Source organism: Burkholderia sp. WSM2230, assembly GCF_000472445.1.
Lineage (GTDB): Bacteria > Pseudomonadota > Gammaproteobacteria > Burkholderiales > Burkholderiaceae > Paraburkholderia.
Genome location: NZ_AXAJ01000012.1, coordinates 1 through 192,417, shown reverse-complemented (window position 1 = coordinate 192,417; position 192,417 = coordinate 1). Strand labels below are relative to the sequence as shown.

The following is a 192,417-nucleotide window of genomic DNA, read 5'->3' as shown; positions in this document are numbered from 1 at the left end:
GACCTTCCACGGCGTGTCGTACAGGAAGATCGACGAGCTCGGCAGCATCCAGTGGCCTTGCAATGAAGAGGCGCCGGACGGCACGCCGACCATGCACGTCGATACCTTCGTGCGCGGCAAGGGCAGGTTCGTGATTACGAAGTTCATCGCGTCGCCGGAAAAAGTCACGCGCAAATTCCCGCTGCTGCTCACNACCGGGCGCATCCTGTCGCAGTACAACGTGGGTGCGCAGACGCGCCGCACGGAGAACTCGCGCTGGCACGACGAAGACCGGCTGGAGCTGCATCCGCACGACGCGGAAGAACGCGGCATCAGGACGGGCGACTGGGTGGGCATCGAATCGCGCGCGGGGCAAACCGTGTTGCGCGCGAAGGTCACCGAGCGGATGCAGCCGGGCGTGGTCTATACGACGTTTCACTTCCCCGAATCGGGCGCGAACGTGATCACGACCGATAGCTCGGACTGGGCCACCAACTGTCCGGAATACAAGGTGACGGCGGTGCAGGTGATGCCGGTCGAACAGCCGTCGGAGTGGCAGCANCAGTACTCGCGCTTCAATGCCGAGCAACTNGAACTGCTGNGGCAGCGCGAGCTGGCCANCGCGACATCGGGTAAGTGAGGCGAGCCATGGACACTCGGAATCTGATCGACATGGCGAACCGCATCGGCGACTTCTTCGCTTCGATGCCGGATCACGATGAAGCCGTCGCGGGCGTGGCCGACCATATCCGCCGCTTCTGGGAGCCGCGCATGCGGCGCGCGCTGCTGGCGTCGCTCGATACGCCGCAGACGGGCGGCATCGAGATGTCGGCGATCGTCAGGGAGGCGCTTGTCAAAAACCGCGAGCGTCTCGCGCCTGCGGAGGCTTCTCTCGTCTGAAACTTGCGGCGCGGCGGCCTGCGGCGTCGCTGCCGCACAGGCTGCTGGAAGCCTGGCGTGCGGCACAGACGCGGCTGCATGCAGTGCAGCGGCAAGCGAAGGCCGCGCTGCGGCGCCGCTCGACGCCCTACGTCGTCATGCTGTCGCGTCGGAATCCACTTCACCTCACACCGCCGTCTGCTCCGGTATCTGTCCGCCCGCGGTGAACCACGTTTCGCAGTGCCGCAGCAGCCCGTTCAGGTCCGAGCCGGTGCGCCCGCGCGCGCTGATGTAGCCGTCCGGCCTCAGCAGATAGAACGACGGCCGCGTGCGTCCATACGACTCCGCTAGCGACGGCCCGCCGTCGCCGGTCGTGTCCGTCACGCGCCAGATCCGCACGGCGCCGGGCAACAAGCGCTCCATTTCCACGGCAAGACGCTCGAGTTCGGCGTCGGGCGGCGGCTCATGCTTCGCGTCCGGATCGAGCGGCTTGCCGTCGACGGGCAAAGGCGGCACGAGCAGGAACAGCGAGAAAAACGCGGGGTCATGCAGATCGTAGAGGCAGCCGATGCCGGGCGCGCATCCCAGCGGACCGTCGACGACGTGCACCACCGCATCCGGCGCCCGCTCGCCCGCTCGCGGCCCGCCGTCCAGCACGCGCTCCAGCGTGAGCGGACTGCGCCGATATTGGACCGACAGCTCGCTGATGGTGAGCCGCGCGGCGTCGCGCAGCGGACCGAGCGCGGCGAGGACCGGCATCACGCGCTCGCGCAGCAACTTGAGCGGCCCATGATCGGCTTCCGCCATCTGCGTGATGAAGCCGGTTTGCCGCAACACCTCGCGCTCGATGGGATGCCGTTCGACATGGTAGGTGTCGAGCAGGCGGTCGGGCGCCGCGCCCTTGAGCACACGCGCGAGCTTCCAGCCGAGGTTGAACGCTTCCTGAATGCCGGTGTTCATGCCCTGCGCGCCGGCCGGGCTGTGCACATGCGCCGCGTCGCCGGCGAGGAACACGCGGCCAACGCGCAGACGCTCCACCATCCGGCTGTTCACATGGAAGTACGAGGACCACGCGAGTTCCGATACGTCGACGCGTTCGTGCACGCGCCTCGCCAGCAGCGCCTTGCACTCCTCGAGCGACGGCGCGCGGACGCGATTGAGCGGCGGCTCGCCGAGCACCACCGGCGACAGCGGCGCGGGAGCGGCAGGTGCAGATGCAGGCTGCACCGCGTGATCGGCGATCAGCCGATGCCGGCCGTGCCCCATCGGAAACAGCGCGACGAGGCCTTCGCCGGAAGCGAAGATATGAAATTCGTCGTCGGGCCAATCGGTTTCGGCGTGAACGTCGGCCAGCAGGAATGTCTGCTCGAGCGTCTTGCCCTCGAAGTTGAGACCGAGACCGTGGCGGATCATGCTGTGCGCGCCATCGGCGGCGATCATCCAGGACGGGCGCAGCGTTTCGGTGTGACCGTCGGCGCGCCGCAGCGTCGCCTGGACGCCGACCGAGCCTTGCGAGAACATGGTGAGTTCGACGCCCCGCTCGACCGTCACGCCGAGCGTCGCGAGGTGCTCGGTCAAAAGACGTTCCGTCACCGACTGATCGAGAAACAGCAGATAAGGATAGCGCGTGTGCAGCGGATCGAAATCGAGCTGCGCGAGCCGCATGCCGTTAGAAAACAGATTGGCCACGCGCGCGCGATGGCCTAGTTCGAGAAAGCGTTCGGCGAGCCGATGCTGCTCCAGCAGTTCAAGCGTGCGCGCCTGAATGCCGATGGCGCGCGAATAGGGGCTCGGCTGCATCGCCCGGTCGATGAGGCGCACGGGCACATGAGCGCGCGCGAGACTCATGGCGGCGGCAAGCCCGGTCGGCCCCGCCCCGACGATCAGCACCGGCGATGCATTGTCAGCAGCAGCGTCCATGCGAAACTCCGCAGACCACAGTGCGCTCTAGTGTACGCCCCGCGCCCGAGCGCCGGACGGCGGGCTGCATCGATTGCGAGGCGTATCGCGCATAGCGTGAGCGTGAGCGTGGCGAATGCGGGCGCCGCGGTGCGGGGCGATGCGTGTCGTGGGCTGCGGTGTGTTTTAGTGCGCTTTGATGTGCCGCTTCAGTGTGCCGCTTTGGCCTGCCGCTTCCGTGCGCTCAGTGCGCGGCGGGCGGGCAATCCATCGCGCATCGATGATCGGTCGTGCCGAGGTCCACTTGCAGCGTCGCATGCTGCATCGAAAAGCGTTCGCGCAGGGCGAGCACGATGCCGTCGAGCCGCTCGTCGCCGGGATGCCCCGCCGGCATCACCAGATGCGCGCTGAGCGCATTGCCGGTCGTCGACAGCGCCCACACGTGCAGATCGTGAACGTCCTCGACACCGGGCTGGCCGGCGAGATAGTCGCGAATGCGTTGCACATCGACGCCCGGCGGCACCGCATTGAGCGCGAGGCGCACCGAGTCGCGCAACAGGCCCCACGTGCCGTAGACGACGACCCCGACCACCAGCAGGCTCATCAGCGGGTCGAGCCACGTCCAGCCTGTGTAGAGAATCACGAGGCCGCTGATTGCCACCGCCGCGGACACAGCTGCATCGGCAGCCATATGCAGGAACGCGCCGCGAATGTTCAGGTCTTCCTTCTGGCCGCGCATGAAGAGACACGCGGAGATTCCATTGACGACCACGCCGACGCCCGCGACGACGAACACCGCAAGCCCCGCGACGGGCGCCGGGTTCATCAGGCGGCCGACCGCCTCGGCGACGATCCCGCCGCACGCGAACAGCAGCAGTGCCGCGTTGGCAAGCGAAGCCAGAATCGACGAACTGCCGTAGCCGAACGTGTAGCGCGCGGAAGGACGGCGCGTGGCGAGCCACGCGGCGCCCCAGGCGAGCAGCAGGCCGAGCACGTCGGAGAGATTGTGGCCGGCGTCGGCGAGCAGCGCGGTGGAGTGCGCGAGCACGCCGTACAGAGCCTGAAGGGCGACGATCGCGACGTTCAGCGCGACGGCCAGCGCGAACGCGAAGCCGTGGCCGGCGACGGGGGCGTGGGCGTGGTGACTGTGGCTGTGACTGTGGCTGTGGCTATGACTGTGGCTGTGACTGTGGCTGTGGCTGGGGCTGGGGCTGGGGCTGTGGTCGTGGTCGTGGTCGTGGTCGTGGCCGTGGCCGTGGCCGTGGCTGTGGTCGTGGTCGTGGTCGTGGTCGTGGTCGTGGTCGTGGTCGTGGCCGTGGTCGTGGCCGTGGTCGTGGCCGTGGCTGTGGCCGTACCCAGGTTCGTTGCCGTCGGCGTGGCTATGGCCTTGGCCTTCCCCCCTGCTGTCCCGCGCATCCAGCCGCACCGACGCGTGCTCGTCTTCTCTCGCTTCGATTTTCTTCATGGCAGATCCAATACGTCGTCGCGGGTAGGCTCGGCGACGTGCTCGAGCATGCCGGCCAGCATCGCGCTGATGTGGCGGTCGGCGGCGACATAGAACACCTGCTTGCCCTGCCGCTGCGCCCGTACTATTCGCGCCGCGCGCAGCAGCCGCAGATGATGGCTGACGAGCGACGGCGACAAACCGAGCTCGTCCGCAATCGCACCCACGGCACGACGTTCGTCGACGCAAGCGAGCACAATGCGCAGCCGCGTCGGATCGCCGAGCAGCCGGAACAGATCGGCGAGCGGCACGATGGTGTCCGCGGAGCGCGAATCCACGTCCGCCGGCGATAACGCACAAGCCGTAAGAGGAATCATGGCGACACACATGTGAATAGATGTTCACATGTTAGACGAGCCCCCGGAACCTGGTCAAACCGGAGCGCCTCCCCGCGAGTGTGGGAAAATGCGGCCTTTGCCTCACCCGAACACCATCCCCGTCATGCAACCTGTTTTTGACCGCGCTTTTGCGGCGCATCGTGACGGCCGCCTGGACGACGCCGAACGCGGCTACCGCGCGACGCTGGACGGCAATCCCGCGCACGTCGACGCGTTGCATCTGCTGGGCGTGCTGCGCCATCAGCAGGGCCAGCACGCCGAAGCCGCCGAGCTGGTGCGGCGCGCGGTCAATCTGCGTCCGCAAGACGCCGCGCTGCAGTTGAACCTCGGCAATGCGCTGAAGGCGCTAGGCCAGATCGACGAAGCCATCGAGCAGTTTCGCAACGCGCTGACGCTCGCGCCGTCGTTTCCCATGGCGCACTACAACCTCGGCAATGCGTATGCGGCGGCGGGCCGTCACGACGACGCCGCCGACGCATTCCGTCGCTCTTTGCTCCTGCAACCGGAAGACGCCTCGTCGCACAACAATCTCGGCAACGCCCTGCATGCGCTCGGGCGTCACGAAGAAGCCATCGCGTCGTTCCGGCGCACGCTCGAACTGCGCCCCGGCCACGCCGGCGCGCTCAACAACATGGGCATGTCGCTTAATGCGCTCGGCCGCGCGGACGAAGCCATCCCCTGCTTCCAGGCCGCTTTGGCCGCGGAGCCGCGCTTCGTTGCCGCGCACTTCAATCTCGCCAATACCTTCGACGCCACCGGCCGTCACGAGCAAGCCGTGGCGTCGTTCGAGGCCACGCTTGCATTGCAGCCGAATCTGCCGCCCGCCATCTTCGGCATGGGCAATGCGCTGGCCGCGCTCGGGCGTCACACGCAGGCAATTCCGTACCTGGAACGCTCGGTCGGTCTCGATCCGCAATTCGCGCTCGCCTGGCTGAGCCTCGGCACCGCGCACCAGGCGCTCGGCGCGCACGCCACTGCCGTGCGCGCATTGGATCAGGCGTTGCGCCTGCAGCCCGATCTCGCGGCCGCGCATATGAACCGCGCGCTGGCGTGGCTCGCGTTGGGCGATTTCGCGCGCGGGCTGCCGGAATACGAATGGCGTCTGCAAACCGTCGCAGAACCGGCTATCGAGACGTTGCCGCGCTGGCACGGCGAGCCGGTCCCCGAGCGCACACTGCTGATCCATGCCGAACAGGGTTTCGGCGATACGCTTCAGTTCGTGCGCTTCATTCCGCTCGCTGCGCAGCGTGCGGCGCGCGTTGTGCTCGAAGTGCAGCCGCCGCTCGTGCCGCTCCTCGAGCCGGTTGCAAAGGCGTGGCGCGTGACGCTCGTCGCGCGCGGCGCGCCCCGCCCCGCCGCCGACCTGCAATGCCCGTTACTGAGCTTGCCGCTCACGCTTGGCACGACGCCCGCCACGATTCCCGGGCATACGCCCTACCTGAGCGCGCCGCCCGCCTACCGGCGCAAATGGCGCGGCTCGCTGGGCGGTCAGGCCAGGCACAAGATCGGACTCGCGTGGTCCGGGCGGATGCAGCAGAACGAAACGCGCTCGATGCCGCTCGCCGCGCTCGAGCCGCTTTTTGCGCTCGAAGGCATCGACTGGATTGTGCTGCAGCCCAATCTCAGCGCAGAGGAGCGCGCCGCGCTGGACGCGCATCCGCGCGCGCGGTGGATTCATCGCTTCGACGAGCGGATCGGCGACTTCGCGGATACTGCCGCGATCATCGAGCGGCTGGATGCGGTCGTTTCGATCGATACGTCGATCGCCCACCTGGCCGGCGCGCTTGGCAAGCCGCTGTGGCTGATGCTGCCGTTCGCGCCCGACTGGCGCTGGTATCCCGACGACACGCGCAGCGCCTGGTACGCCAATGCGAAGCTGCTGCGTCAGCCGCGGCCAGGCGCGTGGCGTGAGGTGGTGGAAGCGGTAGCGCAAGGGTTGCGACGCGGATAGCGGATAGGGTGGCTGGCGGCCCGTCACTCGCGGCCCATGGCGCGTTGGCTCGTGACTCGCGCCTGGCGGCTAACCTCAGCAACGGCGCATGAGTTGAAGCGCCGGCGCGTACCAGCAAAGAAAAACCCCGCATTCGCGGGGTTTTTCTTTTGCGCCGACTACAGTCACCGCGAGCTCAAATTGCAAATCACGCGCTCCTGTATTGATCGCGCGATTCAGGCGTGCGGTACAACACGAGCGTCGCGATCAGCCCGCAGATTGCCGCCACGCCGAGGAAGAGCCCGGGCGCCGCCTTGTTGCCGGTCGAATGAATCAGCAGCGTCGAGATGGCCGGCGTGAAGCCGCCGATCGTCGTCGCAAGGCTGTAGGCCAACGAGAAGCCCGCGGTGCGCACCTCGACCGGCATCACTTCGGTGAGTGCGACGACCATGGCGCCGTTATAGCTGCCGTAGAGGAACGACAGCCACAGCTCGACCGTGAGCAGACGCGCGAACGACGGCTCGGCGACGAGCCATTGCAGCGCCGGATAAGCGCTGACGATGGTGAGCGCCGTGAAGGCCAGCAGCACCGGACGACGGCCGATGCGATCCGACAGCGCGCCCGCGAGCGGCAGCCAGATCAGGTTCGACAAACCGATACAGACGGTGACCACGAGCGTGTCGATTGCCGACAGCTTCAGCACTTCCTTGCCGAAGGTCGGCGTATAGGCGGTGATCATGTAGAACGACACCGTCGTCATGATGACCATGCCCATGCCGCCCAGCACCGTGACCCAGTTCGCGGCCATGCTTTTCATGATCTCGCCCATGCCTGGGCGATGCTTGCGCGCGGAGAATTCCTCGGTTTCCTTCAGGGAACGGCGAATCAGGAACAGGAACGGCACGATCAGGCAGCCGATCAGGAACGGCACGCGCCAGCCCCACGCGCTCATCTGATCCACGGGCAGCGTCTTGTTGAGCATCACGCCGAGCAGCGCGGCGAACACCACCGCGACCTGCTGGCTGCCCGACTGCCACGCGCAATAGAAGCCCTTGTGCCCCTTGGTGGCGATTTCGGACAGATACACCGACACGCCGCCCAGTTCGACACCCGCCGAAAAACCCTGCAGCAGGCGGCCGAACAGCACGAGCACCGGCGCGAGCAGGCCGATGGTCGCGTATCCTGGAATGGACGCCACCGTCAGCGTGCCGAGCGCCATCAGACCGAGCGTGAGGATCAGCCCCTTGCGCCGGCCGTAATGGTCGATGTACGCACCGAGGACGATGGCGCCGAGCGGCCGCATCAGGAAGCCCGCGCCGAATACCGAAAGCGAAAGCATCAGCGAGGCGAATTCGCTGCCGCTCGGGAAATAGGTCTTGGCGATCGCGGATGCGTAATAGCCGTAGACCATGAAATCGTACATTTCAAGAAAGTTGCCGCTGACCACGCGGAACACTGTCTTGACTTTGGATTCTTCCGACGAAGAAATGGCGTGTGACGCTGTTGACATTGACATTCCCTGATAGGCCCACGCCGCGCGGCCGGCGGCGATCTGGCGGATGAAACGGTCCGCTTCGTCGAACTGGCGGATGCCACAGGTAAGCGGGAGGCTGCAGAGCAGGCCGCGCCGGGGGCGCTGCATTCTGCAAGTGAACGGATTCCGGCGATATCAGGGTAAACGTTGACGCCGCCGAAAGCCGCGCCACGCCATGTTACCGTCGATGGCACTGTTGCGTATTTCCTACATTTTCATTACAACCGACCCCGCCGCTCACGACCGTTAGAATGGCGGCGAAGCAATTTCCGTTGGTCATTTTCCCGATGCAGACCACCCCCGCCCTGTCGCTGCGCCCCGCCACCGTCGCGGATGCCGCGCTGATCGCTTCGATTCACAGTACGAGCTGGCGCGCCACTTACCGCGGCCTGCTGCCCGACGCTTTTCTGGACGGCGAGGTCACCGGAGAACGCGCCGCCTACTGGAAGGCGCGCATGGTAGCGCCGGGCAGCGAGCGGCGCATGGTGCAGATCGCGATGTTGGGCGACGAGCCGATCGGCTTCGTATGCGTCGAGCGCCAGCCCGGGTCCGCGTGGGGCGCGCTGCTCGATAACCTGCACGCATTGCCGGGCTATCAGGGTATCGGCGCGGGCAAGCTGCTCATGCGCGCCGCCAAAGACTGGGCTCGCTCGCAAGGGGAGACGCAACTGTATCTGTACGTGCTCGAAGGTAATCTGCCGGCAATGGGCTTTTATGAAAGGCAAGGCTGGCAGTTCGTCGGCGCGGAGCCGGACCGGATGGGCGGCGTGGATATCACTGCTCTGCGTTATGTTTATCGACTGGATAAGTCGAGCGTTTGATCTGGGTCTCGACTGCTGTCATCTCGGACATTTCGCCTCGCACTTTGGGAAGTGTCACAGCCCTTCCTCTTCGGTTCCGTCGCATCATCTTCTTTTCCCGACGATGGCTTTGCGGCCTGGGCGCTGATGCGTCCGGGCGCGCTCATGCGCGCGAGCTACTCGCTCCTGCGCCGTAGCGCTCCCACGCACGCGAGAAGCGTTTTTGCGTAGCACTCCGAGGCCTTCGTCGCCGACCCACGAATGCCAGGCGGCGTCCTTTGCCGAGGCGCTGGAAAAGAGCGATGGCGACCACCCCGTTAACCGTAGTCGAAGGCGCGATGGCGTTGCCGCGCTCGCGCCCGTTCAATGATGTGCCGGCGCCGTTTGGCGGCGGGTGGGCATTGCTCGCGCCAGGCTACTGCCTGGACAGACGGCTGCACGGCCTTTATGGCGCGGTCCTCAAAACATTCAACATGGACGAACAGCCGATCCGCTCATTCTGCCGATGGGTCGCGCCGGAAAATCGGCGTACTCACTCAGAGGCGCCTGTTGGGGTCGCGTCGGCGATCGGCCGGGGCATGTCGCTTGGGGGCGGCTCGGGTGAAACGAAGGCGCTGGAGTCTTCGGTGGGTTCGGTGGGTTCGGTGGGTTCGGTCGGTTCGGTCGGTTCGGTCGGTTCGGTCGGTTCGGTCGGTTCGGTGGGTTCGGTGGGTTCAGCGGTTTTGATCGATCCCGCTTCGGCGAATGGGCTTCCGTCAGCAGAGACCTCGGCCCGCGCAGAAGCTCCCGCCTCGCCCGAAACTTTTGCACCCGTGGCAACGTATGCGTCCGACGCTGAGCGGCATGCGCCTCGCGCGTCGGTCGTGCCATGGTGGATGCTCGCGGGCGCCGCCTGCGCGCTGGGCGGCGTCGCGCTGCTCGCGTGGCTGGCGCCTCGTCATCATGACGCCTCTCATCAGCCTGACGGCAATGACACCGGGTCTGCCCATGGCACCGTTGCCGTGCGCGATACGACAACTGCACAAGCGCCGTTGCACGCTGGCACCGACGCTTCCAAAACAACCGGCGAAGCCGCACACGCAAAAGCCACGAGTACAAGCTCGTCCGCGCGGCCTGGCCACGCTGCGCCAGCTCCCGCTCGCAAGATGTTTACCAGAGAGACCGCACCAGAAGCAAAGGCCGCAAAACAGGCCAGGACGCATGTACCGGAAATCGCGCCAATCGGCCGCACCCCGAAGCAAGTGGTCGCGGGGAACGGCGACCATCGGCGGAACACGGAACGACCTCTTGCAAGCATCGACCCATTGCGCCATCCGCACAACGCAGCCGGCGACGCAGTGAGCCTCCCAGTGCCCTCACCTGCATCGCGGCGGTTCGTCAAACCGTCGGTTGCCGGCTCTTACTCTCCGCTCGCGCCGTCGCTGTTGGGCACCGACGACTACGCGTCCGTTGACCTCAGCGCCAGCATCCGAAGCCAGGGCCGCACGCAACAGGAGCAGCCGCCATCGTTTGCGACTTCGTCGCCGCACAACGGCCAGCAGTGGGTGAACCGTCTCTCGCAGCGCCGCGTGACCGAAGTCCCGGATCAATTCATCAAGTAGCCGGGCGATCCGCCGCACAAAAAAGCCCGACCATCGATCGGGCTTCCTTCGTACTTCGAACGCTTTTACTTCTGGCCTGGCAAACCCATTTCCGTTTGCCGCTGCAACTGCATCACCTGCCCCTGCACCTGCCTCAGTTGCGCCTGTGCGCGCTCCTTCTCTTCGCGTAGTACAGCCGCTTCGTTTTGTGTCTGACGCTGGTAGTCGTTGACCTTCGCCTGCTGCGAGCGGGCGACTTCCAGGTCAGCCTGCAAGCGCTTCGCCCGCTCTTCGGACAATGCAATCACGTCCTGAATGTACGACTTCTGCGCCTGAAGCAGCGTACGCTGAATCTCCACCTCGGACAGTTGCGCGGTCTGCTGCACGAAGCCCGCGTAGATCGCCTCAGCCCGGCCCGCATCCGCCGACTTGATCACCCGCCAGAAATGCTTGTCCTGGAACAATGCGATGTAGTACGTCACTTCGCGCGGATAGAAGAACAGGCTCGCGCCGTAGCTGCCGTTGTAGGTAGTGCGCAGTTCGCTCAGCCTCGCGTCCTGGATCATTTGCATCAACTCGGCGACGTTGCCTTGCGCTTCCGCTGCCGTGTCCGAGGAAGACGAAGACGACGATGACGAAGACGGGGCCGACGCCAGCGCCGCCTCGCGCAGCGCGTCGGCGACAGGCTGCGGCGTCAGCGAGTTCATGGCTGGCCGCGTGCCGACCATCGGCGCGGCCTCTTCGCCTTGCGCGGCCAGCACGAACCCGCCATGCTGCAACAGCGCGCACGATGTCGCGAGCAGCATGGCGCGCCGTAAAGATAAGGGGTGCTTCATACCTGCATGCTCCCTGCGGATCCATAAAACAGCCTTGGATTATCGCGCGGATTAGTGCTTAAGCGAAGCATTGAAGCGTCGCAAAAATGGACTTTAAATCGAGATAAAGCTACGGTGTACGAATCAGATGACACGCGAGCTTGTCCCAAAATAAAAGCATTTTTTGGACAACGCAAAAAAAAGCGCCGCTTGCACAGCGGCGCCTCAACGAATGGAACTCCAGAGCGTGCGCCGCGTTTCCGACGCAAATGCAGACCTGAAGGCAAAATCGAACGCCCGGCCAAACTCAAACACCAAGGCCAGCGCAAACACCAACGCGACCTCCCGCCACCTCCTCTAAAACCGCGTTTCGCGCGCCACTCGCAAGAACGTGTCGAGAAGCGGCGTGCAATCCAGCAACTCCGGCCCGCCCGCGCGATGAAACTCCGGATGCCATTGCACGCCCATCACGAATGGCGCGCGCCGGTAGCGCACTGCTTCGATGATGCCGTCCGATGCCGAGACCGCCTCGATATTCAGATCGCGGCCCAGCGTCTTGACCGCCTGATGGTGGATCGAGTTGACGATCGCATCGCGCCGCGCCGGAAACATGTTGGCGAGCGTCGAGCCGTCCGGAAAATGGATCGCGTGACGGTGCTGATCGTAGTCTTCGTTGACGTGCGCGCCGGCGGTCGGCACGTCGGTGGCAATGTCCTGATACAAGGTGCCGCCGAACGCCACGTTGATCAGCTGGCAGCCGCGGCACACACCGAGCACCGGCTTGCCCGACTCGATGAATTCATGCAGCAGTTCGAGCTCGTACATATCGCGCACGCGGTCGCCGGGCCATTCGGGACGTGTCGCGGTCTCCGCATACGACTGCGGCGAGACGTCCGCGCCGCCTTGCAGCAGCAGGCCATCAAGATGCTTCGCGTAATCGCGCAAACGGATATTGCTCGGATGCAGCATGCCCTGATGGCCGACCGTCGGGATCATGAACACCAGCACGTCGCGCGACATCACCCAATGCGCAATCGACTCCTCCAGGTACTGCAGCGTCTTGCCGCGCAGCCCCTTCGCGCCCGGCTCGGGGTGGAAGATGCGCGCCGATACGCCGATGCGCAATGTGCGCTGCGTAATCCGCTGACCCGCGCGGTCGAAGATCTGACGCGCGCGCGCAGCGACGATACGGCCAAACACCGACCACGCCGAATCCGTCTGCTTCAGATAGCGCGGAGGCGAAGGCGGCAACGCATTCGGCGGCGGCGGGTTGCTCGCGCTGAAATCCGGGGCAGCGCCGAAACCGGGCGGCGGCGCGCCGGCGGGCCGCGCAGTGGTTTCCGCGGCGTCCTCGGCGGCGAGCACTTCATCGGTCGAGGCGACCAGTTCGCCTTCAATCGGCTCGCTCGTGAGCGGCGTCGCGCTGCGCGGCGGTGAAGACTGGGCGGGGGCCACGGTTGGCGCGGGCGGCATGGACGCCGCTTCGCGGCCGCGCGCCGAGCGCGCATCGCGTTCATGAACAGCCGCTTCCTGCTTCGCGACCGAGGCGGCTGCGGAACTGCGCGCTTCGGCCGCATCGCGTTGCTGGGCCGAGCGCCTGTCGGCGGGCGTAACCGCGGACGCGCTCCCGGGCGCGTCAGTCGACGATCTCGCAGCCGCCTCCGACGCGCCGGACGGCGCGCCTACAGGCCGACCGGAAACAGACGCACCTGAAACGCCAGTCGACGGTGCCGCGGTCGACACCAGCGGATCCTTTACCGGCGACTGAATAGCATCTTCATGCGAGAGGGGTAACGAAGCCGCCGGTTCGACGGGCGGTGTACCGGACGTTACGGACGTTGGCAACGTTGCCGGCGATGCCGAAGGCGGCGGTGGACTGCCGGGTTGACCGGCGTTTTCAGGTTTGTTTTCGCTCATGACTGTCGGACAGGCGCCTTTCACGCGAACGAATGAATATGCCCTGATTATCCGCCAGCGTGCCCAGGCGGGCAAACGCGCACACAATTGCTCACATTGTCCGGCCGCGCTGCCCAGTTCCGTCAAACTTAGGGATCAGGCTGTTCGTCGAAAGTTTCGCGCAGCGCAATCTGCATGGCCGCGTGAATCTTCACGCACCAGCGCCAGACGAGCGCGAGCAGCAGCGCCGCGCAAATCAGCACTGCGGCAAGCAGGCCGGTCGGCGGCAGGATGCCGCCCGAGAGCGCCGCCACCAGTAGAAAAACGCCGACCATGCAGACCACCGGCACAAGATCGGCAATCGCATAGCGCAGCGCGCTGGTGAAGCGCCCCGCCGTCGCCGGCTGCACGCTCACCTCAGCAAGCAACAGCGCGAGCGACTTCGTCTTGCGATAAACGGCCACCAGAAACGGCATCGACACGAGCAACGCGGCGCTCCACAGCACTACGCGCTGCAGCGGCTCGGCGCTGACCCAATGTGTGAGCAAGCCACTGATGTAGGGCGCGCCGTACGACACGATCAGAAAAATCGCGGCGACGAGGGCGAGATTCACCGCGATCTGCAGGATGATTCGCCGCGTCATGCTGAAAAGCGTCGGCTCGCCGCTGCCGGTGCTCAGGCTGCTCAACCACTGGCTATACATGCCGAACACGTTGACGAGCGTGCGCGGCAGCACGCGCGCAAAACGCCGCGTGAGCGGATCGGCGGCGCGAATCAGGTAGGGCGTGAAGAGCGTCGTCAACGCCGAGACGGCGACCGCAATCGGATAGAGAAACGCGCTCGTCACTTTGAGCGTCAAACCGAGCGACGCAATGATGAACGAGAACTCGCCGATCTGCGAAACCGTCATGCCCACGCGCATTGCCGTGCGACCGTCCTTGCCCGCGAGAAAGGTGCCGAGTCCGCACGACATGATCTTGCCGATGATCACCGCCACCGTGATCACAGCGATCGGCCACGCGTAGTCGACGAGGACCGCCGGGTTCAGCATCAGGCCGATGGTCACGAAAAAGATCGCCGAAAACACGTCGCGCAGCGGCGCAATGAGATGCTCGATACGATGCAGGTGCCGCGACTCGGCCATGATCGCGCCAATCAGAAACGCGCCGAGCGCAATGCTGTAATCGAGCTTGACGACAAGCAGACAGAACCCGAAGCAGAAGCCGAGCACGGCGACGAGCAGCATTTCGTCGCTGCGGGCGCGCGCGACGTAATTGAGCGCGCGCGGCACCACGAGAATGCCCACCACCAGCGACACCGTCATGAACAGCAACAGCTTGCCGAGCGTGACGACCGCGACGCCCGCGCTCAACTGCCCCGTCTGCGCAATGCCGGATAGCAGCACGAGCATTGCGATGGCGAGAATGTCCTCGACGATCAGAATGCCGAACACGAGCTGCGCAAAACTCTCGCGCTTCAAGCCGAGTTCGGAGAGCGCCTTGACGATGATCGTCGTCGACGAAATGGCGAGGATCGCGCCGAGGAACAGCGAGTCCATCGGGCTCCAGCCGAACGCACTGCCGATCTCGTAGCCGAGCCACAGCATCAGCACGATTTCGGAAAGGGCCGCGACGATGGCCGTCGCGCCCACCTTGAAAAGCTTGCGCAGACTGAATTCCAGGCCGAGCGAAAACATCAGGAACACGACCCCCAACTCGCCGAGCGTCTTGATGGTCTGTTCGTCGTGAATCAGTTGAAACGGCGGCGTGTATGGACCGATGATCACGCCCGCCGCGATATAGCCGAGCACCACCGGCTGCTTCAGGCGATGGAACAGCACGGTGACGACGCCGGCGAGCGCCATCACGACCGCCAGATCCTGAATGAAGCCGATTCCTTCGTGCATGCGCCCTTTCCTTACAAAAAGTAATGTCCACGAAGAGTGTAACAAACGCCGCGGCCGTCACCGCATGCAGGAGCCCGCTGACGACCCGCGGCCGGCAAATCTTTTTTGACACGCTGGACGCCTGTGAAATATCACAATAATATTTGCCGCATATTTTATGGAGCCGACTGATGCAGCAGCTGTCTTTTGAGATTGAAGAACGTTCGGGCGCCGCGCGCGCCGCAGTCATCCATGTGCAGCGCCTGACCATTGCAGGTTGGGCCGGCCGCGACCAGGCGGCCATCGAGCATCACATCGCGGAGTTGGCCGAACTGGGCGTGAAGCGGCCGTCCACGACACCGTGCTTCTATCGCCTCGGCTCGGAATTGCTCACGCAAGCCGAACAGATCGACGTCGTGGGCGCAAAATCGAGCGGCGAGGCCGAATGCGTGCTGGTTCAGTCGGACGCCGGCCTGCTCGTCACCGTTGGTTCGGACCACACGGACCGCGAAGTGGAAGCCTATGGCGTGACGGTCTCCAAGCAGGTGTGTCCGAAACCCGTCGCGCGTGGCGCCTGGCTTTTCGACGACGTCCGCGACCATTGGGATCAACTGGAATTGCGTGCCTTTGCCGTCGCGAACGGCGCGCGGCGCGTCTATCAGCAGGGCAGCGTCGCGTCGCTGCTGTCCGCCGCCGACCTGCTCGCGCGCGCGCCGCTCGCAGAGGGCGCGGCCATGTTCTGCGGCACGCTCGCGGTGCAAGGCGGCATTGCCGGGATGGCCGACGGCGACGCGCTCGAACTCGAATTGCACGACCCCGTCCTGAAGCGCACGCTGCGCCACGCGTATCGCGTGCGCGCCTTATCTATTGTCGAATGAGCCATTGTCGAACGAGGCATTCATGAGCAACCCTTCGCCCTTCGCCGCCGACGCGTCCACCGACGCCTCGCTGGAAGCCGCCGCCATCCGCAAGATCACGTGGCGCATCATGCCGTTCCTGTTTCTCGTCTACGTGCTCTCGTATCTGGATCGCGTCAACATTGGTTATGCGAAGCTGCAGTTCACCGGCGACCTCGGTCTTTCCAATGCGGCATACGGGCTCGGCGCGGGGATATTCTTCTTCGGCTATTTCGTGTTCGAGGTGCCGAGCAATCTGCTGCTGAAGAAGTTCGGCGCGCGCGCCACGATTGCCCGCATCACAATGCTGTGGGGCCTGCTGTCGTGCCTGATGATGTTCGTGCGCAGCGAGACGATGTTCTACGTGCTGCGCTTTCTGCTTGGCGTCGCTGAAGCAGGACTGGTGCCGGGTGTGGTGCTCTATCTGACCTTCTGGTTTCCGTCCGACCGCCGCGCGCGCATGGTCGCTGTGTTCATGGCGGCGATTCCGGTGGCCGGCATTATCGGCGCGCCGCTGTCGGGCTTCCTGATGTCGGCGCTGCACGAAGCGCATGGCTTGCGCGGCTGGCAGTGGATGTTCCTGATCGAAGGCATTCCGTCGATTCTCGCCGGCTTCTGGGCGCTCGCGGTCTTGCGCAACACGCCCGCCGAGGCAGCCTGGCTCACCGCCGACGAAAAGCGCGTGATCCTCACCCGCCTCTCCCGCGAAAATGCCGCGGCCGCTGCGCAAGGCGCCGAGCATAGTCTCGCGGTGGCGCTGCGCTCGGGCCGCTTCTGGCTGCTCACGCTGATCTATTTCTGTCTCGTCACCGGCAATGCGGGCTTCTCGTTCTGGCTGCCGCAAATCGTCAAGGACCTCGGCGTGACGAACCTGGTCACCAACGGCTTCGTCACCGCGATTCCGTATCTGGCGGCGGGCATCGGCATGATTCTGATTGGCCGTTCTTCCGATGTCACCGGCGAGCGCCGCTGGCACTATGCAGTGTGCTGCTTTATCGGCGCGGCGGGGCTGCTTGGCAGCGCCTCGGTTACGAATTCGATTCCGCTTGCCGTGACCGGTTTGTCGATTGCGTATATCGGGATTCTGGCGGGCTTCGGCATCTTCTGGTCGATGTCGACGAGTTTCCTGCAAGGCACCGCCGCCGTCGCGGGCATCGCCGTGATCAACTCGATTGCCAATCTTGCCGGTTATGTCAGTCCGTATGTGCTCGGCATAGTCAAGGACGCGACGCATAGCGTGACGTTCGGGCTGGTGCTGATCGCGGGCGCGCTGATCGTGGGCGGCCTCGTCACGCTGATGATGCCGCGCGTGAAAGTGCAGCACGCCGCAGCGGGGGTGCCCGGGCGGGCGTGAGTCCGTGAGCGCGTCGCGGCGTGCCTCTGCAACGCCGGGCCGCCGCCCGCACTTGCCCGCACTCGCGCGCCCAAGACCTCGTTCTACCTTGCTCTACAATGCGCGGACGAACCCCGTCCGCTCCTTTTTCACATGACGCTTTTGCAAACCGCCCGCCCTCCGAGGCCTACCCGCGCGACCGCCAACGCGAGTCTCGCCGAACAGGCTTATGCGTTCGTCAAGCGCGAGATCATCACCATGCGTTTGCGGCCGAGCGAAGTGCTCAACGAAGCGGAGCTGATGGCGCTGACCGGCATCGGCAGGACGCCGGTGCATCAGGCGCTGCACCGGCTCGTGCACGAAGGAATGCTGACCATCATGCCGCGCAAGGGCATCATGGTCCGCCCGGTTTCGCTCGACGACGTGCTGGCTATCATCGACGTGCGGCTTGTGAACGAAAGCTACTGCGTCGAACTCGCCGCGCGCCACGCGCAACAGCACGACTACGATGCGATGCAGGCGCTGCTCGAACGCTCGGCCGTCTGCGTCGCCGCGCATGACATAGAAGGCATGATGGATATAGACCGCGAGTTTCATCTGGCCATTTCGGCCGCCTCGCGCAACGCGGTGCTCGCCGACATCCTGCGCGGGCTGCACGAGCGCTCGCTGCGCTTCTGGTTCATTTCGCTTTCCGAGCCGCATCATCTGGAAGACGTGCACGAGGAACATCTCGAACTGTTCCGCCTGCTGCGCGAGCGCGACGCAGAAGGCGCGCGGCGCTCGGTGCAGAAACATATCGAGGCATTCCGCGCCACGCTCTTCAACCGCATCTGACGGACACGCATCGAACCTGGCCGCTTTGGTGGGCTTCAGCAACGACGCCCAGGCGGCTTCACCCAGTCAAACGGATCGAACCACACCATGGCCACCGAATTCACGCCCTTCCCGCCGCTTGCCCAGCTCGCCGCCGACCTCGCCGCGGGACGCACCACGAGCCGCGCGCTCGTCGAAACCGCGCTGGAGCGCATCGCCGATCCGGCCGGCCAGGGCGCGGTCGCCTTCATGCACGTGGACGCCGACGGCGCGCGCCAGGCCGCCGACGCGCACGACCGCCTGCGCGCAGCCGGCACCGTGCTGTCGCCGCTCGCGGGCATTCCCGTGTCGGTGAAGGACCTGTTCGACATCGAGGGCCAGCCCACCCGCGCGGGTTCGACGGTGCTCGCCGACGCACCGCCCGCCAAACAGGACGCCGTCGCGGTCGCGCGCCTGAAACGCGCGGGCGCGGTGATCGTCGGACGAACCAATATGAGCGAGTTCGCGTTTTCCGGGCTGGGCCTGAATCCGCACTACGGCAACCCGTTGTCGCCGTACCGGCGCGACGTGAAGGGCGACGAGCGGATTTCGGGCGGCTCGTCGTCGGGCGCGGCGGCTTCCGTCGCGGACGGCATGGCCGCCGTCGCGCTCGGCACCGACACCGGCGGCTCGATCCGCATTCCGGCCGCGCTGTGCGGCCTGACCGGCTTCAAGCCGACCGCCGCGCGCATTCCGAAGCAAGGCGGCGTGCCGCTTTCGTCGACGCTCGATTCATTTGGCCCGATCGGCGTTTCGGTTGCGTGCTGCGCGCTGGTGGACCGCATGCTGGCCGGCCTCGAGCCGCGCGTGCCGGCCGCGCGCCCGCTGGAAGGCGTGCGGCTCGGCGTGCTGACGAACTATGTCACCGACGACGTCGAGCCCGCGGTCGCGGCCGCCATCGACACCGCGCTCAAGCACCTGGAAGCGGCCGGAGCGATTGTCAGCGAGGTACGCTTTGCGCCGCTCGACCGTCTGCCGGACATTAATCGCTTCGGCTTCTCGCCGATCGAGGCGTATGCATGGCATCGGCCGTTGCTGGACAAGCATCGCGAGCAATACGATCCGCGCGTGCTAGTGCGCATTCTGAAGGGGCAACCCGCGAGTGCCGCCGACTATCTGGACCTGCTCGCCGAGCGCGAGGCGATGCTGACCGAAGCCGCGCGCACGCTGTGGCAGCGTTTTGACGCCGTGGTGGCGCCGACCGTGCCGGTGGTGCCGCCGCGCGTCGCCGAACTGGTTGCCGACGACGACCTGTTCGGCCGCACTAACGCGTTGATCCTGCGCAATCCGGGCGTGTTCAATTTCCTCGACGCCTGCGCGCTGTCGCTGCCGTGCCATCTGCGCGGCGACGCGCCGGTCGGCCTGATGCTGGCGGGCGCGCCGCACGCCGACGACGCGCTGCTCGCCATCGGCCGCGGCGCCGAAGCGGTGCTCAACGCGATTCGCTAACGGGCCTGCGGCATCGAGGCGCGCGTGCGCGCATGGCGTCGTGGGGGCGGGGGTTCGCGCTAGAATCGCGGGCACCCGCCCTGTTTGCTTACTGGCAGGAACATCACAGCCACACCACAGCTATACGACAGCCACACGATCCATGAACAACGACAACGCGATGTTGCGCCGCGAGCGCTCCCTGCTGGTCCTGCTGGGCCTGATCTGCGTCGGCCTCGTGGCCGGCGCGCTCTATCTGCAGTACTTCAGGCACGAAGACCCGTGCCCGTTGTGCATCATCCAGCGCTATTTCTTCCTGCTGATCGCGATCTTCGCGTTCCTGGGCGCGCGATTCAACAGCTGGCGCGGCGTGCGTCTGCTGGAAGTCATGGCGGCATTGTCGGCGCTTGCCGGCATCGTGACCGCCGTGCGGCACGTGTATGTACAGGCGAATCCGGGCTTTAGCTGCGGCTTCGACGCGCTGCAGCCGGTCGTCGACAGCCTGCCGCCCGCGCATTGGCTGCCGGGCGTATTCAAGGTCGCGGGGTTGTGCGAAACCGCCTATCCGCCGATTCTCGGCCTGACGCTGCCGATGTGGGCGCTGGTCGGCTTCGTGCTGGCTTTTGTGCCGCTGGTGCTGAGCCTCGCGCGCAATCGCGGGCGGGTGTCGTAGAGAGTCTTTGCGGCTTGGGGCGTTTGATCGCCGCCCCGAGCCTGCCCGCGGCGCGGCCCCGCGGCGGCGCCCTCTCCCGCCTCTCCCGCCTCTCCCGCCTCTCCCGCCTCTCCCGCCTCTCCCGCCTCTCCCGCCTCTCCCGCCTTTCCTGCCCTCTCCGCTCTGTCCCGCCTTCCCCATCTTCCCGGCGCACTTCCCCCCGAACGCAACTTCTCCGCCTCCCGCGAATCCGACTCAAATCGGACTTATCTCATTGCTTGTTCCGCATAAGCTTCATTCGACATCGGAAATATTTTTGGGGCGCGGGAATGCTATCTTCGAATCTGGATGGCGATCTACGTGCGCGAGGCCGGCTTTGGCGCGACCCCATGCGTAACGCGCGCCCGGTCCGCACTGTCTTTCGGATTCGCCATGACAACGCAAACCATCCGCTTTTATCGCCAGGGGTCCGTCCACGAGGTCGCGGGCGTGCCTGCCTCGCGCACGGTGCTCCAGCATCTGCGCGAAGACCTGCATTGCACCGGCACGAAGGAAGGCTGCGCTGAGGGCGACTGCGGCGCCTGCACCGTGGTGATCGGCGAGCTCGACGCACGCGGCGCACTCGCGCTCAAAGCGGTCAACGCCTGCATCCAGTTTCTGCCCACGCTCGACGGCAAGGCGCTCTTCACCGTCGAAGATCTGCGCGCCGCCGACGGCACGCTGCACCCCGTCCAACAGGCCATGGTGGACTGCCACGGCTCGCAGTGCGGCTTCTGCACGCCCGGCTTCGTGATGTCGATGTGGGCGCTGTACGAGAACCAGCCGGCTGCCGCCGGCCTGCCGACGCGCGACGAAATCAACACTGCGCTATCGGGCAATCTGTGCCGCTGCACCGGCTACCGGCCAATCGTCGACGCGGCGCAGAAAATGTTCGACTACGCGCAGTACCCGCGCGTGACGCTGGAGCGCCACGCGGTGGAAACGGCGCTGCGCGAGCTGCAACGCAAGGACACCTTCGAATACCGCGCGCCCGACGCCCGCGGCGCCGCCTTCGGCGCGCCGGCGTTTTACGCGCCCGTCACGCTCGAGGCCTTCGCGCGGCTTCGCGAGCAGCATCCGCAAGCGCGGCTTGTCGCCGGCAGCACCGACGTCGGTTTGTGGGTCACCAAGCAATTTCGCGATTTGGGCGACATCCTGTATATCGGCAATGTGCGCGAACTGAAGAGCATCGAGCGCGATGCGCAAACGCTGACCATCGGCGCCGCGGTCACGCTCGAAGATGCGTATGCCGCGCTCGCCGCCGACTATCCCGAACTCGCGGAACTGTGGACGCGCTTCGCTTCCCTGCCGATCCGCAATGCCGGCACGCTCGGCGGCAACGTCGCGAACGGCTCGCCGATCGGCGATTCGATGCCCGCGCTGCTCGCGCTCAGCGCCGAAGTCGTGCTGCGTCATGGCACGAAAACGCGCACGCTGCCGCTCGACGCGTTCTATCTCGGCTATCAGAAAACCGCGCTCGCGGCCGGCGAATTCGTCGCCGCGCTGCGCGTGCCGCGACCGGCGGGCAACCTGCGCTTTCGCACGTACAAAGTCTCGAAGCGCTACGATCAGGATATTTCAGCGGTCTGCGCGGCCTTCGCACTGCATCTGGCCGATGACGGCAGTATCGGCGCAGCGAGCGTCGCTTTCGGCGGCATGGCGGCAACGCCCAAGCGCGCCGCCCAAACCGAGGCCGCACTGAACGGCGCGCCGTGGAACGAAGCCACCGTGCGGCAGGCCATGAGTGCGCTCGCTGCCGACTTCCAGCCGCTCACCGACATGCGCGCGTCGAGCGCGTATCGGCTGAAGGTGGCGCGCAACCTGCTGTGGCGCTTCCATCTGGAAACGCGCGACGACGCGCCGCTCGCGCTCTTCGACGTGAACGTGTTCGCGTTCGAAGCCGGCGCGCCGGAGGCGATCGCGAAGGAGCCGTCGTGATGAACCGCACCGATGCTTTTATCGAACGCGCCGCAGAGCCGCTAACGGATCAAGCCCGACGCCAGAATGCAGCGCGCGAAAGCGAAGCCGCGATCGGCGTAGCGCTGCCGCATGAATCGGCCGCGCTGCATGTGAGCGGCGAAGCCGCCTATACCGATGACATCGCCGAACTGCACGGCACACTGCACGCGGCGCTGGGTCTGTCGCGCCACGCGCACGCGCGCATCGTGTCGATGGACCTGGACGCGGTCCGACGAGCGCCTGGCGTAATCGCCGTGCTGACCGCCGACGACATCCCCGGTGAAAACAATTGCGGCCCGGTGCTGCACGACGACCCGATTCTCGCCGTGGACGAAGTGCTGTACCTCGGCCAGCCCGTGTTCGCGGTGATCGCGCAAAGTCACGAGCTCGCGCGCCGCGCGGCCGCGCTCGCAAGAAGCGACGACGTGATCCGCTACGAACCGCTCGAAGCGATCCTCACGCCGGCGCAGGCCAAGGCCGCGAAGCAGTTCGTGCTGCCGCCGCTGCATCTGAAGCGCGGCGATCCCGAGGCGAAGATCGCCGCCGCGCCGCACAGGATTAGCGGTACGTTCGAAGTGGGCGGCCAGGAGCAGTTCTATCTGGAAGGCCAGGTCGCGTATGCGGTGCCGAAGGAAATGGACGGCATGCTCGTCTACAGCTCGACGCAGCATCCGAGCGAAATGCAGCAGGTCGTCGCGCATATGCTCGGCTGGCTCGCGCACAACGTGGTGTGCGAATGCAGGCGGATGGGCGGCGGCTTCGGCGGCAAGGAATCGCAATCGGCGCTGTTTGCGTGCGTCGCGTCGCTCGCGGCCAGGCTGCTGCGCCGTCCTGTGAAGCTGCGCGCCGATCGCGACGACGACTTCATGATCACCGGCAAGCGGCACGACGCGATCTACGAATACGAAGCGGGCTTCGACGAAACCGGCCGTATTCTCGGCGCACGCGTGGAAATCGCGTTGCGCGCCGGCTATTCCGCGGATCTTTCGGGCGCGGTCGCGACGCGCGCCGTATGCCACTTCGACAACGCGTATTACCTGTCCGACGTCGACATCGTCGCGCTGTGCTGCAAGACCAACACGCAGTCGAACACCGCGTTTCGCGGCTTCGGCGGACCGCAGGGCGCGCTCGTGATGGAAGTGATGCTCGACAGCATCGCGCGTCAATTGAATCGCGATCCGCTCGACGTGCGCATTGCCAACTACTACGGCATCGGCGAACGCGATACGACGCCGTATGGGCAGCGCGTCGAAGACAACATCCTCGCGCCGCTGACCGACGAGCTGCTCGACTCCAGCGACTACCGCGCGCGCCGCGAAGCGATCGCTGCGTTCAACGCTGAGAGCCCCGTGCTCAAGCGCGGCCTCGCGTTTTCGCCGGTTAAGTTCGGCATTTCGTTCAACGTGCCGTTCCTGAACCAGGCCGGCGCTCTAGTGCATGTCTACAAGGACGGCTCGGTGCTCGTCAATCACGGCGGCACGGAGATGGGCCAGGGCCTCAACACGAAGGTCGCGCAGGTCGTCGCGAACGAGTTCGGTTTGCCGCTTTCGCGCGTGCGCGTGAGCGCGACGGATACCTCGAAGATCGCCAACACGTCCGCTACCGCAGCCTCCACCGGCAGCGATCTGAACGGCAAGGCCGCCGAAGACGCCGCGCGAACCATCCGCGCAAGGCTCGCCGAACTCGCGGCCAAACAGCTCGGCGGGCAGGCCGACGATGTGCGGTTCGCGAACGGCGAGGTCTCAGTGAATGGCGGCGCGATGCCCTTCGAGCAACTGGTTGGCGCCGCGTATCTCGCGCGCGTGCAGTTGTGGTCGGACGGTTTTTACGCGACGCCGAAAGTGCATTGGGACGCGAAAACGCTGACCGGTCATCCGTTTTATTACTTCGCGTATGGCGCGGCCGTCTCTGAAGTCGTGATCGACACGCTCACCGGCGAATGGAAACTGCTGCGCGCCGACGTGCTGCACGACGCCGGTCAGTCGATCAACCCGGCCATCGATCTCGGCCAGGTGGAAGGCGGCTTCATTCAGGGCATGGGGTGGCTCACCACGGAAGAACTCTGGTGGAACCGCGACGGCCGCCTGATGACGCACGCGCCGTCTACGTACAAGATTCCCGCCGTGAGCGATACGCCCGCCGCCTTCCATGTGCGGCTCTATCGGAATGAGAACGCGGAGCCCACCGTGTTCCGCTCGAAGGCTGTCGGCGAGCCGCCGTTGTTGCTGCCGTTCTCGGTGTTTCTCGCGATCCGCGATGCCATTGCCGCAGCGGCGTCATCTGCTGGCGCGTCCACGCGCGCCGTCCCGCCCTTGCGTGCGCCGGCGACGCCGGAATCAATTCTCGACGCATTAGATGCGCTACGCGCGGCCAACGTGCGCGACGATGCTGCTTCATCGCAGCAAGCCGCGACTCACGGCACGACAGAAACGGCACCGGGTTGACGTATGGCGAAACGGATCATAAACGTCACCGTCACGAAGACCCGAGGCGACAGGAACGCACTGTGCCACACTCAACCGGCCGCACGAACACCGCGCGCGGCCCTGCACGGAGAACTGCCGGATGCAAGCCTGGCTACCTGACCTGCAACAACTGCTCGCGCACGGCGACGCCGCCGTGCTGGTGACGGTCGCGCGCGTCGAAGGTTCGGCGCCGCGCGAGGCCGGCACGAAGATGATCGTCACACGCGAGTCGGCGAAGCATACGATCGGCGGCGGCCATCTGGAATGGAAGGCGATCGAAACCGCGCGCCAGGTGCTGCGCGACGGCATGCGCTCGCCGCATATGCGGCGCCTCGAACGGTTCGCGCTCGGCCCGAGCCTCGGACAATGCTGCGGCGGCGCGGTGATACTCGCATTCGAGCGGCTCGACGTAGGCGACCTCGGCTGGATCACCTCGCTGGCGAAGCGTCTCGCAGCGGGTCAATCGACGGTGCGTAGCGTATCATTCGGCCCCGCGCCGGATGCGGTGATGCTGTCCGATCCCGAGCCGGGCGTGGATGCCGCCGACTGCCTGCTGTGGGACGGCGCCGGCTTCGACGACAGCGGCGCGCTGCTCACCGAAACCATTGCGCCAGGCGACTTCCCCGTCGTGCTGTTCGGCGCCGGCCACGTGGGCGCAGCGCTGGTTCGCGTGTTGGCCACGTTGCCGTGCACGGTACGCTGGGTCGACGAACGCGACGCGCAGTTTCCGCCGGTCGACTCACTGCACGCGCATAACGTGAAGATCGACGCGAACGACGCGCCCGACGAAGCCGTTGACGACGCCGCGCCGAACACGTACTTCATCGTGATGACGCACAACCATACGCGCGACCTCGAACTCGCCGAGCGCATCTTGCGGCGCGGCGACTTCGCGTTCTTCGGCATGATCGGCTCGCACAGCAAGCGCAAGCAGTTCGAGCACCGGCTCGCCGCACGCGGCATCGACCCAATGCGGATTGCGCGGATGAAGTGCCCGCTCGGCGTGGACGGCATCATCGACAAGTCGCCGGAAGTCATTGCGATTTCCGCGGCGGCGCAGCTGCTTCAAGCGGTGGAAGCGAACGCGAGCCAGCATCGCGCGGCGCAGACGGCTTGATAAGGCTTGACGAGCGGCGGCCCGGCATTACACATAGCGCGCGCAAAAAACCTATACCTCCTGACCGACCATGAATCGAACAACCTCTGCATCCCTCATCGAAAAGACGATGCTCGCGCCGAAGGCCGAGCTGCATATTCACATCGAAGGCTCGCTCGAGCCCGAGCTGATTTTTGCGCTCGCCAAGCGCAACGGCGTGAAGCTCGCGTACGACTCGATCGACGCCTTGCGCGCCGCCTACGCGTTCACCGACCTGCAATCGTTTCTCGACATCTATTACGCCGGCGCGAGCGTGCTGCTGCACGAGCAGGACTTTTACGACATGACGATGGCGTACGTGGAGCGCTGCCTTGCCGACAACGTGATTCACAGCGAGATCTTCTTCGATCCGCAGACGCACACCGAGCGCGGCGTGCCGATTGCAACGGTGGTGGCCGGCATCGAGCGCGCCCTCCGCGATGCAGAACAACGCGGCATGACGAGCAGGCTGATTTTGTGCTTCCTGCGGCATCTGTCCGAGGAAGATGCGCTCGCCACCTTCGAAGAAGCGCGACCCTTGTTCGAGCAATACAGGCATCGTCTGATCGGCGTGGGGCTCGATTCGTCGGAGCGCGGTCATCCGCCTTCGAAATTTGAGCGCGTGTTCGCGAAGGCACGCGCGTTGGGCCTGAAGCTCGTCGCGCATGCGGGCGAGGAAGGACCGCCGTCGTACGTGTACGAAGCGCTCGACGTGCTAAAGGTAGACCGCGTGGACCACGGCGTGCGCAGCGTGGAAGACCCCGCGCTCGTCTCGCGTCTTGCCGACACGCGCGTTGCATTGACCGTGTGTCCGCTGTCGAACCTCAAGCTTTGCGTGTTCGACGACATGACCAGGCACACGCTGAAGGACCTGCTCGATCGCGGCGTCGCCGTCACGGTGAATTCCGACGACCCCGCGTATTTCGGCGGCTACGTGAACGCCAACTATGCGGCCACCATCGACGCATTGAAGCTCGACGACGCCGAGGTCTACACGATCATCCGCAACGGTTTTGAAGCGTCGTTCGTGACGCCGGAGCAACGTGCCGAGTTGATCGCGAAGCTGGACGCCTACTGGAATCAAAGCGGCCCGCATTGACGGCGCCGTTGTATCGCAGCGCGGGCGGCGGTTTTTCGACGAACCGCAGAATGTAACCGCTGGCCGCGCGGCCTCGTTTTCAAGTTCGGAGACGCTTTACATGAATCACTCGGCACAGGCATCTACCCAGGCGCCCCAATCCGCATTTCGCGCGCAACTGCTGACTTTCGACGGCGATCCGTCACGCTCGCCCGATGCGGCCGTCTTCCACGAGGACGGCCTGCTGATCGTCGCAGACGGCCACGTGGTCGCCGCGGGCGCGTATGCCGCGCTCGCGCCGCAACTCGCGGCGGGCACGCCGGTGCAGGATATGCGCGACAAGCTGATCGTGCCGGGTTTCATCGACACGCACATTCACTATCCGCAGACCGACATGATCGCGTCGCCCGCGCCGGGTCTGTTGCCGTGGCTTGACACGTACACGTTTCCGACCGAGCGCCGTTTCACAGACGAGGCTTATGCGAGCGACACCGCGAGCTTCTTCCTCGATGAACTGCTGGCTTGCGGCACGACGACCGCGCTCGTCTATTGCACGGTCCATAAGCAATCCGCCGACGCGCTTTTCAGCGAAAGCGAGGCGCGCAATCTACGCATGGTCGCGGGCAAGGTGCTGATGGATCGCAATTGTCCCGAGTTCCTGCGCGACACCGCGCAATCGGGCTATGACGACAGCGCGGAACTTATTGGCCGTTGGCATAACCGTGGGCGCCAGATGTACGCGCTTACGCCGCGCTTCGCGCCGACTTCGACCGAAGCGCAACTGGAAGCATGCGGCGTGCTGGCGCGCCAGCATGCGGATGTGTTCGTGCAGAGCCACGTCGCGGAAAACCTGGATGAGGTGAAGTGGGTCAACAGCCTCTTTCCCGGCCACCGCAGCTATCTGGACATTTACGATCACTACGGCCTGCTGCGTCGCCGGGCGGTGTACGGCCACTGCATTCACTTCGACGCGCAAGACCGCAAACGCATGGCTGAAACCGGCACCGTCGCGTCGCATTGCCCGACGTCGAACCTGTTTCTCGGCAGCGGCCTGTTCGATTTCGACAAGGCCGACGAAGCCGGCATGCCCGTTGCACTCGCAACAGACGTGGGCGGCGGCACCTCGTTTTCGATGCTGCAAACAATGAACGAGGCGCACAAGGTCGCGCGTTTGACCGGCCATCATCTGACGGCCACGCGCATGTTCTATCTCGCGACGGCGGGCGCCGCCAAAGCACTGGACCTCGCGGACAAGGTCGGCACCTTGAAGCCGAAGTCCGAAGCGGACTTCGTCGTGCTCGATCCGCAAGCGACGCCGCTGCTCGCGCGCCGCACGGCGCGCACCGAATCGCTCGAAGAGCTGCTATTCGCATTCGCGCTGCTCGGCGACGACCGTGCGGTCTACGAAACATATGCGGCCGGCAAACGCGTGCATCGCCGCGACGCTGTGCGCGAGCATGCGCCGCGCGCGGCGCGCCTTACGCAGGTCGTCGCGTGACGCTGTAAAGCAGCGTGTTAGCGCTGCATGCACACCTCGTGTAGCGCATTGAGCCTGCGCACCGGATCGGCGACATACGGGTTCGATTCGTCCCATGCATAGCCGGCGAGCACCGCGCTGATCATGCGGCGAATCGACGGCGTCTGGTCCGGATAGAAAATGATGTCCTGCAATTCGCCCGTGTACCAGCGCTCCACGAATGCACGGAACGTGTCGATGCCCTTGCGCAAAGGCACATCGTATTGCGCCGACCAGTCGACCTGCTCGCCGTCGAGTTGACGGTTCAGCGTCTCTACCGCCAGATGCGCAGAGCGCAGCGCGATCGTCACGCCGGATGAGAACACCGGATCGAGAAATTCACCGGCGTTGCCGAGCAGCGCATAACCGGGCCCATGCAGACGCTCGACATTGGCCGAATATCCGCCAATGTGACGCACCGGCATCAGGAACGGCGCGTCGCCGATCAGACGGTTGAGCGTCGGCTCCTTCTGAATCAGCGCGCGCAGCGTCGCCTCGCGCTCGCTCTCCGGCACGTCGAGAAAGCTCGACTCGGCGACGCAACCCACAGACGAACGTCCGCCAGCGAGCGGAATCATCCAGAACCACACGTCGCGGCGCTCGGGATGCGTGGCGACGCAGATCTTGTTGCGATCGCTCGCGCCGGCCGCCAGACCGTCATAGACATGCGAGAACAGCGCGGCTCGCGTCGGCAGGCGCGTGGGTGCCTCGAGATTCAAAAGACGCGGCAGCACGCGGCCAAAACCGCTCGCGTCGAATACGAAGCGCGCTTCGATCCGGTACGCATGGCCCGTCTCGTCGGTCACGTCGACGAGCGGCGCAGTGCCTTCTGTGTGGACCGCCTGCACGGTATGGCCAAAGCGCACTTCGGCGCCCTGCTCGGCCGCGCAACGAATCAGGATTTCGTCGAACACCGCGCGCTCGACCTGATACGTCGTGCCCCACCCCGCCGAATGCTTGTCGCGGAAGTCGAACGACGACGACCGGTCGCGATACACGAATTGCGCGCCGTTCTTGTACTGGAAGCCCGCTTCGACCACCGCCTGCAGCATGCCCGCTTCCTCGAGGTAGGCCATGCTTTGCGGCAGCAGGCTCTCGCCAATCGAAAAGCGCGGAAAGTGCTGACGCTCCAGCACGAGCACCGAACGGCCCGCCTTGCGCAGCAGCGCGGCCGCAACCGCGCCGGACGGCCCCGCGCCGATGATGACGACGTCGACCGCCGTATGCTTCATGACATGTGTACTCAAGTTTGCCTCAATCGTTTGCTTGCTCGGCGCAGCATTACGCTGCATCCTTACGCCTTGTTACATTGCATCTCTAACAGAACGAACCATTTCCCGGGGAGCCCAGCGTGTCGCCGTCTCACACATCCACCGTGCCGTTCGTACCGGAAACCGCATTCGGAATCTGGTTCCTGCGCACTCACACGTGGGAACACCATGTGCTGCGTGTCGCCATCAACGACCTCAAGCGTCTGATCGACACGCCGTTGCCGGCGGCGCCCATGATCGTCGACGTGGGCTGCGGACAGGGCATTTCCTTTCGCCTGCTTGCCGACGCGTTCAAGCCGCGCCGCATTGTCGGCATCGACTATCACGAGCCCTCGCTTGCGCTTGCCGCCAATGCTGCTCGCGCGTGCCGCGAGAAGATCGCCGAGATCGAGCTGCTGCACGGCGACTGCGCGGAGCTGCCGCTGCCCGATGCCAGCGCCGACATCGTGTTCTGCCATCAGACCTTCCATCATCTTGTCGAGCAGGACCGCGCGCTCGCCGAATTCCGCCGCGTGCTGAAGCCTGGCGGCGTGCTGCTGTTCGCCGAATCCACCGACGCGTACATCAAGTCGTGGGTGATCCGGCTGCTATTTCGCCATCCCATGCATGTGCAAAAAAGCGCGGACGGCTACCTCGACATGATCCGTAGCGGCGGCTTCACCTTCACCGCGCGCAACGTTTCGTTGCCCTACCTGTGGTGGAGCCGCGCAAAAGACTTCGGCCTGCTTGAACGGCTCGGTCTTTATCGTCCGCAACCCGGCAAACGTCGCGAAACGCTCGTCAATGTCGCGGCGATAAAGAGCGGCTAAGCGAGGCGGACGGAAGCGAAGCCCACTGAAGCGAGGCCGGCTGAATCCAGCCGGATTCATCGGCCCGTTCACGTCCGCTTATTTGCGCAGCGTCACCACATCGCCCTTCAACGCCACGCCGGCGATCACAGCGCCCGCGCCGCAGGTGAACTCGGTCGCGCTCTCGCGCACTTCGTTCCTGTAGTTGCTCCTGATGTTGATCACCGCGTTGCCGCCTTCCTTGCGCGCACGTTCCTGCAACTCGATTACCGCCGACAGAAACACATGCTGACAGGCGACCTCATCGCTCTTGCCGAACGCGTTGGTCTTTTTGTTCGTCGCGAATTCGCCGATGGTCTTCACGACGGCCGGATGACGCTGACCCGCGAAATACAGCGCGATATCGTCGCCGACCTTGCCCGGCTCGCTGTGCAACGCCTGTTCGATCGGATAGTTGCCCACCGTGTCGCGCGCGAAAGCCGGTGCAGCGCTCAGTATGGCGAACGAGGCGGCGAGTGTAACGAACATCAGATGGCGTTTCATTGATACTCCTTCGTGGTTGTTATGAGTTTTACGATTTGCGTATCCATTGCATGGCGACGCGCGCCGGCTCAGTTCGACTCGAGCATCACGAGCCTTCCGCTCACTGCGATGGCCGCCGCGCTCGGGCTCACGCCGCAGGTGAATTCGCGCGATGAGTTGCTTTCGCTGCTGTGAAAGCGCGTGCGGACGTCGATCACCGCATTCGCGCCGCGCTCGCGTGCCGCCGCGCGCAGTTTGCCGACCGCTTCGCCGAGCGCTTCGTGGCATGCGTCGTCGGGACTTGCGACCTTGCGCGCAATGCGCACGGAGTACGACACATTCCCGAGTTCCGTCTTCACTGACGGATGACTCTGCTCGCCGAAATACACCGGCACGCCGCCGCGCGATTCGCCACCCGCCGCCGCGAGCGGCAGCGATTTCACCTGGGTCGCGCAACCGGCGAGCGCCGCCACTGCAATCGTCAATGCGCCCAGCATTGCCGCCCGTTTCATCGTTGTTTTCATTGTTCTACCCTCGTTTTTTAAAATCGCGGCCGCCTTAGCCGCCCTGCCATGCTTCGAACATCAAACTCGCGCAACTTCCGCCGAAGCCGAATGAGACCGACATGGCCGTGTCGATGCGCGCCTCGCGCGTCTCGCGCACGAGCGGCATGCCGTCCGTCTCCGGGTCAGCGGTTTCTATTCCCGTGGTGCCCGCGATAAACCCGTCGCGCGTCATCAGCAATGTGTAGATCGCCTCATGTGCGCCGCATGCGCCGAGCGGATGCCCGGTCATGCCCTTCGTGGACGAAAACGGCGGCATGCCGTGCTGCGGTTCAGCGCCGAATACCTGCTGCAACGCGCGGAGTTCTTCGACGTCGCCGAGCGGCGTGGAAGGCGCGTGCGTGTTGATGTAGTCGGGGCGCCTGGCGGCTTCGCTCGTCGTGCCGCTCGTTTTGCTGCTCGTCGTGCCGCTCGATGTTCCATTCAGCGCGCCTCGCATCGCGCGTGCGATGCCGGCCGCGCGCGGCGTGACCATGCCCGCGTCAGTGCAATCGCCGAATCCGGTCAGCTCCGCATAGATGCGTGCGCCGCGCGCGAGCGCGTGGTCCAGTGCTTCGAGCACGAGCACGCCGCCGCCCGACGCGATCACGAAACCGTCGCGCTCGGTGTCGTAGGGGCGCGATGCGCATTGCGGCGTGTCGTTAAAGCGCCGCGACAGCGCGCCCATCGCGTCGAACATCAGCGTCATGTTGTCGTGCAAGGATTCGCTGCCGCCTGCGAGCACGATCTGCTGCCGGCCCGTCTGGATCAGTTGCAGCGCCTGGCCGATCGCCAGCGCCGAGGTCGTGCATGCCGACGACGGCGAATAGCTGACGCCTTCGAGCCCGAACACCTGCGCGACATTCGCCGAAGCCGTGCTGCTCATCGCGTGCGGCACCGTATAAGGCGGCACTTTGTCGACGCCGCGCGTGTTCGCAATCGCCATCGCGGCGTCGTAGCTCGACATGGTGCCGACGCCCGAGCCGATCACCGTACCCGCGAGCGGCGAGCGCAGCATGGCGGCGTCGAGCCTTGCATCGTGAATGGCCTTCCTCGCGGCATGACAGGCGAAACGCGCGGTGTCGCCCATGAAGCGCTCCAGCTTGCGCTCGAACGGCGGCTCGTTCGCAACTGAGGCGACGCCCGCGACCTGCGAGCCGAAACCGCGCTCGCGCCAGGCGTCGATCCGCCCGATACGCGATGTGCCCGCGCGCAACGCGGCGGACACTTCGTCGAGCGTATTGCCGAGGCACGACACGATGCCCATGCCGGTGACCACGACGCGTTGCAGCTTCACGCTCATCGAACGCGCCTGAAGATCAGCGACGTATTGATCCCGCCGAACGCGAAGTTGTTGCTCATCACAAGCTCAGCGTCGATCTCGCGGCCCGCGCCGACGATGTAGTCGAGCGGCGCGCAGGCCGGGTCCACGTCGTGCAGATTCAACGTGGGCGCGTACCAGTTGCGCTTCATCATTTCGATGGTCCACCACGCTTCGAGCGCGCCGCACGCGCCGAGCGTATGGCCCACATAGCTCTTGAGCGAACTGATCGGCATGCGCTCGCCGAAGGTCTGCGCGGTCGCATGGCTCTCGGCAATATCGCCGCGATCCGTCGACGTGCCATGCGCGTTCACATACTCGATTGCCTCGGCCGGAAGCTGTGCGTCCTTGAGCGCGAGCTGCATGGCGAGGGCCATCGTTTCCGCGGTCGGCTGCGTCATATGCGCCCCGTCCGAATTGCAGCCGAAGCCGACAATCTCCGCGTGAATGCGCGCGCCGCGCGCGAGCGCATGTTCGTATTCTTCGAGCACGAGCGTGGCCGCGCCTTCGCCGACCACGAGGCCGTCGCGCGCGGCATCGAAAGGGCGCGGGGTGAGATGCGGCTCGTCGTTGCGCGTGCTCGTTGCGTACAAGGTGTCGAACACAGCGACGGCCGGCCCCGACAACTCTTCGGCGCCGCCTGCAAGCATCAGCGTCTGCTTGCCGGTCTGGATCGCTTCATACGCATAGCCGATTGCCTGGCTGCCCGACGCGCACGCGCACGAGGTCGGAATGATGCGCCCCTTCAGGTCCCAGAAGAGGCTCACGTTGACGGCGGCCGTGTGCGGCATCATCTGCACGTAGCTGTTCGACGTCACGTCGCTCATCGAGCCGGTTTCCAGCATCGTGCCGAACGCGCGAATCGGCTGCACCGAGCCCGACGACGAACCGTATGCGACGCCCATGCGGCCGTCCTTGATGCTGGCGTCGTCGGCGAGGCCCGCATCGGCGAGCGCGAGTTCGCTCGCGCGCACCGAATACAGCGACACGGGCCCCATGGAGCGCGTCTTCTTGCGCGGATAGTGCGCAGGCGTGACGAATTCGGGCAACGGACACGCGAGCCGCGTATGCAGCGATTCGAAGTAGTCCCACTCGGGCATGCGCTGCACCGCGTTCACGCCGCCTTTCAGGCGCGCTTCGATGGCGTCCCAGCTGTCGCCGAGCGCCGTGACGCCGCCCATGCCGGTAATAACGACTCGCTTCATCAGATCATCCCGCCGTTGACGCCGATCACCTGGCGCGTGACATACGAGGCCGCGTCCGACATCAGGAAGCTGACCACCGACGCCACTTCCGCAGGCTGCCCGACGCGGTTCATCGGCACCGTCTTGAGCGCGTGTTCGAGCAGCATCTCGTCGAGCATGCCGGTTTCAATCAGACCGGGCGCCACGCAATTGACGGTGATGTTGCGCGATGCGAGTTCGACCGCGAGCGCCTTGGTCGCACCGATCAGGCCGGCCTTCGCCGCGCTGTAGTTCACCTGGCCGCGATTGCCCATTACGCCGGACACCGACGCAATGGTGACGATGCGCCCGCCCTTGCGCGCGCGCACCATCGGCATGGTCAGCGGATGCACGACGTTGTAGAACGAGTCGAGGCCGGTTTCGATCACCACGTCCCAGTCTTCGTCCGTGAGCGCGGGGAACGCGGCGTCGCGCGTCACGCCCGCGCTGCACACGATGCCGTAGTACGGACCGTTCGCCGCGACATCCGCTTCGAGCACTTCGCGGCACACGGCGCGCTCGCGCACGTCGAATTGGAGCACGCGCGCCGTGCCGCCCTGTGCGGCGATGCCCGTTGCGACCGCTTCGGCTTCGGCGCGTCCGGTGCGGCAATGCACGGATACCGCGAAGCCGTCTGCGGCCAACTGGTACGCAATCGCGCGGCCAATACCGCGGCTTGCGCCGGTAACGAGAACACGCCGGCTCATGAACTGAAACTCCCCTCAATGAATGACTGAAAATCGGACGGCTGGAACACCTTGATCACAGCCTCGGCGCAACACATGTCGCCATCATGAATCGTGCATTCGTAGGCGGCGTGGCCTTCCTCGCTGCGCAGCAGTTCCGTCACGCGAATCAGCAACTGCGCGCCGCGCGCGAACGCCGGTTGCAGCGCCTTGTAGCTGCGCGAACCGAGCAGCACACCGGGGCGTGCGCGTCCGCCGCCGCGCATCGCCACCAGCGCGACGTGCGCGGCAATGGCCTGCGCCATCAGCTCGATGCCGATCCACGCGGGCATCGCGCCTTCCGCGCCGGCGTACCACGCGTCGGCATGCACCGTGGCGCGCGCGCTCAGCGTCTCTTCAGTGAACGTGTTCACGCCGTCGATCAGCAACATGGTGCCGCGATGCGGGATGATCGCTTCGATCGGTTGCTGCAGCAGTTCCTCGATGCTTCGTGTCTGATTCATCGCGCTCATCCTGCAAGAATCAGACTGACGTTGCTGCCGCCGAACGCAAAGGAGTTGCTCATCGCGTATTGCGTGCCCGCGCCGCGCGGCAAAAAGCGTTCGCTTTCTACGAGGTCGAGCACCGGCAGCGCCGGGTCGGCCTCGCCGTCCCACACATGGCGCGGCAGCGGAACGTCCTCGCGCGCGAGCGTGAGCCATACGAAGCCGAGCTCGGTTGCACCCGCCGCGCCCAGTTGATGACCGGTCAGCGGCTTGGTTCCGCTCGTCGCGACGCCTTCGGGAAACACGCGCGACATTAGCTTCGCTTCCATCTCGTCGTTCTTGCGCGTCGCCGTGGCGTGCAGATTCACATAGCCTATCGACGACGGCGCGAGGCCCGCATCCGCGAGCGCCTCGCGCAACGCGAGTTCGCCGCCCACGCCGTGCGGATCTGGCGACGAAATGTGATGCGCGTCGCTCGATTCGCCGACACCCGCAAGACGCACCGCCGCTTCGTCGCGGCTCATCAGGAACACGGCCGCGCCCTCGCCCACGTTGATGCCGCAACGGTTGCGGCTAAGCGGATTGCTGCGCGTGCCGCTCGTCGACTCGAGCGACGCAAAGCCTTGCACGGTGAGCTCGCACAAGGAATCCACACCGCCCACCACCACGGCGTCGCACACCTGCAACTGCAGCAGGCGCCGCGCCGATGCAAAAGCCTTCGCGCTCGACGTGCATGCGGTCGAAATCGTATACGCCGGTCCCTTCACGCCGAGTGCAGCCGCCGCGAAGGGCGCAGCCGTGCCGATCTCCATCTGCCGATAATTGAAGTTCGCGGGCAGCGCGCCTGCTTGCGCCTGATAGACGAAGGCAGCCTCGGCTGCTTCGATACCCGAGGTGCTGGTACCGAGCACCACGCCGATTCGATGCGCGCCGTAACGCTCGCGCGCCGCATCGACAGCGGGCGCGATCTGCGCGAGAGCGGCCAGCAGCAGGCGGTTGTTACGGCAGTCGTAGCGCGCGAGATCCGCAGGCGGTGCGAGTTCGAGCGGCGTCACCACGCTGCCGACAAACGCGTCGCCAATTCCTGTGTGCACGGTCATCATGCCGCGCGCGTCGCTCGCCGCCAGCGCCGGCACGATGCTGTCGAGGTCGCCGCCGAGCGCATTGATCATGCCGAGCGCGTGCAAATAAACTGATGGCGCTTTCATGCGGCCCTCCTGTTTTCCGATGGCATGCCGATCGGCGCAAGCAGCACCGCTACGGCAATGCCGAGCGCGAGTGTCGCGCCGAAACTCTTCAACGCGGGCATCGCGCTCATGCCGAGCATGCCGAACGACAGCAGCGTAGTCGCCGCTGAGAGCAGCACGCCGGTCCACACCGCGCCGAGATCGGCGTCTGCGCGCAGGCACCCTTCGCGCAGGAACACCGCGTAATTCGCGCCGACGCCGAGCACGAGCATCAGCGCGAGCCAGTTGAAGAGATTGAGCGGCACGCGTGCATAACCGAATGCGGCAAGCGTGACGCCGACGGCCAGCAGCACCGGCAAGGTCACCGCGACACCGCCGCGCAAGCGTTGCACGAGAGAGCCTTCCTCAGATACATCGCGCGAGGCAGCGCGCGGCGCGGCGTATCGTACGATCAGCAGCACGAGAACAAGCGTCAGCGCGCCGCCAAGCCACCAGCCGCTATCCACGCGATACGCGCCGAAGAGCTTCGACACGCTCGCAGCCTTATCGACGAACACCACGCCCGGCAGCGTCCGCGCAGTGGCGATCAACGCGGGCTCGTTGCGCGCTGTCACGCCTTGCGGGATTACGACGGCCGCATAGGCTTTGCTCTTTGCGCCGAGTTGGTCAACCTGGCCGAGCCACAGGTGTCGATACGGTTGCGACCACGGCGCGGCGAGCCACCGGTCGACAGTGAGAAGCGGTTGGGGCTTTGATTGCGCGGCGATCCAGGCATCGGCAACTTCGTCCTTGAAGCCTGCTTGCAGCAGCGTGGCGCGCAATGCGGCCCGATCGGCGAAGACATGTTGCGCGAGCAACGCGCGGTTTTCATTCTGCTGCCGCGCGGACGGCACGAATTGCCCGACCGACTGATAGCCGCCTATCTTGTCGGCGGTGCTGTCGAGCGCGTCAAGCTTGCCGCCGAGCGCCTCCGCGCGCTGCAACACCATCTCCGGCGTCTCGCCGCGCACGACGAAAAACTGCGCGCTGTTATCCACGCCCACGGCCGCGCGCACCTTATCTTCCTGCGCGACGAGCGAGGCATCGCGCTGGATCAATAGATGGATGTCGTCGTCGCTGGTGAGGCGCAGCCAGCCAGGAAGCGCGGCGATCAGCAACAGCGCCGCGACAAACCACGCGCGCCTGCCGCCGATCAAACGATGCCACGCGCCGACGAGGCGCGCGGCGCGCTCGAAAAGACGCCGCGGACTGCGCTTCGGCGCGCGCGGCAGCAGCGCGGGCAACAGCCACATCACGGACGCGAACGCGGTCACGATGCCCGCCATCGCAAAGCAGGCAATCTGCTTGAGCGCGGGAAACGGCACCCATGTGAGAATCGCGTAGCCGAGCAGGCTCGTTGCAAGCGCCACGCTCAACGCAGGACGCACGGCACGCGCGCCGCGGCGCGCATCCCAGTCGTGCCCCGCGCCGAGATACACGACGAAATACTGGATCGAATAATCGACCGCTTCGCCGATCAGGCTCGCGCCGAACACGAGCGTCAGCAGGTGCAGTTTGTCGAAGACGAGCAGCGTGACCGCCAGCGCGCAAACAATGCCGAGCGCCGTAGAAACGAAACCGAGCAGAAGCAGGCGCGGCGAGCGGAACACCCACATCATCAGCAACGCAATGCCGACGAGCGACGCGATGCCGATTACATGCACCTCGCTCTCCGATGCATTGCGCGCTGATTCGGCGTAGAACACTGCGCCGGCTCGCGCCACCGACACGTCGGGAAACGCGTGCTTCAGCGCGCTTTCGGCTTGCGAGAGTGCCGCGATGACCGCGTGCTGCGTGCTGCTTTCGTAGGCCGAGCCCGGCAGCGTCGCGACGATCAGCACGCTCGTGGCGTTGCCTGCGTGCGAGACGAGCAGACCGTCTTCGAGTTCCAGATTCGACGTGGCAAGCGGCAGATTGCCGAGCCAATGTTCGAGCCAGCCGAACGGATCGTCGGCGACCGAGGTTGTGAGTCCGCCGCGCAACGGGCTGTAGATCCGCTGAGCGAGCGCGTCGTGCAGCGTGGAGTCCGATGCATTGGCGCCCGCGATTGCGTCGCGGTCGGCGGGCGTCAGCAAACCGAAGCGATGCGGCATGTACAGCGCCGCGATGCGCGACAGATCGAACGGCGGCAGCTCCGCCGTCACCGAAGCGAAGGCGCCGCTCTTTTGCAGCGCTGCGCCGAGCTGCTTCGCCGCTGTTTTCGCGTGCGCGTCGTCGGGACTCGTGACGAGAAAAACTGTGCGGTCGCCGAGCGCGCTCGCGAGCGTATCGACGGCTTTCTCCGCGACAGGATCCGCCTCGGTCGCGGGCAACAGCGCCAGCAGATTGGTTTGCAACGGCGACGGCCCCGCGAAACGCCAGCCGCAATACAGCGCCGCGGCGAGCGCGAGCAGCAGCCACGCGACGCGCACGCCCCACGCCTGTCTCGCGGACCTGTGCAGCAACTCCATTACGGCGCCCCGAGCAGACTGCGTTCGGCCGGCGCGGGTTCGCTCACCGCCTCGCTTTTACTGAATTCGAGTTGCGTGGTGTCGCCGTTGGCAAGCGCAATGTGCAAGCTCTGCAGATAATCGCCGCCGCTCATCTGCAAGCTCTTGATGGATTGCGCGATCTGTGGCTGATTCGGCGTGAGCTGCATGCGCCATTTCGCGGCGCTGCCCTCGGCCTGCACGTCGAATTGCGAATACAGCGCCGAGAGATCGCCGCCCAACATGGCGCGCATCATCTTCGACACTTGAGCGACGCCGCGCGTGCCTTGCGCGCTGTGTGTCGTGACCCGCTGGCCATTGGCGTTGAGTTCGGCGATGCCTGCATCGGTAATCACGTAGGTGGCTTTGTACGGCGTTGCAATCTGCCAGATCACGCCGCGCTCACGCAGGAACAGCAAAGAACCGGTGCTGATGAGCGGCTGCTTCATCGCGGCGAGCGTTTGCGTTTGCGTGAATTGCGCGCGCACGCCTTTGGCCGCGGCGAGGTGCGAAGCGATCTGCGAGACGAGTGCGGGATTGCCGTCAGCGGAGGCCGCCGACACCGACGATGCAGCCATGCTCAATGCGCCGGTCAGCGCAAGCGCACACAGTACCTTGGTTAGCCGCCCGCGAGCATTCATCGTCCCCATACGCGCTCCAGTTTTTCGAAGACGACGGGCGGCGATACGAACTGCAGTTCCTGGGTGGCTGCGTCGACCGCGACCTGAATCGTATAGCCCTTCGTGAGCCGCGTGCCCGATGCGCAATCGACGATTTCATAGCCTATTTTCAGGCGGTTTTCGTGTTCGAGCAGTTGCGTGCGCACGTCGATTTTCTGACCATACGTGGCGGGGCGAACGTACTTCAGGTGCGCTTCGACGATCGGCCACAAATAACCCGATGCCTGCATTTCGCGGTAGTCGTAATCGAACGCACGCAACAACGCAGCGCGGCCGATCTCGAAGTACTTCAGATAATGGCCGTGCCAGCAGACATTCATGGCGTCGACGTCGTGAAACGGCACCTCGACCGTTGCACTCGCGCTCAGTACCTTGCGGATGGCGCTCATGCGTGCTGACCTCCGCGGTAATCCTGCAGCAATTCGCATGCGGCGATGCGCGCGGTCAGCGCACGCAGATCGTGTTCGAGCGCGCGGTCTTCGTCGACGAACGGCGATTGTGCGGCGACGCTTTCCATGAACGTTTGCAACGGCGCGGGCACTGGCGTCGAACTGTCGATCCGCAGACGCAGACACGCGGCCTGCACCGTGGCAAGCGTATGCGCTGCGGCCACCTGCTCGGTCAATTCGAGCACGCGCAGGCAGTCGCGCGCCGCGATCGTGCCCATGCTGACCTTGTCCTGGTTGTGGGCCTCGGTGGAACGCGAGAACACACTGGCGGGCATCGTGTTCTTCAGCGCTTCGGCTGTCCACGCGGACGACGAAATCTGCACGGCCTTGAAGCCGTGATTGATGGCCGCGCGCGCGGGCGCCGCGCCAGTGAGGTTGCGCGGCAAGCCGTTGTTGAAATTGACGTCGACGAGCAGCGCGAGTTGCCGGTCCATCAGATCGGCGAGATTGGCGATCGCCACCTTCAGCGAGTCCATCGCGAATGCAATATGGCCGCCGTAGAAGTTGCCGCCGTGCAGCACGCGCTCATTATCGGGGTCGATCAACGGGTTGTCGTTTGCACTGTTCAGCTCGTTTTCGATGTCGCGGCGCACCCAGCTGAGCGCGTCACGCGCCACGCCGATGATGTGCGGCGCGCAGCGGATCGAATAGCGGTCCTGCAAGCGGTGGCCCGGCGTGTCGTCGCGTCCTTCAAGATCGGCGCGTATCCACGCGGCGGCTTGCGCCTGCCCGGCGTGCGGCTTCACTTCGAAGAGCGTCGCATCGAAATGCGCGGCGCGGCCGTCCAGTGCCACCGTGGAGAGTGCAGTCAGGCGCGCTGTGAGCCGCGTCAGATGATCGGCACGCGCGAACGCGAGACACGCAAGACCGGTCATGACCGCGGTGCCGTTCATCAGCGCAAGGCCTTCTTTCGGCGCGAGCCTGAGCGGCGTTTGACCGAGTTCGCTCCATACCTCGCGCACGTCGCGCAGGCGCCCTTCGAACATCACTTCGCGTTCGCCCGCGAGCGCGGCCGCGACATACGAGAGCGGTGTGAGATCGCCGCTCGCACCGACCGAACCTTCGGCGGGAATGCGCGGCAGCACGCGATGATTGATGAGGTCCGCGAGACGTTCGAGCAGCACTGGCCGCACGCCGGAAAAGCCATAGGCGAGCGAGTTCAGACGCGCGGCGATCACCGCGAGCGTCTGCGCGTCGTCGAGATACTGGCCCATGCCGCAACCGTGATAACGCGTGAGTTGCAACGGCAACGCTTCGACGAGTTCCATCGGCACGTCGACCACGCAAGCATCGCCATAACCGGTGTTGACGCCGTAGACGGTCGCGCCCGCCGCGAGATGGCGGCGCAGAAAATCCGCGCCGCGCTGAATGCGCGCGCGCCAGGCCGGGTCCGTGTTCAATGCGACCGGTGCACGATGCTGCGCGATGGCGACGACTTCCTCGATGCTGAGCTTACGCGCACCGATCACCACCGGCTCCGCGTGACTGCCGCGCGACGAAGTTGTGTGAGCGCCGGCATCCGGCACATCGATCAGATCATGTTCGGCCATTCGCGCCTCGCTTGGGGCTGGCCCAGAAATCGAAGAAATTGAACCATTGATAAGGTGCCTTACGGCAATAGTGTTCGAGACGCGCCGCATAACGCTGCGCCCACGCTGCGAGATGCTGCGTGCGTTCGCGGCGCGGCAACTCGATGCGCTGCGCGAACGGCTCGAAATAAAGACGATAACCGTCGCGCTCTTTCAGACAGAAGAACAGATACACGGGACAGCCGAGCGCATGAGCGAGCACATACGGGCCCTGCGCGAACGGCGCGTCGGCGCCTAGAAAGCGCGCCTTCGTGGTGCGGCCGGCTTCGTGCGCGGGCACGCGGTCGCCGACGATCACGAGCAATTCGCCCGCGTCGACGCGCTCCTGCATCAGCATCGCGGTTTCGGGCCCGAAGTCCGCGACTTCGAGCAGATGCCGCGCGAACTCGCTGTTCGCCGACGCGAGCACGCTGTTAAAACGCCGCGCATGTTCGGTATAGACGACTGCCGTGACTTTCGCATACGCGCCCTGCGCGGCGAGCGCACGCGTCATCTCGAGATTGCCGAGATGCGCGCCAATCACGAGCGCGCCCTTGCCGCTCGCGACCAATGCTTCGAACGCCGAAGGATCTTCGAACTTGACGTCCGCATTGCCAACACGGCCGGACCACGCAGCCAGCTTGTCGAAGCCCGATTGCGCAAAGGCCAGCATATGACGATACGCCGAGAGCCAGCCAGGGCGCGGCGTATCGCCGTGCGGCGCGGCCTCGCGCAAACGCGTGAAGTATTTGGCCGAGGCCGCGCGCGCCGCACGTCCTGTCAGCAGAAAATATGCGACGACAGGATGCAGCCACAGCGCAGTGAAACGGCGGCCGAACAGCTTGCAGCTCAGCGCGAGCAACGACATGCCGAGATGACTGCCGCGCTCCGCGATACGCCACCAGTCCTGTGCGTCGGGCCCGGTTGGCGCGTCCGCCGGTGCGCTACGGCGCGGCATGAACTTGTGCGCGACGAGCAGCGGCAGACGCAGCAGCATGCCGCACACGAGGCGCGTATGACTGCGGCTGATGCGCACGTTGTCCCACAACACATCGAAATGCGAAACGCCGTCGCTCGCGTATGTGACGCGCGTGGGAATTGCGCGGAACGCGGCGCGCCGCCAATAAAGACGCACCAGAATCTCGATGTCGAAGTCCATGCGCGTGGGCAATTGCACGCTGTCGATCAGCTCGCACGCGAGTGCAAGCGGATACAGCCGGAAGCCGCACATCGAATCGCGGATGGTCAGCGAAAGCGTTTCGATCCACACCCACACGTGTGTCAGATAACGACCGTAGAGGCGCGCCTTCGGCACGCTCTCGTCATACACGGGACGGCCGAGAATGACCGCACCGGGTTCGGTGCGCGCTGCCTCGATAAAACGCGGCACATCGGTGGCGTCGTGCTGGCCGTCGGCGTCGATCTGCAACGCGTGCGTGTAGTTCGCGCGGCGCGCGGCGCGCAGGCCCGCCATCACGGCCGCACCCTTGCCGCCGTTGACCGGCAGACGCAACAACGTGACCTGCCCCGCGTTGTCCCGCGCAAGCTCGGCGAGCACCTGCCGGGTCGCCTCGTCGCTTCCGTCGTCGACGATGAAGATCGGCAAGCCGTGTACCGCGAGATGCGCGACGGTCGCGCCGATCGCATCCTTATGGTTGTAGATCGGAATCACGATGCAGGGAGCGAAACTCATCACGCGCTCTCCGGATAGACAATCGCGCCCGACGCGCATTCGCGCTCATTCAGCCGGTACGCAAACTGCACGCGCCGGCGCGCGGCATCGTGCGCGAGCGTGAGCTTGAGCACCGCGCCCGGCGCGACCGGCGCCATGAACTTCAGACGGTCGATCGAAGCCGCGGCGCGCACGCACGGCACGTGTTCGGCGGCAAGACGCATCGCCCAGTCGACCTGCACCACGCCCGGCAGAATCGGCAAGCCGGGGAAGTGGCCGGCGAAGTGCGTGAGCGTGGGTGGCACGCGCAGCTCGTAGTGCAGCGTGTCGCCACTGCGCGCCTCGGCGAGTAGCTCGAAGCCTTCAGGGCGCGGCTCGAACGCTGCTGCGACTGCGGACACCGGCAGCTTGCCGCGCGCGTCGAACGGCAGCGCGAGACGGAAGCGCCAATGGCGCGGCAGCACGACAACGTCGAAATAACCGGCGAGATGGCGCCGCAGGTTTTGCGCGAGTAACACTCGGCCTTCGTCGCGCAACGCTTCGTTTCCTGCCTCTGTCAACGCGACGACAGCGCCGACGCGCTCACGAGCGCCGCCTTCAAGCGGCACGATGGCCGCCTGCATCACATACGGATGCAGCGCGAGACGCGCTTCCAGTTCCGGCAGCGAAACGCGCTTGCCGTCGAGCTTGAGCACGCGATCAAGACGCCCCTGCAAACGGAAGCGGCCTTGCGCGTCGAATGCGATCTTGTCGTCCGTACGATGCCAGCCGCCGTGATCGAGATGCGGCGAGCGCACGTTGAGCGCGCCGTCCTCGTCCCGCCGCACTTGAATGCCGGTTACCGGTTGCCATGCATCGCCGTGGTCCTGCCGCCGCCATGCGATACCGCCTGTCTCCGTGCTGCCATAAATTTCCAGCGGCGCGGCGCCGTAAGCGGCCGCATATTGCTGTGCGGCTTCGAGCGCGAGCGGACCGCCCGACGAAAAAAACGCGCGCGGCGCAGGTGTCAATTCGGCAAAGCCCGGTAACGCGGGCCAGCGCGACAACTGTGCGGGCGTGGATACGATCACGGCCGCGCCGCATTGCGCGAGTTGTGCTTGCAGATGCTGAGGCTCGATGCTGATTTCGCGGTCGAATGCGCGGCCGGCGGCAAGCGGCCACATCACGCGAAACAGCAGACCGTAGATATGGTGATGCGGCACGCTCGCGAGCATCGTCGCGTCACCGACGAGCGCGCCCCACTGCTTTTCTAGCGTATGCACTTCGGCGTTGAACTGCGCAAGCGTCTTGCGGATCGGCTTCGGACGGCCACTGCTGCCGGACGTGTACAGCGTGAGCGGTGCTTGCGGGTCGATGCTGACGTTGTGTACTGGCGCGAGCGCATCGGCTTGCGCGTGTGGCGGCAGTATCGCGTCTGTCAATACGACGTCGTACGCTTCGGCGAGATCGGCCAGGTAGCCGGGCGTGGCGTTTGCCGGAATCACCGGCTCCTTGCCACAGGCGAAGAGCGCGAACAACGCGCAGGCGAAATCGAACGGATCGTCGATACATAACGCGTAGCGTTGCGCGGCCTGTGCTTGCACCAACGCAACCAGCGTCGCCACACGCGCGCGAAACGCGGCGCGGTCGAGCATTGCGGCGCGGTCGCGGCAAACCGGAACATTGCGGCCGGCAGCATCCAGCGGAACGGCCAACAGATCGTGCAGCGCGATCATGCCGCCTCCGAACGCGCGGCTCGCGGCAGAACGACGAGATAACGCCACACCACTTCCGCGATCAGCAACACGCCGATCAGCAGATAGGCAAGCGCGCCGTTATACAGCGACCAGTTCGCGCGGCTCCAGTAGAGCGCGGTATAGGCGGAAAAAGCGCCGTTCAGCAAAAAGAACACGCACCACACCTGAGTGACACGCCTTGTGTGGCGGACGGCGCCCGGCGGCAAATCGGCTTTGCCGAGGCGCGCGAATTTCTCGATCATCGACGGTCCGCGCACGAGCGTTGCGCCGAACGCGATCAGAAGACCGAGATTGACGAGCGACGGATAGAGGCGCAACAGCAGCTCGCTGTTAGTGAACACGATGGCCGCCGACGCGCAACTGAGCAAACCGACCACGGTCCAGTCAATTGCGGAAAGACGGCGCAGAGAAGTCGCGACCGGACCACTGCCGGCCCAGCGCTGCAGCCACAGAATCGCAAACAGCATGCAGCCGACATAGCGCGGCGTGTCCCAACGCCATGCGCACAGAATCAACGCCGGATACGCGAGCTTCACCAGCACTTGCACGACGGCCTTGACCCAATGGCGCCCGGCCGTGGACGAAGCACCGGCGGCACGATCCTCCACTGCCGGCATTCGCGAGCGCGTGGCGGGCATCAGCCTTGGGCCGCCAGCAGCGATTCCACCGCAACGATCACGTCGCCGACCGTGCGCACCGACTTGAACTCTTCCGGCTTGATGCGCCGTCCCGTCATTTCCTGCAGTTTGATCGCGAGATCGACCGCGTCGATGCTGTCCAGATCGAGGTCTTCGAACAGATGCGCGTCGGGCGTCACGCTCTCGGGCTCGATTGCGAAGTTCTCTTTGAAGATGGCGCGGACGCGTTCAAGAATCTCTGCCTCGGACACGGTCATTCCCCTTTGCTGTTGGTTTCGTTCGCGGTATGCGCCGCTTCGCGCTGACTCGCCACCAGCGCGGCCAGCGTGCTGATCGAGCGGAAGTGTTCGCGCGTGCGTTCGTCGTTTGCCGCAATGGTCAATTGATATTGTTTGCGCAGCACGATGCCGATTTCCAGTGCGTCGATCGAATCGAGACCGATACCGTCGGTGTCGAACAACGGTGCGTCGTCGTCGATATCGGCGGGGCTCAGGTCTTCCAGATCGAGTGCTTCGATCAGGAGCTGCTTAATTTCCAGTTTTAAAGAATCCATAATCGAACAGGTGCTGAGTAATGTGTGCTTCGACGGCGCTCGTCACGCTGCGCGCAGCGAGAGCCGGTGGAGTGTCGTCTGTCGCGAGCCGGTCCACGACGAGCGGCTCGAGCACGTTTACGCGCATGCGGAACGCTCGCGCGGGCACGTCGTACCAGCGCATGTCTTTGGTGAACGCGGGCGGATCGCAATCCATCAGCACCGGCACGATCGGCGCCTCAGCCTTGAGCGCCATGTGCGCGAAACCGCGCGAAAACGCATGCAGCCGGTTGCGCGCGGGGCTGCGCGTGCCTTCCGGAAAAATGATCATCGTATAGCCTGCCGCGAGTTGCCTCGCGCCCGCTTCGACAAGCTCCGCGGGGTCCGCGTTGCTGACATACTCTGCCGAGCGCACGATGCCCCAGAAACACGGGTTGCTCCAATGCGCGTTCTTCACGACGCAGCATGCGTGCGGCGTGAGGGAAAGCAGCACCATGACGTCGAGGTAGGTGGGGTGATTCGCCACCACGATCGACGCCCGGCGCGAGCGCAATGCCTGCGCGCCAGTTGCTTCCAGCTCCATCACGCCGATCCGCTGCAATACGGCGACAAGCGCGCGGAAAAACCAGTGGATCACGCTCGTTACCGCGAACTGCCGCGATGCGCGATGCGGCCACAGCCACGCAAGCGGAAACACCAGCAACGAAAACAGCACGCCGCAGATGCCGAACACCACGAACGCCATGCCGGTGGCGAAGAATCGCCAGGCGTAATCAAACCGCGCGGTCATGCCATCCCCACTGCCATAGGACGCCGGACCCTTGCCAGGCGGCGGGCTTGCCGGTTGCGAGGCAATGCAGCAGCGCCTGGCTCTGCGTGGCGAAGGAGGTTGCGGGTTCCGCGCAATTGGCTGCTTCCGGTGCGGTGTTGGCGGCAGTTACGGCGGGCGCGGCAGCTTGCTGCAAATTTTGCGCCTCTTGCGCCTCTTGCGCCTCTTGCTCGCCCGGCGCTGCGGATCGCGTGCACACGAGGTGCCCGTCCACGGTTTCGCTGCTGAGCAGAATCGCGATGGCTCCGCCCTGCACTTCGTCTTCGATCGTGCCGTATGCCGGGTCGGCCGGCTCGTCGGCATACACGAGCAGCACCGGCGAGGCCGGCTGCGTCGCGTGTTGCGCATACGCTTCGAGCAGCGCGTAACCGAGCGTTTCCGGGCCGGCCGAAATGGCGCTTGCCGCCGAGCGGTCGCCGCGCGCGATGCCGAATACGCCCGTCATCGCATTGAGCACGGAGAGGCTGAAGGCGGTCGGCGAGACCGGCTCGCCGGAACTGATGGCGCGGAGAATGTCCGTGGTGCGGCGCAGTTCGCCGTGCCGGGACGCGAACACGACGCGCGCCTCGGTCGCGCCGACACAGTCGTGCGCGACCTTCAGCGCGACTCGGGAGAGCGTGCTGAGACGCCGCCGCACGATCGGCTCGATAAAGCCGATGTCGGGTGCGGCAGAGGTGGCGGCAGGCCAGCTAGACCAGCGAGCGACCGGAATAGTCCAGTGCGGATCGGGCATATCGGTGTTCGCGCGTAGAAGCAAGGAGAGGCTGAAGCGCCTGACGGAATAGCAGCCGTCACAGCGTATGCGCGCCGCGCGGACCGGCAATCTCCAGCCGGAGGCCAATCAGACTTCTTTTGTAGGATTCAGCGAATTAACGGCACTTTGGCCCGATTATTTAGACCCTTTGACGATTCGCCTTGTGGTTTGGCTCGGGCTCCCATAGTCGCCGGAATCATACTGAATATTCTGAATTAAATCAGCCTCTAAAGACGTATCCATCTGTATCCGTCTCGCCGTTGCGACGGTGCTTCGAACGTTATTGCCAATTTGCAGAAATTTCCGACGGCACCTTGGGAATCCCCTGTAGACGGGGCTTCTGTGGATTCGCGGTCCCGGCGCGGCGACACCGACAAAGAAAATCGACCGGATACTTTCAATTAACTTTCCGCAAAGGCTGTTGCGATTCCCGCACATCCGCGGCGGTTACATGCGTGCGCTGCCGTTACGTGCGGGCGCCGCCCCTTGTCCCGGCGGCCGGATTACCCACGCCGCCGCGCCTGCTATAATCCGCCCCTCATTGGGGAGTAGCCGCCCCGCCGCGTGTTCGCCCGGCCATGAGGCCCGGCTCGCTGAACGTGCGCTTGCGGGGGCGCCTGTCAACAGACTTGGCCATCACGGCCATGGCAGCCGCAGCCTCTGGCCTGGCGAGACCGATGACCCACACCCCGCCGCAATTGGGCCCGGCGTGTCGTGGGTCGTCGCTCGTTCATTTCTCGGCCCGTGGATTCAAAACAACGTGATTCACCCATTTCTCATTTCCACGGGAGCGGTCGCGCTCGCCGAGATCGGCGACAAGACGCAATTGCTCTCGCTGGTTCTGGCCGCCCGGTATCGCAAGCCGGCACCGATTATTCTCGGCGTGCTGGTCGCGACGCTCGTCAATCACGCGGGCGCGGGCGCGCTCGGCGCATGGCTCGGCTCACTGCTCACGCCAACCATCATGCGCTGGGCGCTGGCCATTTCGTTTATCGGCATGGGATTGTGGATTCTCGTGCCCGACAAGCTCGACGACGACGAAGCCAACGCGAACCGCACGCATCTTGGCGTGTTCGGCGCGACTGTTGTTGCCTTCTTTCTCGCGGAAATGGGCGACAAGACGCAGATCGCGACGGTTGCGCTCGCGGCCCGCTTTCACGATTTCTTCGGCGTGGTGGCGGGCACCACGCTCGGCATGATGCTCGCGAATGTGCCGGCCATTCTGCTCGGCGGCCGCTTCGCGCACCGTCTGCCGACGAAGCTGGTGCACGGTATCGCCGCCGTACTGTTCGTGGTGCTGGGCGCGATGGCGTTGTCCGGCGCGGGGCTGTGAACGGCTTTGGATAGCTCCGAGTTCGGCGGTGGATTCCGAACGACTCTGAACCGCTGCGAACATCTCTGGACCGCCCTGTCAGCTTTGAACCGCTCCCGACAGCTTTCACAATAGGCGCGATGCCGGCGCCCGCCGGATCGCGCGTGACCGCGGCCCACGATTTTGTTCTGTCATTGCACCGCTTTCGCTCCCGATGCAGCAGCAGGCGCCGCGGCGGGAACGGCGGTTTCGTTCGACGTGCCGCCGTTCTTGTCGAGCGGAATTTTGACGGTACGCACGACGCCGTTGCCGAGCGGGAAGTCGGCAAGCGCACTGCGCGCCAGATACGGCATGGCCCGCACCAGCGACGACTCGCCGCCCGAGTTGCGCGCGCTCACGTTGTAGACCTCCTTGCCTGTGGCCCGCTCGGTGATCCGCACGCCTAGCAGATGCGTGAAGATCGGGTAGCTCTGGTTCACATAGCCGGCGGGAAACGGGCCCCAGGGTCCCCACGGATCGAACGGCCGGCCCCAGCCCCAATAAGGCGCAGGCCATGGGTTGTAGTACACCGGCTCGGAGACCGTCACCATGTCGGAGCGGATGCCGTACGAAAGTCCCACCAGATAGCGCGCCTGGTTGCTGTCGACCTGGCGGAACGCGTGGGTGGCCAGTTCGTTGGCGACGATCCGCTCATAGGTGCTCAGTTCCAGGTTGTTTCGCTGATCCGGCTCGCGTGTGAACGCGTAGGTGCGGGTCGCGTCGCTGCCGCTCCAGTCGGAAAACGCGGTGACCTGCGTGGTCACATAAGTCGTGCAACCAGAGAGCAGCACAGTCAGCGCCGCGAAAAGCAGCATGGCGCGGCGCGCCCAGGAATTTGTTTTCATGGTCTACCTCGTGAAGCGTTCGCGTTGGTCCTTCTTGCATTGTACGTAGACCGTCACTGGCGCCGCGCCGTTCCGGCTGCAATGCCGCAGCAGCATGACCGGCGCGGGCGTCCGAGCGCGCCTTGGCCGAATGGCTATCCCGAGAAAGGCGCTCCGCACGATTGCCCGAGGCTTTGTACAATGGCCCGACAAGCCCGGCGCGCGTGCCCGCGTGCCGGCCGCTCGAGTCCCATCACCACAGAACGCCATGGCCGATACCGCAACGCCCAATGTGATCCGCCGCGCCGATTATGCGCCGCCCGCCTTCCTGATCGACACCGTCGCACTCGAGTTCGATCTGCTGCCCGAACGCACCGTCGTCAGGAACACGATGCAGGTGCGCCGCAACCCGGATGCCGCGCGCGCGCCGCATCTGGAACTGATGGGCGAACAACTGGAGTTCGTCGGCGCGACGCTCGATGGCCAGCCCTTCGCCAACGCGCATGCGCACGAGCATGGTCTCGTGCTTGACAATGTGCCCGATCGTTTCGAACTCACGCTCACCAGCATCTGCAATCCGGCTGCGAATACCACGCTGTCGGGGCTGTATGTGTCGAGCGGCAACTTCTTCACGCAGTGCGAGGCGGAGGGCTTTCGGCGCATCACTTACTTCCTCGACCGTCCGGACGTGATGGCGACCTACACGGTCACACTGCGAGCCAGCAAGGCCGACTATCCAGTGCTGCTGTCGAACGGCAATCTGCTCGAGGAAGGCGATCTGCCGGACGGCCGCCATTTCGCGCGCTGGGAAGACCCGTTCAGGAAGCCAAGTTATCTGTTCGCGCTCGTGGCGGGCAAGCTGGTGGCACTCGAAGAGCGCGTGACAACCGGCTCGGGCAAGGAAAAGTTGCTGCAGGTGTGGGTCGAGCCGCACGATCTGGACAAGACCCGTCACGCAATGGATTCGCTGATCAACTCGATCCGCTGGGACGAACAGCGTTTCGGGCTCGAGCTCGATCTGGACCGCTTCATGATCGTCGCCGTGAGCGACTTCAACATGGGTGCGATGGAGAACAAGGGGCTCAACATCTTCAATACGAAGTACGTGCTGGCCAACCCCGAGACGGCTACGGACACCGACTTCGCCAACATCGAGGCGGTGGTCGGCCACGAGTATTTCCACAACTGGACCGGCAACCGCGTGACCTGCCGGGACTGGTTCCAGTTGAGCCTGAAGGAAGGCCTGACGGTGTTCCGCGATCAGGAATTTTCCGCCGACATGGCGGGCGGCCAGACTCAAGGCAGCGATGAAGCGGCGCGCGCCACCAAGCGCATCGAAGACGTGCGCGTGCTGCGCCAGATGCAGTTCGCCGAAGACGCCGGCCCGATGGCTCACCCGGTGCGTCCGGAGAGCTACGTCGAGATCAACAACTTCTACACGATGACGGTGTACGAAAAAGGCGCCGAAGTCGTGCGGATGTACCAGACGCTGTTCGGCCGGGAGGGTTTCCGCAAAGGCATGGACCTGTATTTCAAGCGTCATGACGGCCAGGCCGTGACATGCGACGATTTCCGCCATGCGCTCGCCGACGCGAACGGCCGCGACCTCGCGCAATTCGAGCGCTGGTACAGCCAGGCGGGAACGCCGCGCGTCTCTGTGCATACTTCTTACGACGCCGGCTCGCAACGCTACAGCATGACGCTCGCGCAGGGTTACGGCGAGGCCGCGCCGGCGGCACGCGAAACGCAGAAGGGACCGCTGCTCATTCCGTTTGCGATCGGCCTGATCGGCAAGGACGGCAAAGATCTGCCGCTGCAACTGGAAGGCGAGGCGCAAGCGTCAGGCTCCACGACGCGCGTGCTCGAATTGACGCAGACCGAGCAGACCTTTACGTTCGTCAACGTCGGACAGGAGCCGCTGCCCTCGCTGCTGCGCAATTTCTCGGCGCCGGTGATCGTCGAATACGATTACTCGGTGGAAGAGTTGGCGTTCCTGCTCGCGCACGACAGCGATCCGTTCAACCGCTGGGAAGCCGGTCAGCGGCTTGCGACGCGCGAGCTGCTGACGCTCGCGGCACGCGCCGCGGGCGGCGCCGAACTGCAGCTGGACGACTCGGTGGTTGCCGCGTTCGCACGCGTGCTCACGGACGAGTCGCTGTCGCCGGCGTTTCGCGAACTAGCGCTGATGCTGCCGTCCGAAGCGTATCTCGCCGAACAGATGGCGGAATCGAATCCGTCGGCCGTACATGCAGCGCGGCAGTTCGTGCGTAAGCGTCTTGCCAATGCGCTCAAGGGCGAATGGCTGAAGATCTACGAGCGGCACCGTACGCCGGGGCCGTACGAGGCCACGCCGACGGCGGCCGGCCATCGCGCGCTGAAGAACCTGGCGCTGTCCTATCTCACCGAACTCGACGATCCTGCGCAAGCCGTGCGGCTCGCGGCGGCGCAATACGATGCCGCGAACAACATGACCGACCGCGCCGCAGCCTTGTCCGCGTTGCTCAACGCGGCGGCGGCCAACGGCGGCAGCGCCGAGGCACAGCACGCGCTGGACGACTTCTACCGCCGCTTCGAGAAAGAACCGCTCGTGATCGACAAGTGGTTCGCCTTGCAGGCCACGCAGCGCGGCAGCGCGCAGCGTCCGGTGATCGACATCGTTCGCAAGCTGATGGCGCATCCGGCCTTCAATCTGAAAAATCCGAACCGCGCGCGCTCGCTGATTTTCAGCTTCTGCGCGGCGAACCCTGCGCAATTCCACGCCGAAGACGGCTCAGGCTATGCGTTCTGGGCGGACCAGGTAATCGCGCTCGACGCGATCAATCCGCAAGTGGCCGCCCGCCTCGCGCGCTCGCTCGAGCTGTGGCGCCGCTTTACACCAACGCTGCGCGAAGGCATGCGTGCGGCGCTCGAGAAAGTGGCGTCGCAGGTCAAGTCGCGCGACGTGCGCGAAATCGTCGAGAAGGCGATCGCATGATGCAGATTTAAGCAGTGCTCAGTTTGGAAAAGCCGGCACGCGTGGCCGGCTTTTTTTCGCCTGCATTGCTTGACGCGGCTCAGCGCTGTCCGCGTCGACGTTAGCCATTTGGCTTCGTGCATACGCTGCCGCGGCAAGCGGCAAGACCCGGCGCAAAGGCTGACCAGCCGCCGTTGCTTCCGCTCGCCGCTGGGTTCGCTGCCGCGCCGTACTCGCGTTTCATTTTTCTACAGATAGTAAAAGCACGGAGCGGACACACCGAGCGGTTAAAATCGGGATATTCCTCAAGCCTCCTGGAGTACAGCAATGTCCTTGCAACGTCGTACCACTCTCACGAAGTACCTGATCGAGCAGCAGCGGGAAACCAATAACCTGCCGGCCGACCTGCGGCTTTTGATCGAAGTCGTCGCGCGCGCATGCAAGGCGATCAGCTATCACGTCAGCAAGGGCGCGTTGGGTGATGCACTCGGCACGGCGGGCAGCGAGAATGTCCAGGGCGAGGTGCAGAAGAAGCTCGACATTCTGTCCAACGAGATTCTGCTCGAAGCGAACGAATGGGGCGGCAATCTCGCAGGCATGGCGTCCGAGGAAATGGAGCAGTTCTTCCCGATCCCCGCGAACTATCCGAAGGGCGAGTACCTGCTCGTGTTCGATCCGCTCGACGGCTCGTCGAACATCGACGTAAATGTGTCCATCGGCACGATCTTTTCAGTGCTGCGCTGCCCGGACGGCCAGCAGCCGACCGAGCAGTCGTTCCTGCAACCTGGCACGCAGCAGGTCGCCGCGGGTTATGCGGTGTATGGACCGCAAACCGTGCTGGTGCTGACTACCGGCAACGGCGTGAACTGCTTCACGCTCGACCGTGAGCTCGGTTCGTGGGTGCTCACGCAAAGCGATATGCGCATTCCTGTCGAGACGCGCGAGTATGCGATCAATGCGTCGAACGAACGCCACTGGTATCCGCCTGTCGAGCAATACATTGGCGAACTGAAGCAAGGTAAGGAAGGACCGCGTCAGAGCGACTTCAACATGCGCTGGATCGCCTCGATGGTCGCGGACGTGCACCGTATTCTGAATCGCGGCGGCATCTTCATGTACCCGGCGGACAAACGCACGCCGGACAAACCCGGCAAGCTGCGCCTGATGTACGAAGCGAATCCGATGGCGTTTATCGTCGAGCAGGCAGGCGGCGCAGCGACCAACGGCGAAAAACGCATTCTCGACATTCAGCCCAAAAGCCTGCATGAGCGCGTTGCGGTGTTCCTCGGCTCGAAGAATGAAGTCGATCGGGTGACCCGCTACCATCTCGAAACAAAAAAGTGACCGAGGCACTTGCCAAGCCAATAAAGAAGTCCCTATAATCTCGTTTCTCCTGATGCCGGAATAGCTCAGACGGTAGAGCAGCGCATTCGTAATGCGAAGGTCGGGGGTTCGATTCCTCTTTCCGGCACCATCAAGATTCAAGCAAAAAGCCCAGTCCTCACGACTGGGCTTTTTGTTTTTCGTCGACACTCTGCATAGACATCCGGGCATCTCTTCGGCTATTGGCTACCCACGAAAGTTGGTGCCGTCGAAGTGCGAGTCCGGGATCCTGACCAGGTTGCGCGCGACAACAGAATCGTTTGTTGCACCTGAACGCTCCCCTTCCGTTTGCGGCTTGCCGCAATATGCAGCGACCGCTTCCGGCGGCGCTGACGGAAACCACGAGATGCGTCCGTCGCATTCGATCCCGACCTGCCGTCCATTCCAGTACACAGCGTTTTCCATGGCGAACTCTCTGAAAGCGAAGATGACCATCTTCCGGATCGGCACAAGCGCGTCCGTTGCCCAACGCACCCTGGGTTGTCGATACCTCTTCGCATCATAGGAGTCGCTGTCGCCACTGCCGGTGGCGTCATCGAAAAATGATGCTTTGTCGCAAACTGCTGACGTTTATAGCCGGATTTTCGACGGCCTCTTAAAAACTGCCGCTCATCGTCAACGACGCGACACGTCGCTCGTTTACAAAGAGCATAAGGCAGCCGCGCCGGTTTCTCATCCCAGTCGGTAATAAACGAACGTTCGAGTTTCAGCACAGAAAATCATTCCGATGCGGCACTGCACAAAATCCGAATTAATCGGGGAATACCCGGAATGACGGAAGCGCTAATTGATCGGGAAAGCCTGGCCTGGCGCCACAAGCCCGCCGGTCAAGGCCCGCGAGGAATCGAATGAAGAATTGGAACGCTGAACGTACGCAGGAGCACAGAGGAAGAGCGGCAGCGAACCTATAAATTTAATCAGAAGAGCCTGCTGAAATGGTGCGATGTGCCGTTAAAGCAACAGAGACGCTGTGATGTGAATCGGACACTGGTGCAAAACGGGGCCCGAGGCAGATAATGGGTTTGTAAAGGAGAAGATCATGGATGCCAAACCACCGAAGATTCCGACCCCGGATAAAGTCTTTAGCCCGGATCCGGAACCTGTCGGCGTCGAATTTTTGGGTGCGGAATTGCCGGAGCATGTGCGCGCCTTCTTCGACGAACAACGTAAGTCGTGCGACGCAAAGTAATTGTGCAGTGGCGCAACGCAGTAACTGTCCCGGTGCTAGTGACACCAGGAGCGGTCGCTTGCGCGCTTTGCAGTCTCCGCTTGCAACCTTGCTGGTTTCGACGGTTCGACCACGCGAGCCCTCGCGCCTGATATCAGCCCGCGCCGCTGAGCATCGCGCGACTTCGCTCGTCTCCAGACACCTCTTCCGCTGAAATCCAGCAGCGACTCCCTCGCGGGCGAACGCGCCTACGCGATCGGACATCGTCTATTCTTCTGGTTTTCTCCGCGGCCGCCCGGCCATCGTCCAGTCTCCTCGCCTAGCCTATGACCCGCATGTTCCGCTTTGCCGCTCCGTGCGCGCTCGCAGTGTTCGCCTGCGCCGCTTTTGCACCCGCCCCCGCTCTTGCCGACGGTGACGACACCGCGCTCACCAACCTGATTGCACTTGCGTCGCAACGTCTTGCGCTGGCTGAGCCGGTGGCGCGCTGGAAGTGGGCGAATCGTCAGGCAATCACCGACAAGCCACGCGAAGAGGCGCTGCTCGCGGATGTGCAGAAACGCGCGGCGGCCACCGACCTCGATCCCGCGTTCGCGCGCGCCTTCTTTCAGGATCAGATCGACGCCAGCAAGGAAGTGCAAAACGCGCTGTTCGCTAGCTGGCGTGCGACTCAGCCGCCACAAGAACCGGCCCCGGACCTTGCGACGAGCACGCGACCGCAGTTGGACCGCATGACGCAAGCGCTCATCGCCGGTCTCGTTCGTGTGCAGCCGTTGCGCGCGGCGCCGGATTGTCCGTCGCGAGTGGCGCAATCGCTGGCGAACTGGAAATCGCTGACCCGCTATGACTCGACGCGGTCGAATGCACTGACTCGCGCGCTTGGACATGTGTGCCAAACCGGCGGCGTCGGCGCTACTGGGTGAAGGTGGGCAATGAGGGCAAGACTCGCCCCTCCTCGCTGAGAGGCGCCTCTGCAAGTGACCGGGACAGTCAGGCGACTCCCAGGACGGTCTCGGCGGCCGTGATATTCAGCGGCGTCATCCGCAAACCACGCGCAAGGTGGCTTTGCAGAATCCGGTACGTCGACAACTCAAAGCCGCTGGGCGCACGCGAGGCATGAAGCTCCGCTGCCTGCGCCAGCGACGGCGCGTGGCCGATATAACGCCACCGGTCGACGACATGGAAAGCGCACGCGTGCGACGCTTCCTCGCGCTCCTCGAAAACGACGGGCCCCTGGAAGGGCCACGGCGCGTCGATCGGATCGCTCTTCGTAACGCGTGGCAAGCGATTGTGACCCGGGCGCAGCGTCGCGATCCATTGCGCCTCCGCGAGCATCGCGCCCAACTCGCCGCCCGTGGCACGCCACTCGACCCGCCTTACCTGCTGCGCGAGCCGGATATCCTTCGATGAGCGCCGCTCACCTGTCAGATGCGCGCGAAGCCGCTGACGGATCCGTACGCTGCGCCCGACATACAGCGGCAAATCGTCGTCCCCGTAGAACGCATAGACGCCGCAGCCGGCAGGCGCCGTCTCGAGCAGATCTTCAGTGATGTCGCCGGCCAGCCGATAGCGGCGCATCGTACGTTCGATCTGCGCGCGCAACACGTCCAGCGGCACAAGAGTGTGCAGGCGCTGCCAGAACTGCCAGATCAGGTCGGCGTCGGCGAGCGCGCGATGGCGGTCAGACGGCACAAGTGAATGGCGCTCGACCAGCGCATCGAGCCCGTGGCGCTTTTCGGAAGGAAATAGCGCGCGCGACAGGCGCACAGTGCACAGCACGTCCGGGTCGAATGAAATGCCGGCGCGCCGGAACTCGCCGCGCAGAAAGCCCCGGTCGAAGCTCGCGTTATGCGCGACGAACAGCTTACCGTTGAGGCGCGCGAAAAGCTCGGGTGCGATGACGTCGAATGTCGGCGCGCCGCGCACCATTGCGTTCGTGATTCCGGTGAGCTGCTGGATGAACGAGGGGATCGGCTGCTGCGGATCGACGAGGCTGCTCCAGCGCGTGACACCGGTCGGCCCCACTTCCACGACACCGATCTCGGTAATGCGGTGCTCGTTGGTCGAGCCGCCGGTGGTTTCAAGATCGACGAAGACGATAGGCTCAGCGAGGGCCGGTTCGGCCAGAAACTGTTCGGACATGAAAAAGGATGCTTGGACGCGTGACTTTGCGCCAAGTATGCACTAATTAGCGGCCGCCGACCGCCTGTACATGACGCCGGCGGCATTGCGGCTTGCGCCCCACGTGCCTTTGCCGACCGGTCTGCTGCTAAAGAATGGTAAAGCCGACGCGCCAATCCGTTTTGAAACGTCAAATTCTGATTCGATATCAGGTCGAAAAAATAATGCATGGCAAAACAAATAAAAAAGCCCCCGCGATTAACGCGAGGGCTTTGGACCGCATGCGCGCCCCGCAGCGAGCGGGGCAGCGGTACGCAGCTTATAGCGGCTGAATGTTTGCCGCCTGCTTGCCTTTCGGACCGGCCTTGACGTCGAACGACACGCGCTGATTTTCCTTCAGCGATTTGAATCCTTCACTGCGAATTTCCGAGAAATGCGCAAAAAGATCTTCGCCACCCGAGTCCGACGTAATGAAGCCAAAGCCCTTAGCATCGTTAAACCATTTGACGATACCTGTTTCCATTTTCCAGTGTTCCCTCAACGAATTATCAAATCGGGCAATGCCCTCAATGCCTCAATCCTTTGCCAGTTTATCCATAAGGAATATCCCTGAGGCATTGCGCACTCGGAGCGGCTCTTGAAATCAGCTTTGCCGTTATACGGGGCGCGGTGAATCACCGTCAAGTGAATTTTTAATTGGCTCCGGGCACGACATTGAATAAGCGAAAAGTTAGCCGGATGGCGGAAACAGCAGGCGTCTTTACGCTTGCCGATAAGTCAAATTTACTGGGCACCGCCCACGTTAAACGCGATTGAGGAAAGCTTTGCCGCCTTCTCGCCGTCTGTAACATTTTGTGACTTTGGTAAGTGTTTCTCCGGGTTGTTCGGTGAAGCGGTCGAACCTCATCATGAAGTCTGCATTTGCAGTTAATGCGCATCGGGAGATTGACAATGCAGTTCCCTAATATCCGCCGGTTTCTTTCCAGCCTCTTTCCTCGTTTCACTCAATCACAGTCGCAAACGTCCCACGCGTGGCGCGCAGAATCTGACGCGTCCGCCTTCGAGTTCGACGTGGTCTGGCACGGCGACCACTGGCAGAACCTGCTTTCATCGCCGATGGACGCGCGCCACTACATCATTGAAGACTGGAGCGCCCCCACGGCCAACGAGTGGCGGAAGGCGGACCGCGCCGCGTCCGCACATTGATGCTCGCCACGCGCCCTCGTAAAGGACAAAACAAATTCGCAGGCGAAAAAAAGCGCGACTGGGAAGTCGCGCTGACAAAGGTTTGGAGATCTTTTTCGTCAACGAAAAAGTCCGCTTCGGAAAGCAGAAACTTCAGTATAACTGCTAATTCCAAATCCGATTATTTCCACAAGTGACAATCGTCTGTTGCAGTAATAACAACAATCCTTACATCAGGTGACATCTGTTGCTTTTTCGCATCGCATCTGCGTCGTAAATTCGCAACGCGGTTCGTTGACACTTCTTCCCATTCCTTGCCGGCACGCCCGAAACCGTTAGCTGACGGGGCTTCGAGGCATTCGACTATCGTTTCAGATGGCGTAATACTTTATTGCAGGAACCGAAACGCCCGTTCATTGAGCGCTCTCTTTACACTTTGCGTAACCAGAAAACAGCGCCAGTTTGCGCACTTCATGTGGATACGCGTCTCGCGGCGGCCGCGCGAAGGTTTTCTGAAGCAGGATTTACTGCCAATTCTCGCTTTCGGAGTAACAAGATGAAAAAGACTCTTATGGTCGCCGCCCTCACGGGCGTTTTTGCAACCGCGGCGCACGCCCAAAGCAGCGTCACGCTGTACGGCCTGATCGACGCCGGCATCACTTACACCAACAACCAGCACGGTCACAGCAACTGGCAGCAGACCAGCGGCTCGGTGAATGGCAGCCGTTGGGGCTTGCGCGGCGCCGAAGACCTCGGCGGCGGCCTGAAGGCAATCTTCACGTTGGAGAACGGCTTCGGCATCAATGACGGCTCGCTGAAGCAAGGCGGTCGCGAATTCGGCCGTCAGGCGTTCGTCGGCCTGTCCAGCACGCAGTTCGGCGCGGTGACGCTCGGCCGTCAATACGACAGCGTGGTCGACTTCGTCGGCCCGCTGGCACTGACCGGCACGCAATACGGCGGCACGCAGTTCGCCCATCCGTTCGACAACGACAACCTGAACAACTCGTTCCGCGTCAACAACTCGGTCAAGTACACGAGCGCCAACTACGGCGGTCTCAAGTTCGGCGGCATGTACGGCTTCTCGAACCAGGCAGACGGCTTCGCAAACAACCGCGCTTACAGCGCGGGCGCGTCGTACAACTGGGGCGGCCTGAACGTCGGCGCAGCTTACCTGCAATTGAACAGCAACGGCGCGACCGGCGCGGCTGCGGCATTCAACTCGGGCGGCGCGGTGTCGAGCGACAACACCTTCTTTGCTCGCCGTCAGCAAACTTGGGGCGCGGGCGCGAACTACGCGTTCGGTCCGGCAACTGTCGGTCTCGTCTACTCGCAAACGAATCTGACGGGTCTCGCCGGCATCGGCGCAGGCGCGTCTGGCCAGACGGGTGGCATCGCGTTTGGTGGCGGCAGTGCGCACTTCCAGAACTTCGAAGCCAACGCACGTTACGCTCTGACGCCGGCTGTCAGCATCGCCGGTTCGTACACGTACACGCGTGCAAGCCTCGCCGGTACGCGTCCGCACTGGAACCAGTTCAACCTGCAAACGGCGTACGCACTGTCCAAGCGCACGGACGTCTATCTGCAAGGCGAATACCAGCAAGTCAACGAAAACGCGATCGTTGGCGCGGACATCAACGGTCTGGCTGCTTCGAGCAACAACAAGCAGGTTGCCGTCACGGCAGGTCTGCGTCACCGCTTCTAAAGCGGTCGGCAACACTGGCAACACGGAAGGCGCCGCTTGCGGCGCCTTTTTTATTGTCCGTGGAAAACGCTGTGGGCGGGGCGCGGCAAAGCCAAGCAGCCAGCCAAGCCTAACGCAGAGAAAAGACTAACCGCCGCTATCAGGCGGCGGATATTTGACGTCGATAATGTCGATGGGCTGCGGTCCGGCCGGCGTGTACAGCGTCACCGTATCGCCAACCCTGGCCTTCAGCAGCGCTCGCGCGATCGGCGAGATCCAGCTCACGTGGCCGATATCCAGATCGACCTCGTCAATGCCGACAATCGTCACAGTATGTTCTTCGCCGTCCTCCGTCGCATACTCGACGGTCGCTCCGAAAAAGACCTGATCGACGCTCTCCTGCCTGCTGCTGTCAACAACCTCCGCGAGATCCAGCCGCTTGGTCAGAAAACGGATGCGCCGGTCGATCTCGCGCAGGCGGCGCTTGCCGTATATGTAATCGCCATTCTCCGAACGGTCGCCATTCGAAGCCGCCCACGACACGAGCTTGACGACTTCCGGCCGCTCGACGTCGATGAGATGCAGCAGTTCGTCGCGCATGCGGCGGTAGCCTGCTGGCGTGATGTAGTTCTTGGTACCCGCGGGAATGTCCGGTTGGGCGACGTCGAGATCGTCGTCGTTATCTTCGCTCGACTCTTTGACAAAGGCCTTGTTCATGATGATCCATAAGCTGCAGCAAGCGACTGCCTCACTAGGGTACACGATCATGACAATGAGACAAATCGCAGTTACACCCTTCCCTTTTTTGAAACCTTTGCTATAATCTCGTTTCTGCGTGCGGCTGTAGCTCAGTTGGATAGAGTACTTGGCTACGAACCAAGGGGTCGTGGGTTCGAATCCTGCCAGCCGCGCCATTTATTTCGAGGGCCTCCCTCCGGGGAGGCCTTTACGTTTTACCCGCGTTTTGCCCGTCTTACCCAGTTTCGCTGTTGTACGGCATTACTGCATCACCTGTTTCGCGTGCGGCTGTAGCTCAGTTGGATAGAGTACTTGGCTACGAACCAAGGGGTCGTGGGTTCGAATCCTGCCAGCCGCACCACCTCTGAAGGGCCTTCCAGTGGGAAGGCCCTTTGTTTTTCCAGGCGCGTTTCTGGTGGTCAGCGTCTGGGCGGCGCAGTGATGGCTTCGCGCGCCCCCGGCCGCACTTATGGCCGCGGCGGAGACTGAATATCGCCGATGTGTCCGTCCGGGCTCGGCATGTCTTCGAAAGTATTGCCCACGGTAGCTTCGCCGATGCGCCGTGCGATGTCGCCCGCCAGCATCTGCGGCTCGTGCAGCATCTCGCCGACGCTATCGCCGAACCGGCTTTCCACAAACGCCCGCAGCAGCGCCACACGCACCGAGTCCGCGCGGCCCTCCACCGTTCCACGACCGCCTTCGAACTCGGCGACGCATTGCGCAGGACCGTCTTCGCTGCGCTCGCGCATTTCCAGCCGACGCGCGCGCTCGAGCACCACAGCGGCGGCTTCCCATGAAGTAGTGGGCGTGAAGCGGCCGTCCCACGGACGACCACGGTCATTGCCGCGAATAGAGACGGTTTCGCCGCTATCGGTGAACTGGATTTCGCGCACGAAGTCGTGCAGGCTGCGGGCCACCCAATAGTCCAGAGCGAGGCCTTCGAGGTCAGCTACTTTCATCAGCGTTCTCCCTGAGTTTTCCGGTGAGACTCGTCTGTGGCCGGTCCGTTCCTACAGAACAAACGACATTTAGCCCGCAGACGAGTGCCGGAAATCAGTAATCCGCCCGTTCGCGCTCGATCCGCATGCCGCCGTCGTGCCGATGATGCCCGTCGTCGCTCGGCCGTTCGCGCGCAATGCGCATGACGTCGAGATTGGTACGCACGCGGCGCATGACGTTGGCCAGATGGACGCGGTCGCTGACCTGGATCACGAAGCGCAGGATTGTGGATTCCTGCGACAGGTCTTCGTCCATCGCAATGTGCACGATGTTGGCGTCCGCTGAGGTAATGTCCGCGGCCACGCGGGCGAACACGCCCTTGGTGTTCTTGACCAGCACCTTCACGGCGACGTCGAACAGACGCCCCGGTTGCGGCGCCCACGCAACGTCGATCCAGCGTGCGGGATCGCGCCGATGAATGCGCTGCGCGACGCGGCAGTCGGTGGTATGAATCGCCATGCCGAGACCGATGCCGATGTAGCCCATGATGTTGTCGCCCGGAATCGGACGGCAGCACGCGGACAGTTGCACCGACATGCCTTCTGTGCCGGTAATCACGACCGGCGGCGCATGGGGCGCCGAGCCGGCATCGGAACGCGAGCCGTCGTCGTCGGCATCGCGGCCGCTCATCAGCACTTCAATGCGCTTGGCCATGACCGCCGCGACACGCCGGCCAAGACCAATGTCCGCGAAGATTTCCTGGCCGTTCTTGTTGCCGGTCCACTGCACGAGCTTTTCCCAGGCCTCGGGCGTGACATCCGACAGTGCGAGGCCGTAACCCTTCAATGCCTGATCGACAAGACGCTCACCAAGCTGAACCGATTCGTTCAGCCGCATCGTCTTCAGATAATGGCGAATCGCGGAACGGGCCTTGCCGGTGCGCACGAACCCGAGCCATGCGGGATTCGGCTTTGAATACGGCGCCGTGATGACTTCGACGATGTCGCCGCTCTTCAGCTCGGTACGCAGCGGCAGCAGTTCGTTGTTGATCTTGACGGCGACGCACTGGTTGCCCAGGTCGCTGTGGATCGAATAAGCGAAGTCGAGCGCGGTGGCGCCGCGCGGCAGCGCCATGATTTTCGACTTCGGCGTGAACACGTAGACGGCATCCGGGAACAGATCGATCTTCACGTGTTCGAGGAATTCGCTCGAGTCGCCCGCCTCGCTCTGAATGTCGAGCAGCGACTTCAGCCACTGATGCGCGCGCTTTTGCACGTCGTTCAGATCCGCGCTGCCGTTCTTGTACAGCCAGTGCGCGGCGACGCCCGCTTCGGCGATTTCATGCATCTTGCGCGTGCGCACCTGAAACTCGATCGGCGCGCCGAACGGGCCGACGAGCGTGGTGTGCAGCGACTGATAGCCGTTCACCTTCGGGATCGCGATGTAGTCTTTGAACTTGCCGGGCACCGGCTTATAGAGCGCATGCAGCGCGCCGATGCACGTGTAGCACTCGAGCGCGCTGTCGACCACTACACGAAAGCCGTACACGTCGAGCACCTGCGAGAACGACAACTGCTTGTCGCGCATCTTCTTGTAGATGCTGAAGATGGTTTTCTCGCGGCCGGTGACCTCGGCGTCGATCTTAGCGTCGGCAATCGCGCGCTGCACCGACTCCAGGATTTTGCCGACCACTTCGCGCCGGTTGCCGCGCGCGGCCTTGACGGCTTTTTCGAGCGTGGCATACCGGTGCGGATTGAAGTTCGCGAAGCTCAGATCCTGCAACTCGCGATACGTATTGTTCAACCCGAGCCGGTGTGCAATCGGCGCGTAAATGTCCAGCGTTTCGCGCGCCACGCGGCGGCGCTTTTCCGGCGGCACCGCGCCGAGCGTGCGCATGTTGTGCAGCCGGTCGGCAAGCTTGACCAGAATCACGCGGACGTCGCGCGCCATGGCGAGCAGCATCTTGCGGAAGTTCTCCGCCTGCGCTTCCTCGCGATTGCGGAACTCCATCTTGTCGAGCTTCGACAAGCCGTCGACCAGTTCCGCGACCTTCGCGCCGAAACGCTCGGCGAGCTCGGCCTTGGTCACGCCCTGGTCTTCCATCACGTCATGCAGCAGCGCGGCCATGATCGCCTGGCCGTCCAGATTCCAGCCAGCGCAGATTTCCGCGACGGCAACCGGATGCGTGATGTAGGGCTCGCCGCTCTGCCGATATTGGCCGAGGTGAGCTTCGTCGCTGAAATGGAAAGCCGCCTTCACCTGCTTGATCTCTTCCGGCTGCAGATAGCCGGACAAGGCGGAGGTCAGCTTGGCGATGGAAACGACGTCATGCCGGCGCGGCTGCTCCGGCGTGGCGGTCGGCCCGAACAGATGGCGAAACGACTGTTCGAGGACCGCGTCGATGTATTTGCGTGCAGACGAAGGCGAATCGGCGTCGTGCTCCGCTTCCGTGGCGGTGGGCGGGGTGGTACTCATGTTCGCCTCCGTAGCGGTTGGAAGTAGACGCCAGTCTGCACGTTGATGCAGCTAGTGCTGCAAATGCGGGCAATCGAAAACGAAAAACAAAAAACGAAACCAGCGCCTTAGACCGGCACCTTCTTCAGCATTTCGACACCGACCTGGCCGGCCGCGATTTCGCGCAGCGCGACGACCGTGGGCTTGTCGCGGCTTTCGATCTTCGGCGTGTGGCCTTGAGCGAGCTGACGCGCGCGATACGTCGCGGCAAGCGCGAGTTCGAAACGATTCGGGATCTGTTTGAGACAGTCTTCGACGGTAATGCGGGCCATGTTGGGTTCCTTCTCAGTATGTTGCTTATTCTACCTTATGTGCTCGAATCGCCGCCGCGCTCAGGGGTGCGGAAGGTGAATGCCGAGTTGCACGAAAAGCTGCGTATGACGCGCGTATTGCGAGGCGAAGCGCGAACGCGTCGCGGCCACGAGACACTGCAGTTCGCCAAGCGCGCGATCGAAGTTCTCGTTGATCACCACGTACTCCGCTTCGGCCGCATGCGCCATCTCGCTGCCGGCCGCGAGCAGGCGCCGCGTGATCACATTCGGCTCGTCCTGGCCGCGCTTTTTCAGACGCTCTTCGAGCGCTTCGAGCGACGGCGGCAGAATGAAAATCTCGACCGCGTTATGAAACTGCTTCTTCACCTGCTGCGCGCCCTGCCAGTCGATTTCTAGCAGCACGTCATGGCCGCTTTTCATCTGCTCCTCGATCCACAAGCGCGACGTGCCGTAGTAGTTGCCGTGCACTTCCGCGCTTTCGAGAAACTCGCCCGCGTCGTGCCGCTTCATGAAATCGTCGACGGTGGTGAAGTGATAATGCTCGCCGTCCTGCTCTTTCGGACGCGGCGGGCGCGTCGTGTACGAGATCGACAGACGGATTGCGTCGTCGCTCGCGAGCAGCGCATTCACGAGCGTCGACTTGCCCGCGCCCGAAGGCGCGACGACCATGAACAGGTTGCCGGGATAGGCGCCGGCATACGGGTTGCGCGGCGCGCCGCTTTCGCGTGTGTGGTGATCGGTCATGTTGTGATGCTCCAGCCTTATTCCAGATTCTGTACCTGCTCGCGCATCTGTTCGATGAGCAGCTTCAGCGTCATCGACGAATCCGCCAGTTCCTTCGCCGCCGCCTTCGAGCCGAGCGTGTTCGCCTCGCGATTGAGCTCCTGCATCATGAAGTCGAGCCGCTTGCCGACCTTGCCGCCCTTCTGGATCACGTGACGCGTTTCGTTCAGGTGAGCCGTGAGGCGCGACAGCTCTTCGGCGATGTCGATGCGGATGCCGTACATCGTGACTTCCTGGCGAATCCGCTCGTTGATCTCCTCGCGCGACACGATGGTCGCAGCGGTATCAGGCGCGGCAATGCCGAGCGCTTCCTGCAAACGTTCGACAATCTTCTGCTGATGCTTCGAGATCAGCTCCGGCACGAGCGGCGTGATCTTGGTGACGATCGCTTCCATCTCGGTCACGTTGGCGAGCAGCATGTTTGCAAGCTGCGCGCCTTCGCGGGCACGCACGTCGATCAGATCGGCGATCGCCTGTTTGCCGCACGCGAGCACCGCATCGCGCAACACGTCGGGTGCTACGCCCGTCTCCGCCAGCACGCCCGGCCAGCGCAGAATTTCGCCGGAGCGCAAACGCCCGGCTTCCGGAAAGGTTGCGAGCACCGTGCGCTCGAGCAGCGCCAGTTGAGTCAGCGCGTCATGATTGATCGAACCCGCGTTCGCCGTCTGTTCGCTGCGCTGCAGATTGATCCGAATATCCACCTTGCCGCGCGAGAGCTTGTTCATCAGCATTTCGCGCAACGTGGGTTCGCACACGCGCACGTCTTCGGGCATGCGGAAGTTCAGGTCGAGAAAGCGCGAGTTCACCGTGCGCAGTTCGACCGACACGCTCACGCCGCCTGTGCCCGAAGCCGCGACGAGTTCGCGCGTGGCGCTCGCATAGCCAGTCATGCTGTAGATCATCGTATTTCTCGCGATTGTGGCCGCGCGCGAGGCGCCGGCCGAAGAGTCGAATCGCCCGGCGTGTACGAGACGCGAGGCGGTGAACAGGCATTATCCCATTTTTGGCGATGGGACCCCTTGCAGAGCCACGGCCGACGCGGCCAACCGCCGGACGCATGCGTGCTTCGATCGGCTGTAAAATCCTGCTTTCCCTCCCGCTTTCCTCCTGACCGAATCCACTATGACCGACACCACTCAACGCCCTAGCGGCCGCCCCGCCGATCAGCTGCGCGACGTGCGCATCACGCGCCACTACACGAAGCATGCGGAGGGCTCGGTGCTGGTCGAATTCGGCGACACCAAGGTGATCTGCACGGCGAGCATTGCGGAAACGGTTCCGTCGTTTTTGCGCGATCGCGGCCAGGGCTGGCTCACTGCCGAATACGGCATGTTGCCGCGTGCGACGCATACGCGCAGCGACCGCGAAGCCGCGCGCGGCAAGCAGACCGGGCGCACTCAGGAGATCCAGCGTCTGATTGGCCGCGCGCTGCGTTCGGTGTTCGACCTGGAGAAGCTCGGCGCGCGCACGCTGCATATCGACTGCGACGTCATTCAGGCCGACGGCGGCACGCGCACGGCGAGCATCACCGGCGCATTTGTCGCCGCGCATGACGCGGTGAGCAAACTGCTGGCTGCGGGCCGCATCGAAAGTTCGCCTATCAGCGATTTCGTCGCGGCAATTTCGGTCGGCGTCTACGACGGCGTGCCGGTGCTCGATCTCGACTACCACGAAGATTCGCAATGCGACACCGACATGAATGTGGTGATGACAGGCGCGGGCGGCTTCGTCGAGATTCAGGGCACCGCCGAAGGCGTGCCTTTCTCGCGCGATGAAATGAACGCGCTGCTCGATCTTGCGAGCGACGGCATCGCAACCTTGATCGCGAAGCAGAAAGAGGCATTGGAGTATCGAGGTGAATGACGTTCGTAAAGGCCATGGCGACCCGGCGTCGGGCTCGCCGTTGAACAAGGTCGTGCTCGCGTCCAACAACGCGGGCAAGCTGCGCGAATTTGCGGCGCTCCTCGGCGCGGCTGGCATCGAATTGATTGCGCAGGGCGAACTCGGCGTGCCGGAGGCGGAGGAGCCGCATCCCACGTTCGTTGAAAACGCTTTGACGAAGGCACGTCATGCCGCGAGGCTCACCGGCCTGCCCGCCCTCGCCGACGACTCCGGTCTCTGTGTACGTGCGCTGCGCGGCGCACCCGGCGTTTATTCGGCACGCTACGCGCAACTCGCCGGCGGCGAGAAAAGCGACGCGGCCAACAACGCGCGGCTGGTTTCGGCGCTGCAAGGCGAAACCGACCGCCGCGCGTATTACTACTGTGTGCTCGCGCTCGTGCGTCACGCAGACGACCCCGAGCCGCTCATCGCCGAAGGCCGCTGGCATGGCGAGATTCTGGATGCGCCGCGCGGCTCGCATGGCTTCGGTTACGACCCGTACTTCTTTCTACCCTCGCTGAACGCGAGCGCCGCGCAGCTCGAACCGGCGGTGAAAAATGCCAGCAGTCATCGCGCCATTGCATTGCGCCAACTGCTCGCGCGCCTGGCGGAGGAAGCGTGATTCCGATCAAGCCGGCGCCCGCCGATGTCGGCAACGGCGTCATCAAGGCTTTTACGTCGCCGGGCAGCATCCGGCTGACCTCGCTGCCGCCGCTCTCGCTGTATGTGCATTTTCCGTGGTGCGTGCGCAAGTGTCCGTACTGCGATTTCAACTCGCACGAATGGAAAGGCGAGACGTTCCCCGAGAACGATTATCTCGACGCGTTGCGCGCCGACCTCGAAATGGCGCTGCCCCTCGTGTGGGGTCGCCAGGTGCATACGGTGTTCATCGGCGGAGGCACACCGAGCCTGCTGTCCGCGGCGGGGCTCGACCGTATGCTGTCCGACATTCGCGCGCTGCTGCCGCTCGACGCCGATGCCGAGATCACGCTCGAGGCCAACCCCGGCACGTTCGAAGCCGCGAAGTTCGCGCAGTTTCGGGCGAGCGGCGTGAACCGCCTGTCCGTGGGCATTCAGAGTTTCAATGAAGCGCATCTGAAAGCGCTCGGCCGCATTCATGATTCGACGCAAGCGCGTCATGCCGTCGAGGTAGCCGCGACCACGTTCGACAATTTCAATCTCGACCTGATGTTCGCGCTTCCGCAGCAAACGCTCGCCGAATGCCAGGCGGATGTCGAGACGGCGTTGTCGTTCGCGCCGCCGCATCTTTCGCTGTATCACCTGACGCTCGAGCCGAACACGCTGTTTGCGAAATTCCCGCCTGCTTTGCCCGACGACGATGCCTCCGCCGACATGCAGGACTGGATTCATGAGCGCACGTCGGCGGCGGGCTACGAGCGCTATGAGGTGTCGGCGTATGCGAAGCCGCATAGGCAGAGCAAGCACAATCTGAATTACTGGCGTTTTGGCGACTATCTCGGCATTGGCGCCGGCGCGCATACGAAGCTGTCGTTTCCGAATCGCGTGTTGCGCCAGGCGCGCTACAAGCATCCGGCCACGTTCATCGAGCAGGCAAAAGCCGGCGCGGCGGTGCAGGAAGAGCACGAAGTCAGCGCGCGCGACCTGCCGTTCGAGTTCATGCTGAATGCGCTGCGGCTCGTGGAAGGCTTTCCGGTGCACCGGTTTATCGAGCGTACCGGTTTGCCGATGACTTCGATCGAACCGGCTTTGCAGGAAGCGGAGCGCCGCAGGCTCATCACACGCGACCACGAGAAGATTGCGCCGACGCCGCTCGGGCAAGCGTTTCTCAACGATCTGCAGGCGCTGTTTCTGAAAGATCCGCAGTGAATGCAGAGACACAGGCCGCCGCAGCGACGTCTTTTCAGGTTACAATTTGCGGCTTGGAGGTGTGGCCGAGTGGTTTAAGGCACCGGTCTTGAAAACCGGCGAAGGAGTGATCCTTCCGTGAGTTCGAATCTCACCGCCTCCGCCAGATGTTCCCCAAACGAACCCGGGCCGCGGCCCGTTTTTCGTTTCTGCCGCGACCGCGTGCGCTTTCTACACCACCGCTGTCGCCTCGACTTCTATCTTGAACCCGTAATGCAACTGCGGGACAGGCACAACAGCACGCGCTGGCCGCGCCTCGCCGGCCCAGCGGGCGTAGATCTCATTGAACTTCGTCCAGTGCTCGATATCGACGATATAAACCCGCACCTGCACGAGTTGCGCAACGCTGCTGCCCGCGCCCTCGAGCGCTGCTTTCACGTTGGCCAGCACCTGTTCCGCCTGCGCCTCGAACGGAGCGGCGGATAGCTTCTCGCCGCGCGCGTCGATGGGCAACTGTCCCGACACGAACACGAAGCCGTTCGCCACCGCTACGTGACTATAGTGGCCGCCGGGCCTCGCGAGCGTAGCGGGATTGTCGGTGTGCGGTGAACGTGCGCGGTGCTGCCCAGCAGCCATGAGTACCACTCCAGAGCGAAAGACATCACGCCGCCCCGCCGCTCTTCGCGTCAGACACTGACCGCTTCGAGCCGCTCGCGTGCATCGGCGCAACGCCGGTTGAGATCGCGATGCATCAACTGGCTGTCGAGCAGCGACGATACATCGGTCAAGCCATAATCAAAGCGCAAGACGTATTCGATGTCCGTGTAATCGTGATAGGCGCCGCTGTCGGCCAGCTTCTGCGCTTCGGCGAAAGCAGCATGCTGCCGCTCGCCGTTCATCAAATCTCTGATCGCCATGATTGCCGCTCCGAGGAACAGTGATCCCATCATAGCAATGCAAATTCAAACGCAAGGTCGCGTGCGCGCAACACCTGGTGTTTTCCGGTAGATGCGCCGAGCGCACAAGTTGCGGGCACGCCGGCAAGGTCAGCAGACCGGCGATGTCCGCGCGGCGCTGAAGCAGCCGTCAAAACAGTGCTGACTTCAAGCGACAGCCACCGGCGCCTTTGTGCCATGCCAGCGCACAACCAGAATGCGGCCGACATAACATAGCGATCCCGCCACGCCTACCACAATGCCCATGCCCTTGGGCGAGGCGTCCGGCCAGAGACCGACCGCGAGGCTCGACAGCGCACCGAGCGCCAGTTGCACGGCGCCGAACACGGCGGCCGCCGCGCCCGCGTTCAAAGGATAGCGATGCATCAGATCCGTGGTGCAATTGGCGGACAGCAAACCCACCACGCCGACCACGAAGAACAGACCGGCCACGATCGACCACAGGCCGCCCCAACCCGTCAACGAAACGAGGCATACGAACAGCGACGCCACGCAGCTCACGCTCGCGGCGAAGGAAATGATCGTCAGGGAGCCGAGCTGTCCGACGAGCCGCGTGTTCATGAAGTTGCCGAACATGATGCCGACGATGTTCAGCGCGAACAGAAACCCATAGTGCTGCGCCGACACGTGAAAGTATTCGATGTAGACGAACGGCGTGGCCGTGATGTACGCAAACATCGACGCGAACGCCATGCCGCCGCACAGCATATGTCCCCAGGCCACTGGATCGCGCAACAAGCGGCCATAGGCGGCAAACGATTTGAAGAGCGCGGAATGCGCACGCTTTTCACGCGGCCATGTTTCCGGAACCTTGAGGAACGCGGTGATCGCGCACACGGTACCGAACAGCGTCAACGCGACGAAGACAACACGCCAGCCGCCAAGCAGCAGCAATTGTCCGCCGATCAGCGGCGCGAGCAACGGGCCGATCGACGTCACGATGGCGAGCATCGACAGCACGCGGGCCGCGTCGGTGGGACCGTAGGCATCGCGTGCAATGGCACGGGCGAGAACGGATGCCGCGCCGGCCCCAAGCGCCTGCACGAAGCGAAAGGTAATCAGCGCGCCGATCGAAAACGACAGCGTGCAGGCAATGCTCGCCAGTGCATACATGACGATGCCGCCAAGCAGCACCGGCCGGCGGCCATACGAATCGGACAGCGGCCCATAAAGCAGCATGCCGATCGAAAAGCCGAACATAAAACTGGTGAGCGTGGTTTGCGCCGCACTCGTGCCGATCGCAAATGCCTGCGCGATGGTGGGCAAGCTCGGCAGGTACATGTCGATGGAAATCGGCCCGCATGCGGCAAGCGCACCGAGCAACAGAATCAGCCGGCCATCTGGCCGGCGTCCGGTGACGTGAGACATGGGAATCCAGGAGAAGCGCGCACCTTTCGCAAAGCTGCACGCGGTGAGACGAAAGACCGGCATTGACCGCATCGATTGTACGCGACGCTTGCGGCGTGTGGCGCGTCGCCGCCCGGGCGCCGGGCCCGGGAGCAAGACCCGTTCGCACCGACTCCGGTACAATTTCCTCACCTACTCCGGCGCCGCGCGAACCGCCAGCATGCGAACCGCGCCGCTGCGCAACTCAATCCAGTCATCGCCATGTCCAAAAACCAAAGCCTCTTCGACCGCGCGCAACGCACCATTCCAGGCGGCGTGAATTCCCCGGTGCGCGCGTTCCGCTCAGTCGGCGGCACGCCGCGCTTCATCGAACGCGCACAAGGGCCTTACTTCTGGGACGCCGACGGCCAGCGCTACATCGACTACATCGGCTCCTGGGGCCCGATGATTCTCGGTCATGTGCATCCCGAGGTCCTCGAAGCGGTGCAGCGCGTGCTCGCCAACGGCTTCTCGTTCGGCGCGCCCACCGAATCGGAAATCGAAATTGCCGAGGAAATCTGCAAGCTCGTGCCATCCATCGAGCAGGTGCGCATGGTGTCGAGCGGCACCGAAGCGACCATGAGCGCGCTGCGCCTCGCGCGCGGTTTTACGAACCGCAGCCGCATCGTCAAATTCGAAGGCTGCTATCACGGCCATGCGGACAGCCTGCTGGTGAAGGCCGGCTCGGGCCTGCTGACGTTCGGCAATCCCACTTCCGCGGGCGTGCCGGTCGACATCGCCAAACACACCACGGTTCTCGAATACAACAACGTCGCGGCACTGGAAGAAGCGTTCAAAGCCTTCGGCAATGAAATCGCCTCGGTGATCGTGGAGCCCGTTGCGGGCAACATGAACCTGGTCAGGGCGACGCCCGACTTCCTGCAAGCATTGCGGCGCCTGTGCACCGAATACGGCTCGGTGCTGATTTTCGACGAGGTGATGTGCGGTTTCCGCGTCGCGCTCGGCGGCGCGCAACAGGTATACGGCATCACGCCCGACCTCACGTGTCTCGGCAAGGTCATCGGCGGCGGCATGCCGGCAGCGGCCTTTGGCGGACGGCGCGACATCATGGCTCACCTCGCGCCGCTCGGCGGCGTGTACCAGGCGGGCACGTTGTCGGGCAATCCGATCGCGGTCGCCGCGGGTCTGAAGACGCTGCAACTCATTCAGGCGCCGGGCTTTTACGACACGCTGGCCGCGCGCACGACCCGTCTTGCGCAAGGTCTGGCACGAGCCGCTCGCGAAGCCGACGTGCCGTTCACGGCGGATTCGCTCGGCGGCATGTTCGGGCTTTACTTCACCGAGTCCATTCCGACGAGCTTCGCCGAAGTCACGCAGAGCGACGTGCCGCGCTTCAATGCGTTCTTCCACAAGATGCTCGACGCCGGCGTGTACTTCGCGCCCTCGGCGTATGAGGCGGGCTTCGTTTCGATCGCACACGACGACGCTATCGTCGACGCCACGATCGAAGCGGCGCGTGGCGCGTTCGCGTCGCTGACCGCCTGACGCTTTCACACCACTACCTGCCCCAGCCACCGCACCCACCAGACACCGATGTTCTCGCAAACCGACTTCGTCCATATGGAACGCGCGCTCGCGCTTGCGAAGCGCGGCATGTACACCACCGACCCGAACCCGCGCGTGGGCTGTGTGATCGTCCAGAACGGCGAAGTGATCGGCGAAGGATTCACGCAACCGGCCGGCCAGGACCATGCCGAGATCCGCGCGATGAAAGACGCGCGGTCGCGCGGTCACGATCTGCGCGGCGCAACCGCTTACGTCACGCTCGAACCGTGCAGTCATTTCGGCCGCACGCCGCCGTGCGCGAGCGCGCTGATCGAAGCGCAGGTCGGGCGCGTGGTCGCCGCCATGGAAGACCCGAATCCCCACGTGTCGGGGCGCGGCCTCGCCATGTTGCGCGACGCCGGCATCGAGGTGCGCTGCGGCTTGCTCGCAAACGAAGCGCACGAGTTGAACATCGGCTTCGTGTCGCGCATGACGCGCGGCCGGCCGTGGGTGCGCATGAAAGTGGCCGCGTCGCTCGACGGCCGCACCGGCTTGCCGTCCCGCATCAGCCAGTGGATCACCGGCGAAGCGGCACGCGCCGACGGCCATGCGTGGCGCGCCCGCGCGTCGGCGATTCTGACGGGTATCGGCACCGTCAAGGAAGACGATCCGCGTATGACGGTGCGCGCCGTCGACACCCCACGCCAGCCGCAACGTGTGCTGGTCGACAGCCAGTTGGACGTGTCTCCGCAGGCGCAGATTCTGGCCGGCGCACCCACGTTGATTTTCTGCGGCAATCTGGACGAGCGGCATGCTGGGCGTGCGCAGGCGCTGCGCGATCGCGGCGCGGAGATCGTCGAAATGGCCAACACAGCCGGCAAGGTGGACCTGCCCGGCATGCTCAAGGTGCTCGGCGAACGCCAGGTGAACGAGCTGCACGTGGAAGCCGGCTACAAGCTGAACGGCTCGCTCCTGCGCGAAGGCTGTGTGGACGAACTGCTGGTCTACCTCGCACCGAGCCTGCTCGGCATCGACTCCATGAGCATGTTCAACCTGGGCGCGCCCGAAACACTGGAAGGCCGCGTCAAGCTGGCGTTTCACAACGTCGAGCGGATCGGCGACGATCTGCGGATTCTCGCGCGCCTTCTGCCAGCCGGCGCCACAGCCGGGACCGACGCCGCGTCCCAACCCGTTTCGTTTTGATCGAGGATTAGTACGATGTTCACAGGAATCGTCGCGGCCGTGGGCCGCATCGAGTCAGTCAAGCCGCTCGGCACGAACGGCGACGCGGGCGTGCGCCTGAACGTGGAAGCCGGCGGCCTCGATCTCGCCGACGTGCAGCTCGGCGACAGCATCACCATTCAGGGCGCCTGCATGACCGTGGTCGCGAAAACCGACCATTCCTTCGAAGTGGACGTCTCGCGCGAAAGCCTGAACTGCACGGCGGGCCTCGGCGAAGTGGGCGAGGTCAATCTGGAAAAGGCGCTGCGCGCGCACGACCGGCTCGGCGGGCACATTGTCTCCGGTCATGTGGATGGCCTCGGCACAGTCACGCATTTCGCGCCGGTCGGCGAGTCGCATGAGCTGCGCGTGCTGGCGCCGCGCGAGATTGGCCGCTATCTCGCGTACAAGGGTTCTATCACTGTCAACGGCGTGAGTCTGACCGTCAACTCGGTTAAAGATCGTGACGATGGCTGCGAGTTCTCGATCAATCTGATTCCGCACACGGTGGAAGTAACCGCGCTCAAGCATCTGCGCGAAGGCACGCCGGTGAATCTGGAGATTGATCTCATTGCGCGGTATGTGGAGCGGATGCTCAACGCGCCGAAGTAACGACCCCACAGCGCACCACTAAATCACCAGTGCCGGCGACCGCCGGCCGCGCATGGGCTGCCCGCGGCGTGCTGCCGCCTCGCACCGGTTCATGCGCCCATCGTTTCGACGAGCATAGCAACGGCTGATAATGCATCGCCAGTCGGCCAAACGGTATATGCCATCCGGCGGAGGCGACTTGGGACCGCGCGTGGCGTAAAATACGCGCTTTCCCGAAAAACTCGCCACCATGACGCTCGCCTCCACTCCAGAGATCATCGCCGAACTCAAAGCCGGCCGTATGGTGATCCTCGTCGACGAAGAAGATCGCGAAAACGAGGGCGACCTCGTGCTCGCCGCCGAATTCGTCACGCCGGAAGCGATCAACTTCATGGCCCGCTACGGCCGCGGTTTGATCTGTCTGACGCTCACGCAGGAACGCTGCAAGCTGCTCAACCTGCCGCTCATGACTTACCGCAACGGCACGCAGTATGGAACCGCGTTCACGGTCAGCATTGAAGCGGCCGAGGGCGTGACCACCGGCATTTCCGCCGCCGACCGCGCCCGCACGATCGCCACGGCAGTCGCGCCGGACGCGAAGGCCGAACACATCGTACAGCCGGGCCACGTGTTTCCGATCATGGCTCAGCCAGGCGGCGTGCTCGTGCGCGCCGGTCACACCGAAGCAGGCTGTGATCTGACCGCGCTCGCCGGCCTGACGCCGGCTGCGGTAATCTGCGAAGTCATCAAGGACGACGGGACCATGGCGCGTCTGCCCGACTTGATGGAGTTCGCAAAACAGCATGATCTGAAGGTCGGCACGATCGCCGATCTGATTCACTATCGCAGCCGCACCGAATCGATCGTGGAGCGCATTTGCGAGCGCACCATGCAGACCGCGCACGGCGCGTTCCGCGCGGTCATGTATCTGGACCAGCCGAGCGGCCAGCCGCATATCGCTCTTGTGCGCGGCACGCCGACGCCCGAAGAGGACACGCCCGTGCGCGTGCATGAGCCGCTGTCGGTACTGGATCTGCTCGAAGTCGGCGAATCCACGCATTCATGGACGCTCGACGCGGCCATGCAAGAGATCGCCTCGCGCGAACTCGGCGTCATCGTGCTGCTCAATTGCGGCGACTCGAAAGAGCATTTGATCGACGTGTTCAAGGCGTTCGACTCGAAGGAAAAAGCAGACGCACTGAAGCGGCGCCCCGTCGACTTCAAGACCTACGGCATCGGCGCGCAGATCTTGCGCGAGCTTGGCGTGGGCAAGATGCAGGTTCTGTCGAACCCGCGCAAGCTGGGCAGCATGTCGGGCTACGGTCTCGAAGTCACCGGCTTCGTGCCCATGCCCGGCGGTACCGCAGAGACTCCGCAACAAGGCTGATCCGACCATTCACGCGCCTCGCGCCCACTCAAACACTACGGAATCAACATGGAAATCGGACAATACCAACCGAACCTCGACGGCGACGGACTGCGCATCGGCATCGTTCAGGCGCGTTTTAACGAACCCGTCTGCAACGGCCTCGCGGACTCGTGCATCGAAGAACTGGAACGCCTCGGCGTGACGGGCGAAGACGTGCTGCTCGTCACGGTGCCGGGCGCGCTGGAAATCCCGTTGGCGCTTCAGAAGCTCGCCGAGAGCGCGCAGTTCGACGCGCTGATCGCGCTCGGCGCCGTCATTCGCGGCGAGACGTATCACTTCGAACTCGTCTCGAACGAAAGCGGTGCCGGCATTACGCGCATCGGCCTCGATTTCGGCATCCCGGTGGCGAATGCCGTGCTGACCACGGAAAACGACGAGCAAGCCGTCGCTCGCATGACCGAGAAAGGCCGTGACGCGGCACGCGTGGCAGTCGAAATGGCGAATCTCGCGGTCGCGCTCGAACAGCTGGGCGGCGACGACGAAGAGGAAGACGAAGAAGAGGAAGAGGCATGAAGAGCGCACGCCGACGCTCCCGCGAACTGGCCACGCAGGGGCTTTATCAGTGGCTGCTGTCGGGTTCGCCCGGCGGTGAGATCGACGCGCAACTGCGCGGCGCGCAGGGCTTCGACAAAGCGGACCATGAGCACCTGGACGCGATTCTGCATGGCGTGATCCGCGATTCGGAGGCGCTGTCCGCCGATATCGCTCCGTGCCTCGATCGTCCGATCGATCAGCTTTCGCCAGTGGAACGCGCGGTGCTGCTGGTCGCCGCATTTGAGCTGAAGAACCACATCGACATTCCTTATCGTGTAGTGATCAACGAAGCCGTCGAGCTCGCCAAGACGTTCGGCGGCGCTGACGGCTACAAGTATGTGAACGGCGTGCTCGACAAGCTGGCGGCCAAGCTGCGCGCGGCCGAGACGGAAGCGGCTCGCAAGCGCTAGGCCGCCAGGCGCGAGCGTGCAGGACGTGTGAGCTTGTGGCCGGGTTGCGTACGCCACGCCGCGGTCGTCACGCAGCAACTATCGGCTGCAAGGCGATGCATCGCTAAAAGGAGGGCGCCACGCGCATGAACGAACGCGCGAGGCGCCCTCCGGTTTCCGCTTTCGAACTGGATTTAACCGTATGAGCTCCGTGACCGAACCTCTTGTGCGGCTTGCCGGCCGCGTCGACTCCATTCAGCCTTTCTATGTGATGGAGCTGGCGAAAGAGGCCGCGCTTCTCGAGCGCGACGGGCGCGACATCATTCACATGGGAATCGGCGAGCCCGATTTCACCGCGCCCGAACCGGTCATCGAGGCAGCCGCGAACGCGCTGCGCCGCGGCGTCACGCAATACACGAGCGCGCTCGGCCTGCACGCGTTGCGCGAAGCGATTTCGGCGCATTACGCCAGTGTCTACGGCGTCAACGTGGATCCGGCGCGGATTGTCGTGACGGCGGGCGCCTCGGCGGCGTTGCTTCTGGCGTGCGCGGCATTGGTCGACCGCGACGACGAAGTGCTGATGCCCGACCCCTGCTATCCGTGCAACCGCCATTTCGTGATTGCGGCCGAAGGCAGGCCCGTCATGGTGCCGAGCGGCCCTGCCGAGCGCTTCCAGCTGACCGCCGCCGACGTCGAACGGCTCTGGAACGAGCGCACGCGCGGCGTGCTGCTTGCGTCGCCGTCCAACCCAACCGGCACCTCCATCGAGCCCGCCGAACTCGAACGCATTGTGAAGGCTGTGCGCTCGCGCGGCGGCTTTACGATCGTCGACGAGATCTACCAGGGCTTGAGCTACGACGCGAAGCCCGTATCGGCGCTGTCATACGGCGACGATGTCATTACCGTCAACAGCTTCTCGAAGTATTTCAACATGACGGGCTGGCGCCTCGGCTGGCTCGTGGTGCCGCCGGGCATGGTGGGCGCGTTCGAGAAGCTTGCGCAGAATCTCTTCATCTGCGCGTCCGCGCTGGCGCAACATGCCGCGCTCGCGTGTTTCGAATCGCAGACCATCGCGACTTACGAGGCGCGTCGTCTGGAATTCAAGCGTCGTCGGGATTTCATTGCGCCGGCGCTCGAGTCGCTGGGCCTGACCGTGCCCGTCATGCCGGACGGCGCGTTCTACGTCTATGCGGACTGCTCAACCGTCAATCACCCTGCCGCCGGCGACAGTTCAGCGCTGACCAAAGCCATGTTGCATGACGCGGGCGTCGTGCTCGTGCCAGGCATGGATTTCGGCACGCATGCGCCCAGGCAGTACATCCGGCTGTCGTACGCAACGGCGTATCCGAAGCTGGAAGAAGCGGTTGAGCGCCTCGCGCGGCTGTTCGGCCGACACTAGACGTTAGCCAAGGACGACGGCGCGTAATCCCGAGCCGGGCACCGTGCGTCCTGCTTCGGCGATCCAGGCGCGCAGACCAGCCCCAACAACCCGCCAACGCGAGGACACGAAGGCGCGAACTGCAAAGCCAGCCGCAGACGCAAAAAAGGACACTCGAGAGTGTCCTTTTTCTTGCCTTCAGCTTTTGCATCAAGCCATCGACATTACGCCGGTCAGGACGCTCAGGCGCCCAGTTCCGCGGCCGAAGCCACGTGCTTGGGAGCGTTCGCGCTGGCGTCGTCCTGCTCCGAAACAGGCGTCCTGGCTGACGGCGCAGCGGCGCTCAGAGGATGACTTCCTTCAAGCGTGACCTGCACACGCTTGCCGTTGCTGCTGTTTGCAGCAGCCGGCGCAGCAGGAGACGGCGCGTTGTTCGATGCCGTCATGACCGGAGCCTGCGGAGCATTGATCGGCACCTTGCGTCCGCGCGCCACGTCGCGCAGACGCGCGCGCTCGGCCATCACCTTGGCACCGTAGCCGCCGTCGTCCGGCGACGTGGAACCGACATAGAGGCGCAGACCGCCCGGCAGCGAACCGCCGCGAGCAATGCAGTCCTTCAGGACCAGCGCGCCCACCTTGATGTTCGCCAGCGGTTCGAGCGCCGCGCTCTCGCCGCCGAAATATTGGAACTTGTCCGAATGAACCTTCGACATCACCTGCATCAGGCCCTGGGCGCCCACGCCGCTCTCGGCGTAGGGGTTGAAGCCCGATTCGATCGCCATGACGGAAAGCAGCAGCAGCGGGTCGAGACCGACCTCGCGTCCGGTGTCGAAGGCAGCCTTCACGAGCTCGCCGACGGGCTCCTGGGCGACGCGGTAGCGCCGGGCCAGGTACGACGCCACCAGCGCCTGCTCACGCGACGAAACGAGCACGCGGTCGTCGCGCGCATCGGCGGAAACGCGTTGCGCCGGAATGAGCCGGGCCAATGCGGCGACGCTTTGCATGGTACGTGGATCAAGCCCGTTGAGCGCCGCGATGCCCATGCCGGCCGAGCCGCTGCCGTCGAACGCGCCGTCATAACTGGTGTTGCTGACGCTCACGCCGGCGTTGTTGGCGGTGGCTGGCGCGTCTGCGCCGTTCGTATTGGAAGACAGCGTTTCGTCCGGAGCAGCACGCCCCGGCGGTCCGAAAGCCGGCAGCGGATTGCCCTGCAACAGGCGCGCGGGGCCAGCCTGGACGGCGGCGGAAAGCACCGGCATGAGCTTGGCCGCGAGGGTGCCGCGCCACGTGGGCATCAGCCACAGCGCGATTGCCAGCACGACGGCTATGCCGCCGACAATGCTGAACAGGTGATGACTCAATTGCGTCCCACGACGCACTGCACCGCGCACAACCTGCGCGATACGCTCATCGGGACGCCACGATAACCAGGCGTTCATTCAGATCTCCCATGTTGCATGATCCGCAAATTCCGCTGAACAAACAGGCGGTAACGCACATTCGCAGAGTCAAGACATCGCGCGCTCTGTCTGGTTAGGGCAGCAGCAATGTCGGGAAAACGGCAAATACCGTTTGTGGGGAGCCATCCTGAAGCGGTCCGCGGCACGCTCACAGCATGCGGGCGGTGGCTCCCACGCGAAAAACCAGCGTCAGATGGCGCTGGCGAGGACATCAATAAGACCGACGAATACCGTGCAGGGCTTCGGTAAGCGGTGACGCGATGCGTCTGATGGGACCGGGGGCAGTGGTAAAAGGTTCACGCCCTGCAACCAACGTGGACGGATTCTAGGTCACGGTTTTATAGATCGTCAACACTACAACTAGGCAAATGTATAACTAATTGTAATAACGGAGCCCTTCCGGAGGGCTCGAACGACCGCGCCAAGCGCTTTCCGGGCAATTTTGCCTGCCCGCCTTGTCCTAGGCCATTTGGCCGATCTACGTGCGCTCGCCAACGCAGGTAAAATCGACAATCGTTTTGGCGCCTGCAATAGCGTGGCGCCTTTCCCTCTTCGCCGCTCGCGGCATTGAACCGCAACAGATGAAATACAAAGACTTGCGCGACTTCGTTGGCCGTCTCGAGACGATCGGAGAACTGCGCCGTATCCCGCAAAAGGTCTCGCCCGTCCTGGAAATGACCGAATTGTGCGACCGCGTACTGCGCGTCGGCGGCCCGGCCCTGCTTTTCGAGAACCAGGAGCGCCACGCGTTCCCCGTGCTCGGTAATCTGTTCGGCACGCCGCGGCGCGTCGCGCTCGGCATGGGTATCGACGCGCAGGCAGGCGAAGGCGATGGCGCGGCGCTGGAGTCGCTGCGCGACGTCGGACGGCTGCTGTCGGCTCTGAAGGAGCCGGAGCCGCCCAAGGGGCTCAAAGATGCAGGCAAGCTGTTCTCGCTCGCCAAGGCGGTGTGGGACATGGCGCCGAAAACCGTGAGCGCGCCGCCTTGCCAGGAAATCGTCTGGGAAGGCAATGACGTCGACCTCGAAAAGCTGCCGATCCAGACCTGCTGGCCAGGCGACGCGGGCCCGCTCATCACGTGGGGCCTGACCGTCACAAAAGGCCCGAACAAGAGCCGACAAAACCTCGGCATCTATCGCCAGCAGCTGATCGGGCGCAACAAGCTGATCATGCGTTGGCTCGCGCACCGCGGCGGGGCGCTCGATTTCCGCGAGTTCGCGCTGAAGAATCCTGGCCAGCCGTATCCGGTCGCGGTCGTGCTCGGCGCGGATCCGGCCACCATCCTCGGTGCCGTTACGCCGGTGCCCGACACGCTGTCCGAATACCAGTTTGCCGGGCTGCTGCGCGGCGGACGAACCGAGCTCGCCCGCTGCCTCACGCCCGGCGTGGACGGCTTGCAGGTCCCCGCGCGCGCGGAGATCGTGCTCGAAGGCTTCATTTACCCGCAGCAAGGCGAGCCCGCGCCCGCTGCCGCAGGCGCGCCGCCGCGGCCGGCGAAAGGCGCGTCGGCAGCCTACGAGCACGCACTGGAAGGCCCGTACGGCGACCATACCGGCTACTACAACGAACGGGAGTGGTTCCCTGTGTTTACTGTCGAGCGCATCACCATGCGCCGCGACGCGATCTACCACTCCACTTACACCGGCAAACCGCCCGACGAACCCGCGGTGCTCGGCGTTGCGCTCAACGAGGTGTTCGTGCCGCTGCTGCAAAAGCAGTTCGCCGAAATCACCGACTTCTATCTGCCGCCCGAAGGCTGCAGCTACCGCATGGCCATCGTGCAGATGAAGAAGAGCTACCCGGGCCACGCCAAGCGTGTGATGTTCGGCGTCTGGAGCTTCCTGCGGCAGTTCATGTACACCAAGTTCATCGTTGTCGTCGACGAGGACGTCAACATCCGCGACTGGAAAGAGGTGATCTGGGCGATCACCACCCGCGTCGATCCGTCGCGCGATACGGTGCTCGTCGATCGCACGCCGATCGACTACCTCGACTTCGCGTCGCCGGTCGCTGGACTCGGCTCGAAAATGGGACTGGACGCGACCAATAAATGGCCGGGCGAAACCGACCGCGAATGGGGCCGCCCCATTGAGATGGACGCGGCGGTCAAGCAGCGAATCGACAGCTTGTGGAACGAGCTGGGCCTCTGAGCGCCGCCCTCGTAACCGAATAACAGGATTGATGGAGCAGTTGCGCGGATGCATGCTTTTTCGATGATGTCCGACGGGTTTTTCCTGTCGTTGTCGCTGTGCCTTGACATCGGCCTCGTGAACGTCGCGATGATTTCTCTCGCGCTGTCGCACGGATTCAAACCTGGCTTCTGGCTCGGCCTGGGTTCGTGTGTCGGCGATCTGATTTATGCGGCACTGGCGCTTGCCGGCATGGCCGCGCTGCTGCAGTTCGAGTCAGTGCGCTGGGTCGTGTGGATCGGCGGCGCGGCCATCCTGCTCTTTCTGACCTGGAAGATGGCGCGCGAAGCCCTGTTTCCGGCCTCGGCGCCGCCGGTGGCCGGCGAGGCAGACGTCAATGCGCCGCATCTTTCGGCGTGGCGCGGCTTTCTGCGCGGCGTGTTGCTGGCGGTGTCGTCGCCGTCGGCGATTCTGTGGTTCGCCGCGGTGGGCGGCGCGTTGATTGCCAAGGCCGGCGCGACGAGTGCGGCCACGGCGCCGGTATTCCTGGGCGGGTTCTTTCTTGGCGGCTTGTGCTGGACAGTGTTTATTTGCGGCTTGGGCAGCCACGGCCGCAAACGGGCCGGCACCGGTTTGCTGCGCGCCTGCCACGTGCTGTCCGCGCTGCTGTTCGCATACTTCTCATATAGCGTGATAGTGAACGGCTACCGCGATCTGATACTGCAAACGGCGCAGCACGCGCCCATTGTGCAAACGGCGAGCTGATAAAAAAGCCCGCCATTTCGACTGGCGGGCCGCTTTTGCAGACATCGCGGCGGCTTCGCGCCGCCGAGCGGTCAGGCGAGATACTGCGCGAGCTTGTCCAGGTCGACGTTGCCGCCGCTCACTATCACGCCGACGCGCTTGCCTTTCGCAGGCACCACACCGTTCAGCACGGCCGCCGCCGCCAGACAGCCGGTCGGCTCGACCACGATCTTCATGCGTTGAGCGAAAAAGCGCATTGTCTCGATCAGTTGCTCGTCGGTGACCGTTTCGATCCGCGCGACCAGCTTGCGGATGATGGCGAACGTGTAGTCGCCCAGATGCGTGGAGGCCGCACCATCGGCGATGGTGCGCGGCGTTTCGATGTGCACCACCTCGCCGCGCGCGAGCGATTGCTGACCATCGTTGCCAGCTTGCGGCTCGACGCCGATCACCGTGCACTCCGGACTCAGCGCCGCCGCCGATAGTGCGCTGCCGCCAATCAGCCCGCCGCCGCCGAGGCACACGTACAACATGTCGAGCGGCCCGGTTTCCTCGATCAGTTCCTTCACCGCCGTGCCCTGCCCCGCGATCACATGCGGATGGTCGTACGGCGGAATCAGTGTCATGCCCCGCTCCTCGGCGAGCCGCTGGCCAATCTCCTCGCGGCTTTCCTTGTAGCGGTCGTACGTGATGACTTCACCGCCATAGCCCTTGGTCGCCGCGACTTTGGCCGCGGGCGCGTCGTGCGGCATGATGATCGTCGCGCGAATGCCGGCAAGGCGCGCCGACAGCGCGATGGCCTGCGCATGATTGCCGGACGAATAGGTCAGCACGCCGGCCTTGCGTTGCTCGGCGTCGAAATGGGAGATCGCGTTGTACGCGCCGCGAAACTTGAAGGCGCCCATGCGCTGAAAGTTCTCGCACTTGAAAAACACCGACGCACCGGTGCGCTCGTTGAACGTGCTCGAACTCAGCACCGGCGTGCGATGCGCCACGCCTTCGAGGCGCGCCGCGGCGTCGAGTACGTCGTCGAAAGTTGGAGCGGGGAGTGATTGCGTGGGCTGCGTCGGCTGCATGGGCTAAGAGTTCCAGAGCGGTGGCGAAGCACGCATTTTCCCAGCTTCGCTGCTGCTTTGGAACGTCGCCAAACACTCAGGCGAGACAACCAGAACCAAAACGGCGTAACCCGGCGGTCAGGCCGGCGTTACGCCGTTCATCGGTTCAGGACGAGAGGGCTAGCCGCTCAGCGCCGATAGTAGCCGTGGCCATAGCCGTACCCGCGGTAATAGCCATGGCGATAATAGGGACGGCCATAGCCATAGTAACCACCCACCACGACCGGCGCCGGCGCATAGACCACAGGCGGCGGCGCGTATACGACTGGCGGCGGCGGCGGATAGTACACCGGCGGCGGCGCCGCATACACGGGATAAGCCGGCGCGACCGGCACCCCGATACCGATACCGACAGAAACGTGCGCCTCCGCGACGGAGGCGAGCCCCACGCCGAGTGCGGCAGCAACAACAAACGGGACGATCTTTTTCACTTTATTCTCCTGGCGCGGCCCTACTCAAGGTCGCCGTGTTCGCATGCCTCGCATGCTACGAAATTAATTTATCCAAAAAGCCCGCGCCACGGTGTTCGCATTTGTAGCAAATTGCAATAGGCGAAAAGGAACCTGCGCAAGCAGTCCGCTGACGGCGTCGTGGGAAGGGCGGGAAGTTCGCGGGGAACCGGGCAGTTGGGCGGCTTTGTAACGCGCGGGGCGTGGGCCGCCGGCTGATGCGGGGCCAACGGCTGCAGTATCGGTAATCTTTAATTACAAATTAGCCGATGTCGACCACGGAAAGGAACAGTGCAATAAAAAGCCCGGCGGGGACGCCGGGCATCGTCTTGTCCTACGCGGGCGTCGGCTTAGCCGACTTTCACATACGCAAATTCGCGCGACACATTGGGCGGTACGTACGCGACGCTAATCCGCACCCGCGGGCTCAGACGCTTTTTCTGATCCCACCAGCGACGCCGCTGCGCGGGCGTCAGAAACCGCAGGTGCTTCCGGTAAGAAAAAATGCTCATCGTGACCTCCCCGAGTTCTATTGCGAGATTGCAAGATTGCGAAGCAAGTACTCATGAAACAGCCACGGCCACTTGGCCATGCGGAAATTGTGAGCAGTTTTCAAGCCCGCGGGGCGGGCGCCCGACCATGACCGACAGCGTGCGCCATATCGTCGGCCAACTCATCTGACGACCCTCGCGCGAGTTGCGCCACCCGCCGGCCGATGCGCGATACTGCTGCTTTCGCGTCCAAGCCCCGTCTGGAGTCCCGCCGACATGTCCACGTCCACTCCTCTGCCCCGCCTCGGCTTCATCGGCGCGGGGCGGCTCGCGCGTTGCCTCGCGCTCGGCTTTTTCAATGCCGGCTATCCGGTGACGGCGGTGGCGAGCCGCACGCCGGCTTCCGCCGGCCGGCTCGCCAGCCAGATTCCCGGCTGCTCGGCGCTCGACGATCCGCAGCACGTGGTCGACAGTGCCGACGTCGTCTTTTTAGCGGTTCCCGACGACGCCATCGGTACGTCAGCGCACACACTGCGCTTTGGCCCGGAGGGAGCCTGCGGCAAGGCGCTCGTGCATTGCAGCGGCGCATCGCCGGTAGAACTGCTCGCGCCCGCGCGCGACCAGGGCGCGTCGATTGGCGGCTTTCACCCGCTTTTTCTTTTCGGCGGCGAGCGGACTGATCTGGAACGTATTGCCGGCTGTTCGGTGACGATCGAGGCCGAAGACGCGCTGAAGGACACGCTGACCGCGTTGGCCGTCGCGCTGCGCTGCCATCCGCTGTCGATTCCGCCGGGCGGCCGCATGCTGTACCACGGCGCCGCGCACTATGCGGCGAGCTTCGCGCTGTGCAGCCTGGCCGAGTGCGTTGCGCTGTGGCGCACGCTCGGTTTCGCCGAAGACGACGCGCTGCGCGCGCTTTTGCCGATGCTCGCCGGCACGATCGAAACCGCCCGCGACAAGGGCCTGGCTAACGCGCTCGCCGGCCCCGTGTCGCGCGGCGACACGGGCGTCGTGCAGAAACAGCTGGCGCTGTTCGAGAGCCTGGGCGGCGATCATGCCGCGCTGTACGGCCTGCTGTCGCGGCGCGCGATCGGGCTGGCGAAACGCCGCGCCGCGCCGCCCGCCGCGATCGACGCCATCGCCGAGGCCGTCGAAGAATCGTTGGGCCGCTCACTCAATCAGGCGGCAGCAGGTGCAAGCGTGAAGTAAGCCGTGATAATGTGACGTCCGGCGCCGCGCGCAATGCACCGGCGCTTCGCTTCGGGACCAACAGACGAGAACGCACAATGATCAAGGTCAGCATCCTCTATCCGTACCGGGAAAACGGCCACTTCGACGTGGACTATTACTGCGCCACGCACATGCCGCTCGCGGCGGAACTGTTCGGGCCGTCGCTGAAGGGCTGGTCCGTCGACGTCGGCATCAACGCGGGGCCGCCGGGCACGCCGCCGCCTTACGTGGCAGCGGGTCACTTCCTGTTCGATAGCACGGACGACTTCTACAAGGTCTTCAAGCCCGCGTCCGAGCGACTTCTCGCGGACATTCCGAATTACACGGACGGCGGCAACGGCGCCATTCTTATTAGCGAGATCAAGGTTTCCGTGTAATGACGCGCGGCGCCGCCGCTGTGTGCCGGGTTTTCGCGCTGACCTTGCAGCAAGGGTGTACGCCAGACTGCCTCAACAATTTCGCAATGCATGCGGCCGCATCGGCGGCGCATGTGACATGACAAACCGCCGTGCGCCCCACCGGAAGCGCCGGCGCCAGGCCGGTAACCGGCCGCCATCAGAAGCATAAGGACACGAGATGTTTGGCGATATCGCCCGTTTTCTGCTCAATACCGTCTTCACGCTCTTCGGCGCGGCGCTGCTGCTGCGCGCGTGGCTCCAGGTCGTGCGCATGCCGCCGTACAACCCGGTCACGAACGCCGTGCTGCATGCCACCAACTGGATCGTTCTGCCACTGCGGCGCATTCTGCCGAGCACCCGCAACGTCGACTGGGCAAGCCTCGTGGCGGCGCTGATCGCGGCCATCATCTACGTCGTACTGATGGTGGTGCTGACCGGCGTAGATCCGCTCACGCTGGTTCCGACCTTGCTGATCGTCGCCGTGCTGACCGTGATCAAGTGGGCGCTGAACCTGGTTATCTGGTTGACGATCCTGATGGCGCTCCTCTCGTGGCTCAATCCGCGTTCGCCGGCCATGCCGATTCTGTATCAATTGACCGCGCCGTTTCTGAACCCGCTGCGACGCGTCGTGCCGCAACTGGGCGGCATCGACCTTTCGCCGATTCTTCTATTCGTGATCGTGCAGGTTCTGTTGATGGTGGTGACGCGCGCCGCTGTGCAGCTTACCTACTTCGTGATCTGAGGCCGCTTCGCCTAGCCGGTGATTAGAAAAGGACGGCGGCGCAATTTGCGCTCGTCGCCCTTTCGCGAGTAAAATAGCGTGCTCTGCGGGCGTCGTATAATGGTAATACCCTAGCTTCCCAAGCTGCAACGGCTTGAGCAAACCCAGTATTCATGCGGGTTTTGGATGTGGTTTTCCAGTAGGCACCATTGAAGACCACGTGTCATGCGGGTTTGACGGCGACGCCAGTTTCCATACCAGCACAGTTTCCGAGAAGCTACGGTAATAGTTCAGCAATGCCGTCACCGCGGTAATCATCTCATTAAGATAATCAGCTGCGTGGCACATTCCTCATGCGGCTACACACGGCTCTTCACCTTGGAACTGTCGTGAAGCGAGCGTACGCTCCTTCGGCCAAACAAAACATCCGCGCACGGTTCTGTAGAACGGCGACTCGCTGTCTTGCAGAGCCGCGCCTGAACAACGAAACAGGCAATATTAGACTCGGGGTGTTGAGGCAAAGAAGGCCTCCCGATTTTTCACCGAGCGCAGACCAGCCACCCAACTGAACGTCCCAAGCTCAGCTGCGATCCAACCGAAAAATCACGACCTTGCTCGCCCGAATCACAGCGAAAAATGATTTTCTTAGGCTAATCAAAAGGTTACAGCAATTTAACGGGACTGAAACGGCCTATGTTTTGCTCTGATTTGCTCTGATATCGACTGATATCATCTGATATCACGGCGAAAGACAATTTGCGACTTGGATTTTCCACAAAAAAGAAAGTCCAGCGGCTACATTGCACAGAGGTGAGGTTAGTGCTAGAGTGCAACCACTGACAACTCTCATACGGCACATCATGGCGAGCAACAAAGAAAAACCAGCTACGCCGCCGGTCATCTCTCATATCTCTCTGACGACGTTCCTGAATACACTACGGGACGCGGGCACTGTTCCAGCACGCATCGACAAAACGCTCATGCCGAAGGCGTCGGGCTCACAGCAATCGGGCATGATCGCGGCCCTTCGCTATCTTGGACTGATCGACGATTCAGGCAAGCCGAAGGAGCATTTCAAACCCCTTGTCCTCGCGGACGACGAGGCGCGTAAGCCGACTCTGCAGCAGATTTTTCAAGATTCTTACGCTTTTCTGTTCGAAGACCCAGAGTTCGATCTGAGTCACGCCAGCGCGGGACAAATGACAGAGAAGTTCCGCAGCTTGGGCATTAGCGGCAGTACGTTGACCAAGACCATTGCGTTCTTTCTCGCAGCCGCCAAAGAATATGGAATTCCAGTCTCCCCTCACATCAAACCGCCTCCAGCGCCGAAAGCTAACGGTAGTCAAAAACGGGCAACGAAAACTACGGAAGAAATAAAGGTCGAGTCGGACAGCAGCAAGGCGGCGCAACCGGAAGAGGACGATCCAGACGTTGAACGTTTTGAGATCCCGCTCCCAGGGAAGCGCAGCGCGAAGATCACCGTTCCCATCGGTCTTGACGCTGACGATTGGGTCATGCTGCAAACGATGCTCGCGGCCTACGTCAAGCGCTGGAAGGGCTTCGCGCCCGAGGGGAAAGAATGAAAGGAAGATGATTCGGCTCCGGATACGTAGCTCGGCGCATCCTAGCCCAAAAAACAACACCCCCAACACTCCAATCTCGGCCAGGAGATTGAAACGTTGGAGGTGTCCGCGAGCAAAAGACAGCGCGTTAGAGCGTGCTTCTGTCACCCACAGTTATCGGTCAGATAACCCTTGCAGTGTACGCGACAAGGGAACTGAGGGCAAGAATCGCTTTCAACCTCCTTACACGGAGGGATTATGCCCACACGCGCCTTTACGCGGGCTAAGACTGTCTTCGTGCGTAACTACACTCGGGTTCGCTTCGGCAATCTGGAAAGTGTGTGCTCGCACTGGCGGTCCGCACCCGGTCAGTTGAGCTTCAACTTCGACTGATCAAACAGCAACAATCCGGGCCTCTTCGCGGGCCCGGGTTTTTTCGCATACCGGTGCAATGCAACCATCTGGTTTTCCAAACAACCGCCCTCTTCCTGCGAAGCAGATGCCTACATCAGCAGAACAAGTGGCGTCGACAGATGTGCCGACCAGGAATTGCATCTATTGTGAGAAAGACAAGCCTATCGCTGAGTTCTCTCTGGAACATATTTTCCCGGACAGTCTTGGGGGATCGCTTTGCGACGAGGTATTCAAGACCCGTCGGGTATGCCAGAGGTGCAACAACCTGTGCGGCCTTTTCATCGATGGCCCGTTCATTAAGAACTGGTTCCGAAACAACGATGATGCACTGGCATCTCGCGAGTACCTGACGTTGGATGCTGACGACAGCACACTACCGCTAATCTACATGGGCCAGGTACAAGCAATTTCGACAACGGAAGAAGTGTGTGAATCTTGGCTCGGGCCGGCCGGGGAGCACGTCTATCACTTCCACAAGCGAGACGACGAACGGTTCGTTACATACCTAGGCGGAGATCCAATCGCGAGACGAAAGGACACGGGGCGCGTGTATATCGCGCTCACTGCGTCCCATCCGTGGTGGATCAGCCTTGCATTACGATCGATCAAGGCACATTTTCGGCGTGCGCGGAGATATGCACTGAATTTCGATATATCCGACGACAAACTGGATGATCCGTTCGTTCATGCACAAGACGAAACGGCCCTCCCCGATATCGAAAAAATTCGATCCCTCGGCAGTGGTCCACGCACCATGAATATGAGCATCAATGTGAATGCTGAGGCCCGGTTCATGGCAAAGATCGCTCGCGCGATAGGCCATAACCTTTTCGGAGACGCATTCCTTGCTACGCCGTATGCCGCACATCTTAGAAATGCCATGTGGGAACAAGACTCCGACCGAGCGTCAGAAATCCCCCTGTATGGAACCGCCTACTGGCAAAAAGGTGGTGACCACACCAAAAAGCTACTCTCTTGGCGCGGTGCATACAGCATCATCCTCTTACCAAACAAAGACAAATTTGGGCTCTCTGTCTTCACCCCGGCGGGGCGAAGCGCGCATATAGCTCTATCGGACGACCCAAGTCTTTGGCGAGAAATGTCCACGCTGCACGGCGGCCAAATTTATATCGTCATCCCTCAGGCGAAACGATTTGTCGGCCCAATACCCTTGTTCGAACACATCGCACACGTTACCGGTTCGAGTAAACATCCAGCCCTCAGTGAGCTTGAGGGATGCAGGCTAGACCCATCCTTATTTCCACCGCGCGACCAAGCCGAACAGACCGCCTAATCAATGTGTCGCGCCATCCCAAAAGAAAGAGGCTCCTCGCGGAGCCTCTCGCAACATCGTTCAAATATCCAGCAAATCACTTCTTGCCCTGCGGCTCGTACTTGTCCTTGATCATCTGATAGTAGGTGCTCGCGCCAGCCTTTGTTAGCTTCACGTCGGCGATAAACTTTTCGATGATGTCCTTCCGGGTCACGTCTTTGACCGTTCGCATCCGTTTATAGATCTCCGTCGCCAATTCCATCTTCGTCGGCGTAGCTAGTTCAGGCTTCGCTGCGGTATCGTTCGCCGTCGCAGTACCCGGATTTCCCTTCACATCGGCGATAGCAGGCTTACCCGTTTTCTCGTCCTTGCCCGCCACGCCTTGCTTATGATCGACCATGCTCGCGCTCCATTCGTTGAAAGTGCGTCCAGGGTCCAGCAAATCGACCTTCAAGGCAACGGCAAGCGAACGACTGCGACAAACACAACGCTGACCACCTCGAAACTCACCGAGCAACAGCGACAGTTTTCACGTCACCCTCATGCACCGATTCCCTATCCCCTTGATCCCACGGGGAATTTCGAGCCAGATTATTAGCTTAAAGGTCTGCCGTAGGGCCAGCCCATCACCAGGCCTACGCCGAGCGGATAACAGACCGCCTCAACAACACAGAGAAAAAAACTTATCGAATACTGCGGCGGGTGGTCGCGCCCGAAGGCAGTCTCCGTATGAATACATGGACTACCGCCAAAGTAGTCCAAGATCTTGTCCGCATCCCCGGTGGGTCAAGGTTGCGCGCAAATCAACATGCACAACTAGTCAATCCACCATATTTCTGGAAATTCCTTGAAAGACTGATGTTTCGTTGCCGAAGCACGTCATGGAAGTCGGTCTTCGCCGGATTTCCCTCCCTGTCCGCGAGGGTGACGCCCGCAGAGAACGTAAAACTGTGAGTGCACTTAGCGCTTGTTGAACACGCCGATCCCGACCTACTCACCGGTCTATCGTTCACACACCACGCAGAGGTCGCTAAGTTGCGCAGACGCAGCCTGGATCCCATCTAAGTGCGGTCACGGAGCACGGCCCAAGCTCGTCGCGCGAGACCAAAGCACCCTAGCGCCCCCGCCGGACGCTGGCCACGGCACTTGGGAAGGGCGGCCAAGACGCCTATAAGGTCCGACAGCGTTGTTATCATCAACGCTGTCGGATTCTTCGAATTGCCCAAATGCGTGCCAAGGCTTCATGGTGGCGCTAGGCTGGAGATTCCGAATGGATAGGTCTTAGTCACGTCTTCTCAACCGTTCCAATGTCCGAATCTTCCAAACGAACACCATCCCAACAACTCTCCGACCAGCAACTGGTGCAGGAGATCTGTTCAGCTCCCAATGCCCTCGAAGCCCACCGCCGGTTCGAGAAAACGGCGGCTGCATTGGAAGAATGGCAGATCATCTTTGCGGAGGAGAGTGACGCTGGATCCATAAAGCTGCTAGACCGGACACTAGGCTCCTCCGGCGTTGCAACGTCCGTATTCCGCGGGAAATCGCTATGGTTGATGGACGCACCATTTGTCTCTCAATCCGGGCCAATTACCTTCCGCGGCGGCTCGGCCATGTTTGTGGATTCGAATGCGGCCACCTATATCCGAAATATCGCGTACCACGACGACCCATCCCCGAAAGCGTTGAACTGGGCCGATTTAATCAACCAGATTGGACCAAAGCTGCAGCAGCTCAACCCCTATCTCTATCTGTGGGAGTCGCTCAGGTCCTGGAACGATGGGACGATCGCGGAATGCAAAAGGTCGATAGCCGCGATCCATGCGCTATCGTCCTCCGGAAGCATGCTGAGTGCGGAATGGGGCCGGCGTTTCCGCACTGTGTTCCGTGAGAGTGCGGAGAATTTCGCCACCGGCCTGATTGCGGAATTCGAGCGGAACCTGAGGTCTGGGCTTTTCGCCGGTCTGCAAGGCCAGCTCGATCTGATGGAGGCAGTTTTAGTTCGTACTCAGATCATCGAACTGAGTTCCAAGAAGGCCAAAGAGCACAAGCTAGCGCAGTTGGTAGCCTACATGCACGAAGAACTTTCCACGATCATGCTACGGGAGCTGATCATTTGTGGTGACATCCTGCTTCGCAGCAACCGGTCAAGAATTTCCGCAAAGCTCAATTCAATCCAAAACCAAGCAGATCCCCTAGCGCTGATCAGAAACTGCGCTTGGGACATGTATATTCCTCGAGCCTTGGATGCCTTGACCTCCGTCTCTCCTGATCACGCTCCTCACGTGGACTTCTACGTGGCGGAGGTGCTCAGCTTCGATGGCGACGTATCAGACATCATCAACACCACGAAATTGAGGGCGATCGCCGTGCATCGGCCATCGAAAAGGAACTTCCCCTTCTTCGATAGCGATGTAGCCGAGTGGTTGGGCAATCGCCTCGGTCCGAAACGCATGGATGCGCTATCGGGCTACTTCCTGCCCGAAGCGTTCCTTGATCGCGCAAGGCGCCGGCCTGCAACGTCGGTCCGATCCGTTCTGGAAGCAGACCGCGACAAGCTGATGCATTTGATCCAGCAAAAGAAGGGGTGAACCCGAAACCGGCCACCTGGACTTTTCCCGATTTACTGTAGGCAAACCTATTTCTTGCCCATCGGCTCGTGCTTGTCCTTGATCATCTTGTAGTACGTGCTCGCCCCGGGCTTCGTCAACTTCACCTCGGCGATGAACTTTTCGATGCTGTCCTTCCGCGTGACATCTTTCACCGTCCGCATCCGCTTCTAAATCTCCGTCGGCAGTTCCATCTTCGTCGGCGTAGCCGATGCCGCCTTCCCTGCGCTATCGTTCGCTGTCGACCGTCCGCGGCCGACTTCGATTCACCGGCACTCGGCTTCGCTGCCTTGTCGTCCTTGCTGCTCGCCAGACTTGCTTTTGATCGACCATGATTGCGCTGCGTTCGTTGAGATTGCGCCCAAGGTCCAGCAGATCGACCTTCGCGACGGCGAACATCGCGAAATCCGGCGAGGAACAGTGACAGTTTTCGCGTCACCCTTGCGCACTGGCGTTCTACGTTCTTGATCTAACAAGGAATTCCGAGCCAGATCATGAGCTTATTAAGATTCTGCCGTGAGACCGACTTGCGATCAGTCCCGTCGTTCCAGCAGATAACACACCGTTTTAACAACACAGAAAAAGCACTTATCTACGAATCAGTGAACATCGCGGCGATTTGATCAGCACTACGATCAAATATCGATTGACCGAAGCGGGATGATGCCTTCGACCACGAGCGTCTCATGCTGGCTCAGAAGCGGGCGGTTGTCAGTTGCTGTTGGCTGGCTCAAACAAGGGCGTGCGGCTAATCGCGACCTTCGCGATTTGGGCAGCGAACGCTATTTTCATGAGGCAGAGTCCGCCCACAAGAAGAGACGATGGCAACGTGCCGCTGAACGGCCGGTCTGTGTGGCGAATCAGTCATCCGTTGCGCGTTATGCTTCATGGCTGCTGAATCTACGGTGTTCCGTGCCGTCTGCGGGTCTTTCGTTTTAGGCAGAGTCGCGTTCGATCACAGTTAGAGTGCCTGGATCTTGCCGATGAAGAAAGTGAATCGAATCAAAGTCTGAGCTGACGCGAACACCATCATACAGTTAGGAGCTTTGTGAGTATTTTGCCCAACTCGTCGACGGTTGTCGTTCGATGTGTAAAAGACAAACGCTTCTGCGAGGTGTCCAGTAAAGCCAACGTTTCTGCATTCAACGAGCCTCGGAAAAGTCTCGCGATATCCTCAGACCTGGCATCGTAAGCTTCGATTGAAACGCGCGTGCTGCCAGCCCATCCTGTTGGCGCGTCGGCGGGCCCACAGGTGGTTCTGCAGACGCCAGTTTCTTCGTTGTAAATGGCGATGCAGCCTTGAGGACATGTGATTGTGCAGGAAGGGTGTCCGGGTGCAGTGCAGGTGTGACTCATTTTTGTGGACTCCAAAACAATTATCATAGTACCAACTCCGAAGAAGACAAGCCCAACGGAGTGATAACACGGAAAGTTATTGGCTTGAAAACGATTCACCCATATTCTATAAAACCAGAGAAGCGAGCCAGCAACGAGCCGGTACCTGCGCTGCTGGCTGATTCGGACTAGTGGTTGTCGGAGGTCGGGCGTATGCAAAGAGATGTCTTGCTGATGCACACGGCAAAAAAGGGCGGCGTTCTAACAGCGCTGTTGCTTTGCTGCGCAGCGGCCTTTGCGGCCGACGTTGAGAAAATAGACCCCCCCGCTCTTTTACTGGCGCAATCGGGCTGTGCGCTGGGGCTTTGTAGTGCGAACTGTCAGCCGATCGGGAACGGCGGTAACCAGCAATGCAACACGTACTGCAAGGATGACGGTCGGCGAGTCGGTTTCTGTTTCACAAGCCTAAATTGTCCGCTCTCATGCCCCGGTGCCAACAAAGATGAAAATGGCTCAAATAAAACTCAGTAAAGATGCGGTCGATGGTCATGAGACGTCCCACGCCGCGCGGCTCTTTGCCGATTGCGGAACGTTAATCGTCAAGGTGACCAGCAGGTGCAATTTACGGTGTAGATATTGCTATGAACACCTAACGAAATCCGGGGAGATGTCTCTGGAAACATTCTGCACGGCTGCTGAGCTGCTTCTTAGTAATACGAGACGTCGCGAAGTCTGCTTTGTTTTCCACGGAGGCGAACCTACGCTAATGCCTAGTGAGTGGTTTGAATGCGCAACACAGCATTTGTGCGACTTCGCCGAACGAGTTGGGAAAGTGATTCGTTTCGCAGTTCAGACGAATCTACTCAACCTGAGTGACCCGATGATCGAGTTGTTTCAACGACTGAACATAGCTATCAGTGGAAGCATCGATGGACCGAGTAAAGATCAGATGCGACCCTTGCTTTCGCGGGCTGTGCGGTCTTACCGAAAAGCTGCTGACGCGGGTGTCACCCCGGGTATTCTCACTACAATCAATCAAGGAAATTTCGACTCGCTTTACGAGATCTGCAATTGGATACAAGAAGAGCTCGGGGCTCGAAGCTTTAAGGCAAACATAGTGTACTCGGTGGGCTCGGGCGAATACCTGCCTGAACTGACTACTGACCAAATCCTGCGTGCGCATACTGCGATCATCGAGTTTATGACGTCCTCAGATGGCCTCGGGTTGATCGAAGATAATTTAGCACTGGAGTTGCTCAGATTCTTTCATAAGAACGACGATCGGGCGAACCTCCGTGATGAACTTTGCCGTAGCCGCACTTGCGGTGCGGCAAGGGAAGTCCTCGCATTGTCTCAGATTGGGAACATTCTTCCGTGCGGGCGGCTTGATTGGGACAGCCATGAATTCTCGCTTGGGTCGTTATCGCCCAGCACTTCACCGCTGCAAAAAATGACCGCGAATGATTTCCACAGTCTCTCACCCGACAATTGGCGAAACTGTGCGACGTGTGAGGCGAACGACATCTGTTCTTTTGGATGTCAAGCCTTCATTGTGCGATCTTCGAGCAAGAGAAATATCGAATGTCGAGCTACCCAACAGAGATTAGACTACTATTCTGCCAACAGAGCTAACCTTCAGAAACTGGCGGACAACCTGCTCGAGAGAAGACTGAATGCAATGATGTATAGCTCCCACGCTGGAGCCGGCGACGGGTACAGTGACAGATACAGTGATCGTTACAGCGACAGATATCACGACCGGTATAACGACAGATATAACGATGCCTAAGATCGGACAATGACAAGCAGAATAGTAAGACAGCCTCAGGGACGATGATACCGCGGCGGTCGATTTCATGAACGACCAAGAAGTCGAGCGGAACGCGCCGCCAAAATCCATAAATGCGCTTCCGAGCGGCGATAGATCATTGCCCGCAAAGCTGGTAGCGCCGCCTCAGCAGATACATCCACGAATGCAGCTGTGCCCTGAAACGCGCCGTGGGGTCGCTGCACAGCGAGCAGGTGAGCGACATCATGTGGGACCCACTGGCAGCCGTAACGCTCAGTCCGGCGCGGGCTAAGCTGCAATATCGGGATGGAACCGTTCATCGAGTTGCCGCAGCGAAGTCAGTCGCACGGCGCCCCCATTTCTGGCGAACGGTACGGCTGGTCAAAATGTGAACTTATAACCTCAGAAACGAGTTGGTCGCCCTGGCGCGGTATGGATGCGATCGTGTGGCTGTTACCTAAGCGGTAGCTAATGGTTATGTTCTTTGTGAAATTTGAGTTTCGGACCACGTAGTGCTTTGAACCACCAGCCGTTGTAGTCTGCAGCACCAACGACGCATCAGATTCCGTAAGTACCGCTTGCCCAGGATTGTAACCATCGTCGAGGTCGTAATAAGCAATGTGATATTCCACAGAGCCTGGCACGTGGCAACCTAGTGGTTGACGGAGCGCATGCCCACTCAAGGCGCCGGAATAATAATTGATCGACTCTGAGTATATTGAGCCTGAGGGCGACGTACTCCTGCTCCACACGCAGATTCCGATCTTTGTCGGCTTAGATGCCCCCCCATGCTCGAGATATGCGGTTTGCCCTCCTCCCGCGCATGGTTCATTAAGCTTTATAGTCGGATAGTTCGTCGACCACGAAGTGAGAGGACGCTCATGTATAGGTCCAACGCCTTGAGCCATAGCTCCGGAAGATAAAGCGACAGTCAGTAGCACAATTTCTTGATTTCGCATGGGGTCCTCATATTGCGCGCGATCTCCACGCCTTGCCTTTCGCCGTGTTTGAAGAAAACAACAACGACAAAGGCGACTCACTGACAAAAGCAGGAAGGCTGGCTCAAGCACAGACAGTTTGGCCAGCTCGTACATTGCTCTCGCGATGGGTTACACACAGCGCTTTTCCCCGGCGGACACGTGACTGCGCAGGCACGACAGGAGCTCACGGGTATCGAACACGAAGCACTTGCTTGGCGAATTTCTCCAATCGCCCTACTAGCGGAAGGCAGGACATCGCCACCCGTGCCTTGTTCGGCTGAAACATGGGACGCCGCCGTGCAGGACATTAACAAGCTGATATACCCCCAGACGAAAATGCGTAGATGTCGCATTGAGCACCTCGACATTGGGATATACGAGCCTCGGTTCATAAGCAAGGAAGTTTGCCTCAGTACCTCTCGCACCTATTGTTGAGTTCAGCGTTCAGCCCTGAGCGGCCCACGATTGACCACATCGTAACGGTAGTCGCTAATCTCAGATTCGGATGTTGATCTTAATCGTCGCCATGATCAACCGGAAGTCCCCTGCAAAATCGGACAGAGTATCTGCGACAAAGGGTCGATCTCAGCGTAAAAAATGAGTGCTGGACACGTGGAAGCGGCCGTTGCGGAACATCAACTAGAACGACGGCACCGGGGTCGAACCGGGACGTCCAAGCAAACGACTTAAAATGTCATCGGATGCATCGACTCCGAAGTCCATTCAGATTGCACCGGCCTATGATGGAGGAAGGAAGCCCTCGGAAGGAGCTTTTCGAAGGCAACAACAGTCGTTTTACTTCTTGCTCTGCGGCTCGTGCTTGTCTTTGATCATCTGGTAGTAAGTGCTCGCACCAGCCTTCGTCAGCTTCACCTCGGCGATGAAATTCTCGATGATGTCCTTCCGAGTCACGTCCTTAACAGTCCGCATCCGCTTGTAGATTTCCGTCGCGAGTTCCATCTTCGTCGGCGGTGCCGCCTTCGATGCTGTATCGTTCGCCGTCGCAGTATCGGCATTTGCCTTAAGATCGTCGACAACATGCTTACCTGCTTTCTCGTCCTTGCCCACCGCAACTTGCTTCTGATCGACCATGATCGCACTCCATTCGTTGAAAGTGCGTCCAAGGTCCAGCAGATCGATCTTCAAGGCAACGGCAAGCGACCAACAGACTGCGACAAATATGACTCCGACCACCTCGAAATTCCACGAGCAACAGTGACAGTTTTCACGCCACCCCTACACACCGGCGCACTATCTCCTTGATCTAGTGGGGATTTTCGAGCCAGACCATCAGCTTATTAGGATTCTGCCGTAGGGCCAGCTCATTGCTGGTTCGACGTCGAGCAGATAACACGCCGCTTTAACAACAGAGAAAACACATATCTAAACATCATTGAACACTCCGGCGGATTGGTCGCGAACACCGAACCCCACGCCGCCAATAGATCATTCTTCGTTGCACTTCAGATTTTTAAACGGCTGCCGTAAACATGCGGACAAATAATGCCAACCGGGTTTGCCTCCAAGGCACCCTCGCCGGAGATTGAAGTGCAAGGGATCATCTACCGTCTCGACCAGCCCCTGAAATCGCTAAAGCTGGAAGTTCCTCTAGAAGGAAAGTATCTTCTCCGGCCCGTCCACAGTTCGACCATGACTAGCGCCCGCCAAAGCGCAAATGACCCGCTCTTATTTCGCTTTTTCTCTGAATCAGACCGTTCAGTCGTGTTTTGTTTCTGTCCGACTGACAGTCTAAGCGCCGGTGCAGTTGGACAAGCGTGGGGTCGAGCAATCCAACTTGCGGAGAAAGGCACAGAGGTGGATGAAATTGGTCGTTTCATCTGGTCGAACAGTACCGCCGCAACAACGTTCACCGAAATATCGACGTTCTTTCGCGGCACGACCACCCTGATCGAAGACGACTATTCGCCCGTTGCTCGCGTACGAGCAACAGTCGATGCAAAAGGTATGGCGATACTCTCAACTGAGCCCGGCGGCGAACGCGCAGGACGGGCCTTAGCCGCATATATGCTAGGGCTCGCCTACCATCGAGTCCTAGAGCAAGCAATCCACGACCTTGCCGAATGCTGCCGCGACGACTCGAAGGTGAAACGCACAGAAGCAATGCATTCGGAAATCTCTCGCTTCATCGCTAGCTACTACTTTGACGCGCCGGCTCGAGTTTTCACAACGGAGGTCGGCCCATTGTATAAGGCTATCCACGACCGCTTGCTCCTCGCTTCGCTCCGACACGAACTCGTTGATCAGCTTGGGAGAATCGCAGAGATTATCCGGACAGAGAGAACGGCAACTGAGTCTGCTTTTGAGGCAAAAGTGCAAAAACGCCTAACGACGCTCGGCGTATTCATCGGAATACTCGGCTTGGCACAGCTAACGCAAACAACGCCCGCCCAAATTCAGACTTTCGCCGCCGGATGGAAAGCAGCGTTCAGCGGAAGTCCACCAGCCGCCTCATCGCCGGATCAACTGAGCCCCACGACGAAACAAGCGGACCCTCGCGCTGCAGCACAGCCTCATAAGCTAAAACGAGTACGTCACGACACGACAAGCGAAGCTCAGTGATAACCGGCAGCGTGAAAACCGGTGCACAACAGCGACAGTTTTCACGTCACCTTTCCCTCCTACCTCATCCCCTTGATCTAACGGGGAGTTCCGAGGTAGATCAGCAACTTATCTAGATTCTGCCGTAGGGCCAACTCGTCGTTGGCCCCGTCTTTCGAGCAGATAAGTCGCCGCTTTATCAACACAGAGAAAACAATTATCTACGAATTAACGAATATCGTGGCTCATTAATAAGCACTACGATCAATCATCGTCTGGCTTGACAGGAATAGCGATAAACAGCTCCTTCTTCTTTTTTCCGGACGAAATCGTCCTCGGCATCTTGAGCGACTCCCGTTGCTTTTGACGAGGCGTGAGTTCCTCCCATTTCTTCTCAGGCTCCTTATCGACGTTCACAAACCTAATCCGCTTTGGCTTTTCAGGCGTCTCAGTCATGACCATCATGTGCCCGCCGTCCAACACGTTGGGTTTGGACCTTAATCTCCTTCGCCCCTTTCATGAAGCTCTTCCGATACTTTTCCATCAACTCAATCGACTCAAGACTGAGCATGTATTTGTAGATTTTTTTCTTCCCTTCGTATTTGCTCGTCCTCGCGGTATCGAGACCAATCATCTTCAGGAAGACCTTAAGCTGGAACATTGGCTTGTCACGCAGGTCACCACGAACGCTCACCCCGAGGACCAGTCCAATCTGCTGAACATGCAATTCAACGACGTCCACGAAGACATCGAGCGTCCTCGACTCAAATTCGGCAAATGTATCCAACTTACCATGCTCGTCCACCACACCCGCTGCTCGAAGCAATGTCCTCAGCAGTTTGCACTTCCCGAGGTAATCGTCGCGCTCCGTTACCGACACACCCTGCTCAAGCAGGGCAAACATGTTCCGCTGATACCTATTGGCGAAAAATACTGAATAGAACCACACGCAATCGCGGAAACGCCCGCGATTGTCGAGACGCACAAGATCGATAGATACTTCCTTCACGTCGTAAAACTCTTCGATGTGGAAGCGAGACATTTGCGCCTTCTCGTCGGCGGTTACAGTCTGCTTGTCGCGCAATTCGAGGTAACGCTTGCGGGAAATCTTAGAAGCATGCGCGACCGATTCGAACTCCTCCTCCTTGACCTTTTTCTTAGCGCCGAAATATTCTTTCTGGAGCTTTTTCGGATCGTCCGAAATGTCGTGATTTGCCTCGCGAACTTCCCAGCCTTCGCGCTTCTTCAAGTCAACGAAATGTTTGCGGACGTTATTGAGCGACGCATGGCGCATCGACCTCACCTGAGCATAGACCTCGATCAGTTTGTCGTCTTCGTCATATTGTGGGCGCCCTTGCCAGTCATACCCTTTCAGAACCTCGGGAAGTTCGCCGCGCGAAAGGATACTCTGACGTATCGCATCAACCTCGTATTCGAGATACAGGGGCGCAGGGGAAATCCAGACATGTTGCTCCCTCATGTTCCTCACGCGAGCGAGTTGCTGGTCCATTTCGAAGTGCGTCGTAATTGCCGCACTAAAAAAGCCGAATACGTGAGTAAATTGAGGCAAGCCATCGGGAATGTTGATGTCCACGCCCGTCCCAACCGAGGGGGACACAATCAACACATCGTAAGTGTCAGATGTTTCCTTGATCGTCGTGATGAACCTCCGGCCCCAATCGGTAGTCGAGTTGTCCGACGTAATGATCACAATACGGAACCTGTCACCATACCTCCACTTCAAAACCTGCTTGACACTCTTCGCCGTATCTTTAGAGTTGCATGCTACGAACTGCTTTCCTCCAGTTCCGACAACACCGATCAGGTACTCCCGCAATTCCACTTCACTGTTATAGAGATGCACCACATGTTTCTGTTGGGTCGGATCCTGATTCTTACGGAAACGGTTGACATAGAACCGTACAGCCCCCTCCTGATCACGAAGCAAAGCCGTGATGTTGAAGGTCAACCACCCGAGATCCGCATCACACAATACGACCTGTTTCGCGTAGCGAATATAGTGGTGCAATTTCTTGAAGCAAGGCTTCCGCTTATGGCCCAACGTGCTGGACAATACGTGGGAGTACACCTGCTCGCTCTCATCGATCAGAACCACATCGTACTTGTGACGCATCGGGTCAAGATAGCGATCCAGGCTATCCATGCATACCACGCAGTACCTAAGAGCTTCATGGCGATCCACGTAATCATCCAGCTTGTCCAGATAACAATGCATTTTCAGCCTGTCGGCCAAGGATCCTGCCAGCGCCTGACGGTGAACGATCAACAGAACCGATTTACGTTGGGCCTTCCACTTCTCTACAGCCCGTTCAAGCATGTACGTCTTTCCGGTTCCCTTCGAACTACGAATACCCGTTACCCCTTCGTCGTCGGTATCCGGAAAATGAGCATCTCGAAGGTATTGAGCATCCCGCACGTATACCGATTTATCGTCCGTCATTGCCCGATATTCAGCCGGAGCGTCAGCATCGAGCCATTCTGACGGGTGTTGCTGCTCTTCGTAGTCGATCTCGATCAGTCCATCCTCGAAAGAGTAAAAATCGAAGTCGTGAAGGTGCGAGCGATGATTCCACTGCGGCCAGAAGGTTTGCGCGCAGGCACTGCAATACACCCCGTTCTGCCCAGCTTTAGATGTGACAACGAACGCACTGGCGTGCTTGTCAATATGATGCGGGCAGAAGACCCGCGTTCCCCGCCTCAACTGGCGAAGCAGATATGTCCCGTCGCGCTCGGTCTTGATCATCTCGTCTTTATCAAGCGTCACCGATGACCGACTATTTGCAAGACCATCGTTTGAGATTGGGCGACCATCGTTATGAATCACGTTCTCGCCCAGTTCGATCACATACTCGACCTGTTCCATCGGGAGCACGCGATCAACGCGACGAACCTCGCAATTCTCCGAGCCATAGAACAGGCGGCTCGCATCTGTGCAGGAGCGGTCGCCCCCGAACATACGAATGATGCCGGTGTACGCCAGTTTCATCCGCTGCTCGGTCTCGATAGGCTGCTCCATCAGGAATACAATCCGGAACCGATGTGCGTCCGGACGATGGCTCGGCGTCGTGTAGATGAACCAGCCAAATTTTTGGAAGAACGGATGTGCGAGCACTTCCTCGATTGTCAGCGCGGCATCCATGTCGACAGCCAGCACCTGCATGCACAGGAAGTTCTTGGAGCTCCGTTTTCCCTTCAACCACGCGCAAAAAGCGAATCCCGCCGTCACTTCCCCGATGAAGGCCTTGGGCGTGAACTCGTGATTTTCGAATTTATACGTCGCGTGCGACCAGCCGACAGAATTGTCGCGGGCGATCTTGTTCTTGACGTGCCGATTGACCGCGACCTTCAGCGTCGGGATATCGCCGATCGTGATCTCGGACGCCGGGAGTGTCGTAGGAAAGTGTTCATAATCGTCCGCTGCCCTGACACCGGAAGCGCGATCACGCGAGCGCGGGCAAGCGGCATTGGAAACGTTCAGGTCCATTGCTTAATCCCCGTACGTATAGCAGGCGTCAAGCATCTTGCGTTTAATCGCGCGCCGATCGGACGCATGGAACAGCCGCTGGCGATTCAGGTTACGCCATTGGGTCTGAATATAGGCGCGACAAACCATTGCGGCCTGCCCGAGTTCGATCAGATAGTCAAGCTGTTCCATAGGAAGCACATGGCCCACGCGGTAGAGGTCGCAATCCTCCGAGCCATAGAACATGTGAGCCGCATTGATACTGCGAAGACCACCACCAAGCAGCAGCCGAATTCCGCTGTACGCCAGCTTCATGCGCTCTGCCGTGTCAATCGGCCGCGCCAGCAAAAACACAACCCGAAAGCGATGGGCGTCTGGCTTGTGGCTCAATGTCGTATAGATGAACCACCCGTAGTTCTGGAAGAAGTTGTGGGCCAAGACGTCGTCAATCGTTGGACCGGAGTCCACATCGACGGCCAGCACTTGCATGCACCGGAAATTACTGGGATGGCGATACCCACCCAACCAGGGACAAAAGGCAAACCCCGAACTTACTTCCTCGATGAAGTCTTCAGGGGCAAGCTCCCGATTCTTGAAGGTCCGCCCCGCGCGCAGCCACCCAGTCTCATCACCAAGTGGAATTTTGTTTTTGACGCGACGATTGATCGCGACCCTCAGCGACGCAATGGTCGACACAGCGACGGGTACGAAGGGAAGTTGCGCATCGCCAAACGCCCCGGCGATTTGATGCGGAGAACCCGCGTTGGACATGCTCGAAACCATCGTCAATCTCCATTAAATGAAGGAGCCGACCAATGATTCCCGAAGGGGCGAACGATACAGCGCACCATCGGCCAGCAACAGCGAACGATTCGAAAATCGTTCGCTAGAAACTGGTCCGAGGGCCTATTTTGCCTAACCATCCGGTCTCACACCGGACTGGCTTCCTTCTGGAAGCCCATGACGACGCACGTTACCTGTCGTCGGAGAGGTTATGGAATCCCGCGTCTGTATCCGCGTTCATGTCCCACGCTTGCACCGCTCACTCGAGCCAAGGTGGCAGACTACCGGATCGAGCCCCTGATTGTCAAATCACTTATCTGGAGCACCCCGTCAGAGAGGCGCGCGGGGTGTTCAATGAATGTAGATAAGTGTTTTTCCTGTGTTGTTAAAGCGGCGACTTATCTACGGCGCCGAAGAACCGGCGTCAACTACGACGATGAGTCCGCCCAATTCATTTCATTTATCTTTCAGCTCACCCCATCGGTGCGACTATCCCATTCGACCAGTGCGCGGGTGTTCATTGAATATGGATAAGTCATTCGTCTATGTTGATAAAGGGGCGTCTTGTCTGAGACGACCGGGGATCGTTGCGCCGCCGTCGATCGTTGGCCGCCACTCCATTCACCACGGAAAATATGCTGGCTGGCATGGGCGAAAGCTGTTGTCATACCCCGTCTCAGCCCGGATGGTGTTGCTCATCTATTACATTCCGCAAGGAGCAACCCACATGACACTCATCCGTCGAAACAACAGCAAAAACTGGTACTACCAGTTCCAGATTCAGGGAAAGAAGTTCTTCGGTTCGACCGGCACGCCGAACAAGACGAAGGCCGGACAGGTCGAACGTGAAGTCCGCAACCGGGCGCACAGCGAACGATATCTTGGGGATTCACCCGAGATCACAATCAAGGATGCACTGGAGCAGTACGTCGAATCGCGCAAGGGAACGGCCTACTACAGCGGCATGTGGTCGGGCATCCGGAAAGCGCTCGGATACAAGCTTCATTCGAAGACAAAAGCGAAGCTTCCCTGTTTTGGATTTCCGCAGGACATGAAGCTGCACGAACTGACGACGCGTGACTTCGAAGTCCTCGTCGCGAAACGCAAGGCCGAAGGCGACAAGCCCGCGACGATCAAACACGAGATTGGCTTGATACGAGCAACCATCAACGAGATGACGAAGCTCGGCTTCAAGGTGAATCGTGAAATCGTATTTCCCGCGCTTAAGACTTCTTATAGGCTTCGATATCTGGATTCCAGCGAAGAGTCGGCGTTATTGCTCGAACTCGATCCGGAGCGGCTTAGAAACGGTTTAAAGCCGTTAGAAACGCGGACACCGGAAATGACGCGGAATGTGCAGGACAACTACGACATCACGGTCTTCCTGCTGGATACGGGGTGTCGCTACTCCGAGGTTGCAAACATTCCCTGGTCGGCGATCAGCCTCGACACCTGCACTATCAGCCTTTATCGAAGTAAGGTCCGAAACGAGGATGTGCTGCACATGACTTCCCGTCTTGAGGCGATCCTTCGTCGCCGGTGGGATGAGCGCAGGCAGGGTCAACGATATGTGTTCGAAGATCGCACCGGCAACGAGCGCGGTTACAGCACGAAGTCAATCAAGAAGGCAATTGAGCGCGCGGGGCTGAATGATCCGGCAGCAGTTAAGGAAAAAGGCGGACGGGTCACCCTGCACACGTTCCGACACACGTTCGCCAGCAAGCTTGTGAGGGCAGGTGTGAGCCTGTACGAAGTGTCCGTACTGCTCGGACACAGTGATCCGAAAATGACCCAACGGTATGCTCACCTGAGTCCCAACGACGCGAGCCGCAAGGCCGTAAAAGTCATCGACTCTTTGCTGCTCAACCCCGCATAAACTCGGGGGTTTCGCGATTTTTGTGAGCAGAAATTTAGTACACTTTCCATATCTTATAGAAGGCGTACATAACCGGAATTATCGACATCGAGGTTCCGGGAATGTACGCTACTCAATTTTTCCGGCTTGCAGGCCATTGGCGAGCTGCTTAGCGTGACGTGCTTTTCCACCCTGGTGGGCATGAAAAAATTCCGGCCGACACAGCTTGGTATTTTGAATTTCAGCACGGACAACAATCTCGACACGGAACTTGCCATCATCACGCTCGCACATGCGATGAGCAATGGCTCCTTACCTCTCTATCCGAAATCGATCAAGATGTTCGCAGACCACATTGTTCAGCCTCTGAGCATGACGCTGCTTATCGCTGGAATTGACGTACCAAAACTCGTAACGGCTAAGAACATTATTTTCGACCGCTGCCTTCACAACGAGTTCGATACAAAACTTCCCGTCGTCACGCTTGCCCATGCGACCGAGCAATGCGTCTTCGCCGTTCCTCGCAAGGGCGATCAGGTAGCCGTCTTCCTCAAGGATGAGCGTCCAGATCCGGTTGAGCGTATCGACCGACATGACACCTAGCCGCTCCTCAATCTCCGGCCATGTTTTCCCCTCGTATAGACTTTCAAATCCCATATCGGCACCTCCAACAGCGTAGCGACAGGCACGCCGAATTTTCGGCACTATGACGCTACACCGAACCATCTATCATTTGTGCCCGTTCCACTCAGGATCTGGATCATCTTCCCACGCTAGTGCCCACTCTCGATTCGCCCACCTAGGATGAGTCAAATCGAACGGGCTGTCGAGCCCATGACGCGGGAGCTTGCGGTTATAGATAAACCCTGACACTCCTGCCTCACGCTTGCACTTCGCCACTTCATGGAACTGCGCCGTGCAATAGCGCGGTCCCTGCTCGAAGAATTCTGCGCCTTCTAGCGGCGAATCCGGCGTCCATATCTGCCAGACGTATTTGTACATGCGCGGATTCGGGTGTAGGTGGGTACCAAAAAACCAGAGCCCGGCCCCGCCTCGCCGCTTGAAGTCTTCCCGTGTCGGTCGAAGCATCAATGTTCTCCGTCTGTCTCGGCCGTGCTAATGTGGCTCCGCATCATGTCATAGAGCCGTCTGTTGTTTTCGATCTCAGCACGCACAACGATCTCGACGCAAAGTTTGCCATCATCACGCTTGCCCATTCGACCGAGCAATGCTGCCTTGCCATCCTTCGACTTCGCGGTGATATAGCCGTGGTCTTCGGCAATGGCATCCATTGGCGGTTGAGAGTATCGACCGACATCACGCCGATCCGCTCCACTACAATCGGCCATGATTTACCTTCGAAAAACTGTTCGAATTTCATATCCGGCCCGAATAACGGCCAACTGGCGCCGATGTGTTGGATGCGCTGCGGCGGCGTCATTTGTATTGATTGAAGTATGAAGCGCGCGGGCATTCGTCGAACTTTTTCCACAGCTCTGCCCTCTCCGCATCCCATTTCGCAGTTAGCATTTCGCGCTGCTCCTCGGACAAATCGTTCCACGCCGGATGATTCATCGGGTGCTGCTTCTCATGTTCAAACATCTGTTTCGACAGCGCACGGATTGGCGCCTCCTCGCGATCGAACTGAGCGATGCGCGCCTGATTTTCCCTATCTGGCGCTCGCCAATCTCCCACGTCATCTACATACCCGAATATCTTGGATGCGCTCAAGGCGAACGAGCAGAGAAACACGACGAAGACGCCGAAGAATGTCGGCGTCAGGAAGGTCAACGGATCATCGCTCAACGCTACGCTTCTGTCCGTATACACATACCAGATCGCTGCTGGAAGGCCCATCACCGTATCGAAGTAGGCGGTGAAATCTGCCTGCGCCTTTAAGCTAAACGGGAGAAAGATGATGTCTTGGAAGAGGTGATAATAAATCACAACGACCCCATACATGAGACACGCATTGAATACAACCTCGTTGCTCCAATAGCGCCGCTCGTTCTTATTCGTAGCAATGCCCTTTCTACGAACCGCGACATACAGGCCGCGTATCCCCAAGATGGGAAGCAGCACCATGACGGCGACCCAGAACACCGCCATGAAAGCGCGCCAGAGACGCTCAATCATTGCGAGCAAGCCGCTTTCCGAGTTATGCGACATCCTGTCCTTGTCTTTTTCAGTAGATCGCGTCGTATCCAGAGTACGTCAAGTAGTACTCCCATCGACCCGTGCGCTCCAGCATCCCGTCTTTGCACAACGAGTCGAGCGCCGCACTCAGATTGCTTTTGTCTTTAGGGTTCAGCCAGTCTTGGATATCGACCTCCCAGAAATCCGGCGTCATGCACGTCCCCGTATCAATCTTCCGCCAGCGGATGTGGTTGAGGATCTTCTTCTTCGTTGACTCATACGGGTCCACAACGGGAGCGGCGGTGACGGTTGCTTCGACACCCTTCAACTGCGGCTTCATTGAGGCAAGCACGTTCCGTAGCAGCGCCTCAAGTTGGCGCATCTCTTCCTGACCGGCACCCGTAATATTGATTTCCAGTTTGATCATCTGAGTTAGACCTCGCTCGTATTCGATCATTTCCTAGTGACCACCGGCGAGAAGGCGACACTGGCCTTCCGCATAATGTCACTTATAGTGCGTGTCACTATAGAGCGTGGCTATATAAAGGTCAAATCCATACCCTTCGTTGGTTGTTTTTGGACGCCAACGATGGATTACGACCCGCTAGAGTTGTTTGGAAAACGAGTGGTGGAGCTGCGAAAGGCGAAGGGCTGGTCGCAGGAGAAGCTCGCACTCGAATCGGGACTGGCGCGGTCCTACGTCGGCGGCATCGAGCGCGGCCAACGAAATATCGCGCTCTACAATATCTGCGTGCTGGCCGCGACCTTGGGCGTCGTGCCGAGCGAGATGCTTATGTTTGATCTCAGACCTTCGAAAACTGGGCGGCACAAGTAAATGCCGTCAGTGCATCATCGTCAGTATTCGTCCGGAAACAGCAGTGTCGTCATGCTGCGGTCTGCTTCGGTGATGATCCAGACACGTTTTCCAGCAATGTCGTAGCTCGACAGAATGCGCGCACCATGCTCGACCGCAAACCGGTTTGCCGCAGCGTCCTCGGGTGGCACCTTTCCCCAGTCGCCGCAGGCGTGACGTCTCAGATATGAAAAGGCCGCGATGCGGTGATGTTCAAGATGGGCGAAGACGCCGCGCGTCGCAACAACCTCGCCGATATGGAATAGTGGTGGCGTCATCCTTCGACCTTTTGATACGCGGACCATGCCGGTCTAATCAGCCCCGACGACGCCTCTTCAGATTCATACCCCGGCACGTCCTCAAGAAACGTCATCAGCTTGCCGTTAAACTGTTCGCGAGAAAGGTTGCTTCCGAAAACGTCGCGAAGGGTAGCGACCAGATCGCGGATTTGACCGTCAGTAAGGGGCGCGAAATCACGGTGGAATTGGATATCGTTCATGCGACGACTATCGGGGCGATGCCGCGCTTTGAGCAACGCGCACGCAGCCTCCAACGCCACAACGGCATATACTTGCGCCCTTGCTAGTCGCCGACAACCGTCCGGAGCACCGCGAGTGTATAGAGCAGAACCTTGCATCGCCGCCAAGCAGGTGCCTGCTAAGCCGATGAGAACAATCCGGCCTTCGCGGCGCGCTGCATGTTAAAAGAAGACAGACCGACCAGAGCAACACATATGGCAACAGAGAAGAAGACCAAGAAAGCGAAACCCGGCACGTTCGCCGATCGATTTTTGGCGAGATTGCGCGAGCTCACGAACGAAAACCGTGACATGATTACCAACAAGACGCTGCGCGAATCTCTTGGGTGGGACGACGATAGATATCAGCGCGTCAAACGGAATCTTGTCGCACAGCAGCTAGTGAAGGTCGGTCAAGGCCACAGCGGGCTGATCGGCATAGCCGATTCTTCTGCGGCGCCCGGGCCTACGCACGATGGCGGAATTCGTCCGTTGACGCTGTTTCTGTCCTACTCACATGCGGATGAGCAACTAAAGAACGAGCTCTTGAAGCACCTCGTTCCACTGCAGCGCATGGGTCTCATAAACGCTTGGCATGATCGGAAACTTAAGGCAGGCGACGATATCGACCACGAAATACTCGCACAGATCAGAAAAGCCGATATCGCGTTGTTTCTGATCAGCGTCGATTTCATTAATTCTGCCTATTGCCATGATGTCGAACTTAGCGAGGCGCTCGCTATGCATTCGCGCGGGGAAGTAACAGTTATACCGGTCGTGCTGCGAAGCTGCCTGTGGCAGCACACCGCTCTTAAGGATCTCCTCGCCCTTCCTCGCGATGGGAAGGCGGTAAAATCTTGGCTCGATCAAGACGAAGCTCTCGCGAGCGTCGCAGAAGGAATTAGATTAAAGGCCATCGAACTGCAGCAGGAGAAGCAACAGGCAAGTGGTCGCCCGTGAGACCACGCGAGTGTTGGACCGCTATGCCCGCCGTCCAGTCGATCTCCGCCCCGGTATCACCTCTGAGCATCGCGAAGCAGCCAAGATGCTCGCGCATTCGTGCGCGGCGGCACCTCCACTTAAGTCTGGGCGGAGTCAATGTTGACGAACACCGCCAGCAGATAGGCGACTACTTCGGTCATACACCGCCGCTTTTCAAGTTTAAGAAGCACGGCGTTCGGTGGACCGTCTGTTGATCTCCCAGACTGCACGTTTTCCTTCTGTCAGTTGTGGATGGGCACTCTCTGGTCGATGTCGGTCTGACTCTTCCGGCACGCGGGTCACCACTGGCAGTGTCGTGCCGTCGACTCGGAAAGCGATAGCCGAGCTGTTTATGTGTTCCGCCGCGACAGATAGTCAATCATGCGATCCACTGGATTGATACCTCCAGCCTCATCGGTGCCAAGTGCTTCAGGCGTCACATCAGTCGTCGGAATCACACCATCGAATATCCAGCGCAGCCCTCCTAGCTCACGGGTAGCAATGGCTAGTTCATCAAGTTCGCCAGCCAGCTTGCACCTATTGAAGTGATTGATAAGACCGGCGCAAAGATCAGCTACTTGGAGTTGCGGGTGGGCTCTTGAATCAGCTTGCGATAACGACGTCGCCCGCAGCGGAAAGCGAAACTTACGCCGGTCGTAACCGACGAGTACCGATTCCTCTTGGGACAGGGCCATCATATCGGTGAACTTCGCCTGCGAAGCTAGAATCGGTTTGGACGAATCGTGAACAACGTCGAACCTTTCCTCCTTTCTTGCTCCCCATGTCGCAATATGGCCAAACAATGCAGGTATAGCCGGATCGAGGGACTGCGAGTCTATTTCTTCACCGAACCACAGCGCGAACAATCGAGGTTCGGTAAAGTACATGAGATCCTTTTTAAACTTTTCGTTCGTCGAAGCCGTCACCATCGCTTTGCCCGCGTCGTAAAATGCAGAGATCTGTGCCTCTTCGCGTCGCCGGACAAGTTCAACGAACGACTGCAAGAACCGCTCAGTATTCTCCTCGCCGCAAAATGCTGGCATGTTGAAGTGCAGCATGTTGGACATGGCGATATTTGCGCCGCCCTTATAAAGATCCCCCCCTATCCGATGGATAAGCGTTTCGGCGATCAGGTCGACCATTTTCGTAACAACCATAAATCGCTTATCGAACACGTCCGCAACGACGCGGTTCTCATCGAGCCGCGGATCAGAAAGGAAACGGATGAGCTTAGCGATCCCCGCGCCTGATTTCTTAAGCGCCGCGAATTTTGGTTCTGCCCCTTGCGGCGACTGAACGTGCTCTAGCAGGGCCGCCGCCTCGTCTTTCGAAAAATCGTTAGACGCGAGAACGAAGAATGGTTGGTCTATGTCGAGTAGGTTCGCGCCAGAGTTTCCGGCTTCGTCACAATAGATTGTCGGCATATTCCGATTAAGGTCACTTCATCTGGCATCGTTAAAACGGGCGCACTTGTGGTGTCGCCAAGCTGCGCGATAGTGAAGTACGCGCGCACGGCGCGATGCCATTCTATGGATACGTTCTGAACGGAAGGTCGTCGGCTTTCGCCTGACCTGGTGTGGCGAGCCACTGCCACAGCTGAGCCTGCGTAAGATTACCCTCGCATACGCGGAGCAGCGCCTCGCCCAAGTCATGGCTTTCAACTACGCTCAATCGGCCGCATGCATTGATTACGCTCGGCACACTCGGGTCAACGCCCGGATGGCATAGCGTTACGCAAAACGCTTCCCTATAGCCATGAATCTCTGATGCGGCCAAAACCTCTACTGCCGAATTGTAATCAACCAGCTTGTCATTCACTTTCGATTTCAATTCCAAAATCAGGGGCGGCGACTCCGCGAGTTCGAGAAGGTAGTCGGGAGCTCCCGTTACGGCCTTATCGTCCAAGCGGCGAAACCGAATGTTCAGCAACTGCATGGCTATTTCGAATGCATTCTCAAACGCAGTGCCTCTTGATGTGTAGTACGTGTCCACTTGATGCGCGTGACGGCACCGCTTTGCGCGGATTGCGTGGCGCTCTGCGGTCCGCTGGCGCTGTTGTTGTTTCCATTGTCTCGAAGCATCACGCAACCAGTTCGCCTTCGCATGTGGCGACGGCTGAACCTTCTCAAACACACTGCATCTGACCTGATCTGCTTCCTGTGTTCCCAACATAAGTTGATCCAGCGATGTGAACCCGCGCAACCGCAGTCCAAGTATCTCGGTACGCGTCAATGCGAAGGGTGCTCCTCGCATATTCAACCAAGTCATCCAAATTACGTCGTCTGGTAGTCCTTCGGCGGTGCGAGTTGCCAAACGGCGGATGTATCGAGGGAGCTTTTCGAAGATTTGCAAGGTCCTTGTCCGGAATCGAAAGATATGGAGGCGTCACTGCGCCATGCGCCCTGACATCTGTAGCCGCTTCTATGATGGACGCGAGGCCCTGCAAGATCCAACATAAATTTCGGAACATGTCTCGCAAGTTTCCGGCGCTCAATGTTTCGAACGAGCTTTCCAAATCCCGAAGCGTCGCACCATTGATCCAATCCACGGTGATTTTTGCCGCGTTGATCGGATCCGGATTTGCTTGCCAGACAGGCTCAATGAGCTCTGTTTTATAGGGTTCGGCGTTTATCAGGAACCGGTCACCCAACTGGTAGGGCAGGATTCTTGTCTTTTTTTCGCGTTGCCCGTTCCGAAATTCCGGAGAACTGAAGCAAGCGGCGACAGTCAGGAACGCTAGCTTGTCCGGGTCTCCTGTCGCCCCGTGAGAGGGAAGATAGCTGGATAGCATTGGCGCTTGCCGAGTCATATGGCGTATGAGTACTATCCCCGTTTCCGGAAGTAGCCCCGAGTGTGCGACCGCTTTTCCTAATTGCGTTGCAACGAGGCGCCCTGAACTCGCTTCAAGAAGCAGAGTCTCTCGCAACAGGTAATCTATCGACTGTTCTAACAACTGTGACCAAGAAGAAAAGGCGGCGTTATTCCGATCCTCTTCTCTTAATCCGCTCAAAGTCGATTTAACGAGTCTCTCCACATCCGATCTCGATGAGCAGAGTCCAGATGCAACTAGCTGTAGTGCGAGTTGATCAAACCGGCTCGGACTAATCCTTGACTCTAGTAGCGGCAAACTACCGAGATCGAGATATTGGCGCGCCGCGCGCGCTTGCTGCTCCTGTGGCGCCAGAAAAATCACACGGCCGTGCTCATGTTCAAAACCCATGCGCCCCACACGGCCAGCCATATTGTGGAACTCAGCAGAGGGGATCGGCTCACGTCGACGTTGATCGCTATTCCAGCGTTCCCACGCAATGATCGCAGCTCCCAGCGGGAAGTTGACGCCCGCGGCTAAAGTCGTCGTGGCGAACACAACATCGAGCTTCCCATCGAGAAGATGTTGCTCAATAACTGACCGTTCCTCCTCGGTCAGATCGGCGCTGTGAACGGCAAATCTGAAGGGCAAATACTGCGCTAATAGTGTATTGGCAGAAGTTGCTGGGAACGTGTCAAATGCGAGGGACATCTGACCTGCGACACCGTTCGAGACTGATTTGAAATGGCCGTCAGCCAAGTCATAGGTCTGCTTCCGGCTGGTGCAAAACACTATGATTGGACTTGGAGCTGGTCTTTGCCGCAACAGGCCGGCCAAAATACTTAGCAGGTCAAATCGAACTCCCGCGTCGTGCGCTGCCTGCGTGATGGTTTCGGGGGATCCCGTTTCGACGGAAAAGACGCCCGCACCCGTCCAGCACTCGTATCGCAACTGCTTCTCACGCCGGTGCTCAGAAACCAACGTTACGTCGAGCCAGTGAGCAAGCTCTTGCGCGTCCTTTGCCTGTAGTACCGCTGAAAGACCAACAAATTGCTTCCATTCGGCGTTGCGCAATAATGTGAGCAAGACTTCGACATTCTGCCCGCGGTGCTCGTCGCCGATTAGCTGGATCTCGTCGCATACGACGACCGTTGAACTCATGTCAGACGGTACGCCACTGGCCGATAGCAGCGCGAGATATTTCTCGTATGTCGCGACGACCAACGGCGCCTGAAGCGGATTTCTGGGTACGCTCCCGTCTGCCGCTTCAACGTAGTCGCCAGTTGCAATCACCAGAGACGTTGGGTCACTGCCAAGATGGCTGTCAATCAGTAACGAGCGGAAATCATCGAACTTCTGCCTCGCAAGCGCCCGGTGGGTAAGCAAATACACTGTTCGACAGTTCTGCTCTAGTCCATGTGCGATAGCCCAAAGCGCAACCTGCGTTTTCCCCGTAGACGTTGGGGAAACAACCAATACGCTTTCCCCTCGCCCGACGCCCGCGCTAAGCGCTGAAAACTGTGAATCCGTCAGCGAAACTCCGTCGCCGTCGCGAAAGACGAGCGACTCAAGGGTTCTCGCCGAGAGCCCATGGTTTTCCGGGAGCTCGAATTTCATGATGGTCTCTCTGTTTGGTTTTTCTCGAAGTATGCCGGGGCATTACTTCCGTTAGGTTTTTGTTAAGTTATGCCGCGCGTGCTCGGCTGATCATCGCATAGTTATAGTCTAATCAATGGGAGCGAGCAATTTTTCCCTACATGCGCCATGTGAGCCCGACTGGCAGGAGAGCTAGCACGTTGGCGAAACGGCGAGATGCCGATGCCAGTAAGAATTTCCGAAGTGCATACACTTTTCACGCCACTGAACAGGATTGCGGCTCCACAAATCGCTGAAACCCCTGTAAAATAGCGTGCTCTGCGGGCGTCGTATAATGGTAATACCCTAGCTTCCCAAGCTAGAGCCGTGGGTTCGATTCCCATCGCCCGCTCCAGCATCTCCCTCACGCATTTCCTTTCCGCAAGCTCAAATCCACCGGTTAGCCCGCCACGCCAACCGCGCGGATGCCGCATTGTGATAGCGGCCAAGAATATATCGAATACCGCCGCGGCACTCATCCACTGCATTGCCGAATGATCCGATGCCGTCCGGATTCAATTCGTATTGCGACGGCAGCAGTTGAAAAAGCCCACGCGCGCCCGACCTCGCATTGCGCAGATTGACCGCGCCACCCGACTCCTGCGCCATCAGCCACAGCAGGTCGTTAAATTGAGTCAACGGCACGCGCTCAGTCAGCATTGCTTTACGAAGCGCATGAAATGATGAAGCCGGAACACGGGTTGGCTCAATCGCGGTCCAACCGGTTTTTGCTGCTTTTGCCTCGCGGTGATTGTGTGCGTGCTGACTCATAACGGATATTCGCGTGAATTAATCGTTAAAAAGAATTGGCTTACAGAACGATTAAATCACATCAACGGCGACTTCCGTTATCGGAACGTAATGCCAGCGCTTTCGCCGTCGCAGCGAGGTACGCGCTGTCTGGACGCACCCTTTTGCGTTGTGCTACCTTACGCGCACTTGCAACGCCCGCTCCGCCTTACTGCTGAACCGTCGGCAGAAACCAAGCACGAGCCGCCTCCACGAAGGCGGCTTTTTTATAGCGGCGCTGCTCCGCGTGGCAATCGGGCACAAGCCGCCTGCCGACGTGACGATTGGCGCATGAGCAGAGCCGGCGCCGCGTCGTGATGATAGGCGCCTGATGCACGTAACACGCCGCGCCGACCGCGAAGCCTTCACCTTGTAGCAGCATCGACCATGATCCACGACCCAAACGACGCCGGCTTGCCCGACGACCTTCCGACCATCTCCAGCGAAACCGACGCTCATCCAGCGCAGGCCGCTGCGTCGCAGGACGAGGCCCTGCACCGGCGGCGCATCCGCAGTTTCGTCACGCGCGCCGGGCGCGTATCGACAGGCCAGCGCCGCGCGATGGACGAGCTCGGCCCGCGCTTTGTCGTGCCGTTCGCGCCGCAGCAGCCCGACTGGAATGGCATCTTCGGCCGTGAAGCGCCGCGCGTGCTGGAGATCGGTTTCGGCATGGGCGCGACCACTGCCGAGATCGCTTCGCACCGTCCTGGCGACGATTTTCTCGGCGTCGAAGTACACGAACCGGGCGTCGGCGCATTGCTGAAGCTGATGGGCGAGCAGGCGCTCACCAACATCCGCATCATTCAGCACGACGCGGTGGAGGTGCTCGAGCAGATGATCGCGCCGGACAGTCTCGACGGCGTGCACATTTTCTTTCCCGATCCGTGGCACAAGGCGCGCCATCACAAGCGCCGCCTGATTCAGCCGAAGTTCGTCGCGTTGCTTGCATCGCGTCTGAAGCCGGGCGCCTATCTGCATTGCGCGACCGACTGGCAAAACTACGCCGAGCAGATGCTGGAAGTGCTTAGCGCGGAGCCGTCGTTGCAGAACACGGTCGACGGCTATGCGCCGCGGCCCGACTATCGCCCGGTGACGAAATTCGAACGACGCGGCCTGCGGCTCGGCCACGGCGTTTGGGATCTGGTGTTTCGCAAGCGCGAAGGCGAACTCGGGTAAGCGGAAAAACGGTGACGCCGCAACAGCGTGCGCAAAAAGACACGCGCGCAAAAACAGAAAGGTCCGCTCATGTCGCCAGGTAAGCGGCAGGCGGACCTTTTTTCATCGCGCTGAAAACCAGCGCGGCAGACTCAATCTGCCCAGCTGAGCGCGCCGCTATAGCCCACCAGCAGAATCAGCAACCCGAAGCCGATGCGATACCACGCGAACGCAGTGAAATCGTGCCCGGCGACATAGCGAAGCAGCCAGCGCACGCACAGAAACGCGCTGATAAACGCCGCCACGAAGCCCAGCGCGAAAACACCGAGCGCGTCGACGGACAAGGTATGCCAGTCCTTGTACAGCTCGTAGGCGGTCGCGCCGAACATGATAGGAATCGCGAGGAAAAACGAAAATTCCGTGGCCACGCGCCGGTCCAGACCAAACAGCATTCCGCCGATGATCGTCGAGCCGGAACGCGACGTGCCGGGAATCAACGCAAAGCATTGCGCCAGACCGACCTTCAGCGCGTCCATCGCGGTCATGTCGTCGACATTGTGCACGCGAGCCACCTTGCTTTCGCCGGCTTGCCCGCGCTGGCGCGCCTCGGCCCACAGAATGACCACACCGCCCACCACGAGCGCGAACGCAACCGGCACCGGCGAAAAGAGCGCCGCCTTGATGGACTTTTCGAGCAGCAGCCCGAGCACGACCGCCGGAATGGTCGCGATGATCACATTGAGCGTGAAGCGCCGCGCGTCTGGACGGCTCGGCAAGCCGGTCACGACAGTGGCGATGCGGCGGCGGAATTCCCAGCACACCGCGAGAATCGCGCCCAGCTGAATCACGACGTCGAAGGTCTTCGCGTGTGCGTCGGTGAAGTTAAGCAGACTGCCTGCAACGATCAGATGCCCTGTACTCGACACCGGCAGAAATTCCGTCAAGCCTTCGACGATGCCAAGAATCAACGCCTTGCAAGCCAATAACCAGTCCATCCGTGCCCCTCATCGCTATAGATTCGATTGTCGGAACTGACACGGCCAGCGCGATGAGGCGCGGCCCTGCCGGCCGCGCACAGCGTCACTTTTCGACGATTTGCACGCGTATACCGTTTGTAAGGATGGTGATTGTACCGGGTTCGTAGTTCACTCCGGCAAATTGCAGCTGTTCGGGCTTGAACGTGTAGATCGGGTAATTGCTCAGTAGCTGAGTCGCGAGCACGGCGGCCGCCGAGTTGATCTGCTGCGTGTAGGCCTGCGCCTGGCCGCTCACGCTCACGTTGTCCACGTTCGGCGATTTGAGCACGACGGACTTGCTCGCGGCGTCGTAGGCGAGTTCGCTCGACAGTGTGAAGACGCCGTCCACCGGTTGCGGCATGAAGGGGCTCGCGAGGTGCGCGTCGAGCTTCACGGAGACGCGGTTCGCGTCCGGCAAAAAGCCGACCACCGGATGGCTGAGCGCAACGTCGAACACTTGTGAGACCGTGCGCTGATACGGAAATTTCCGCTGCACCGCGTCCTGCACCTGCTGCTGCGAGAACGTGTAGTGAGACGGAATGAAGGGAAAAGTCGACGTCGCGCATGCGCTGAGCGAGACCACGCCAAGCGCGCTCGCGCCTGTCAGCGCGGCGAGCAGAAAACGGCGCCGGGCCGGCGCCACCAATCGAGCCATACAGTTTCTCCAATCGACCACGGTTGAGGCCTTATCTCTCTGTCAAAGCGCTTGCTTCATTCGACGCCCGGCTGTGTCCGCACTTCGAGCTGCGTGAGCCACAGAAGCGCCTCGTCCCGATTCGTCCCACACATCTCCGCCTGCGGCTGCAAGCCCGAGCAGCAGGCGGGCCTCTCCGGCCGACCGAAGATTGCACAACGCAAGTCGTCGCCGAGTTGCACGCAGCGCACGCCCGCCGGCTTGCCGTTGGGCATCCCCGGAATCGGACTCGAAATGGACGGCGCGATGCAGCACGCGCCGCAATCCGGCCGGCATGCATGATCCGCCACATTGAACACAGACTCGCGTTTTGCCACGCGACCACAGGCATCACTCACAACACACTTCCTGAATTGAACCAGAGCGCCGGGGCGCCAGACCGGCATTGTGCCACTGTGTCGCGTGCGACCTTTTTACACAATGGCGCGCGCGACGGTTTCCGTACACTGACTTCAACTCAAGGCCACCCTCAGGAAGCGCCCGCGTTCTGTATGCGGTTTTCCCGCGGTTCGCAGCGAAACGCGGCACGACGAGCACGACCGGCGCCTCTCTCACGGCGGCCATCCATGACGAGCCCCTCATGACCACCGCCAATTCGCTATTTCGCCCCGACCTGCTCGCCAAGTACAACGCGAACGGCCCACGCTATACGTCCTATCCAACGGCCCTTCAGTTCCGCGACGATTTCGATTCTGCCAACTATCTGCGCGCCGCGGCCGATCCCAGCGCTTCTGCCACGGACCTCTCGCTGTACTTCCATATCCCGTTCTGCGACACCGTGTGCTTCTACTGCGGCTGCAACAAGATCGCGACAAAAAACCGCGCGCATGCGCGCCCTTACGTCGAGCGGTTGAAGCGCGAAATTGCCTTGCAGGCAGCGTGTTTCGATACGCGCCGGCCGGTGTCGCAATTGCATCTGGGCGGTGGCACGCCGACCTTCATGTCGAACGACGAACTCGCCGAGTTGCTGAGCGCAGCCCGCGAGCACTTCGCCTTCGTGTCCGACGATGAGGCCGAATATTCGATCGAGGTCGATCCACGCGAAGCATCGCCCGAGACCATCGCGCATTTGCGCAAGCTCGGCTTCAATCGCCTGAGCCTCGGCGTGCAGGACTTCGATCCGCTCGTGCAGCGGGCTATCAACCGGATTCAGCCGCTCGACATGACCGCCTCGGTCATGCAGGCCGCGCGGCACGCGGGCTTTCATTCGATCGGCGTCGATCTGATCTACGGGCTGCCGCATCAGACCGTGGAGAGCTTCAGCCGCACACTGGACACGATGATCGAGCTCGCGCCCGATCGCCTGTCGGTGTTCGCGTATGCGCACATGCCGCAGCTCTTCAAGATGCAGCGCCGGATGGATGCGGCGACGCTGCCCTCGCCTGCAGTGCGTCTCGCCATCCTGCAGCGCGTGGTGGAGCGCCTGACGGCGGCGGGCTACGTCTACATCGGCATGGATCACTTCGCGCTGCCCACCGACGAGCTCGCGCGCGCCCAGGCGCAGCGCACGTTGCATCGCAACTTCCAGGGCTACAGCACGCGCGCCGAATGCGATCTGATAGGCTTTGGCGCGTCGTCGATCGGCAAGGTCGGCGACGTCTACGCGCAGAACGCGAAAGAGCTGCCCGCCTATGCGTCCGCAATCGATGCCGGCAAACTCGCGATCACGCGCGGCGTACGTCTGAGCGCCGACGACCGTCTGCGGCGCGACATCATCACACAGTTGATGTGCAATCTGGAGTTGCGCTTCGACGAATTCGAAGCGGTGTACGGTATCCGCTTTGCCGATACGTTCGAGCCCGAACTCGAGCGCTTGCGCGGCTTCGAGCCAGACGGCCTCGTCTCGCTCACGAACCGGAAGCTCGAAGTGCAGACGGCCGGGCGCATGCTCGTGCGCAACATCGCGATGGTGTTCGACCGCTATCTCGGCCAGCAGACGCTCGAACGGTTTTCGCGCACGGTTTGAACCGGCAGCGATGGCGGCTGCAGGCGGCTTGCCCGTCGCCGGATTTTCGGCCATAATCTGCGTCTTCGCCGCGCGAGAGCTTTAGACGCGTGCGCTGCAAGATCTGCCCAGGTGGTGAAATTGGTAGACGCAGGGGACTCAAAATCCCCCGCCGCAAGGCGTGCCGGTTCGATTCCGGCCCTGGGCACCAAACATTCATGCAGTTAGTCGCAAGAAGTCAGTCGAAAGACGAATCGCAAACCCGCGCTAGCCGAACGCTTCGCGGGTTTTTGTTTTGCGTTTTTTGTCGTTTTTTGTTTTAGCGGCTGCATACGCGGAAGTCACATGGCAAAAGCCGACACGCGGCACTTCCGAAAACAAAGACGGCCGATGCGAACAGCGGCAACGGCAACCCGCCGCGCCGCCCGACTTACCCGTCAGCTTCAAACCCTCAGCTCTGCCGCCCAACCACACGCCCAGCGCCATGCGTCGCCGCACGCCTGCGCTTGAACGCATACCCCACCCACATCACCACAAGCCACGCCGGCACGAGCATCACAGAAACCGACAGGCCCGGCGTCATCGCGAGAATGACGAGGATCAGCGCCATGAAGGCGAGGCAGATCCAGTTGCTCACGGGAAACCAGAACGACTTGAACACGAGCGTCTCGCCCGCGGCGACCATCGCCCGGCGCGACTTCAGATGCGTCAGGCTGATCAGCGCCCAGTTCAGGACCAGCGCGGCCACCACGAGGGCCATCAGCAGGCCGAGTGCTTCTGCGGGAATCAGGTAGTTGATGATCACGCACGTGAACGTGGCGAGCGCCGACAATCCAATCGCCATATAAGGCACGCCGCGCCGGTCGACCTTCATCAGCGCGCGCGGCGCATTGCCCTGTTCCGCGAGACCGTAAAGCATGCGGCTATTCGCATAGACGCCGCTGTTGTACACCGACAGCGCCGCCGTCAGCACCACCACGTTCAGCACGTTGGCGGTCAGCGTCGACCCGATCTGCGAAAAGATCATTACGAAGGGGCTGCCGCCGGCCGCCACTTCATTCCACGGATACAGCGAAAGCAGCACCGCGAGCGAGCAGATATAGAAAATCAGAATCCGGTAGATCACCTGATTCACGGCTTTCGGAATGCTCTTTTGCGGCTCGTCGGCTTCCGCCGCGGTAATGCCGATTAACTCCAGCCCGCCGAACGAAAACATGATGACGGCCAGCATTGTGAAGAGGCCATGAAAGCCATGCGGGAAAAATCCACCATGGCTCCAGAGATTGCTGATCGACGCCTGCGGTCCGCCGTGGCCGCTAAAAAGCAGATAGCCACCGAACACGATCATGCCGATCACGGCCACCACCTTGACGATCGCAAACCAGAACTCCGTCTCGCCGTATGCCTTGACGTTCGCGAGGTTGATCGCGTTGATGCCGGCGAAGCAGACGAGAGCCGAGACCCACGTCGGAACGCCCGGCCACCAGTAGTGAACGTACGTGCCGACCGCCGTCAATTCGGCCATGCTGACGAGCACGTACAGCACCCAGTAGTTCCAGCCCGACAGGAAGCCGGGAAAGTCGCCCCAATACTTGTACGCGAAGTGGCTGAACGAACCCGCCACCGGTTCCTGCGCGACCATTTCGCCCAACTGGCGCATGATCATGAAGGCGATGATGCCGCCGATGGCATAGCCGAGAATCATCGACGGACCGGCGGCCTGCAACACGCTCGCGGAGCCGAGAAAGAGGCCGGTGCCGATGGCGCCGCCCAGTGCAATGAGTTGAATATGGCGATTCTTGAGCCCGCGCTTCAGGCCGTCTTGCTGTGGTGCATTGTTCAAATTACGCCCCAGTGTATGGATTTCCGATCGCCCGACCAGACTCGTGGTCCGCCCCGGCAGAACCCGAAATTTTATCGCGACCGATATTGCCCAAATACTGGTGTCAACCCGCCCTCCGTCCCGCGCCGTACGTTGGCCGCGGATAGTGATTGTCACTGCCGCGCCGCTTCGGTATGTTGCCGTAGTCGGGTTTTATGCCTCCGGAGATCCAGCATGCCGCCCAAACGCCTGCTTTGCGCCGCCGTCTTATGTCTCTGTTTCGCGGAACCTGGCGTGTTCGCGCAAAATTCCGCGCCGGGTCCGGCGCCGGCGCCTGCCGCGTCCGCCGCATCTGGCATTGCGCCCACGCCCCAACCGGCAGCCGAAGGTGCCGGAGCTGCGGGAGCCGCCAGACCTGCCGCCCCTGGCGAAGCACCCGCCACCGCAGCAAGCGCAGCCGCGGCGCCGGCGTCCGGCGTGGCCCCTGTTCCTGGCCCAGCCCCTGCTCCTGCCTCAGCCGCCAAAGCCGCCGCTCAAGCCGCATCGCAGCCCGCCGCCGCGCCGATGACCGGCCCCGTCCGCAATGTCGTGCTGGTGCACGGCGCATTCGTCGACGGCTCGAGTTGGAACGGCGTCGTCGCAAAGCTGCAGCAAAAGGGCTATCGCGTGAGCTCGGTGCAGAACCCGCTGACCTCTCTCGCCGACGACGCCGCCGCGACGCGTCGTGTGCTGGCCCGCCAGCAAGGCCCGACGATACTCGTCGGCCACTCGTGGGGCGGCGTGGTCATCACGGAAGTGGGCGCGGCGCCAAACGTCGCCGGCCTCGTGTATGTGGCGGCGATTGCGCCGGACCGCAAAGAGTCGGCGATGGATCTCATGAAACGCGCCGCGCCTATGCCCGCGGGCGCAAACATCGTCAAGGATGCAAGCGGTTTTCTTTGGCTCGACCGCGCCAGGTATCACGCGGATTTCGCCGCCGACGTCCCCGAAAATGTGACGCGCGTGCTGTCCGCCGCACAGGTGCCGATCGCGGCGAGCGCTTTCGATGAAACGGTCAGCCAGGTCGCGTGGAAAGAAAAACCGTCGTGGTACGTGCTGACGACGAAAGACCGCGCGGTGTCGCCGGACGTCGAGAGATTCATGGCGGAGCGGATGGGCGCGAAAGTCGTGCCGATCGCGTCGAGCCATCTCGCCCCGGTCTCTCACGCAGGAGCGATTGCCGACGTGATCGACCGCGCCGCACGCGAATTGAGCCGTCAGCAGTAGCGCCCGGGCACGTGCCGCCGTCGAGACGCCGTGCGAGACCAGTGCATGCCCCGCTCGCAGCCGAACGCAAACGCGCACGCTCATGCAAGGCGCCCGGCACGCCGACTAATGCAACCCGGCTAACCCCGCCCGAATAACGCAGCCCGAATAACGCAGCCCGAATAACGCAGCCCGAATAACGCATCCCGGCTAACGCAGCCCGAATAACGCATCCCGACTAACGCAGCATGAACGACATCGCCGACAAGCAGTTGAGCATGCGCACCGCGTGTTCCGCCGACGCCGCGTCAAAGCGCAGCGTGACGGCATCGACACGCGTGAGCGTCGGCCATTGGCAGAACAGATCGGCAAGCGCGCTGGTCTGCACGCGCAGTTCGCACTCGACAGCTTTGGTAGCAGCGCGCGCCGCATGCGGTGCTCGACCCGCGGCGAGATGCTGCTGCACGACCTCGCGCGCTGCGTTCTGAATAGCCGCGCGAGTGCTCGCCGGCGATTGCGAGACGCCGCTCGCGTACCCGGTCGCGCTCTTCGTCACGACAAAGCGTGCGCCCGGAAAACGCGGCGCGGTTTCCTCGGCGAATACGTCGTCGCCGGATAAAAGCGCCACCTGTGTGCCATATTCTTCAGCCAGCGCGCCATACAAGCCCGCCTCCCCAACTTCTACGCCGTTCAGCGAAACGCGCGCGAACGCAAAACTGTTGATGGTGTGCGCGAGGATGCCGCGCGTTTGCGACATCGCGTGATAGCCGATCATGAAGACAAGCGCCGCGCCGTATTCGAGGCCGGCCATCATGCCGAGCGTGCGCGGCTTGCCGAGCACTACCTGCGCGCGCTCGTCGAGCAGATCCGGCAGCAGATTGCGGAAGCTGCCGTGCGAGTCGTTGACCCACACGTGCGTCGCGCCGCCGGCGAATGCGCCTTCGATTGCAGCGTTGGCTTCGAGCGTCATCCAACGGCGCGCAGCTTCGTATTCGCCGTTGCCCGCGCGCGTCTGCTCCGGATGAAACACGCCGGCGACGCCTTCGATGTCGGCAGAAATAAGGACTTTCATCAGCAAGTGTGTTTGAGTAATTGCGCTAGATCGGGGACGCTCTCGCGTAGTGATAAGCGCCGATGGCCGTCGCGGCCGGTCACGGATTGCGCACTCCACAACGCGTCGAGAATGGCCTGTTCGACGCTGTCGGCGCAGGCACGAAAGAGCGGGTCCATGTATTGATCGGCGACGAGCGGCGGCAGCGCGACGTATCGCGCGAGATGCGGCACCGTATAGGCCGTCGAAAATGCGAGCGCTATATCGCCGCTGCCGTGGCCGTATACCGAACCAGTCCGCGCAAGGCCCGCGGCTGCGCGCAGCGAAAGGCGCTTGAGCTGGCGCGCGTCGAGCGGCGCATCGGTGGCGACGATCATGATGATCGAGCCTTGCTCGGGCTTCGTGCGCTCCGCAACGTCCGGAGCGGTGGCAACCGGTTCGGCGCCCGCTTTCCCCGCGCGTTCCGCCAGCACGCGCCCGAGAAGATGGCCGTCGACAATCAGCATCGGCAAACGCCCAAAGTTCGCCAGCACGAGCGCGCCGACCGTGTACTCTCGCCCGGCCACGTACGCCACGCGCGAAGCATTGCCGATGCCGCCCTTCAGATCGAAGCACGACATGCCGCGCCCCGCTCCGACCGAGCCGCTTGCCACATTTGTGCTGGCCGCAGCGTATGCGTCGTTGAAATGCCGTTCGCCGATTGCAAGCGCCTGAATGTCGTTCAGGTAGCCGTCGTTGCATTCGAACACCAGCGGGTTGACCGTCGGCCACTCGCGCCCTATCCGCGGATTGGCTGCGCATGCCGCGCGAATCTGCGCCTGCGCGACCGCCGCCACGCCAAACGTATTGGTCAATGCAATGGGCGTTTCGAGCGTGCCGAGTTCGTCCAGCTGCACGAGCCCGACGCTCTTGCCAAAACCGTTGATTACCGAGGCGGCCGCTGGCACCTTGTCGAGAAACGGATCGCCAGCATGCGGACGAATCACGGTCACGCCGGTTTGCAGCACGCCGTCAGCGAGCGTGCAGTGTCCGACGGTCACACCGTGCACATCCGCGATCGTGCCCAGAGGACCGCCGGGTAATTCACCCACATGCGGCGGACTGCGCAAATCTGGCGAGCTATGCAATGACGTTGTCGCGCTCATGGGCGGTCGAGCTTCGGATCGAGCGCGTCGCGCAAACCATCGCCGAGCAGGTTGAAGGCGAGCACCGTGAGGAAAATCGCGAGACTCGGGAACAGCGCAATATGCGGAGCGGTCACCATATCCGCACGTGCTTCGTTGAGCATTGCGCCCCACTCGGGCGTGGGCGGCTGTGCGCCGAGTCCGAGAAACGACAGGCTCGCGGCCGTGATGATCGAAGTGCCGATGCGCATCGTGAAGTACACGACAACCGACGAGATCGTGCCCGGCAGGATATGACGCACGATGATCGTCCAGTCCGACGCGCCGATACTGCGCGCCGCCTCGATATACGTGAGCTGCTTGAGCATCAGCGTATTGCCGCGCACGAGCCGCGCAAATGCTGGAATGCTGAAAATCGCCACCGCGCAGATCACGTTGATCATGCCGTTGCCGAGAATCGCCACCACGCCGATGGCAAGCAGAATGCCCGGAAAAGCGAACAGCACATCGGCCACGCGCATCGTGATGCGATCCCACCAGCCTTCGTAATAGCCCGCGAGCAATCCGAAGAACGTGCCGATCACCGCGCCTATCGCAACGGAGAGAAACCCCGCTTCGAGCGAGATGCGCGAGCCCGCGAGAATGCGGCTGAAAATATCGCGGCCCAGTGAATCGACGCCGAACCAGTGCGCAGCGGAAGGCCCTGCGTTCAACGCGTCGTAGTCGAAGAAATTCTCGGGATCGTAGGGCACGATATGCGGCGCGGCAATCGCGACCGCGACCAGCAGCAGCACGAAGATGCCGGCGGCGAGCGCCACGTGCTGCTTGCGAAACTTGCGCCAGAACTCGCTCCACGGCGTACGGATAGCGCGCTCAGCGTGCGCGGGTTTGGCCGCATTCGGCTCGGTGGCTGTCGTGCTCATGCGGGCCTCACTTGAAACGGATAGTCGGATTGATCACGGCGTACAGCACGTCCACGACCAGATTGATGATGATGAATTCGAGCGAGAACAGCAGCACCTCGGCCTGAATCACCGGATAGTCGCGCATCGACACGGCATCCACCAGCAGGCGCCCGAGCCCCGGCCAGTTGAACACCACTTCGACCACGATCGAGCCGCCGAGCAGGAAGCCGAATTGCAGCCCCATCATCGTGACGACGGGAATCATCGCATTGCGCAGACAATGTTTGACGATCACGAGCCGCTCGGGCACGCCCTTGGCGCGCGCGGTACGCACGAAGTCTTCATGCATCACTTCGACGAACGAGGCGCGCGTAAAGCGCGCCATCACCGCCGCGACCGCCGCGCCGAGCGTGAGCGAAGGAAGAATGTAGCTCTGCCATGAACCGTCGCCGACAATGGGCAGCCAGCCGAGCTTCACCGAGAAAATCTCCATCAGCAGCATGCCGAGCGCGAACGCGGGAAACGAGATACCCGACACGGCGAGCGTCATGCCGAGCCGGTCGGGCCAGCGATTGCGCCATACCGCCGACACGATGCCGATGCCCATGCCGAGCACAACCGCCCACACCATGCTCGCGAGCGTGAGCAGCAGCGTCGGCATGAATCGCTCGCCGATCTCCTCGCTGACCGGCCGCTTGCTGCGCGTCGAGGTGCCGAAGTCGCCATGCGCGATCTTCACGAAGAAGCGTGCGAATTGCTGCGGCATCGGCTTGTCGAGCCCGAGATCAGCGCGCACCAGAGCGACGGTCGCTTCGTCGGCATCCGGCCCGGCGGCGAGCCTCGCGGGATCGCCCGGCAGCAGATGCACGAATAGAAAGACCAGCACCGCGACGATAAAGAGCGTCGGCAACAGGCCAAAGATACGTTTGACGAGGAAGTTCAGCATTGAAGCTCAATCCGGCAATGATACGGGCAACGAAATATCACGTACTGCGCTCGCGCGAACGCGCGGCGCTGCATGTCCTGTCAGAGCATGCAGCGCCACACGCCCGGCTCATTACTTGATCGCAATCTCGTCGAAGTTGAACGAACCGTCCGGCGCGACATAAGCACCCGACAGACGTTTGCTGCGCGCATACACGACCTTTTCCTTGACGAGGAAAATCCACGGCGCGTCGGCCCAGATGCGTTTTTGCGCGTCCGTGTAGAGCGCGGCCTTCTTCGTGCGGTCAGTCGTTTCGAGCGCCTGCTTCAGGTCGCTGTCGACGGTATCGTTCTTGTAGTACGCGGTATTGACCATTTTCGGCGGGAAGGAGACCGACGCGAGGAGCGGCGTGATCGCCCAGTCAGACTCGCCGGTCGACGACGACCAGCCCGCGTAGTACATGCGCACCGGCGCGGTGGCTGCGTCCTGCGCGCTTTCGACCTTCGCGACGCGCTGGCCCGCCTCGAGCGCCTCGACCTGCGCCTTGATGCCGACCTGCGCGAGTTGCTGCTGCACGAACTGGATCACCTTCTGTGCCGTCGAGTAGTTGTACGCGGACCATAGCGTCGTTTCGAAGCCGTTCGGATAGCCCGCTTCCTTCAGCAACGCACGCGCCTTCGCCGGGTCGTAGGGCCACGGACCGAGCTTCACCGCATAGTCGACGCCCTGCGGCACGACGCCGTCAGCGGGCGTTGCGTAGCCGGCGAATACCACCTTGGTCAGCGCCTCCTTGTTGACTGCGTAGTTCAGCGCCTCGCGCACCGTCGGGTTGTCGAACGGCTTCTGGTTCATGTTCAGGCTGATATAGCGCTGAATGATCGACGGCGATGCGATCAGATCGACCTTCGGGCTCGACTGCAACTGCGCGGCCTGCTCGAACGGCACCTGAAATGCGAAGTCCGCTTCGCCAGTGCGCATCAACGCGGCGCGCGTGTTGTTGTCGACCACCGGCTTCCAGTCGATCGCATCGATCTTCGGGTAGCCCTTCTTCCAGTAGCCGGCAAACTTCTTCACCGTGAGATCGCCTGCCGGGTCCCACTTCACGAATTCGAACGGACCTGTGCCGACCGGGTGAAACGCGATGTCCTTGCCGTATTTCTTCAGCGCGTCAGGCGAAATCATGACCGCCGACGGATGCGCGAGCACGTTGACGAAAGCCGAGAACGGCGCCTTCAACGTGATCTTCACCGTGTAGGGGTCGACCACCTCGGTCTTCTCGATACGGTTGAACATGTTGTAGCGCTTGAGCTTGTTCGCCGGATCGGTCACGCGGTCGAAGTTCGCCTTCACCGCGGCGGCGTTGAAGTCCGTGCCGTCCTGGAACTTCACGCCGTGACGCAGCTTGAACGTATAGACGCGCGCGTCCGGGCTCGCTTCGTAGCTGTCGGCGAGCACGTTGACGAGCTTCATGTCCTTGTCGAAGCCAAAGAGCCCTTGATAGAACGACTTTGCGACCGCTTGCGAGAGCGTGTCGTTGGCATCGTACGGATCGAGCGTCGTAAAGGTCGAAGCGACGGCCATCACGGCCGTGGTTTCGGCATGCGCGACGTTGCCCGCGAGCATCGCGAACACGACTGCGCCGCCGCTGAGCAGCGCGCGCAAACGAAACGGAGAAGACGGGACCAGCAGGTTCATGAGTGGACTCCAGGCTGCGAGTTGAAACAGGTTAGGTTGCTATTCGACGATTTGCTCCGGCTTCTTGCGCCGGCGCTTTTTGCTTACTGCTTTGACCGCTTTATCAGTACGCGCCGCCCACGCGATGCTGCGCGACGAAGTGATCCGGGCCGACAGCGACGAGCGGCGCCACGGCGGGCTCATCGTTCAATGCGCGGATCGGGCTCGGAATTTCATCGGCGGCCAGCATGCGTTTCGCGTGACGCCGCGCCGGGTCGGCAACCGGCACCGCGCCCATCAGCTTTCTCGTGTACGGATGCTGCGGCGCCTCGAACACCGCGCGGCGCGGGCCGATTTCGACGATCTGGCCGAGATACATCACCGCCACGCGATGACTCACGCGCTCGACCACCGCCATGTCGTGCGAGATGAACAGGTATGCGACGCCCAGCTCGCGCTGCAAATCGAGCATCAGATTGACGATCTGCGCCTGCACGGAAACATCGAGCGCGGAGACGGATTCGTCGGCGATCACGACTTTTGGATTTAGTGCCAGCGCACGCGCGATCGCGATGCGTTGACGCTGACCGCCAGAAAATTCATGCGGATAGCGGCGCGCGGCCTCCGGCGGCAAGCCGACCTTTTCGAGCAGCCACGCGACGCGCGCCTGCGCCTCGGCGCCTTGCGCGACACCGTGCACGAGTAGGGGCTCCATGATCGAGAAGCCGACCGTCAGGCGCGGATTGAGCGACGCGAACGGGTCCTGAAAAATGAACTGGATATCGCGACGCAGCGCCTGCAACGCGGCGCCCGTCAACGAACTGATTTCCTTGCCGTTGAATTCGATGGAACCGCTCTGGCTTTCGACAAGCCGCAACAGCGAGCGGCCCGTAGTCGACTTGCCGCAGCCGGACTCGCCGACGAGCGCCAGGGTTTCGCCCGGCCGCAGGTCGAAGCTGACTTTCTCGACCGCATGCACGCGGCCAGTCAGCCGGCCGAACAGACCGCTTCTGACCGGAAAGCGCGTGACTAGATCGCGCACGCGCAGAATGGGCGGCGTGCTTTCGTCGACGCGCGGCTGCGCTTCTTTCGCGACGGCCGCCGCGGGGCGCACGGGCTCGTCGGCGCCGCTCACGCTCGTCTGCTCGACCGTCAGAATGGGAAACTTCGCCGGCTGGTCGGTGCCCTGCATCGCGCCCAGACGCGGCACGGCCGCGAGCAGCGCCTTCGTATAGGCATGCGACGGCGCGGCGAAGAGCGCGTCCGAGGCGCCCTCTTCCACCTTTTCGCCGCGATACATGACGAGCACGCGGTCCGCGACCTCGGCAACCACGCCCATGTCGTGCGTGATGAAAATCACGCCCATGTTCATTTCGTCCTGCAAGCCGCGAATCAGTTGCAGGATCTGCGCCTGAATGGTCACGTCGAGCGCGGTGGTGGGTTCGTCGGCGATCAGCAACGCGGGCTTGCACGACAGCGCCATCGCGATCATCACGCGCTGACGCATGCCGCCCGACAGTTGATGCGGAAAGCGCCCCGCCACGCGCCGCGCCTCGGGAATGCGCACGAGTTCCAGCAGCCGCAGCGTTTCGGCGAAAGCCGCCGAGCGGCTCTTGCCCTGATGCAGCGAAATGGCCTCGCTGATCTGGTCACCCACCGTGAAGACCGGATTGAGCGAGGTCATCGGCTCCTGAAAGATCATCGCGATGTCGGCGCCGCGAATCGAACGCATCGTGCCGGACGACGCTATCGCGAGGTCGAGCACGCTGCCGTCGCGGCGCCGGAATGCGATGTTGCCGCCGGCAAGGCGCCCACCGCCATGCTCGATCAGCCGCATCAACGCGAGCGATGTCACCGATTTGCCGGAACCCGATTCGCCGACTATCGCGAGCGTTTCGCCGCGCTCCACCGTAAACGACAGATCGCGCACCGCGTTGAAGGTTGTCTCGCCGCTGCGAAACGCAACCGACAGATTGTCGACCGCCAGTACGCGCTGCGGCGGCAAGGTTTCACTAAGCGGGCTGGCGGTGTGCGATGAAGTCGGCACGGTGGTTCCTTTCTATTCGAATGCGCGGGCGTTGCTCAACAATATTCAGGGTAACGAACTAACGGTAGATCGCTGTCACCGGCGTTTCGCCGGCGCGCGCAAAACCGCGGTACATGCCCTCGGTATTGAACGGCAGCGTGACGTGGCCGCGGGCGTCGACGGCGACCAGGCCGCCGCGGCCGTTGATTTTCGGCAGGCGGTTCATCACGACGTCGTGCGCGGCGTCCTGCAAGGACACATTTCGATAGGCCATTTGCGCCGCGACGTCGTAAGCGGCGACCATGCGCATGAACATTTCGCCCGAGCCGGTTGTCGAGACGGCGCAGGTCGCGTCGTCGGCATAGCAGCCCGCGCCGATCAGCGGCGTGTCACCCACGCGGCCCACCTGCTTGTTGGTGATGCCACCCGTCGAAGTCGCCGCGGCGACGTGGCCGTGCGCATCGAGCGCGACCGCGCCGACCGTGCCGAACTTGCGATTCGGGTCGATCGGCTCGTGCGGTGTGGGTTCGTTGTGAGCCGTTGCAGACGACGAAAACGCAAAGCTCGCGGCGTCGTGATCGAGCATCGCGCGTTGCTGGTCGCGAGCGAGCAGCCACTGACGATGACGCGCGTCCGTATCGAAGTACTCGGGCTCGACGAACTCGACGCCATGCGCGGCGGCGAAAGTCTCAGCGCCTTCGCCGGTGAAGAGCACGTGTTCGCTGCATTCGAGTACGCGACGCGCTGCGAGAACCGGATTGCGCACGCGCTTTACGCAGCAGACCGCGCCGGCTTCGAGCGTGCTGCCGTCCATGATCGCCGCGTCGAGTTCATGTGTGCCCGCTGCCGTGTACACCGCGCCGTGGCCCGCATTGAAGAGAGGACAGTCTTCCAGCAGGCGCACCGCTTCGCTCACTGCGTCGAGCGCGCTGCCGCCTTGCCCGAGCACGCGTTGGCCGGCGGTGAGCACGGCGTGCAAAGCCGCGTGATATTCGGCTTCGGCACTGGCCGACAGCGACGCGCGCAGAATCGTTCCCGCCCCGCCATGAATGGCAATGACTGCGTTGGTGTTCATCGTTTGAGTTTGGCTTTGGGTTTGGCTGCTGTATTGCGGGATTTCGCAGGCGAAGTTCGCGCCGGATCGTGCGCCGCGTCACCGGCTGTACCCGGGGATACGGAGAGCGGATCGGTGAGCCACGGCAACACGAATTCGGTGACTTCGGCGGCCGCTTTCGCCGAACGTTTCGCGCGATACGCGACCGCGTCGCACAGTGCTTCGATCACGGCAAGCACGGCCGCGTCCGCGTTCGCCGCGAGCCGGCGCTCGGAGCGCACGTACAACGACAGATCGGCGAATTGCGCGAGCGGCGAGCGCGGGCCGTCGGTCAACGCAAGGATGCGCGCGCCGCGAGTTGCAGCGCGGCGCGCGAGTTCTATGGTGTCGTCGACATAACGCGGAAACGCGATGCCGATCACGAGGTCGCCCTTGCCGCAATTGAACAGACGTCGCGCGGCGTGCGACGGACCGCCGATGAACGCGAGCGACTGCACGTTGTCGTGATACGCCATCAGGTTGTGTTCCATCAGCCCGGCGAGAAACGCGCTCGTGCCCGCGCCGAGCACGAACACGCGCCGCGCGGCGAGGATCGCCTCGACCGCGGCTTCGGCGGCGGCGTTGTCGATTGCGGTGCGCGTCAGGTGCAGATTGTTGGCCGCCTGTTCGAGCGACGCGTCGACCACGTCGTCGCCGGCGGCGAGCGACTCCTGCGCGCTGCGCAAGCGCTCGACCGGTGCAAGCGTCGCCTCGAAGCCGCGCACGAGCGCCTCGCGGAACTGCGGATAACCGTCGAAGCCGAGCGTGCGCGCAAAGCGGTTGGCCGTAGCGACCGAGGCGCCGACCACGCTCGCCAGTTCATCGATCCGCATGGTGGCCGCGCGAAACAGATTGGCCAGCACGTATTCACCCATGCGCCGGTGAATGGGCGTGAGCGTGGGCATAGCCGCTTCGATGCGGGCGGCGATGGCCTGCTCGGCCCGGTTGGAAGCAACGGACGGTTGATGAATCATGCGGGCGACGGAGCGTGATAGTTGTCAGTGACTGCTGCCGAAGGCGATTGCCTCCAGTTGTAAGCGGAATGCATGAAACTATATTTACATGGAAACCGTCCAGAAAAAAATTCATTTTCATTTTTAGGGGTTTGTCCTGGCCTTCGTGTGCGAAGCAGTTGATCTTCAGCAAGCCGCAGCGGGCCCTTCCGGAATGCGTGAGAGTCGCGCCGCTGGCGACATCGCGATAATCGACGCCTGCACGAGAAAGCAGTTGCCGCCGCGACGAGGCAGGCGTCCATATTCCAGTGCGCGCTGATCGCTGCGCCGAGCAGCGCGCCGGCCGGCCGCGCGCCATACGTCGCGGTGCTGTTCAGCGCGGAGACGCGGCCCATCATCCGTTGCGGCGTGATGGCCTGGCGCAGCGTGGTCGAAGCGACCACCCATAGAATCGGTCCAGCGCCGAGCAGGAAGAAGCTCAGCAGTGCGAGCCAGAACGACGGCGCGACGAGCGTCCCGACCATGACGAGCGAGGCCAGCAGGCCGCACGACGGTCCGATCAGCAGCACGCGCCCAAAGGTAAGGCGTCGCGCGACGGCAGGCGCGGCGAGCGCGCCGCACACCATGCCGACGCCATAGGCGCCGAGCGTGATGCCCACCGCCGACGCGGACAGCCCGAGCCGATGTACCGCGTAGGGTACATAGACGGCTTGCAGAACGAAGAAGCCCAGGTTGAAAAATACGGCCGTCGCAAGCATTGGAAGCAGCAACGGATCGCGCAGCACAAAGCGTGTGCCGTCGCGCAACTCCAGCATGAAGTGACGCGCGGGCGCCGCCGCGCGGGGCGGTTCGCGCAATCCCGCGAGCAGGGCCACCGCAAGCGCCGACAACGCCGCCGCAAAGCCGTATGCCCAACCCGCGCCGATCCATCCGACGAGCACGCCGCCTAGCGCCGGTCCCGCCGAATATGCGACGCTGCGCGCAAGTTCGAGACGGCCGTTGGCGCTCGCGTACGAATCACGGGAGACGAGCGCCGGCACGAGCGATGGCGCGGCCACGTTGTAGGCGACCGTACCCGTCGCGGCAACAAAGCCGAGCGCGCCGAGCAAGGGCAGGCTGAGCGCGTGAGTGACCATAAGCATGAGGACGCACAGCATCGCGACGACCCGCAAGCTTTCAGCGAGCGTCATCAAGGTGCGGCGTGAGCGACGGTCGGCCCACACGCCGAGTGGGATCGACAGCAACAGGAACGGCAGGGTCTGGGCGGTCTGCAGCAGCCCTGTGCCGCGCGCGTCGGCGCCGAGCGCGAACACGGCGACGAGCGGCGCGGCCGCAAGGCTGATCTGCTCCGCGGACTGCGCGACCAGGTTCGACCACGCGAGCCGCCGAAAAGCGGCCGGCAAACGCACACTAGGGGAAGACGGCGTGACATGCATCGATGACTCCTGCAACGGACCAAGGAGTGACCATCGTCGCCGTGATCGCGTCACCGCACGCCTCGCTTCTTGCGGTGTTATTCTTCGCTCGCCATGAATCTCGAAAGCATTCTTTTTACCCAGGGCTTCGGCTCGCGCCGCCAATGCCGCGCGCTGATTGCCGACGCTCGTGTGACCATCGGCGGAAACGTATGCACCGACGCCGATGCCGATTTCCCCGCCGACGACGCGTCGTTCTGCTTCAGCGTCGACGGTGTCGTGTGGCCGTACCGCGAGCGCGCCTATCTGCTGCTCAACAAGCCGGCGGGCTATGAGTGCTCGCGCGATCCGCAGCATCATCTGAGCGTGTTCAGTCTGCTGCCGCCGCAGTTTGCCGAGCGCGGCGTGCAATGCGTAGGGCGGCTCGATCAGGACACAACCGGATTGCTGCTGCTTTCCGACGACGGCAAGTTCGTCCACATGTTCACGTCGCCGAAACGCAAGGTGCCGAAGGTGTATGTGGCGACCACACGCCATCCTGTCGACGACACGCAGTTGAGCCTGTTGCGCAACGGCGTGTTGCTGCATGGCGATTCCAGGCCGGTCGCGGCTGTGAAAGCGCATGCGCGCGCCGAGCGCTCACTGGCGCTCACCGTGATGGAAGGCAAGTATCACCAGGTCAAGCGGATGATCGCCGCGGCGGGCAACCGTTGCGAAGCGCTGCATCGCGAGCGCATTGGCGGGCTGGCGTTGCCCGCGACGCTTGCCCCTGGCGCGTGGCAATGGCTTGATGAAACCGGTCTTGCGTCCCTCGGATCTTCACCGATCGGGTAAGCCCGTACGGCTTGCGCAACCGCCTGACGCCATTGAAAAACCCATGTGCGCGGGCACACATTCGAGGTTTCACTGCGTGCGCGGCGCGCTGCGGCGCAGCATGCGGTTCGTCATGGCTCGCCCTATACTCGTCTAAACAAAGACTACAAAGCGTTCAAGGAGGGGCCATGATTGTCCATAACGGAATCATGATCTCGTATGTGATGGTGACGTTTGTGTGCCTCGGGGTGCTGCTGATCGGCGGATTGCTGATCGCAATGCGGCTGCGGCACAAATACCATCCCAATCTGATAGGCGCATTGATCGGCGCGATGCTGTGTTTTCTGCTGCTCGAGGCGCTGCCGGCGCTCACCTGAGCGGCAGGGCCAACGGCGCATGACGTGCCGCAATCACGCCGAGCCGCCTTAGCCGTTGCCACGTTTGCCGGCACTTTCCGGACGCGCTCCGGCGCCTTGTCATTTGCTATTGCGTTGCAGAACTCTGCGCGGCCACGCAACGTGGCTGGTGCGCTGCACGCTCTGGCGTCATGCGTTACTTCCCGCTCTGCTTGCCACCCGCTGCTTCGCGCAGAAAGTCCTCGACACTCGGATAGCGCAAACGCACGCGCAGTTCTTCTTTCAGCCGGCGATTCACGAGCCGCCTCGACTCGCGCATGAACGACAGCAAGGTCGGCTCGATCTGCTCCTCCGCTTGCGCTCGCGTAATGCGCGGCGGGCGCGCCAAACCGAATGCATCCGCGACTAGATCGAAGTACTCGCCCATCTTGAGCGACGAGTCGTCGGACGCATGGATCACGCGCGCGGGCCGCCCGCGCATGGCGAGGCGCACGAGGATCGCGGCGAGGTCGTCGGCGTGAATGTGATTGGTGTAGACGTCGTCCGCGGCGATCAATGCAGGCGTGCGCTTTTCGAGCCGCGCAAGCGGCAGGCGGTTGCCCGCATAAATGCCGGGAATCCGTGCGATGCTCGCGGCAAGCGTGCCGCGGGCCGTCGCGCGCCGCAGTTGGCGCTCGGCGGACACTCGCCGCTTCGCCCGCGCATTGGCCGGCTCGACACTGCGCGTCTCGTCGATCCACGCGCCTTCGCAATCACCGTACACGCCCGTCGTGCTCGCGTAGACGAAGCGCAGCGGCGCGCGCGAAGCGGCTGCGCGGCGAAGACCGTCGGGTACAATATTGGCTGGTTCCGTTGCTGCCCACGAGGCGCGCGCGCGGCGCAGGCGCCCAATCGGCGCGAAGCTCGCACCGGTGCGCGGCAAGGCAAAATCGCGGCGCACACTCAGGGTTGCGAGCAACGCGCGGGTGCGGCGGTCGTAGTCGCCGGTCTTCTGCGGGGGTGCGAGATGCAGCACGGTCGGCGCGAGGCCCGCAAGCCGTTTCAGGCTGCGGCGCTCGTCGAGGTCGCCGACCAGCGGCGAGACACCGGCAGCGCGCAATTCGGCGCTGCGCCCGGCGTGACTGGTGAGGGCGAAGACGTGAGCGTGCGGCCGCAACAGGGGCACGCAGCGCATGCCGACATCGCCGCAACCTACGATCAACACGCGCGGACGGCGGAAGTTTCGTGTCGCTTTCATGGTGCACGCATTGTAGCCGTCAGGCGCCGCGGGCAGCGGGCGGCAATGTCGCCGGGCGCGGGTCCTGCGGCTCTGGCTGGCTTCGCCGGCCTCACTGGCCTCACCGGTCTTGCGGCCAATTAACGATTACCGACTTTTCCATTTTCGAACACTTATGGCATTTAACGTCACGCTCCGGCAAAGCGGCCGGCAGTTTCAGGTAGAACAGGACGAACCGGTACTGAACGCGGCTTTGCGTCAAGGCATCGGCCTGCCGTACGGCTGCAAGAACGGCGCGTGCGGTTCGTGCAAGGGCGCCGTGGTGAACGGCCAGGTCGAGCAGCGTGCGCACTCGTCGTCGGCTTTGTCGAACGACGAAAAGACGCGCGGCATGGCGCTCTTCTGCTGCGCAACGGCGTGCTCCGATCTGGAAATCGACATTCGCGAAGTTGCGGGCGTGGGCGACGTGCAGGTGAAAAAACTGCCTTGCCGTGTTAACGCAATCGAGCGCAAGGCCGACGACGTCATCGTGCTCAAGCTGCAACTGCCGGCGAACGAACGCCTTCAGTATCTGGCCGGCCAGTACCTCGAATTCATCCTGAAAGACGGCAAGCGCCGCAGCTATTCGATGGCGAACGCGCCGCACGCCGAAGGCCCGATCGAGCTGCATATCCGCCACATGCCTGGCGGCGCCTTCACCGACCACGTGTTCAACACGTTGAAGGAGCGCGACATCTTGCGCTTCGAGGCACCGCTCGGCACTTTCTTTCTGCGCGAAGAGTCGGACAAGCCGATCGTGCTGCTCGCCTCGGGCACGGGCTTCGCGCCGCTGAAGGCCATTGTCGAGCATGCGGTGTTCAAGAACCTGAACCGCCCGATGACGCTGTACTGGGGCGCGCGTCGCAAGAAAGACCTGTATCTGCTCGAGCTCGCCGAGCAATGGGCGCGTGAAATTCCGAACTTCAAGTTCGTGCCGGTGCTCTCGGAGCCGGACGCGAGCGATGCGTGGACGGGCCGCGTCGGCTTCGTGCATCGCGCGGTGATTGAGGATCTGCCCGATCTGTCGGCCTACCAGGTGTATGCGTGCGGTGCGCCCGTGATGGTGGAATCGGCACAGCGCGATTTCACGCAGCATCATGGCCTGCCCGAAGACGAGTTTTACGCGGACTCGTTCACGAGCGCAGCGGATCTCGCCAACGCGGTCTGAGCTTGGGCGCCGCGGGCCGCGGGCCGCCCATTGCCATGAACCGATGCAAATTCATGCAAATTCATGGTTTACACCAGCGCTTTCCTTGTCGTATTCTTTCGCGCATGAACCGCATCCAGTCCGAACTTCGACGTCGCCGCTCGCCGCTTCCTTAGGGACGCCGCCGGCTTCGTCACGGATTCGCGCTATACAGAGCGCAAGCTGTTCGAATCATGAAAGCCACGGCATGCCGTGGCTTTTTTGCTTTTCCGCCTCATCCAACTTACCCGCTGTCTGGAGCCTGCCGTCATGAATTTCAATGAGTATCCGATCGAGTCGCTGATGTACATCACCAACCGGCCCGAAATCGTTTTCACGCACGGCAAGGGCTCGTGGCTCTACGACAACAACGGCAAGCGCTACCTGGACTTCATTCAGGGCTGGGCGGTCAACTGCCTCGGTCACTGCAACGAAGGCATGATCGAAGCGCTCAACACGCAGGCGAAGCTGCTCTTCAATCCGTCGCCGGCTTTCTACAATGAGCCGATGGCGAAGCTCGCCGGTCTGCTCACGCAACATAGCTGCTTCGACAAGGTGTTCTTCGCGAACAGCGGCGCGGAAGCGAACGAAGGCGCGATCAAGCTCGCGCGCAAGTGGGGCAGAAAGTTCAAGGACGGCGCGTTCGAAATCATCACGTTCGATCACAGCTTTCATGGCCGCACGCTCGCCACCATGTCGGCAAGCGGCAAGCCGGGCTGGGACACGATCTACGCGCCGCAAGTGCCGGGCTTCCCGAAAGCGGATCTGAACGACATCGCGTCGGTGGAAAAGCTCATCAACGCGAAGACGGTCGCGGTGATGCTCGAGCCGATCCAGGGCGAAGGCGGCGTGATTCCCGCCACGCGCGAATTCATGCAGCAACTGCGCGAGCTGACCCGCAAGCACAACCTGCTGCTGATCGTCGACGAAGTGCAAAGCGGCTGCGGCCGCGCGGGCAAGTTGTTCGCGTATGAGCTGTCGGGCATCGAGCCGGACATCATGACGCTTGGCAAGGGCATCGGCGGCGGCGTGCCGCTCGCGGCGCTGCTCTCGAAAGCCGAAGTCGCGGTGTTCGATGCGGGCGATCAGGGCGGCACCTACAACGGCAATCCGTTGATGACGGCGGTCGGCCATTCGGTGATCTCGCAACTCACCGCGCCTGGCTTCCTCGAAGGCGTGCGCGCGCGCGGCGAATATCTGCGCGCGAAGCTGCTCGAGTTGTCGGAAGAGCGCGGCTTCAACGGCGAGCGCGGCGAAGGTCTGCTGCGCGCGCTGCTGCTCGGCAAGGACATCGGCAACCAGATCGTCGAAAAGGCACGCGACATGCAGCCCGACGGCCTGCTGCTGAATGCGGCGCGTCCGAACCTGCTGCGCTTCATGCCGGCGCTCAACGTCACGAACGAAGAAATCGACCAGATGATGGCGATGCTGCGTTCGATCCTCGACACGCTGTAACGAGACCGGGACGCCTCATGAGCACACTCGCCGCGCTTTCGATCCGACGCTTCGACGCGCGCGACACACATGCCGTGATCGCGCTGTGGCAGCAGGCCTTTCCCGAGTATCGGGACGCGACGAAGCCGCAGCGCAACCCGCATCTGTCGATTGCAAACAAGCTGGCGACGCAGCCGGAGTTGTTTTTCGTCGCGGTGCTGGACGAGCGCGTGGTCGGCACCGTGATGGGCGGCTACGACGGCCACCGCGGCTGGCTGTACTCGCTCGCGGTAGACGAATCGTTGCGGCGGCATGGCATCGGCTCGCGGCTCGTCGCGCATGTCGAAGAGGCGTTGACCGTGCGCGGCTGCCCGAAGCTGAATCTGCAGGTGTTGTCGGCGAAGAGCGAGGTGCGCGCGTTTTACGAGTCGCTCGGTTATCGCGCGGACGAAGTAGTCAGTTTGGGCAAACGTCTTGGCGAGTTGGCCTCTATCCCGGCGGCTTGAATACTGCGCGCCGCTCGCTCCATAAAGCGCCCGTACAAAGACAAAGGCCGCATGCGTTTGCTTACGCATGCGGCCTTTATTTCATCGGCGGTCGAGGTGCGAGTGCTTAGCTACTTACTCGTTCACCCGCTTATTCGCCAAGGTATGCAGCCCGCACCTTCGGATCATCCAGCATCTCTTTCGCGTCGCCCGACATTGTGACGAGACCCGAGTCCATCACGTAGCCGCGGTTCGCCGCCTGCAACGCGAGACGCGCGTTCTGCTCGACGAGCAGCACTGTCATGCCTTCAGCCGAAATCGCCCGCACCACCTCGAAGATCTTCTCGACCATGATCGGCGACAGACCCATCGACGGTTCGTCGAGCAGCAACAGCTTCGGCTTCGAGATGATCGCGCGCGCCATTGCCAGCATCTGCTGTTCGCCGCCCGAGAGCGTGCCCGCATATTGCGTGGCGCGTTCCTTCAGACGCGGGAAAAAGCCGAACATGCGATCGACGTCGGCCTTGATGCCGTCGCTGTCGCTGCGCAGATAAGCGCCCATCTGCATGTTCTCGACAATCGACATGCGCGCGAAGATGCCGCGGCCTTCGGGCACCATCGCAAGGCCGCGCTTCAGGAGCTCGTGCGGCGGCACGCCCTTGATCGACTGGCCCATGTACTCGATGTCGCCCGCCGAGTACGGCTTCAGACCCGTGATCGCCTTCATCGTCGTCGTCTTGCCCGCGCCGTTCGCGCCGATCAGCGTGACCAGCTCGCCCTGCCCGACTTCGAGGTCGATGCCCTTGACTGCCTGGATGCCGCCGTAATTGACCTGGAGGCCCTTGATTTTCAACATGGTTTGCGTCGTGGACATCAGTGGACTCCTGCACCCAGATAAGCTTCGATCACCTTAGGATCCTTCTGCACGTCTTGCGGCAGACCTTGCGCAATCACCTTGCCGTAGTCGAGCACCGTCATCTGGTTGCACAGACCCATCACGAGCTTCACGTCGTGCTCGATCAGCAGAATCGTCCTGCCGTCGGCGCGAATCTTGTCGAGCAGGCGCGTGAGTTCGACCTTCTCCGTCGCGTTCATGCCGGCGGCGGGTTCGTCGAGCGCGAGCAGCTTCGGGTCGGTTGCCAGCGCGCGCGCGATTTCCAGACGACGCTGGTGGCCGTACGACAGATTGCGCGACGTGTAATCCGCGTACTGCGCAATGCCCACGTACTCCAGCAATTCGATCGCGCGTTCCTTGATCTCGCGCTCTTCCTTGCGCTCCGCGGGCGTCTGGAACACCGCGCCGAGCAGGCCGTGCTTCGTGCGCACGTGGCGGCCCACCATCACGTTTTCCAGCGCGGTCATGCCGCCGAACAGACGAATGTTCTGGAACGTGCGCGCAATGCCCGCTTTCGCCACCTGATACACCGCCGTCGGCGTGTAGTTCTGGCCGTCGAGCTTGAAGTCGCCCGAGTCGGGCGTATAGAGGCCCGTGATCACGTTGAAGAACGTGGTCTTGCCGGCGCCGTTCGGGCCGATCAAACCGTAAATGGTGCCTTCCTCGATCTGAAGGCCGACGTCCGATAGCGCCTGCAAACCGCCGAAGCGCTTGTTGACGCCCTTCACGGACAGACGGATTTGTTTGTCGCTCATATGATTTCTCCTTGTGGACCAGAGTCGGCGCCTGGCGCCTTACTCCAGTCCCATGCCGGGCTTCGCCCTGCTCCGCTTCCGTTATGCGCGCACTGGCTTCTTGCCGGCCCGCTTCGACAGTTTCGCGATCTTGTCTTCGTGCTTCGGCGACGGCCACAGGCCTTCCGAGCGGTACAGCATGATGAGCACCATGGCGAGTGCGTAGACCAGCTGACGGATCACTTCCGTGTCGACGATTTCATGGCCGAAGATCATGTGCTGCAGCGGGCCCATCGTCGAGCGCAGGAATTCCGGCAGCACGGCGAGCAGCACCGCGCCGAGAATCACGCCCGGAATGTGGCCCATGCCGCCCAGCACCACGCAGGCGAGCACGACGATCGACTCGGGCAGCGTGAACGATTCCGGCGACACGAAGCCCTGGAACGCGCCGAACATCGCGCCCGAGAGGCCGCCGAACGACGCGCCCATCGCAAACGCGAGCAGCTTCACGTTACGCGTGTTGATGCCCATGGCCTTCGCGGCGATTTCGTCTTCGCGGATCGCGGCCCAAGCACGGCCAATACGCGAATGCTGCAAACGGGTACACACCCAGATCACCAGCAGCGCGGCCAGCACGAACAGGTAGTAGTACGAGTACACCGACGGGAACTGCAAGCCGAACAGCGAGTGCGTCTGCGAGAGGCTGAAGTCGCCGACATGCACCGGCGCAATCGCCGTGATGCCCTTCGGGCCGTTCGTGATGTTCACCGGACGGTCGAGGTTGTTCAGGAAGATCCGCACGATTTCCCCGAAGCCCAACGTCACGATGGCAAGGTAGTCGCCGCGCAGACGCAGCGTCGGCGCACCGAGCAGCACGCCGAACAGCGCGGCGATCCCCATCGCGCAAGGCACGATGATGAGGAACGGCACGTGTAGACCGTTTGGCGCAATGTGCGCGATCCACTCGAACTGCGAGGACAGGTGCGGCGAAGACAGCAGCGCCGCCGTGTACGCGCCGACCGCGTAGAACGCGATGTAGCCGAGGTCCAGCAGGCCGGCGAAGCCGACCACCACATTGAGGCCGAGCGCGAGCATCACGTACAGCATCGCGAAGTCGAGCACGCGGACCCAGTAGTTGCCGCCGGCGGTGCCGATGATCATCGGCGCGGCGATCACGAACACGGCGGTGATGATGCCCACCGTCAGCGTCTTCGCGAGGTTGCGTTCGGGAATGAGCGTCGTGGACGGCTCGATCGGTTGAATTGAGGTCATTTGATTTACTCCTTGGCCTGGATCAAGCGCGATCCGCAACGCGTTCGCCGAGCAGACCCGACGGACGGAACACCAGCACGATGATCAGCACGATGAACGCAAACACGTCCTGATAGTTACTGCCGAACACACCACCCGTCAGGTTGCCGATATAACCGGCGCCCAACTGTTCGATGAGCCCCAGAATCACGCCGCCGACCATCGCGCCGCCGAGGTTGCCGATACCGCCCAGCACCGCCGCGGTAAAGGCCTTAAGCCCTGGGATGAAGCCCATGTAGAAGTGGGCGTTGCCGTATTCGGAGGCGATCATCACGCCGGCCAGGGCAGCAAGCGCCGAGCCGATCATGAAGGTGGCCGAAATCACGAAGTTCGGGTTCACGCCCATCAGCGAGGCGACGCCCGGATTTTCGGCAATCGCGCGCATCGCGCGGCCGAGCTTGGTCTTGTGCACGAGGAGCAGGAGGCCCGCCATCACGAGGAACGCGACGACGATGATGACGATTTCAGTCATCGAGATCACGGCGCCAGGCGTCGTGTCGGTGGCCTTGATCACGTTGAGCGGATCGGTGGGCAGCAGCTGCGGGAACGGCAGCGGGTTGCGAGACCAGATCATCATGGCGAGCGTCTGCAGCAGGATCGACACGCCGATCGCGGTGATCAGCGGAGCGAGACGCGGCGCCTTGCGCAACGGCCGGTAGGCCACGCGCTCGATCGTGTAGCCGACCACCGCGCAGACCACGGCGGCGATTGCAAGCGCGATGCACAGCGTCGGCACATTGCCTAAGCCGGGGAAGTGGTTCTGCAGCACGCCTATGGCGGAGAGCGCAACCATCGCGCCGACCATCAACACATCGCCGTGAGCGAAGTTGATGATGCCCAGAATGCCGTAAACCATCGTATAGCCCAGTGCGATGATGGCATAAACGCTGCCAAGCACCAGTCCGTTTAGGATCTGCTGGATGAAGATATCCATTTAATGCTCCTTAGCCCGTGCGACTGGATTCGCGTTTTGCATCAGCCGGTGGGCGGTGATGCGTCACGGAATCTCAACGGCACTGCGGGTACTGATGTAAAAGACCGGTAAGGGTTTATCCGCCGCCGGTTTGCCAGGACGACTGGGTCACAGTCGCTAGCTCACCTTCGGCGGATGCAAAAACGGCACCGTTGGATGGTTCGGTGCCGTCAGGCTGAACGTCCCGTCATCACATCTTCACGACGTCGAGAACCGCTTTTTTGCCGTCCTTGAAGTCGTAAAGCGTAATGGCGCCCTCTTTCAAATCACCCTTGTCGTCGAACGCGATGCGGCCGATTACCCCGTTGTAATCGGTGGACGGCATCGCAGCCAGCACCTTGGGCGCCTCGATCGAATTAGCGCGCTTCATTGCATCGACAATCACGTACACAGCGTCATACGTGAACGGTGCGTAAATCTGCACCGGCGTGTGGAAGCGGTCGACGTACTTCTTCTCGAAGTCCGCTCCCCTGTCCATTTTCGAAAGCGCGAGTCCCGCTTCCGAACAGACCAGGTTTTGCACGGCGGTTCCCGCCAGCTCACCCACCTTGTCGGTACACACGCCGTCGCCGCCAAGGATTTTTGCCCTGATACCGAGCGCCGCCGCCTGTTTGGCAAACGGGCCGCCCGTTGCGTCCATGCCGCCGAACATGATTGCGTCGGGATGAACACTCTTGATCTTCGTGAGGATGGCCCGGAAATCCGTGGCCCGGTCGTTCGTCGCCTCGCGGGCGACGATTTTCGCCCCGTTCGCCTCGACGGTCTTCGCGAATTCTTCCGCGAGCCCTTTGCCGTAGGCGGTTGCATCGTCCACTACGGCGATGCGTTTGGCGCCCAACGCCTTCGTGGCGTAATTGGCGAGCGCCGGACCCTGCTGCGCGTCGGTTGCGACGACGCGGTAGGTCGTCTTGAAACCCTGCTGCGTGTACGCCGGATTCGTCGACGACGGCGAAATCTGCACGATGCTCGCATCGCTATATATCTTCGAAGCCGGAATCGACACGCCCGAATTGAGGTGCCCGACGACGGCCACCACGTGATCGTCCACCAGCTTCTGCGCGACCGCGGTGCCCGCTTTCGGATCGGCTGCGTCGTCCTGCGCGTCCAGTTGCAGGTCGATCTTGTGACCGTCGATTGTCAGACCCTGAGCATTGATTTCCTCGACTGCGAGGCGCGCGCCGTTTTCGTTGTCCTTGCCCAGATGCGCGATGCCGCCCGTCAAGGGGGCTGCATGGCCGATCTTCACGACAATTGCCTCGCTCGCCGGCGCGGCGGACGCTGCCACCGCTGCCGATGCGCCTGCTCCCGCCTCGCCATCCTGATTTTTGCCGCACGCGGTCAACATCGCAACCGCGGCCGCGATGGACACGGCGTAAGCAAACTTGACTCGCATTAAATAGGTCTCCCGCCCTTGCTAAATCTCGTGTTCGAAAGACCCTAAGGCCTTGAGAACGCGCGCATTGTAACTCCAATTTTGCGACGGGCAATATTGTTGAACCGGCAGGGTTTTCCTGCATTGCAACCGTATTTTGAGGCCATCTTCGACCAAAGGGCGCAACCTGGTTGCGACTCATTTTCGTGCATCAGTTGCACCAGCGCAGGAGCGCATGGCATCAAGTGTTGCGGTGGGGCTGGGCGGCGGCCGGTCAGAGCACGGTTTGCGGGGAATCCGTGTCGCGACCACGACGCTTCCCTTCGGCACCATGTTAGTGCGTTAAAAAAGTTTGCAGAAAGATTACGTCGCAGAAAGGGGGACACATCTGTTGAAAACGAATTTGGTGCCAGATGTATTTTCAAAAAAGATTCCCGTCCTGCAGTTAAAAAAGTATGTGGTTGGGTGATATGTCACCATTTTCTGAAAGCGCGTGGCCTCGGCGAAAAAAAAAAGCGCGCCCTAAGGCGCGCTTCTCGCAGTCGGCTCCGGGGAGTCAGGCAGGCAAGCCCAAGCCCCGCGGCAGCGGGAACGCGATGTTTTCCTCAATGCCGTCGAGCGCGCGCACATTGCGCACGCCCAGCTCGCGCAACCGGGCTATGACCGCCTGCGCCAGCACTTCCGGAGCCGAAGCGCCGGCAGTCACGCCGATGCGGCGCTTGCCCTCGACCCATGTCGGATCGATCTGGTCCGGCGAGTCCACCATATAGGCGGGCACGCCCAGCTTTTCCGCCAGCTCGCGCAGCCGGTTCGAGTTCGAACTGTTCGGGCTGCCGACCACGATCACCACGTCGCACTGCGGCGCCATGAACTTGACGGCGTCCTGACGATTCTGCGTGGCGTAACAGATGTCCTGCTTCTTCGGCTCGCGGATGGACGGATATTTGGCCTTCAGCGCGCCGATGATTTCAGCAGCGTCGTCTACGGACAGCGTGGTCTGCGTGACGAACGCAATCCGCTCCGGGTCGGCGAGCTGCAGCGCCTGCACGTCCTCGATGTCTTCGACCAGATGCATGCCCTCGCCCGCCTGGCCCATCGTGCCTTCCACTTCCGGATGACCCTTGTGGCCGATCATCACGATGTCAAAGCCGTCCTGGCGCATCTTGGCGACTTCGATATGCACCTTGGTCACAAGCGGACAGGTCGCGTCGTAGACGCGCAGCCCGCGGGACTCGGCCTCGCTGCGCACCGCTTTCGACACGCCGTGCGCGCTGAAGATAACCGTGTTGCCGGGCGGCACTTCTTCCAGCCGCTCGATGAAGATCGCGCCTTTCTTGCGCAAATCCTCGACGACGTACGCGTTATGGACGATTTCGTGACGCACGTAGATCGGCGAGCCGTGCAGCTTGATGGCGCGCTCGACGATCTCGATAGCCCGATCGACGCCGGCACAGAACCCGCGCGGCTGCGCCAGCAGGATCTCGGTTTCGGCTAGGGTCGTATCCGCGATGCTCATGTTTACAGAATCCCGATGATTTTCACTTCGAACGCCAGCGCCTGACCGGCAAGCGGGTGGTTGAAATCGAACAGGGCCGACGTTTCGTTCACTTCTTTCAGAACGCCGGCGTAGCGGCCGCCGCCCGGCGCGTTGAATTCGACCAGGTCGCCCGGCGAAAAATCCTCGCCGATCATGCTGTTTTCGCGCAGTGTGGCCAGCGACACGCGCTGGATCAACTCCGGATTGCGCGGACCGAATGCGACGCCGGGGGCTAGCTGAAAGGTCGAATGGTGCCCGACCTTCAAACCCAGCAAAATGTCTTCCAGCGGCGGCGCGAGCTGACCGGCGCCGAGCAGCAGCGTGGCGGGTTTGTCGTTGAAGGTGTTGATGACTTCGGCGCCATCGGCAAGGGAAAGCCGGTAATGAAGCGTCACATGTGAACCGGGCTTCACTTCGGAAATGTCGATGATGCTCATGCAGTGCTCGCTCAGTCGAAGCGCGCTCTCACGCGTGCGCCGCTGGCGCAGCCGACGCGTGCGGCAAACCGTCGGCCTGCCGTGCGCAAAGCGTCTATTGTAAGCCACATGGCCGGGCTCGGCTTGCGTCCATCACGCGCACCTGGCCCAAACCCCCAGCGGAGGAATTGTCTGTATATGTCTGATTATGCGTCCACAATCGACGAACCAACGTTGGATTTCGCTCGTTCTCCGCCTGTTGCTCGCGCTCGCGATGCGTCTCGAGCGCCTGATGCGCCTGAAGCGCTTAAGGCGCCTGAAGGACCTGAAGCGCCTGAAGCGCTGGGGGTGCCTGATGCGCCCGATGCGCCTGATGCGCGTCGAAAGCGCAAATCGCACAAATGGCGCAAACACGACATGCCGCGCGAGAGGCTGATCGACCAGGGCCCCAGCGTGCTGTCGGACCTCGAGATGATCGTGCTCGTGCTCGGCTCGGGCCTGCCGGGGCACGATGTATTCAGCGTGGCGCGCGAGCTGCTCGATCGCTTCGGCTCGCTGCGGGCGATGCTTGACGCGACTTACGCGGATTTCGACGGCCTGCGCGGCATCGGCCCCGCGAAAAAGACGCAGTTGCTCGCGATCATGGAAATGGCGCGCCGCTCGCTCGTCGACAAAATGCGCCGGCGTTCGCTGATGAATTCGCCCGAGGTCGTCGAAAATTACCTGCGGTTTCTGATTCGCGGCCGGTCGCAGGAAGTGTTCGTGTCGATGTTTCTGGACGCCCGGCATCGGCTGATCCGCAGCGAGGAAAGCGCGCGCGGCACGCTCACGCGCATGGCCGTGTATCCGCGCGAAATAGTGCGGCGCGCGCTGGCGCTCAACGCGGCGAGCCTGATCGTCGCGCACAATCATCCTTCCGGCGCGGTGCAACCCAGCGCGAGCGACTGCAGCCTGACGCGCACGCTGCGCGAGGCGCTGGCGCTGATCGACGTCCAGCTTGTCGACCATCTGGTGATCGGCGCAGAGGGCGTATACTCTTTTGCCCGCGCCGGCTGGCCGTGAAGTTGCCGATCAGCGGCCTGTGGCCGGTGTTTCGGCGGCATCGAAAAAGCGTGAACGAGACCGGAAATGGCCTTGCGCCGTGTCTCGCCGCCGCAAATAAGGTTTGATTTTGCGGCCTTTTTCCTGCTAGAATTCCGGTTTGCCTATTTCCAACCCCCTGTTCCGAAGCCACCAAGGCGTTCCGGAAAGGATACGTGCCTGATTTCAGCGCGACTCTTTTCGGGAAACTTTCACGGCGTTCGAACTCAGAATTAGCGTATTAGGAGTGCTCTCATGGCACGCGTATGCCAAGTAACTGGGAAAGCGCCGATGAGCGGCAACAACGTTTCCCACGCGAACAACAAAACCAAGCGCCGGTTCCTGCCGAACCTGCAAAGCCGCCGCATCTGGGTGGAAAGCGAAAACCGTTGGGTGCGTCTGCGTATTTCGAACGCCGGCCTGCGCCTGATCGACAAGAACGGTATCGACGCTGTGCTCGCAGATCTGCGCGCACGCGGTGAAGCCTAAGGAGTAAATCATGGCGAAAGGCGCACGCGACAAGATCAAGCTGGAATCGACCGCAGGCACGGGTCACTTCTACACGACCACGAAGAACAAACGCAACATGCCGGAAAAGATGCTGATCAAGAAGTTTGATCCGGTCGTCCGTAAGCACGTTGAGTACAAGGAAACCAAGATCAAGTAAGTCTTGGCTCCTGCCTTTTGACGAAGGCAAAGACATGTGCAGAAAGCCTCGCATTCGTGCGGGGCTTTTTTCTTTCTGGCTCGTCGTTTTGGCTTGATTTTGACCTATCAAAGCCGCCCGCGTGACCGTCCTCCCCGTGCCCGCATCGTCCTATACCATCCGGCCAGCTTTCCCTCGACCGTCGCGACGCGTATCCTTTCTCGTTTTAGCAGTGCGTGAATAGCGCGCTAGCACAGCAAAACGAAAGACGGAGATGCAAGCAATGGAATTCGATGTGGCGATTGTCGGTAGCGGTTTGGCGGGCCTGAGCGTCGCGCTCAACCTCGCAGAGACGCGGCGGGTTGCGGTGATCGCCAAGCGGTCAATGACCGAAGGCGCGAGCGATTGGGCGCAAGGCGGCATCGCCGCAGTGCTCGATTCCGCGGACAGCGTCGAAAATCATGTGCGCGACACGCTCATTGCAGGCGGCGGCCTGTGCGACGAAGCGGCGACCCGCTTCATCGTCGAAAACGGGCGTGCTGCGATCGAATGGTTGATCGAGCAAGGCGTGCCGTTCACGAAAGACGACGCCGCAGAACTCGGCTTTCACCTCACTCGCGAAGGCGGCCATAGCCACCGGCGGATCATTCATGCGGCCGACGCAACGGGCCACGCGGTAGTGACCACGCTGAGCGAGCGTGTGCGTCGACATCCGAACATTACGCTGCTCGAAGATCACTACGCGATCGACCTGATCACGTCCGACCGGCTCGGGCTGCCAGGCCGCCGCTGTCATGGCCTGTATGCGCTCGACGTGCAGAGCGGCCGCACAGTCACCATTGAGGCGCCGCACACGGTGCTGGCGACCGGCGGCGCCGGCAAAGTCTATCTGTACACCACGAACCCCGACACTGCGACGGGCGACGGCATCGCCATGGCGTGGCGGGCGGGCTGCCGGGTCTCGAACATGGAGTTCATCCAGTTCCATCCGACCTGTCTGTTCCATCCGTACGCCAAGTCGTTTCTGATCTCAGAGGCCGTGCGCGGCGAAGGCGGCCTGCTGAAGCTGCCGGACGGCACGCGTTTCATGCCGAATCACGACGAGCGCGCCGAACTGGCGCCGCGCGACATCGTCGCTCGCGCAATCGACTTCGAGATCAAGAAGCGCGGCATTGATTGCGTGTATCTGGACATCAGCCATCAGCCGGCGGGGTTTCTTCGCGAGCATTTTCCGACAATCCTCGCGCGCTGCCTGGAGTTCGGCATCGACATCACAAAGGAACCCATTCCGGTTGTGCCTGCAGCGCACTACACGTGCGGCGGCGTCGTCACCGACTTGGCGGGCCGGACCGACCTTGCGGGTCTCTATGCGGTCGGCGAAACATCTTGCACCGGGTTGCATGGCGCCAATCGCCTTGCCAGCAATTCGCTGCTCGAATGCCTTGTGATTGGCCGTTCGGCTGCGCGCGCCATCGAAGAAGAAGGCTTTAGCGGCGCGATTCATGCACCGTTGCCGGATTGGGATGAGAGCCGCGTGTCCGACCCGGACGAGGAAGTGGTGGTCGCGCACAACTGGGACGAGCTTCGCCGGCTGATGTGGAACTACGTCGGCATTGTGCGAACGGACAAACGGCTCGCGCGCGCGCGGCACCGGCTCGCCTTATTGCGCGACGAGATTCACGAGTACTACGCGAACTTCAAGGTGAGCCGCGACTTGCTGGAGTTGCGCAATCTGGTGGACGTGGCTTCGTTGATTGTCGACGGCGCCCGCTCGCGGCGTGAGAGCCGCGGCCTTCATTTCAGCCGCGACTGGCCGGCAACTCTGCCTAAGGCATTGCCGACGGTGCTTTCGCCCGAGCATGTGCGCAACCGCAACGTGTGACGTAAGCAGATGTGAGGGGATGGATGCAAAGAGTGCAAACGGTAACGCCATCGCAGCCCGCCCGGGCCGCAGATGGCGTTTGACGAGCCACGCGCTCGCTGAAGGCTGCGTCAGACGACTCGCAATGAGTAATCGGTCGCGCGCACGTCTTTGGTCAGTGCGCCGATGGACACCCGGTCGACACCCGTCTCGGCAATCGTCCGCACGGTGTCGAAGTTCACGCCGCCGGACACCTCCAACACCGCGCGCCCAGCGGTGATGCGGACGGCTTCACGCATTGCTTCGAACGAAAAATTGTCGAGCAGAATGGATTGCGCGCGATGCGCCAGAGCGATTTCCAGCTGCTCGAGCGTCTCGACCTCGATCTGAATCGAAACGCCGGCGTTGAGCGCAAGCGCTGCGTCCATGGCCGCGCCCACTCCGCCCGCCGCGGCAATGTGGTTTTCCTTGATCAGAATGCCGTCGTACAAAGCGAGCCGTTGGTTCGCCCCGCCGCCCACGCGCACCGCATATTTTTGCGCGAGGCGCAGGCCCGGCAACGTCTTGCGCGTGTCCAGAATGCGCGTGCGAGTATGGGCGACCGCGTCGACGTACCGGCGCGTCGCAGTCGCCACGCCGGACAGCAACTGCAGGAAGTTGAGCGCGTTGCGTTCGGCCGTAAGCAGCGCACGGACCGGCCCGCGCAGTTCGCACACCGGCGTGTCCGCGGTCATCCGGTCGCCTTCGCGATAATGCCACTGGGCTTCGATTCGCGGATCCACCTGCCGCAACACGGCGTTGAACCAGGGCGCGCCGCACAGCACCGCGTCCTCGCGGACGATCACGCGCGCGTCGCGCACTTCTTCTGCCGGGACGAGGCGGCCGGTCTGATCACCGCTGCCGATGTCTTCCGCAAGCGCGTCTGCGACGTTGCGCGCGAGCGCCGCGCCGAACGCCGCGCCGTACTGCGCGCGGATTTCGGCGAACAGCGGCGATACGGCGTCGGCCGGGCTATATGCGGCGCAACGGACTTCTGCCGGACTCTGCGCTACCGCGTTCATCAAGCTGCCCCCACGTTCGAATACAACTGCGCGTCGCGCGCCAGGTCGCCGCTGGCCTGCACACGCTTCTTGTGACGCGCCGCAAAGTCCAGCATCCGGTCGATCGGCACGCGCGCCCGCTCGCCAATAGCACGGTCGACGAAAATCTCGTTATGACCGCGCTCGAGCACATCGGCGAGATTCGCGAGACCGTTCATGGCCATCCACGGACAGTGCGCACAGCTCTTGCACGTCGCACTGTTGCCGGCCGTGGGCGCGGCAATCAGCGTCTTGCCGGGCGCGGCGAGCTGCATCTTGTGCAGGATGCCCAGGTCCGTCGCCACGATGAAATGCGTCGCGTCGAGCGTTCGCGCCGCGTCGATCAACTGGGTAGTAGAACCGACGACATCGGCGAGCGCCACCACGTTGGCCGGCGACTCCGGATGTACCAGCACCTTCGCGCCGGGATATTCGGCGCGCAGCAGATCCAGTTCGATCCCCTTGAATTCGTCGTGCACGAGACACGACCCCTGCCACAACAGCATGTCGGCGCCGGTCTTGTTCTGGATATAAGCGCCCAGGTGCCTGTCCGGCGCCCAGATGATCTTCTCGCCGCGCGCGTGCAGGTCGGCAACGATTTCCAGTCCAATCGACGAAGTCACCATCCAGTCTGCGCGAGCCTTCACCGCCGCACTGGTGTTCGCGTACACCACAACTGTGCGGTCCGGGTGGGCGTCGCAGAAAGCTGAAAACTCATCGACCGGGCAGCCGAGGTCGAGCGAACAGGTCGCGTCGAGGTCGGGCATCAGAATGCGCTTGTCGGGACTCAGAATCTTCGCGGTTTCGCCCATGAAGCGCACGCCTGCAACCACCAGCGTCTGCGCGTCGTGGTCACGCCCAAAGCGCGCCATTTCCAGCGAATCGGCCACACAGCCGCCGGTTTCGTCGGCAAGCTCCTGTAATTCGGCATCGACATAATAGTGAGCGACGAGCACGGCCTTCTCACGCTTGAGCAATGCGCGGATGCGCTCCTTCAGCGCCACCTTCTGCTCCGCCGACGGCGTGTCGGGCACTTTCGCCCACGCCTGTCCGATCCCGCAGGACGTGCCCTGCGCCTGCGGCCGATCGAATTCGATGGTCCTGATCGCCTGCTGATCCATAGTTTCCTCTGCCTTCGCTCTGCTGCCGCGGACTGCAATCTTGTCATGCTGCATTTTCGGCGGCCCAAAAAGCAAAACCCCGCCAACGCGGGGTTTTGTGACGTAACGAAATTTTAATAGATTTCGTGATCAAGCATAACGGCGCAGTCGCATCGCGAATTCCTGCAGTGCCTTGATACCGCTCGCCTCAGCACGGTGGCACCAGTCCTGCAACTGGACCAGCAACTGATCGCGCGACGCATTCGAGCGCTCCCACATTGCCGCGAGTTCATTGCGCATGTCGATGTAAGTCTTCAGCTTCTGGCTGTTCGCGAAGATTTGCGGCAACAGACGTTTCTGCGGCTCATCGAGCCCCGCTTCTTCCTTGTGGAACCAGCTGCGCGCGCCGCGCATGACCTGATACTTCTCGCGTGCGCCGACTTCCTTCAGATGCGCGAGCTCCTGACGATACGCGCGCTTCAGCGCCTTGCCGTAACGTGCCATCACTTCGTAGCGGTTGGCCAGAACGGCTTGCAGCGTATCCTGGTCGAGCACCAGCTTGCCGGTAGTGAGACGCGGCGTGGGCGCGACCTTCTTCACCTTGGCCAGGCGGAAAGCCGACATGATGCGGATGTACATCCAGCCGATGTCGAACTCGTACCACTTGTTCGAAAGCTTGGCCGAAGTTGCGTACGTGTGGTGATTGTTATGCAGCTCTTCGCCGCCGATGATGATGCCCCACGGGAAAATGTTCGTGCTGGCGTCCGACGAGTTGAAGTTGCGGTAGCCCCAGAAGTGCGCGAGACCGTTGACCACGCCGGCCGCCCAGAATGGGATCCACACCATTTGCACCGCCCAGACGGTCAGACCGACGACGCCAAACAGCGCGATGTTCAGCACCATCATCAGGCTCACGCCGAGAATCGGATACTTCGTGTAAACGTTGCGTTCCATCCAGTCGTTCGGCGTGCCGTGACTGAATTTGCGCATGGTTTCTTCGTTTTTCGCTTCGGTGCGATACAGTTCCGCGCCCTCCAGCAGCACCTTCCAGATGCCGCGCGTTTGCGGGCTGTGCGGGTCTTCTTCGGTCTCGCACTTGGCGTGGTGCTTACGGTGGATGGCCGCCCATTGGCCGGTCAGCATGCCGGTGGTCATCCACAGCCAGAAACGGAAAAAATGACTGACGACTGGGTGCAGCTCCAGCGCGCGATGCGCCTGGCAGCGGTGCAGATAAACCGTCACGCCGATAATCGTGACGTGCGTTACCGCGAGTGTGTACAGCACAAGTTGCCACCACGAGAAATGCATCAGGCCGTGGGCAAGGAAATCGAGCAAGGAATTCAACAAGGCAATTTACCTGTGGAACGAGAGACACGAGACGCGCGCGAACTGCGCGTGTCAAGAAAGTGAAAGCATACAGCGGGATTGGACGACATTCTACTGGAAGCGTTCCAAGTGTTTGTAACAAATAGGGATTTTTTGTGCGGCATCAACGAGCGATAGCCTGCGGCAAACGAATTTCGACTCGCCGCCGGCTTGCAAGTGCCCGTCAGAGAGCGTTATCCGCCTGATTGGCGGCCGGAGCGGTCATTGTTACCGGCTGCGGAACCCCGGTACCGGGATTCACGAGGTTGCCGGCATGCCCGAGGATGCGCACTTCGCGTTGCGCGAAAGGAATGGAAATGCCGTGCGCGGAGAAAAGCTGCCAGATATTGCGATTGACCGCCGAGCGCACGGCCGACGTGCCGGTCGCCGCATCCGCGATCCAGAAACCGAGTTCCAGGTTGATGCCGTCGGCGCCGAAGCCCACCAGGTAGGGCGTCGGCGCCGGGTCGGCCAGCACGCGCGGCACGCCCTCGGCAGCTTGCGCGAGCAGCGCCATGGCCTGTTCGACATCTGACGTATAGGCGATCTGCACCGCCGCCTTCGCATAGCCGCGCGTCAGATACGACGACTGGTTCTGCACCACGTCGGTAATCAGCTTCTCGTTGGGAATCAGCGTTTCGATGCCGTCGAGGCCGCGCACCACTGTGTAGCGGGTGCGGATCTGCGTGACCATGCCTTGCAGGCCGCTCACGTTGATCGTGTCGCCGATCCGCAGCGACCGGTCGATCAGGATGATGAAGCCCGACACGTAGTTGCTCGCGATCTTCTGCAGCCCGAACCCGAGCCCCACGCCGAGCGCGCCGCCGAACACGCCGAGCACGGTGATGTCGATGCCGACGAGCGACAGGCTGATGAGCACCGCCGCCAGCACGAAAGCCGCGCGGCCGACGCGCGCCACGACGACTTTCAGATTGGCGTCGAGCGTCGTGGCGCGCATTAGCCGGTCTTCGAACGCCGAGCCGAGCCACATCGCGACGATCATGGTCACGCACACCCACAACAGGCCCGTGGAAAGCGAGAGCAGCGTCATGTGGGCATTCGCGACGCGGAAGTGCACGCTCGCCATCCACGCGATCACGTCGTCCTGAATGCCCATCACGGTCAGGACCATGGCGACCCAGACCACCAGCGAGACAATCTTCTCGACGAGGAAAAGCCAGGGATGCGTCTCGCCATCCTGGCTGAACACGCGTCGCGCGAAGAAAAACACGATGTAAATCAGGCCGATGCCGAACAGCGGCACCAACGCCAGATCGAGCAGCGACGTGTGGATGAACTGGCCCGCGATCGCGCGCGCGAGCCACACCAGTACTGCGCCGATCAGCGGGAAAAACGCGCGGTTCAGGCTTTCCGCCCCGAAGCGCAGCGTCTCGTAGCGCGTCCGGTAGCGCGTCTGGCGGCGCAAGTCGAGCGCGCGGCGGGCGAGCCTCGCCAGCAGCCACGCGAGTGCGAGCGTTCCGAGCAGCACGCCGACTTGCCACAGCATGACGGGCTGCCCGAAGTCGCGCGCGAGGTCGCCGAACACGTGAGAAAAGATTCGGTTTTGCATGATGTCGCTGGAATGGCCGCTTCGCGCATGGGATGACACCCGACGCGCGAAGCCGGCCGACAGACCTATGGCATACAGTTCCGCCGCTCAGCTCTGCCGTTCGAGGACGGCGGCGAAAAACCCGTCCGTCGCATGACGGTGCGGCCAAAGCGACAGGTAATCGCCCATTTCAAGGTCGATACGCTGCTCGGCGAGCACCTCGCGCGCCGGAACGAGCGCGAAGTCCGGGTGATCCGCGAGGAACTGCTGCACGACCGCTTCGTTTTCCGCTTCCAGAATCGAGCAGGTCGCGTAGACGAGACGGCCGCCCTTCTTCACGAGCCGCGCGGCGCTCGCCAGAATCGACGCCTGCTTGGGCGCGAGTTCCGCCACCGATTCCGGCGACTGCCGCCATTTCAGATCCGGATTGCGGCGCAGCGTGCCGAGGCCGCTGCAAGGCGCATCCACGAGCACGCGGTCGATCTTGCCGGCAAGGCGCTTGATCTTCGCGTCGTGTTCGCTGTCGATCAGCACCGGATTCACGTTCGACAAGCCGCTGCGCGCGAGGCGCGGCTTGAGCTTGGCGAGGCGCCGCTCGGAAATGTCGAACGCGTACAGACGTCCGGTCGAGCGCATCGCCGCGCCGAGCGCGAGCGTCTTGCCGCCCGCGCCCGCACAGAAGTCGACGATCATCTCGCCGCGCTTGGGCGCCACCAGCGAGCACAGCAACTGGCTGCCTTCGTCCTGCACCTCGAGCCAGCCTTGCTGGAATGCGTCGAGCTTGGTGAGCGGCGGCTTGCCGGCCACCCGCACGCCGAACGGCGCGAACGGCGTGGCGCCCGCTTCGATGCCCGCCTTCGACAGCGCGCCCAGCACCTCGTCGCGGCTCGCCTTGATCGGGTTGGCGCGCAGATCCAGCGGCGCCGGGTAATTGAGCGCGGCGGCCAGTTGCGCCAGCTCGGCGGCTCCAAAGCGCTTTGCGAGCGCCTGATGGATCCAGTCCGGCAGATTCAGGCGAATGCGCAGCGGCAGGCTTTCCGGATCGATCGTCGCGACGTGGTCGAGCCATTTCGATTCCGCCTCCGAGACAAACGGCTTAAGCGCCGTGCGGCCGGCCGTCTGCATGAGGCCGAGCAGGGCCATGCGGCGTGCCGGGCTGCCCGTGCCGCTTTCGGCCAGATGCGCGAACTCCATGCGCCGGCGCAGCACTGCGAACACCGCTTCGGCGATCACGCCGCGCTCGCCGTGGCCGAGCTTCGGATGCGCGCGGAAGAACCGGCTGGTGGTGGCGTCGGCGGGACCGTTCAGTCTTAGGACTTCGGCCAGCAACGTCTCAGTTTGTCCAATCAGGAAACCATGTAATCTCATGCGCCCTCTCCGGCGGTTTGACCGGCAAAGAGCCATTGCGGCTCCGGCGGCGTAAGCGTGACGCGCAGGCCGTCCAGAGCGAGGCGCCCTTCGACGAACCAGCGCACCGCGCGTGGATAAATGATGTGTTCGGTTGCAAGCACGCGTTCGGCGAGCGTCGCGGGCGTGTCGCCGGCCACGACGGGCACCGCGGACTGCACGACGATCGGCCCGTGATCGAGCTGCGAGGTCACGAAATGCACCGACGCGCCGTGCAGGCGCACACCTGCGTCGAGCGCCTGCTGGTGCGTCTTCAGCCCCGGAAAACTCGGCAGCAGCGAGGGATGCACGTTTAGCATGCGCCCCGCATAACGGTCGACGAAACCGGCGGTCAGCACGCGCATGAAGCCTGCGAGCACGACGAGGTCCGGCGAGACGCTGTCTATCTGTTCAGCGAGCGCCGCGTCGAAGCGCTCGCGATCGGGAAACTGGCGGTGGTCGATCACCGCCGTGGCAATGCCGTGAGACGCCGCGAACGCAAGGCCCGCGGCGTCAGGACGGTTGGCAATCACGGCGGCGACCTGCGCCGGCCAGCCTTCGTTGGCACACGCGCGAACGATGGCTTCCATGTTGCTTCCCCGCCCTGAAATCAGGATGACGAGTTTTTTCATGCGCGGATTTTATCATTCGAGGACACGCGATCCGCGACGCGCCGCCGCCCGCTGCGCCGAGCGTTTATAATCGATTGTTTTGCGGCACCCTGCCCGACCTACCCCGACGCGCTATCGTGAGAGTCTTCCGCGGTCTTCCCAACGCCGAGAGCCGTGCGCCCTGCGCACTGACCATCGGCAACTTCGACGGTGTCCACCGCGGCCATCAGGCTTTGCTCGCGCACGTGCGCGCGGCCGCCGACGCGCGCGGCCTGCCCGTCTGCGTGATGACCTTCGAGCCGCACCCGCGCGAATTCTTCAACCCGGCGGGCGCGCCGCCGCGCATCGCGATGCTGCGCGACAAGCTGGAGGCGCTGCGCACCAACGGGGTGGACCGCGTCGTCGTCGAGCACTTCAATCACACGTTCGCGAGCCAGTCGCCGGATGCGTTCGTCGAACGGATCATCGTCAACGGGCTGCACGCGCGCTGGGTAATGATCGGCGACGACTTCCGCTACGGCGCAAAGCGCGCGGGCGATTTCGCGTCGCTCAAGGCGGCGGGCCAGCGCTACGGTTTTGAAGTCGAGCAGATGGCCACGGTGGCCGATCCGTCGGGCGCGCGCATTTCCAGCTCGGGCGTGCGCGCCGCGCTGGTGGCGGGCGATCTCGACGCGGCGCGCGCCGCGCTCGGCCGCGACTATCTGATCAGCGGCCACGTCGTGCACGGCATGAAGCTCGGGCGCGATCTCGGCTTTCCCACGCTCAACCTGCCGATCGCGCACAAGCGTCCGGCGCTCGCGGGCATTTTCGTCGTGCGCGTGCATGGTGTGACTGACGAACCGCTGCCCGGCGTCGCCAGTCTCGGCCTGCGCCCCACCGTCGACGATTCGGGCCGCGTGCTGCTCGAAGTGCATCTGCTCGACTGGCACGGCGACGCTTACGGCAAGCTGGTGCGCGTCGAATTCCTGAAGAAGCTGCGCGACGAGGAAAAGTACGTCGACCTCGAAACGCTCACCGCCGCGATCGCACGCGACGTCGCCAATGCGCGTGCGTGGTTTGCGGCCGTCGGCGCGGGCACGCCCGGCAGCCGCTCCACCGGTTTCGCCACGTCGGCCACCGACCGAATTAGATAGCCGCCGCGGTCCCTGCGCGTTAAATGCCGCATGGACCTTTGCTGCGCGCATCGGAAGGCGTCCGCGCAAAAAAGCGCGACATGCCCGCCGGGCGCGCCCAACGCTCTCGCGCATCGTGCGCAACCCGCGCCCGATGCGCTTATAAAGAATTCACCGCGACCACATCATGAGCAACAAGAAAGCCGATTCGAAACCGCAGTCACGCTACCCGGTGAACCTGCTCGACACGCCGTTCCCGATGCGCGGCGACCTGCCCAAACGCGAGCCGCAATGGGTCAAGGAATGGCAGGAACGCAAGGTCTACGAGAAGATCCGCGCCGCTTCCAAAGGCCGCAAGAAGTTCATCCTGCACGACGGCCCGCCGTATGCGAACGGCGACATCCACCTCGGCCACGCGGTGAACAAGATCCTGAAGGACATGATCGTCAAGGCCCGCAACATGGCGGGCCTCGACGCCGTCTACGTGCCGGGCTGGGACTGCCACGGCATGCCGATCGAAATCCAGATCGAGAAGCAGTTCGGCAAGTCGCTGCCCGCCGCGGAAGTCATGCAGAAGGCGCGCGCCTATGCAACCGAACAGATCGAGAAGCAGAAGCTCGGCTTCCGGCGTCTCGGCGTGCTCGGCGAGTGGGACAACCCGTACAAGACCATGAACTTCGCGAATGAAGCCGGAGAAATCCGCGCGCTCGCGAAGATCATGGAAAAAGGCTATGTGTTCCGCGGCCTGAAGCCGGTCAACTGGTGTTTCGACTGCGGCTCGGCGCTTGCCGAGGCGGAAGTCGAGTACAAGGACAAAACCGATCCGACCATCGACGTTCTGTTCAGCTTCGCCGAGCCGGAGAAAACGGCGCAAGCCTTCGGTTTGAATGCGCTGCCGCGCAACGAAGGCGGCATCGTGATCTGGACCACCACGCCGTGGACCATTCCCGCGAACCAGGCGTTGAACCTGCATCCGGAAATCGTCTATGCGCTCGTCGACACGCCGCGCGGCCTGCTGATCCTCGCCGAAGAACGCGTCGAAGCCTGCCTGAAGGCATACGAACTGGAAGGCGCGGTGATCGCCACCACGCCGGGCGCGAAGCTTGTCAATCTGCGCTTCAATCATCCGCTCGCGTCCGCGCATCCGGGCTACAAGCGTACCGCGCCCGTCTACCTCGGCGACTACGTGACGACGGAAACCGGCACGGGCATCGTGCACTCGTCGCCGGCGTATGGCGTGGAAGACTTCGTGTCGTGCAAGGCGCACGGCATGGCCGATTCGGACATCATCAATCCGGTAATGGGCGACGGCCGCTACATCGAATCGCTCGCGCTGTTCGGCGGCCTGTCGATCTGGGCGGCGAATCCGCAGATCGTCGAAGCGCTGCAAGGCGCCGGGTCGCTCCTGCGCACCGAGAAGTACACGCACAGCTACATGCACTGCTGGCGCCACAAGACGCCGATCATTTATCGCGCGACGTCGCAATGGTTTGCCGGCATGGACGTGAAGCCGAACGACAGCGACAAGACGCTGCGCGAAACGGCGCTCGAGGGCATCGAGAATACGGCGTTTTATCCGGCATGGGGTAAGCAGCGCCTGTTCAGCATGATCGCGAACCGCCCGGACTGGACGCTCTCGCGCCAGCGCCAATGGGGCGTGCCGATGGCGTTCTTCGTGCACAAGGAAACCGGCGAACTGCATCCGCGCACGCTGGAGTTGCTCGAAGAAGTCGCGAAGCGCGTGGAAGAAGCCGGTATCGAGGCGTGGCAAACGCTCGATCCGCGCGAGCTGATCGGCGACGAAGCAAACCTGTACGAAAAGAACCGCGACACGCTCGACGTGTGGTTCGATTCAGGCACCACGCACTGGCACGTGCTGCGCGGCTCGCACAAAGACGAACTGCAATTCCCGGCCGATCTGTATCTGGAAGGCTCGGACCAGCATCGCGGCTGGTTCCATTCGTCGCTGCTCACGGCCTCCATGCTGGATGGACGCCCGCCCTATAACGCGCTTCTTACGCACGGCTTCACCGTCGACGGCGAAGGCCGCAAGATGAGCAAGTCGCTCGGCAACGGGATCGATCCGCACGAAGTGGCGAACCGCCTCGGCGCGGAAATCATCCGCTTGTGGATCGCTTCGACCGATTACTCGGGCGAACTCGCCATCTCTGAAGAGATCCTGAAGCGCGTGACCGAAAGCTATCGCCGGATTCGCAACACGTTGCGCTTCCTGCTCGCGAATCTGTCGGACTTCGACTACGAGAAGAACGCGCGTCCGGTGGAAGACTGGCTCGAGATCGACCGCTATGCGGTGGCGCTAACGGCGAATCTGCAGAACGACATCCTCTCGCATTACGACAAGTACGAGTTCCACCCAGTGGTCGCCAAGCTTCAGACGTTCTGCTCGGAAGACCTCGGCGGCTTCTACCTGGACGTGCTCAAGGACCGCCTGTACACCACGGCGGCGGACTCGGTCGCGCGCCGCTCGGCGCAGACCGCGCTGTATCACATCGCGCAAGGCCTGCTGCGTCTGATGGCGCCGTTCCTCTCCTTCACCGCCGAAGAAGCGTGGAAGGTGTTCCAGCCGAACAGCGAAACCATCTTCACGGAGACGTACCACGTGTACCCGAGCGTGCCGGACGCAGGCGCGCTGCTCGACAAATGGGCACTGTTGCGCGTCGCGCGCGGCGACGTGACGAAGGCGCTGGAAGAGGCGCGCGTCGCGAACCTGATCGGCTCGTCGTTGCAGGCGGAAGTGGAAATCCGCGCGAGCGGCGCACGTTACGACGCGCTGACGAGCCTCGGCGACGACCTGAAGTTCGTGCTGATCACATCGGCCGCGAGCGTCGTGAAGGTGGAAAGCGAAGCGGAAGAAGGCGTCGAGGTAATCACGTCGAAGTATCTGAAGTGCGAGCGCTGCTGGCACTACCGCGCGGATGTCGGCGCGAACGCAGAGCACCCCACGCTGTGCGGCCGCTGCGTCAGCAACCTGTTCGGCAACGGTGAAGCGAGGAGCGCGGCATAATGGCGAGAACCATGGCGAAAACCACATCGAAAGCTTCCGTCGGAAACAGTTCGCTGGCGCCTTGGCTTGGCGTTGCACTGATCGTGATCCTGTTCGATCAGTTGACGAAAATCGCGGTGCAGAAGGTGTTTGCCTACGGCGTTCCGCACGAGGTCACATCGTTCTTCAATCTGATTCTCGTGTACAACCGCGGCGCCGCTTTCAGTTTCCTTGCCATGGCGGGCGGATGGCAACGCTGGGCCTTCACCGGGCTCGGCGTGATCGCCGCGCTGGTGATCTGCTATCTGCTCAAGCGTCACGGCGCGCAAAAAATGTTCTGCACGGCGCTCGCGCTGATTCTCGGCGGCGCGCTCGGCAATGTGATCGACCGGCTCGCCTATGGCCACGTGATCGACTTTCTCGACTTTCATGTGCGCGCGTGGCACTGGCCGGCGTTCAATCTCGCCGACAGCGCGATCACGATCGGCGCGGTCCTGCTTGTGATCGACGAGTTGCGGCGCGTGCGCGGTTCGCGCTAACGGCGCCTCGTTCAACAGCGCGCGGCGGGTTTGCTCTGTCAAATCCGCGGCTTTCGCGCCGCAAGTCCGCTTTGACGGCCGGCAACGGTGCAAGCGCGCCGCGCTCGGCCACCACGCTTTGTCGGAGGCTTTCGTTGGCAACCGCAGAACTCGCAGGAAAACACCTCGTCCTCGGCATGACGGGCGGCATTGCCTGCTACAAGATCGCCGAACTCACGCGTCTCCTAACCAAAGCCGGCGCGACCGTGCAGGTGGTGATGACGGAAGCGGCCACACAGTTCATCACTCCCGTCACCATGCAGGCGCTCTCCGGCCGTCCGGTCTACACGAGCCAGTGGGACGCGCGCATTCCGAACAACATGGCGCACATCGATCTGTCGCGTGAAGCCGACGCGATCGTGATCGCGCCCGCCTCCACCGATTTCCTCGCCAGACTCGCGCATGGCATGGCCGACGACCTGCTCGCCACGCTGTGCGTCGCGCGCGATTGCCCGCTGCTCGTCGTGCCCGCGATGAACCGGCAGATGTGGCAGAACCCGGCGACGCAGCGCAACGTCGCGCAACTGCGCGCCGACGGCGTTGAAGTGCTCGGCCCCGACTCCGGTCCCCAAGCGTGCGGCGAAGTCGGCGACGGCCGCATGCTGGAAGCCGCGGCGACCTATGAAGCGATTGCATCGTTCTTCGCGCCCAAGATTCTTTCGGGCCGCCGCGTGTTGCTCACCGCCGGCCCGACGTTCGAACCGCTCGATCCCGTGCGCGGCATCACGAATCGTTCGAGCGGCAAGATGGGTTTTGCGCTCGCCCGCGCCGCGCAACAGGCCGGCGCGGAAGTGCACCTCGTCGCCGGCCCTGTCGCGCTCGAAACGCCGTGGGGCGTGTTCCGCGAAGACGTGCAAACCGCCCAGCAGATGCACGACGCGGTCATGCGCTCGGTGGCGGATGCGGACATCTTCATCGGCGTCGCGGCTGTCGCCGACTGGCGCGTCGATCAGGCGAGCGAGCACAAGATCAAGAAGGCAGCGGACCGCGCGCTCCCCACTTTTTCGTTCGTCGAGAACCCGGACATTCTGGCCTCCGTCGCGGGCTTGCCGCATCCGCCGTTCGCTGTCGGCTTCGCTGCCGAAAGCGGCGATCTGGAAGTGCATGGCGAAGAAAAGCGCGTGCGCAAGAAGGTGCCGCTTCTGATCGGCAATCTCGGGCCGCTCACCTTCGGCATGGACGACAACGAGGTGATCCTGTTCGAGGCCGGCGGCGCTACCCGGCTACCGCGCGCCGACAAGCAGACGCTCGCACGCGCGTTGATCGCCGAGATCGCGAAGCGTCTGCCCGACACCAGTCTGATTCGCTGAGCCCGCGCGGCGCGCCGCGCGGCGATCGCGAAGCGAAGAGAAGCGAACCGAAGCACCAGGAGCACACCGACATGACGCTACTTTCCGTGCTCGATCAAACGCCCGTCATTGCAGGGCACTCGGTGGCGGACGCAATTGCCGCCACAGTCGAACTCGCGCAGCTCGCCGACGACCTCGGCTACACGCGCTACTGGTGCGCCGAGCACCACGGCTTGCGCGGCGTGTCGAATCCGTGTCCCGAAGTGATGCTGGCTCGCCTTGGCAGCGTCACACGACACATCCGGCTCGGCTCCGGCGGCATCATGCTGCCGTACTACAGCCCCTTCAAGGTCGCGGAACAGTTCATGATGCTCGAGGCGCTGTTCCCGAACCGTATCGACCTCGGCGTAGGGCGCGCGCCCGGCGGCGACATGCGCACCGCGCAAGCCGTGGCCGCCGGCGACTACAACCGCGGCGAATTTTTCGCTCAGCAAGTGGCCGACCTGGTGGGACTCATGCACGGCGCGCTGCCCGCCGATCACGTCGCGCAAGGCGTGCTGCTGCAACCGCATGTCGCTACGCGTCCACAACTCTGGATGCTCGGCTCCAGCGAATTCGGCGGCCTGCTCGCGGCGCAGTTGGGCATTCGCTTTGCGTTCGCCCATTTCATCAATGCGCATTTCGGGCATCAGGTCGCGCATGCGTATCGCGAGCGTTTTCAGGCGAGTCAGGAGGCGCAGCAATCGTATCTGGCCGCCGCCGTCTTCGTGATTTGCGCGGACACCGAACAGGAAGCAGCGAACCTGGAAAAGGCCGTCGACCTGCGTCGCGTGCAGATGGCGTATGGCCTGAACGAGCCGATCCCGACCATCGAACAAGGCATCGCGCAGGAGTACGGCGAGCGCGAGCAACTGGTGATCGACCGGGAAAAGCCGCGCAGCATAATCGGCACGCCGCAAGTCGTGACCGAGCGGCTCCACGCTTTGCGGGAACAGTTCCAGGCGGATGAACTGATCGTGCTGACCGTTGCGGGCAGCTACCGCGCGCGGCTGCGTTCCTATGAACTTCTCGCCGAAGCGTTCCAACTCGAGCGCCCGGCTTCAACACCTTAACTCTTCGAACCTGCATGAATCTCGACCTCAAGATCCTCGATGCGCGCATGCGCGACCAGCTTCCCGCCTACGCGACCTCCGGCAGCGCGGGCCTCGACCTGCGGGCGTGTCTGAACGAACCGCTGACGCTTAAGCCCGGCGACACCGCGCTTGTGCCGACGGGGCTCGCCATTCATGTCGGCGATCCCGGCTACGCCGCGCTGATCCTGCCGCGTTCGGGCCTCGGCCATAAGCACGGCATCGTGCTGGGCAATCTGGTCGGCCTGATCGATTCGGATTACCAGGGTGAACTGATGATCTCGACCTGGAATCGCGGCGAGACCACCTTCGCGCTGAATCCGATGGAGCGTCTTGCGCAACTCGTGATCGTGCCGGTTGTGCAGGCCAAGTTCAATATCGTCGATGAATTCGCGCAAAGCGAGCGCGGCGCGGGCGGCTTCGGCAGCACCGGCAAGCACTGAGCCGCGGCAGCATAAAAAAACGGCGTGGACTCGAAAGTCCACGCCGTTTTTGTTTTGCCGACTGCCGGAACGCTTACTCGACTTCGACCGCTTCCGGATTCGGATTGCGCGGCGCCGGATGCTCGTCGAAGGTCAGTTGCACCTTGTCTTCCGCATCGACGTCGACCGACACACGACCGCCATTCATCAGCTTGCCGAACAGCAGCTCGTCGGCCAGCGCGCGACGGATCGTGTCCTGAATCAGACGCTGCATCGGGCGTGCGCCCATCAACGGGTCGAAACCGTGCTTGGCGAGGTGCTTGCGCAGCGCGTCGGTGAAGAGCGCGTCGACCTTCTTCTCGTGCAGCTGATCTTCCAGCTGCATCAGGAACTTGTCGACCACGCGCATGATGATTTCTTCATCCAGCGCACGGAAGCTGATGGTCGCGTCCAGACGGTTACGGAACTCCGGCGTGAACATGCGCTTGATGTCGACCATCTCATCGCCGGTTTCGCGGCGGTTCGTGAAGCCGATCACCGACTTGCCCATTGCCTCGGCGCCCGCGTTCGTCGTCATGATGATGATGACGTTGCGGAAATCCGCCTTGCGCCCGTTGTTGTCCGTCAGCGTGCCGTGGTCCATGACCTGCAGCAGCACGTTGTAGATGTCCGGATGCGCCTTCTCGATTTCGTCGAGCAGCAGCACGCAGTGCGGCTTCTTGGTGACGGCCTCGGTCAGCAAACCGCCCTGGTCGAAACCGACATAGCCCGGAGGCGCGCCGATCAGCCGGCTCACCGCGTGACGTTCCATGTACTCGGACATGTCGAAGCGGATCAGTTCGATGCCGAGCGTGAACGCCAGCTGCTTCGCCACTTCCGTCTTGCCGACGCCCGTGGGGCCGGAGAACAGGAATGCGCCGATCGGCTTGTCGAGCTTGCCCAAGCCCGCGCGCGCCATCTTGATTGCGGCCGACAACGCGTCGATAGCCGGGTCTTGCCCGAACACCACGCTCTTCAGATCGCGATCCAGCGTTTGCAGCTTGCTGCGGTCGTCTTGCGACACGCTTTGCGCCGGGACGCGCGCGATCTTCGAGATGATTTCCTCGATCTCGTTCTTGCCGATGGTCTTTTTCTGCTTCGACTTCGGCAGGATGCGTTGGGCGGCGCCCGCTTCGTCGATCACGTCGATCGCCTTGTCCGGCAGATGGCGGTCGGTGATGAAGCGTGCCGACAACTCCGCCGCCGCCGACAGTGCGCCCGACGAATACTTCACGCCGTGATGCTCTTCGAATCGCGACTTGAGACCACGCAGAATCGCAACCGTCTGCTCGACCGACGGTTCCGTCACGTCGACTTTCTGGAAACGGCGCGACAAGGCCGCGTCTTTTTCGAAGATGCCGCGATATTCGGTGAACGTGGTCGCGCCGATGCACTTGAGCGTGCCCGACGAGAGCGCCGGCTTCAGCAGGTTCGACGCGTCCAGCGTGCCGCCCGACGCGGCGCCCGCGCCGATCAGCGTATGAATTTCGTCGATGAACAGAATGGCGTGCGGACGCTCCTTCAATTCCTTCAGAACCGTCTTCAGGCGTTGTTCGAAGTCGCCGCGATACTTAGTGCCGGCGAGCAGCGCGCCCATGTCGAGCGAATAGACCTGCGCGTCAGCCAGAATGTCCGGTACTTCGCCGCGCGTAATGCGCCAGGCGAGCCCTTCGGCGATTGCCGTCTTGCCGACGCCGGCCTCACCGACCAGCAGCGGATTATTCTTGCGACGGCGGCACAGCACCTGCACCACGCGCTCGACTTCGGACTCGCGCCCGATCAGCGGATCGATGCGGCCGTCTTTCGCCATCTGGTTCAGATTCTGCGTGAACTGGGCGAGCGGCGTTTCTTTCTGCGCGGCGGCTTCGTCCGACTCGGCATTCGCGTCGCTCGCTTTCGCGGCGTCCGAGCTGCTCGTCTTGGCGATGCCGTGCGAAATGAAATTGACCACGTCCAGACGCGTCACGCCCTGCTGCTGCAGGTAATACACCGCATGCGAGTCCTTCTCACCGAAGATCGCGACCAGCACGTTCGCGCCGGTCACTTCCTTCTTGCCATTCGAGGTGGACTGCACATGCATGATCGCGCGCTGGATCACACGCTGGAAACCCAGCGTGGGCTGCGTGTCGACGTCGTCCGTGCCGGGCACGGTCGGCGTGTTGTCATGAATGAAGTTGCGCAGGTTCTGGCGCAGATCCTCGATATTGGCCGCGCATGCACGCAACACCTCCGCCGCTGTCGGGTTGTCCAACAGTGCCAGCAAAAGATGTTCGACCGTTATGAACTCGTGCCGCGCCTGGCGTGCTTCCATGAACGCCATGTGCAGGCTGACTTCCAGTTCCTGGGCAATCATGCTTCCTCCATCACACACTGCAGCGGATGCCCGGCCTGCCGTGCGTGGGTAACGACTTGCTCGACTTTGGTCGACGCGATGTCCCGCGTATAGACCCCACAAACTCCCCTGCCCTCGCGATGCACCTTCAACATTACCTGTGTTGCGGTTTCACGATCTTTATTGAAGTATTCCTGCACGATCATCACGACAAATTCCATTGGCGTGAAGTCGTCATTCAGCAGCACCACCTTGTACATGGATGGCGGCTTGAGCTTTTTCTCCTGCCGCTCCAGTACGGTGCCGTCCTGCTTGTCCGGGATAATCGCCATACACCCATTCTAAACAACTAGGACAGGCCCGCAATCCTGTCAAAACCCGGCCAGCCGGCCAGTGAACCCGAACGCTGCCGCCCGGCGGAAATGCACCGCCCGCGTGCGCCAATCAACGAGCCGATTGCGGAGCCGGCCCCGATCCTGATCATGCTTTGCGGCCCGTTGCGCCGCAGTCGGATCGAGTATCGCACAACCTGCCGGAGCCGGCTGAGCGCAGCCCGCTCGCGCCACCGGCAGGGAGTCACCCGCAGAACAGCATGTGAGACGATTATGCGACTTTTCAAGACAGCCCGCTTGCGCAACCGCACATAACGAAAGCGGGAAAAACCCTGGAAACCGCCTGTTTGCAACGCTCGCAACGACGTCTCAAAATCTTCTTGACACCCGAATAAAGAGCCTCAACAATCAAGCTGGCACTTTTTTCACTGCGCCAAATTTCGAAAAAATGCCGATGGTGAGCTTGTGAGGAGGGAGCGGCTGCATCGCGCGGTCGTCGAGCTTTTCGAGGGCTCGTGGTAGTGACATGAGTTACAGGGGAAGTTGGAATGGCAACTGGTACGGTCAAATGGTTCAATGACGCAAAAGGTTTCGGATTCATCACGCCGGATGAAGGCGGCGAGGATCTGTTTGCACACTTCTCGGCCATCCAGATGAATGGGTTCAAGACCCTCAAGGAAGGCCAAAAGGTGACCTTCGAGGTCGTGCAAGGCCCGAAAGGCAAACAGGCATCGAACATCCAGGCACCTGCCTGATATCTGTTCGATACCCGTCCTTTTGAAACCCGGCTTCGCGCCGGGTTTCTTTTTGGCCGGTTGTTTCAGGCTGCTGCCTTCACCTTCCCGGTTTCATTTGCAGGCACACCGAATTCCCAAATAACGGGCAGTATTCCCGTAACTATGCCGAGCACTGCCGCACCACCAAGGCAACAAAAAACCCAGCTGATTATTTGATCAGCTGGGTTTCCATAACCGAAGCGGGCGTCGCCAAACGCCCCTTGAATCACGAATTCATATTCTCGATCATCACCTGCCCGAATCCTGAGCAGGAAACCTGCGTCGCGCCTTCCATCAGGCGCGCGAAGTCGTAAGTAACGCGCTTTTGCAGAATCGACGTTTCCATCGACTTGATGATCAGATCCGCGGCCTCGAACCAGCCGAGATGGCGCAGCATCATTTCCGCCGAAAGAATTTCCGAACCCGGATTCACGTAGTCTTTGCCCGCGTACTTCGGCGCCGTGCCGTGAGTGGCCTCGAACATCGCGACCGAATCGGACATGTTCGCGCCCGGCGCAATGCCGATGCCGCCCACTTGCGCGGCCAGTGCGTCGGACACGTAGTCGCCGTTCAGGTTGAGCGTGGCGATCACGTCATATTCCGCGGGGCGCAGCAGGATCTGCTGCAGGAAGGCGTCGGCGATCACGTCCTTCACGACGATGTCGCCGCCCGTCTTCGAGTTCTTGACCTTCATCCACGGACCGCCGTCGATCAGCTCGGCGTTGAATTCCTTCTGCGCGAGCGCATAACCATAGTCACGGAACGCGCCTTCCGTGTACTTCATGATGTTGCCCTTGTGCACGAGCGTGACCGAGCGGCGGTCGTTGTCAATCGCATACTGGATTGCCTTGCGCACGAGACGCTCCGTGCCCTCGCGCGACACCGGCTTGATGCCGATTCCCGACGTTTCCGGGAAGCGGATCTTCTTCACGCCCATTTCTTCCTGCAGGAACCTGATGACCTTCTTCGCCTGTTCGGACTCGGCCGGCCATTCAATACCCGCGTAGATGTCTTCCGAGTTCTCGCGGAAGATCACCATGTTGGTCTTCTCCGGCTCGCGCACCGGCGAGGGCACGCCCTTGAAGTACTGCACGGGGCGCAAGCACACATATAGGTCGAGCTCCTGACGCAGCGCGACGTTCAGCGAACGGATGCCGCCGCCGACGGGCGTGGTCAGCGGCCCCTTGATGGACACGACATATTCCTTCAGCACTTGCAGCGTTTCTTCCGGCAGCCACACGTCCGGCCCGTAGACCTTGGTTGATTTTTCGCCCGCGTAGATTTCCATCCAGTGGATTTTTCTTTTGCCCGCGTAGGCTTTTTCGACCGCGGCGTCCACGACCTTGATCATGACCGGCGTGATGTCGAGGCCGGTGCCGTCGCCTTCAATGAACGGAATGATCGGCTGGTCGGAAACGTTGAGCGAGAAATCCGCATTGACGGTGATCTTGTCACCACCGGTCGGAACCTTGATGTGCTGATACGGCATGATCGGACTCCAGTGAAGGCTGTGCTGAAAGCTGAGGGGAGACTGCCAAAATTGTGCTTCTCGCTACGCGCAATGCCGGACGCGCGCACGCGGCCTGGCGGTTATTCTAGCCCACGCGGGGGCGGCGTCGAGGCGCGGGCGGCTCGGGGTTTTCCAACATGCAACGGCCGTGAATCACTGCGCTCCGCCTGCTGTCTTGTATAAGACCCACGCCGTCTCGCGACGCCGCATGCTTTATTATCCCGCCATTCGCCGCAGGCATCGCCCCTGCGGTCCGGTGTCGCGACTTCATGCCCATGCCCATGCCGCGAAGCGCGCTGCAAGACTCCATCATCTGCTCATGCGTCTACTTGCCCTTAACAAGCCGTTCGGCACCATCTGCCAGTTTTCTGCGCACGAGACGCGCGCGTCGCTGGCCGACTGGGTCAAGGCGCCGGGCGTCTATCCGGCCGGCCGCCTCGATTCGGACAGCGAAGGCCTGCTGCTTCTCACCGACGACGGCGCATTGCAAGCGCGTATCGCCGAACCGCGTCACAAGCTCGTCAAGCGTTATTGGGCGCAAGTGGAAGGCGCGGTGGATGCCGCCGCGCTGAAGAAGCTCGCGCGCGGCGTCGACCTGGGCGACTATGTGACGAAACCGTGTCGCGCCGAATATGTCGACCCGGCCGACAGGCTCTGGCCGCGCACGCCGCCCATTCGTTATCGCGCCGCGATTCCGACGACGTGGATCGAGCTGTCCATCACCGAAGGCAAGAACCGCCAGGTGCGCCGCATGACGGCCGCGGTCGGCTTTCCGACGCTGCGCCTCGTGCGGGTCGGCATCGGCGCCCTCGATATTTTTTCGCTTGGACTGCAGCCCGGCGAGAGCGTCGATTTGCCGCTCAACGCGCCTTGGGAAGGCCTCGCGTAAATCGCTAACCCGTTGTATGCGCAAACAAAACCGCGCGTGAAACTTGCCGTTGAAAAACCGTGAAACGGCGTCTCGCGCGTGCTTCGTCCAAAGCCTGGTTCACCTCAACGTCGCGCCGTCAAAGTTTCAGGACGCTTCGCGTCAACCGGCGCGCAAGCTCAGGCGTTATTCGACGCAGATGCCGCCCGAAGCTGTCCGGCATTCAGCCTTAAGGGCCTTTGTACACGCCGCTTGCGCGGTCAGTGGAGGCAGTCTGAGCGCTCGGCAGACGCGTCGAAAATTTGTTCGATGCGACTGTCAACCGAAAGGTGGATGGCACGTTTACCGACATGACTCAAACATAACCGGGTCATTTGGTTAATTAACTCAAGCTGAGGATTTTCAAAATGAACAAACTGATCGCCGCTCTGGTCGCTGGCCTCTTCGCAACGGCAGCATTCGCACAAGCTTCGGCACCGGCAGCAGCTCCGGCAGCACCGGCAGCAGCTTCGTCGGCAAAGAAGACCACGAAGCACGCTCACAAGAAGTCGCACAAGAAGGCAGCAGCTGCTGCAGCCGCTTCGGCAGCTTCGGAGTAAGTTTGTTGTAAAAACGCAGTCAAGAACTACGCTTCATTGCCGTTCTTACGGCGTTGAAAGGCAGATCACCGCAAGGCGATCTGCCTTTTTGTTTTTGACGCGCTCGCGTAACATTCCCCGGTTAATTTCAGCAAGGAGTCATGCCGTGCGATTTCCCCTGCGCTCGTTGATGGCGCGTTTCGCCGTTGCCGCAATCCTGCCGTTCGCGGCGCTGTCGTTTTCCGCTCTCAGCGCGCCACCCGTTCACGCGCAGCAGGTGCCGGCGGGCGCGAAACAACCGGGCGAGTTTCCGCGCGCGAAGCTGACCGCCGGCATGTTCGTGATCGACGCGGCCGTCGCCGCTAACGACGCGGACCGCGAGCAAGGTCTGATGTACCGCACGAGCCTCGCGCCGAACGAAGGCATGCTGTTCGTGTTCAACGAAAACGCCGTGCATTGCTTCTGGATGAAGAACACGCTGATTCCGTTGTCGATCGCGTTCATGCGCGCGGACGGCACTGTGACCGATATCGACGAAATGCAGGCCGAGACGACCAGCAACCACTGCCCGAAGAACAACGGCGTGTATGCGCTCGAGATGAGCAAGGGCTGGTTCACGTCGAAGGGCATCAAGCCTGGCATGAAGATTCAGGGGCTGCCGGCGGCGCAGTAATCGCAACCAGCCGCGCGCGGTCAGGCGCCGCCGAATGCGCGTGCGGGATGGTTCGCCGCCGCGCGTTTGGTTGAGCGGCTGATGCGCGTCCGATTGCCGATCTGATCGCCGATCTGGTTGCACCCTGGGAACTCCATGGCCGTTTCCACCACTGAGCGAAGGGCTGACCGCACGCCCGCTTCCCTCCTCCTGGCCTCGCCGTAACCCCGGCGCCTCGACCCAAACGCACAGGCTTTCTGCGCTTATTGCCGGTGTCGCACCGCGGCGCGACGCACAGCGCCCGGAACCCGCCCGCGACGGCCGTCCCGCACCGCCGCCCGCCTGGCAAGATTCCTGCAAAAGACGGGCCGACGCGCTATCCTAGTATTCTCAGCAACGCAGCAATCCCGCGGTCCGGCCGGCACCAGGTGCCGGCCGGCCAGGCGTTTCAGGCGCGCTATTCCAAGGAGGTTCACGTGCCCCGCAAGACTCCCATCGAGCGCTACCGGAATATCGGCATCAGCGCTCACATCGATGCCGGCAAAACCACCACCACTGAACGCATCCTGTTCTACACCGGCGTGACCCACAAGATCGGCGAGGTTCACGACGGTGCGGCGACGATGGACTGGATGGAACAGGAGCAGGAGCGCGGCATCACGATCACGTCGGCGGCTACCACCGCCTTCTGGAAAGGCATGGCCGGCAATTATCCGGAGCACCGGATCAACATCATCGACACACCGGGGCACGTCGACTTCACGATTGAAGTCGAGCGCTCCATGCGCGTGCTCGACGGCGCCTGCATGGTGTACGACTCGGTGGGCGGCGTGCAGCCGCAATCGGAAACCGTGTGGCGCCAGGCGAACAAGTACAAGGTGCCGCGCATCGCGTTCGTCAACAAGATGGACCGCGTCGGCGCGGACTTTTTCCGCGTGCAGCGGCAGATCGGCGACCGCCTGAAGGGCGTCGCCGTGCCCATCCAGATTCCGGTCGGCGCGGAGGACCACTTCCAGGGCGTCGTCGACCTCGTCAAGATGAAGGCGATCGTCTGGGACGACGACAGCCAGGGCATCAAGTTCGAGTATCAGGACATTCCGGCCGAACTCGCGGCCACCGCCAAGGAGTGGCACGACAAGATGGTCGAGGCCGCTGCCGAGGCGAGCGAAGAACTGCTCGACAAATACCTGGGCGGCGAAACGCTCACTGAAGAGGAAATCAAGCAGGGTCTGCGTCAGCGCACCATCGCCAATGAAATCGTGCCGATGCTGTGCGGCAGCGCGTTCAAGAACAAGGGCGTGCAGGCCATGCTTGACGCGGTGATCGACTACCTGCCCTCGCCGGTGGACGTGCCCGCGATTCTCGGTCACGACGAACACGACAACGAAGCGGAGCGTCATCCGAACGACGACGAGCCGTTCTCCGCGCTCGCCTTCAAGATCATGACGGACCCGTTCGTCGGTCAGCTGATTTTCTTCCGCGTCTATTCGGGCGTGGTCAATTCGGGCGACACGGTCTACAACCCCGTCAAGGAGAAGAAGGAACGCCTCGGCCGGATCCTGCAGATGCACGCGAACGAGCGCAAGGAAATCAAGGAAGTGCGCGCGGGCGACATTGCGGCGGCCGTCGGTTTGAAGGAAGCGACCACGGGCGACACGCTGTGCGATCCGAACAAGGTCATCATCCTTGAAAAGATGATCTTCCCCGAGCCGGTCATCTCGCAGGCTGTCGAGCCGAAGACCAAGGCCGACCAGGAGAAGATGGGCATTGCGCTGAATCGTCTCGCGCAGGAAGACCCGTCGTTCCGCGTGCAAACGGATGAGGAGTCGGGCCAGACGATCATCTCCGGCATGGGCGAGCTGCACCTCGAAATTCTCGTCGACCGGATGAAGCGGGAGTTCGGCGTGGAAGCGACGGTCGGCAAGCCGCAGGTGGCCTATCGCGAGACGGTGCGCAACAAGGTCGAAGACGTGGAAGGCAAGTTCGTCAAGCAGTCGGGCGGGCGCGGCCAGTACGGCCACGCCGTGATCACGCTCGAACCGGCGCAGCAGGGCAAAGGCTACGAATTCGTCGACGCGATCAAGGGTGGCGTGATTCCGCGCGAATACATTCCGGCGGTGGACAAGGGCATCCAGGAAACGCTGAAGGCCGGCGTGCTGGCGGGCTATCCGGTGGTCGACGTCAAGGTGACGCTCACCTTCGGCTCGTACCACGACGTGGACTCGAACGAAAACGCCTTCCGCATGGCCGGCTCGATGGCCTTCAAGGATGCAATGCGTAAAGCGAAGCCGGTGCTCCTCGAACCGATGATGGCCGTCGAAGTCGAAACGCCCGAAGACTTCATGGGCAACGTGATGGGCGATCTGTCGAGCCGTCGCGGCATGGTGCAAGGCATGGAAGACATCGCGGGCGGCGGCGGCAAGCTGGTGCGCGCGGAAGTGCCGCTCGCGGAAATGTTTGGCTATTCGACGTCGCTGCGCTCGGCGACTCAAGGCCGCGCGACCTATACGATGGAGTTCAAGCATTACGCGGAAACGCCGAACAACGTCGCGGAAGCCGTGATCAACGCCAAACAGAAGTAAGCCCTGCGGGCAGCGGACAGCCGGGCTGCGGCAGTCGGCGGTCCGACTGACACGCGCTGACTGGAATACACGAAGCCTGTCCCTCACGGACAGGCTTTTTTTTGCCGACACGAGGACCGCGCCCGCGCCGTCCACGCCCCACGCGCATTTTTTTACCGTGTAAAAATGCGGGACGGCGCCGCGAACTTCGCCACGCCTTGCAGCCCACGAGGAGACATGCGATGAGCCAGGATCACGAACATCCGCATTACAACGACGAGAGGAACAAGGAGGCGCCTGTCGATTGGCGCGAGCACGGCGTCAAGGTAATCAGAGGCGATCAGCTCGACACCAACACGCCGCAGACTCCAGGCATGAACCGCGCCGCCGCGATCAATGCTGCGCGGGTCGGCGCGCAGAAAATCTGGGCCGGCACGGTGACGATCCATCCGAATGCAAAGACGGGCGCACATCATCACGGCGCGCTCGAAAGCGTGATCTACGTGGTGCGCGGCCAGGCCCGCATGCGCTGGGGCGAGCATCTCGAGTTCACCGCCGAAGCAGGTCCCGGCGACTTCATCTTCGTGCCGCCGTATGTGCCGCATCAGGAGATCAACGCGAGCACCGACGAACCGCTCGAGTGCGTGCTCGTACGCAGCGACAACGAGGCGGTGGTGGTCAATCTGAATATCGACGCCGTCGAGCAACCGGAAACGGTGTACTGGGTCGACCCGATTCACAAACATCCGCACGATCACTAACCCTCGTTCACGACCAAGCGACTCATGACGCCGACTGCCTCTCTGCGCCCTCGTCTACTCACGCTGTACGCGGTTCTGATCGCAGCCAATGTCGCCGCCTGGGCATGGGCGCTGATAGCGTTTCGCCACTATCCGCTGCTGCTCGGCACCGCGCTGCTCGCGTATGGTTTCGGTCTGCGTCATGCCGTCGACGCTGACCATATCGCCGCCATCGACGCCGTCACGCGCAAGCTGATGCAGACCGGCAAGCACCCGCTCGGCGTGGGTCTCGCGTTTTCGCTGGGTCATTCGACGATTGTGATTCTCGCCACCCTCGGCATAGCCTGGAGCGCGCATTCGCTGCACGGCCGCTTCGAGACTTTCAAGGCGGTGGGCGGCACACTCGGCACACTCGTTTCGGCGACGTTCCTGCTGGTGCTCGCAGCTGTGAATCTCGTGATTCTGCGCGACGTATGGCGCCGCTATCGTCATGTCCAACGGGACGGCGAACCGGCTGTCGCCGCGCTCGATATTGTGCGGACGTCTGCTCCCGGCGGGCTTCTGGCGCGCGCGCTGCGGCCGCTGTTCCGGCTCGTGACCCGAAGCTGGCATATGTACCCTGTCGGCGTGCTGTTCGGCCTCGGCTTCGACACGGCCACCGAAATCGGCTTGCTTGCGCTTGCTGCGTCTGAAGCCGGCAAGGGCCTGCCGCTGTATTCGATCCTCGTGTTTCCCGCGCTCTTCACCGCGGGCATGACGCTCGTCGATTCGACGGATAACGTACTGATGGTCCACGCCTACGGCTGGGCGATGGACGACCCGAAACGCAAGCTCTACTACAACGCGAGTATCACGTTCGTTTCGGCGGTCGTGGCGATCGTGATCGGCACAGTGGAAGCGTTGGGGCTGCTGTCCGACAAGCTCGGACTGATTGGCGGCATATGGGACGTGGTGACGCGCATCAACGAGCAGTTCGGTGTGCTTGGCTACGGGATCGTCGCTGCGTTCATCGCATGCTGGATCGGCTCGGTGCTATTTCATCGCTGGCGGCGGCCGGCCGTCGCGATGCGGTAAATGCAACCGCCATTCGACCGGACAACGATGCTCGAACGGTCAAGCTTGCCACGGCTTGCGTTGCGCCTGGTTTGCGGCGATTCCTTTGCGGCGATTCATTCGCTATAGCGCCGACAAGCAGACCGTCACTACGATCGTGTCGCGCGCAACGCACCGTACAGCTTCTGCGCGATGTCGTGTCAGGCCGCCCCAACCGTTGTGACGACGACACACACCGGCCCTTTTTATCCGCCGATCGCGGACCTCACGCCGCCGCAAGCGCTCCAATCCATGAGCAATCGCTTAAACTGAAACAGCCTTGCATCGCCGAAATTGCGCCCGCCGCGCAGCAGCCTGCCGCGCATCCGGCGCGGCGTATCAGAACCGGCAACCGAACGGACTGGATATTCCCACGATGAAGACTCCCGCTGACCGATTCCCCGCTCTCGAACTCGCCCGTCGCGACGCTGACGCCTATGGCAATCACGCCATCGACGAATTTCTCGCCGGCCGCATCACACGGCGCGAACTGCTGCGCCATGCGAGTGTGATCGGTTTATCGCTGGTGGGCGGCGGCGTGCTGAACGCGCCGCGCGCGTCGGCACAAGGCAGCGCGAAACCGGGTACGCCTTCGAATCAGACGATTCGTGTGGCCCATCTCACGCCGGCGGGCGCGGTCGACCCGCTCACTGTGACAGATGCCGCGAGCCTCGCGCTTCTCAACCAGACCGGCGAATTCCTGATCGACGACGACGGCGAGAAACTGATGCTGAAGCCGGCGCTCGCCTTGTCGTGGAAGCCGAACGACAAGGGCGACGTGTGGACTTTCAAGCTGCGCGAGAACGTCAAGTTCCACGACGGCCAGCCGTTCACGGCCAAAGACGTGGTGGCCACATTCGATCGCCTCGCCGATCCGGCAAGCGGCTCGGCGGCGCTTTCGGTACTGAAGGGCGTGCTCTCCAAAGGCGGCGCGAAGGTAGTCGACGAGCACACCGTCGCTTTCCATCTCGATGCGCCGAACGGCAACTTCCCGTACTACGTTTCCTCGGACAATTACAACGCCGTGATTCTGCCCGCGAACTACGCGGGCGGTTATGAAAAAACCTTCATCGGCACGGGGCCGTTCAGGTTCGAGAAGTATCAGCCGAAGGTGGGCGCATCGTTCGTGCGGAACCCCGATTACTGGGGCGAAAAAGCGTTACCGGAACGCGTACAGTTTTCGTTCTATGCGGACCAGCAGGCACAATTGCTCGCGCTGCAAGGCCATCGGGCTGACGTCATGGGCACCTTCACCGTGCAGGGCGGCGCCGCGATTCTGAACAATCCGGATTACAAGGCAGTCGGCGTCAAGTCGAGCGCGCATCGGCAGATTCATATGCGCAACGACAATCCGCTCTTCAAGGACAAGCGCGTGCGCCAGGCGCTGGCCTTGTCGCTCGATCGCGAGGTGCTGGTGCGCGGGCTCTTCAAGGGCCGCGCGCAGCTTGGCAACGACAGTCCGTTTGCGCCGGTGTTTCCTTCATCGGACGCGGGTGTGCCGCAGCGCAAGGTCGACATCGCGAAGGCGAAGCAGTTGCTCGCGCAAGCGGGTGTGCCAAACGGCTTCGACGTCACGCTGACCACCGAAAAGTACATGGAGATTCCGGACCTCGCGGTCGTCGTGCAGAACGCGGCGAAGGCAATCGGCGTGCGCATCAACCTGAAGGTCGAGAGCCAGTCGCTGTATTACGGCGCCGGCACGCCGGGCAAGTCGGACTGGCTCGACTCGCCGCTCGGCATTACCGACTACGGTCATCGCGGCGTGCCGAACGTGTTCCTGAATGCGCCGCTCACGAGCAACGGCACATGGAACGCGGCGCACTTCAGGAATCCGCAATACGATCAACTGGTCGCACAGTTCGTTGCGGCCGTCGACCTGGCATCGCAGAAGAAAATCTCCGGCCAGATCCAGACACTGTTGCTCGACGAAACACCGCTCATCATTCCGTTCTTCTACGACCAACTGATCGCCATGCGCAAGGGCGTGAACGGCGTGCGCTTCACAGCGCTCGCGCAGCTTTATTTCGACCGCGCGGTGCTGAGCGCGTGAGCGTTTCGCGCACGCGCCGCGTTTGACCGGCCAGGCGTTCATCATGTCGAGCACTGTGAACTCTTCCGCTTCCGCGCCGAATGGCAACGCCGGCCGCGTTGCACGCTTTCTTGCGACGCGCGCCGGGTTGTCGCTGATCACGCTGTGGCTGTTGTCGGTGATCGTATTCGCGGGCGGGCAACTGCTGCCCGGCGACATCGGCCGCGCGGTGCTCGGGCCGCTCGCCGACGCGCGCGCGGTCGCCGCGCTCAATCATCAGCTCGGCGCCGACCGTCCGCTGATGACGCAATACGCCGAGTGGATCGCGCATTTCGTGCGCGGCGACATGGGGCTTTCGTACGCGTATCGCGAACCGGTGGGACCGTTCATCGCCGACGCGCTCGCGCATTCCGCGAAGCTCGGCTTCCTCGCGTTCATCGTGGTCGTGCCGCTCGGCATCGCGGGCGGCGTGTGGTCCGCCATGCATGCGGGACGCTGGCTCGATCGCACGATCAGCATCGCGGGATTGTCGGCCACCGTGGTGCCGGAATTCGTCTCGTCGATCGTGCTGATTCTCGTCTTCGGCGTGTGGCTGCGCTGGCTGCCTATCGAGGCCTCGTATCCGCCCGGCGCCGGCGCGCTCGAACAATTGCGCTACCTGATCCTGCCGGTGCTGCCGCTCGTACTCGTATTCTTCGGCTACATCGCGCGAATGGCGCGCGCCGGCACCGTCGAAGCGCTCGACGCCGACTACACGCGCACCGCAATTCTCAAGGGCCTGCCGCGCCACGTCGTGATCTGGCGGCACGTGCTGCGCAATGCGCTCCTGCCGACCATCACCGTGGCGGCGACTCAGCTCGGCTACATGATTGGCGGCCTCGTGGTGGTGGAAACGCTGTTCCGCTATCCGGGCATCGGCTCCTTGATCTACAACGCCGCGAAAGCCAAGGACTTTCCCATGCTCGAAGCCGGCGTGCTGACTATCGGTGTCGTGTACACCGTCGCCAACCTGTTCGCGGATGCGTTGCACGTGCTGCTTAATCCGCGCCTGCGCGTGAGGAGCGCCGAATGAGCACGATCGTTCCACCGGCCGCGCCGCGCGCCGCCGGCGAGCCGCGCTTCGACCAGTTGCGCGTGCTGCTGCGCTCGCCGACCTTCGTGGTAGGCGTGCTCATCGTCGCGTGGTGGGTCGTGTGCGCGATAGCCGGCCCCTGGTTCGTGCCGGTCGATCCCTATGCATCGGACCCGCTCAATTCGTTGATGCCGCCGGATCGCGGGCACTGGTTCGGCACCGATCAATTGGGCCGCGACGTGTTCTCGCGCGTGATCGTCGGCGCGCGCGACATTCTGACGATTGCGCCACTGGCCACCCTGCTCGGCACTGCAGCAGGGACGGCGCTCGGGCTCGTGGTCGGCTACTTCGACGGTTGGGTCGACAACGTGGTGGGGCGCGCGATCGACGCGGTTCTTGCACTGCCGCTCGTAATCGTCGCGCTGCTCGCGCTGGCGGCGGTAGGCGCGTCGAACTTCACCGTGATATTCGTGATCGGCATCACCTTCACGCCGATCACGGCGCGCACCGTGCGCGCCGCGGTATTCGCCGAGCGTCATCTGGACTATGTGGCCGCCGCGCAACTGCGCGGCGAGCGCGCGCCCTACATCATGTTCGCGGAAATACTGCCGAACGTGCTGCCGCCCATCATCGTCGAGGCCACCGTGCGGCTCGGCTATGCGATCTTCGCGGTCGCCACGCTCTCGTTTCTAGGCTTCGGCATTCAGCCTCCTTCCGCCGACTGGGGCCTCGCGCTTTCCGAGTCGTACACGCTGATGGCGGGCGGCGCATGGTGGACCGTGGTGTTCGCGGCCGGCGCAATCGCCACGCTGGTGGTGGGCGTGAATCTGATCGCCGACGGCGTACAAGGCGTGCTCGACCGATGAACGGACCGCCGCCCTCCTCGTTCCCCGCCTTCGACGTGTCGAAGAGCGACCGCACCGATGCGCTGACCGTCGTCGGCCTGACGGTCACATACCGGATGCGCGGACGCGATCGCGAGGTGCTGCAAGACGTGTCGTTTCGCGTGCGGCGCGGCGAAGCCTATGGCCTCGTCGGCGAATCGGGTTGCGGCAAGTCGACGGTGGCGATGGCGGCGCTGCGCTATCTGCCGCGCAACGGCAAGGTGAAGGCGGGCAAGATCGTGATCGCCGGCGCGGAGGTGAACAAGCTCGATGCCGACGCTTTGCGCATGCTGCGCGCCAATACGATTTCGATGGTCTATCAGGACCCGGGCCGCGCGCTGAATCCATCGCTGACGATTGCACGGCAAGTGTCCGAAGCATTCGAAGCCGCAGGCGTCGCTCCCGACGAAGCATTGCAGCGCTCGCTCGAGATGCTGCAACGCGTGCGCATTGCGTCGCCGGAACGGGTGATGCACAGTTATCCTCATCAATTGTCGGGCGGCATGCAGCAGCGCGTGGTGATCGCCATGGCGCTCGCGTCGAACCCCGCGCTGCTGATTCTCGACGAACCCACCACCGGGCTCGACGCCACCGTCGAAGCGGAAGTGCTCGACCTCGTCGCGCAACTGCGCGCGGAGCTCGGCACCGCGGTGCTGTTCATCAGCCACAACCTCGCGGTAATCAGGCGCATGTGCGAACGCGTCGGCGTGCTGTACGCAGGCAAGCTCGTCGAGGAAGGCGCGACCGAAGACGTCTTCACGCGCCCGCGTCATCCGTACACGGTGGGGCTGTTGCGCTGCCTGCCCACAGAAGGCCGCAGCAAGGACAGCGAGCGGCTCGATACGATTGCCGGCGGCCTGCCCGCGCCGGGCTCGGTAACGCAAGGCTGCATCTATGTGGAACGCTGCCGTCTCGCCGACGAGCGCTGCCGCCGCGAAGCACCGCCGCCCTATCGCGTGAGCGCGGCGCACGGCGATCAGATGTCGCGCTGCCACTATCACGAGCGCGCCATCGAGTTGCCGCGCTCGAGCGCGAGCCTGCCCGTGCACGATCACGTGATGAGCGGCAGCACACCGCGCGCGCTCGTGCTGCGCGCTGAGAATCTGTCGAAGACGTTCCATGTATCGGGCACGACGCTGCGCGCGGTGGACAACGTGTCGCTCGACCTCGCAGCCGGCGAGACGCTCGGGCTTGTCGGCGAATCGGGCAGCGGCAAGACGACGCTCGCGAAGCTGATGCTCGGTCTTCTCACGCCCGACGCCGGCAGCGTGCTCGAACTGGACGGTGCGCCGCTCGCCGCGCGCGTCACGCGACGCAACGACGAGCAGGTCAAGTCGCTGCAGATCGTCTTTCAGAATCCAGACTCGGCGTTGAACCGCGCGCATTCGGTGAAGCGGCTGATCGGCCGCGCGTTGTCGCGTCTGGGCGCGCTGCGCGGCGCCGCCATCGACGAGCGGCTTGCCAGCCTCACCGCCGCGGTGCGTTTGCCGGAGCGCTATCTCGGCTCGCGCACACGCCAGCTTTCCGGCGGACTCAAGCAGCGCGTGGCCATTGCCCGCGCATTCGCCGGCGAGCCGCGCGTGGTTGTGTGCGACGAACCGACTTCCGCGCTCGATGTCTCGGTGCAGGCTGCGATTCTCAATCTGCTTGCCGATCTGCAACGCGAGCGCGGCGTGAGCTATGTGTTCATTTCGCACGATCTGCACGTCGTGCGTTATCTGTCCGACCGCATCGCCGTGCTGTACCTGGGCAGACTGCTCGAGATCGGGCCCGCTGCTGCGGTGTTCGACGGGCCGCAGCATCCTTATACGGAAGCGCTGCTGTCCTCGGTACCCACGCTTGGCGGCGAGACCGGTAAAACCCGCATTCACCTTTCCGGCGATTTGCCGAGCGCCGCGTCGCCGCCGTCCGGTTGCGTGTTTCATACGCGCTGCCCACGCAAGCTGGGCGCGATCTGTGAACAGCAGGACCCGCCGTTTGCGGAAGCAGGCGACGGCGCCACGCATCTGATCCGCTGTCATATTCCCGTCGACGAGTTGCGCGTGCTGCAAGCCGCCTCGCGGCGCGAGTCGAATCACATTCGCGGCGACGCGCCAACCGGCTCCGCGAAAAACGCCGGACCGGACTGATGGCGATAGATGTGGACGGCGCGCGCATGGGCCTGGAACCAAAGCACGGCAATTGCCTCATATCAGATTCAACGTTCGATATGAGGGCACCACAACATGCATCCAAACGTCCCCAGCTTTGCGGCACGCGCGATCGCCGGGCTTGCAGCGGCCGCCGCTTTCGGCTTCGCCCCGCTCGCCCATGCGCAGAGCGGCACGCCCGCTCCGGCGCCCGCCGCGCAGCCGCTGTCGCCCACGTTGTCGCAGTCCGCGCCGCCTGTCGATCCGAGCTTCTCTGCCTACTCGCTCGCGCAGACCTGCAAGCAGAAGAGCGATAACGTCGCGCAGGGCCAATGTGTCGGCGCGATTCGCGGCATCATCCACGGCTATCAGTACGGCGTGCTGTTCCTTGGTCAGCGCACGTCCTTGCCGACCAACGAAACGCAGCGCGTGTCGCTGTGTCTGCGCAATACGCCGGTGTCGACGCTCGTCGAGGAATTCGTTGCGGACGCGGGCCAGGTCAACGACGACTCGCTGAAGCACACGCCGGCTGAGGTGGCGGTGCTGGGCTCCGTGCACATGCATCACAGCTGCAATTGACGATGCGCGGCGCCTGAATCGCGCCGCCGCATTCCTGGGCGACCATTCATGCCCGCCATCCGCGCCTCGCGGCTGCGGCGCGCCCGCGCTCAGAGCATTTCCAGTGCGCGTTTGCCGCGCGGCGGCTTGAAGTAGCCGTCGATGGCAGCGAGTTCCTGAGCGTCGAGCCGCAACTCGAGCGCGCGGTAGTTGTCGCGCACGTGCTCGACGCGGCCCGCCTTCGGAATCGCGAACACGCCGGGCTGCTGCAGCACCCACGCCAGCGCAACCTGGAACACGGAGACGCCGCGCGCGCCTGCAATGTCGTCGAGCGGCGAGCGTTTCGGCAAACGCGCGTGATCGACGGGACTGTAGGCCATGGCCGGCATATCGCGCGCGGCAAGCCACGGCAGCAGATCGAACTCCGGCCCGCGCCGCGCGACGTTATACAGAATCTGATTCGTCGCACACGCCGCGCCGCCGGGCGTGGCGACAAGCTCTTTCATGTCGTCGGTATCGAAGTTGCTCACGCCCCAGTGGCGGATCTTGCCAGCCTCGCGCAGCGCTTCGAAAGCGCCCACCGTCTCCGCGAGCGGCACCGAGCCGCGCCAGTGCAGCAGATACAGATCGAGCCGGTCCGTCCTCAGACGTTTGAGGCTCTGTTCGCACGCGGCGATCACGCCGCGCCGGCTCGCGTTATGCGGATACACCTTGCTGACGAGGAACACCTGGTCGCGCAGTCCCGCGAGCGCTTCGCCGAGCAGAGACTCGGTTGCGCCGTCGCCGTACATTTCGGCGGTATCGATCAGCGTCATGCCGAGCTCGATCCCGCATCGCAGCGCGTCGATCTCCGCCGCCCGGCGCGCGGGCTGCTCGCCCATTTCCCATGTCCCTTGCCCGAGTTTCGGGATGCGTTCGCCGTCGGGCAGGCTCACGCTTGCGATATCGCTCGTCATGCTGACTCCTGAAGTGACTGACTGTGGCTGGCTGTGACCGAAGCTTGGACCCCGCGCCGGCGCGGTCAACAGGCGCGTACGCACGGCAATGCTGCTCGATTCCTATCGACGAGTTTAGCGGCTGCGACCCGATCCGACAGACCACCAGGCAAAAGCCCGCTATAACGCGGCGCGCCGATGTCTTAGAATTGCTCCTCGCCCTTCTAGCGTAAGCCCCATGACCTCTGCCTCGGAAGACCGCTGGCGCGATCTGCGCCCGGACCCGGAAAACGACACGCCGCTTTATCTCCAACTTGCCCGCAAGCTCGGCACGGCGATTCACGAGAACCGCTGGAATGCCGGCGAAGCGCTGCCTTCGGAGCGCGTGCTCTCGGAGGCGCTTGGCGTTTCGCGAATCACGTCGCGCAAGGCGATTGCGTTGCTCGTCGAACAAGGCTTGATTCGACGCACGCAGGGCGCCGGCAGCTTCATCACACCACGCTATGAAGATCCGCTGTCGCGTCTGTCGAGTTTCAGCGAAATGTTGCGGCGGAGAGGTTTCACGCCGAGTTCGCAGTGGCTGTCGCGCGAGATTCTGCCGGCCAATCGCGAAGAAGTGATACAGCTCGGGCTTTCGCCGGCTGCGGCCGTCACGCGGTTGCGGCGCTTGCGTCTTGCTGACGGCATCGTGATGGCGGTCGAAAATTCGACCTTTCCAGCAGCGGTGATTCCCGATCCACAGGCTATCGGCGATTCGCTGTACACGTATCTGGAGAACCGCGGATTAACGATCGTCCGCGCGCTGCAACATTTTCGCGCGGTCAATGCGAGCGAGGAGATCGCGCAGCAGATGAGCATTGCGCCGAATGAAGCGCTGCTGCTGATTACGCGCGTGGGCTACACGGCGGATCAGCGCGCGATTGAACTGACCGATACGTATTGCCGCAACGATTACTACGATTTCGTGGCTGAATTGCGGAAGTAGGCAGGTCTCGGTCGGTCATGCAACGTTTGGATGCGGGGCTGTGACGCGGCCGTTCTGATGCAACCGCATCGCATTGTCAAAGCCACTTCGCCTCATGCGCGCCGATCCGCGATGGCGGCAACGCTAGAAACGCCGGCGTCTCCTCGAGCTGCTCGGCAGGCTGCACGGCCTGCACACGACCAAACTCCGACTGAACGGTATCGATGCAGTCGCGCACGTCGTCGAGCGTGACGTCACGCGCTTTCCATCCATCAGGAATCTCGCCGAACGATTGCAGCCACCGGCCTGTCTGGGCAAGCGACACTTTCACGTGCCAGCTTCCGCCTTCGGTGGCGCGTCGGGCCAACGCGGCCATCGCGCCGAACGCGGCGAGATAGCCGGTCGCGTGATCGAGCGCCTGACACGGCAAATGTCTTGGCTCGTGCGATGCCACCGCGCGCTGCTCAGTCACCGCTATACCGCTTGCAGACTGCACGAGACTATCGAAACCGCGCCGCGCGGCCCACGGCCCTTCGTATCCATACGCGCACACCGACACATACACGATGCCGGGCCGCATGCGCGCGGCATCGTCCGGACCGAACCCGTGCGCCGCTAGCGCTCCCGGGCGATATGCCTGCAGAAACACGTCGGCATCGCGCGTCAAACCGCGCAGCGTCTCGCGGCCCGCCGCGTCGCGCAGATCGAGCACGGCCGAGCGCTTGCCGCGGCTGTTGTCGATAACCAGCGGCGCAATGTTCGGCAGATGCGGGCCGTTGATCATCAGTACCTCGGCGCCATGCTGCGCAAGCGCGCGCCCGCCCACCGGCCCGGCGATGATGCGGGACAGGTCCAGCACGCGCACACCGGAAAGCGGCCGGCTGCCGCCGTTGCCGGAAGGCGATGCATGCCGCGTCGGCAGTTGTGGAGGCGCATCGCCGATACGCTCGATTTCGAAGAGCGGCAGATGTGCAATCGCCTTCGCCTGATCGAGCGCGGCCCACTCGTTGGGCGTGCGGATCAGCGCGGCGCACAGGCCCGCATCGGCGAGCGTCTGGTCGAGCGTCGCGCCGTCCCAGCCGCGTATCGCCGACGCGACCGCCGAGCGATCGTTCTCGCAGCCGAGCACCTTCAATACGCCCGCAAGGTGATGCGCGAAGTTCGTGTGCAGTTGGAGCCAGCGGCCGTCGCGCGTCTCGTAGAAGCCCGTTACCGGATCGCGCAGCGCGGGCGGCGGCCCGCCGTCGATTCGCAGGTACCGTTCACTGCGAAACGATGCCAGCGCACGCCGCATGTCCACGCTCACGCGCTGTCCGCGCCCCGTGCGCAACCGATGATATTCCGCCGCCGCCAGCCCCGTTGCAGCAATGGTGGCCGAAGCCAGCGCGCCGACGCGATACACCGACGGCAATGCCGGCTCAGTGCCGCTGAAGTGAACCGAACGGAGCGCGGCGGGCTCGCAGCCAGCAAGGGTCCAGAGGGAATCGAGCGCGATTTCAGGGGTCATGGCGATCACATTCGAGTCGAGCAATGTGATCGAGTCTAGGAGTGCGCCCCGCTTGAATCAATCTTGATTATGATAATCAATATATATTGATTTCTTTGCTTGTCGTCCACTTACTGCTGCTACTTCATCGCTAGTCATCATGCCCATTTCCGATTCGCTGACCGCCGCCGAAGCCGCCGCCGAACTCGGCATCAGCCTCGCCACGCTTTATGCGTATGTGAGCCGCGGCTTGCTGAGTTCGTCGCCGCATGCGCAAGGCAAGCATCGCCGCTACGACGCGCGCGAAGTGCGGCGACTCGCGCGGCGCAAGGCAGACGGCAAGCGCGCCGGCAAAGTCGCACAGAAGGTGCTGGATTGGGGCGTACCGGTGCTCGAGTCGTCGATCACGCTCGTCGCTAATGGCCGCCTGCTATATCGCGGGCGCGATGCGATGGAACTCGCGCGCACCCAATCGCTGGAAGATGTGGCGGCGCTGCTATGGGAATGCAGTGGGGCGCGCATTGCGGCTGCGCCGGCCGTCCCGCTCGCCCCCGCGCAATGGGCCGCGTGGCTCAAGCTGTGGGGCGACAGCACGCCACTCGACCGCGCGCTGGTCCTGTTGCCGGCGGCCGCGGCGCAAATGCCGCGAGTCTGGGCGCTCGGGCGCGATGCGCAACTGGACAACGCCTGTGCGGTGATGCGGTTGCTGGCTGCGGCGATGATCTCCGGCGCGCCGTCGAATGCGCCGCTGCATCGGCAATTGGCATCCGCGTGGCAAGTTCGTAACCGGCAGCAAGCGGCGCTGCTGCGCGCCGCGCTGGTGGCGTGCGCGGACCATGAGCTGAACGCGTCGACATTCACGGTTCGCTGCATCACGTCGACGGGCACGCACCTGTTCGGCGCGGTCGCGGGCGGTCTCGCCGCGCTGGCCGGCCCGCGGCACGGCGGCGAAACAGTGCGCATCGCGGCGTTACTGGAAGAGGCGTCGCGCGCCGCGGATCTCGACCGTTATCTGGCCACGCGTCTGTCGCGCCACGAACATGGCGCACAGGGGCCGGTGCTCTCGGGTTTCGGACATCCGCTTTATCCGGACGGCGATCCGCGAGCGCGGCTGCTGCTGGAATTGCTGCAGGAGTGCGCGCCGGCACGCTCGCCGCTTGGCGAGGTTCAGGCGCTGGCGCGCGCGGTTCGCGATACGACGGGCGCGCAACCGACCGTCGACTTCGCGCTCGCGGCCATCGAGCGCGTGCTCAGCTTGCCCGCGGGCTCTGCGTTCACGATCTTCGCGACGGGCCGGGTGGTCGGCTGGATCGCGCATGCGATGGAGCAGGCGCGCGAGGGCGGATTAATTCGGCCGCGGGCGAGGTATGTGGGGGAGTTTGACGGATAAGGGATGAGCGATGAGGCCGGTGCGCGCAAACGCGTCTTCATCGACCTTCACTCTAACTGACCGCCCTCAGGCGGCGCCGAGCCAGCGCGGCAGCCAGTCCTGCACTGACAAGCCGCGCATCGGCCGCGCCGCGCCACGTTCCGAGCCGCTTGCGAGCGCGAAGCGCGCACCGGCCTGCCCCGCACTGATCCACGCGACTGCCTGGCGCGGCAGCTCGATCGATTCGCCCGTGGCGAGCCAGTAGTCTTCGCTGTCGCCCTCGACCGTCAGCCAGATCTCACCCGAAATCACCTTGAAGGTGGACGGGCGCGCGACACGCCAGGCCGCCGCCGGCTCGTCATGTTCCAGTTCGAAAATCCGCACTTCACGCATTGCCGTTCTCCTTCAAAGAACTTTTCCGTTGTATCGATTATTGTCGTGCGATGATCGGATACCCATGCACAGTTCCGAACACTTTCGTCGGAACTGTGCAGTCGAAAAACCGAACAGTTGGCGCGCGACAGCGGACACTGCGAACCTCGTCCGGGAAGGAAGAGCATGCGACCTCAGATTCAGCTTGACAGAGACAACGGCGTCCCACTGACGGAGCAGATCGTCGCGGGCGTCACGACGTGGATCCGCACGCGCGCCGCGCATCCAGGCTCGAAGTTGCCGTCGATCCGCCAGTTCGCCGCCGACTACGGCGTCAGCCGCTTTCCAGTGATCGAAGCGTACGACCGGCTGGTGTCGCTGGGTTACGTGGACTCGCGCCACGGTTCCGGCTTCTATGTGGCCGACCGACTGCCTGGCGGCTCGCAGTGCGACGGCACGTCAGACCCGCGCCGCGCCGAGGACGAGTCCGGTCACCTGCTCCAGCAATTCAACCATCCGGGCGAGACGCTAAAGCTCGGCAGCGGATTCATCCCCGAAGCCTGGCGCGATACGGAGAGCATCGCGCAGGCAATCCGGCATGTCCTGCGCACCGATCCCGCGAGCATGGTCGATTACGCGACGCCGCTCGGCAACCTCAGCTTGCGCGAGCATTTGCACGCCCGCATCGCGCAACTGGGGATTCGCGCGGACACGTCGCAGATCGTCATCACCAACGGCGCGAGCCAGGCGTTCGACCTGTTGATGCGCTACATGCTGAAAGCGGGCGATACGATCTTCGTCGAAGACCCCGGCTACTACAACCTGTACGGGCTGCTGAAGCTGCACGGCGTCCGTCTGGTCGGCATTCCGCGCACGCGCAGCGGGCCGGACCTGGACGTCATGCAGGCGCAGTTGAAGCTGCACAGGCCGAAGCTCTTCTTCATCAACACCGTATTTCACAACCCGACGGGGACGACGGTTGCGCCGCCAGTCGCGTTCCGGCTGCTCCAACTCGCGCGCGAGCACGGCTTTACGATCATTGAGGACGATATCTACGCCGACTTCCAGACCGACGTCACCGACCGTCTTGCCACCCTCGACCAGCTCGAACACGTGATCTACATTGGCGGACTCTCGAAGACGCTGTCGTCGTCGTTGCGAATCGGCTGCGTGGTCGCGAGCCATTCGATCATCAAAGACCTCGTCGACATCAAGATGCTGACGAGCATCGGCGGCTCACTGTTTGCCGAAGCGGTGACCGCGTCGCTGCTCGAGCGCGGCGCCTACCGCAAGTATCTCGAACGACTGCGCCGCCGTATGCGCGACGCGCTGGGCTCGACGATACAGACGCTCGAAGATGCGGGCTGGGAAGTGTTCGAGAAGCCGGTCGGCGGCAAATTTTTGTGGGCGCGCGTGCCGCATGTGGACAATGCCGAACGGCTCGTGGAATGCGGCGCGCCGTTGGGCGTGACGGTCGCGCCCGGCAGCTACTTCCGGCCGGGAATGGAGCCGAGCCCGTGGATCCGGATTCACGCGGCGTTCGGTAACGAGCCGCGGGCGCAGGCATTTTTCAAGGCGGCGGCGCGGTTGCGCTGACGAACCGGGCGCGCCAGCCCGGACCGTGCCTGCGGCGTCCGCGGCTTTTCCATAGAATAGCGAGTCCCTGCCCGTCCCTGCGCCCAGCCGCTACTTCATGTCCACGCCGCCGACTCCACCCGCCCCCGCAACCGTCGCACCCAGCGCACCTTCTGCCCGCTCGCTCACGGTCATGTTGTGGCTCGTGGCGACGGGCTTCTTCATGCAGACGCTGGATTCGACGATCGTCAACACCGCGCTCCCCGCGATGGCGACGAGCCTCGGCGAACTGCCGCTGCGCATGCAGTCGGTAGTGATCGCCTATTCGCTGACGATGGCCGTGATGATCCCCGTCTCCGGCTGGCTCGCCGACAAGTTCGGGACGCGGCGCGTGTTCTTCAGCGCGATTCTGGTGTTCGCGGTTGGGTCGTTGCTCTGCGCGAATGCTCATACGCTGAATCAGCTGGTGGTGTTTCGCGTCGTGCAAGGCGTGGGCGGCGCAATGCTGCTGCCGGTCGGGCGGCTCGCCGTGCTGCGGACTTTTCCGGCCGAGCGCTATTTGCCGGCCCTCTCGTTCGTTGCGATTCCCGGACTGATCGGCCCGTTGATCGGGCCGACGCTTGGCGGCTGGCTCGTGAAGATTGCGTCGTGGCACTGGATCTTTCTCATCAATGTACCCGTGGGTGTGGCCGGATGCATTGCTACATTTATTTTCATGCCCGATAGCCGTAACGAACTGGTCGGCAAGTTCGACCTGAAAGGCTATTTGCTGTTGATCGTCGGCATGGTGGCCATTTCGTTTGCACTCGACGGCCGCACCGAATTCGGCATTCAACATGCGACCGTGCTGGTGCTGCTGATTCTGAGTCTTGCCTGCTTTGTCGCCTACGGCTTGCACGCCGTACGCGAGCCCGCACCTATTTTTCCGCTCGATCTGTTCAAGATTCATACGTTCAGCGTCGGACTGCTCGGCAATCTGTTCGCGCGGATCGGAAGCGGCGCGATGCCGTACCTGATTCCGCTGCTGCTGCAAGTGAGCCTCGGTTACAGCGCATTTGAAGCCGGCCTGATGATGCTGCCCGTCGCGGCCGCCGGCATGGCGTCGAAGCGGCTCGTGACAAAGCTGATCGTCAAGTACAGCTATCGCCGCGTACTGATCGCCAACACGGTTCTTGTTGGCTTGACGATGGCGAGCTTCTCGCTGACCAGCGCGGGCCAGCCGTTGTGGCTGCGGCTCGTGCAACTGGCCTTCTTCGGCGCCGTCAACTCGATGCAGTTCACCGCGATGAACACCTTGACGCTCAAGGATCTCGGCACCGGCGGCGCGAGCAGCGGCAACAGTCTGTTCTCGCTCGTTCAAATGCTGTCGATGAGCCTCGGCGTCACCGTTGCGGGTGCGCTGCTCGCGACTTTCACCGGCCTGTTGCCGCGCGTGACGGCTGCGAACTCGCTGCCCGCGTTTCATGCGACGTTTCTTTGCGTCGGCATTATTACCGCGGGTTCCGCGTGGATCTTCGCGCAGTTGTCGCCGGAGATCCGGACGCCGGGTAAAAAGACGGATCCTTCTGAGCGGACGTGAGGTGGTGGGGGGGTGGGGTTTTGGGGCGTGGGGTTTTGGGGCGTGGGGTTTTGGGGCGTGGGGTTTTGGGGCG

169 protein-coding genes, 6 tRNA genes, 2 pseudogenes and 1 riboswitch are annotated in these 192,417 nt (G+C 62.4%); of the genes and pseudogenes, 87 read left to right on the top strand and 90 right to left on the bottom strand.

What is annotated here, in order from left to right; all coding sequences use genetic code 11:
- Positions 1 to 619: molybdopterin oxidoreductase family protein (locus A3AC_RS29470; protein ID WP_332261488.1), on the top strand; the 619-nt coding region annotated here is incomplete at its 5' end.
- A gap of 8 nt (positions 620 to 627) precedes the next feature.
- Positions 628 to 879, top strand: coding sequence for a formate dehydrogenase subunit delta (locus A3AC_RS0122130; protein ID WP_025601474.1), 252 nt, complete (start codon positions 628 to 630; stop codon positions 877 to 879).
- Positions 880 to 1,044: 165 nt separating this feature from the next.
- Here A3AC_RS0122130 and A3AC_RS0122125 read toward each other — a convergent pair whose 3' ends face one another.
- The 3 genes from A3AC_RS0122125 to A3AC_RS0122115 all read right to left on the bottom strand — a co-directional run bounded on the left by A3AC_RS0122125 (position 1,045) and on the right by A3AC_RS0122115 (position 4,578).
- On the bottom strand, positions 1,045 to 2,778 hold the full coding sequence (locus A3AC_RS0122125) for an FAD-dependent monooxygenase (RefSeq protein WP_025601473.1): 1,734 nt from the start codon (positions 2,776 to 2,778) through the stop codon (positions 1,045 to 1,047).
- A gap of 223 nt (positions 2,779 to 3,001) precedes the next feature.
- Positions 3,002 to 4,222 carry a cation diffusion facilitator family transporter gene (locus A3AC_RS0122120; RefSeq protein ID WP_025601471.1) on the bottom strand — a complete coding sequence of 407 codons (1,221 nt, stop codon included), beginning with the start codon at positions 4,220 to 4,222 and terminating at the stop codon, positions 3,002 to 3,004.
- Positions 4,219 to 4,578 carry an ArsR/SmtB family transcription factor gene (locus A3AC_RS0122115; protein WP_025601470.1) on the bottom strand — a complete coding sequence of 120 codons (360 nt, stop codon included), beginning with the start codon at positions 4,576 to 4,578 and terminating at the stop codon, positions 4,219 to 4,221. The genes A3AC_RS0122120 and A3AC_RS0122115 overlap by 4 nt, the downstream gene beginning before the upstream one ends.
- Before the next feature lie 124 nt (positions 4,579 to 4,702).
- Between A3AC_RS0122115 and A3AC_RS0122110 the strand changes: the two genes are divergently transcribed.
- Positions 4,703 to 6,550: a tetratricopeptide repeat protein gene (locus A3AC_RS0122110; RefSeq protein ID WP_025601469.1), complete on the top strand. Its 1,848-nt coding sequence runs from the start codon at positions 4,703 to 4,705 to the stop codon at positions 6,548 to 6,550.
- Between the two features lie 187 nt (positions 6,551 to 6,737).
- On the opposite strand, the gene A3AC_RS0122105 is transcribed toward A3AC_RS0122110, so the two are convergent.
- Complete coding sequence (locus A3AC_RS0122105) at positions 6,738 to 8,039, bottom strand: MFS transporter (RefSeq protein ID WP_025601467.1); 1,302 nt, start codon at positions 8,037 to 8,039, stop codon at positions 6,738 to 6,740.
- A 311-nt stretch (positions 8,040 to 8,350) separates the two neighbouring features.
- Between A3AC_RS0122105 and A3AC_RS0122100 the strand changes: the two genes are divergently transcribed.
- Both A3AC_RS0122100 and A3AC_RS0122095 read left to right on the top strand, forming a co-directional pair.
- Positions 8,351 to 8,884 (top strand): GNAT family N-acetyltransferase, encoded by a 534-nt coding sequence (locus A3AC_RS0122100; protein WP_025601465.1) that lies wholly within the window; start codon positions 8,351 to 8,353, stop codon positions 8,882 to 8,884.
- Positions 8,885 to 9,165: 281 nt separating this feature from the next.
- A complete protein-coding gene (locus tag A3AC_RS0122095) occupies positions 9,166 to 10,464 on the top strand; it encodes a hypothetical protein (RefSeq protein ID WP_025601464.1) in 1,299 nt (432 codons plus the stop codon).
- 65 nt (positions 10,465 to 10,529) lie between these two features.
- Here A3AC_RS0122095 and A3AC_RS0122090 read toward each other — a convergent pair whose 3' ends face one another.
- The 3 genes from A3AC_RS0122090 to A3AC_RS0122080 all read right to left on the bottom strand — a co-directional run bounded on the left by A3AC_RS0122090 (position 10,530) and on the right by A3AC_RS0122080 (position 15,061).
- Entirely contained in the window at positions 10,530 to 11,279 is a 750-nt protein-coding gene (locus tag A3AC_RS0122090; RefSeq protein WP_025601463.1) for a DUF2968 domain-containing protein, read from the bottom strand.
- Positions 11,280 to 11,615: 336 nt separating this feature from the next.
- Entirely contained in the window at positions 11,616 to 13,175 is a 1,560-nt protein-coding gene (locus A3AC_RS0122085) for a gamma-glutamyl-gamma-aminobutyrate hydrolase family protein (RefSeq protein WP_025601461.1), read from the bottom strand.
- A 128-nt stretch (positions 13,176 to 13,303) separates the two neighbouring features.
- On the bottom strand, positions 13,304 to 15,061 hold the full coding sequence (locus A3AC_RS0122080; RefSeq protein ID WP_025601459.1) for a cation:proton antiporter: 1,758 nt from the start codon (positions 15,059 to 15,061) through the stop codon (positions 13,304 to 13,306).
- 170 nt (positions 15,062 to 15,231) lie between these two features.
- Here A3AC_RS0122080 and A3AC_RS0122075 point away from each other — a divergent pair, with 170 nt between their 5' ends.
- From A3AC_RS0122075 to guaD, 10 genes are all read left to right on the top strand, one after another.
- Positions 15,232 to 15,918 (top strand): DUF2848 domain-containing protein, encoded by a 687-nt coding sequence (locus A3AC_RS0122075; protein ID WP_025601457.1) that lies wholly within the window; start codon positions 15,232 to 15,234, stop codon positions 15,916 to 15,918.
- Between the two features lie 22 nt (positions 15,919 to 15,940).
- A complete protein-coding gene (locus A3AC_RS0122070; RefSeq protein WP_025601455.1) occupies positions 15,941 to 17,290 on the top strand; it encodes an MFS transporter in 1,350 nt (449 codons plus the stop codon).
- Positions 17,291 to 17,422: 132 nt separating this feature from the next.
- Positions 17,423 to 18,103: a GntR family transcriptional regulator gene (locus A3AC_RS0122065; protein ID WP_025601453.1), complete on the top strand. Its 681-nt coding sequence runs from the start codon at positions 17,423 to 17,425 to the stop codon at positions 18,101 to 18,103.
- Between the two features lie 87 nt (positions 18,104 to 18,190).
- A complete protein-coding gene (locus A3AC_RS0122060; protein WP_025601452.1) occupies positions 18,191 to 19,570 on the top strand; it encodes an amidase in 1,380 nt (459 codons plus the stop codon).
- Positions 19,571 to 19,712: 142 nt separating this feature from the next.
- Entirely contained in the window at positions 19,713 to 20,222 is a 510-nt protein-coding gene (locus tag A3AC_RS0122055) for a disulfide bond formation protein B (RefSeq protein ID WP_025601450.1), read from the top strand.
- Positions 20,223 to 20,633: 411 nt separating this feature from the next.
- Positions 20,634 to 22,178: a xanthine dehydrogenase small subunit gene (gene xdhA, locus A3AC_RS0122050; RefSeq protein WP_084515556.1), complete on the top strand. Its 1,545-nt coding sequence runs from the start codon at positions 20,634 to 20,636 to the stop codon at positions 22,176 to 22,178.
- Positions 22,178 to 24,643 carry a xanthine dehydrogenase molybdopterin binding subunit gene (xdhB, locus tag A3AC_RS0122045; RefSeq protein ID WP_025601448.1) on the top strand — a complete coding sequence of 822 codons (2,466 nt, stop codon included), beginning with the start codon at positions 22,178 to 22,180 and terminating at the stop codon, positions 24,641 to 24,643. The genes xdhA and xdhB overlap by 1 nt, the downstream gene beginning before the upstream one ends.
- A gap of 121 nt (positions 24,644 to 24,764) precedes the next feature.
- Positions 24,765 to 25,781: a xanthine dehydrogenase accessory protein XdhC gene (gene xdhC, locus A3AC_RS0122040; RefSeq protein WP_025601446.1), complete on the top strand. Its 1,017-nt coding sequence runs from the start codon at positions 24,765 to 24,767 to the stop codon at positions 25,779 to 25,781.
- A 109-nt stretch (positions 25,782 to 25,890) separates the two neighbouring features.
- Entirely contained in the window at positions 25,891 to 26,898 is a 1,008-nt protein-coding gene (locus tag A3AC_RS0122035; protein ID WP_442856519.1) for an adenosine deaminase, read from the top strand.
- Between the two features lie 100 nt (positions 26,899 to 26,998).
- Entirely contained in the window at positions 26,999 to 28,375 is a 1,377-nt protein-coding gene (guaD, locus tag A3AC_RS0122030; RefSeq protein ID WP_025601442.1) for a guanine deaminase, read from the top strand.
- A gap of 17 nt (positions 28,376 to 28,392) precedes the next feature.
- On the opposite strand, the gene A3AC_RS0122025 is transcribed toward guaD, so the two are convergent.
- Complete coding sequence (locus A3AC_RS0122025; RefSeq protein ID WP_035475626.1) at positions 28,393 to 29,625, bottom strand: NAD(P)/FAD-dependent oxidoreductase; 1,233 nt, start codon at positions 29,623 to 29,625, stop codon at positions 28,393 to 28,395.
- Positions 29,626 to 29,744: 119 nt separating this feature from the next.
- Here A3AC_RS0122025 and A3AC_RS0122020 point away from each other — a divergent pair, with 119 nt between their 5' ends.
- On the top strand, positions 29,745 to 30,473 hold the full coding sequence (locus A3AC_RS0122020) for a class I SAM-dependent methyltransferase (protein ID WP_025601438.1): 729 nt from the start codon (positions 29,745 to 29,747) through the stop codon (positions 30,471 to 30,473).
- Positions 30,474 to 30,551: 78 nt separating this feature from the next.
- Here the strand turns inward: A3AC_RS0122020 and A3AC_RS0122015 are convergent, their stop codons facing one another.
- From A3AC_RS0122015 to A3AC_RS0121930, 18 genes are all read right to left on the bottom strand, one after another.
- Entirely contained in the window at positions 30,552 to 30,995 is a 444-nt protein-coding gene (locus tag A3AC_RS0122015; RefSeq protein WP_025601436.1) for an excinuclease ABC subunit A, read from the bottom strand.
- 68 nt (positions 30,996 to 31,063) lie between these two features.
- On the bottom strand, positions 31,064 to 31,486 hold the full coding sequence (locus A3AC_RS0122010) for a signal peptidase (protein WP_025601434.1): 423 nt from the start codon (positions 31,484 to 31,486) through the stop codon (positions 31,064 to 31,066).
- Positions 31,487 to 31,532: 46 nt separating this feature from the next.
- Positions 31,533 to 32,819, bottom strand: coding sequence for a beta-ketoacyl-[acyl-carrier-protein] synthase family protein (locus A3AC_RS0122005; protein ID WP_025601433.1), 1,287 nt, complete (start codon positions 32,817 to 32,819; stop codon positions 31,533 to 31,535).
- A complete protein-coding gene (locus A3AC_RS0122000; RefSeq protein ID WP_025601432.1) occupies positions 32,816 to 34,042 on the bottom strand; it encodes a beta-ketoacyl-ACP synthase in 1,227 nt (408 codons plus the stop codon). The genes A3AC_RS0122005 and A3AC_RS0122000 overlap by 4 nt, the downstream gene beginning before the upstream one ends.
- The gene (locus A3AC_RS0121995) at positions 34,042 to 34,767 is read right to left on the bottom strand and encodes a 3-ketoacyl-ACP reductase FabG2 (protein WP_025601430.1); all 726 of its coding nucleotides are present in this window, start codon (positions 34,765 to 34,767) and stop codon (positions 34,042 to 34,044) included. The genes A3AC_RS0122000 and A3AC_RS0121995 overlap by 1 nt, the downstream gene beginning before the upstream one ends.
- Entirely contained in the window at positions 34,764 to 35,249 is a 486-nt protein-coding gene (locus A3AC_RS0121990) for a hotdog family protein (RefSeq protein WP_025601429.1), read from the bottom strand. The genes A3AC_RS0121995 and A3AC_RS0121990 overlap by 4 nt, the downstream gene beginning before the upstream one ends.
- A 5-nt stretch (positions 35,250 to 35,254) precedes the next feature.
- A complete protein-coding gene (locus A3AC_RS0121985) occupies positions 35,255 to 36,439 on the bottom strand; it encodes a beta-ketoacyl-[acyl-carrier-protein] synthase family protein (protein ID WP_025601427.1) in 1,185 nt (394 codons plus the stop codon).
- Positions 36,436 to 38,907, bottom strand: coding sequence for an MMPL family transporter (locus A3AC_RS0121980; protein ID WP_025601426.1), 2,472 nt, complete (start codon positions 38,905 to 38,907; stop codon positions 36,436 to 36,438). Before A3AC_RS0121980 ends, A3AC_RS0121985 begins: the two co-directional genes overlap by 4 nt.
- Positions 38,907 to 39,575: a LolA family protein gene (locus A3AC_RS0121975; protein ID WP_025601425.1), complete on the bottom strand. Its 669-nt coding sequence runs from the start codon at positions 39,573 to 39,575 to the stop codon at positions 38,907 to 38,909. Before A3AC_RS0121975 ends, A3AC_RS0121980 begins: the two co-directional genes overlap by 1 nt.
- Complete coding sequence (locus tag A3AC_RS0121970; protein WP_025601424.1) at positions 39,563 to 39,994, bottom strand: acyl-CoA thioesterase; 432 nt, start codon at positions 39,992 to 39,994, stop codon at positions 39,563 to 39,565. The genes A3AC_RS0121975 and A3AC_RS0121970 overlap by 13 nt, the downstream gene beginning before the upstream one ends.
- Positions 39,991 to 41,604, bottom strand: a complete 1,614-nt coding sequence (locus A3AC_RS0121965) for an HAL/PAL/TAL family ammonia-lyase (RefSeq protein ID WP_025601423.1) — start codon at positions 41,602 to 41,604, stop codon at positions 39,991 to 39,993. The genes A3AC_RS0121970 and A3AC_RS0121965 overlap by 4 nt, the downstream gene beginning before the upstream one ends.
- Positions 41,591 to 43,315, bottom strand: coding sequence for a glycosyltransferase family 2 protein (locus tag A3AC_RS0121960; RefSeq protein WP_025601422.1), 1,725 nt, complete (start codon positions 43,313 to 43,315; stop codon positions 41,591 to 41,593). Before A3AC_RS0121960 ends, A3AC_RS0121965 begins: the two co-directional genes overlap by 14 nt.
- Positions 43,315 to 45,009: an AMP-binding protein gene (locus A3AC_RS0121955; protein ID WP_025601420.1), complete on the bottom strand. Its 1,695-nt coding sequence runs from the start codon at positions 45,007 to 45,009 to the stop codon at positions 43,315 to 43,317. The genes A3AC_RS0121960 and A3AC_RS0121955 overlap by 1 nt, the downstream gene beginning before the upstream one ends.
- Entirely contained in the window at positions 45,006 to 45,668 is a 663-nt protein-coding gene (locus tag A3AC_RS0121950) for a membrane protein (protein WP_025601418.1), read from the bottom strand. Before A3AC_RS0121950 ends, A3AC_RS0121955 begins: the two co-directional genes overlap by 4 nt.
- A complete protein-coding gene (locus A3AC_RS0121945) occupies positions 45,668 to 45,925 on the bottom strand; it encodes an acyl carrier protein (protein ID WP_035475604.1) in 258 nt (85 codons plus the stop codon). Before A3AC_RS0121945 ends, A3AC_RS0121950 begins: the two co-directional genes overlap by 1 nt.
- Positions 45,922 to 46,221 (bottom strand): phosphopantetheine-binding protein, encoded by a 300-nt coding sequence (locus A3AC_RS0121940; RefSeq protein WP_013589298.1) that lies wholly within the window; start codon positions 46,219 to 46,221, stop codon positions 45,922 to 45,924. Before A3AC_RS0121940 ends, A3AC_RS0121945 begins: the two co-directional genes overlap by 4 nt.
- Positions 46,196 to 46,990, bottom strand: a complete 795-nt coding sequence (locus A3AC_RS0121935; protein ID WP_025601415.1) for a lysophospholipid acyltransferase family protein — start codon at positions 46,988 to 46,990, stop codon at positions 46,196 to 46,198. Before A3AC_RS0121935 ends, A3AC_RS0121940 begins: the two co-directional genes overlap by 26 nt.
- On the bottom strand, positions 46,974 to 47,762 hold the full coding sequence (locus A3AC_RS0121930) for a beta-ketoacyl synthase chain length factor (protein WP_025601413.1): 789 nt from the start codon (positions 47,760 to 47,762) through the stop codon (positions 46,974 to 46,976). Before A3AC_RS0121930 ends, A3AC_RS0121935 begins: the two co-directional genes overlap by 17 nt.
- Positions 47,763 to 48,314: 552 nt before the next feature.
- Positions 48,315 to 48,533, top strand: a riboswitch (yybP-ykoY riboswitch).
- A gap of 10 nt (positions 48,534 to 48,543) precedes the next feature.
- Here A3AC_RS0121930 and A3AC_RS0121925 point away from each other — a divergent pair.
- Positions 48,544 to 49,116: a TMEM165/GDT1 family protein gene (locus A3AC_RS0121925; protein ID WP_025601412.1), complete on the top strand. Its 573-nt coding sequence runs from the start codon at positions 48,544 to 48,546 to the stop codon at positions 49,114 to 49,116.
- Positions 49,117 to 49,286: 170 nt separating this feature from the next.
- Here A3AC_RS0121925 and A3AC_RS0121920 read toward each other — a convergent pair whose 3' ends face one another.
- Positions 49,287 to 49,979: a DUF4136 domain-containing protein gene (locus A3AC_RS0121920; RefSeq protein WP_025601410.1), complete on the bottom strand. Its 693-nt coding sequence runs from the start codon at positions 49,977 to 49,979 to the stop codon at positions 49,287 to 49,289.
- Positions 49,980 to 50,226: 247 nt separating this feature from the next.
- On the opposite strand from A3AC_RS0121920, the gene pepN reads away from it, so the two are divergent.
- The 3 genes from pepN (at position 50,227) to A3AC_RS0121905 (ending at position 54,385) form a co-directional block, all read left to right on the top strand.
- Positions 50,227 to 52,932: an aminopeptidase N gene (gene pepN, locus A3AC_RS0121915; protein WP_025601408.1), complete on the top strand. Its 2,706-nt coding sequence runs from the start codon at positions 50,227 to 50,229 to the stop codon at positions 52,930 to 52,932.
- Positions 52,933 to 53,238: 306 nt separating this feature from the next.
- Positions 53,239 to 54,255 (top strand): class 1 fructose-bisphosphatase, encoded by a 1,017-nt coding sequence (locus tag A3AC_RS0121910; RefSeq protein WP_025601407.1) that lies wholly within the window; start codon positions 53,239 to 53,241, stop codon positions 54,253 to 54,255.
- 54 nt (positions 54,256 to 54,309) lie between these two features.
- Positions 54,310 to 54,385, top strand: a tRNA-Thr gene (locus tag A3AC_RS0121905).
- 95 nt (positions 54,386 to 54,480) lie between these two features.
- Here the strand turns inward: A3AC_RS0121905 and A3AC_RS29465 are convergent.
- The gene (locus tag A3AC_RS29465) at positions 54,481 to 54,729 is read right to left on the bottom strand and encodes a hypothetical protein (RefSeq protein ID WP_442856518.1); all 249 of its coding nucleotides are present in this window, start codon (positions 54,727 to 54,729) and stop codon (positions 54,481 to 54,483) included.
- A 604-nt stretch (positions 54,730 to 55,333) separates the two neighbouring features.
- Here A3AC_RS29465 and A3AC_RS30775 point away from each other — a divergent pair.
- Together A3AC_RS30775 and A3AC_RS0121890 are read left to right on the top strand one after the other, a co-directional pair.
- Positions 55,334 to 55,483 (top strand): hypothetical protein, encoded by a 150-nt coding sequence (locus A3AC_RS30775; RefSeq protein ID WP_006050185.1) that lies wholly within the window; start codon positions 55,334 to 55,336, stop codon positions 55,481 to 55,483.
- 305 nt (positions 55,484 to 55,788) lie between these two features.
- Positions 55,789 to 56,385: a chorismate mutase gene (locus A3AC_RS0121890; RefSeq protein WP_025601403.1), complete on the top strand. Its 597-nt coding sequence runs from the start codon at positions 55,789 to 55,791 to the stop codon at positions 56,383 to 56,385.
- Positions 56,386 to 56,452: 67 nt separating this feature from the next.
- Here A3AC_RS0121890 and A3AC_RS0121885 read toward each other — a convergent pair whose 3' ends face one another.
- On the bottom strand, positions 56,453 to 57,604 hold the full coding sequence (locus tag A3AC_RS0121885; protein ID WP_025601401.1) for an exonuclease domain-containing protein: 1,152 nt from the start codon (positions 57,602 to 57,604) through the stop codon (positions 56,453 to 56,455).
- Between the two features lie 298 nt (positions 57,605 to 57,902).
- A complete protein-coding gene (locus A3AC_RS0121880) occupies positions 57,903 to 58,106 on the bottom strand; it encodes a cold-shock protein (RefSeq protein ID WP_006050182.1) in 204 nt (67 codons plus the stop codon).
- A 1,218-nt stretch (positions 58,107 to 59,324) separates the two neighbouring features.
- Here A3AC_RS0121880 and A3AC_RS0121870 point away from each other — a divergent pair.
- Positions 59,325 to 60,470 carry a porin gene (locus tag A3AC_RS0121870; RefSeq protein WP_025601399.1) on the top strand — a complete coding sequence of 382 codons (1,146 nt, stop codon included), beginning with the start codon at positions 59,325 to 59,327 and terminating at the stop codon, positions 60,468 to 60,470.
- 126 nt (positions 60,471 to 60,596) lie between these two features.
- Here the strand turns inward: A3AC_RS0121870 and greB are convergent, their stop codons facing one another.
- On the bottom strand, positions 60,597 to 61,166 hold the full coding sequence (greB, locus tag A3AC_RS0121865) for a transcription elongation factor GreB (RefSeq protein WP_025601397.1): 570 nt from the start codon (positions 61,164 to 61,166) through the stop codon (positions 60,597 to 60,599).
- 120 nt (positions 61,167 to 61,286) lie between these two features.
- Between greB and A3AC_RS0121860 the strand changes: the two genes are divergently transcribed.
- Positions 61,287 to 61,363, top strand: a tRNA-Arg gene (locus tag A3AC_RS0121860).
- Between the two features lie 108 nt (positions 61,364 to 61,471).
- Positions 61,472 to 61,548 (top strand) — tRNA-Arg (locus A3AC_RS0121855).
- Positions 61,549 to 61,654: 106 nt separating this feature from the next.
- Here A3AC_RS0121855 and A3AC_RS0121850 read toward each other — a convergent pair.
- The 5 genes from A3AC_RS0121850 to A3AC_RS0121830 all read right to left on the bottom strand — a co-directional run bounded on the left by A3AC_RS0121850 (position 61,655) and on the right by A3AC_RS0121830 (position 66,597).
- The gene (locus A3AC_RS0121850; protein WP_025601396.1) at positions 61,655 to 62,146 is read right to left on the bottom strand and encodes a phage protein NinX family protein; all 492 of its coding nucleotides are present in this window, start codon (positions 62,144 to 62,146) and stop codon (positions 61,655 to 61,657) included.
- A 94-nt stretch (positions 62,147 to 62,240) separates the two neighbouring features.
- Entirely contained in the window at positions 62,241 to 64,601 is a 2,361-nt protein-coding gene (locus A3AC_RS0121845) for a RelA/SpoT family protein (RefSeq protein ID WP_025601394.1), read from the bottom strand.
- Between the two features lie 107 nt (positions 64,602 to 64,708).
- On the bottom strand, positions 64,709 to 64,912 hold the full coding sequence (rpoZ, locus tag A3AC_RS0121840; protein WP_006025620.1) for a DNA-directed RNA polymerase subunit omega: 204 nt from the start codon (positions 64,910 to 64,912) through the stop codon (positions 64,709 to 64,711).
- Between the two features lie 60 nt (positions 64,913 to 64,972).
- Complete coding sequence (gmk, locus tag A3AC_RS0121835; protein ID WP_025601387.1) at positions 64,973 to 65,656, bottom strand: guanylate kinase; 684 nt, start codon at positions 65,654 to 65,656, stop codon at positions 64,973 to 64,975.
- A 17-nt stretch (positions 65,657 to 65,673) separates the two neighbouring features.
- Positions 65,674 to 66,597 (bottom strand): YicC/YloC family endoribonuclease, encoded by a 924-nt coding sequence (locus A3AC_RS0121830; RefSeq protein ID WP_025601385.1) that lies wholly within the window; start codon positions 66,595 to 66,597, stop codon positions 65,674 to 65,676.
- Positions 66,598 to 66,817: 220 nt separating this feature from the next.
- On the opposite strand from A3AC_RS0121830, the gene rph reads away from it, so the two are divergent.
- From rph to A3AC_RS0121810, 4 genes are all read left to right on the top strand, one after another.
- Positions 66,818 to 67,558, top strand: a complete 741-nt coding sequence (gene rph, locus A3AC_RS0121825) for a ribonuclease PH (RefSeq protein WP_025601383.1) — start codon at positions 66,818 to 66,820, stop codon at positions 67,556 to 67,558.
- Entirely contained in the window at positions 67,551 to 68,198 is a 648-nt protein-coding gene (rdgB, locus tag A3AC_RS0121820) for an RdgB/HAM1 family non-canonical purine NTP pyrophosphatase (protein WP_025601382.1), read from the top strand. The genes rph and rdgB overlap by 8 nt, the downstream gene beginning before the upstream one ends.
- Positions 68,195 to 69,424: a radical SAM family heme chaperone HemW gene (gene hemW, locus A3AC_RS0121815; protein ID WP_025601381.1), complete on the top strand. Its 1,230-nt coding sequence runs from the start codon at positions 68,195 to 68,197 to the stop codon at positions 69,422 to 69,424. Before rdgB ends, hemW begins: the two co-directional genes overlap by 4 nt.
- Before the next feature lie 55 nt (positions 69,425 to 69,479).
- A tRNA-Ser gene (locus A3AC_RS0121810) sits at positions 69,480 to 69,569 on the top strand.
- 65 nt (positions 69,570 to 69,634) lie between these two features.
- Here the strand turns inward: A3AC_RS0121810 and A3AC_RS0121805 are convergent.
- The 3 genes from A3AC_RS0121805 to A3AC_RS0121795 form a co-directional block, all read right to left on the bottom strand.
- A complete protein-coding gene (locus A3AC_RS0121805; protein WP_025601379.1) occupies positions 69,635 to 70,039 on the bottom strand; it encodes a RidA family protein in 405 nt (134 codons plus the stop codon).
- A 50-nt stretch (positions 70,040 to 70,089) separates the two neighbouring features.
- The gene (locus A3AC_RS0121800) at positions 70,090 to 70,320 is read right to left on the bottom strand and encodes a hypothetical protein (RefSeq protein ID WP_013589320.1); all 231 of its coding nucleotides are present in this window, start codon (positions 70,318 to 70,320) and stop codon (positions 70,090 to 70,092) included.
- Positions 70,321 to 70,506: 186 nt separating this feature from the next.
- Complete coding sequence (locus A3AC_RS0121795) at positions 70,507 to 71,727, bottom strand: Bcr/CflA family multidrug efflux MFS transporter (protein ID WP_025601376.1); 1,221 nt, start codon at positions 71,725 to 71,727, stop codon at positions 70,507 to 70,509.
- Between the two features lie 240 nt (positions 71,728 to 71,967).
- On the opposite strand from A3AC_RS0121795, the gene hemL reads away from it, so the two are divergent.
- The 7 genes from hemL (at position 71,968) to A3AC_RS0121760 (ending at position 78,814) form a co-directional block, all read left to right on the top strand.
- On the top strand, positions 71,968 to 73,251 hold the full coding sequence (gene hemL / locus A3AC_RS0121790) for a glutamate-1-semialdehyde 2,1-aminomutase (RefSeq protein WP_025601374.1): 1,284 nt from the start codon (positions 71,968 to 71,970) through the stop codon (positions 73,249 to 73,251).
- 48 nt (positions 73,252 to 73,299) lie between these two features.
- Positions 73,300 to 74,454 (top strand): bifunctional diaminohydroxyphosphoribosylaminopyrimidine deaminase/5-amino-6-(5-phosphoribosylamino)uracil reductase RibD, encoded by a 1,155-nt coding sequence (ribD, locus tag A3AC_RS0121785; protein ID WP_025601372.1) that lies wholly within the window; start codon positions 73,300 to 73,302, stop codon positions 74,452 to 74,454.
- 15 nt (positions 74,455 to 74,469) lie between these two features.
- Positions 74,470 to 75,084 carry a riboflavin synthase gene (locus tag A3AC_RS0121780; protein ID WP_025601369.1) on the top strand — a complete coding sequence of 205 codons (615 nt, stop codon included), beginning with the start codon at positions 74,470 to 74,472 and terminating at the stop codon, positions 75,082 to 75,084.
- 229 nt (positions 75,085 to 75,313) lie between these two features.
- The gene (gene ribBA / locus A3AC_RS0121775) at positions 75,314 to 76,450 is read left to right on the top strand and encodes a bifunctional 3,4-dihydroxy-2-butanone-4-phosphate synthase/GTP cyclohydrolase II (protein WP_025601364.1); all 1,137 of its coding nucleotides are present in this window, start codon (positions 75,314 to 75,316) and stop codon (positions 76,448 to 76,450) included.
- A 48-nt stretch (positions 76,451 to 76,498) separates the two neighbouring features.
- Positions 76,499 to 77,005 (top strand): 6,7-dimethyl-8-ribityllumazine synthase, encoded by a 507-nt coding sequence (gene ribH / locus A3AC_RS0121770; RefSeq protein ID WP_006050161.1) that lies wholly within the window; start codon positions 76,499 to 76,501, stop codon positions 77,003 to 77,005.
- Positions 77,002 to 77,436 carry a transcription antitermination factor NusB gene (gene nusB / locus A3AC_RS0121765; RefSeq protein ID WP_025601362.1) on the top strand — a complete coding sequence of 145 codons (435 nt, stop codon included), beginning with the start codon at positions 77,002 to 77,004 and terminating at the stop codon, positions 77,434 to 77,436. The genes ribH and nusB overlap by 4 nt, the downstream gene beginning before the upstream one ends.
- Before the next feature lie 181 nt (positions 77,437 to 77,617).
- Entirely contained in the window at positions 77,618 to 78,814 is a 1,197-nt protein-coding gene (locus tag A3AC_RS0121760; protein WP_025601360.1) for a pyridoxal phosphate-dependent aminotransferase, read from the top strand.
- A gap of 221 nt (positions 78,815 to 79,035) precedes the next feature.
- Here the strand turns inward: A3AC_RS0121760 and A3AC_RS0121755 are convergent, their stop codons facing one another.
- Positions 79,036 to 80,232, bottom strand: coding sequence for a lytic transglycosylase domain-containing protein (locus A3AC_RS0121755; RefSeq protein ID WP_025601358.1), 1,197 nt, complete (start codon positions 80,230 to 80,232; stop codon positions 79,036 to 79,038).
- Positions 80,233 to 80,834: 602 nt separating this feature from the next.
- On the opposite strand from A3AC_RS0121755, the gene A3AC_RS0121750 reads away from it, so the two are divergent.
- Both A3AC_RS0121750 and A3AC_RS0121745 read left to right on the top strand, forming a co-directional pair.
- Positions 80,835 to 82,403, top strand: coding sequence for a UbiD family decarboxylase (locus A3AC_RS0121750; RefSeq protein WP_025601354.1), 1,569 nt, complete (start codon positions 80,835 to 80,837; stop codon positions 82,401 to 82,403).
- Positions 82,404 to 82,451: 48 nt separating this feature from the next.
- Entirely contained in the window at positions 82,452 to 83,147 is a 696-nt protein-coding gene (locus A3AC_RS0121745) for a LysE family translocator (protein ID WP_025601353.1), read from the top strand.
- Positions 83,148 to 83,218: 71 nt separating this feature from the next.
- Here A3AC_RS0121745 and A3AC_RS0121740 read toward each other — a convergent pair whose 3' ends face one another.
- The 3 genes from A3AC_RS0121740 to A3AC_RS30770 form a co-directional block, all read right to left on the bottom strand.
- On the bottom strand, positions 83,219 to 84,202 hold the full coding sequence (locus A3AC_RS0121740) for a threo-3-hydroxy-L-aspartate ammonia-lyase (RefSeq protein WP_025601351.1): 984 nt from the start codon (positions 84,200 to 84,202) through the stop codon (positions 83,219 to 83,221).
- A 167-nt stretch (positions 84,203 to 84,369) separates the two neighbouring features.
- A complete protein-coding gene (locus A3AC_RS0121735) occupies positions 84,370 to 84,672 on the bottom strand; it encodes a hypothetical protein (protein ID WP_025601349.1) in 303 nt (100 codons plus the stop codon).
- Positions 84,673 to 85,040: 368 nt separating this feature from the next.
- A complete protein-coding gene (locus A3AC_RS30770) occupies positions 85,041 to 85,202 on the bottom strand; it encodes a hypothetical protein (RefSeq protein ID WP_198018026.1) in 162 nt (53 codons plus the stop codon).
- 255 nt (positions 85,203 to 85,457) lie between these two features.
- Here A3AC_RS30770 and A3AC_RS0121725 point away from each other — a divergent pair, with 255 nt between their 5' ends.
- The 5 genes from A3AC_RS0121725 (at position 85,458) to A3AC_RS0121695 (ending at position 90,800) form a co-directional block, all read left to right on the top strand.
- Positions 85,458 to 86,390: a Rossmann-like and DUF2520 domain-containing protein gene (locus A3AC_RS0121725; RefSeq protein WP_025601347.1), complete on the top strand. Its 933-nt coding sequence runs from the start codon at positions 85,458 to 85,460 to the stop codon at positions 86,388 to 86,390.
- A 77-nt stretch (positions 86,391 to 86,467) separates the two neighbouring features.
- Positions 86,468 to 86,788: an EthD family reductase gene (locus A3AC_RS0121720; protein WP_013340239.1), complete on the top strand. Its 321-nt coding sequence runs from the start codon at positions 86,468 to 86,470 to the stop codon at positions 86,786 to 86,788.
- 199 nt (positions 86,789 to 86,987) lie between these two features.
- Complete coding sequence (locus tag A3AC_RS0121710; protein WP_025601345.1) at positions 86,988 to 87,551, top strand: YggT family protein; 564 nt, start codon at positions 86,988 to 86,990, stop codon at positions 87,549 to 87,551.
- Between the two features lie 839 nt (positions 87,552 to 88,390).
- A complete protein-coding gene (locus A3AC_RS0121705) occupies positions 88,391 to 89,113 on the top strand; it encodes a DUF5343 domain-containing protein (protein WP_025601342.1) in 723 nt (240 codons plus the stop codon).
- A 478-nt stretch (positions 89,114 to 89,591) separates the two neighbouring features.
- On the top strand, positions 89,592 to 90,800 hold the full coding sequence (locus A3AC_RS0121695) for an HNH endonuclease (protein WP_025601341.1): 1,209 nt from the start codon (positions 89,592 to 89,594) through the stop codon (positions 90,798 to 90,800).
- A 76-nt stretch (positions 90,801 to 90,876) separates the two neighbouring features.
- Here the strand turns inward: A3AC_RS0121695 and A3AC_RS0121690 are convergent, their stop codons facing one another.
- Positions 90,877 to 91,179 (bottom strand): hypothetical protein, encoded by a 303-nt coding sequence (locus tag A3AC_RS0121690; protein WP_025601340.1) that lies wholly within the window; start codon positions 91,177 to 91,179, stop codon positions 90,877 to 90,879.
- Positions 91,180 to 92,086: 907 nt separating this feature from the next.
- Between A3AC_RS0121690 and A3AC_RS30180 the strand changes: the two genes are divergently transcribed.
- On the top strand, positions 92,087 to 93,367 hold the full coding sequence (locus A3AC_RS30180; RefSeq protein WP_025601338.1) for a hypothetical protein: 1,281 nt from the start codon (positions 92,087 to 92,089) through the stop codon (positions 93,365 to 93,367).
- A gap of 47 nt (positions 93,368 to 93,414) precedes the next feature.
- Here the strand turns inward: A3AC_RS30180 and A3AC_RS31100 are convergent.
- Positions 93,415 to 93,718 (bottom strand): annotated as a pseudogene (locus tag A3AC_RS31100) (hypothetical protein).
- 1,504 nt (positions 93,719 to 95,222) lie between these two features.
- On the opposite strand from A3AC_RS31100, the gene A3AC_RS0121675 reads away from it, so the two are divergent.
- Positions 95,223 to 96,509: a radical SAM/SPASM domain-containing protein gene (locus tag A3AC_RS0121675; protein WP_084515548.1), complete on the top strand. Its 1,287-nt coding sequence runs from the start codon at positions 95,223 to 95,225 to the stop codon at positions 96,507 to 96,509.
- Between the two features lie 1,775 nt (positions 96,510 to 98,284).
- Here A3AC_RS0121675 and A3AC_RS0121670 read toward each other — a convergent pair.
- Positions 98,285 to 98,581, bottom strand: coding sequence for a hypothetical protein (locus tag A3AC_RS0121670; RefSeq protein WP_025601336.1), 297 nt, complete (start codon positions 98,579 to 98,581; stop codon positions 98,285 to 98,287).
- Between the two features lie 456 nt (positions 98,582 to 99,037).
- Here A3AC_RS0121670 and A3AC_RS0121665 point away from each other — a divergent pair, with 456 nt between their 5' ends.
- Entirely contained in the window at positions 99,038 to 100,069 is a 1,032-nt protein-coding gene (locus A3AC_RS0121665; RefSeq protein ID WP_156924656.1) for a hypothetical protein, read from the top strand.
- 243 nt (positions 100,070 to 100,312) lie between these two features.
- On the opposite strand, the gene A3AC_RS0121660 is transcribed toward A3AC_RS0121665, so the two are convergent.
- The 3 genes from A3AC_RS0121660 to A3AC_RS0121650 are packed head-to-tail and all read right to left on the bottom strand — an operon-like array spanning position 100,313 to position 104,315.
- Complete coding sequence (locus tag A3AC_RS0121660) at positions 100,313 to 100,513, bottom strand: hypothetical protein (RefSeq protein WP_025601332.1); 201 nt, start codon at positions 100,511 to 100,513, stop codon at positions 100,313 to 100,315.
- On the bottom strand, positions 100,497 to 103,553 hold the full coding sequence (locus A3AC_RS29720) for a plasmid replication protein, CyRepA1 family (RefSeq protein WP_025601330.1): 3,057 nt from the start codon (positions 103,551 to 103,553) through the stop codon (positions 100,497 to 100,499). Before A3AC_RS29720 ends, A3AC_RS0121660 begins: the two co-directional genes overlap by 17 nt.
- Before the next feature lie 3 nt (positions 103,554 to 103,556).
- Positions 103,557 to 104,315: a hypothetical protein gene (locus tag A3AC_RS0121650; protein ID WP_025601328.1), complete on the bottom strand. Its 759-nt coding sequence runs from the start codon at positions 104,313 to 104,315 to the stop codon at positions 103,557 to 103,559.
- Positions 104,316 to 105,042: 727 nt separating this feature from the next.
- On the opposite strand from A3AC_RS0121650, the gene A3AC_RS0121645 reads away from it, so the two are divergent.
- From A3AC_RS0121645 to A3AC_RS30520, 3 genes are all read left to right on the top strand, one after another.
- Positions 105,043 to 106,191, top strand: a complete 1,149-nt coding sequence (locus tag A3AC_RS0121645; RefSeq protein WP_025601327.1) for a site-specific integrase — start codon at positions 105,043 to 105,045, stop codon at positions 106,189 to 106,191.
- A 180-nt stretch (positions 106,192 to 106,371) separates the two neighbouring features.
- Positions 106,372 to 106,773: a hypothetical protein gene (locus tag A3AC_RS30525; RefSeq protein WP_156924655.1), complete on the top strand. Its 402-nt coding sequence runs from the start codon at positions 106,372 to 106,374 to the stop codon at positions 106,771 to 106,773.
- 470 nt (positions 106,774 to 107,243) lie between these two features.
- A complete protein-coding gene (locus A3AC_RS30520; RefSeq protein WP_156924654.1) occupies positions 107,244 to 107,624 on the top strand; it encodes a hypothetical protein in 381 nt (126 codons plus the stop codon).
- Here A3AC_RS30520 and A3AC_RS0121630 read toward each other — a convergent pair.
- The gene (locus A3AC_RS0121630; protein WP_025601323.1) at positions 107,608 to 108,339 is read right to left on the bottom strand and encodes a hypothetical protein; all 732 of its coding nucleotides are present in this window, start codon (positions 108,337 to 108,339) and stop codon (positions 107,608 to 107,610) included. The genes A3AC_RS30520 and A3AC_RS0121630 overlap by 17 nt on opposite strands.
- Before the next feature lie 16 nt (positions 108,340 to 108,355).
- A complete protein-coding gene (locus A3AC_RS0121625) occupies positions 108,356 to 108,733 on the bottom strand; it encodes a hypothetical protein (RefSeq protein ID WP_156924653.1) in 378 nt (125 codons plus the stop codon).
- A gap of 162 nt (positions 108,734 to 108,895) precedes the next feature.
- Here A3AC_RS0121625 and A3AC_RS0121620 point away from each other — a divergent pair, with 162 nt between their 5' ends.
- Positions 108,896 to 109,141, top strand: a complete 246-nt coding sequence (locus A3AC_RS0121620) for a helix-turn-helix domain-containing protein (protein WP_025601321.1) — start codon at positions 108,896 to 108,898, stop codon at positions 109,139 to 109,141.
- A gap of 20 nt (positions 109,142 to 109,161) precedes the next feature.
- Here the strand turns inward: A3AC_RS0121620 and A3AC_RS0121615 are convergent, their stop codons facing one another.
- Positions 109,162 to 109,437, bottom strand: a complete 276-nt coding sequence (locus A3AC_RS0121615) for a hypothetical protein (RefSeq protein WP_025601320.1) — start codon at positions 109,435 to 109,437, stop codon at positions 109,162 to 109,164.
- Positions 109,434 to 109,658: a hypothetical protein gene (locus A3AC_RS0121610; protein WP_025601319.1), complete on the bottom strand. Its 225-nt coding sequence runs from the start codon at positions 109,656 to 109,658 to the stop codon at positions 109,434 to 109,436. The genes A3AC_RS0121615 and A3AC_RS0121610 overlap by 4 nt, the downstream gene beginning before the upstream one ends.
- Before the next feature lie 234 nt (positions 109,659 to 109,892).
- On the opposite strand from A3AC_RS0121610, the gene A3AC_RS29710 reads away from it, so the two are divergent.
- The gene (locus A3AC_RS29710; protein ID WP_198018025.1) at positions 109,893 to 110,636 is read left to right on the top strand and encodes a toll/interleukin-1 receptor domain-containing protein; all 744 of its coding nucleotides are present in this window, start codon (positions 109,893 to 109,895) and stop codon (positions 110,634 to 110,636) included.
- 371 nt (positions 110,637 to 111,007) lie between these two features.
- Here A3AC_RS29710 and A3AC_RS0121600 read toward each other — a convergent pair whose 3' ends face one another.
- The 3 genes from A3AC_RS0121600 to A3AC_RS30760 form a co-directional block, all read right to left on the bottom strand.
- Positions 111,008 to 112,081, bottom strand: coding sequence for a DUF3800 domain-containing protein (locus A3AC_RS0121600; RefSeq protein ID WP_025601317.1), 1,074 nt, complete (start codon positions 112,079 to 112,081; stop codon positions 111,008 to 111,010).
- 103 nt (positions 112,082 to 112,184) lie between these two features.
- Positions 112,185 to 112,592 carry a hypothetical protein gene (locus tag A3AC_RS30765; RefSeq protein WP_025601315.1) on the bottom strand — a complete coding sequence of 136 codons (408 nt, stop codon included), beginning with the start codon at positions 112,590 to 112,592 and terminating at the stop codon, positions 112,185 to 112,187.
- Between the two features lie 190 nt (positions 112,593 to 112,782).
- Positions 112,783 to 115,083 (bottom strand): DEAD/DEAH box helicase, encoded by a 2,301-nt coding sequence (locus A3AC_RS30760; protein ID WP_025601313.1) that lies wholly within the window; start codon positions 115,081 to 115,083, stop codon positions 112,783 to 112,785.
- 299 nt (positions 115,084 to 115,382) lie between these two features.
- Between A3AC_RS30760 and A3AC_RS0121585 the strand changes: the two genes are divergently transcribed.
- Positions 115,383 to 115,456, top strand: a tRNA-Gly gene (locus A3AC_RS0121585).
- Between the two features lie 32 nt (positions 115,457 to 115,488).
- On the opposite strand, the gene A3AC_RS0121580 is transcribed toward A3AC_RS0121585, so the two are convergent.
- On the bottom strand, positions 115,489 to 115,872 hold the full coding sequence (locus A3AC_RS0121580) for a hypothetical protein (RefSeq protein ID WP_025601311.1): 384 nt from the start codon (positions 115,870 to 115,872) through the stop codon (positions 115,489 to 115,491).
- Between the two features lie 405 nt (positions 115,873 to 116,277).
- Between A3AC_RS0121580 and trmB the strand changes: the two genes are divergently transcribed.
- Entirely contained in the window at positions 116,278 to 117,066 is a 789-nt protein-coding gene (gene trmB, locus A3AC_RS0121570) for a tRNA (guanosine(46)-N7)-methyltransferase TrmB (RefSeq protein ID WP_025601307.1), read from the top strand.
- 131 nt (positions 117,067 to 117,197) lie between these two features.
- Here the strand turns inward: trmB and A3AC_RS0121565 are convergent, their stop codons facing one another.
- The 3 genes from A3AC_RS0121565 to A3AC_RS0121555 form a co-directional block, all read right to left on the bottom strand.
- Entirely contained in the window at positions 117,198 to 118,040 is an 843-nt protein-coding gene (locus A3AC_RS0121565; protein WP_025601305.1) for an undecaprenyl-diphosphate phosphatase, read from the bottom strand.
- Between the two features lie 85 nt (positions 118,041 to 118,125).
- On the bottom strand, positions 118,126 to 118,716 hold the full coding sequence (locus A3AC_RS0121560) for a DUF1439 domain-containing protein (RefSeq protein ID WP_025601304.1): 591 nt from the start codon (positions 118,714 to 118,716) through the stop codon (positions 118,126 to 118,128).
- A gap of 56 nt (positions 118,717 to 118,772) precedes the next feature.
- The gene (locus A3AC_RS0121555) at positions 118,773 to 119,093 is read right to left on the bottom strand and encodes a YkgJ family cysteine cluster protein (RefSeq protein ID WP_084515542.1); all 321 of its coding nucleotides are present in this window, start codon (positions 119,091 to 119,093) and stop codon (positions 118,773 to 118,775) included.
- Positions 119,094 to 119,335: 242 nt separating this feature from the next.
- Between A3AC_RS0121555 and hemN the strand changes: the two genes are divergently transcribed.
- Together hemN and A3AC_RS0121545 are read left to right on the top strand one after the other, a co-directional pair.
- The gene (gene hemN, locus A3AC_RS0121550; protein ID WP_025601300.1) at positions 119,336 to 120,721 is read left to right on the top strand and encodes an oxygen-independent coproporphyrinogen III oxidase; all 1,386 of its coding nucleotides are present in this window, start codon (positions 119,336 to 119,338) and stop codon (positions 120,719 to 120,721) included.
- A 105-nt stretch (positions 120,722 to 120,826) separates the two neighbouring features.
- Positions 120,827 to 120,911, top strand: a tRNA-Leu gene (locus A3AC_RS0121545).
- Positions 120,912 to 121,151: 240 nt separating this feature from the next.
- Here the strand turns inward: A3AC_RS0121545 and A3AC_RS0121540 are convergent.
- Positions 121,152 to 122,543, bottom strand: a complete 1,392-nt coding sequence (locus tag A3AC_RS0121540; protein ID WP_025601299.1) for an amino acid permease — start codon at positions 122,541 to 122,543, stop codon at positions 121,152 to 121,154.
- Between the two features lie 213 nt (positions 122,544 to 122,756).
- On the opposite strand from A3AC_RS0121540, the gene A3AC_RS0121535 reads away from it, so the two are divergent.
- A complete protein-coding gene (locus tag A3AC_RS0121535; protein ID WP_025601298.1) occupies positions 122,757 to 123,788 on the top strand; it encodes an alpha/beta fold hydrolase in 1,032 nt (343 codons plus the stop codon).
- Between the two features lie 217 nt (positions 123,789 to 124,005).
- Here A3AC_RS0121535 and A3AC_RS0121530 read toward each other — a convergent pair whose 3' ends face one another.
- The 9 genes and pseudogenes from A3AC_RS0121530 to A3AC_RS29425 form a co-directional block, all read right to left on the bottom strand.
- Positions 124,006 to 124,839 carry a M55 family metallopeptidase gene (locus A3AC_RS0121530; protein ID WP_025601297.1) on the bottom strand — a complete coding sequence of 278 codons (834 nt, stop codon included), beginning with the start codon at positions 124,837 to 124,839 and terminating at the stop codon, positions 124,006 to 124,008.
- Positions 124,839 to 125,963, bottom strand: a complete 1,125-nt coding sequence (locus tag A3AC_RS0121525; RefSeq protein ID WP_025601296.1) for a DmpA family aminopeptidase — start codon at positions 125,961 to 125,963, stop codon at positions 124,839 to 124,841. The genes A3AC_RS0121530 and A3AC_RS0121525 overlap by 1 nt, the downstream gene beginning before the upstream one ends.
- Positions 125,960 to 126,865 carry a glutathione ABC transporter permease GsiD gene (gsiD, locus tag A3AC_RS0121520; RefSeq protein ID WP_025601295.1) on the bottom strand — a complete coding sequence of 302 codons (906 nt, stop codon included), beginning with the start codon at positions 126,863 to 126,865 and terminating at the stop codon, positions 125,960 to 125,962. The genes A3AC_RS0121525 and gsiD overlap by 4 nt, the downstream gene beginning before the upstream one ends.
- A gap of 7 nt (positions 126,866 to 126,872) precedes the next feature.
- Positions 126,873 to 127,793 carry a glutathione ABC transporter permease GsiC gene (gene gsiC / locus A3AC_RS0121515; RefSeq protein WP_025601293.1) on the bottom strand — a complete coding sequence of 307 codons (921 nt, stop codon included), beginning with the start codon at positions 127,791 to 127,793 and terminating at the stop codon, positions 126,873 to 126,875.
- A 111-nt stretch (positions 127,794 to 127,904) separates the two neighbouring features.
- Complete coding sequence (gene gsiB, locus A3AC_RS0121510; protein WP_025601292.1) at positions 127,905 to 129,467, bottom strand: glutathione ABC transporter substrate-binding protein GsiB; 1,563 nt, start codon at positions 129,465 to 129,467, stop codon at positions 127,905 to 127,907.
- Between the two features lie 103 nt (positions 129,468 to 129,570).
- Positions 129,571 to 131,493, bottom strand: a complete 1,923-nt coding sequence (locus A3AC_RS0121505; RefSeq protein WP_025601291.1) for a dipeptide ABC transporter ATP-binding protein — start codon at positions 131,491 to 131,493, stop codon at positions 129,571 to 129,573.
- Between the two features lie 58 nt (positions 131,494 to 131,551).
- Positions 131,552 to 132,547, bottom strand: a complete 996-nt coding sequence (locus A3AC_RS0121500; protein ID WP_025601289.1) for an isoaspartyl peptidase/L-asparaginase family protein — start codon at positions 132,545 to 132,547, stop codon at positions 131,552 to 131,554.
- Positions 132,544 to 133,539 (bottom strand): MurR/RpiR family transcriptional regulator, encoded by a 996-nt coding sequence (locus A3AC_RS0121495; RefSeq protein ID WP_025601288.1) that lies wholly within the window; start codon positions 133,537 to 133,539, stop codon positions 132,544 to 132,546. Before A3AC_RS0121495 ends, A3AC_RS0121500 begins: the two co-directional genes overlap by 4 nt.
- Before the next feature lie 165 nt (positions 133,540 to 133,704).
- Positions 133,705 to 134,954: pseudogene (locus tag A3AC_RS29425) on the bottom strand (MFS transporter).
- Positions 134,955 to 135,047: 93 nt separating this feature from the next.
- Between A3AC_RS29425 and A3AC_RS0121485 the strand changes: the two are divergent.
- Both A3AC_RS0121485 and A3AC_RS0121480 read left to right on the top strand, forming a co-directional pair.
- Positions 135,048 to 135,767, top strand: a complete 720-nt coding sequence (locus A3AC_RS0121485) for a 16S rRNA pseudouridine(516) synthase (protein WP_025601287.1) — start codon at positions 135,048 to 135,050, stop codon at positions 135,765 to 135,767.
- A 167-nt stretch (positions 135,768 to 135,934) separates the two neighbouring features.
- Positions 135,935 to 136,123, top strand: a complete 189-nt coding sequence (locus A3AC_RS0121480) for a hypothetical protein (protein ID WP_025601285.1) — start codon at positions 135,935 to 135,937, stop codon at positions 136,121 to 136,123.
- Between the two features lie 175 nt (positions 136,124 to 136,298).
- Here A3AC_RS0121480 and A3AC_RS0121475 read toward each other — a convergent pair whose 3' ends face one another.
- Entirely contained in the window at positions 136,299 to 137,339 is a 1,041-nt protein-coding gene (locus A3AC_RS0121475) for an NAD-dependent epimerase/dehydratase family protein (RefSeq protein WP_025601283.1), read from the bottom strand.
- A 154-nt stretch (positions 137,340 to 137,493) separates the two neighbouring features.
- On the opposite strand from A3AC_RS0121475, the gene A3AC_RS0121470 reads away from it, so the two are divergent.
- The 3 genes from A3AC_RS0121470 (at position 137,494) to A3AC_RS0121460 (ending at position 140,483) form a co-directional block, all read left to right on the top strand.
- Positions 137,494 to 138,525: a CDP-6-deoxy-delta-3,4-glucoseen reductase gene (locus A3AC_RS0121470; RefSeq protein ID WP_025601281.1), complete on the top strand. Its 1,032-nt coding sequence runs from the start codon at positions 137,494 to 137,496 to the stop codon at positions 138,523 to 138,525.
- Between the two features lie 288 nt (positions 138,526 to 138,813).
- Positions 138,814 to 139,998 carry an acetylornithine transaminase gene (locus tag A3AC_RS0121465; RefSeq protein ID WP_025601280.1) on the top strand — a complete coding sequence of 395 codons (1,185 nt, stop codon included), beginning with the start codon at positions 138,814 to 138,816 and terminating at the stop codon, positions 139,996 to 139,998.
- Positions 139,999 to 140,015: 17 nt separating this feature from the next.
- Complete coding sequence (locus A3AC_RS0121460; RefSeq protein WP_025601279.1) at positions 140,016 to 140,483, top strand: GNAT family acetyltransferase; 468 nt, start codon at positions 140,016 to 140,018, stop codon at positions 140,481 to 140,483.
- 130 nt (positions 140,484 to 140,613) lie between these two features.
- Here A3AC_RS0121460 and A3AC_RS0121455 read toward each other — a convergent pair whose 3' ends face one another.
- The 7 genes from A3AC_RS0121455 to A3AC_RS0121425 all read right to left on the bottom strand — a co-directional run bounded on the left by A3AC_RS0121455 (position 140,614) and on the right by A3AC_RS0121425 (position 147,721).
- A complete protein-coding gene (locus tag A3AC_RS0121455; protein ID WP_156924657.1) occupies positions 140,614 to 141,318 on the bottom strand; it encodes an ABC transporter ATP-binding protein in 705 nt (234 codons plus the stop codon).
- 17 nt (positions 141,319 to 141,335) lie between these two features.
- Positions 141,336 to 142,112 (bottom strand): ABC transporter ATP-binding protein, encoded by a 777-nt coding sequence (locus A3AC_RS0121450; RefSeq protein WP_025601275.1) that lies wholly within the window; start codon positions 142,110 to 142,112, stop codon positions 141,336 to 141,338.
- 81 nt (positions 142,113 to 142,193) lie between these two features.
- Entirely contained in the window at positions 142,194 to 143,363 is a 1,170-nt protein-coding gene (locus tag A3AC_RS0121445; RefSeq protein ID WP_025601273.1) for an ABC transporter permease subunit, read from the bottom strand.
- Positions 143,364 to 143,385: 22 nt separating this feature from the next.
- Entirely contained in the window at positions 143,386 to 144,336 is a 951-nt protein-coding gene (locus A3AC_RS0121440; protein WP_013340266.1) for a branched-chain amino acid ABC transporter permease, read from the bottom strand.
- Between the two features lie 229 nt (positions 144,337 to 144,565).
- Positions 144,566 to 145,768, bottom strand: coding sequence for a branched-chain amino acid ABC transporter substrate-binding protein (locus tag A3AC_RS0121435; protein WP_025601271.1), 1,203 nt, complete (start codon positions 145,766 to 145,768; stop codon positions 144,566 to 144,568).
- 535 nt (positions 145,769 to 146,303) lie between these two features.
- Entirely contained in the window at positions 146,304 to 147,263 is a 960-nt protein-coding gene (ispH, locus tag A3AC_RS0121430; protein ID WP_025601269.1) for a 4-hydroxy-3-methylbut-2-enyl diphosphate reductase, read from the bottom strand.
- 2 nt (positions 147,264 to 147,265) lie between these two features.
- Positions 147,266 to 147,721, bottom strand: a complete 456-nt coding sequence (locus A3AC_RS0121425; protein ID WP_025601268.1) for an FKBP-type peptidyl-prolyl cis-trans isomerase — start codon at positions 147,719 to 147,721, stop codon at positions 147,266 to 147,268.
- Between the two features lie 177 nt (positions 147,722 to 147,898).
- Here A3AC_RS0121425 and radC point away from each other — a divergent pair, with 177 nt between their 5' ends.
- The 4 genes from radC to nadB all read left to right on the top strand — a co-directional run bounded on the left by radC (position 147,899) and on the right by nadB (position 151,308).
- Entirely contained in the window at positions 147,899 to 148,762 is an 864-nt protein-coding gene (gene radC / locus A3AC_RS0121420) for a RadC family protein (RefSeq protein WP_025601267.1), read from the top strand.
- Between the two features lie 273 nt (positions 148,763 to 149,035).
- Entirely contained in the window at positions 149,036 to 149,269 is a 234-nt protein-coding gene (gene rpmB, locus A3AC_RS0121415) for a 50S ribosomal protein L28 (RefSeq protein ID WP_006050117.1), read from the top strand.
- Between the two features lie 10 nt (positions 149,270 to 149,279).
- The gene (gene rpmG / locus A3AC_RS0121410; protein WP_007180630.1) at positions 149,280 to 149,447 is read left to right on the top strand and encodes a 50S ribosomal protein L33; all 168 of its coding nucleotides are present in this window, start codon (positions 149,280 to 149,282) and stop codon (positions 149,445 to 149,447) included.
- 262 nt (positions 149,448 to 149,709) lie between these two features.
- Entirely contained in the window at positions 149,710 to 151,308 is a 1,599-nt protein-coding gene (gene nadB, locus A3AC_RS0121405) for an L-aspartate oxidase (protein ID WP_025601265.1), read from the top strand.
- 110 nt (positions 151,309 to 151,418) lie between these two features.
- Here the strand turns inward: nadB and nadC are convergent, their stop codons facing one another.
- From nadC to purN, 6 genes are all read right to left on the bottom strand, one after another.
- The gene (nadC, locus tag A3AC_RS0121400) at positions 151,419 to 152,348 is read right to left on the bottom strand and encodes a carboxylating nicotinate-nucleotide diphosphorylase (RefSeq protein WP_025601264.1); all 930 of its coding nucleotides are present in this window, start codon (positions 152,346 to 152,348) and stop codon (positions 151,419 to 151,421) included.
- On the bottom strand, positions 152,348 to 153,487 hold the full coding sequence (gene nadA, locus A3AC_RS0121395; RefSeq protein WP_025601263.1) for a quinolinate synthase NadA: 1,140 nt from the start codon (positions 153,485 to 153,487) through the stop codon (positions 152,348 to 152,350). The genes nadC and nadA overlap by 1 nt, the downstream gene beginning before the upstream one ends.
- A 129-nt stretch (positions 153,488 to 153,616) precedes the next feature.
- Positions 153,617 to 154,813, bottom strand: a complete 1,197-nt coding sequence (locus A3AC_RS0121390; protein ID WP_025601262.1) for a DesA family fatty acid desaturase — start codon at positions 154,811 to 154,813, stop codon at positions 153,617 to 153,619.
- A 202-nt stretch (positions 154,814 to 155,015) separates the two neighbouring features.
- The gene (locus A3AC_RS0121385) at positions 155,016 to 156,401 is read right to left on the bottom strand and encodes a mechanosensitive ion channel family protein (RefSeq protein WP_025601261.1); all 1,386 of its coding nucleotides are present in this window, start codon (positions 156,399 to 156,401) and stop codon (positions 155,016 to 155,018) included.
- Between the two features lie 87 nt (positions 156,402 to 156,488).
- Complete coding sequence (locus A3AC_RS0121380; RefSeq protein WP_025601260.1) at positions 156,489 to 157,748, bottom strand: RsmB/NOP family class I SAM-dependent RNA methyltransferase; 1,260 nt, start codon at positions 157,746 to 157,748, stop codon at positions 156,489 to 156,491.
- Positions 157,745 to 158,398 carry a phosphoribosylglycinamide formyltransferase gene (gene purN / locus A3AC_RS0121375; RefSeq protein ID WP_025601259.1) on the bottom strand — a complete coding sequence of 218 codons (654 nt, stop codon included), beginning with the start codon at positions 158,396 to 158,398 and terminating at the stop codon, positions 157,745 to 157,747. The genes A3AC_RS0121380 and purN overlap by 4 nt, the downstream gene beginning before the upstream one ends.
- 116 nt (positions 158,399 to 158,514) lie before the next feature.
- Between purN and A3AC_RS0121370 the strand changes: the two genes are divergently transcribed.
- The 6 genes from A3AC_RS0121370 (at position 158,515) to dut (ending at position 165,933) form a co-directional block, all read left to right on the top strand.
- Positions 158,515 to 159,510, top strand: a complete 996-nt coding sequence (locus A3AC_RS0121370) for a bifunctional riboflavin kinase/FAD synthetase (protein ID WP_025601258.1) — start codon at positions 158,515 to 158,517, stop codon at positions 159,508 to 159,510.
- 166 nt (positions 159,511 to 159,676) lie between these two features.
- Entirely contained in the window at positions 159,677 to 162,514 is a 2,838-nt protein-coding gene (ileS, locus tag A3AC_RS0121365) for an isoleucine--tRNA ligase (protein ID WP_025601257.1), read from the top strand.
- Positions 162,515 to 162,525: 11 nt separating this feature from the next.
- On the top strand, positions 162,526 to 163,032 hold the full coding sequence (gene lspA / locus A3AC_RS0121360; RefSeq protein WP_035475611.1) for a signal peptidase II: 507 nt from the start codon (positions 162,526 to 162,528) through the stop codon (positions 163,030 to 163,032).
- Between the two features lie 134 nt (positions 163,033 to 163,166).
- Positions 163,167 to 164,381 carry a bifunctional phosphopantothenoylcysteine decarboxylase/phosphopantothenate--cysteine ligase CoaBC gene (gene coaBC, locus A3AC_RS0121355; RefSeq protein WP_025601255.1) on the top strand — a complete coding sequence of 405 codons (1,215 nt, stop codon included), beginning with the start codon at positions 163,167 to 163,169 and terminating at the stop codon, positions 164,379 to 164,381.
- A 71-nt stretch (positions 164,382 to 164,452) separates the two neighbouring features.
- Positions 164,453 to 165,472, top strand: coding sequence for an LLM class flavin-dependent oxidoreductase (locus A3AC_RS0121350; protein WP_025601254.1), 1,020 nt, complete (start codon positions 164,453 to 164,455; stop codon positions 165,470 to 165,472).
- A gap of 14 nt (positions 165,473 to 165,486) precedes the next feature.
- Entirely contained in the window at positions 165,487 to 165,933 is a 447-nt protein-coding gene (gene dut, locus A3AC_RS0121345; protein ID WP_025601253.1) for a dUTP diphosphatase, read from the top strand.
- Between the two features lie 73 nt (positions 165,934 to 166,006).
- Here the strand turns inward: dut and clpA are convergent, their stop codons facing one another.
- Positions 166,007 to 168,304, bottom strand: a complete 2,298-nt coding sequence (gene clpA / locus A3AC_RS0121340; protein ID WP_013340284.1) for an ATP-dependent Clp protease ATP-binding subunit ClpA — start codon at positions 168,302 to 168,304, stop codon at positions 166,007 to 166,009.
- A complete protein-coding gene (gene clpS / locus A3AC_RS0121335; protein ID WP_006050100.1) occupies positions 168,301 to 168,615 on the bottom strand; it encodes an ATP-dependent Clp protease adapter ClpS in 315 nt (104 codons plus the stop codon). Before clpS ends, clpA begins: the two co-directional genes overlap by 4 nt.
- Positions 168,616 to 169,163: 548 nt before the next feature.
- Here clpS and A3AC_RS0121330 point away from each other — a divergent pair.
- Positions 169,164 to 169,370, top strand: a complete 207-nt coding sequence (locus A3AC_RS0121330) for a cold-shock protein (RefSeq protein ID WP_007180614.1) — start codon at positions 169,164 to 169,166, stop codon at positions 169,368 to 169,370.
- Positions 169,371 to 169,617: 247 nt separating this feature from the next.
- Here A3AC_RS0121330 and icd read toward each other — a convergent pair whose 3' ends face one another.
- Positions 169,618 to 170,880, bottom strand: a complete 1,263-nt coding sequence (gene icd, locus A3AC_RS0121325; RefSeq protein WP_025601252.1) for an NADP-dependent isocitrate dehydrogenase — start codon at positions 170,878 to 170,880, stop codon at positions 169,618 to 169,620.
- 340 nt (positions 170,881 to 171,220) lie between these two features.
- Here icd and A3AC_RS0121320 point away from each other — a divergent pair, with 340 nt between their 5' ends.
- From A3AC_RS0121320 to A3AC_RS0121260, 11 genes are all read left to right on the top strand, one after another.
- A complete protein-coding gene (locus A3AC_RS0121320; RefSeq protein WP_025601251.1) occupies positions 171,221 to 171,790 on the top strand; it encodes a pseudouridine synthase in 570 nt (189 codons plus the stop codon).
- Positions 171,791 to 172,176: 386 nt separating this feature from the next.
- Positions 172,177 to 172,368: a hypothetical protein gene (locus tag A3AC_RS0121315; protein ID WP_025601250.1), complete on the top strand. Its 192-nt coding sequence runs from the start codon at positions 172,177 to 172,179 to the stop codon at positions 172,366 to 172,368.
- A 145-nt stretch (positions 172,369 to 172,513) separates the two neighbouring features.
- Positions 172,514 to 173,020: a DUF192 domain-containing protein gene (locus tag A3AC_RS0121310; protein ID WP_025601249.1), complete on the top strand. Its 507-nt coding sequence runs from the start codon at positions 172,514 to 172,516 to the stop codon at positions 173,018 to 173,020.
- Between the two features lie 455 nt (positions 173,021 to 173,475).
- Positions 173,476 to 175,581 (top strand): elongation factor G, encoded by a 2,106-nt coding sequence (fusA, locus tag A3AC_RS0121300; RefSeq protein ID WP_025601248.1) that lies wholly within the window; start codon positions 173,476 to 173,478, stop codon positions 175,579 to 175,581.
- A gap of 221 nt (positions 175,582 to 175,802) precedes the next feature.
- Positions 175,803 to 176,321 (top strand): cupin domain-containing protein, encoded by a 519-nt coding sequence (locus tag A3AC_RS0121295; RefSeq protein WP_025601247.1) that lies wholly within the window; start codon positions 175,803 to 175,805, stop codon positions 176,319 to 176,321.
- Between the two features lie 24 nt (positions 176,322 to 176,345).
- On the top strand, positions 176,346 to 177,374 hold the full coding sequence (locus A3AC_RS0121290; protein WP_025601246.1) for a HoxN/HupN/NixA family nickel/cobalt transporter: 1,029 nt from the start codon (positions 176,346 to 176,348) through the stop codon (positions 177,372 to 177,374).
- 394 nt (positions 177,375 to 177,768) lie between these two features.
- Positions 177,769 to 179,442, top strand: a complete 1,674-nt coding sequence (locus A3AC_RS0121280) for an ABC transporter substrate-binding protein (RefSeq protein ID WP_025601245.1) — start codon at positions 177,769 to 177,771, stop codon at positions 179,440 to 179,442.
- Positions 179,443 to 179,485: 43 nt separating this feature from the next.
- Entirely contained in the window at positions 179,486 to 180,493 is a 1,008-nt protein-coding gene (locus tag A3AC_RS0121275) for an ABC transporter permease (RefSeq protein WP_025601244.1), read from the top strand.
- Positions 180,490 to 181,359 carry an ABC transporter permease gene (locus A3AC_RS0121270; protein ID WP_025601243.1) on the top strand — a complete coding sequence of 290 codons (870 nt, stop codon included), beginning with the start codon at positions 180,490 to 180,492 and terminating at the stop codon, positions 181,357 to 181,359. Before A3AC_RS0121275 ends, A3AC_RS0121270 begins: the two co-directional genes overlap by 4 nt.
- Positions 181,356 to 183,506, top strand: a complete 2,151-nt coding sequence (locus A3AC_RS0121265) for an ABC transporter ATP-binding protein (RefSeq protein ID WP_025601242.1) — start codon at positions 181,356 to 181,358, stop codon at positions 183,504 to 183,506. Before A3AC_RS0121270 ends, A3AC_RS0121265 begins: the two co-directional genes overlap by 4 nt.
- A gap of 96 nt (positions 183,507 to 183,602) precedes the next feature.
- Positions 183,603 to 184,085, top strand: a complete 483-nt coding sequence (locus A3AC_RS0121260; protein ID WP_025601241.1) for a hypothetical protein — start codon at positions 183,603 to 183,605, stop codon at positions 184,083 to 184,085.
- A gap of 89 nt (positions 184,086 to 184,174) precedes the next feature.
- On the opposite strand, the gene A3AC_RS0121255 is transcribed toward A3AC_RS0121260, so the two are convergent.
- Positions 184,175 to 185,020, bottom strand: a complete 846-nt coding sequence (locus A3AC_RS0121255; RefSeq protein WP_025601240.1) for an aldo/keto reductase — start codon at positions 185,018 to 185,020, stop codon at positions 184,175 to 184,177.
- Positions 185,021 to 185,237: 217 nt separating this feature from the next.
- Here A3AC_RS0121255 and A3AC_RS0121250 point away from each other — a divergent pair, with 217 nt between their 5' ends.
- Positions 185,238 to 185,984, top strand: coding sequence for a GntR family transcriptional regulator (locus A3AC_RS0121250; RefSeq protein ID WP_025601239.1), 747 nt, complete (start codon positions 185,238 to 185,240; stop codon positions 185,982 to 185,984).
- Positions 185,985 to 186,060: 76 nt separating this feature from the next.
- Here the strand turns inward: A3AC_RS0121250 and A3AC_RS0121245 are convergent, their stop codons facing one another.
- Positions 186,061 to 187,470, bottom strand: a complete 1,410-nt coding sequence (locus tag A3AC_RS0121245; RefSeq protein WP_025601238.1) for a CoA transferase — start codon at positions 187,468 to 187,470, stop codon at positions 186,061 to 186,063.
- Positions 187,471 to 187,609: 139 nt separating this feature from the next.
- On the opposite strand from A3AC_RS0121245, the gene A3AC_RS0121240 reads away from it, so the two are divergent.
- Positions 187,610 to 188,839, top strand: coding sequence for a citrate synthase family protein (locus tag A3AC_RS0121240; RefSeq protein WP_025601237.1), 1,230 nt, complete (start codon positions 187,610 to 187,612; stop codon positions 188,837 to 188,839).
- Between the two features lie 66 nt (positions 188,840 to 188,905).
- Here the strand turns inward: A3AC_RS0121240 and A3AC_RS0121235 are convergent, their stop codons facing one another.
- Positions 188,906 to 189,211: a DUF2917 domain-containing protein gene (locus A3AC_RS0121235; protein ID WP_025601236.1), complete on the bottom strand. Its 306-nt coding sequence runs from the start codon at positions 189,209 to 189,211 to the stop codon at positions 188,906 to 188,908.
- 165 nt (positions 189,212 to 189,376) lie between these two features.
- Here A3AC_RS0121235 and A3AC_RS0121230 point away from each other — a divergent pair, with 165 nt between their 5' ends.
- Together A3AC_RS0121230 and mdtD are read left to right on the top strand one after the other, a co-directional pair.
- On the top strand, positions 189,377 to 190,786 hold the full coding sequence (locus A3AC_RS0121230; protein WP_025601235.1) for an aminotransferase-like domain-containing protein: 1,410 nt from the start codon (positions 189,377 to 189,379) through the stop codon (positions 190,784 to 190,786).
- Positions 190,787 to 190,883: 97 nt separating this feature from the next.
- Complete coding sequence (mdtD, locus tag A3AC_RS0121225) at positions 190,884 to 192,344, top strand: multidrug transporter subunit MdtD (protein WP_025601234.1); 1,461 nt, start codon at positions 190,884 to 190,886, stop codon at positions 192,342 to 192,344.
- Positions 192,345 to 192,417 lie beyond the last annotated feature (73 nt).

Bases quoted from the DNA above. Each gene is read 5' to 3' on its own strand.
- A3AC_RS0121940 (WP_013589298.1), bottom strand. From the start codon at position 46,221: ATGGATTCTTTAAAACTGGAAATTAAGCAGCTCCTGATCGAAGCACTC.
- A3AC_RS0121245 (WP_025601238.1), bottom strand. From the start codon at position 187,470: ATGACCCCTGAAATCGCGCTCGATTCCCTCTGGACCCTTGCTGGCTGC.
- ileS (WP_025601257.1), top strand. From the start codon at position 159,677: ATGAGCAACAAGAAAGCCGATTCGAAACCGCAGTCACGCTACCCGGTG.
- A3AC_RS0121460 (WP_025601279.1), top strand. From the start codon at position 140,016: ATGAGCACACTCGCCGCGCTTTCGATCCGACGCTTCGACGCGCGCGAC.
- A3AC_RS0121800 (WP_013589320.1), bottom strand. From the start codon at position 70,320: ATGGCGATCAGAGATTTGATGAACGGCGAGCGGCAGCATGCTGCTTTC.
- A3AC_RS0121620 (WP_025601321.1), top strand. From the start codon at position 108,896: ATGGATTACGACCCGCTAGAGTTGTTTGGAAAACGAGTGGTGGAGCTG.
- gsiC (WP_025601293.1), bottom strand. From the start codon at position 127,793: ATGCTGAACTTCCTCGTCAAACGTATCTTTGGCCTGTTGCCGACGCTC.
- A3AC_RS30775 (WP_006050185.1), top strand. From the start codon at position 55,334: ATGGATGCCAAACCACCGAAGATTCCGACCCCGGATAAAGTCTTTAGC.
- rph (WP_025601383.1), top strand. From the start codon at position 66,818: ATGACCGACACCACTCAACGCCCTAGCGGCCGCCCCGCCGATCAGCTG.
- ribBA (WP_025601364.1), top strand. From the start codon at position 75,314: ATGACGCTCGCCTCCACTCCAGAGATCATCGCCGAACTCAAAGCCGGC.
- A3AC_RS0121480 (WP_025601285.1), top strand. From the start codon at position 135,935: ATGATTGTCCATAACGGAATCATGATCTCGTATGTGATGGTGACGTTT.
- A3AC_RS0121705 (WP_025601342.1), top strand. From the start codon at position 88,391: ATGGCGAGCAACAAAGAAAAACCAGCTACGCCGCCGGTCATCTCTCAT.
- A3AC_RS30770 (WP_198018026.1), bottom strand. From the start codon at position 85,202: ATGAGCATTTTTTCTTACCGGAAGCACCTGCGGTTTCTGACGCCCGCG.
- A3AC_RS0122070 (WP_025601455.1), top strand. From the start codon at position 15,941: ATGAGCAACCCTTCGCCCTTCGCCGCCGACGCGTCCACCGACGCCTCG.
- gsiD (WP_025601295.1), bottom strand. From the start codon at position 126,865: ATGAGCACGACAGCCACCGAGCCGAATGCGGCCAAACCCGCGCACGCT.
- A3AC_RS30760 (WP_025601313.1), bottom strand. From the start codon at position 115,083: ATGAAATTCGAGCTCCCGGAAAACCATGGGCTCTCGGCGAGAACCCTT.
- A3AC_RS0121525 (WP_025601296.1), bottom strand. From the start codon at position 125,963: ATGAGCGCGACAACGTCATTGCATAGCTCGCCAGATTTGCGCAGTCCG.
- A3AC_RS0122015 (WP_025601436.1), bottom strand. From the start codon at position 30,995: ATGAAACGCCATCTGATGTTCGTTACACTCGCCGCCTCGTTCGCCATA.
- A3AC_RS0121830 (WP_025601385.1), bottom strand. From the start codon at position 66,597: ATGATCTACAGCATGACTGGCTATGCGAGCGCCACGCGCGAACTCGTC.
- A3AC_RS0121960 (WP_025601422.1), bottom strand. From the start codon at position 43,315: ATGAGTTTCGCTCCCTGCATCGTGATTCCGATCTACAACCATAAGGAT.
- A3AC_RS0121690 (WP_025601340.1), bottom strand. From the start codon at position 91,179: ATGGTCGATCATAAGCAAGGCGTGGCGGGCAAGGACGAGAAAACGGGT.
- A3AC_RS0121425 (WP_025601268.1), bottom strand. From the start codon at position 147,721: ATGAGCATCATCGACATTTCCGAAGTGAAGCCCGGTTCACATGTGACG.
- A3AC_RS0121265 (WP_025601242.1), top strand. From the start codon at position 181,356: ATGAACGGACCGCCGCCCTCCTCGTTCCCCGCCTTCGACGTGTCGAAG.
- A3AC_RS0121725 (WP_025601347.1), top strand. From the start codon at position 85,458: ATGTCCACGTCCACTCCTCTGCCCCGCCTCGGCTTCATCGGCGCGGGG.
- rpmG (WP_007180630.1), top strand. From the start codon at position 149,280: ATGGCGAAAGGCGCACGCGACAAGATCAAGCTGGAATCGACCGCAGGC.
- mdtD (WP_025601234.1), top strand. From the start codon at position 190,884: ATGTCCACGCCGCCGACTCCACCCGCCCCCGCAACCGTCGCACCCAGC.
- A3AC_RS0121455 (WP_156924657.1), bottom strand. From the start codon at position 141,318: ATGTTGAAAATCAAGGGCCTCCAGGTCAATTACGGCGGCATCCAGGCA.
- A3AC_RS0121760 (WP_025601360.1), top strand. From the start codon at position 77,618: ATGAGCTCCGTGACCGAACCTCTTGTGCGGCTTGCCGGCCGCGTCGAC.
- A3AC_RS30765 (WP_025601315.1), bottom strand. From the start codon at position 112,592: ATGCAGTTGCTGAACATTCGGTTTCGCCGCTTGGACGATAAGGCCGTA.
- A3AC_RS0121530 (WP_025601297.1), bottom strand. From the start codon at position 124,839: ATGAAAGTCCTTATTTCTGCCGACATCGAAGGCGTCGCCGGCGTGTTT.
- A3AC_RS0121295 (WP_025601247.1), top strand. From the start codon at position 175,803: ATGAGCCAGGATCACGAACATCCGCATTACAACGACGAGAGGAACAAG.
- A3AC_RS0121880 (WP_006050182.1), bottom strand. From the start codon at position 58,106: ATGGAAACAGGTATCGTCAAATGGTTTAACGATGCTAAGGGCTTTGGC.
- A3AC_RS0122085 (WP_025601461.1), bottom strand. From the start codon at position 13,175: ATGAGCGAAAACAAACCTGAAAACGCCGGTCAACCCGGCAGTCCACCG.
- A3AC_RS0122100 (WP_025601465.1), top strand. From the start codon at position 8,351: ATGCAGACCACCCCCGCCCTGTCGCTGCGCCCCGCCACCGTCGCGGAT.
- clpS (WP_006050100.1), bottom strand. From the start codon at position 168,615: ATGGCGATTATCCCGGACAAGCAGGACGGCACCGTACTGGAGCGGCAG.
- A3AC_RS0121845 (WP_025601394.1), bottom strand. From the start codon at position 64,601: ATGAGTACCACCCCGCCCACCGCCACGGAAGCGGAGCACGACGCCGAT.
- A3AC_RS0121565 (WP_025601305.1), bottom strand. From the start codon at position 118,040: ATGGACTGGTTATTGGCTTGCAAGGCGTTGATTCTTGGCATCGTCGAA.
- A3AC_RS0122095 (WP_025601464.1), top strand. From the start codon at position 9,166: ATGGCGACCACCCCGTTAACCGTAGTCGAAGGCGCGATGGCGTTGCCG.
- A3AC_RS0121330 (WP_007180614.1), top strand. From the start codon at position 169,164: ATGGCAACTGGTACGGTCAAATGGTTCAATGACGCAAAAGGTTTCGGA.
- icd (WP_025601252.1), bottom strand. From the start codon at position 170,880: ATGCCGTATCAGCACATCAAGGTTCCGACCGGTGGTGACAAGATCACC.
- A3AC_RS0121980 (WP_025601426.1), bottom strand. From the start codon at position 38,907: ATGGAGTTGCTGCACAGGTCCGCGAGACAGGCGTGGGGCGTGCGCGTC.
- A3AC_RS0121610 (WP_025601319.1), bottom strand. From the start codon at position 109,658: ATGAACGATATCCAATTCCACCGTGATTTCGCGCCCCTTACTGACGGT.
- A3AC_RS0121600 (WP_025601317.1), bottom strand. From the start codon at position 112,081: ATGCCGACAATCTATTGTGACGAAGCCGGAAACTCTGGCGCGAACCTA.
- A3AC_RS0122060 (WP_025601452.1), top strand. From the start codon at position 18,191: ATGGCCACCGAATTCACGCCCTTCCCGCCGCTTGCCCAGCTCGCCGCC.
- A3AC_RS0121235 (WP_025601236.1), bottom strand. From the start codon at position 189,211: ATGCGTGAAGTGCGGATTTTCGAACTGGAACATGACGAGCCGGCGGCG.
- A3AC_RS0122110 (WP_025601469.1), top strand. From the start codon at position 4,703: ATGCAACCTGTTTTTGACCGCGCTTTTGCGGCGCATCGTGACGGCCGC.
- A3AC_RS0121290 (WP_025601246.1), top strand. From the start codon at position 176,346: ATGACGCCGACTGCCTCTCTGCGCCCTCGTCTACTCACGCTGTACGCG.
- nadB (WP_025601265.1), top strand. From the start codon at position 149,710: ATGGAATTCGATGTGGCGATTGTCGGTAGCGGTTTGGCGGGCCTGAGC.
- A3AC_RS0121580 (WP_025601311.1), bottom strand. From the start codon at position 115,872: ATGAGTCAGCACGCACACAATCACCGCGAGGCAAAAGCAGCAAAAACC.
- radC (WP_025601267.1), top strand. From the start codon at position 147,899: ATGTCTGATTATGCGTCCACAATCGACGAACCAACGTTGGATTTCGCT.
- xdhB (WP_025601448.1), top strand. From the start codon at position 22,178: ATGAACCGCACCGATGCTTTTATCGAACGCGCCGCAGAGCCGCTAACG.
- A3AC_RS0121975 (WP_025601425.1), bottom strand. From the start codon at position 39,575: ATGGGGACGATGAATGCTCGCGGGCGGCTAACCAAGGTACTGTGTGCG.
- A3AC_RS0122025 (WP_035475626.1), bottom strand. From the start codon at position 29,625: ATGAAGCATACGGCGGTCGACGTCGTCATCATCGGCGCGGGGCCGTCC.
- hemL (WP_025601374.1), top strand. From the start codon at position 71,968: ATGTCCAAAAACCAAAGCCTCTTCGACCGCGCGCAACGCACCATTCCA.
- A3AC_RS0121660 (WP_025601332.1), bottom strand. From the start codon at position 100,513: ATGATGGTCATGACTGAGACGCCTGAAAAGCCAAAGCGGATTAGGTTT.
- guaD (WP_025601442.1), top strand. From the start codon at position 26,999: ATGAATCACTCGGCACAGGCATCTACCCAGGCGCCCCAATCCGCATTT.
- A3AC_RS0121445 (WP_025601273.1), bottom strand. From the start codon at position 143,363: ATGACCTCAATTCAACCGATCGAGCCGTCCACGACGCTCATTCCCGAA.
- A3AC_RS0121495 (WP_025601288.1), bottom strand. From the start codon at position 133,539: ATGATTCATCAACCGTCCGTTGCTTCCAACCGGGCCGAGCAGGCCATC.
- A3AC_RS0122080 (WP_025601459.1), bottom strand. From the start codon at position 15,061: ATGCACGAAGGAATCGGCTTCATTCAGGATCTGGCGGTCGTGATGGCG.
- A3AC_RS0121850 (WP_025601396.1), bottom strand. From the start codon at position 62,146: ATGAAAGTAGCTGACCTCGAAGGCCTCGCTCTGGACTATTGGGTGGCC.
- A3AC_RS0121720 (WP_013340239.1), top strand. From the start codon at position 86,468: ATGATCAAGGTCAGCATCCTCTATCCGTACCGGGAAAACGGCCACTTC.
- A3AC_RS0121385 (WP_025601261.1), bottom strand. From the start codon at position 156,401: ATGCAAAACCGAATCTTTTCTCACGTGTTCGGCGACCTCGCGCGCGAC.
- A3AC_RS0121740 (WP_025601351.1), bottom strand. From the start codon at position 84,202: ATGCAGCCGACGCAGCCCACGCAATCACTCCCCGCTCCAACTTTCGAC.
- A3AC_RS0121985 (WP_025601427.1), bottom strand. From the start codon at position 36,439: ATGAAAGCGCCATCAGTTTATTTGCACGCGCTCGGCATGATCAATGCG.
- nusB (WP_025601362.1), top strand. From the start codon at position 77,002: ATGAAGAGCGCACGCCGACGCTCCCGCGAACTGGCCACGCAGGGGCTT.
- A3AC_RS0121535 (WP_025601298.1), top strand. From the start codon at position 122,757: ATGCCGCCCAAACGCCTGCTTTGCGCCGCCGTCTTATGTCTCTGTTTC.
- A3AC_RS0121485 (WP_025601287.1), top strand. From the start codon at position 135,048: ATGAATCTCGAAAGCATTCTTTTTACCCAGGGCTTCGGCTCGCGCCGC.
- A3AC_RS0121435 (WP_025601271.1), bottom strand. From the start codon at position 145,768: ATGCGAGTCAAGTTTGCTTACGCCGTGTCCATCGCGGCCGCGGTTGCG.
- A3AC_RS0121920 (WP_025601410.1), bottom strand. From the start codon at position 49,979: ATGAAAACAAATTCCTGGGCGCGCCGCGCCATGCTGCTTTTCGCGGCG.
- ribH (WP_006050161.1), top strand. From the start codon at position 76,499: ATGGAAATCGGACAATACCAACCGAACCTCGACGGCGACGGACTGCGC.
- A3AC_RS0121695 (WP_025601341.1), top strand. From the start codon at position 89,592: ATGCCTACATCAGCAGAACAAGTGGCGTCGACAGATGTGCCGACCAGG.
- A3AC_RS0121965 (WP_025601423.1), bottom strand. From the start codon at position 41,604: ATGGCCGAACATGATCTGATCGATGTGCCGGATGCCGGCGCTCACACA.
- A3AC_RS0121910 (WP_025601407.1), top strand. From the start codon at position 53,239: ATGTCCTTGCAACGTCGTACCACTCTCACGAAGTACCTGATCGAGCAG.
- A3AC_RS0121440 (WP_013340266.1), bottom strand. From the start codon at position 144,336: ATGGATATCTTCATCCAGCAGATCCTAAACGGACTGGTGCTTGGCAGC.
- A3AC_RS0121930 (WP_025601413.1), bottom strand. From the start codon at position 47,762: ATGCCCGATCCGCACTGGACTATTCCGGTCGCTCGCTGGTCTAGCTGG.
- A3AC_RS0122120 (WP_025601471.1), bottom strand. From the start codon at position 4,222: ATGAAGAAAATCGAAGCGAGAGAAGACGAGCACGCGTCGGTGCGGCTG.
- A3AC_RS0121675 (WP_084515548.1), top strand. From the start codon at position 95,223: ATGAAAATGGCTCAAATAAAACTCAGTAAAGATGCGGTCGATGGTCAT.
- A3AC_RS0121745 (WP_025601353.1), top strand. From the start codon at position 82,452: ATGCATGCTTTTTCGATGATGTCCGACGGGTTTTTCCTGTCGTTGTCG.
- gmk (WP_025601387.1), bottom strand. From the start codon at position 65,656: ATGACCGATCACCACACACGCGAAAGCGGCGCGCCGCGCAACCCGTAT.
- A3AC_RS0121885 (WP_025601401.1), bottom strand. From the start codon at position 57,604: ATGTCCGAACAGTTTCTGGCCGAACCGGCCCTCGCTGAGCCTATCGTC.
- A3AC_RS0121260 (WP_025601241.1), top strand. From the start codon at position 183,603: ATGCATCCAAACGTCCCCAGCTTTGCGGCACGCGCGATCGCCGGGCTT.
- A3AC_RS0121710 (WP_025601345.1), top strand. From the start codon at position 86,988: ATGTTTGGCGATATCGCCCGTTTTCTGCTCAATACCGTCTTCACGCTC.
- A3AC_RS0121350 (WP_025601254.1), top strand. From the start codon at position 164,453: ATGACGCTACTTTCCGTGCTCGATCAAACGCCCGTCATTGCAGGGCAC.
- A3AC_RS0121625 (WP_156924653.1), bottom strand. From the start codon at position 108,733: ATGATCAAACTGGAAATCAATATTACGGGTGCCGGTCAGGAAGAGATG.
- A3AC_RS29465 (WP_442856518.1), bottom strand. From the start codon at position 54,729: ATGGTCATCTTCGCTTTCAGAGAGTTCGCCATGGAAAACGCTGTGTAC.
- A3AC_RS0121560 (WP_025601304.1), bottom strand. From the start codon at position 118,716: ATGGCTCGATTGGTGGCGCCGGCCCGGCGCCGTTTTCTGCTCGCCGCG.
- A3AC_RS0121670 (WP_025601336.1), bottom strand. From the start codon at position 98,581: ATGGTCGATCAGAAGCAAGTTGCGGTGGGCAAGGACGAGAAAGCAGGT.
- nadC (WP_025601264.1), bottom strand. From the start codon at position 152,348: ATGAACGCGGTAGCGCAGAGTCCGGCAGAAGTCCGTTGCGCCGCATAT.
- A3AC_RS0121320 (WP_025601251.1), top strand. From the start codon at position 171,221: ATGCGTCTACTTGCCCTTAACAAGCCGTTCGGCACCATCTGCCAGTTT.
- rpmB (WP_006050117.1), top strand. From the start codon at position 149,036: ATGGCACGCGTATGCCAAGTAACTGGGAAAGCGCCGATGAGCGGCAAC.
- A3AC_RS0121615 (WP_025601320.1), bottom strand. From the start codon at position 109,437: ATGACGCCACCACTATTCCATATCGGCGAGGTTGTTGCGACGCGCGGC.
- A3AC_RS0122010 (WP_025601434.1), bottom strand. From the start codon at position 31,486: ATGAAACGGGCGGCAATGCTGGGCGCATTGACGATTGCAGTGGCGGCG.
- A3AC_RS0122105 (WP_025601467.1), bottom strand. From the start codon at position 8,039: ATGTCAACAGCGTCACACGCCATTTCTTCGTCGGAAGAATCCAAAGTC.
- A3AC_RS0121645 (WP_025601327.1), top strand. From the start codon at position 105,043: ATGACACTCATCCGTCGAAACAACAGCAAAAACTGGTACTACCAGTTC.
- A3AC_RS0122115 (WP_025601470.1), bottom strand. From the start codon at position 4,578: ATGATTCCTCTTACGGCTTGTGCGTTATCGCCGGCGGACGTGGATTCG.
- A3AC_RS30180 (WP_025601338.1), top strand. From the start codon at position 92,087: ATGTCCGAATCTTCCAAACGAACACCATCCCAACAACTCTCCGACCAG.
- A3AC_RS0121970 (WP_025601424.1), bottom strand. From the start codon at position 39,994: ATGAGCGCCATCCGCAAGGTACTGAGCGCGAGTGCAACGGTCGAGGTG.
- xdhC (WP_025601446.1), top strand. From the start codon at position 24,765: ATGCAAGCCTGGCTACCTGACCTGCAACAACTGCTCGCGCACGGCGAC.
- rpoZ (WP_006025620.1), bottom strand. From the start codon at position 64,912: ATGGCCCGCATTACCGTCGAAGACTGTCTCAAACAGATCCCGAATCGT.
- ribD (WP_025601372.1), top strand. From the start codon at position 73,300: ATGTTCTCGCAAACCGACTTCGTCCATATGGAACGCGCGCTCGCGCTT.
- A3AC_RS0121780 (WP_025601369.1), top strand. From the start codon at position 74,470: ATGTTCACAGGAATCGTCGCGGCCGTGGGCCGCATCGAGTCAGTCAAG.
- A3AC_RS0121280 (WP_025601245.1), top strand. From the start codon at position 177,769: ATGAAGACTCCCGCTGACCGATTCCCCGCTCTCGAACTCGCCCGTCGC.
- A3AC_RS0121950 (WP_025601418.1), bottom strand. From the start codon at position 45,668: ATGCCCGCCACGCGCTCGCGAATGCCGGCAGTGGAGGATCGTGCCGCC.
- A3AC_RS0121315 (WP_025601250.1), top strand. From the start codon at position 172,177: ATGAACAAACTGATCGCCGCTCTGGTCGCTGGCCTCTTCGCAACGGCA.
- A3AC_RS29710 (WP_198018025.1), top strand. From the start codon at position 109,893: ATGGCAACAGAGAAGAAGACCAAGAAAGCGAAACCCGGCACGTTCGCC.
- ispH (WP_025601269.1), bottom strand. From the start codon at position 147,263: ATGAGCATCGCGGATACGACCCTAGCCGAAACCGAGATCCTGCTGGCG.
- A3AC_RS0121795 (WP_025601376.1), bottom strand. From the start codon at position 71,727: ATGTCTCACGTCACCGGACGCCGGCCAGATGGCCGGCTGATTCTGTTG.
- A3AC_RS0122130 (WP_025601474.1), top strand. From the start codon at position 628: ATGGACACTCGGAATCTGATCGACATGGCGAACCGCATCGGCGACTTC.
- A3AC_RS0121890 (WP_025601403.1), top strand. From the start codon at position 55,789: ATGACCCGCATGTTCCGCTTTGCCGCTCCGTGCGCGCTCGCAGTGTTC.
- trmB (WP_025601307.1), top strand. From the start codon at position 116,278: ATGATCCACGACCCAAACGACGCCGGCTTGCCCGACGACCTTCCGACC.
- nadA (WP_025601263.1), bottom strand. From the start codon at position 153,487: ATGGATCAGCAGGCGATCAGGACCATCGAATTCGATCGGCCGCAGGCG.
- A3AC_RS0121650 (WP_025601328.1), bottom strand. From the start codon at position 104,315: ATGGTTTCGAGCATGTCCAACGCGGGTTCTCCGCATCAAATCGCCGGG.
- xdhA (WP_084515556.1), top strand. From the start codon at position 20,634: ATGACAACGCAAACCATCCGCTTTTATCGCCAGGGGTCCGTCCACGAG.
- A3AC_RS0121630 (WP_025601323.1), bottom strand. From the start codon at position 108,339: ATGTCGCATAACTCGGAAAGCGGCTTGCTCGCAATGATTGAGCGTCTC.
- A3AC_RS0121275 (WP_025601244.1), top strand. From the start codon at position 179,486: ATGTCGAGCACTGTGAACTCTTCCGCTTCCGCGCCGAATGGCAACGCC.
- A3AC_RS0121465 (WP_025601280.1), top strand. From the start codon at position 138,814: ATGAATTTCAATGAGTATCCGATCGAGTCGCTGATGTACATCACCAAC.
- A3AC_RS0122075 (WP_025601457.1), top strand. From the start codon at position 15,232: ATGCAGCAGCTGTCTTTTGAGATTGAAGAACGTTCGGGCGCCGCGCGC.
- A3AC_RS30525 (WP_156924655.1), top strand. From the start codon at position 106,372: ATGAAAAAATTCCGGCCGACACAGCTTGGTATTTTGAATTTCAGCACG.
- A3AC_RS0121945 (WP_035475604.1), bottom strand. From the start codon at position 45,925: ATGACCGTGTCCGAGGCAGAGATTCTTGAACGCGTCCGCGCCATCTTC.
- A3AC_RS0122090 (WP_025601463.1), bottom strand. From the start codon at position 11,279: ATGAAGCACCCCTTATCTTTACGGCGCGCCATGCTGCTCGCGACATCG.
- lspA (WP_035475611.1), top strand. From the start codon at position 162,526: ATGGCGAAAACCACATCGAAAGCTTCCGTCGGAAACAGTTCGCTGGCG.
- A3AC_RS0121955 (WP_025601420.1), bottom strand. From the start codon at position 45,009: ATGATCGCGCTGCACGATCTGTTGGCCGTTCCGCTGGATGCTGCCGGC.
- A3AC_RS0121995 (WP_025601430.1), bottom strand. From the start codon at position 34,767: ATGAGCCGGCGTGTTCTCGTTACCGGCGCAAGCCGCGGTATTGGCCGC.
- purN (WP_025601259.1), bottom strand. From the start codon at position 158,398: ATGAAAAAACTCGTCATCCTGATTTCAGGGCGGGGAAGCAACATGGAA.
- A3AC_RS0121250 (WP_025601239.1), top strand. From the start codon at position 185,238: ATGACCTCTGCCTCGGAAGACCGCTGGCGCGATCTGCGCCCGGACCCG.
- A3AC_RS0121380 (WP_025601260.1), bottom strand. From the start codon at position 157,748: ATGAGATTACATGGTTTCCTGATTGGACAAACTGAGACGTTGCTGGCC.
- pepN (WP_025601408.1), top strand. From the start codon at position 50,227: ATGGCCGATACCGCAACGCCCAATGTGATCCGCCGCGCCGATTATGCG.
- A3AC_RS0122055 (WP_025601450.1), top strand. From the start codon at position 19,713: ATGAACAACGACAACGCGATGTTGCGCCGCGAGCGCTCCCTGCTGGTC.
- A3AC_RS0122000 (WP_025601432.1), bottom strand. From the start codon at position 34,042: ATGAAGCGAGTCGTTATTACCGGCATGGGCGGCGTCACGGCGCTCGGC.
- A3AC_RS0121935 (WP_025601415.1), bottom strand. From the start codon at position 46,990: ATGACCGCGCGGTTTGATTACGCCTGGCGATTCTTCGCCACCGGCATG.
- A3AC_RS0121475 (WP_025601283.1), bottom strand. From the start codon at position 137,339: ATGAAAGCGACACGAAACTTCCGCCGTCCGCGCGTGTTGATCGTAGGT.
- A3AC_RS0121230 (WP_025601235.1), top strand. From the start codon at position 189,377: ATGCGACCTCAGATTCAGCTTGACAGAGACAACGGCGTCCCACTGACG.
- A3AC_RS0121805 (WP_025601379.1), bottom strand. From the start codon at position 70,039: ATGGCTGCTGGGCAGCACCGCGCACGTTCACCGCACACCGACAATCCC.
- A3AC_RS0121270 (WP_025601243.1), top strand. From the start codon at position 180,490: ATGAGCACGATCGTTCCACCGGCCGCGCCGCGCGCCGCCGGCGAGCCG.
- greB (WP_025601397.1), bottom strand. From the start codon at position 61,166: ATGAACAAGGCCTTTGTCAAAGAGTCGAGCGAAGATAACGACGACGAT.
- A3AC_RS0122035 (WP_442856519.1), top strand. From the start codon at position 25,891: ATGCTCGCGCCGAAGGCCGAGCTGCATATTCACATCGAAGGCTCGCTC.
- A3AC_RS29720 (WP_025601330.1), bottom strand. From the start codon at position 103,553: ATGGACCTGAACGTTTCCAATGCCGCTTGCCCGCGCTCGCGTGATCGC.
- A3AC_RS0121755 (WP_025601358.1), bottom strand. From the start codon at position 80,232: ATGAACGCCTGGTTATCGTGGCGTCCCGATGAGCGTATCGCGCAGGTT.
- A3AC_RS0121750 (WP_025601354.1), top strand. From the start codon at position 80,835: ATGAAATACAAAGACTTGCGCGACTTCGTTGGCCGTCTCGAGACGATC.
- hemN (WP_025601300.1), top strand. From the start codon at position 119,336: ATGACCACCGCCAATTCGCTATTTCGCCCCGACCTGCTCGCCAAGTAC.
- A3AC_RS0122005 (WP_025601433.1), bottom strand. From the start codon at position 32,819: ATGAGCGTGAAGCTGCAACGCGTCGTGGTCACCGGCATGGGCATCGTG.
- dut (WP_025601253.1), top strand. From the start codon at position 165,487: ATGAATCTCGACCTCAAGATCCTCGATGCGCGCATGCGCGACCAGCTT.
- gsiB (WP_025601292.1), bottom strand. From the start codon at position 129,467: ATGAACCTGCTGGTCCCGTCTTCTCCGTTTCGTTTGCGCGCGCTGCTC.
- A3AC_RS0121450 (WP_025601275.1), bottom strand. From the start codon at position 142,112: ATGAGCGACAAACAAATCCGTCTGTCCGTGAAGGGCGTCAACAAGCGC.
- A3AC_RS0122125 (WP_025601473.1), bottom strand. From the start codon at position 2,778: ATGGACGCTGCTGCTGACAATGCATCGCCGGTGCTGATCGTCGGGGCG.
- A3AC_RS0122065 (WP_025601453.1), top strand. From the start codon at position 17,423: ATGACGCTTTTGCAAACCGCCCGCCCTCCGAGGCCTACCCGCGCGACC.
- A3AC_RS0121870 (WP_025601399.1), top strand. From the start codon at position 59,325: ATGAAAAAGACTCTTATGGTCGCCGCCCTCACGGGCGTTTTTGCAACC.
- A3AC_RS0121500 (WP_025601289.1), bottom strand. From the start codon at position 132,547: ATGAACACCAACGCAGTCATTGCCATTCATGGCGGGGCGGGAACGATT.
- A3AC_RS0121255 (WP_025601240.1), bottom strand. From the start codon at position 185,020: ATGACGAGCGATATCGCAAGCGTGAGCCTGCCCGACGGCGAACGCATC.
- A3AC_RS0121990 (WP_025601429.1), bottom strand. From the start codon at position 35,249: ATGAATCAGACACGAAGCATCGAGGAACTGCTGCAGCAACCGATCGAA.
- A3AC_RS0121240 (WP_025601237.1), top strand. From the start codon at position 187,610: ATGCCCATTTCCGATTCGCTGACCGCCGCCGAAGCCGCCGCCGAACTC.
- clpA (WP_013340284.1), bottom strand. From the start codon at position 168,304: ATGATTGCCCAGGAACTGGAAGTCAGCCTGCACATGGCGTTCATGGAA.
- A3AC_RS0121470 (WP_025601281.1), top strand. From the start codon at position 137,494: ATGGCATTTAACGTCACGCTCCGGCAAAGCGGCCGGCAGTTTCAGGTA.